This window comes from Luteibacter yeojuensis (genome assembly GCF_011742875.1).
In the GTDB taxonomy this organism is placed as follows: Bacteria; Pseudomonadota; Gammaproteobacteria; order Xanthomonadales; family Rhodanobacteraceae; genus Luteibacter; species Luteibacter yeojuensis.
Genome location: NZ_JAAQTL010000001.1, coordinates 971,214 through 1,199,837 on the forward strand (window position 1 = coordinate 971,214; position 228,624 = coordinate 1,199,837).

Here is a 228,624-nt window from a genome sequence, read left to right on the forward strand (position 1 = left end):
CGCCACGATCCGTGCCGCCTTCTGCGGACGGCGGCACGTGGCGCCGGATGTGCTCCAGGACGTCAGCGCTCACCAGGGGATGGAGGGCCTGACGCCGCGCGAACTGAGCGTCCTGCGGCTGGCGTCGCAGGGCATGAGCAACAAGGAAATCGGCGCTTCGTTGCATATCGCCGAAGAAACCGTAAAAACGCGGATGAAGTCGATCCTCTCGAAGCTGAACGCCCACGATCGTACCCATGCTGTCACCATAGCGATCCATCGCGGCTTCCTGGACACCTGAGTCCTGGCGACGCCGCTTCTCCACGGAACCCCCAGCCATGAAGACGGGATATCGCCACTACATCGAGGGAGCGCTCGTCGCGATCGCTGCTTTTTCCGGTTATCGCCTGTATGTCGCGCGACGCGACGACCAGCGACGAATCCGCGCCGAGGAGCGCGAGCGCATCGCCCGCGACCTTCACGACACCCTGCTGCAGAGCGTGCAGGGCCTGCTCCTCACGGTCCAGGCGATAAGCCGGAAACCTCCGTCGGAGAAGGCGCAGGAGGAACTCGCGCGCGCAGCGGAACTGGCCCGGCAGGCCGTCATCGAAAGTCGGGACAAGCTGGGACTGATGCGCAGCGACCAGAGCGGGAGCGGATGCCCGCTTCGGCTCTTCCTCAACGAAATCATCGAGAGCGTCTTCCCGGACGACGAGCGAGTCTCGTTGTCGCTGAACGGCCGCATTCGTCAGCTGCACTGGAACGTCGCCGGCGAAATCGTCGCCATCGTCCGCGAGGCCCTGGTCAACGCACGCAGCCATTCGGCGGCGTCAGCCGTCCGGGTACGGGTCATCTTCAGCTGGCGGCAGCTCATCGTCAGCGTCATGGACGACGGCAAGGGCATCCCCGAAGGCGTGCTCGCCGAAGGCATGCGTCGCGATCATTACGGCTTGCTGGGCATGAGCGAACGCGCGGAGGCGATTCCCGCCACCTTGCGCATCCGCTCGCGTTCCGGCGCGGGTACGGAGGTCCGTCTCAGCGTGCCCGCGCACATCGCCTACCGCTAGTTCTTGAGAACAGGGTATCCCTGGACGTAGATCCAGTCGGTCGATTTCGCCGGCGTATGGCAGGCCTGGCAGTCCGTGCGATAGTCGGTCGACGTGGTCTTCTTGGGGTTGCCGGCATCGAACCACGACCAGGCCCACCCTTCGCCCCACAACTTGTTGTCCGGATGCCTGTTCTTGTCGTCCTTCACCATCACGAACCACCCCTTCAGGGTCTGCTCGTGGCTGACGGTGCCTGTGGTCATGGGTCCCGTGGCGGCTTCGAAGACTTCCTTGACCAGGACCGCGCCGTCGGGAAACTTGCCATTCTTCTTATAGGCAGCGGTCGTTCCAGGCGATGCGTAGACAACGTGCATTTCCTTGGCACCTTCCTTGCCGGATGCCGCGACCGACCACGTTCCGAGATACTCGTAAGTCTCCCGATACTTGTCCGGCACGTGCAGGTTTCCGCTCGCGTCCGACAACGACGCGGACTGCGGCTTGGCCTTGGCGCCGGCAGCGTTCACATCGGCGCAGGCCAGCACAGCGGCCAGCGCCATGCCCAGGATAACGACGGTATTTCGGTGTGACATGGGTGAACCTCCTCCCGAACTGCTCGCAGGAATCGCGGCGTCGACCATGATCGACCAGCCCGGCGGTAACGGATTCACCCTATCGAGTGGATTTCCATGGCATTCGCTTGTACGGATATGCGGTGGGTGGCGTTGCCAGGACCGACAATCATCGGCTCGTGTCCGGCGCTATGCTCGCCTTTTTTCCAGGCACGCCTTTACGGTCGGCGGAGATCCCATGAGCAGCGCAGCCATCGAGATGAAGTTCGAAATCGTCGTCATTCCCGTGGCGGATGTCGATCGCGCGAAACGCTTTTACAGCGACCTTGGCTGGCGGCTCGATGCGGATTTCGCCTCGGACGACGGGTTCTATCGTGTCGTCCAGTTCACCCCGCCCGGCTCGGGATGCTCGGTCATCTTCGGCAGGAACGTCACGGCGGCGACGCCCGGCTCTTCGCAGGGGCTGTATCTCATCGTTTCCGACATCGAGGCCGCCCACAAGGACATGCTCGCTCGCGGTGTCGCGATAAGCGAGGTATTCCACGACGCTGCCGGGGTCTATGCCGGCGCGGACGATCCCTATCTCTTTGGTCGCGCCCGGATCGATGGACGCCATCCCGAACGCAGCAGCTACCGCTCGTTCGCCAGCTTCAGCGATCCCGATGGCAATGGCTGGCTGTTCCAGGAGGTCACCCAGCGGCTGCCCGGCCGTGTCGAGGTCGCCACGTTCGGCTCGCCGAAAGACCTCGCCGCCGCGCTTCGCCGGGCGGGAACCGCCCACGGCGAGCACGAGGAGCGGAACGGTGGCCAGCGCGATGAAAACTGGCCCGAATGGTACGCGGAGTACCTCATCAACGAGCAAACGGGAAAGGAACTCCCCGTATAAGCCGTGCCGCCGGCCGGGGTTCAATCGCCGCCGGCATCGTGCGGAAGCATTCCTCTCGCGAGACCTGCGATGCCGGCGCGAAACGCCGTCGCTCCGCCGTTGGAAGGATGCCGGATCTTCGCCGCTTCGACGCCGATCCCTCGCAGCGCGTCGGCTGCCACGTTTCCCACGGCAACCACGGTGACGCGGGGAAGCGCGGCGATCAACTTCTCCAGCCAGACGGCGCCCAACGCCTTCTCCGGCCCATTGGGCGGCCGGTTCGACAGCGGAACGTCCGCGAAGGGATGCCAGGGGAACGCGCCCCAGAGAAGGGTCTGCCCGGCGATACCCGCGTCGCGCAGCGCCCGCCAGACGATGGTGGACGACGGCTCCCGCCATGGCAGGCGGCGCGACGTGAGCCTCCCGGCCAGCCGCCCGATCCTTGGCACGCCGTCCTCGAGCAGCAGTGCTTCGGACGTGAACGGCGAACCGGTGACCCGCGTGCCCTGGTAGCCGGGCGCCTCGCCCACCAGCAGAAGCTTCGGTGCCGAAAGGGACAGATGGCGTCGCAGGCGTTCGCGCCGGCCTGCGATGGCGTCTGGCGCGATGTCGTCGGCGGAAACCGCGTTCCAGGGATCGAAGACACGGCGCATGCCTGCGGTCGGCGCAGAGAAGAAGTCGTCGAGAAAAGCGTCGATCTTCGCCTGCATGCGTATCGCCATACCGTTGCCTGACATGAAAAGACTCGATGACTAGCTGCTTCCCGCGACTTTGCCCCCGTCCTCGAAATGCCGATAGGCTGCCGGAACGTTGACGGACGTGTGTGCCCAGTCGAACAGGCTGTACTCGCCATAATGGGCCATGGAGACGGTTTCCAACGTCTCCTCCACGGAGCGTCCTTCTTCCACGGCCTTGCTGACCGCGGCGTCCAGTTCGCGAAGATAGCTGAGCGGGAACTCGATATCCGCCGGACGCATCGGCCGCCCATGCCCCGGGATGATCGTCGCGTCCTCGGGCAGGAAGTCCCGCACCCGGGCAAGGGTCTCGATCGTATCCCTGTGCCGCCCCTCCAGCAACCACGGCAAGGCCGGCGACGGTGCCTGGATCATGTTGCCGACCCATAGCACTTTCGCTTCCGGCGCCCAGACGACGAAATGACGTAGTCTCCGATGGAAAGATCGTTTCCAGGACCGGCCCGAGACCGGGCTCCGCCTGGTGTTGCATGCTCAGTGGCCGTGACGGAGAGCGAGTTCGCTCTCCTTGATGTCCGCGACCGGCCCGAGGATCGAACTGTCGAACGACCGCAGTTCGCGTCCAGCCACGAGACGCGATGGCATGTCGGGATTGGCCAGCGCACCACGGCCCAGGGCGACCATGTCGACGCCCGACCCGATCAGCGCTTCGGCGCGATCGATGTCGTGCAGGCTGCCATTGGCGATGATCATGGCCTTCGGCGCGTAGCGCTTCGCGAGCACCGCGAGGGTGTCGCGGCGCATTGCCGCGCTGGAAGACGAACTCGGTGTGCGTCTGCTGCATCGAACGACACGGTCTGTTTCGCTCACGCCGGAAGGCGAAGCCTTCCTTCCCTATGCGAGCGCGATGATCGATGCCGAAGAGGGTGCGAGGCACGAGTTCGGCAGAAACCTGTCGGCCGTGCGGGGGCATCTCAGGCTCACCGCGCCGAGCATCTTCGGGCAGGAAATCGTTCTTCCCCTGGTCAAGGAACTGTTGAAACAGTATCCCGAGATCGGCGTCGAGCTGGATCTCAGCGATCGCGTCGTGGACATCGTCGCGGGCGGTTACGACCTCGCCATCCGGATCGCGGTGCTGAAGGATTCGGACCTTATCGCACGAAGACTTGCCGCCAATCCGCGGATCCTCTGCGCGTCGCCGGCCTATCTGGCCGAACGGGGAACGCCGCGCACGGTGCCGGAACTCCACGGGCACGACTGCATCATGCTCACCCCGATAGGCAAATGGCCGTTCGTCATCGACGGCGAAGTCCACCGTATTTCGCTCTCAGGCCGGTTCACGAGCGCGAGCGTCGAGGCGGTCCGCTCGATCGCACTGGACGGCTCGGGTATCGCCATGCTGACGTGGTGGGATGTACGCGAACACCTGGCGTCGGGCCGCTTGCGCCAGATAACGCTCGAAGACGCATCGACCGAAGAACTCTCCGTATGGGCCCTCACCCCTTCCCGGCGCTACGTCCCGAGCCGGGTGAAGGTCTTCCTCGATGCGCTCGAGCGGGCCTTGACCGATAGCCCGGCCGGATAACGAAGCGGGCATGCGACAGCGCATCAGGTATAGAGGCTTGCCCTCGATGTCTCCTCGGATACGTCGGCGGCAAAATCGTTCAGCAAGTCCAGTGGCGCGGTGAACTCTGCGAGCCGCTCATGCTGGGCGAGGAGGTTCCTGCAGCGCTCGAGCAGGGTGGCGCGCAACGCTTCGATGCGCCTCATCGCGGCATCCAGGCCTGTCCTGTCGACTTGCTGGACGCCATCGATATCGTACGTCAGCTTCTCCGTGATGGTTTGCCGCGCCCTGTTCACCAGGGCGAGCGAATCGGCCGTCACATGCTGCGTCTGCCGGACCAGCTCGTCTCCCACGGCTCGATCGGCGATCGCGCCGGTACGGGCGTGCATGTAGTCCACCACTCCCGAGATGGCATCCCTGGGCAATGCGCGTTCTCCGCTGGCGATGCCTTGCAGAGCGGCCGCCTGCACCTCGCCGCTTATGAATGCGCGCATGCCCTGCGACAGTTCGATCTTCGTGATGGAGGTCGCGACCTGATTCGTGAAGTGATCGATCAACGCGCCCAACGACCCCGTGGGTCCCGCGATGTGCGGCGCGTCGCTGTGGAGGGCCCCGAGCGCACTCAAGTCGTTCTGCTTGACCGCGTCGGCGCCAAGGTTCATCGCGGGTTGCGCGGTCCAGTTGGCGATCTGGGTGGACGACCCTGCGCCGGTCCAGTGGTATTCCTGCAGGGAGTACCCGAAGCTCGTCGGCAACAACGTCTCGACAGGGCGGAGGTTGGCGTTGGCGTGGTCGCCGTAATTCGCTGTCACGGTGTATTGGAATAGCCGTTTCTGCGGTTGCTGACGCGCCTCGATGATGGGCGCTTCGATATCGTTCAACGCCGCGGCATTGAAGGTCTTCGTCGCGGGGACGATGTTCGCCGGAACGCCCTCGCCGCCCAGCTTGTGCGCGAGCAGGTGACAACGCTCGTATATTCCCCCGCGCATGTCGTTGATCGCCTGGAGCGCGAAAGTCAGGTTCGTGTTGATCGCGCCGCTGCCTGCCTTGAAGGCACCAAGCCTCGCGCTGCTCGTGGCCGGAACGTTGAAGGCGCCGCGCGTCTGCGTGGTGTAGTTCGCCGTGGAAGCGGGTAGTCCGTAGAGCGATGACACCGGGTTCGCTCCGCTGAAGGCCGGAATGGCGATCTTTCGCTGGATCGGCGCGTTGCCGTCGACAGGCGCCTCCCGCAGCCGGGACAGATGGCTTTCCTGGTGGCGCTGCCTGGGGCTCGTGTCGACCTTTCGCTGGATCGGAGGCGCGGGCAGGCGACCGCCCGCCGAGGCGACCGGCGAGCCGCCCTTGCCGACGCGTTCGTCCTGCACGGCGTCCTTCATGTCCTGGCGCTTTTTACTTGCCGCCCTTGCCCTTCTTCGCCCCCGCTTTTTCCTTCGGCTTTTCTCCCTTCAGCTGCGCGATGTGAGCGGCCTCACCCACCTGTCGCGGGCTATCCGCTGCTTTCCTCTGCACGGGACCTCTCGCATCCGACGCTGCCGCCGCCGGCTCGATCGCACCTTTTGCCTGCTTCACGGGTTCCGCTTTCATGGTTTCTCCACCCTTGGTTTGAGCATGTGATAAGCGATCGTCGCGACCAGCGCGACCAATACCACGGCGAGCAACGCGTTGCCTTGCCGTACCTGCGCCAGTGCCGGATCGCCCAGGAGCAGCAGCCCACCGAGGACCAGGAAGACGATGGCGCCAAGCAACAGGCCGAGCTGGAACGGCAGGCCGACCTGCCGCATCCGGCAGCTCGATTGGTAAACGACGAAGGCGATCAGCCACACCAGGAGGACGGCCTCGGCGAGGATGCGCAAGGGCCAACGGTATTCGCAGACCCATCCTTTCAGGCTTTCGGTGCGCGGGGGACGTGGCAGGAAGCTGCGCCGGACCCGCGCGGCGGCCACGCCGCCGAGGGGCTCGTCCAGGGCGGGGGCCGCCCAGAATCCCGCACCGCCGAAATTATCCGATGCGTACGAAAGGTCTTCGGTAAGATCCTCGCCGGTCGACGCACCCGTGGAAACGATCGGGATCACCCGGCGAAGCAGGATCCGGCACATCTCTTCGGATATGTCCTTGTCGCGATCGATCGTAACAAGGATCTCGCGCATGCTGTTCGCGCTCGGCTGGGTGAGCAGCACCATGTATCGCAGCGAAAGATTCGTGCCGCTCTGTTCCCGCGCGTTCCCGCCGGGCACCTTCCCGCCCCGTGGATCCAGCGCCTCGGCCTGGCCCAGGTACTCCGCCATGCGGCTGGGAGTCCAGATGGCTCCCGTCCCGGTCAGGTCCGTGTCCCGCAGCACGATATTGAGCACGTAGGCGCGCTGACGCCGGCGCAGTTCGGCGACGAGGCCGCGAACCTGCTGGTTGAGGTAGCGCTCGAACGCCGGCCGCAGCGGATCGTCGGCCCCGGGCATCCGATCCAGGTACAGGGTCAGGCCGTTGCCGTAACGTTCCACCCTGGCGAAGCCGGGAACCCACGCATGGACACGCGATGCGAGATCGGAGAGCGGCGTGTCGATGAAGTTCGTCGCCTGGACGGCCAATCGCTCGGCGATGTCCCTGACGTTGTCGTCCGTGGCGTCTTGGAGGAAGCGCCAGTCGTTGTGGTAGAGAGTGTAGTCCAGGGCGGTTTTCTGCCGCTGTGCCTCGCGGATGAAGGCCGTATCCTGTGCCGTCGTCCAGCCGGGTTCCATCAGGTCGCCATTGTCGGCGAACCAGAGCGCGAACACGCTGATGCGCGAAAGCATGCTGAAATCGAGACGGCGAGGCGCGGCGCCGTTGTCCCAGTATGGATAGAACCCGTAAACCTGTCCGCTCAGCGCGCGAACGCAACCGCAGCCGGCGCCGGACCATGACGGCGCGGCGGGCTGGATCAGCGAATGGGACTGCTTCGCCTTCTCGATCAGCAGCGCGTGCATGGACGCGCTCATCAGCCATTGGGGTACCTGTTGCCACGGCAAGTGGCTTGGCGGCACCGAATCGTCGGCGCTGGCCACCTTCGACCAGTCGGGCGGGCAGTCCGAGTCCTTCATGACGGGCGGAGGCTGGTGCTGCCGGTTCGCCGCCGCCACGATCATCTCCCTGGAAAAAGCGCACAGCCTTGTGTCCAGGGCCGCCACGAACAGATCGCGCCCGGGAAATTCGACACCGACCAGCGGCGCGAGCATCCGCTGGAACTGTGCCTTGGCATCCACGTCGACGGTCGGGTCCACGAACTCGTTCCTGGGGACGCTCTTGCCCTCGGCCTTGCCCTCGTCCTTGGCCGTGCCGCCGTCCGCGCCTTCTTCCTTCTCGTCCGCGGGCTCGGGTTCCGCGGCCGGGATGAGGCCGGCGACCTCCGTGACATCGGCGGAACGTCGCTTGAGATCCGCAAGCACGTCCTTGTCCTTGAAGATATCGGGAGTAAGCCTGTACACATCCATCGTCGACTGCGGCGACGACGGCGCGGCGAGCGTCTCGATCAATGGCACGGTCGTGAGCGGCTGGGGAGGAAGCGGCTTGGGCGGCGGCGGCGTTTCCTCCGGCTTCTTCGCGGGCTCCGCCGGACGAGGCGGCCTGGGCCGCGGTTCCGTCCTGGGAGGCGGTGCCGGCCGCGGCGCCATGATCGCAAGCCTGTACGTCTGCTGCGCGATGCAGCCATGTCGATCCCGTACTCCGGCGACGAACACCGCCACCATCGGCAAGGTGGCCGGTGCACCCGCGAGCTCGCCGGCGGCACTGAGGGACATGCCGGGTGGAAGACTCTCCGACCGGTAGGTATACGGCGGCACGCCGCCGGTGGCGCGCAGCGTGTAGCGATAGGGCTGTCCCACGGTGCCGGAAGGCAAGGTCATCACGCTGTCGCCAAGGCGCAACGGCTGCACCTCGGCGCACGTGAGCGCCGACGCGGCCGCCGGCGCGCCGACCAGCAGCGCGAGCAGCATGCCGAGTCCGCGTCGCACGAAGGAACTCATCCCAGGGTCCTCCCTTCCTTGCCGAGCTCCTTCGCCAGGGCCGCGCGCAGATGCGCGGCACCTATCCGGTTGGCACCGGTGCGCGCGGCCTGCAATACGGCAAAGCGCAAGGCGTTGACGATCGCGCCGCCGGAGAGGACGTAGCGCTCAGCCAGGGCCTCCACGTCGACGTCCGGCGCCACGCGGCCCACTTGCGGAAGGAGACTTTGCCAGAGTCGCAGTCGTTGCTCGGCGTCGGGCATCGGGAAATACACCATGGATTGGAAACGGCGGGAGAAGGCTTCGTCGAGGTTCCCGCGCAGGTTGCTGGCGAGGATCACCACGCCGGGGAAATCCTCCACGCGCTGGAGCAGGTACGCGATTTCCTGGTTGGCGTGGCGATCGTTGCTGTTCTGTACCGCGCCGCGCTTGCCGAACAGCGCGTCGGCCTCGTCGAAGAACAGGATCCAGCGCCGGCTCTGCGCCTGGTCGAACACGCGGGCCAGGTTCTTCTCGGTCTCGCCGATGAATTTCGACACCACCATCGACAGGTCGATGCGGTACACGTCCACGCCGGTGCTTTGGCCGAGCAACGTGGCCGAAAGCGTCTTTCCCGTCCCGGGCGGCCCATAAAACAGGCTGCGGTATCCCGGCTTGACCACGCGTGCGAGCCCCCAGTCGCGCATCAGCCGCGGACCGTCGTTCAACCACGTCCGGATCATGTCGATCTCGTCCATCACGTCGGGCGAAAGCACCAGGTCCGACCAGGTCAGGCCGGTGGTCACACGTTTCGCCGGAAACTGGATGTTGTAGTCCGGCTTGTCCGCGACGCCCGTCTGCAGGCGCTGCAGCGATTCCGCACTGACCGTGAGGGCACCGCTCAGCTGCGGCTCGTTGCCGGTTCCCTCGCCGTCCAGCCGCAAGACGTCCCGCGAAACGAGCGGATGGTGCGCGTCGAAGATCCCAAGCAGCGCGATCCGCGACGCCAGCCGGTCTCCCGCGACCAGGAATGCCGCCGTCTCGCCGGTCGGCAGGAAGCCGCCGTGGCGCTGCGCCTTCCAGCCGCCGAATTCGGTGAAGCCACGGTCGAGGTTCTGGTTGCGGACGAAGAGGAGGTCGAGCAGCCCGGGCCGCACATGGGGTGCTATCGCCAGGGCGAGCACGGCGCGCTCGCGGGCTTGCAGGCCGAGATCGGCGATCAGCACGGCCAGCGCGCTTTCCGGCGGCAGGACGGGCGGCGCGGGAGCCGCTTCGAAGCCTTCCGGCTGCTGCTGGAAATGCTGTTCCAGACGAAGGTCGACGATGCGCTCGAGCCATCGCAATTCCTGCTCGAGCGCCGACGCGTGAACCCTGTAGCGATCCTCATCGCCATTCGACATGGATCACCTCCTTCATCCAGGGCAGCCGGATCGTTCCGTACGTCCAGGGAAGCCGGTCGAGCAGCACGTCGAAGGGACTCGGTTGCACCTTCAGCCGCCAATGTTCGCGGTCGAAGGCTTCGTGCTCGACCATGCGCCCGATACGTTGGAGGAAGGTCTGGCGAAGTCCGTGCGGCGATGTCCGGCCCAGCGCCTGCCAATGCGCGACCACGGCGGGCAGCAGGCTGTCGAGGACAGGCAGGAGCGTCCCCAGCGGCGCGGCCGGCGGCACCGGCTCGTCGATCGGCAGGCCGCACAGCAACTTGTTGAGCACCCATTCGTGCTCCTCGCTGCCGGTGTGTCCGTCGCTGAGATACACGAGGCAGTGTACAGCCCGATACTGCGCGGCCCGGTCGACGAAAACGCCATCGCTCGTCAGGCCGACCATGTCGAAGAGTCGCGGCGCATAGTTGGCGAGCAGCACCAGGCCCGCGTTAGCGATGTAGATCGCTTCGTTGTCCGGGTGGTCGTCCGCGGGCGAAACGCTGCCGTCGCTCCGACGGCCGTGCTTGATGTGCGGCCGCTCGTCTCCCCGCTCGGTCGTTCCCCGGCCGGTGCGCGCGATATCGAACACCTGCGCTTCTTCCTCCGTGCCCATGGCATCCAGCGCTTCCTGCCAGACACCGTGCCAGGCGACGTGGTCCTGGGGAACGCGCTTCGTCTCGGCGAGATAGGCCAGACTGTAATCGAACAGGTGGATCTGCAAGGCCGACAGGCCGAGTCCCGCGGTGCGCACGCAGGCGTCGGACTGGTGCAGGAGCGCGAACTGCCGCAGGGACTCCTGCCACGTGCCGGGCAAGGTGTCGGCGAGGTTCGTGTCCTGCGTTTCCGCCCCGTCCGCGGGCGAAGCCACGGCTGCCCTGCCCTCGTCGGCGCGCGTACGACGGGTATCGAGGAGGCGTAGCCGCAGGCCGAGGAAAAGGCTGCGCCGGAGTCCCCCCGCATCCCTCCCCGGCGAAGGCGAGCGGAGACGGAGAGCCCACGCCACGGTTTCGTCCCTCCCGACGACCGTCAACAGGCTGCCGCACAACGCGTCCATGAGCTGGCGTAGCCGGGTCACTCCGAGATGGCTGCTGCGGCTGGTCCACAGCGCATGCAGCCCCGCCACGCGCCATGCCTGCCGCATCTGCGCAAGCTGGTAGGCATTGAGGCGGCCCTGCGCGCGCAAGGGTTCGAGCAGCGCCTCGTCGAGGTCTTCCAGGCCCTGTGCCAATTCGGCGTGGCGCACGGCCAGGAGTGCGTGAAGGCCATGATGCGGCGCGATCTGGCTCAGCCGCCGAACCGCGCGCTCGGGGTGCGGGAGGCGAAGCAAGGCCGACCACAGCCGCGGCCCGGATTGCCGTGCCAGGTGGCTCAGCCACTCGGCCAGCGAGGCGTGGGCGAGCGACGGCATCGACCAGTGCAGTCGCCCGTTCTCGACGTAATAGAGGAAGTTTTCCAGCGCGCGGTATCCTTCCCCGCGCCGTCCGGGCATGCGCTCTTCGTCCTCCTGACGCTGCCGCCGCAACGCCGTGTCGAGCGCGAGTTCCAGATGCCGCTCCCATACGGCGGTGTCCGCATCGGCGGGCAGGTCGCCCAGGTCGATCTCCAGCCGGTCGACGCGCCACACGTGCCCGTGCGACGAAAGGCGATCGAACGACCGCTCGAGCAGGCGCGCCCCGTCGCCGAGGATGAAGTCCCGCAGCCGTTGCTGCGTGGCGACGGCGTGGATCCGGTCGTCGCTGTGGCAGGACCACTCCAGGGTTTCGATCATGTGGCGGCTCACGTCGAACGGTCCGGTTCGGCGGGGGATGCCGGGAGCCCTCGTTGCAGCTCGCGCCATATCTGCCGGCGCAGCGAGCGCGCGCAACGCTCCACGCGCGTGGCACTCGCAGCGGTTTCCGCGGCGTGGGCCAGCCGGTGCGAGCCATAGCTCTGCATGGCTTCGAGCCAGGCCGCATACCGCCGCTCGAAATGGCGCATCGCCCGCGCATCGAGCCATACCGTCTCGACGCGAAGATGCGCCGGGGCATTCAGCGTCAGCGTCTCCAGGGCGACGCGCCGGAAAGACGCATGCTGTCCGCGAGCCGTCCAGGCCGGGAACACGGCCGTCAGTCGATGGGGGTAGAAGTCCACGGGGGGATCGTCTTCGTCCGCTGCCGGCGGACGAAGCAGCATGTGTTCGACAAGATGCATGCCTTCGCATTCCAGCTGCAGGCGGCAGGCGAATTCGTGCAGGCACATCGCGGCTGCCTCGGCCGATGCGCGCGGCGATCGCAGCGGCAACACCCAGCTCGGTCCCTGCTCGTCGCTGCCCAGCCAGAGGGCGGTCGCATCCGCGTGGCGATAGCGCTCGGCATGCACCGCGCTGCGCAACAGGGCGGGAGGCAGCGCGGCCGGATCCAGTGTCGGAAAATACTGTGCCAGCGCTCGCGCGGCACTGGCGAGGCCCGGCCCCATGGCTTCCACCACGCGATGGCGTCCCGGCCCCCAGACGACGGGGGGATGCGCCTCTGCCGGAGCGTCCTGGGTCGCTTCGAGTCGCGCGCTTTCGGCCGCCAGTGCGACACCCGCGCTCTTCATCGGTTTCATCAGCAGGCGGCTGTGGTGGTATTTGAACCCGAGAAGGAGGCTAACCCTCTGTTGCAGGGCGGGCGTGTTGCCGCGTCGCCCGAGCGAGCGCCTGCTGTAGTCGATCCCGCCATGGCGGTCGCGCGTCAGGGTCGCGATGCGCACGAGGAACAGACGCTTCTGTTCGATCAGGTGCGCGCGCCAGCCTTCCGCGCTGAAATACCATCCGAACGGACGGATGCTGCCTTGCCAGCACCCCTCCCCGTACAACGCCAGCTGGTGGTCGAGCACGCGGCCGCGCCGCTCGAGCGCATCGTCGGCGGCCGCGAAGACCTGTTCGCGCAGCCGCTCGCGGTCGGTCGTGTACAGCGCTTCCAGACCGGCGAGCTGCGCGTCGGCAAGTACGTCCCATGCGTAGCTGGCGCGTGGCCGCGGTCGCGTCGTGTAGAGGTCGCGAAGGTAGCGTGTCTGCGCGCCGCCATGGGCCAGCCACTGTTCGAGCAAGGCCACGTAGGCGTGGAACTGGGCGGTCGAGGCGGCGGCGTAGCGCTCGCGGTAGATGTGCGGCAATTGCTTGAGGAGCGACACATAAGGCCGGGGCGGCACGTAGTTCCCCTGTGGGCGGTTCAAGGGCGACCCCGGCATCTCGGGTGCGCTGTCGGCCGTCGCCCGCCCCTGCCCGTTGCGCCGCAGGTCGTCGAGCCGCTGCAGCAGCGCATCCGCCGCGACGGCGATGCGATTGCCGCGCCGGTGGACCGTCCAGTTTTTTATCGCGTCGCGGTGGTCCGGCCAACGCAGGCGCAGTACCCAGCCGTCGCCCCGTCGCGGCAGCGCGTCGCCGGTCCCTGCCAGGCCGTCGGCGTCAAGATCGATGCGGGCGACTTCGAAAACCCCTTCCACCGACAGCGCGATGCGGGCCAGGTCGCCGAAGTAAATCCGGCCGTCGCGGTCCAGCGCGAGGCGCTCGGTCTCGATCCACCCCTGGTGCAGGCGCGGTCCGTCGAGCACATCGGCAAGGGAGACGTCGCTGCCCTCCTCGGCCAGGCGCGTCGACAAGGACAGGCGTTCCGGCGCCGCATCCACATACCTCGCACACCGTTCGACCAGCTCGGCGAGTATCTCTTCCGGCGCGCGCGTTCCCTCGATACCGAGATGGACGTTCAGGGTGCACCAGCGCGGCTGGAGCACGCTGGGCAGACCGTCCAGGTCTTCGCACAGGTTGCGCTGCGCCCAATACGCACGCGCGGCGGCGGCGACGGCATCGTCCGGCGTCGCCACCTCCAGCTGAACCTGCCAGAGGCCGTCGCCGGCATGCGACCGGACATGCGCCTGCAAGGCACCGGGGACGCGGTCGAGCAGCCAGCGCATGTAATCCATGGCGGTGCAAGGACGGCAAGGCAGGATATCCTCGGCCGCGCGGAGCCCGAGCGCGCGGTAGTGGATACGTCCGTCCGGACTGCTCAACAGGTCGGCCAGGGGCTGTCGCGCGCCGAAGATGTCTTCCGTCAGCGCGAAGCAGAACGCATCCAGCAAGGTGACGCCGGGATCGTGGTAGTTGTAATCGGTCCACTGCTCGCCGCTGAGCTCCTGCAACGCCGCGAGCGCACGCGCCCGCAACGCGTCGTACGCCAGGGGATCGTCGACGCGATGTCTTGGGATGACCGCCGCGGGAACGATCACTTGCGCTCTCCGTCCATGTGCGGATCGAACCAGAGCTGGGTGACATGCGCCTTGATCGCGATGCCCTTCCCGTAGTCGCATCCGGTGCGCACCTGCAAGCGATACACCGCGTTGCGGCCATGGGTGCCGTGCCAGCGGAGTTGCAGCCGGTCGCACCGGCGGGAATAGAACGCGTGGGTCGCGTCGATACCCCGCTTGCGATTGAAGAAGTCGAAGATGCCGAGCGTGGGATTGTAGGCATTGAGCGCGACCGCGTGGACGAGGGCGAAATGCCCTTCGCCCTGATGGCCGGCACCGGCGGTCACTTCGAAGGCCTGGCAGCCATCCAGATCGTCGGTGAGGTCTTGCCACTGCCCGTTGGCAAGGAGCGCGACGGCGGGCGAGCGCGCATAGCTTCCGCGTCGCCCCTTGCTGCGCACGATGCCGTCCACGTCGAGCGCCTCCTCCGGCTGGGCGCGTCGGATGCCCACGCGGCCCGAGGGGTCGAGCGTCCATAAGGGGGGCACCGCCTCGGGAGCCGCGTCGCCGGCAGGCGGCTGGTTGGAACGGATGAGCAGCTGGCCTTGTGCGCCGCCGAAGCCGACCGACCACAGCGGCGCGTCCGGGTCCTGGTCGCGAAAGAAGCTCAACAAGGCTTCGTAACCCGCCGCGGCGGAAATCTCGAAACCGCGCTCGACCGACTTGCTGAAGCCCTCGTCGCTCATGTTGAGCATGGAGTCGATCAGGTCGGCGAAGTGCGCCTGCGTGGGCAGGGACCCGTCGGCGAAATAGCTGCGCAGGGATTCGCGGTTGCGGATGGTCATCGTCCCGCACCGCCCATGATGAACGTGCCGCCGATCTCGAGCCTGCCTACGCCGGTCGGCTGTTCGTCGCGGGAGGCGCCCGCACCGGCCAGCTCGATGAGGTGCCTGGGCCTGGGCAGCACCAGGCTCCAGGACTGCGCGGGACGCACCATGCGCACCGGCGCACCGGCGCGCGCACGGCCGGTATCGTAGAGCCGGTACGTATTGTCGTCGCGACGGACGATGTGCAGGAGCGACATCGAGCCGATCGCCTCGACATCGTCCAATCCGCGAAGGTACGCCTCGATGGCCTCGGCACGCACCTCCCAGTCGAAACTGGCCCGGCACCCGTCCTCGTGCCAGGGCGACAGGTATTCCACGACGGCGCGGTTCGCGCGGAACAGGGCGGCGCCCGGATGCGCGCCATTCACCAGCCGGAGCGTGCAGCGCACCTGGATGTATTCGTAGACCGCGTTACGAACGACGATCCGCAATCCGGGCGCGCTGCGCTCGCGCAGGTAGGCCATCATTTCCTCGAGTACCGCCGCATCGAAATGCGGCGCGTCCGTGCTGTGGAACAAGATGCCCCGCTGCGGAGCCGGAACCACCACGACGAGTACTCCTCCGGGGCCGCCGGATACCGCGGCCTGGCCCGCTTCGCCGTTGACGAAACACTTCGCCTTGAAGATGTCCGGAAACGCATCGAGCAGGAGCCGCTCGTAATCCCATGGTGTGCTCGCCCGGTCCTTGTGCCGCAGCCGTTCCGCACTGCGAACGCGCAGCATGCCCGGCGTCTCCGGCTGGGCGATGCCGAACGACGGGCCGATCTGCTGCACGGAGAGAAGGCCTCCGACAGGTTGCAGGGGCGTCCGCACGCTCCCCGGAGCCAGCGGCAACGTCGAGTCTCCCGCGCCGCGCCGGTGGACGCGAGTGGCCGTGATGGCCTGGGTATAGATGCCATAGAGACCGGCAAGGCGTTCGAGGACACCGTCGGCGCTCAGCCGTATCCAGTACAGCCGGCCCGGCCACTGCGGACAGTCGCGCGTCATGCCGGCGGGCAGATCGACAGCGACGATGCCGCTGCGCAGGAAGCCCATGGTGCCGTCCGACAATACCCGCTCGGATTCGAGCTCGCGCCACTCGCCCTCGCTCCAGACGGCCCAGCTCGTCGCCGGCAACGGCGCCTGCCAGCTCTCGGCGGCGCTCTCCGCGCGGAGGCTGAAATACAGGCTCAGGGCGCCGCACGGATCGGTGCCGGACAGCCCTATGTACAGGTTGCCCTGGTGCACGTAACGCGGCAGCAGCGGTACCCCGTCCATCCCCGGCCTCGCGCGGGGCGTGTCGTACCCGAAAGGATGCAGGTGCATCAGCTTTCCGAACGACGAAGGGGTCGTCGCCTTCAGCGAGATCCGTTCGCTGGCCACGTAGTCCAGCGATACCTGGTCGACCGTCGGCGTGTACGGTTCGTTCGGCAACGGCCTCACGAGCCCGGCTCGACGGGATCGCGCGTTGCCGGCCATGGTTTCCGACAGCAGCCGCGGATACAGCGCATGTCCGAACGCCGCCTGCGGACCGGCGAGTTCGAGCCGGAAGAATCCGTTGCGCGTGGACGTGCCGAACGCGAACGGTTCGGGCACCGACGCCTGCGCGCGATGGTAGAGCGAGAGGTCGCTGCCGGGCAGCGAAAGCGTGGCGTCCGGGCTCAGGTGCCGTTCGCCGTGGAACAGGCTCTGCAAGCCTTCTCCGCTTCGCCACTGTCCGTCACGCAGGATCGCGGGTTTGACCTGGAAGCCGGACGCGGACCAGGAACCCGGATAATCGCGGTACCACGCCGCGAAACCTCCCTCCTCGCCCGGCAACCGTCCCCACAGGACATGGAGGCGAAGTTCGCGCAGCGGCTTGCCGGCCAGCTCATCGTTGCCGAACAGACAGTAGTCGCCGACGGCGGGCAAGGGCCCGAAAGGCTGGAAGGGCTTGCCGGCGTCGAGCCGGCCCAGCTGGTTGTAGATCACGAGGCCGCGCACGCCCGCGACATGCGTCGACAGCGTGATGTCGTGCAGTACCACCTGTTCCAGGAGGCTGAATGCATACAGGCGCGTACGCGTCTGCAAGGTCAGCCGCAGCACCGGTTGCTCCGGGCACGCCGTGCCGTGCACGGACGGCTTGCACGACACGACCGGCGGCTGTTCCTGGCCGAGATGAATGGACAACTCGATGCATCCGCCCCAGCCGAAGCCCTCGCTCGTCCGGCGGACGGCAAGCACGTCGCCCGGCACCAGCCAACCGTCGGCAACGCTGAATTCGGCTTGCCAGACACCGCGGAACACCCTGTTGAAGATCAGTTCGCGGTCGGGACCGCCCTGGCCTTCGTCGTGCTCGTGCGGGTAGATCAGGATCAGGGGATCGTCCAGTTCGACGGCCCGTGCATCGCCGCCGCCGAGCAGGCCGGCCGCGCGAGCACGCAAGGCGGCGGTGTCCCGTGGGTGCAACGCTTCGTTGCCGGCTATCAGCCAGGCGGCGAACAGGCGGCCCAGGCAGGCCTTGAACCGGTCCGCGTCGTCCTGCGCGAGACAGGACGCCACGAGATAGCACAGGCGTACGTCGCCCTCGGTACGCGGCGCGCGCCCCCACGCCGCCTCGGCGCGCTGCGCAGCCGGGGATGCCGGCGTCGATCCGAAGGCATCCGCGTGCAGCCGCATCCCGGCGGCATCGAAACGGGCGAAGACGTCCGCCAGCCACGCGGCATCGCGCGCTCCCGCTTCGCGACGCAGCAGCGCGGCGAGGTTGTCGTCGTCGACGGCCGGATGCGACAGGCGAAGCAGCAGCCGCACCCTGCGGTCGCCCTCTTTCAGCGCGAGCATCGGCGACACCAGGGCGAAACCGAGCCTGGCATGTGCCGCGCCGGCCGCCGAGCCCTTGGCCTCGCCGCCCAGGAGCGGCCACCACGACGGCTCCCCGACATAGGCCGCGTCCGGAGACCGCAGCGGAATCTCCTGCGCGAGCGCGCGCGTCGCATAGCCGAACTCCCGTTCCGGCGAGATCAGGGGATCGTGGTCCATGCGCAGGCTGTAAAGCGCGGCGACCTCGTTGTCGGTCACTTCCAGCGCGTGGTCCGAGGCGAACTCGATGCCCTGCCCATGCATGTCCTTGCCACCGACGAAGCGCGTCCCGCGCGGCAGGTACACGGGCGGCGCGTACGTGGCGTCCCTCGTGAAGCGCAGGTAGACGCGCTCCTCCGGTGGGCGCCGCGGGCGCATGCGCAGGATATCGAGGAAATAGAAATCGGTGAGGCGCTCGGGGAAGCGGTTCACCTCCGTCCGCGATGCCTGGAAGATCTCCAGGGCGGCCATGAGCAGGCCCATCGCGGGTTCGTGCTTTCCGTTGGCGAGGCTTGGCGGAAGCTGCGACAACGCGATCGGCTGCAAGCGCGCGAGCGACACGCAAAGGGCGCCCCACAAGCGCCGCAGCAGCGACCTGCGGCTACGGCCGCCCCTCGGCACGCTTCCCCCGCGGTCGGCCACGGCATCCATGCGCCACGCCGGATGCATTTCCCTGGCCGACGGTTCGTCCCATCCGAAAGAGCGGACCGCCTCGTGCAGGAGATCGCGCAGGTTGTTTCCAATGGCCGCCATGGTCGCCTGCAACACATGCACCGCGGTCCGGGTCTCGTGGCGGGCGAGCCAGCGGCACCAGCCGTCGACGCGGGACACCACCTGGCGCACGCGCCACCACAGGTGCCGTTCGTCAGCCCATCCCCAGACCTCCGCAAACGCCTGCTTCGCCTGGTCCAGGGGGAAGGACGCCATATCCGCGAGCACCACGCTCTCGTCGCGAAGGAGCGCGTCGTCCCAGCACCCGGCGGTGCCGCCGTCGCCGGTGGCGAAGCGGACATGGGCCGCATAGCCGAGGATCAGGCGGATGCGCTCGGCCAGGCTGAATTCGTCGGGCACGACATAGCCGCGACGAAGTGCGTCGGCAAGGCGTTCGTCCTGTTGCGTTCCGCTGTTCATGGCTTCCGCGCGCGATCAGGCCCGCACCGGGTGGGTGGCCTGGTGCAGATAGAAGGGATACACGAGGTTGTGCCGGCTGTTGGTGCCGCGCACCGTGTAGTCGAGGGCGATCTCCAGCTTGCCGTTGAGCGGGTCGACCAGCTGCGCTTCGATGCGGTTCAGCACGATCCGCGGCTCGTAGAACAGGATGGCCTTGCGCATGAGCTCCTTGATCTCGGTGACGGTCTGTTCGTTCGCCTCCTCGAACACCATGCGGCGCAGGTCGCAGCCGTAGTTCGGCAACATGACCCGCTCCCCGGGGTTCGTCGAGAAAAGGATGTGCAGGCTTTCGGCGATGTCGGTCTCGTCCGCCACCATCACCGCTTCCTTGGTGCGCGGGTCGAACCGCGGCGGAAAACTCCAGCCCCTCCCCAGGAAGCTCGACATGTCTACCCTCCGATGATGACGGTGAAGCAACCCAGGACGACGCTGCCGCCGTGCGCGGTCGTGTCGCCGATGCGCGCCGCGGGCTTGCCGCCGATCATCACCGTGGCCGATCCCTTGACGATCGCATCGGGCGGACCGACGCAGGTCGCCGTGTCGCCCAGCACCGCGGCCGGCAGCTTGGCGATCAGCACCGTCGGCACGCCGGGGCCGACGATCGGGCCGCCCACATGGGGAACCGGCGGCACGCCGGGTGTCACCATCGGGCACGTATGCATATCGGTCAGGCGGGCGGCGGGCGGCATCGGGATTCCTCAATTGATCAGGACCATCGCGCCCTTGACCGTGGTCGTCGCGGCGGCGGAAAGTTCGGCGGACGCCGAACCCTTTCCCGTGAACGCCGCCTGCGCTTCGCAGGTGACGTTCATGCCGGTCGCCTTCAGGTCGGCCGTGGCGGCGATATCGATCGCGCCGTTGGCGGAAATCGTCACGTTGCCCTTGGCCGTGAGCTTGATGTCCGACTGGCTGTCCAGGGCGATACCCGCGCTGGACAGCTTGGCGCTGTTGTTGTGCTGGTCGAGAACGGTGATGGACTGGTCCTTGTCGTCCAGCACGACCTGGTTGTTGCCCGGGGTGATCACCGTGATGATCTTGTCGTTCTCGTTGAACTCGATCTTGTGCAGGCACCGCGTGACGATCGCCTTGGTGTTGTTCTGCGCTTCGATGGTGTAAGGCGGCTGACGGGAACTGCTGTAGAGCGAGCCCAGCACCACCGGACTGCTGGGATCGCCGTTGAGGTAGCCGACCAGCACTTCGTCGTCGACCTCGGGCATGAAAAAGGCGCCGAATCCGCTGGAGGCGTGGAACTGCAACGGGCGGGCCCAGATCCCGGGCGTCGTCGCCTGCATGACGGGAATCTTGACCTGTATCCGCTGCTCGCCCATGGGATCGCCATCGAGCTTCACCACCACGCCGATCTGCAGTCCGCTCACGCCAGGCAGCAGTCCGCCGTTGAGCGGTGCCGCGACGTCGTCGCGCTCCACGTGCCACTCCGGGCGCAGGCCGAATTCGACCTGGGTCGTCCAGTGGCCACTGCCGAGCGTGTGTTCGATCGACGTGACATAGACCGAACCGCTGAAGCGCGCGCCCACGCCCTTCACCTCGATAAGGCTGTCGGGAACCGCCGCCGCGCTTCCCACGAAGCTCATCCGCCCGCGAATACGCGCCAGTGCCGCCTTCTGCTGCGTGGCCTTGGCCCAGTCGGTGAGCCCGGCCAATGGTTGCGCCGCGCTGGTCTGGAGCACGTACTTGGCCGGACTGGCGACTTCCGCGAGGGTGGACCCGGTCAGGTTGCCTTGCGGATTGAGGCTCGCCGGGGAGGCCGGGTTTCCCTCCACGATCGCCTGCTGCTTGGGATCCCATGACACGGCCTGCACGGCCGTATACTGGGTGCGCGCATCCATGTCCGCTTCGAACGCGATGAGTTCGGTGCCCCACCCGACCGAGAGTACCGCGGCCCCGGACGTCGTCGGCGGCTTCACGTTCACGCTGCCGGCGTCCACGTTCACGAGCAGGCCGTTCGCATCCGCGCGTGCCAGCATGAAGTCCCAGTCGCTGCAGTAGAACTGCACCAGCTCGTCGTAGGTCGTCGAGGTGGCGGTCACGGATGCCGTCAGGCCATGGGCAGCGACCAGGCCGCTGATGATGTCGCTGTCCTTCTGCGCCAGGTAGTTCGCGTTGTTGCGCCCGATGGTCATGCGGGTCGCCGCATCGCGGCATTCCAGCACCAGGCGCGAGCTGGCCTTGCCGTCGATCCTCAGGCCATGGCGCACGACGATGCCGCTGAAGATCGTGCCTTCGTCGTTTCCATACCCGGCACTGATCGTCAGCGCCACGCCCGGCACGAGGGTCGCGGCGTCGCTCAGCGCGAAGCTTCCGGTCGGCATGTCGCCGTCACTGATGACGATCTCCGCCCAGGGGATGCGGTTGATCGCCCGGCGGACGGTCACCGCGACCACCGGCAGGCTCGCCAGCTTCTGGCCGCCGGTCTCGATGGTCAGGCGCACCGGCCCGGCGGCGTGTGTATTGGGGGAATCGGCCATGGGTCAGTCCAGCGGCGGAAAATGCAGGGTCAGGCCCGGCGCGAGGGCACGGAACGTCTGCAATCCGTTGAACCGGGCCACCTCCACGTAGTAGCGGCTGTCGCCATAGATGCGATGGCACAGCAGCGGCAGGGTGTCGCCATCCCTCACGACCACCGCGTGACTGAGGTCGGGCGATTGCATGTCGGCTTCGAGGGCCGCTTCGAGCGGCTTCTTGAAGCCCTGGAACGACATCGTCACCTTGGCGCGCAACGGGGCGCCGCTAGGACGGAAGAGCGTGTAATCGGTGGAGATGCTCGTTGCACGGCCGTAGAAGACGAGCGTTCCCCACAGCACCTGCACCACGTTGGGTTCGTGCTGGGGACCGTTGTACTTGTGGATGATCGTGTCCAGCTTCGCGAGCTGGTCTTCGACCTCGGCGGGCAACTGGATGTTCGAGGGAATCGGAACGGCGCCGGTGCCGTCGAACACCGTGACGAAATCCAGCGTGTCGGGCTGCATCTTCGCGAAATTGCGCCCGCTGCCGGTATCCCCCATGGGCACGCAGCCGCCAAACTCGGTCTGGCGCACCCAGGTCATTTCCGACGGATTGATCAGCAGCGAGATCGAATCGCCGGTCGCCTTGGGCGCATCGCCGCTGATGTCGCAGACCGTGATCTTCAGTTGCGATTTCCCCGAGGAGAGATTCGCCGCCATTCATCGCTCCCGCATCCGTTCCCACTCCAACGCGATGGCGGAGCGCATCTTCTGGCGCTCCTGCATGCCACCGCCACCTTCGCAGTCCACGTCGCACTCGCAGTCGTCGCTGGCCGCGCCGGCTTTTTCCGCGCTTTTCGCCGGCGCCTTGGCCTCGCCGGAACCGACGCTGGACTTGATCACCATCTGTCGAATCTCGATCGTCACGATCGGCCTCAATCGCTTCGTTGTACGTACTGGTAGGCCAGCTCGATGGTCTCGAGCGCCACCTCGTTGCGGGTGGAATTGAAACTGTCGATCTCCCAGCGAACCGGATAGGCATTGGCGAACGACCACGTCCGCAGGGGTGTGGCCGTCGCGTCGAGCAGCTTCACCGTGACCGGCGCGAGCTTGATCGCCACCGACAGGCCGCCTTCGAGCGTGCTCTTGCACCACCCCACCAGCGGCGAATCGGTAGACGCGATGCCGCGCTTGAGCGTCAACCGCGTCTGTTTCACCCCCGTGGGCAACTGATGCATGAAGCGGTTCTCGCCCCCCTCACGCAACTCGTCCACCTCCATGGTCAGTTCGAGGCCGGATACCTCCTGGAACGATGTGTCGACGCTGGCCGGACCGCTGCCGATGCTGACGCTGAACTGGAACGCCGCCGGCAGCAGCGCCCCGAGCTTGTCTTCCTTGACGACATCGGCCGGCCATGCCGCGGGATCACCCATTGGCGATCGTCAGGCCCTCGTGTGCGATCTCGATGGTCTCGATCGCCACTTCGTTGCCTTGCGCCTTCAGGTCGGTGCCGGTGATCTTGGTCGGCCACGCGTTGGCGAGGGTCCAGACCATCGTGGGCTTCCCGGACTCGTCCAGCAGGCTGATCGTCACCGGAACACGCTGGATCGTGTTCATCTTGATCTTGTTGAACCAGTCCCAGAACTTGTTATCGCCCTTGAACACACCCTTTTTCATGGTGACGTTGCTGTATTTCTTCAGCCCCGGCATCTTGATCGTGGTGTATGCCGGACTGTCGCCGTGCCGGTACTCGATGGGCTGGGCTTCGACATCGAGGCCGGACACTTCTTCGAAGGACATCACGGCCGAATCCCATTTCACCTGGAAGGAGAACTTGGGCAAGGGCCATATGCTGGTGGACTGCTGCGAACCGTCATCTGCCATGGGAATACTCCATCAATGCATCAGGATTTCTGCATCTGCTGCTGGAAGGTGATCTCGATGAATTCCGCCGGGCGCACCATGGCGACCAGGACGGTGACGCGCAGGATGCCCTCGAGGATGTCGTCCGGCGTCATCGTCTCGCCAAGGCCGCAATACACGCCGAATGCATCGTCCGGCACCGCGCCGGCGAGACCACCGCGTTTCCAGATACTGGTAAGGAAGTTCTGGATCATGCTCTTGATGGTGACCCAGGTGTTCGCCACGTTGGGCTCGAACACGAGGGCCTTGGCCGCCAGCCGGCACGACTCTTCCAGCATGATCATGGTCCGGCGCACGTTGACGTACCGCCAGTCGAGGCTGTTGCCGTCGAGCGTGCGCGCACCCCAGACCAGCACGCCTTCGCCGATGAACGAGCGTATCGCGTTGATCGACTTGCCTTGCGTCGTGACGTTCAGGTCCTCCTGGTCGACCGCGGAGATCGCCACCGAGGGCGACACGACGCCGGCGAGGCTGACGTTGGCGGGCGCCTTCCACACGCCGCGACTGTTGTCCACCATCGTGTAGATACCGGCCATGGCCGGGCTGGGAGGCATCAGGTTGAGCTTGCCCTTGACCAGCTCCATGACCGTGCCGAACAACGGACTGATCGTGCTCAGGGTCTTGTTGAGCAGGGCCTTGTTCGCGAGGATCGCGTCGGGCGCCGGGGCGGGATCGACCTTGCTCCAGTCCTTGGTGATGTCCGCGATCGCCTGGATCTGCTCCTTCTCCCTCATCGGCGCGCCGTCGGGAGCGGCCTCGGGCAGGCCGAGCTCGTTACGCAGGAGCATCTGCAGCACGTCGGCGCTGGCGATGTTCTCGTAACTCAACTCCTTGTCGCCGACCACCGTCGTGTTGAGCCACGGATAGTATGCGGACGAATAGGCCAGGAAATTGATCCCGAGACTGTTGCGGAAGAGGTCGACCGGATCGCCGCCGGGGTCGTTGCGCGGCTTGTCGCCTCCCCACACGTCGAGGATGGCGACGCGGTTCTTCATCTTCTCGCCGCAGTGCTGCAGCATGGCCTGCTGGAGGCCGATGCACTCGGGCTGCTTGAGCAGCACGGCTTCGGGAACGAGGAGCATGGTCGGCTCCTGCTCCTTGAGCAGCTCGTCGATGCCGCGGGCGAACTTGTCCGGGTCGAGGTCCGAGGCGTAATCGCCTACCGAGACGATGTAGCAGGGGCCGCCGCCGTTCTGGAAGAAATGCCGCATGGCGTTGTACAGCGTGTACTTTCCGCCATCCTTGCCCTCGGGCTGCTCGAGCAGGTACTCGACGGGCTTGTTGTCCTTGCCGATGGCCTTGAAGTCGGCCAGCAGCGAGGGGTCGGTCTTTTCCACGATATTGAAGCGTGGGCTCGGGCCGAAGCCGAAGTACTGGTGGTACTCCGCCATCGAGCTGATACGCCAGGGCTTGAATGCGAGCGGTTTGCTGCGGTTATCGGCTATCTCGGTATGGCCGATGAATGCGGGCACGGCGGTGGCGACCTCCACCACCGAGTTGGGAAACGCATTCTTTTCGACGATGTAGACACCCGGTGTCTTCATTGCACCCATCGCGGGCTCCTGTCAGTGAACTAGCTATGGACAAAGATTTCCGACACGACGGTCGGTTCGCCTTCCACCGTTTCGCGCCACAGACGCTGGGGCGCGGCGCCGGGCAAACGGGAAATCAGGGTTCGTTCGGGGATCGCGGTGACGTCGCGCAACTGGAAGCGTTGCGGAGGGCGCTCATGGAGATCGATCGGCGCGACGGAACGCGCGACCATGACCGCCTGCCCGTCAGGCAGGACCTCCCGTTTCATGTCGGTGAATCCGATCTCCCCACGCGCATCCACGATCGACAGCTCGCGCCCCTGCCAGTCCCCCGCGAGCACGTACTTCCAGACGGTACGGGGGCTGCGCAAGCGCAGCCGGTAACGCGTATCGAGGGCGGACGACCAGGTTTCGAGACTGTTCGCGCCTTCCGGGACCAGAGGCAGCGCGAGCGTGGCGAGCGGCGGGTTGAGGCGGCCGGGGGTGGCGGCATCGAGGTCCAGCGGCGCCACGAGCACACCATCGTCTTCCCCTTCGCCGGACGTCGTCACCGGCTCGGTGTAGTAGCCGTGCGCCGGATCGCCGCAATACAGGTCGAAGCGCAACAGGCGCGGTCCATCGCCGTCCATGCGTTCGCTCCACAATCCCGGCAGCCGGGCATCGTCGACGCCGATGGCCAGTGCGTAGTCGTCGCGACGGACGATCGCGCCGAACCGTTGCAGGAAGGTCGTCGTCCCGGCATGCGCCCTGAAGACGAGGCGACGTGCATAACCGTCGGCAAAGAATGCATGCCGCACTTCCACGCGCATGAGCATGCGAAAGCGTGCCGCCGGGCTCATGGCCGCGCCTGGGCGTCGACCTGGGAGATCGAAGCGTCGCGGCCGCGAACGACGCCGGACTGCAGCGTGATCATGCGCACGCGGAACAGGACGGACGGAACGTAGCGTCCACCGTGGATACTCCACAGGCTGTGCATGTCATGACTGCTGAGGTTCTCCATGTTCAGGGCCAATCCCTCCAACCGTGCATCCATGTCCGGCGTATTCTGGTGATCGAACGAGGGATTTCCCTGGAAGTAGGCAATCGCGGCGGAAAGGAATTTCAACGCTTCGGGGTAGTGGTTGCCGCTGAAGTTGGCGGCACACATCACCAGGAGGTTCAGGTAGACGGGTGCCGCGCGCTGCACGATGCCGTCGGCACCGCCCCAGGATGCCTCCCGGCTCCGGTGCGCCAGCGTGTCGCGTTCGATGCCGCTGAGGAACAGGACGAGCTTGTTCGTCGAGGACGTGACCGGCGTACCGCCGATTTCCTGAAGGTTGGAGACGACGGCCACGTCCTCGGTCACGTGCAGCATCCGCCGGAAGTGCCCGTTGAGATGCCTGGCCAACAGCTCCAGAACCTGGTCGATCACGCGCCGCCCCTTTGAACGCCCCCTTGAGAAACGTTGAAGCTAGGCTACCCCTTCGACCGGAGGGTCCCTATCGGCAGAATGCTGATATTGACGTTTCGTTTTCCTAGCCCAGCGACGTCATGCCTTCCTTGACCGCATAGCGGGTCAGATCGGCCACGCTGTGGATGTTGAGCTTGCGGAATACGTGCGAGCGGTGCGTCGCCACGGTCTTGGCGCTGATATGCAACCGGCTGGCGACTTCCCGTGTCGAGCAGCCCTCGGCGAACAGCCGCGTAACCTCCCGCTCCCGCCAGGTCAAGGGTTGGCCGGCCGTGTCCGAGCCGGACGACTGCCCTGCGCGGCAGGCATTCATCACCGGGGCCACCAGTTCGCTGCTGAGGAAAACCTGATGCCGGTAGGCATGGCGAATGGCACGGGTCAGTTCGCCGTAGCCATTGTTCTTGAGGACATAACCGAGCGCGCCGGCTTCCAGTGCTTCCAGGACCTGGCCATGCAACGCCGTGGCGGACAGGCACAGGACACGGCTCGACAGCAACTCGATGCGTACCCTCCGGGCCACCTCGATGCCACCCATCATGGGCATGGCGACGTCGGCAATCACGACGTCCGGAAGCAGGCTTCGAGCCATCCGCATCAGTTCCAATCCGTGGCTCGCCTGCCCTACGACCTCGATGTCCGGCTCCTGCTGCAACAGGGCGACGAGGCCCTCGCGCATCATGGCATGGTCGTCTCCAAGTACCACACGCATCTTCATCGACCGCATATCTCCCCTGTCAGTAGGTCATCGTGCGTTTCTGACAAGGAATACGGCATGCGTGCCCGGCCCGATCGGGCCGGGACATGGTTCAAGTGACGTGCTGCTAGGCCGTTCCCCCGCCCTTCACCCGAGTATTAGGCAATCGTGAAGGCACGTATGGGCAAAATCGGAAAGAATGGAGAAGAGAGATGCCGACTGCTCATGATCGTCGCCATCGGCAGCGCGGCATACCCTTCTAATCGGAGTCGCTGGAATCGCTGGACGACTCGTCCGACGAGATTTCGCTGGCGCTGCTGAGTCCGCTGTCCGCGATGACGCCCTCCTTCATGTTCGTGCCGACCAGGTAGGCCTTGAAGGTGACCGTATCGTCGTCGTCGTACTTGTCCAGGTCGGCACGCATGCCGTTCTCGAACGTCTTGTACAGGCTGTTGTTCGTGCCTCCGCATTGGGCAAATACGTTTTCCGGGTCTCCGCCGTTACCGCCGTTCTGTTTGGCGAGCACGTGTCCCGCCTCGGGGTTGGTAAACGCATTCTGGAGGGGGCCGACGGAGCCCGTGTTTTCATGGTCGTCGTCGTCCTCGATGCTGTACCAGGCGCGGTATTTCCTCACGTTGATCCAGCCCCTGGTGCCCGCCGTCGTCCCGCCCTTGAATTTTTTCACCTTGCCGGTGGCGACGATGGATTTCTTCTTGGTCGTGTTGGTTCCCATCGTCACGTTGATGAAGCGCTGCACGGGGTTCGTGCCAAGGCTGGGTGCGCCGGCGGACAAGGACTGGACCGGCATGGCACGGAGTTGCATCGCCTTCGCGCCCATGATGTCGGCCTCGCGCTCCAGCGACGTGTCGTCGTTGACCGCGACCTTTTCCTTCATCTGCCTGGTCGGCTTCACCCGTCCCTGCGCCTGCTGCACGACGTGCCACGCCTCATGCGGCAAGTGCTTTTCCTGCCCCGCGCCGAGATAGATGTCGCGCCCCTGCGCATACGCGTGCGCCTGCATCTGGGCAGGCTTGCCGGAGTTGCGATGCACGCGCACGTCGTCCAATGCGACACCGGACATGGCCTCCATGTTCGTTCGCAACGGGTCGGGCAAACCGTCGGCCCGCGCCGTCTTCCGGCGCTGGGCGACCTGCATCGGGCTGTCCTGGACACGCTGGACGGCCTGTCCCTGGGCCAGCTGTCGGGGACTGTCCCCGAAGGCATGTTCCGAACGTCGCTGGGCCGGTCTGTCGCCGGCGAGCGAGGACGCCGCGCTGCGCGGGCGGCTCTGCTCGTCTGCCTTTACCGGCGGGATGCGTGCCATGGGAACTCCTGGGCTGGTTCCGCAGGTACTGTAGGAAATGCAGCCCAGGCTTTGCTATCGGCAAAATGCTGATCTATCTTGCCGGAATCGCACGAACGGGATTCACTCGCGCACCACGAGCACGGTCTTTCCGCGCCGCGGCCTGTCGTTCGCCTCCATGAAGGCCCTCGGAGCTTCGGACAGGGGATATTCGCGATCGATCTGCACGACGATCCTGCCGTCCGCCACCATGGCGACGATCTGGCCCAGCTGCCCGGGGTCGGGCTTGACGATGAACCAGTACGCTTCGATGCCGAGGGCGGCCGCACGCTCGGGCGATGGCGCGTCTTCCGCCTCGCCGGAAATCGTCACGAGCCGGCCACCGCGCGGCAGGAATGCCCAGCTGCGTTCGAGGAGGTCGTGGCCCACGGTGTCGAACACGACGTCCACCGCCCCCGCGACATCCTCGAATCGTTCGACGTCCGTGTCGATCGCGTGTTCGGCACCGAGCGCGAGACACAAGGACACCGCGTCCTTTCCCTTCACCGTCGCGACCACCCGGGCGCCGGCATCCCTCGCGATCTGGATGGCGAAGGCGCCGACCGCTCCGGCGCCGCCGTGAATCAGCACGGTCTCGCCTTTCGCCAGCCTCGCATGATCGAACAAGGCCTGCCACGCCGTGAGCGCGCCGATGGGAAGGGTACAGGCATCGACGCTGGTCACGCCGTCGGGCATGCGGGCGATCTCGCCCGGCAAGACACTCGCCAGCTCGGCCGCCGCACCGTTCCGCCAGAAATCGATCAGGCCGAACACCGGGTCGCCGACGGCGAAGCCGGACGTATTCGCGCCGGCAAAAGCCACGCGGCCGGCGAATTCGTGCCCGATGATCACCGGCAGCGGTCTCTTCGATCCGTCCGGCAACGGTAGCGTGCCGTTCGTGGCCCAGGTCGGCTCGGCAAAGGTGAGGCCCACGGCCTCGACAGCGACCAGAAAGCCGTCGTCGCGGGGCGCCGGCGCCTTCGTATCGCCAACGCGGATCGAAAAGTCGCCGCCGATGGGATCGGCGATCCATGCGGCTTGCATAGATTGCTCTGGCATGACGCTAACCTCGGGATGGGGTATATCCATGCTGTCACGGGCCGCCACAGCTGGCTTGTACGGACCCGACCCCTCCCTCCTCGGCCGACATGCATCGCGACCGGTGTACTCAGCCCTGCGGCGCCGGGCTCGTTCGCCTGAAGGCCAGCCGCAGTGCCGCCAGCAGGAAGTAGAGGCCGCCAAAGGCCGCATAAGGTGCGAGCTGCGCGATCGTCGGCGCCTTGCCGAAGGCCTGGATGGTCATCACCACGCCCGCAAGGGCCGATTGGCCGCCGCTGATCATCATGAATGCCTGTCCGCCCAGAGCGCGGCGCCGGATCCCGACGAATAGCTGGAGCAGGCCCGACAACAAGGCCCAGATGCCGAAGATCAATACGCCACCGGCGTTTCCTCCCACGACGAGGGCAACGGCCAGAGCAAGCGCGGTGGCCAGACTGACCGCGGCGTTCAGTCGTTGGCCCGGATTGGCACGCAGGCCACCCGAACAGCGCGCATCGAGCATGTTCGCCGCGGCATCCCAGGACGGATAAAGCACGAGCAGCGCGCCGGTGACCGCAGCGGGTGCCTGGAGCCGGGAGAGAACGATCACCAGTGCGACCCAGACGAAGGCCACTGCGGCGCGCAGGAAATAAAAACGTTGAAGGAAGTTCATGCCATTGCCTCGCTTGAAGGAGGAAACAGCCTACTAGTTGGTAGGTTTGAGCGTCAATGAAGAATTCATAACTTGCAAGTCTACCTATCTAATGGTAGGTTTCTCTAGCATGAATACCCGCGACCGACTCGTCGACTCGGCCCGCTACCTGATCCAGACCCGCGGCTATAACGGCTTCAGCTACGCGGACGTCGCGGAGCAGGTCCAGGTCCGCAAGGCGAGCATCCATCACCACTTCCCGGCCAAGGCCGATCTAGCGCGAGCGGCCGTCGAGCAGTCGCGTGCCGGCATCGTCGAACAGATCCGGCTGCTCGAAGAGGCGGCTTTCGATCCGCTCAGGCAGTTGCAGTTCTATACGGGCTACTGGGAGAAGTGCATCGCCGACGCATCCGCGCCCTTCTGCGTGGCGGGCATGCTCGCCTGCGAACTGCCATCGCTGCCCGAGGATCTTGCCGACGGTGTTCGTGCCCATTTCCGCGACCTGTCGCATTGGCTCGAGACCGTGCTCACGGCAGGCGCACAGGCCGGCGTCTTCCATTTGAAGGGAGCGGCCAGCGCCGAAGCCGAATCATTCATGTCGACGGTGTACGGCGCGATGCTGACCGCCCGTGCCTATGGCGAACCGGCCAAGTTCTCGGGCATCGTGCAGGCGGCCTTGCGGCGACTGCTTCAGGCTTGACGGTCCGTCAAGCCGAGCCGGCTCGCCGCAGCGACGGCCTCGCCCCTGGAGCACACATCCAGCTTGCGCAGGATGTTCGAAATATGGTGCTCGACGGTTTTCTCCGAACGGACGATGCGCTGTGCGATCTCGGCGTTCGACAGTCCGCTGGCAAGCAGGCTCATCACATGGCATTCGCGCGTGGTGAGACCGGCGGGATTCGCGGCGGTCGTGGCTCTCGGACCCCGCATCACGCCACGCACGCCGGCCTGTCGCAACCGAGCCCGACAAAGCCTCGCCGTGGCGCAGGCCCCCAGGCCCTCGAAGATCGCCAGGGCTTCGAGCTTGCTGTCCTCGTCGCCGTCCCATAAGGCCATCGCTCGCATGAAAGGGCAGCCAAGACGGGTCCAGGCCGCGGCGGCGGCCCTCCAGTCGCCGTCGCATTGCATGCCGTAGGGATCGTCGACCTCCCTGTAAGTCCCCTTGCCTTCTCCGAGCTTCCAGCACCAGAAGCCCAGCTCACCCAGCTCGCGGCGGTCGCCAAGGTGCTCCGCCATCTCATACGTGCGCCGTACCCAGTCGTCGCCGAGACCTGCGTCGCCGCGCAACCATGCCGCTTCGGCGCGCGCCGCCGCGATGGGCGCCAGGCGCTGCAGTTCGCCCGTCGTGCTGGCGAGTGCGCTGGCTTCGTCGATGAGTTCGGCGGCGCCGGGATCGCCACGGCGCAAGCGGATGCGCGCCAGGACGGCCATCGCGGGAATGCGCGTCACCGGCGCCACCGCATCGCGGACGATGAGCTGGCCGGCGAGCCGGGCTGCATCGTTCCAGCGGCCCTGCTCGAAATCCAGCCGCGCTTTCCAGGCCAGCACGTAGTTCGCCCAGGAATCGAGTTCGCGCTCGGCGAAGTACGTGGTGGCCTCCTGGATGGTGCGTGCCGCTACCTCATAGTCGCGCCGTGTGACCTCGGTGCTCGCCAGATTGACGTATGCCCGTGCCACATGTTCGCTGTAGCCATGCGCCAGCGCCATGGAAAGGCTTTCCTCGAGCAGTGCCCTGCCATTCGTCTCGCCATGGGCGAGCATGGCCGTCCCCACGTTGTTCGTGGCATGGCACAAGGCTTCCGTGTCGCCGATGCGCTTCGCGAGCCCGATGGCGCGGGTTCCCCATGCCACCGCGTCGCCGGTGCGCCCGGCCAGCATGTACAGCTGCGCGCGATTGCTGAGTGCCCAGGCAAACTCGCTGCCCTCCTCCAGTTGCTCGAGCAGAGCCACCGCCTGGTCCGCATAGGCTTCGGCCTCGCGGTTGCGTCCGGCGAACCATTGCAGGCGCGACAACCAGCGCAAGGTGCGCCCTTCCTGCGTACGCTCGCCGAGGTCGCGCCAGATGGCCAGCGCACGCAAGCTTGCGCACATGGCTTCTTCCGCCTGGTCCGTGAGGTAACACTGGTAGGAGCGGCGTCCCAGCAGTTCCGCCTGTTCGCGCGGCGGCAGTGCCGAGGCGTGGGTCAACGCCACGCCATAGAGTTTCGCCGCCTCGCAGTGGGAATGATGCGAGATCGCTTCCTCCGCGGCGGCGGAAGCATATCTCAGTACTGCGGCGGCATCGCCCGCGCCGGCCGCATGATGCACGAGCCGCGCCATGGGAACCTCGCCGTCGCTCGCTTCGAGGAACGACAGCATGTGCGCGTGCAGCGCCGCGGCAACATGCGGAGCCAGAGCCTCTTCCATCGCCATTCGCGCCAGCTCGTGCCGGTACGCGTACCAGCCGTCGGCGGCCGTGACCAGCCCCGATGCGAGGGTGGTGGAGATGTCCTCGGCCAGAGGGGCGAGAACGGCGTCGACGGTGGCGACTTCCACGCGTGCGGGCACGATCGCGATCAGGTCCAGGAGCGCTCGCACCGAGGGCGGCTGCCGCGCGGCGCGCGCGAGCACGGCGTCGCGCACGCTGGCCGGAACGCCTTCCGACCTCAATACCTCGGTGACGAAGAACGGATTTCCTCCGGTCGTCGCGAAGATGCCTTCGTCGGCGCATCCCGATGCCTGGGCCATGCGTGCCACGCCTGCCTCCGTCAGCGGCAACAGTGGGACGCGCATCGCCACGTCCGCCGGCAGGTCGCCGAACACGGTACGCAACGGATGCCTGTCGCCTATCTCATCGTCGCGGTAGGTAAGCACCAGCACCGCATGCACCGGCTGGATGCGCCGGGCCAGGAATTTCACGAGATCCAGCGTGGCCGTATCGGCCCAGTGCAGGTCTTCGAGTATCAGGAGCGTGGTACGCGGCGACTTCTGCAGGTTTGCGAGGATCGCGCTGAACAGCCTCGCGCGTTGCCCATCGGTGCCGAGCATGGCCTGTACGTCCGCGTCGAGCGCTTCCGCCATGTCGTAGACAGGACCCAAGGGGCGAGGCGAGAACAGCGCCTCGCAGCTTCCCCACAGCACGCGATGGACATCACCGGCGTCGCGCATGAGATGCCGGACGAGCGCGGTCTTGCCGATGCCCGCCTCGCCGCTGATCAAGACGACGTGCCCCGAGCCCCGCCCTGCCTGCTCGACCGCGTCGTGCAGGCGCTGCAGGGCGTAATCGCGTTCGATGAGTTCCACCGTCCAGACCCCTCGGAACCTGCACCGATTCTTGCACCAGGCAGGTTCCGAGGGAGTGAAGCGATGTGCCGCCGTCGTTGCAGCTTCACACCTCAGGCGGCCAGGTAGCTGAAGGGAAGCCAGGGCGCACGGGTGCGGGACTTGGCCACCGACGGCGTCCCGGCCTGTCCGATACCGAGGTAGAAGTACGGGTCGAGGACGGACACCTCGGTAATGCCGCCGACGGGAAGATCGTTGCGACGCGCCACCTCGCGGATGGCTTCGGGATTCGGAGCGTCGTAGACGCAGAAGGTGTGCGTGCGATCCAGGCTCACGTACGAGTGGACCCAGGTAACACCCTCTTCCGCGTTGGTCTCCACGATCTTGCGGCAGAGGCGGTCGCCGGTCTCATTGGTGGGGAGATCGAGACCGCCGGGAAAAGCACGTTCGACGATATAGCGAGGCATGGAAGTTCTCCTGGTGGGGATACAACTCAAGATCGAGCTGCGATGCCAGACTACGAAGACACCCGATCCCGGACATCGGGGGTTTCCCCCAGATTGCGGGACGCGGACCCCGGTTTTGCTGCCACGGGCACGCAAAGTCCACATGCGGGTTTCGAAGGTCTGCGCCCCCTCGACGGAACCCGCCCATGACGCTCAAGGCACTACGCCTCATCGGTGTCGCGACCGGACCTTGACGCTCGCGCTGCGATTGCGCCACTTTTCACGGGACTCACCAGAGACGTGGCGGCCACCATGCGACGCGACATAGCGATCGTCGTCTTTCCGGGTTTCCAGCTGTTGGATGCCGCCGGCCCCATCGCCGTGTTCGAGATGGCCGAGCGGTTCCGGCCGGACAGCTACACGATCGCGGTGGTGGCGCCGGGCGGAGGCGTGGTGCGCAGTTCGTCCGGCGTGTGTCTCACGGCGGAACCTGTCGGACGGGCGCGTTTCGACACGGTGATCGTGGCCGGAGGCACACTGGCAAAGGTCGAGGAAGGAGAGCCCGAGATCGCCGCCCTGCTCGGCGGCGAAACGTGGCGCCGCGCGGCGGGCGTCTGCTCCGGCGCCTTTTTCCTCGCGGAAGCGGGGCTGCTCGACGACCGGCTCGCCACGACGCACTGGGCTGCGGCCGGGCGTTTCCGGGAGCTTTATCCGAAAGTGCGCCTGGACGCCGACCGGATGTTCATCCGGGACGGCAAGCTCTGGACGTCGGCGGGCATTTCCGCCGGCATCGACCTCGCCCTGGCACTCGTCGAGGACGACCTCGGTCCCGGCATCGCCCGGCGCGCGGCGCAGCAGCTCGTCGTGTACCAGCGGAGGCATGGCGGGCAGTCGCAGTATTCCGTGCTGGTGGAGCAAGGCGGCAAGACGGGACGCTTCGGCGAACTGATCGGCTGGATGCGTGCGCGCATCGCCGAGCCGATGACGGTGGAGCGGCTGGCCGAGCGCGCCGCCATGAGTCCGCGGAATTTCTCCCGCGCCTTCGTGGCCGAAATCGGTGCCACGCCGGCCAAGGTCGTCGAAGGTCTGCGTCTGGAAGCCGCCCGCATCGCGGTCGAAACCAGCCACCTCCACCTGGACCACATCGCCGCCTCGACCGGTTTCGGCGATTCGAACCGCATGCGCCGTGCTTTCGTCCGCTCTTTCGGCATGTCGCCGCAGTCCCTGCGTCGAAGCACGAACGACTGACGTCCCGTGGCCGTTTTCGTCGGGAATTTGTCCTTGCCGGTGCGCGCCGCGCGACCCTAAAACTACGGCCGGCTTCCCGTTCCGGACATCAAGAGGATTCGTATGCGTCTGCTTCCGTTCGTTTCGGCGTGTCTCGCGTGCTTCGGCGTCGCACAGATGTCCGTTGCCGCCACGGCCCCGCCGGCCACCCGGCTCGACCACGTACTGCTCTGGGGTCGCGGGATCGACGAGGTCACATCGGTCATGTCGGTCAAGCTGGGTTTCCAGGTCCGGCCCGGCCGGAACCCCGGAGGCGTGGCCAACCGCTACATCCGTTTCGCGGACTCCAGCTTCATCGAACTGCTGGGCGTCACCCGGCCCGACCCGCGCTTCGATCCGGGGATGAAGGAGGACCGCGAGGCACTGAAGGAGGGTCCGGGAGCGCGCACATTCGGCTTCCGCTCCGCCTCGCTGGACACGCTGCGCGATTCGCTGGCTGCGCTGCACTACGCCGTCACACCGTTCTTCACCGGTCCCGACAGCAAGAAGCCGGGGTGGCGCCTGTTCGCCTTCGACTTCGACCGCCCGCCGCTGTCGAGCAATACCTTCTTCATCGACTATTCGCCCGATTACGCGCCCGACCAGTTCGATCCCACCAACAAGGACGATTACCGCGTGACGCGCGAGCATCCGAACGGTGCGCGCAAACTCTCCTCGATCTGGCTCGTCTCCGGCGATGCCGAGGCCGATCGCAGACAACTCGAGAAGATGGGTTTCGGCCACGCCGTCCCGGTGAAACTGCCGGAGGCCGGCGCGAAAGGATTCTGCGTGCCGGTCGGACCCACGGCGCTGCTGGCACTCCAGCCCGACGGCGAGGGCCTCGCCGCGCAGGCCATGGCAAGGGGCGGCCCGCGCATCCTCGGCCTCAGCTACGGCGTCGCCGACCTCGGACGCGCGCAGCGCTGGGTCGAGCGCGGCTACGAGCGCACGCTCGCGACCTATCGCGGCGTCTCCGGCGAATCCGTGCTGGCACCCACGCAAGACGATCTCGGCCTGTCGATCGAGTTCCATGCGATGCAGCGGCGCGGATCGTCGTGCCCTCAGTGAGGCGCCGAAAGCGACCCTGAGCCTCCGCCCATGCGCCCACCATTGATGCGCGCAAGGCAATACGGTGCTTCCGTACTCGCGGCTTCTCATGATCCGGACTGCAAAATACAACGGTATGCCGTGCCGGAATGGACCGGCATGGTCGACAGGGGGAAGCATGAAAGTGATGGGTTACAGCAAGACGTTCCGCCACGTGGCGGCGCTGGCGGCGATCGGCATCGGCGCGATCGCATTCGCACCGGCACAAGGCCAGGGCACGACCGGCAGCATTTTCGGCCACGGTCCGGCGGGCGGCACGGTGACGGCACGTAGCGAGACGGGTGCCTCGCGCCACGGCACGATCAACGATAGTGGCCGGTATCGTCTTTCCAATGTCCCGATGGGCACGTACACGGTGACGCTCGAGAAGGACGAGAAGACGCTCGACACCCGCAAGAACATCGGCATCACGGTGGGCCGTGGCGCCCAGGTGGATTTCGCTTGCGAGAACGACGAGTGCGAGGCGAAGGGAGGCTGACGCCTCGCGCATTGCTCTCTACAGGAGCCGCCATAGCGGCGAGAAGCCCCCGTAGCGATGAAGCGGCGAGGTGGTACCCCTCGCCGCTATGGCGGCTCCTGCAAAAACCGTTGTTCCCACACCGTTGCGTCACCAGCGCATGCGGAAGCCGACGGTGCCATTCAACGCGTGGCTGTCGCCGAAGTGGTCGAGCCCCGTGCTCGCCTGCACCTCGCCGTACACCGAGTAACGTCCACCCGCCCAGTCCAGCGTGCCACCCAGGCCGAAGCCTCCCCATGTGCCTTCGTTGCGCGTGCTGAAGTCGGTTCCGGCGACAGCCACGCGTGCCGCGTCCCTGGTGGTCCGGTACACGTTGGCGATCGCATAGACATGCGATGCCATCGGGCCCGACGCGCCCTGCCACGTGCGGTTGTAGTCGATCGCCAGGCCGCCGCGCGCCGTCAACGCCTTGCCCTCCTGCTGCGACACGCGTGCACCGAAGGCGTCGTTGAAACTGTCGAACTGCGCGCTGCCGTAGCTCAACTGGGCCTGCGGAATCGCCCACAGGTGGTCGCCCAGGCCGACGCGCTGGCCTACTTCGATGCCCGCGGTATAGCCGTAACCCTTGTTGCCGTCCTTGAGCGACTGGCCCAGCGTGTTCGAACGCAGGTCGGTATCGAAGCGCATCCCATGCACCTGGCCGTCCACGTAGAAGCCGTGGTCGCCGTACCAGGTCAGCGAGGCCCCGATGCCGTAGTCGTCGGTGCTGATGCGCCCCGTGCCATAAACCGAACGCACGTCGGCATGGTTGCGCCCGACCTCGAGGGTCGCGCCGGCGACGAGCTTGCCCGCTTCGCTCTCGCTCAGCGTGGTGTCGATGCCGGCTTCGGCCTTCCAGGTGGAGACATCGTAGTTCGTGCCGCTGGTGGAGGTTTCCGGCTTCAGCGTGCGGTCGCCGCCCTGCACACGCATCCAAAGGCCTTCGCCGGGTTTCATGTCGCCGAGGTCCTGGCCGCCGGACCACTGCCGGTGACCGGTGCGCTCGGCCAGCGTGTCCACCTTGTTGAGCTGCTGCAGCACGCCGGCATAGGCCTCGTACAGCGGCACGCCCGGCTGGTACAGCGGCTGCGCCGGACCGCCCGGATCGCCGGCGGCCGTGGTAAGCGCCGAGCGCAGGTACCAGTCGCCGTCGGGGTTGGCATCGGTGCCCTTGTACAGGCGGTATGCATACGCACCGGCCACCACGGCCTGCTCGCCCTGGAACACGTAATCGCCCTTCAGCGCGAACGTACCGTTGGACTGCCCCTGCACATCGATCAGCTTGATGCCGTTCGCGGTCTGCGCGCCCAGGCCGCCTTCGTTGGTGACTTGCACCGTGGTGTTGCCCGACGTGTTACCGGCGACCACCAGTGTGTCGGTGGCCGAGTCGTCGCCACCGAGGGCCGCGTCGAAATTCAGCGTACCGCCCTGGCCGACGTAATCGCCTGCGACGGCCAGCGTCGTACCCGGTGCGTTGCCGAGGTTCACGGTGCCCGCGTTGGTCATCGCGCCCACGTGCTGCGAGAAACCGTTCAGCTCCAGCGTGCCGCCGCCCTGCACCGTCAGCGCGGAAGCCGCATTGACGGCATCGGTCGCGGCAGTGATCAGCGTACCTGCCGCCACCGTGGTGCCGCCGGCATAGGTCGACGTACCGTCCAGGACCAGCGCGCCGGCGCCGGCCTTGGTGAGGCTGCCACTACCTTCGATACCCTTGGCGATCGTGAACGTGGTGCCGTCGTCGGTGTCGATGGTGGCATCGCCGCCCAGACCCACCGTGCGGTTGGTGAGGAAACTGCCCGTGGTATGCAGCGTACCGTCGTCGATCAGGAGACTGCCGACGGACAGGCCGAGGTTCGCATCGTTCGCCACCTGCAGCGTACCTGCATGCACGGTGGTACCGCCGCCGTACGTGTTGGATCCGCCGAGCACCAGCGTGCCGAGATCGTCCTTCACCAGCATGCCGCCGCTGAGGGGGGCATCGATGGTAGCCGTCATGGCCGCGCCTGCCGCCGTACCGTCGCCCACGCGGATCGTGGAGGCGCCACCCGCCAGGGCGATGGTGTCGCCCGTCACGTGGTAGCCATCGGCGAGGAACTGGATGCCGGATGCGGTGACCTGTCCGTTCGCGTCATCCACCGTCACGGTGCCGGCCGTTCCGCCGAACACGGCGAACGTACCGTTGGAGTACGGCGCGTTCAGCGAACCGGTGGCATCGGTCCAATAGTCATTGTCGGCAAGCCGCCAGTCGCCGGTGCCACCCGCGATCGCGCCATCGTTGGCGTGGCCCGGGCCATCCCAGAAGCTGAGCGTCAGGCCGTCCGTGTTCACAAGGTTCACCTGGTTGGCGAGCGAGGTCTGCACGTAGAGGTTCGTGGTCGGCGACGTGCCGACGTCGAGTCCGTTGTCGGTCAACGCACCGTCGTAGCTGAAGAGCCGGTACACGCCCGCACCGAACGCGCCGCCCGGCGCGCTCGTGACGTCGAGCGTGCCGTCCAGTGTCAGGTTGCCATGCACCACGGTGAGATCGTTGAGGGGGCCGCCCACCGTGCCGGCCTGACCCAGTTCGTAGTCGACCATCGCGTTCGGGGCGAGGGTGAGGTTGCCATTGATCGTCAGCGTGCCCACCGATGCGCCTGGGCTCAGCGTGCCGCCGTCGGCCACTGTCACATCGCCACCGACGATGCCCGTGCCGCCCAGCGTGCCGCCATTCATGACGCTGGTGGCGCCCGTGGCAGCCGACTGGTCGCCGCCGATCAGTAGCGTACCGCCCTGCACCGTCGTCGTACCGCTATAGCTGTTGCTCCCAGTGAGCACGGTGCTGCCACTGCCCGACTGCGTGACGCCGCCGGTACCGGATATCGCGCCGCCGAAGGTATAGGCGTCCGAACGGTCGAAAGCCAGCGTGCCGTTGTCGACGACGTTGCCGGCGATCGATCCGGTTGCGCCGCCCTCGCCGAGTTGCAACGTGCCACCCGAGATAGTGGTACCGCCCGTATAGGTATTGTCGCCGGCGAGCACCAGCGTGCCGAGGTCCGACTTGGTCAGGCCATTGATGCCGGTGAGCGTGGAGGCGATGGTCGCCGTCATGTCCGCGCCCGCGGTAGTGCCATCGCCGACACGGATGATCGGCGAGCCGGCGAGGTTGATGTCGTCGCCTTCCACGCGATAGCCGTCGGTGGCGAACTGCATGCCGGACGCATTGATGGCGCCCTGGCTGTCGTCGACAGTGACCGTGCCGGCGTTCGCGGCGAAGATGGCGAAGTTGTTGTCCGTGAAGGGGGCATTGACGCTGCCGTCCGCCAGGGTCCAGTTGTCGTTCCCGCTGTTGGCCTGCCACACACCGTCGCCACCCAGGATCTGACCGTCGCCGCGACCGCCATTGCCGTCCCAGAAGTTCACCGGCAAACCAGCAGTGTTCACCAGGTTCACCTGTTGCGCGATGGAGGTTTGCAGGAAGTAATCCGGCGAGGGCACCGAACCGACGTCGAGTCCATTGTTCGTCAGCGCGCCGGCGTAACCGACGATACGGTAGATGCCCGGGTCGAACGTGCCGCCCGAGGACACGTCGACATTGAGCGTGCCGTCGAGCGTGAGATCGCCATCGACCTGGACGAGATCGTTCAACGGACCACCGACGACGTTGGCCTGGCCGAGGTTGACGTTGAGGTTGGAGGTGTCGCTCATCGCCAGGCTGCCCTTGATCGTCAGCGTGCCGGGCGCACTGCCCACGTCGCCGGGGGCCAGCGTCGCGCCGTCCGCAAGCGACACGTCACCGCCGATCGTGCCCTTACCGCCCAACGTGCCACCGTTGTCCACGGAGGTGATACCCGTGGCTGAGCTCTGGTCGCCATTGACGATCAGGCTGCCCGCACGCACTGCGGTGGTTCCCGAATAGGTGTTGTCGGCGCTCAGCACCGTGGTGCCCGTGCCCTGCTGCTCCAGTACGCCGGTACCAAGAATGAAGCCGCTCATGGCCAGCGTGTTCGAGCGATCGAAGACCAACGTGCCGTCGTTTTCCACTTCGCCCTGGATGGAACCGGTGGTGCCGCCGTTGCCGAGCTGCAAGACGCCGGCACCGATAGTGGTACCGCCGGTGTACGCATTGTCCGCGGCGAGCACCAGCGCGCCACCGTCGATCTTGGTCAATGAACCCGCGCCGCCGATGCCACTGGTCAACGTGAGATCGTTCACCGTATCGAACGTGCCGCCGCCACCGCCCAGCGTCACACCGCGGGCCGACGTGATCGTGCCGCTATTGCGCAACGTACCGCCATTCAACACCACCGCGCCGGCCGCATTGCCGAGGTTGGCATCGCTGGTGATGTTGATGCCGCCGTCATTGATGATGGTGCCACCGGCATAGGTGTTGGTACCCGACAGGTACAGCAGGCCCGCGCCGGTCTTGGTGAGCGAACCGGCGCCGCCGATGGCGCCGCTGGCGATCATGGGACGGGTCGCTTCGATCGTGGCGCCACCCTGGTTGATGGTGATGGCGCGTCCCGTGACGAAATTGTTGACGGTCCTCAGCGTACCGCCGTCGAAGCTGAGCCCCGCAGCGAGATTGCCGAGGGCGTTGTTGTTCAAGGCCTGGAGCACACCGCCGTTGATCGCGGTGCCGCCGGTATAGGTGTTGTTGCCCGTGAGCACCAGCGTGCCGCGATCCTCCTTGACCAGGCTGCCGCCGCCGGCCAGCTCCGAGCCGATGGTCGCCGACATGGCCGCGCCCGCGGCCGTGCCGTCGCCCACACGGATCACGTCCTGTCCGGCGGCGAGGGTGAGCGCATCGCCCGTGACGGTATAGCCATTCACGGCGAACTGCATGCCGGAACTGTCGACCGCACCCAGCGTGTCGTCCACCGTCACCGTGCCCGGCGTGCCCATGAAGATGGCGAACTGGCCGTCGGCGTACGGCGCGTTGTACTGGCCGGTCTGGTCGGTCCAGTTGTCGTTGCCGCTGTTGTTCTGCCAGACGCCGGTGCCGCCGTCGACGGTGCTGTTGCCGTGGCCGCTCGGCCCATCCCAGAAATTCAGCGCGAGGCCGTCGCTGTTGAGCAGGTTCACCTGGTGCGCCACGGAGGTCTGCACCTGGTAGGTGCCCGACGGTGTGCTGCCGAGAGTGAGACCCTGGTCGTCGAGCGCACCGTCGTAGCTGACGATGCGATACAGACCGGGCCCAAAGCTGCCGCCCGGCGTGGCGGACACGTTGAGCGTGCCGTCCAGCAAAAGATCGCCGTGCACGACGGTGAGGTCGTTGAGGGGGCCGCCCACCACGTCGGGCTGGCCGAACTGGTAATTCATCGTCGCGCCGGCATCCAGCGCGAGACTGCCGTTGACGGTGAGCGTGCCCGCTGCGCCGGCGTCGCCAGGGTTGAACGTGCCACCGTTCGCCAAGGTCACGTCGCCGCCGAGGGTGCCCGCGCCGCCGAGGGTGCCGCCATTCTGCACCGTCGTCGCGCCGGTCGCGGCGGACTGGTCGCCGTCGATCAGCAAGGTGCCAGCCTGCACCGCCGTCGCGCCCTTGTAGCTGTTGGCGCCCGTGAGCACCGTCGTGCCGGTGCCGGACTGCGTGACGCCGCCCGTGCCGGAGACCAGACCGCCGAATGTGTAGACATCCGAACGGTCGAACGCCAGCGTGCCATTGTCCGCCACGTCGCCCACGATGGAACCGTTGGCGCCACCATTACCCAGCTGCAGCGTACCCGCGTCGATCCTGGTACCGCCGGTATACGTATTGGTGGCGGTCAGCACCGTCGTGCCGGTGCCGGATTGCGCCACATCGCCCGCGCCGGAAATACTGCCGTCCAGCGTCATCGTGTCGGAGCGGTTGAAGCCGAGCGTACCGGCGGTATCGACGATGATGATCGGGCTCGCGATGGAACCCGTCGTCCCGCCGTCGCCCAACTGCAGCAGGCCCTCGTTCACCACCGTGTTGCCGGTATACGTGTTGGTGCCGGTGAGCAGCCAGGTACCCGTGCCGTTCTTGCCCAGCGTGGTGATACCCCCCGAGTCGATGATGGTGCCGCCCATCGTGTTGTTGCCGGTGTTCGTGCCGCCCAGGCCCAGCGTACGATTGCCGTTCCCGGCATAGGCCGCCGAACCGGTATTGCTGAAGTCGATCGCTCCCGTGCCGGAGGATTCGATCACGCTGCTTCCAAGCGACAGCGTGAACAGGCGGTCGGTGGTATCGCCGGCGCCGGTGTAGCGCAGCGTGGCGCCGTTGCCGATCACGAGGTTGCTGGCGGCACCGGACGAAGCACCGAGACTGCTCGCCTGGCCACCGTTATTGAGGTGATCCACGCCGAGCACGCCGCCCGAGATCGTCGTGACGCCGGTGTAAGTGCTGCCGGCATTGCGCAGGATCCACGTTCCGGTGCCGGTCTTGCTGACGGCGGTCTTGCCGGTGCCGTTGTCGTCGATCCGCAGCGCGAGGCTGTTGTCGTCGGTGCTGGTGCCGGTGAGCGTGACGGTCTGCGCCGAGTTGGTCCCACCGCCGAGCGCGATCGCCCCGGTATTGGTGAACTGCACCGCTCCCGTACCGGAGGCATCCAGTGCGCTGGCACCCGCGCCCAGCGTGAACAGGCGATCGGTGCTGCTGCCGGCACCGACGTATTGCAGCGTGCCGCCGGCGAGCACCAGGTTGTCGGCGGCATTGCCCGAGGAACCGATGGAGCTGGCCGTGCCGCCATCGGCGAGGACATCCACCTGGAGCGTTCCGCCATTGACGGTCGTGGTGCCGGTATACGTGCTTGCGGCATTCGACAGGTGCTCGATGGCGGCGCCGTTCTTGACGAGGTTGCCGGCACCGACGATCGTGCCGGCGTACGTGCCGCTGGCCGCGTTGCTGCCCGTGGTGACCGTGAGCGTGGTCGTGTCGAGGGCGCCCAGATCCACGATGCCGCCGCTCGCACCGCCGGACAGATAGCTGACCGTGGTGTCGAAATCGTCGAGATTCAGCCGCAGTCCCGCGGTATTGTTGTCCAGCAGCATGTAGCCGGAACCGAAAGCATTGGTCGTTCCCGCGACCAGGGTGCCCCCGCGGACGTAGGTGCCGTTCGTATTGGCGTTGCCGCCGCTCAGGACCAGCGTGCCCGCGCCGGACTTCTGCAACTGCTGCGAACCCACGATCGGCCCGCCGATACCCAGCGTGGTGGCGGCATTGCTGACATTGATGCCGGCGATGCCGGTGAGCTGGATGCCGCGGTCGATATCGACGCTCGTGCCCGTATACGTCAACGTGCCGGCGATCGAGAGATTGGACGGCAGGTTGCTGGAGGCGCCGACACCGCTGGCCTGGCCGCCATTCGCGAGGCAGTCCGTGATGAGGTTGCCGCCCGAGATCGTGGTCGGACCCGTATAGCTGTTGCCACAGCCGTTCATAGCCTGCGTGCGGCCGCTGCCGATCACCAGGCCACCCGCGCCGCTGATGCTACCCGTGAACGTTCCGTTGCCGTTGATCGTCAGCTGGCTACCGGAGCCCAGCGTCACGTTGCCCGCGCCGTTCAACCCTCCGATGCCAAGCTGGAAGGTCGCGGCGTCCAGCGTGCCGCCGGCATTGACGGTCATCGGGCCGGTGCCGAAGGCCTGGTTGGAACCCGCCCGCAGGATGCCGGCCGTGACGGTGCTGCCACCGGTGTAATTGTTCGCGCCGCTGAGCACCAGCGTGCCTGCGCCATCCTTGTACAGATTGCCCACGCCGGTCACCGTACCGCTGTCGGTCAGCGTGGTACCCGCATTGTCGACGTCGACATGACCGATACCGCCCGCAAGCGTGAAGCCGCGATCGGTCGTCGTATCGGCGCCGGTGTACTCCAGGCCGCCACCGGTTTGCAGGATCAGGCTGGAAGGCGCGCTGCTGCCTGCGCCGATACCGCTGGGCTGGCCCCCATTGGACAGCGCGCCGGTGGATAGCAGGCCATTGATGACCGTGACCGGTCCAACGAAATCGTTGCCGGCATTGGATAACGTCAGCGTGCCGGTGCCGGTCTTGGTGAAGCCGGCATCGTCGGGGCTGGTGACCACGCCGCCGAAGGTCAGGTTGGTGGTGCCATCCACCTGGATCGTCCGCGACGGGCCGCCGTTCACCAGGGTGAAGCCACGGTCCGTGCTGGCCGTGGCGCCGGTATAGCGCAGTGTGCCGTTCTCGAGCACCAGGTTGGACGACGCGTTGCTCGATGCACCGATTGCGCTGGCCGCGCCGCCATTGGCGACGGAATTGAACGTCAGCGTGCTGCCGCTCACCGTGGTCGCACCGGTATAGGTATTGGCGCCGTTGAGCGCCACGGCACCCGTCCCCTGCCCGCCTACGGCGAAGCTGGTGGCACCGCCGTTGTCCACCACGGTCGAGTTGACGACGAGGGTGCCGGTACTGTTCTGCAGCACGCCGAGCGGGCTGCCGCCTGCACCGCCGGTCAAGGAGCCCCCGGTGATCGTACGCGTGCCGCCGGCGGCGGAAGGCGCCACGATGATGCTGCCGTCGACGCTCAACGTGTTGCCCGCGCCCACGGCCACGGTCGAGTTGGAGGACGTGGTGTATTTCAGGCCGCCCAGCGCGACACTGCCGTTCACCGTGCCGAAGTATGGTGTGTTGGCATTGCCGCCCTCGTCGCTGACGATATCGCCGTCCAGCCACTGGCCGGCATCGTCCTTGTTCTGGTAGGCGGTGAAGGCGGTCACGACACCGCCGGTCACCTGGGCATAGTCCGTGCCGTTTACCGTGGCCCAGCCGCCGAGCGCGCCGTCGGCATGCGTCGTGGTGATGGTGGTGCCGGCGTTGAAGCCGAAATCGAGGAGGCCGCCGCTGCGATTGATCGCGCCCAGCGAAATTCCCAGGCCGCCCGCGCCCGCGGTGGCACTGATGCGATTGTTGCCCGCCGTGACGTTGAGGCCATTGAATGCCTGCGTGTTGGCGCCCGTGGCACCCTTGATGGAAAGCGTGCCACCGTTCAGGTTGAGCGCGGAACTGCTGCTGACGATATTGCTCGCAGGCGCACCCGTGGCGGAGAAATCGAGTGCCAGCGTACCGCCGCCGATGGTGGTGGCGCCGGTGTAGGTATTGGCACCCGAGAGCGTCTGCGTGCTTGCACCGAGCTTGGTGAGGCTGCCGGCGCCGCCGATGCTGCCGGCGTACGATGTGCTGCCCGTGGTGGCGCTGAGGGTGAGCGAGCCGGCCCCCAGGTCCACGTTGCCGCCGGTACCGGCCAGCGAAGGCACGAGGATGGACTGGTCGTTGATGTCGAGCGTGCCGCCGTTGACGACGAGGCCCTTCGATGCACCAAACGCATTGGCACTGCCTGCCGTCAACGTACCGCCCTGCACGGTGGTGAGGCCGGCGTAGGTATTGTTGCCACCCAGCACCCAGTTCCCGGAGCCCTTCGCCACCAGGTTGCCGGTACCGCTGATGGCGCCCGCATAGTTATTGGTGCCGGCATACGTGCCGTCCAGCGTGAGCGTGGCGCCTGGGTTCATGACGGCCTCGCCGGTGAACGACAGACCGCCCGAGCCGTCGTTGGCGAGGGTACTGGCACCGGTAATGCTGTAGATGCGGTTGGTGGACGTCGTGCCGCCCGTGTAGCGCAGCGTGCCGTTCTGCAGGACGATGTTGCCGCCCGTGCCGACACCGAGGGAGCTGGCCGTGCCGCCATCGGCGAGCACGGGTGCGTACACGGTGATATTGGTGATGTAGTTCGGACCGCTGTACGTGTTGGCGCCGCCGAGCGTGATGGCATGTCCGGCCGTGCCGGTATAGGTGACCGGGCGAGCCGAGGTGGGGGCGCTGATGACACCCGTCACTTCCATGTCGGCCGCGGCGGCAGAGAAGCTATGCCCGGATGCACTGCTGCCGCTCAGCAGGATGTCGCCACTCAGCCTCAGTGTGCCGCTGCCGTTGTTGACGAGGGCCGTGCCGCCGCTGGAGGTATTGCCGAAGGTGAATCCGCGATCGGAGGTGTCGCCGGTACCGCCATAGTTCAAGGTGCCGCCGAGCCCGCCGCCGGCATTCACCACCACGGTACCGTTGCTCACCGTGGTCGGCGCACCCAGCGAGCTGGTCTCGCCCAGGTTGCCGATGGACGTGAAGCCGTAGTTGCCGCCGCTGTAGAACAAGGTCTGGCCGGTGTAGTCGCTGGCTGCGTTACGCAGCGTGACGCCGCTGCTGGCTTCCAGGTTGCCGGTGCCCGTGAACCGTGCGTAGCCGACACCGGTGCCCGCGATGAAGCCGGCGGCCCCGCCGAGCGTGACGACGCGGCTGGTGGCCAGGGGCGCGGTAGCGGTGAGGCTCGTCTTGTTGGTGGTCGCGTCGCCGGTCAGGGTGACGCCGTTGGACGCATTGCCGAGGGCCGCGTCGCTGCCGACGTTCAAACCGCCGCCATTGACAACGATGCCGCCGCTGAAGGTGTTCGTTCCGCCCAGCGTCAGGATGCCGGGCGCCGCTTTCACGAGCCCGGCGTTACCGGCGATGTTCGAGTTGATCGTGGCGGAACCGGAAATCGTGGGCGTGGTGCCGGCCAGGGTGAGCGTACCGCCGGTCAGCGTGTAATTGAGCGCGCTGAAGGTCAGGTTGTTGGCCGTGATGCCCCCCGACAGCGTGACCACGCCTCCGGTGCCGGCGAAGACGGCGTTGTCGAGGGCGGCATTGTTCCATGCCGTGAAGGGGCCGGCGACACCGTCGTTCGCGGCGTTCCAGAACGGCGACGAAGTGTCCCACGTGCCCGTCCCGCCGCTGCCGTTCGTGCCGCCATTGACGTCCCAGTAACGATCGGCGGAAAGCGCCGGCGCGGCGTACAGCGCCGCCAGGCCCATGACTACGCCGAGACGGAGCGTCCATGCGCCTCGCGGCGTATCCGCAAGCGACGACCGCTCGTCCAGCATCGTGGCGGCGGCACGCCCACGCCCTTTGCCATGCTTACCGGTGAGTTCGGAAGCCACAACCCACGCGCCCAATGCCTTGGACCACACGATGCGGAATACGCGGTTCATCACTTTCCCCTGTCGGACACACGCGGATCCCGCGCACGACACCTGCGCGCGGGAGGAATGGATGGCAATGGGGGGAGCCGGCTAATGCCAGCGTGCGGGTACCGATGGATGCACTGCGACGACTTTGCATCTGACCCTTACGGCTCCCTGGTCGGGGCTTGCACGTTTTCGGCAAGCGCCCGGTAACGCGGCCCGCCGTAAGGCAGGTCGAGCGTCATTTGGACGTGGAGACGTCCCCCTGTAGGCAATCATCATACAAATAAGCGATCGCTCAGGATGGCTTGGTGAACGAAACAGTGTCGTCCGTCACAGAACGGAAACAACCCGCAGCATATGTATCGACCAGCACTTGCGCGCCTCCTTTTTTTTCCAGCAACCGCGCGCCTCCTGCCGGAGCCGTCGTGTCGCGAGACCGATGACTGACTCAACGATGGGTGGGTGCCGGTAGTTCCGCATCCAGGAAGGCGAAAATATCGGCCCACTGGGCGGCTTCCGCGCCGAGCGAGGATTGGATCCCGTGACCACCGTTGGCGTCGGTGCGAATCCATGCGGGTCTGCCGCTCGTGTCCGCCGCACGCAGCTTCGCCACGAACTTGCCGGTCTGCCACGGCACCACGCGACCGTCGTTGAGGCCGACGAGGAACAGCATCGCGGGATAGGCGGTGTGCGGCTTGATCTGCTGGTAGGGATCCATGGCAAGGATCGCGGGGAAATCGGCAGCCTTGCGCGGATCGCCCATCTCGCCGATCTGGTTGGCGCCATTGGGCGCGTGCATCAGGCGAACGGGATTGAGCACCGGCACGAGGATGATCGCCGCCCCGAACTTCTGCGGATAAGCGGTGACCGCACCGCCGACGAGGAGGCCGCCGGCGCTGCCCGACACGAGCGCGGTGCGCTCGGGACGGCTGTAGCCGAGTTCGCTCAGGCGATCCACGGAGGCGACGAAATCCTCGACGCCCTTGTGCTTGTTGGCGCCCTTGCCCGCCAGGTGCCATGCCTCGCCTTTTTCGCCGCCACCACGCACGTGGGCATAGGCGAAGATATTTCCCTTCTTCACCCACTCCATCCGTACCGGCTTGAACGAAGGCTGTATCGTCAGGCCGTAGCTGCCATAGCCGAACACGATCGCGCGGTGGCTGCCATCGAGCTTCGCATCCCTGCGGTGGAGGATCGTGAGCGGGACCTTCGTGCCGTCCTTGCTGACCATCTCCGTTTCGGTCACCTCCACCATGCTGTAGTCGGCCGGGCTGGCCTCGTCCTGGCCGAGGCTCTTCATCCCGTGCGTCGCCGGATCGTAGCGCCAGGACTTGGGCGGCGCCGTCCAGCCGCGCAGTTCCAGCAGGAAGCCTTCTTCCCTGTCGTTCGCGCGAAGGAGTGACGCGGTACCGGCCACCGGCATGGCTACGGTCTCGGACTTGCCGGTGCGGTAGTCGATGCGACGCACGCCATCGATGCCGTTGACGGACACCTTCAGGTAGAGCGCGTCGCGAGCCGGTGCCAGGGTCTGCGCGTCGTTGAGGGTCAGGCCGACGATGATCTCGTCGTCCTTCAGCGCGAGGACCGGCTTCGCATCGCGCAGCGACACGTCCGACCTCGAAAGGTCGAGCGAAAGCAACTGGCCGTTCGAGTGTCCCCGGCTGGAAATGAGGTAGAGCGTGTCGCCATGGATGGCGGCATCGGTGATCTTGTCGTCCGGCCTCGCGATGCAGTTCCACTTCGCGGACGGCTCGATGGCCTTCGCGGCCGGAGCCACGCAGAACGTGCTTTCAAGCTGCGCGCCGTTGGCGATGCCGAGGGCCCAGCGCGACCCCGCGGGGAAATCGATCACCGGAAAGCGGTTGCTTGGGATCGGGAACGACGCGTTCGCGCCGGCACCCGAGCCGGCGCGAAGCAGCATCGGGTCATGCGACGACGGCGTACCGAGTTTGTGCAGGCGCAGGCGCATGTCCTGCAACGGATCGCCACCCGTGCGCTCGCCCGGCGGAGCCATCTGCGTATAGGTGAATCCCGAACCGTCCGGCAGCCAGTGCGCCTCGAACTCGCCCCACACCGTCTCGACGCTGTCGCCCGAGGGCTTGCCGGTCGCGACGTCGAGCACGTCCACGCGGGTCAGTTCGTTACCGCCGTGGTCGATGTTGACCGCCACCTTGCTCCCATCGGGCGACAAGGCGTAATTGGTCACGGAGGGTGTACCGCCGCCGCCCTTCCATGTCGACGGGTCGAGCAGCACGCGCTCCTTGCCATCCGCTTCCCGCAGCATCAGGGTGCCGGTGCCCTTCGCCGCCTGGCGAATGAAGAGCATGCGGCCGCCGGCCACCCGCTGCATGCGATGAATGACCGCCGTGAGACTGCTGGCCTTCAGCGTCTTCTGCCAGTCGTCGAGCGTCGGCAAGGCATCGAGCTTCGCGCGTGTGTATTCGCCTTCGGCACCGAGCCAGCGCTCGAACTCCGCGTTCTTTTCGCCTTCCATCCACCGGTAAGGATCGTGGACCGTCACGCCGAACAATTGTTCGGTGACGTCGGCGCTACGCGGAGGGGGTGGTGCCGTCTGCGGGGCCGCGGCGGCGATCGACGCTCCGGCCGCGCTGGCGATAAGGACGAAACCGGCGAATCTCCAGGGCAACAGGCGCATGACTGAATCCTTCTGGTCGCGTTGTGCGGGGCCTGCAATCGTCGCGCCCCTGGCCAGTCAACGACGCTACCACCATCCATCGCCTCATGTGAGTGCCTTCTTTCACGTCGAATGTGGATATGTCATCGCATGGACCGCAGCGGGGTACGTCGGACTTCGCGAGCGCTGTATGATGACGCATCCTGTCGACCGTACTGGATGCCGAGATGCCGCCATCGCCTCTCCCCCTGCCCGAAACACCGGAGCGCGTACTTCGATTCTGGCGAGATGCCGGCTACGACCGTTGGTTTTCGAGCGATCCGGCCTTCGACAACGTGTTCCGCGACCACTTCATGGGCGCACACATGGCGGCCGCGCGCGGTGAGCTCGATGCGTGGCTCGAGACGGCCGACGGATGCCTCGCGTTGCTGATCCTGCTCGACCAGTTCCCACGCAACGCCTTTCGCGGCACCGCACACATGTATGCCACGGATCCCCTGGCGCGCTCCGTGGCCCGGTTGATGCGCGATCGCGGTTTCGACCAGGCCTTCGACCAGGAGATGCGGGCTTTCTGTTACCTGCCGTTCGAGCATTCCGAAAACATGGCCGACCAGGATCTTTCGGTAACGCTGTTCGATGCCTTGGGCGGACCCTTCGCGCCTTACGCCCGGAAGCACTGGGAGATCGTCCAGCGTTTCGGGCGCTTCCCGCATCGCAATCGCGAGCTGGGACGTGCCATGACGCCGGAGGAACAGCGCTTCCTCGATGAAGGCGGATTCGCCGGCTAGCTTCCGGCCCGTCGTTCCCGCGAAGGCGGGAACCCGGCGACTCGCTCGTGCGCAGGACTAGGTCCCTGCCTCCCCAGTAACCACGGTTATTGCGGGGGTACTCGTTCGGGGACCGGGCGCGTCTTCTCGATGCCGAAGCGTGTGTACACCCAGAGAAACGCGAAGAAGCCGAAGTAGCCCAGGACCATCAGACGACCGAACGTGTTGTCCAGGACGGTGACGTCGGCATGCGGGAACCACGTTCCGAAGAGCTCCGCCGTCCCCCCCGCGCCGACGAGGCCCAGTCCGAGGAACGAGACCGCGAAGATCGCGAGCGCGACGCGGAAACCGCGGCCGCGATGGCGCACGGAGCGTACCGTGCCCCTGTCGATCCACGGAAGCGCGGGCAACAGAAGGATCGCGCCGAACATGGCCAGCATGCCCCACAGCGCCGTGCCGCCGAACGAGGGGATCATCCGAAGGATCGCGTAGAACGGGGTGAAGTACCAGCTGGGCCGGATGTGCGTCGGCGTGGCCAGGTTGTTCGCCGGAATGAAGTTGTCGTGCTCCAGGAACCATCCCCCGAACATCGGCGCGAAGAACACGATGAACGCGGCTGCCGTGAGGAAAGCCCCCACGACGAAAAAATCCTTCACCGTGTCGTAAGGATGGAAGGGCATGGCATCGGCCGGACCGTCCGCCGACCAACGGTTTCCTTTCGGGCCGTGCTTGATGTCGATACCTTCCGGGTTGTTCGAACCCACCTCGTGCAGCGCGAAGATGTGCAGGGTCACGAGGAGGATCAGCGCGAGCGGTATGGCGATGACGTGCAGCGCGAAGAACCGGTTGAGCGTGGCGTCGGCGGGAAGGTAGTCGCCCATCAGCCACTGCACCAGCGAGTCGCCGACATAGGGAATCGTGCCGAACAGCGAAATGATCACCTTGGCCGCCCAGAACGACATGTTGCCCCAGGGCAGCACGTAACCGAGGAAGGCCTCGGTCATCAGGCTCAGGAAGATCAGCGTTCCCAGGATCCAGACGATTTCGCGCGGCTTCTTGAAGGAGCCGTACATGATGCCGCGGAACATGTGCAGGTAGACCGATACGAAGAACAGCGAAGCGCCCGTGGAATGCATGTAGCGGATGAGCCAACCCCACGGCACGTCGCGCATGATGTACTCGACCGAATCGAAGGCGTCCTTCGCGCTGGTCTTGTAGTTCATGGCGAGGAAGATCCCGGTGAACAGCTGGTTGCCCAGCAGCACGAGGTTAAGGACGCCGAGGTAGTACCAGAGGTTGAGGTTCGTCGGCACCCAGTACTCGCTCATGTGCTTGCGATACAGGCGCTTCAGGCCCGGAGCCCGTTCGTCGAACCAGGCGGCGAGGCCCGCGGAAGGCTTTTCGGCGGTGGTCATGCTTGCGACCCTCCTTCTCATCGGCGTACGCAGCAGGATCGTAGGGAGCCCCGGGTGCCGCCGGAAGATTCGCGGCGGGATGCCCCGTGTTGCCCTTCCAACAACAATCCCGTCGGAAGTTCACGCCGGCGCGCTCCCCGGCCCGGCATCGCCGCTATGCAGCAGGCCCGGGACAGGTCATAATGCGAGCAATTCTCATTTCCATTCGCGTCCGGGCCCCGTCCCACTGGAAGATCGATGTCTGCCGCCCCGTCCCGCCGCCGTACCTTGTCCTTGTCCATCCGTACCGCCCTTGCCGCCACGATCGCCCTTGCCGCGGCGGCTCACGCCACGGCCGGAGGCACCACCGGCGGCGATCCGCAGCAGAATGCGCGGGACAACAGCACGACGTTGTCCGGCGTCCAGGTCGAGGCCAATGTGGCTGCGCCCACGGCGGCGTACGCCGGTGGACAGGTGGCCCGCGGCGGGCGTTTCGGCGTGCTGGGAAACCAGGACGCGATGAACGTGCCGTTCGCCATCGCCAGCTATACCGATACCCTGATCCGCAACCAGCAGGCACGCAGCCTGGGCGACGTCGTTTCCAACGACCCCGCCGTACGCACCGGTTTCGGTTTCGGCAATTTCTCGCAGACCTTCACCATCCGCGGCTTCCAGGTCTACAGCGACGACATCGCCTTCGACGGCCTGTATGGCCTGCTGCCACGCCAGCTGCTCGCTCCCGAGCTGATCAGCCGCGTCGAGGTCTTCAAGGGGGCAAGCGCCTTCCTCAACGGTATCAGCCCCGGCGGTTCCGGCGTCGGAGGGAGCATCAACATCGCGCCGAAGCGGGCGGAGGCCGCGCCCCTCACCCGTGTCGGACTCGACTGGGGAAGCGACGGCCAGGCCGGCGGCAGCGTCGATATCGGGCGGCGTTTCGGCGCCGGCGATGCCTTCGGCGTACGGGTGAATGCCGTGCACCGGGATGGCCATACCGCGATCGACGGCGAAAAGCGCCGCGTGACCGCCGCTTCCGTCGCGTTCGATTACCGTGGCGAGAAGCTGCGCGTCACCACCGACATCGGCTACCAGAAGCAGGTGATCACCGGTGGCCGCTCCGTCGTCTACGCCACCGGCATCGCGTCGGTGCCGCGCGCGCCGTCCGCGCGGACGAACTACGCCCAGCCATGGTCCGATTCGTCGCTGGAGGACACGTTCGGCGTGATCCGCGCGGAGTACGACATCGCACCCTGGCTCACGGCATACGTGGCGGCCGGTGTCCACCATGGCAACGAATTCGGCGACTACGTGAGTCCTTCCCTGCTCGACCGCGAAGGCAACGCGACGGAATCGCGGTTCACCGTGCCGTACATCGCCGATACCGCCACGGGCGAGGCGGGCTTCAACGCTTTCTTCGAGACCGGCGCGGTCACCCATCGCATCAACCTCGGCTTCTCCGCGCTCGCCTTCCGCAAGAAAGCGGCATATGCGGGTTCGCTGGATCCGATCCTCACCAACATCTATTCGCCAACCCACGTGCCGGTTCCCGCGTTCGCCTACAACGTGGGCCCCATCAGCGACCCCGGCATCACCGGACGCACGCAGCTGCGCAGCGTGGCGGTGTCCGACACGCTGGGCTTCCTGGACGGCAGTCTGGAAGTGACGCTGGGCGCGCGCCGCCAGAAACTGCATGCGCTCGGCTACGCCTATGCCGTGGACGGTGTGGACGGAGCGAAGAATGCCGATTACAAGCGCTATGCGACGAGCCCCGTGCTGGGCGTGAACTACCGTTTCACCGAGCGGTGGTCCGTCTATGCCAACCACATCGAAGCGTTGACACAAGGCGACCAGGCGCCGGCCAGTTTCGACAATCTTCCGGTCACCAATGCCGGCCAGGTCTTTGCGCCGTACAAATCGAAGCAGAACGAAGTCGGCGTGAAGTGGGACGCCGGGACCATCGGCAGCAGCCTCGCGCTCTACCAGATCAAGCAGCCCAGCGCGTATGTGGATGCTTCGAACACCTACGTGGTCGACGGCGAGCAGCGCAACCGCGGTGTCGAGTGGAATGTCTTCGGTCAGCCGGTGCGGGGCCTGCGCGTGCTCGGCGGCGTGAACTACATCCGTCCCGAACTGGTGAAGACGCAGGGCGGCGCCAACGACGGCAACGACGCCATCGGCGTGCCGCGCTTCCAGGCGAACGCAGGCGTGGAATGGGACATCCCGGACACGCCGGACATCACGCTCAGCGCGCGCGCGGTCCGCACCGGTCGCCAGTACCTCGATACCGCGAACGACCTGAAAGTGCCGGCCTGGACCACCTACGATGTGGGCGCACGCACCACGGCCCACCTTGAGGGCGTGCCTGTCACGCTTCGCCTCACCGTGCAGAACGTGACGAACAAGGGCTATTGGGCATCGGCCAATGGTGGCTACCTGACCCAGGGCACACCACGCACGTTCTACGTCTCGGCGTCGTTCGATCTCTAGGCGATGTCGGCCATCACCCGGTTCCTGCCGGCCCGCTTCGCCCGGTAAAGCGCAAGGTCGGCTTCGCGGCACAGGCGCAACAACGCATGTCCGGTACCGTCGGTGGAGGCGACACCCACGCTCGCGGAAATGGACAGGACGCGACCGTCCTCTTCCACCGGCGCACTTTCGATGGCCATGCGGATACGATCGGCGACGACGATGGCGCGCTCCCTCCGGCAATCCTGGAGGAGGATGCCGAACTCCTCGCCGCCGAGCCGCCCGAACAGCGTGCCCGATCCCAGCTGACGCTGGCAGATGGCGACGGTGTGGCGCAGCACGAGGTCGCCCATGGCATGACCGTAGGTGTCGTTCACCTGCTTGAAGTGGTCGAGGTCGATGAACACGAGGCAGGCGTCGACGCGGCGCTTTTCCAGTGTCTTCAGCACGCGGTCGGCCTCGCTCATGAAATGCTGGCGGTTGAAGATGCCGGTCAGGCCGTCGTGCCACGACAGCCGCATGAAGCGGACCTGCGATCGCTTGAGCCGGAACAGCCAGAACACGACCGAGAGAAGGAACATCGAGAGTAGCGAGATGTAGAGACGACTGGTTTCCACGGCCTTGGTTTCCAGCGCCTTCTGCAGGCGCAGGATACTGTTCTGCCTGCTCAGGCGTTCCGTCTCGAGTTTCTGTACCACGACATGCTGCCGGCTCAGCTCGAAGGCCAGTGTCCGCGCGGTGACGTCGTTGAGGTTGCCCCTGTCCTGGACGCTGTAACGCTCGTAGTACTCGAGCGCCTTGGCGGCGTTTCCCAGGGCCTTCTCCGTGCGGTACAGCACGCCGTAGGCATCGCGCGTGTACTCGCTCGTTTCGGACGGAGCGGCCATGGCGATCGCCGCCCTCGCGGCCTTCAACGCCTGGTCGTTCCTGCCAAGCATTTCGTATGCCTTCGCCTGCTGCACCTGCGACGAAAGCATGTGCGGGTAATACTTGTTGGCCTGAATGCTCGGCCAGACCCGTTCCAGCGCTTCCAGTGCCTCGTGCGGCTGCCGCTCGTCCAGGAACCGGTCGATCTGGACGAGCCGCATGGTATTGGCGAGCACGGGCTGCCGTGCCTGGACGCAGGTGCTCACGGCCTGCGCCACGTCGTTGCCGTCGGGGCGCAGGCGGTGCCCTTCGTAGAGCGCGGCGACACGCAGGGAGAGCGGGTAGCAGGTCTCGCCTGATGGCGTGCCGCCTTCCATCATCATGTCCGCGTACTTCACGGCGAGGTCGGTCTGCCCCGCGAGGTTGAACATCTGCGACAGGTTGCCGAGGAGCATCGAACGGGCCAGGGGATCGTTCACCGAAGGGAGGAGCGAGGTCAGGCGGTTGGCGAGCGCATAGGCCTCCTGGTAGCGCTGGGACAGGCCCAGGTTGCTCAGCAGCAACGCCGAGGCCTTCGCCGCGAGCGTCGCGTCCCCGGAACGGTCGATCACTTCGCGGAGCAGCTTCTCCGAGGCCGGGTAATCCCCCTGGAACATCGTCTCCCACGCGTCGAGGTAGCGCAGGTGCCATCGCTCGGCGGGCGTCAGGCTCGATGCCTGTCCGTGCATTTCCGCCATCATCCGCACGAAGCGCGGATGGTCCTTCGTGCGCACGCTTTCAGCCTGCACGAGGAAGCTCGCCGGGTCCTCGACCGAAGAGGCGGCCCGGGCGCCTGGCACGAGCACGCAAAGGCCCACCGTCGTCCGGAAAAGCCAGGACCGGACAAGGGTGGGCCAACGATGCATGCAAAGTCCTGCTAGTACGGGAGCGACTTATCGTCGTCCTTGCGTTCGGGTTCGTCCATATCCTCGTCGTCTCCTTCTTCCTCCCAGCCCGGAACCTGCGATACCTGCGTGGGCGGATTGGGCCGGTCGCCGAATTCGTCGGCCAGGACGTCGCCGTCTCCCGTGGCGGCGGCCTTCGTCAGGCAGGGCGTCGCTTCGGACATGGCCAGGATGTCCGCAAGGTCTTGCGCGGGCGCATGGCGTAGCGACGCATCGCTGCCAATGGCTTCCAGTAGATCGATCGTGTCCCGCATGTTCCTACCTTTCTGTCTGGTTACGGCATGCGAGCCGCGGTCGCGTGGGCTCGCCTCGCCGTTGACGGCAGGTGGCGGAATTTCTTTATTCGAGAGCGGCCAGCCGTTCCTGGACGGCAAGGTTCGGCTTCAGCGCTTGCGCGGGAGGAAGGACCACCGTTTCCTCGGCGGTCAGCGGCGTGTGTGGCAGGTCGCGCAAGGCCACGCGGCGGATGCGCGGCCGTTCGATCGGCAGGGTGGCTGCGCGGTAGATGATCACTTCATGGTCGAGGGGGTAATCGGCGGCGAGTACGTCGACCAGTACCTGCCGGTGCGCCGCGCCGGTGGCGAAGCGTTTCAGCGAACGATCGCCGACCACGCCCACCTGCCACAGCACGAGGTAGCCGGTGACGTCGATCCGCCTTTCGTAGAACAACAGCTGGCTGGCCTCGAAATGCTGGCAGCCGACGCGGCCCGGATCGAAGCCGAGATCGGCGTAGAGACAATCCTCGGCCGAGATGCCAGGCTCCATATGGGCTTCGAACCCTTCGGCGCGCGCCACCTCGATCGCCTTGTGCGGCGACCACGCGAAGATGCCGGGGTGCCCGTAGAACACGCCGCAGACGCGCTTGCCCGCGCGCACCTCCGTCATCAGTACGTCGACCCACTCCCGGTAGGTCTTCATCCGCGACTTGCCCTCGCGATAATGCGACTGGAGGCTCCGCACGTCCGGATGCATGCGTTGCAGCCAGGTTTCGACGATGCCGTCGGAGAGCGCGGCGAAGACCACGTCGGCCTGCTCGATATGGCTGCGCGCGAGCGGCGTCAGGTGGGAGCCGAGGGTCATGCCCAGGCCGACGCAGGCAAGGCTGCCGCGGGCCGGGTTTCGGGGCGGATGAGGGAGCGGCGTGTTCATCGCGCGAATAGTAGGTCATCGCGATGACAGCGGCACGCGCCGGAAGCTCAGTGCGGATCGCCGCCCCCGATGGCCTTGCAGATCGCCACGTAGCGGACAGCGAGCTGTGCGTCGCTCTCCGCCCTGTCGCGTTGCGCCGCAAGCAGGCTGCGCCGGGCGTCCAGGGCGTCGATGTAGCTGGTCTCGCCGTGCCCGTAGCGCGCATCGGCCAGCCGGTCGGCGTCCCGCGACAGACGCTCGCGCTCGGCCAGCCGCTCGTTCCGCTCACGCTCGGCCGCGTAACCGTTCAGCGCCGTGTCGATATCGGTCCACGCCCGCAGCACGGTGCCCTGGTAGGCGACCGCGGCTTCCTGCTGCTCCAGCTTGCGCAGGGTCACGACGCTCTTCCGGCGGCCCATGTCGAACACCGGGAGATCGAGGCGGGGGCCGACGGACCATCGCCGGCTGCCCCAATCGGCGAAATCGCCCGAGTGCAGCGACTCGAAAGCGAATCCGGCACCGAGCGTGATGCGTGGGTAGAGGTCCGCCACCGCCACGCCGATGTTCGCCGTGGCCGCGTGCAGGCGAGCCTCGGCCTGGCGGATATCCGGTCGGCGGCGCGCCACGTCGGACGGAATGCCCAGGGCCAGATCGGGCAGGATGCGCGGCGGCCCTTCCCCCTCGACCGCGGCCAGCGTCGCTCCCAGGCTTCCCGGCGACTGCCCCAGCAGCAGCGACAGCTGGTCGAGTGTGCCTGCCTCGCGTTCGAGCAACGCGGGCAGACGCGAGCGGAGCTCGGCCAGCAGCGCTTGCTGCCGGGTGGCATCGAGATCGCTTGCCATGCCTCCGTTCGCGCGGGCCTTCGTCAGGTCGAAACGCTCCGTGGCCGCATCGATGTCGCCGCGGGTCAGCGCCAGCTGGCGCTGCAGGCCGCGGAGTTCGAAGTAATGCCGCGCCACCTCCGCCGCCACGTCGAGGCGTGCGCCATCGAAGAGTGCCGCGGCTTCGTCGACCCGCGCATCGGCGGCTTCGACGGAACGGCGTACGCGGCCCCAGAAATCCGGCTCCCAGGAGGCGTCGAAACCTGCCTGGTAGTCGTTGAAGGGTTGGCTGAGGAGCCGCACCAGTTCGTCCCGCCGCTCGGCCGGCGCGAGCACGTCGATGGTGCGGCTGGTGGTGCCGTTCTCGCTGGGCCGTTGCCGTTGGGCGGTGGCATCGACGTCGACCCGCGGTCCCCGCTGGGCCGCTGTCGCGCGCCTCTGTTCGCGGCTCTGGGCGAAACGCAGCGCCGCCGTCCCGAGATCCGGATTCGCGGCGGCGGCCTGGGCCTCGAGCTGGTCGAGCACGGGATCGCCGAACGCCTTCCACCATGCGTCCGAGGATCGGGCGTCGCTCGCGACGAGGGCGGGATCGTGCAGCGATGCATCGCCGCCCCGGGCCGAAGACCAGTCTGTCGGGGCACTCGCCCGCGGCCTCTCGAAGTCGGGACCGACCGCGCACCCGGCCAGTGCGCAACCGGCGGCGAAGATCAGGACGGGAAGGAAAAAAGACGTTCGCATGAGACGCACCGGGTCAGACGAGTCGGTTTCGGAAGAGCCATGCCGCGAGCGGAAGCGTGACGCTGGCGATGCCGAGCAGCGGAAGGATGTCGCCGAGGACGGTGCCGAGGCCGACACCCTCCAGGTACACGCGCTGGACCATATGGATGGCATAGCGCGCGGGATCGATGGCGGTCAGCCACTGCATCGCGACGGGCATGTTCGCGATGGGGGTGGTCATGCCCGACAGGAGCACCAGCGGCATCATCAGCACGAAGGTGTAGAGCATGGCCTGCTGCATGCTGGCCGCCATGGCGGAGATCGCCAGACCGATACCCACGCATGCCACCATGAAGACGAGCAGCGCCACGTACAGCGTGCCCAGGGAACCGGCCATGGGAATGCGGAACCATAGCGTGGCGATCAGGAGCACCAGGCTGGCCTGCACCAGCCCCACGACGATGGACGGCACGGACTTGCCGATCATGATCTCGGCCGGCGTGCAGGGCGTCACCAGCAACTGGTCGAAGGTACCCTGCTCGCGCTCGCGGGCGACCGACAGCGCCGTCAGCATGAGCGTCTGCAGCATGCTGAGGATGGCGATCATCGCCGTCATCATGAACCAGCGGGTCTCGAGGTTCGGGTTGTACCAGCTGCGCACGTCCAGGGTGAGCGGAACGCTGCCGCCGCCGTGCTCCCTCCGCCAGTCCGCATTGAACCGCGACACGATCGTGCCCAGGTACCCCGCCGCGGTGCCTGCCGTGCTCGAATTTCGCGCATCGAGAATCAGCTGCACCGGCGCGCTTTCGCCCCCTTCCAGCCGCTGCTCGAAGCGCGGCGGGATGTTGACCACGAAGAGGACCTTGCCGGCGTTCACGATCGGGGCGATGTCGCTCTCGTTGCGCAGCGTGGCCACGCGCCGGAATACGCCCGACCCCTCGATCCGGGCCACGAGGCGCGTGGCTGCCTGTCCGTGGTCCTGGTCGAGCAGCGCATAAGGCGCCTGGCGAAGGTCGAGCGTGGCCGCGTAGCCGAACATGAGCGATTGCACGAGCACGGGTGCGAAGAGAACCACGCGGCTGGCGGGATCCTTGAGGATCACCTTGAGCTCCTTGAGGCACAGGTTCGCCACGCGGCGCAGGAAAGCAGGCAGGCCGCTCATCCGATCAGCTTCCGTGTCTTCGCGCGCGCCGCGGCGAGCAGCACCACCGCGTAGCCGATCAGCACCGCGCAGTTCTTCAGGATCATCGGCCAGAGGTTGCCGGCGAGGAACAGGCTCTTGAGCGTCTCCAGGTAATAGGTGGCGGGGAGCACCCGTCCCACGCCCTGCACCAGGAGCGGCATGTTGCGCAGGTCGTAGATGAAGCCTGAAAGCATCAGCGCCGGCATGAAGCTGGCGACCAGCGCGACCTGGCTGGCGGTGAACTGGTTTTTGGTGACGGCGGAAATGAGCAGGCCGATGCCCAGCGCGACGAACAGGTAGAACACCGACACGACGAGGATCAGGAGGAGCGAGCCCTCGATCGGCACGCCGAAGAGGAAACGCGCCGCCACCAGACACATGGCGATCCCGATCAGGCCCACGCCGAAGTACGGAATGATCTTCGCCAGCAGGATCTCGATCGGCCGCACCGGCGTCACGAACAGGGCTTCCAGCGTGCCCCGCTCCCATTCGCGCGCCATCACCAGCGCGGTGAGGAAGGCGCCCACGAGCGTGGTGATGAGCACGATCAGGCCAGGCACGAGGAACCATGTGCTGGTGTTGGCCTCGTTGAACCACATCCGCGATTCGAGCCGCACCGCTCCCCCGGCATCCGCGGGCGAGGCCCATGACTGCAGCGCGGACTGCACGTAGCCCTGCACGATGCGCGCGGTGTTGGCGTCGGCACCATGCAGGATCAGCTGCAGGTGGGCGTCGCCGAGCGCGAGGCGGCGCGTGAAGTCGGAAGGGATGCGCAGGATCCCGTTGACCTTCCGCTCCAGCATCAGGGCCTCGGCCCGGTGCATGTCGTGGACGAGCGTCGGGTCGAGGTACGGCGACAGCCGCATGCTCGCCACCATCCCGTGGGCGGTGGGCGAGGTGTCTTCCATCACGACGGCCAGCGGCGCGTTCTTCACGTCGAACGACAGGCCGTATCCGAAGATCAGGATCAGCACCAGGGGCAAGGCGATGCCCATCATCAGGTTGCTGCGGTCGCGCAGGAGCTGCTTCACCTCCTTGCGCACGAGCGCCGTCAGGCGGCGCAGGAAGGCACCGCGGGTTTGCGGCTTCTGCGCGGTCATGCGGCCTCCCTGTCGCCGCCGCGCGTGTCCTTGCGGTGCCGCTGCACGATGCCGATGAACGCCTGTTCCATGTCGAGCGGCGTCTCGCCGGTTTCGCCCGCCTGCGAGCGGATGTCCCCGGGGGTGCCCAGCGCCAGGACCTTGCCGGCGTCCTGGATGACCACACGGTCGCAGTACTCGGCTTCTTCCATGAAGTGCGTGGTGACCACGATCGTCGTGCCGCCCTCGGCCAGCGCCGTGATACGCCGCCAGAACTCGCGCCGCGCGAGCGGATCCGCGCCGCTGGTCGGTTCGTCGAGGAAAAGGATGTCGGGCTCGTGGAGGAGTCCCGTCGCCATCGCGAGGCGCTGCCTGAAGCCGCCGGGCAGGAGGCCCGCCTGCGAATCGCCCACGCCGTCCAGCTCGAACTGCGATTTGACGGTACGGATCCGGTCGCGCAGGCGCGCGCCGTACAGGCCGTACGCGCCGCCGAAGAACGTCAGGTTCTCGTCGACCGAAAGGTTTCCGTACAAGGCGAACTTCTGCGACACGTAACCGATCTCCTGCCGCGCCGGCGCCCGCGCCTTGCGCAGGTCGTAGCCGGCGACACGCAGCATGCCGGAGCTGGCGGGAAGGAGTCCGCAGAGCATGCGGAAGGTGGTGGTCTTCCCCGCCCCGTTGGGACCGAGCAGGCCGAAGATCTCGCCACGCTCCACACTGAAGCTGGTGCGGTCCACCGCGGTGAAATCGCCGAAGGTGCGGACGAGATCCTTCACCTGGATGACCGTGCCGTCTTCGTGCTTCGCCGGCGATGCCGACGAGGCGACCGATGCCGCGGCGCCGAAATCGCGACGGACTTTCGAGCGCAGGGCCAGCATCACGCCGTCCTCGAGCGTGGGCGGGACGCCGTTGCAGGCCGCCTCGCCAAGCAGGGCAGCCAAGGGCGGATCGCCCTTCTCCACCGTCTCCTTCGCGCGTACGAAATGCACCTTGCCGCCCCGCGGCACCGCATCCACCGTGTCGCCGTCGTCGAGCAGGCGGGCCTGGAGGTGGCGCGGGGTCTCGCCGCACGGGGGCACGGCGGCGAAGCAGAGACCGTCCGCGGTGTCGCGGATGGAATCCGGCGTTCCCTGCGCGAGCACGCGTCCCTCGTGCAGGATGACGACATGCGCGCAGCGTGCCGCTTCGTCCATGTAGGAGGTGCTCACCAGCACGCTGAGTTTTTCGTCGCCCACCAGCTGTTCGACGATCTCCCAGAGTTCCCTGCGGGAAAGCGGATCCACGCCCACGGTCGGTTCATCGAGCAGGAGCAGTTCCGGCGAACGCACCAGCGTGCAGGCGAGGCCAAGTTTCTGCTTCATGCCCCCGGACAACTTCCCCGCGGGCCGTGCCGTGAAACGGCCCAGGTCGGTCATTTCCATGAGGCGGGCATACCGCTCGCGGCGCCTGTCGCGGTCCACTCCGTGCAGGTCGGCATACAGGTCGAGGTTCTCCTGCACGCTCAGGTCGTCGTACAGGCCGAAGCGCTGCGGCATGTAGCTGATCCGGTCCTGCACCGCCTGCGGATCGCGTGCGGCGTCGATGCCCAGCACGGTCACGCTCCCGGCATCGGCGACCATGAGTCCCGCGGCAAGCCGCAGCAGCGTCGTCTTGCCTGCCCCGTCGGGGCCGACGAGGGCGCTGATCGCGCCGGCGCGCACCTCGAGCGAGACTTCCTCCAGCGCCTGCACCGCACGGCCGCCGCGCTTCGGGGCGAAGCGCTTTGCCACACCCTGCGCGACGAGGGCGGCCGAATCGCTCATGGCTTCGCGGCCACCGTGCCCGGCAGCCGCACCGTTGCCGGCATGCCGAGACGCAGGCGATCCTCGGGATCGTCCACGTTCACGCGCACCTCGTAGACGAGGCTCGTGCGCAGGTCTTCGGTCTCGACGTTCTTCGGCGTGAACTCGGACACCGAGGCGATGTAGCCGATGCGGCCCGCGATCGGACGATCGGGCGCGCTGTCGGTCGTGACACGCGCGGCCTGGCCGGGTTTGATCCGGCTGAGGTTGGCTTCCGACACATAGGCCCGTACCCACTTGGGATGCAGCACCGCCAACGCGTACACCGGACGTTGCGGCGAGGCCATGTCGCCCGGTTCGAGCAGGCGGCTGCGCACGACGGCGTCGATGGGAGCCTTCAGCTCGGCGTCCGCGAGTTCCTGCCTGGCGACCGCGGCTTCGGCCAGCGCGGCTTCGCGTTGCGCGCGGGCTTCGTCGACGTCCTCCTTGCGCGGACCCGCGACGGACAATTCGTGCGCCTTGCGCAGGGAGTCCACCTTCGCATCCGCGGCGGTGGCAGCGGCGAGCGCCTGGTCGAGATCCTCGCGGCTCACCGCGCGGCCGCCGGTGTCCCGGCTGATCGAACGGAGCCTTTCGAGTGTCTGGTGGGCCATGCGCGCATCGGCCTGCGCGGCACGCATGTTGGCGTCGGTCTGGGCGATTTCCTGCGGCCGGTTGCCTGCCTCGAGGCGGCGCAGCACTTCGTCCTGCACGCCGACCTGGGCCTCTGCCTTGGCGAGCCGCAGCTTGAGCGTCCTCGTGTCCAGCGTCGCCAGGACCTGCCCGCGCGTGACCCGGTCACCCTCCTCCACGCGCATCCCCGCGATCCGCTCGTTCACCTTGAAGGCGAGCGACACCTGACGGATGTCGATGTTGCCGTGAAGCACGATCGGCTGGTCCGGGCTGGGCCGCAGCAGCCACCAGAGCGCCAGGCCCAGCAGCAGGACGAGGACGATCAGGCCTAGGAAGAGGGGGCGCTTCGGCTTAACCATGGACCGGGCTCGGTGCGGTAATGCCCCGCAGTCTAGGCCCGCACACGGCCAAAAATCAAATGCAAATTTGAGTTATAGTTTCGCGCATGAGCGATCGTCCCCATCCCCCTTCCGTCCGTCGCGGATCGCGCCAGGACGGCGAAAGCACCCGGGCCCAGCTGCTCGATGTGGCCGGCCGGCTGTTCGCCGAACATGGCTACCTGGGTACGTCCAGCAAGGAGATCTGCCTCCGCGCCGGCATGAACATGGCGGCGGTGAACTACCACTTCGGCAGTCGCGACGGGCTCTACGAAGCGGTGCTCGTCGAAGCGCACCGCCAGTTGGTGAGCGTGGAGGATCTCGCGGCGTTCGCGCGCTCCGATCGTCCCCCGGGCGAGAAGCTGCGTGCCCTCGTGGCCCACTTCGTGAAGCAGGCCGGGCTTGGCGAGAAGTCCTGGGGGTTCAAGGTGGTGCTGAGGGAAGTGATGGCGCCCTCCCCGCTCGTGAACACGCTCGTCGAGCAGGCCGTCGCGCCCAAGGCCGGCATCGTGTCCCGCCTGATGGCGGCTTATCTCGGACTGCCTTCGTCGCACCCCGCGGTGCAGCGGGGCATGATGTTGACGATCTTTCCGTGCATTGCCCTGCTCATCGCGCCGGAAGGTCTGCGGAAAAAGGTGTTGCCCGCCCTGTCGCCGACGTCCGAAGGACTCCTCGAAGACATGACCACCTACATCCTGGCGGGACTGGATGCGCTGTCCATAGCGCACGCCGGTTCCCGCACGAGCGCCCGCAAAGCGCGACCGTAAGGGCCGCTTCGGCGGCCAGGACAAACCGTGGAAGCCGCCAAAGCGGCTCCCACGGCAGAGTGCCGGCTATTGCACGGCAAGGCCCTGCATGCCCGAGAAGGCCGCGAAGACCGGCGTCTCTCCCAGCGGCACGAGTTCGCCGTTCTCGCGCACGGCAAAGGCGCTGACCCCACCGGTGCCCGGCGTGTTGACGTACAGCGAGCGACCGTCGCTGGAGAACTTGATGTCGGTCGGCGCATGGCCGGCGCCGAGGTTGGCGGCGAGGCCATCGGGCGAGGTGAGCGTGAGGTGCCCCTGCGCATCGACGCGGAAGGCGGTCAGCGTATTCGAGCCCGCGTTCGCCGTGACCGCGTAGCGATGGTTGGCGGCGAGCCAGCAGGTCGCTCCCTGTCCGGTGGGTACCGACTGCGAGACGACGCGCAGCTCGCCGTTGCGCTCGATCGAATACGACGACACGGCATTCCCCCCGGCTTCGCTGATGAGGAGATGGTCGTGATCGTCGAAGGTAAAGCCGAACGCGGCCGGGTCCATGGACGGCGTGATGGCCGGATCGCGCGAAAGCTCGCCGGAGCGATCCACGCCGAAGACCTCGATGAAGCCTTTCGCGCGGGAGTCCTTGACCGAGATGGCGAGCCAGCGGCCCGTGCGATCGAACTGGAGCTGCGTCGCGGTGTTGCCCACGTTGGGTTGGTTGCCCACCAGCGGCTCGTCGGTGCCGATGAGACGCGTGGAACCGCGCACCTTCGAAAGGAAACCGAACGGACCGATCCTGAAGGCGGTGACGTTCGCCTCGCCTGCGCTGTTCAACACGTAAAGTTCCGAGCCGTGCTGTGCAAGGCTGACGGGATAGCTGCCGCCCGAGTCGGTGACGTCGATGAGGACGAGCCGGTCGCCCAGGACCAGGAAGGTGGATATCTCATTGCTGCCGGCGTCCACCGCAAAGAGCAGGTGTCCGTCGTCGCTCAACAGCAGCGCGTTCTGCGAACCCAGCGGATCCGGCGGCGGCGCGGTGGTGCCGACGCCAACGCCCTTGCCGCCCGTGCGGTAGACGCCCACCTTGTCGAGATGGCCGATACGGTCGCGTTTCAGGACCGCCACGCTGTTCTGATCCTTGTCGTTGGACATGACATAGACGTGCGAGCCGTCGTGCGGGCCGAAGCCGAAAAGGTCGGCCTGCTGGGCCGATGCGGCCGAAGCGCCCGCCGCCGTTGCGACGAGCGCCATCGCGAGTACGTGCTGTTTGTGCATGGCTTTCTCCAATGATCCCCGCGTATGCGGGGGATATAGAGAGTTCGTGCTCGGAGCACTGTCCGGTTACGGGGCGTGCGGCGGAATGGGACCGGGTTCGCAAAAAGAGCACATGCATACAAAAGCGAAATATCTTGCGTCACCGATCCAATATCCGGACTTATGTGCAATTCCGGATCGGGCAGGCCCGCTAGAGTGAACGCTGCTCACTCGGTCCGGGGACACATCGATGATCGACACATTCGATCGGGAACGACGCCGTTTCGTCGGCGCCACCGCGCTGGGACTCGCCGCGGCCGGACTGGGCGCGACCGCGACAGCCGCGCGGACGGTGGCCGAAGCGAAGCCCCCGCGGCATGGCGCGACGTCCTTCGCGGCGATGAAATCGGTCAAGGCCGGCGTGCTCCAGGTCGGGTATGCCGAGGACGGTCCCGCCACCGGGCCGGTCGTGGTCCTCCTGCATGGCTGGCCCTATGACATCTACAGTTACGTCGACGTCGCGCCGATCCTCGCGGCGAAGGGTTACCGGGTGATCGTTCCCTATCTTCGCGGGTACGGCAGCACGGCCTTCCTGTCTCCGGACACGCCAAGGAACGGGCAGCAGTCCGCCCTCGCCGCCGACATCGTCGCCCTGATGGACGCCTTGAAGATCGACAAGGCGATCGTGGCCGGGTACGACTGGGGCGCCCGCACCGCCAACATCGTGGCAGCGCTATGGCCGGAACGCTGCAAGGCCATGGTGTCGGTCAGCGGCTACCTCATCGGCAGCCAGGCGGCGAACAAGAATCCCCTGCCGCCCAAGGCCGAGCTGCTCTGGTGGTACCAGTTCTACTTCACCACCGAGCGCGGCCAGGCGGGCTACGCGAAATACACGCACGATTTCGCACGGCTCATCTGGGAACAGGCGTCGCCGAAGTGGCACTTCGACGACGCCACGTTCCAGCGCTCGGCCACCGCGTTCGACAATCCGGACCATGTCGCCATCGCCATAGACAACTATCGCTGGCGCCTGGGCCTCGCGCCCGGGGAAAGGAAGTTCGACGAACTGGAGGCGAAGCTCGCCCGATTCCCCGACATCGCCGTGCCGACCATCACGATGGAAGGCGACGCGAACGGCGCGCCGCATCCCGATCCCGCCGTCTACGCGAAGAAGTTCACCGGCAAATACGAACACCGTCTCGTCTCCGGCGGTGTCGGCCACAACCTTCCGCAGGAAGCACCCGAAGCCTTCGCCAAGGCCGTCATGGACGTGGACAGGTTCTGAGCCGGGGCGTCCTTGCTACCATGCGTTCCTTTGGGAACGAATCGTGGCCCATTATTCAGGCCCTCTGCTCACGCGCGAACTCGCGGATGCTCTGTCGGCGGGTCGGGACGCCGGTGCCCCGGAATGGACGGGCTCGCTCGATCTCGGCCGCACGACGGGTGTCGCCGCGCTGGAATCCGAGCGCTGGCGGTGGAAGGACCGCGAGTATCCCTATCCGGCACGGCTGAAGGACCGGACCATCTACTACTGGGACGGCGAGGACTTCGCGGCGGTCTCGCGTTTCTCGGGTTCGCTCATCAAGCTGGTGCCGACGCCATGGGGCGCTCCCACCTTCGAGATCGACGGCATCAAGATGCTGCCCACGGCGAAGGACTCCCCGGTCGACGACGCCCGGCGCAAGGTCGCGCTCGTCGAGCCCCGGGGCAAATCCGTCCTCGACACGTGTGGCGGCCTCGGCTACTTCGCGGCCTGCTGCCTCGAGGCCGGCGTCGGTCGTATCCGGTCGTTCGAGAAGAACGCGGACGTGCTCTGGCTGCGCACGCTCAATCCCTGGTCGCCCGACCCGGAATCTCCCGCATCCGGCGGCCGCCTGGACCTCTCCCATGGCGATGTATCCGAAGCGATCGCCACGATTCCCGATGCCTCCGTGGATGCCCTGCTCCACGATCCGCCGCGTTTCGGCATCGCGGGCGAACTTTATTCGCAGGCGTTCTACGAGCAGCTCGCACGCGTGCTTCGCCGTGGCGGCCGCCTCTTCCATTACACCGGCAGCCCTAACAAGCTCACCAGCGGCCGCGACGTGCCGCGCGAAGTGGCTCGTCGTCTCGAAAGGTCGGGCTTCAAGGCGGAACTGGCCCTGGATGGCGTCCTCGCGAGCCGGCGTTAGCCTTTGGCGGATACCAGCCGCATGAAGGCTTCCTGCTGGTAACGGCTCATGCGCAGCTTCTGGCCCGTATCCATCGTCACCACATGGTGCCCGTTGAACCAGGGATGGATGGACTGCACGCGGCGGACATTGATGATGGCCGAGCGATGCACGCGCGCGAAATGGCGCGGGTCGAGACGCCCGGCCAGCGACGTCATCGTCTCGCGCACTTCGTGCACGCGATCGGCCAGATGGATCTCCACGACGTTCCGGTTGGCCTTGATCCAGACGATGTCGTCCACGTCCACGAAGGTCACGCGCTCGTCCACGCGCACAGGCACGCGGTCGAGGTAACCCTCGCGCCGACGCAAGGCATCCAGCACCTGCTGGATGGCTTCGCCGCCTTCGGCCGACACGCGAGCGGCCCCCAGTCGCGTCTTCGCCCGGCGCAACGTCTCCAGGAAGCGGCCCCTGCCGAAGGGCTTCACGAGGTAATCCACCGCGTTGGCCTCGAACGCGCGCACGGCGTATTGCTCGTATGCCGTGACGAACACCGTGGCGGGCATGCGCGACACACCGATCGTCTCCACCACGTCCAGGCCGGTCATCGCGGGCATCTGGATGTCGAGGAAGACGAGATCCGGCGATTGCTCGCGGATAGCCCGCGCCGCCGAAGCGCCGTCGCCGCATTCGCCGAGCAGCGCGATATCCGGGTCTTCGCGCAGCAGGCGAAGCACGGCGTGCCTCGCGATGGGTTCATCGTCGACGACCAGGGTGGCGATCTTCATGCGCTGGCGATCTCCGGGCCGTCGTCGATGTCCTCGGTTTCGCGGAACGGCAGGTGGATGCGGCAAGCCACGCCTTGCGGCCAGAGCATGTCGAGCCGCACCTGCCCGGCATCGCCATAGAGTTCGTGCAGGCGAAGGGCCGTGTTCGACAGGCCGATACCGTGTCCCTGGGCCGTGCCGTTCGAGGTCTTCTCGAGCGTGCTGTTGCGGTTCCTCACCTCGATGCACAGGCTGTCGCCCTCGCGGCGACTTTCGATCTCGATCTGGTCCGCGCCGACGCGCTCGCCGATGCCGTGACGGATGGCGTTCTCGACGATGGGCTGGAGGATCAGGCTGGGCACGGCGCAGTCGAGCGTGGCCGGGTCCACGTAGATGCGCGTGGTGAGGCGATCCTTGAAGCGCACGCCCTGGATGCCGAGGTAGAGGTCCAGGAGCACGAGTTCGCGGCGCAAGGAGATTTCCTGTCCCTCGTAATCCTCGAGGAAGGCACGCAACAACTCACTCAGGCGCAGCAACATGTCTTCGGCCGTGAGCGCATCTTCCTTGAGCAGCGTGGCGATCGCATGCAGCGTGTTGAACAGGAAATGCGGCTGCAGCTGGGATTTGAGCGCCTGCAGGCGCGACTGCGCCAGTGCCGTGGCCAACCGGCTCGCTTCCCTTTCGCGAAGGGCCTTTTCCTCGCGGAAAGCCATGGCCTGCTGGATCGCGAACAGCGCCCAGTAGGTGAGGAAGCCGGTGGCGAAATGCTGGCCGAGGAACTGCCTGAACTGCTCCAGGAACGAACTGGGTTCGAACGGCGTGGACACCGCCGCGCCGACCATGAGCGACAGCATCGTCACCGCCACGCTCGCCGGCAGCTGCAGGCCGAGGCCGCGCACGCGCAGCGGCCCCTTGATCGGATACATCTCCGCCAGCCGGAATACCAGCGGCGCCAGGGCCGCCCAGGTGTACCACTGGATCAGCGACCAGCGCAGGTAGACGATGACGCCCCATTGCGGGCCGACGAGTTGTGCGTTGAGGTAACGCTGGAAGGCGAAAACGACGACGACCGCCGTCCACAGCGCGAGATAGCGGCCGAGACCGATTTCCGTCGTACCGAGGCGAACCTTCATGGCGTGTATCCCGCGGACCCTGGAGGCATGGTAGGCGTCCCCGGGGCAAGGTCAAAGCGATATGTCGCCGGGCTACGAATCGTCCCGCGCGATCGACGATTCGTCCCGCGACGCTTTCCCGGCGAGCCCCGCTCCGCTTCCATGGCGCCGCCATCGTCATGGAGCGCCCCTCATGCCTGCCGTACGTATCGCCTTCCTCGTCCTGTCCGCCGTCGCCTCCCTGTCGCTCGCCCGCGCCGCGGAGGGCAACCGCGAACCGGCGAGGATGTTCACCCTGGTCAACGCATCCGACGAGAGCGTGACCGCCCTCGCCGTGGGCGGAACGGAGATACCCCTCGGCGAACCGCTCCAGGGCGGCACCACGGCCGCCACCGTCCGCCTTCCGGAGGGCGGTTGCCTGCGCGATTTCCAGGTGACCTTCCGCGACGGGCAGACCCGCGTTTACGACGGCATCGATGTCTGCCGCTTCCACCGCCTGCGCCTCGGATCCTGGCCCCGTCCCGCGACGTCCCTGTAGAGGGCAAGGCTGCGCCAGTCCACGGCGATACGCAGGAACAGCCTCCCGCACCCGTGCCGGAAACGCCTACTGCCTCCGGTCGGGCGTGGTGCGCAGCGGTATGTCTTCCAAGCGCAACGCCATGAGGAATGCGACAGCCACCAGCGCCGCCGCCACGAAGTAGACGGTATGCATGGATGCCCCGAAAGCGTGGACATACTTCTCGTGAATGCCCGGCGGCAATGCTTTCACGGACTCCGGGCCGAAGGACTTCGACGCGTGCACGGCTTCCGGCAGCACGGCCCGCAACCGCGATTGCAAGCCGATGGTGAAGATCGCGCCGAACAGCGAGACACCGATCGAACCGCCGATCGAACGGAACAGCATGACGCCGGAGGTCGCCACGCCGAGGTGCTGCATCTCCACGCTGTTCTGCGTGGCGAGGATCAGCACCTGCATCACCATGCCGAGCCCGGCGCCGAGCAGGCCGGTATAGACGTAGATGAAGAACGCCGGATCGCCCTCGCGGACCGTGCCGAGGAGAGCGAGCGCGAGTGCCGCCAAGACCGTGCCTGCTATCGGGAAGACGCGATAGCGTCCTATCCGGCTGATGAGCCGCCCGGCCACGATGGAACTGAGGATGACGCCGCCCATCAAGGGCAGGAGCTGCATGCCCGCGGCCGTGGGCGTCGCGCCCTTCACCACCTGCATGTACAGCGGGATGAAGGTCGTCGAGCCGAACAGCGCCGCGCCCACGAAGAAGCCGATGAGGCTGCAGAGCACGAAGATGCGGTGACTGAACAAATGCAGCGGCATGATCGGCTCACCGGCGCCGCGCTCGACGAGGATGAAGCCGGCGATGGCCGCCAGCGCCAGCGCGAGGATGAACCACAGTTCGATCGAATCCCAGGGCAGCACGGTGCCGCCTTCGGTAGTGAACAGGATGAGGCCGCTGAGTGCCACCGTGAGCAAAGCGGCGCCCCAGTAATCGATGGCATGACGCACGTGGCGCACGTGCGGACGGAATACGGCCGCGATGATGACGACGCAGAGCAGGCCGAGCGGCACGTTGACGTAGAAGATCCAGCGCCATGACAGGTGGTCGACCATGAACCCGCCGACCAGTGGGCCGATCACCGTGGCAAGACCGTACACGCCACCGAACAGGCCCTGGTAGCGGCCGCGCTCCGCTGGCGGGATGATGTCGCCGACGGACGCGACCGTGACCACCACGAGACCCCCGCCACCCAGGCCCTGCACGGCGCGCATGAGGATCAGCTCGACCATGTTCTGCGCGAGCCCGCAGAGCACCGAACCGACCAGGAAGACGGCGATGGCGATCTGCATCATCAGTTTGCGGCCGTAGAGGTCGCCGAACTTGCCGTACAGCGGCACCACCACGGTCGAACTGAGCATGTACGCGGTGACCACCCAGGACAGCTGGTCCAGCCCCCCCAGTTCGCCGACGATGGTCGGCAGGGCCGTGGAGACGATGGTGCCGTCAAGGGCGGCAAGGAGCATCACCAGCATCAGGGCCGTGAGCAGGAGGCGTCGCGATTGCGTCGGCGCGGCCGCGACCGCAGTTTCTTGCGTCGTTTCGGTCGTCAAGATCGGGCTCGGGTCAGCGGGAGAGCGCGGGACTATACCCGCGCGAACGGCCGATGCCTGCCCTGCCATTTGCCATTGGAGGACCGGCCTGACCCTGCGGTATAGTATCTCCGGCGGAGCGGCTGGTCCGCGGAAGCGTAGAATGCCCTCTTTCCGTCCGGAACGACGCTTTGGCCTTCCCCTATTCCCTCGTCATCTTCGATCTCGACGGCACCCTCGTCGACAGCGCGGCGGATATCGCCGAGTCGGTAAACCGTACGCTGCGCGACTGGAATCTTCCGACCTACGACACGCCGCGGATCACCGGCTGGATCGGCGAAGGTTCGCGCAAGCTCATCACCTCGGCGTTCCGCCACGCCGGCAGCGATGCCGACATCGACGAGGTCATGCCGGGATTCCTCGAGCATTATGCCGAGACGGCACTCGACGGCATCGCTTACGAAGGGGTGGTCGACACGCTGGCGGCGCTCCACGCGGAAGGCGTGAAGCTCGCGGTATGCACGAACAAGAACGAGGAGTTCGTGCGGCCGCTGCTCGAGGCGCGCGGCATGCTGCACTACTTCGACGGCATCGTGGGCGCCAACACGTTGCCGGAGCGCAAGCCCAGCGGCGTGCCGCTCCGCTATCTCGCGACGCAGGCCCGCGTGGACATCGACCGGACGCTGGTCGTGGGCGATTCCGAGAGCGATGTGCTGGCCGCGCGCGACGCGGGCATGGATTTCGTCCTGGTGAGTTACGGCTACCGCAAGTCGCTCGACCTCCATGCCGCCGGCGCCGTCGCCGTGATCGACCGCATGCCCGACCTGCTCGGTATCACCCCTCCGGACATGCCGCGCCGCTATCGATCCATGCCGTAAGCAGGGCGCCCAATGCCGCCTGCGTACCTGGCGCCGGCTTCCTGCCGGGCCCGGGATGCCAGGCCCAGCCGACGAGCTTGTCTTCGGCCATGTGATGCTGGATCTGCGCCAGCGTATGCCCGCCATTGCGCGTCGGATCCTTGATCTGGCGGCAGATTTGCCCGCGCGTCTTGCCCTGCCACGCCATCGATGCCGGCGCGAGCGCCCAGCGCGGATTTCCCGGAATGGAGGCCGGCTCGGCGAAGGTGGCGACATTCGCCGCCTGGTGGCAGGTGGCGCAGGTCATCCCGTCCACGCCGTGCCCTTCGATGCCGGCCTGGATGTACGGCACGTGCGCGTGCAGGTCGTCGCCCTGCGTGGGGCGGCGGGTGTCGGGATGGCAATTGAGGCAGCGCGGGCTTTCGATGACGCGCGATACCTCGCCATACAGCGCGACGGAGCGTGCATGCGGGTCCGCGATGGAGGCGAAGTCGGCGGGCGTGCGCAACGGATCGGTCACCCTCGCCTGGTCGGCGGGCTTGTCGGGCCGCTGTGTGCAGCCCGATAACAGGATGATCGTGGCGAGCATCGAGGTGACGGCGCGCATGCGTTTCATGCCTCCCTCAGGTCGTCGGGCGATATGGGAAGCGTGCGGAAGCGCTTGCCCGTCGCGGCGAAGATCGCGTTGGCCACGGCGGCGATCGCCACCGAGGTGCCCGGCTCGCCGACGCCACCGGGATCCGCCTTGCTGGGCACGATGTGCACTTCCACTTCCGGTGCCTCGACCATCCGCAGCACGGGATAGGTATCGAAATTGCCCTGCTCCACCCGCCCGTTCGCAACGGTGATGCGGCCATAGCCAACGGCGGTGATGCCGAACATGGCGCCGCCTTCGATCTGCGCCCTGACCACGTCGGGATTGACCACGATGCCGGTGTCGACCGCGCAGACGATGCGCTCCACGCGATACATGCCGGACGGCTCGACACTCACCTCGGCCACCATGGCCACATGACTGCCGAACGCCGGGCACAGCGCGACGCCGCGGCCCCGCCCCTTCGGCAACGGGTCCTTCCACCCGGACTTCTCCGCCACCAGCTCCAGCACGGCGCGATCCCGCGGCGCGCCTTTCATCATCGCCCTGCGATAGTCCACAGGATCGGCGCCCGCGCGATGCGCCAGCTCGTCGATCACCGACTCCGTGATGACCACGTTGCGCGTGGGTCCGACACCGCGCCAGTTGCCCGTGTTGAGTCCACGCGGCGCCTCGTGACGGATGAAATCGACGCGCACGTTCGGAATGTCATATGGACCGCCGGCCACGTCGACCGCGTCGAGGTCCACGCCGTCCTTCTGGTAGATGGGCAGGAAGCGCGCCATGATGTTCGGCGCCGCCAACCGGTGGCGCCAGCTGGTCGGCCGGCCCTTCCCGTCGACGGCCACCGTGACCCGGCTATGGTTGTGGAAGCGGTAGTAGTCCTGCCGCATGTCTTCCTCGCGGCTCCACGTGATCTTGACCGGCCCGTCGATCTGCTTCGCGAGGCGCACCGCCTGGCCGACGTAGTCGGCTTCCAGCCGGCGGCCGAAGCCGCCGCCGAGGAAGAGGTTGTGCACCGTCACGCTTTCCAGCGGCAGCCCGGCCGCCGCGGCGGCCGCTTTCTGGGCACGCGCCACCACCTGGCTGCCTACCCAGACTTCGCAGCGATCCGCCTGGCAATGCACCGTGCAGCTCAGCGGCTCCATCGCGGCGTGCGCGAGCATCGGCAGCCGGAACACCTCGTCGTACATGCCCGCGGCCTGCCGCTCCGCCGCCTCGACATCCCCTTTGCGCAGCGCGGGCAGGCCTTCCTCTGCGAGCGCGCGATCGGCGGCGGCGACCATGTCGGCCGTGGACAGGTGGGCGTTGGCGCCTTCGTCCCATTCGATGCGTACCGCGGCCAGTCCCTTCCTCGCCGCCCATGTGTTGTCGCCGACGACGGCCACGGCGTCGTCGCTGTGCACGACCTTCCACACGCCGCGGATCGTCATCGCTTCCGCGGGGTCGACCGAGACGACCCGGCCGCCCAGCACGGGAGACGCCATCACCATCGCGTAGCGCACGCCCTCCGGGCGCGCGTCGATGCCGAAAATGGCGCTGCCGTCGATCTTCGCGGGCGTGTCCACCCGCTTCTGCGGCTGGCCGATCAGCCGATAGTCGGAAAGCTTCTTCGGGCGCGGCGACTTCGGCAGGGGCATCCCGGCCGCTTCGGTCGCCAGCTCGCCATACCCGAGTCTGCGCTTCGTTCCCGCATGGATCACGCGTCCGTCGCGCGTTTGGCATGCCGACGGACGCACCTGCCAGCGTTCGGCCGCGGCGGCGATCAACATCGTGCGCGCCGCGGCGCCGACCGCGCGCAAGGTGATCCAGGAACCCCGCAGCGACGCCGAGCCTCCGGTGATCTGTTCCATGAAGATGGGGCTGCCGTAGCGGGCATCGCTGGGCGGTGCCTGTTCGACCGTGACGTCGTCCATGGAGACGTCCAGTTCGTCGGCGAGGATCTGCGCCTGCGAGGTGAGCGCGCCCTGTCCCATCTCGACATACGGAACGATGAAGGTCACCCGGCCATCGGTGCCGATGCGAATGAAGGCGTCCGGCGGGGGCACGGGCGCATCGGCCGCCAGGGAGGTCTCGACCAGGGGAAAACCGATGAGCAAGCCGCCGCCGATGGCCACCGACGCGCAAAGGAAGCGCCGGCGCGACGGGTTGCCGGGAGGATCGCGAAGGGCGGCGCTCACGACGCGCCGCCTTCGGCCAGGAAGCCCGCCGCCATGACGATGCCGGCACGAATGCGCTTGTACGTGCCGCAGCGACAGATGTTCCCGGACATGCCGGCATCGATATCGGCCCGCGTGGGATGGGGGTTGGCCGCGAGCAGCGCGGCGGCCGACATGAGCTGGCCCGACTGGCAGTAACCGCACTGCACCACGTCCAGTTCGCGCCACGCCCGTTGCAATGCCCGCCCGACCGGCCCTTCGTGCAGGGCTTCGATCGTGGTGACCGCGGCGCTGCCGACGCTGGCGACAGGCATGACGCAGGATCGCCTCGCATGGCCGTCGACATGGACGGTGCACGCGCCGCACAGGGCGACGCCGCATCCGAACTTCGTTCCCGTCAGTCCGCAGACATCGCGGAGGACCCATAGCAGCGGCGTGTCGCTCTCGACGTCGACCTCCCGCACCTCGCCATTGACCTGGATCGCGTAAGCCACGTTACCGTCCTCGCCGTCGCCCGCCCGGGTCACGACGCTCGCATAATATTGCGAACCGGACTTGGCGAAACCTGCGATGGCTTGACCGTCCTTGTGGCGGCTATGGTCGCCTTGATGAGCGCGAGATCGTCCTCGATACCGTAGTCCGGCGGCGCCGAGTAGCCGAAGCGCACGATCACCAGTTTTTCGGATGGAACGACGTAGATGCGCTGGCCCATGGTGCCGCTCGCATAGAAGCCGTCCTTGGGGAAACCGGCCTCGACGCGCCATCTTGCCGGCTTGCTGGGGCCGTCGTTGGTCCAGAAGCCCGCGCCGTAAGGACTACCGCCCACGGTCGAGCGGCGCGACCAGTCCACCCAGCCCTCGGGAAGCAGGCGCTGCCCGTCGGGAGCGATGCCGTCGCGCAGATAGAGCATGCCGAAGCGGGCGTAGTCGCGCGCGGTGGTGTAGACGTACGTGGAACCGACGAACGTGCCCTGCCCGTCGAATTCCATGGTGACGTCGCCCATGCCGAGGCGGTCGAACACCTCGCGGCGGGCGAAGGCACGCAGGCCGGCCGGGCCGCCGCCGACCTTCTCGCCGACAAGCCGCGACAACAGCACGGTGTCCGCCGAGGTGTATTCGAAGGTCCGACCCGGCGCTTCCTTCGCGGGCTGCCGTGCGGCGAACCCGGCCATGTCGGCGTGGAAGAACTCCATCCGCGCGACGGGGCTGAACGCCGACTCCGCCTCCTCGGCATCGAGGCCGCTGCTCATGCGCATCAGGTTTTCCACGGTGATGGCGCGCCGGGGGTCGTCCGCCGCCTGCCATTCGGGAGCGCCCAGCGGCTGGTCGACGCGAATCCTGCCCTCGCGCGACAGGACGCCCAGGAACGCGTTGGTGAACGACTTGGCGACGGAGAAGCTGAGCAGCGGCGTGTGCAGGTCGAAGCCAGGGGCGTAACGTTCGGCGATGACGTGGCCGTCCTTCACGATCACCACGGCCTTCACGTGCTTGACGGGCTGGTCCGGCGACTCGGTGAACACGCGATCGATCGCGGCCGCGATGGCCGGCTGCGCGGCGGTCACGGCGCCCGCCGGGGCGAACCCGTCGTTCGCCTGCGGATGCGTCGCGGTATCCGCCACCAGTGGCCGCGTGCCCGGCAACGACAATCGGCATCCGTATCCGGGTGTGAAGTCCGCATGGGCAAGCGCGGTGAACGGCCCCGACGACACGTCGACGCTGTGCGTCGCCCGATCCACGTGTACCTCGAACAGGCGGCTGAAGCCGCCAAGCACCGGCGCGACAAGTTGGTCGTAGGTCTGCTTCGGATCCTGGCCGCTGATGAAGGTCATGGAACAGACGTGGTGGGCCGCGACGCCGGCGGCGATGCGCATCACCTGGCCGGGGCGCACGATATGCCAGGCGGTCGCACTCAGTGCGAGGGCGACGCCGGCGGCGATATAGATCTTCTTTGCCATGGGATCCTCCTGTAGGTGGGAGGAGTCTGGCGAGCCGACCCGCCTCGCGGGGCGCGGCCAGGGACGAAGGCCCCTATCGCGGGGACGAAAGACCCGGCGGCATGTTGTCCAGGTAGCGGCGGGTCCAGGTCACGCGGCCGCCGTCGACCAGGAGCAGGCGCTGCTCGCCGTCTGGCCACGGCTGTACCTGACGGATGGCGTCCAGGCGCACGATCGTGGAGCGGTTGACGCGCACGAAAGCGGAGGGATTGAGCCGTCCCTGCATGCTGTCCAGTGTGCCGCGCAACCGATGCGCCTCGCCATCGACGAACACCTCAAGGTAGTTGCGGCTCGCGGCGATGCGGTCGATGCGCTCCACGCGCACCAGCTCCGCGGCGTCGCCGCTGGGAAGGAGGATGCGGTCCAGGTAGCGCACGGGAACCGGCGCACCGTCCAGCAATCCGTCGACCCGGCCGGCGATGTCCAGCGCCGGTTTCACCTTGCCGAGCAGACGCTCCACCGCCCGGGCGAAACGCTCCGGGCCCACGGGCTTGAGCAGGTAGTCGAAGGCATGCACCTCGAAGGCACGCACCGCGTGCTCGTCGTGCGCGGTGACGAAGACGATCTCCGCCGGCAACGGGTCGCCCAGCGCCTGCAGCACGGCGAACCCGTCCATCCCGGGCATGGTGATGTCGAGGAAGACCACGTCGGGACGCTCGCACCGGATGAGCCTTACCGCCGAGGGACCGTCCGATGCCTCGCCCACCCAGAGCATGCCGTCATGGGACGCCAGATACCGGCGCAGCTTGGCTCGCGCGGGCGCCTCGTCGTCGATCACGACGGCGCGCAGGGTCATGCGGCCCACCGCCGGGCGGGAAGCCACACGGTGACGACGCTGCCGCCTTCCTCGACCGGGTCCAGCCGGACACCGGCATCGTCGCCATAGAGATGCCGCAGGCGCGCGCCCACGTTGCCGAGGCCGATGCCATGGCCGCCGTGCGTGCCGCGGCCGCCGCCATAATCGCGGACCCTCACGGTGAGCTGCCCTGCCTGGCGCGACGCCTCGATGCGAACGCGCCGCTCGGTGCCCGTGCCGCCGTGTTCGATGGCGTTTTCCACCAGAGGCTGGAGCAGCAGGAACGGAATGCGCAGTTCGTCCAGCGAAGAATCGTTATCCACCTGCGCATCCAGGCCTTCGCCGAAGCGCACGCGCTGGATGTCCATGTACAACGCGACGAGCCGCCACTCCTCCGCCAGCCGGTGCTCCTGCGCGGTGGCCGAAAGCGTGGCCCGCAGCAGTTCGCCGATGCGCGAGAGCATCTCGTCCGCCACCCGCGGCTTCTCGTACATGAGTTCGGACACCGCATTGAGGGTGTTGAAGAGGAAGTGGGGATTGAGCTGCAGGCGCAGCGCCTCGAGCCGCGCTTCCGAGAGCGCCGATTCCAGCTGGGCCGCCTGCAGTTCGCGCGCCTGTCCTTCGCGATAGCGGTCGAACAGCCACAGGCCACTGACGATGACGGCGTAGAAGAACAGTTGCGTCGGCACCTCCATGAGGTAGCGCCACACCATGAGGCCATACGCGAAGCCGGGCATGCCCATGGCGCCGAACACGATCTGGCGCAACAGGATCATGAAGGTGGTCTGGACAAGGGACAGGGCCACGAAGAGCGCGGCGTGGTTGTACCAGGTCCAGCGCACGCGGCGGAGTACGAGGAAGAGCACCGGCAGCAAGGCGCCGAAACTCAACGAGCCCGTCAGCTCTTCGACCAGTTTCGGCAGGAACGGCGAAGGCAGCCGGTTGGCGACGTCGACGAGGTAGCGGTTGGTCGCCCGCAGGAAACCCAGCGCGACGACCAGCAACAAGCCGAGCCCGATGGCGCGACGGCGCCATCGGGCTCGCTTCGAGACGTTCGAGTTGGCGCAGTCCATGTCGTCCCCCCGGACGATACATTCCCCCGCCGGCTCTTATACCAGAGCCGGCGGGGTGGCATGGATCAGGCGGCCCTGCGCGGCAACACCCAGTCGGGGCGGATGAAGTGGCAGGTGTAACCGTTGGGGTACTTTTCCAGGTAATCCTGGTGCTCCGGCTCCGCCTCCCAGAACGGGCCCGCAGGGGAGATCTCGGTCACCGCCTTGCCCGGCCAGAGGCCCGACGCGTTCACGTCGGCCAACGTGTCCTCGGCCACGGCCTTCTGCTCGGCGTCGAGGTAGAAGATGGCCGAACGGTAACTGGTACCCACGTCGTTGCCCTGCCGGTTCAGCGTGGTCGGATCGTGGATCTGGAAGAAGAACTCGAGCACCTTTCGGTAGCTGAGCTTCGCCGGATCGAACTCGATCTCGATGGCCTCGGCATGGGTGCCGTGATTGCGGTAGGTCGCGTTCGGGACGTCGCCGCCCGTATAACCCACGCGGGTGGTTATCACGCCCGGCTGCTTGCGGATCAGGTCCTGCATGCCCCAGAAACAACCGCCGGCGAGGATGGCGCGGGACGTGCTCATGCCGCACCTCCCTTCGCGTCGGCGAACAGGCTCGCATACTGGCCGTAGCCTTCCTTTTCCAGGTCGGCGACGGGAATGAAGCGCAGGGATGCCGAGTTGATGCAATAGCGCAGGCCGCCGCGATCGCGCGGTCCGTCCGGGAAGACATGCCCGAGGTGGCTGTCGCCATGGGTCGAGCGGACCTCGGTGCGGATCATCCCGTGGCTACCGTCGTGCTTTTCCTGCACGTGCGAGGTTTCCAGCGGCGTCGTGAAGCTCGGCCAGCCGCAGCCGCTGTCGAACTTGTCCAGCGAGGAGAACAGCGGTTCGCCGGACACGATGTCGACGTAGATGCCGGGTTCGTGGCTGTTGTGGAACGCGTTGTGGAACGGTCGCTCGGTCCCGCTCTCCTGGGTCACCCGGAACTGCTCCGGGGTGAGCTTGGCGAGGGCTTCGGGTGTCTTGCGGTAGTCGGACATGGGGGAGCCTCCTGATGGAACTCCCTCTATAATGCGGTCTTCGCGCGGCGATACAACGCCCCCAAGGACACCCGAAAGAGGGTATTTCAGGCCCAGGCCGCGACGTCCTCCACCCAGCGATGCCCGGAACGGCGCAGCAGCTCGCGCGCGGATTCGGGGCCCCAGGTGCCGGCTTCGTACGCGTCGGGGCCGTCCGCGGCGTTCCGCCAGCCCTCGAGGATCGGCGTCACCCATTCCCATGCCGCTTCGGTTTCGTCCTTGCGGACGAAGAGCGCAGGGCTGCCCTTCACGGCATCCAGCATCAGGCCTTCGTACGAGTCCCGGTAGCGGATCCGCTCCGGCTGTCCCAACGGCGACAGCGCATCCACCTCGTCCAGGCCGAACCCGTTGCCCGGATGCTTCACGAACAGCGGCAAGGTCACGCTCTCGTTCGGCTGCACGCGAATCACCAGCCGGCTACCCGGCCGGGCCTCCCCGAACAGGCCCGGCTCGCCCGCGCGGAACTGCACGACGACCTCGGTGAGCTTCTCCGGCATCCGCTTGCCGGAGCGGAGGTAGAACGGCACGCCCCGCCAGCGGGCATTGTCGATCTCGGCCTTCAGCGCGACGAAGGTCTCCGTGTTGCTGGGCGCCTCGCCCGGCAGTTCCTCGCGATAGGCCGGGACCGGCTTGCCGCCCGTGTTGCCCTGGACATACTGCCCGCGGGCGACGTTCTCGCCCAGGTTGCGCGGGTCGAGCGGCTTGAGCGACTTCAGCACGCGCACCTTTTCGTCGCGCAGGGCGTCGGCATCGAGCGACGACGGACGTTCCATCGCGACTACCGTCAGCACCTGCAACAGGTGGTTCTGGATCATGTCGCGCAACGCGCCGGACCCGTCGTAGTAACCGCCGCGGCCCTCGAGACCGACCGTCTCGGCAGCGGTGATCTGCACGTACTCGATCGACTCGCGGTCCCACATCCGCTCGAGCATGGGGTTGGCGAAGCGCAGCGCGATGATGTTCTGCACGGCCTCTTTGCCCAGGTAATGGTCGATACGGTAGATGCTGTTTTCCGGGAAGTGCTTCCCTACCCCGTCATTGACCTTGCGCGCCGTCTCCAGGTCGGTCCCGATCGGCTTTTCCAGGACGATGCGCGAACGGTCGGAGCGCAATCCCTTCTCCGCCACGTTGCGGGCGATGTCCCCGTAGAGGTCGGGCGACGTCGCCAGGTAGAAGACCCGGATCCGTTCGTCGCTCGCGTTGGATGCCAGCAGCGCCTTCAGGCCATCCCAGTTCCCCGCCGAATCGGCACCGTTGAGGCTCACATAGTGAACGAGGCGCAGGAAGCGGTTCAGCGTGGCATCGATGATCTCGTCGGGGCGGAGATGCTGGCGCAAGGCCACCCGTGCGCGCTCGCGGTACGCCTCGTCGTCCAGCGGCGAGCGCGCCGTGCCGACGATTCGCGCGTCGGCGGGCACCTGCCCTTCCGCGAAGCGGCGGTACAGTGCCGGGAGGAGCTTGCGCATGGTGAGGTCGCCGGTGGCGCCGAAGATGACGTAGTCGAAAGAATCGACGGGTTCGAGGGGAATGGCGGAAGCGTTCATGGTGTGCATGGATGAGGCGCGACGCCGGGCTTTCAAGGGGGCGGCCTGACGAAGGTCGTTGCCTGCCAGGCATAAGTGTTATGACCGGCGAGGTATGACGCCCGCCATTCCTCCGTCCCCATGGAGACGGACGACGGCCCCATGCCGGGGCCCAACGAAGGAACAGCGAATCATGAGCAAGCTCAAGAACAAGGTCGCCATCGTCACGGGCGCTTCCAAGGGCATCGGCGCGGGCGTGGCGAAGTCGCTCGCCGCCGAGGGCGCCGCGGTCGTGGTCAATTACGCGTCGAGCAAGGCCGGTGCCGATAAGGTGGTGGCCGAGATCCAGGCCGCGGGCGGCAAGGCCGTGGCCGTCGGCGGCGACGTCACGAAGCAGGCCGACGCGGAGAACCTCGTGGCCAGGGCCATCGAGCAGTTCGGCCGCCTCGACATCCTGGTGAACAACTCGGGCGTCTACGAGTTCGCCTCCATCGAGACCACCACCGAGGCCCAATACCGCCGCATGTTCGACGTCAACGTGCTCGGGACCATCCTGATGAGCCAGGCCGCGTCGAAGCACCTCGGCCAGGGCGGCAGCATCGTCAACATCGGCTCCGCGGTCACCCGCATCACGCCAGCGGAGAGCGCGGTGTATACCGGCACGAAGGGAGCGGTGGACGCGATCACCGGCGTCCTTGCGCGCGAACTCGGGCCACGCGGCATCCGCGTCAACGCCGTGAACCCCGGCATGGTGATCACCGAAGGCGTGCAGGCGGCGGGTTTCGCGGGTTCCGATTTCGAGACCTGGGCGGCAAGCCAGACGCCGCTCGGCCGCGTGGGACAGGTCGACGACATCGCGCCGATCGTCACCTTCCTTGCGACCGACGACGCGCGATGGGTCACGGGCGAACTGATGCTCGCCTCCGGCGGGATGCGCTGAGCGAACCCGCTCCTCAGGCTTCGTTCCGGAGGCCGTACAGCTCCGGATGAAGGAACGGCGCCATCGCCAGCACCATCGCCTGCGTATACGCGCTTTCGCGCGTGGCGTGGCCGTTGGTGACGAGGCCGATGGCGCCGCCCTGCTGCTTGATGTTCACGGTGCCGAACAGGCGGTCCATGACGTGACCGAGTTCCTCGCCGTCGAGGAGCGATTCGTAGACCGCCGGTGGCAGCGGCAGCCACGCGCTGCAACCGATGGACACATCGTCGCCGTTCGCGATGGCGACGTAACCGAAGGTGCCCGGGCCGTCCTCGGTCACGTCGACGCCGCCTTCCAGCGCCACGTAGAAATCGGCGTCGCCGTTCTGGCGGCAGAAATTCATGCGGTTGACGGCGCCCTCGCGCGTTTCGGCCGCCGTCATGGGCTGGTCAGGCACGCCCGAGGGTGCGTGCATGCCCTCGCATTCCACCAGGCGGCCGGGAAAGAGCGGTGCCAACGCGTTGCGCACCGCGCCGATCTTGACCGGGTTGCGGGAACCGACGAGGACCCGGATGGGCGACGTATCGTTGGGCACCGGCGTCACCCGGCGAGCGCCCGATCGACCATCGCCTGCGCCTCTTCGAGGATCGTCCGCAGGTGCGCCTCGCCGCGGAAGCTTTCCCCATACACCTTGTAGATATCCTCCGTGCCGGAAGGCCGTGCGGCGAACCAGCCGTTGGCCGAAATCACCTTGATGCCGCCGATCGGCTGCCCGCCCGCCTTGTTCGTGACGTCGACGATGGCGTCGCCTGCCAGCGTGGACGAAGTGACCTGATCGGGCGCCAACTTCGAGAGCTTCGCCTTCTGGGCCTGGTTCGCCGGCGCGTCGATACGCGCGTTGGCGGGATTGCCGAGGCGTTCCGTGATGCCCGCGTAGACCTCGCCCGGATCCTTGCCGAGGCGCGCGGTGATCTCGCCGGCAAGCAGCGCGGCGACGATGCCGTCCTTGTCGGTGGACCAGGCCGAGGCGTCCTTCGCCAGGAACGAGGCGCCCGCGCTCTCCTCGCAACCGAAACCGAGGCTGCCATCGTAAAGACCGGATACGAAATACTTGAACCCCACGGGTACCTCGCGCAACGGACGACCGAGGTGCGCGGCGACGCGGTCGAGGAGCGCCGTGCTCACAGCGGTCTTGCCCACCGCGGCGTCGGCACGCCAGCCGGGCCGGTTCTGGAACAGGTACCAGGCCGCCGTGGCGAGGTAATGGTTCGCGGGCATCAGGCCGACGCTGGGAGCCACCACGCCATGACGGTCATGGTCGGTGTCGCAGGCGAACGCGACGTCGAAACGGTCCTTCAGCCCGATGAGGCGCTGCATGGCATACGCCGAGGAGGGATCCATGCGCACGCGGCCGTCCCAGTCCAGCGACATGAACGAGAACGTCGGATCGACCGCTTCGCTGACCACGGTGAGATCGATGCCGTAGCGCTCCCCGATCGCGCGCCAGTAATGCACGCCGGCACCGCCGAGCGGATCGACGCCCATGCGCACGCCGCTCGCACGGACGGTGTCCAGGTCGAGCACGTCGCCGAGGTCGCCCACATAGCGCTGCAGGAAATCGTAGTCGTGCGTGGTCGAGGCCTTGCGTGCCTGGGCGAAGGGCATGCGCTTCACCTCGCGCAGGCCGCCTTCGATGAGCGCATTGGCCCGTGCGGCGATCCAGCCCGTGGCGTCGGTGTCGGCGGGTCCGCCGTGCGGCGGGTTGTACTTGATGCCGCCGCTTTCCGGCGGATTGTGTGAAGGCGTGATGACGATGCCGTCCGCCAGGCCGCGATCGCGGCCGCGGTTGTGGACGAGGATCGCGTGCGACACCGCCGGCGTGGGCGTGAACTCTCCGCCTGTCGATACCTGGGTCTCCACGCCGTTCGCGGCGAGCACCTCGAGCGTGCTCTCGAAGGCGGGCGCCGAGAGCGCATGGGTGTCGATGCCCACGAACACGGGGCCATCGACGCCGACGTGCGTACGGTAGTCGCAGATCGCCTGCACGACGGCAAACACATGCCACTCGTTGAACGAGCGGTCGAACGACGACCCGCGATGTCCCGACGTGCCGAAGGCGACCCGCTGCTCCGCTATCGCGGGATCGGGCTTGAGGTCATGGTAGGCGGCCAGCAGGGCCGGCACGTCGACGGGCTGGCTCTCCGTGGCGGGCTTTCCCGCAAGCGGACTGATCTTGGCACTCACCGATGGCTCTCCAACGACAGGCAATGCCGCAAGCATACGATGTGTTTTGAGATTTCTTCCATGTCCGCGGACACGCGGCATGGTTATCGTGCATTCACAGGCGCAAACGCTCGATGTATTCGAAGATCTCGGCATCCGTATCCAGCCGGAGCTTCCTCATCGCATTCGACTTCTGCTGACTGATGGTCGAAAGGCCGCGGCCTGTCGCCCGGGCGATGTCGGTGACGCTGTTGCCGGCGGCGAACAGGCGCAGGATCTTGAGTTCCCGTGGGGAGAGGTCGGCCAGCGTGCCCGATTTTCCAAGGGGCGCACCGGAGGGTGTGCCGATCAATTCGCGTACCGAGGCACCCAGGTAGACATGGTTCGACAGGATTTCCAACAATGCCTCGGGAATTTCCCTGGTATCGGCCGACTTGCCGATGAGGCCGAGGACACCGGTACCGATGATTTCACGGTAAAGTGCGGGGTTTGCAAGCGTGGTGATCACCATCACCGGAAGCGCCGGGTACGTCTGCCGCACGTCGCGCAGCAGGGCGAGCCCGTCGCGGCCGGGTGCGGGCATGCTGAAATCGGTGATGAGGGCGTCGCAGGGCGTCGTCGCAAGCAGGCCGAGCAATTCGTCGGGCGACTGCGCCTCCGCCACCACGGTGGCGAGTCCGTCCCTGGCCAGGGCCAGGCTGAGGCCCTTCAACACCACGGGGTGATCGTCCGCCAGGATGACGCGGTAGACCATGAGTGATCCGTCCTATCTTGCTTGTCCAGTCACCGACGGACGGGTCTCGCGTACCGCCGGTGGAGCGCAGAGTTGAGCATATCGCGTCTCCTGACGCCACTGCGCCGGTGGTTCCGCGGGTGGCGTGCCGCGCACATCGCCGACGATGTCCGCCCGCACGCGCGGCCCGGCCGCGACCTGCCGCACATGCTCTCGCGCGTGGCCGCACGCTATGCCGCGAAGGGAAGGGCGCGGCGCATCGCCTTCGAGATCGAGGTGGACCCCGGGCTCGCCCGCGACGTGACCGGCCCCTTCGACGAACTCGGCGGCGTGCTGTGCGCGCTGCTCGACCGCGCCATGAGCCAGGGCTCTCCCTACGCGGCCCTGCACGTGGACGTGGTGGGTGACGATGTCGCCGGCCAGCTCGTGCATTTCACCGTCGTCGACGGTCGCGGCGCTCGCGAGCGCGACTGCCCGCGACTGCGCGCCGCGGCGGCGGACGTGGCGGCGATCGGTGGCGTCATCCACACGGAGAACACCGCCGACGCCGGCGACCGGGTCATCGTGGAACTCGCCTTCGACCTGCCGCGCAGGCCGCCCCGCATCGACGTGAACGCATTGCGCGGCACGCTGGGTGGCGAAGCCGCGCTCGGCGAGGTCATCGTCGCGCTCGATCGCGCGCTGTGCAGCGACCTCGCCGATCTCGACGCCCTGCTGGAACAGCCGGGGGTCGGGCCGCTCCAGGCATGGCTGCATCGCATCTCGGGCGCCCTCGGCATGGCCGAGGCCAGCGAACTCGCCCGCATCGGCCTGGCGTTGGAGCGCGAGCTGGCGGGCGGGCGCCGGCCCCACGTCGACCGCGCCGTACGACGCTTCGCCGAGGACGCCACCGGCGTGCTCGCGCTCCTTCGCGAACAGGTCCCGGCCTTGGGCTATAGTCCGGAGCCGTGAATACCCTGCCCGCCTTCGACGCCGATCCGCTGCGCGATTTCATCGACGCGCACCCGCGCCTCTTCGTCGTGACCGGCGCCGGCATCAGCACGGATTCCGGCATTCCCGATTACCGCGACGGCCAGGGCGAATGGAAGCGAAGCCCGCCGATGACGCTGCAGGCGTTCATGAGCGGACCGCCGTCCCGCGCCCGCTATTGGGCACGCGGCATGATCGGCTGGCGGCATTTCGCGTCGGTGCAACCCAATGTCGCCCATCGTGCCCTTGCGGCGCTGGAACATGCCGGACGCATCGAACTCCTGCTGACGCAGAACGTCGACGGCCTGCATGAGGCGGCCGGCCATCTGAACGTCGTGGACCTGCATGGGCGGCTCGACCGGGTACGCTGCATGCAGTGCGGCGACATCACGTCCCGCAACGCCATGCAACGCCGCCTGGAGAATGCCAATCCAGCCTGGATGGCCTTGCAGGCGACCATCGCGCCGGACGGCGACGCGGACCTCGACGGTGTAGATTTTTCGGAGTTCGCGATTCCGCCGTGCCTCGTGTGCGGGGGCATCCTCAAGCCCGATGTGGTTTTCTTCGGCGAGAACGTGCCGCGCGCCCGCGTCGAGACCGCCTGGGCCCACCTCGGCCGCGCCGACGCCATGCTCGTCGTCGGTTCCTCGCTGATGGTCTATTCCGGCTACCGGTTTGTTCTGGAGGCCTCGCGTCGCGGCCTGCCCATCGCCTCGGTGAACCTGGGCGTGACCCGTGCCGACGTGCTCCTTACCCTGAAGGTGGAGCGCTCCTGCGCCCTGGCCCTCGCGCCTTACGCCTAGCGGCGTTGGCGGAAGAAACGGCGCAGAAGGTCGCCCGCGGCCTCGGCCTCGAGGCCCCCGGACACCTCCACACGGTGATTGTGGCGAGGCGACAGAAGGGTATCGAAAACGCTGCCGGCCGCGCCGGTCTTCGGATCGGTGGCGCCGAACACGAGCCGCGCCACGCGGGCGTGCACCATCGCCATGGCGCACATGGCGCACGGTTCCAGGGTCACGTAGAGCGTGGCCCCCGGGAAACGGTAGTTCGAGAGCCGCTCGCCGGCGGCGCGCAGGGCCTGGATCTCCGCATGGGCGGTCGGGTCGTTCAGCGTGATGTTGCGGTTCCAGCCCTCGCCCACCGCAACGCCGTCGAGCACGAGCAGCGCTCCCACGGGCACTTCGCCTTCCGCGTCGCGGGCATGCACGGCAAGTTCCAGCGCCCGGGCCATCCAGGCGCGATCGGCGTCGGTGAACGTCGAATAGATGGGTAACAAGTGGGTCATGCGGCGAATGGTACATCCAGGACGTGGAATCTTGGCTCTTTCGGACAATCCATTCGAGGGCGCAAGCTAGGCCTTTCACTAGAGGAATCGTTCCCATGAGCAAGCGCATCAACTACATGAAAGTGGCCCCGGAAAGCGTAAAGGGCCTCCTGGCCGTCCACGGATACCTCGGCCAGAGCGGACTGGAGCCGACCCTCCTGAATCTGATCTTCCTGCGCGTCTCGCAGATCAACAGCTGCGCCTTCTGCATCGATATGCACTCCCAGGAACTGGTGAAACACGGTGTGCCGTTCGAGAAATTGATCCTGACCCCGGCCTGGCGCGAGGCCGGCGAGGTGTTCACCCCGCGCGAACAGGCCGCCCTCGCCTGGGCCGAGTCGGTGACCCGGGTCGCCGAGACGGGCGTGCCGGACGAGGACTATGACGCCGCCGCCGCCGAGTTCGGCGAGAAGGAGCTGGTGGACCTGTCCGTCGCCATCGCGCTCATGAACGCCTACAACCGGCTTGGCGTGGCCTTCCGCAACACTCCGGTCGCCGCGACGAAGATGGCTCGCTCCGCCTGAGGCCCGATCCCGGGCAGTCGCCGGGCGGGTATTGACGCTGCGACGGATTGCAGGTGGGATTCGGACACTGTCAGCGGACGAAGTCGCATGAACCACCCAGCCAGTTCCACCGGCCTGCTCGGCGATACGGCGGCGCGAGACTATGCCGCGAAACTTCGTCGCTTCAACGCCTTCGCGGCTCCGGAAATCCGGGAGTCGATAGCGCGCCTGGGGTTCGCGCCCGGCATGCGCGTCCTCGACGCCGGTTGCGGCACCGGCGAGGCACTGGGCTGGTTGTCGGAAGCGGTCGGCCCCGACGGCGCCGTCGCAGGTATCGACCTGGCGACGGCGCATGTCGCGTCGGCCCGGGACTCGGCGCCGGGGGATGCGTTGGTCATCCAGGGCGACCTGACCGCGCTGCCTTTCGTCCAGCGGAGCTTCGACCTGGTCTGGTCGGTCAACACCTTCAACCACCTGCACGATCCCGTCGCGTGCATTCGGCGCGTGGCATCGCTGCTCCGCGCGGGCGGGCGCGTCGCGCTTGGCCAGAGCTCGCTGCTTCCGGACATGTATTTCGCGTGGGATTCGCGCCTGGAACGCCTGACGAACGACGCGGTGCGCCAGTACTACAGGGACCGCTACGGCCTCGATGAGCGGGACCTGGCCGCGGTGCGCTCGCTGGTCGGCATGCTCCGCGACGCGGGGCTCCGGAACGTCACGGCGCGCACCGTGACGATCGAGCGCGTGTCGCCGGTGAGTCCGGACGACGAGCGCTACCTCGTCGAGACCCTTTTCCGGGACTCATGGGGCGAACGGCTGCGGCCCTACCTTTCGCCCGACGACTACGAGGCACTCGGCCGGCTTTGCGATCCGGCGGATGCCGGATTCGCGCTGCGCCGCCCGGACTTCCACTTCCTGCAAACCTTTACCGTGGCGGTCGGCGGGATCAGCGCCTGAAGCATCCGACGACGTGGTCGTCGACGATGCCCACCGCCTGCATCCACGCGTACGTGATCGTCGGGCCCACGAACTTGAAGCCGCGCTTCTTGAGATCCTTCGAGATGGTGACCGACAACGGCGTCTGCGCGGGAACGACCCTGCCGTTGCCGCGGATCGTCCTGCCCTCGGTGAACGACCAGCAGTAACCGTCGAAGTCCTCGCCACGCTCGCGCATGGCTTCGTAGACTTTCGCGCCATGGATCGTGGCTTCGATCTTCGCGCGGGAACGGATGATGCCCGGGTCGTCGAGCAGGCGCAGGATATCCTTCTCGCCGAAACGGGCCACCTTCGCCGGCTCGAAGCCCTTGAACGCCTTCCGGAAGTTCTCGCGCTTGCGCAGGATCGTGATCCACGAGAGGCCGGCCTGGAAACCTTCCAGCATCAGCTGTTCCCACAACATGCGGGAATCGTGCAGCGGCACGCCCCACTCGGTGTCGTGGTAGTCGAGGTACAGCGGGTCGGTGCCCGCCCAGGCGCAACGCTTGGGTTCTTTACTCATCGCGGTGTCTTACGTACCAATGCGCGTCGCCTCGCGAAAAGCAGGGCTCTAAAGGCCGAGATCGGAAAGGCCCGGATGATCGTCCGGACGGCGGCCCGATGGCCAGTGGAACTTGCGTTCGCTTTCCTTGATCGGAAGATCGTTGATGCAGGCATGGCGATGGGTCATTTCGCCCGCCTCGTCGAATTCCCAGTTCTCATTGCCGTAGGAACGAAACCAGTTGCCGCTGTCGTCGTGCCATTCGTAGGCGAAGCGCACGGCGATGCGGTTGCCGGTGAACGCCCAGAGTTCCTTGATCAGCCGGTAATCGAGTTCACGCGCCCACTTGCGCGTGAGGAAGCCGACGATCTCGGCGCGGCCGCGCACGAACTCGGCACGATTGCGCCACTGGCTGTCGGGAGAGTACGCCAGGGATACCTTTTCCGGTGTCCGGCTGTTCCACCCGTCCTCGGCGAGGCGGACCTTCTTCGTGGCGGTCTCGAGGGTAAACGGAGGAAAGGGGGCGGCCATGACGGTAATTCCTGATCCGGGAACATCAAGGTAAGAGCTGCCGGGCGCGGCGGCTTGCCGCATCCTATCGCAACGGCCCGGCAGCGGTGGAAGACCCATCGGGACGGATCAGCGATAGGTACCGTTTTCGTCGCGAATCCACATGGGCGCCGGATCGGCGGGACCGTCGACCTGGAAAAGCTGCCGGTGCCTTGCCGGGTGCGCGCGCAGGTACTGCTTCGGCGGACGCACGGTCGCACCGAGCCGCTCCGCCGCATGCCAGGGCCAGCGCGGGTCGTAGAGGATCGTGCGGGCCAGCGCGACGAGGTCGGCGTCGCCGTTGGCGACGATGGCTTCCGCGTGCTCGGGATCCGTGATGAGCCCCACCGCGACCACAGGGATCGACACGGCCTGCTTCACGCCGCGCGCGAACGGCACCTGGTAACCCGGGCCCGCCGCGATCCGCTGGGTGTGGTGCAGGCCGCCGGTCGACACGTGGATCGCGGCGCAGCCATGCGCTTCCAGCGCCTTGGCGAACGCGGCCGTCTGCGCGAGATCCCAGCCGCCTTCCACCCAGTCGGTGGCCGAGACGCGGACCGTCACCGGACGATCCGCCGGAAAGGCGGCGCGTACCGCGTCGAACACCTCGAGCGGAAAACGCATGCGGTTCTCCAGCGAGCCGCCGTACTCGTCGGTTCGCTGGTTCGAGAGCGGCGAGAGAAACTGGTGAAGCAGGTAACCGTGGGCGGCGTGCAGCTGGATAAAATCGAGGCCGAGCCGCGCGGCACGCCGTGCCGCCGTCGCGAAGGCATCGCGGATGCGGCCAAGGTCGTCCTTGCCCAGGGCGACGGGCGCATGCTCGTCCGGATGGTACGGAACCGCCGACGGCGCCACGGCCTGCCAGCCGTGCTCGTGTCCGGACGGAAGCTGCATGCCGCCGGCCCACGGGACTTCCGTGGACGCCTTGCGACCGGCATGTGCCAGCTGGATGCCGATAGGCATATCGGACCAGCGCCGGACGCTTTCGAGCGTCTCCCGCATGGCGCCCTCCGTCGCGTCGTCGTACAGGCCCACATCGGCCCACGTGATGCGGCCCTCGGGCAGCACGGCGGTCGCTTCGATGGTGAGCAGCGCGGCTCCGGACATGGCGAGGTGACCCAGATGGATCCTGTGCCAGTCGTTCATGCGTCCGTCCACGGCAGAGTACTGGCACATCGGCGCGACGACGATCCGGTTCGGCAGTTCGAGCTCATGGATACGGATCGGTTGGAACAGCGCGGGGTGCGCCATGGTGTCTGCTCCTGCGATTAGGAAAGGCTCACCGTGCATATGGTGACGTGCCCGGCATTGGCAACCCCATCACGGGGGATCCCCAGGCACCGCGGCACGCATCATCATCGGGGGTCCGTCCACGAATCCTATCGACATGACCGCCTTCTTCCTCGCCTTTACCGTGTTCGCCGTCGTCTGCCGCGTGGCGAGCCTGGCCGTGTCCCTGCGCCACGAAGCCGCGCTGAAGCGCGCCGGTGCCGTCGAATATGGCGCCCTCAACAGCAATCTCCTGGCCGTCTGCCATGTAGTGTTCTATGTCGCCGCGATCTGGGAGGGCTGGGCGCGGGGCCCCGAACTCGACGGCACCGCCGTCGTCGGCATCGCGCTCTATCTCCTCGCGCTGCTGTTCCTGTTCTACGTGATCCGCCTGCTCGGGCGGTTGTGGACGGTCAAGCTCATCATCGCCCCCGACCACGAGCTGGTGACGCATCCCCTCTTCCGCGTGGTACGCCACCCGAACTATTTCCTGAACATCGTTCCCGAACTGATCGGCCTCACCCTCGCCCTGCACAGCTACAGGACCCTGGCGATCGGCCTGCCGATCTACCTGGTCCCGCTCATCGTCCGCATCGTCCAGGAAGAGAAGGCGATGCGGGCCCGGTTCGGCTGATCGCGATGGGTCATCGCCGGGCCAGCACGATATGCATCGCGTGCTCGCCTTGGGCCTGTTCCTTGACGGCGTAACCGAGGCCGGGCAGGTCCAGTCCGGTGAAAAGGGTTTCGCCGCGACCCAGCAGCACGGGCGACACCGCGATATGCAGTTCGTCGATGGCACCGGCGCCGAGGTACTGGCGGATCGTGCTCGCTCCCCCGCCGATGCGGACGTCGTTGCCGCCGGCCGCTTCCTTCGCCCGGGCCAGGGCCTCGTCGATGCCCCCCGTCACGAAGTGGAAGACGGTGCCGCCGTTCATCTCCAGCGGCTCCCTGGCATGGTGGGTGAGGACGAAGACCGGACAGTGGTAAGGCGGCGTATCGCCCCACCAGCCCTTCCAGCTGTCGTCGGGCCACTCGCCGCGAACGGGACCGAACATGTTGCGGCCGAGTATCCACGCGCCGAGGCCCGCCATCGAACGCGATGCGTAGGTTTCGTCGACACCGGTCGAACCGCCATCCTTGCCCGTCATGGCGTGGAAGGTCTTCGTGTCGAGCAGCCACCGATGGAGCCCTTCGGCACCGACGCCCATGGGCAGGTCGAGGCTCTGCTCCGGCCCGGCCCCGAAACCGTCTGCCGAGATGGAATAAGCATTTACGCGAACTTTCGTCATCGTGCGCTCCACGGGCCGTGCCGATTGGTTTTCCGGACCGTTTTACGAGGTTCAGCCGTCCTTGCCCAGCCCCGTCTGCTGCAGGAGGATCAGCAGCACGCTGTCGATCCAGCGCCGGCCGATGCTCTCCCGGCGACCCTGAAGGTGCACCGTGGCCAGATCCTCCGTGGCGATCGGGTCGGTCAGGCCGTCGCCTTCCACGCGTACCCGGTACCAGACCGAGGCCGGCCGCAGGTCCTTGGCGGGCGCGGTCGGATTCAGCGGAACCGGACCGCCGTGGTTCTTCGCCAGCATCAGGCTCGGCAGGTGTTCCATCGCGCCGTTGTCCAACGCGACGATGCGGCCGCGTAAAGGAGTCCAGCGGCCATGCGGATAGACGGTGGCCTCGGTACCCGGCACCAGGCGAGCGCGGTCGGCCTCGGAAACCAGCACCTCGGCACGCCAGCGCGTGCCGCCCACGACAGTCGCGATGCGCGAACCGGGCGACACCCAGTTCCCGGCCTGCAAGGTCGTATCCAGATCGCGGACGACCCCACCCTCGGTGGCGACGAGGCGCAGGCGATGAAGCTCGGCCGCGCTGGCGCGTCGCTGCACGTCGTACTGATCGGCCATGCGCTCGGCCACGACCTGCTTGGCCACGCCGTCGCGGTCGAGGGCCACGGCGCCGCGGGCGGTGGACTCGTAGGCCTCGCGTAAGGCGGCCGCCTTCGCGTCATCGTCCTTCGGCGTCGGCGCCGAGAGTTCGAACAGCACCTGTCCCGGGGCCACGCGTTCGCCGTCGTGGACCGCCACGCGCTCGAGGCGTGCCGCATAGGGCGTGAACACGGGCTGCTCGAAGCCCGCCTCCACGATGCCGTCGGCGGTGATGCCCGACGACCACGGCAGAAGGAAGACCACGGCGAGGACACCAAGAGGCAGGAGCCAGCGGATGAGTGCGGCGCGGCGGATTTCCGCGCGTCGGGCCCACCATACCCGTACTTCGTAGACCATCGGTTTCACCACGAACGTGAGGATTTCCACCAGGAAGAGAATGAGGCCGAGCGCCTTGAAGAACGCGTGGTAGACGATCACGGCGATACCTACGAAAAGTGTCAGCCGGTACAGCCAGGTCGCGAACGCGAAGGCGGTCAGGAACCCCGCGAAGCGTGGCGACACCGCGTCGGGACGCGGATCCTCGATGCCGAGCAGCCCGCGCCGCACCCAGCGCTTGGCCCAGCGCCCCGCCCGCTCGTGCAGTCCTGGATAGTCGAGGGCGTCGGCCAGGATGAAGTAACCGTCGAAGCGCATGAACGGACTCGCGTTCACGGCCACCGTCAATACCCATGCGGTGGTGCCGAGGAAGAACAAGGCATTCTTGAAATTCCCCTCCGGTGCGAACGACCAGAGCAGCGTGCACCAGGCGGCGAGCACGAGTTCGGCCATGACGCCGGCCGACGCGATGGCGAGGCGGCGCCGCGAACGCTCGAGCTTCCAGCTTTCGCCGGTGTCGGTATACGCCATCGGCAGCATGACGAGCAGCGCCATGCCCATGTGCCCGACGCGCACGCCGAACCGCGTGGCCATGAACGCGTGGCCGAACTCATGCCAGCATTTGGAGAAGACGAGTGCCCCGGCGAAGGCGACGACACCGTCCCAGCTCATCGCCCCGCGAAGATTGGCCTGCACGGCATCCCATTGACGTGCCGCCAGCAGGAGCCCGAGCACCGCGGCCAGCAAGGTGGCGACAAGGAATCTCGCGCCGAACATCCACCGCACATAGGGCAGCACGCGGCGCAGGAACCGCTCGGGCCGAATGAGCGGGATGCGGATGAACAGGTAGTTCTGCAACAGCCAGTGCAGCACCGACGCCTGGCGCTTTGGCATGGCGGCGCGGGTGAGTTGTTGTTGCTGCAGGAACTGGACGAAATCGAGCACATCCCCGGCTTCCGGCACCAGCGTGGTGGTGGCCGCGATCGCCTCGGCGATGCGCCCCGGATCGCACAGCGCCCAATGCCGGAGTATCTCGAATTCCAGCCAGCCGATGCGGAAGAACTGGTTGCGTACGGGATCGGACAGATGCCACGCCGGCGATCCGTCGCGGTTGCGTCCCACCGGATGGATGCTCAGCTCGTCGCGCAATGCGGGCCACGGTGGCGCCGCAGGCATCGATCCCATCGCTGTCGCCGACATCGTCAGATCCCGCTCCACGAGCGCACGGTCGCGAGCGGCCGGCGCAGCATGAGGTAACCCAGCACGCTCCAGCGGCCGGACACGCGAGCCGTGCCTTGCAGACCAATGCGCGCGCCGGGCGGCGTGCCCTCGATCGTGCCGCGCAGCACGTAGCTCGCCACGCCATTGGGCGCTTCCACCGGCTGGTAGCCGGCATAGTCCAGTCGCGCATCGAGCGGATCCAGCGGGGCCACCTTGAGGAACACCGTCATCGGCGCACCCGCCGCGAGGTTGGTGGGCTCGCCGACCGGCGCCCAGGCGCGGACGCCGAGCGCGTGCGGATCGGCGAGCAGCCCGATGCGCTCGCCCGTCTGCACGGGGCGGCCGCCCCAGTCGTCGGGATCGGAATAGACGAAGACGCCGTCGGCCGGCGCGCGGATGGCGAGCTTGTCCACCTCGCGCTGCAACGACATGACTTCCACCTGGCGCTCGCGCCACTTGCCTTCCGCCATGCCGAGGTCGGCCTTGGCGTTCTGGCTTTCGATGGCCTGCTGTGCGGCCTGGTGCATCTCCACGCTCGCCGTCGCCAGTTCGGCCTGGGCGACGGCGAGGCGGTTGCGCAAGGTGGTGTCGTCCAGTTCGGCGAGCACCTGGCCGGCCTTCACCGGCGTGTTCGGCAGCACCGCCATGCGATGGATCACGCCTTCGCGCGGCGAGGCGATCACCTGGCTCCGGGTGGAAATGACCTCGGCGGGCACGAGGGTGTACTCGCGCACGGGAACCAGCAGCACAAGCAGCAGCGCCGCCAGCGCATAGCGCAACCGGCGGCCGGTGCCGGCCTTTCGCCACCAGCGCTGCCAGCGCGTGGGCCGGGCGACGAGCGACCACCACGCGTAACCGTAGAGGCCGGACAGCTGCAGCAGCGCATAGTCCGCGCCGTCCGGAACGAGGGTCGTCGGCCAGGCATGATCGCGGGCGAGGAAGAGCAAGGCACCCACGGCCTGGTCGGGACCGGTCAGCGGAAGGATCCATACGTGCGCCGGCAACCATTCGCCCCACGCCGCTGCGAGTTCCTCGCCCAGCATCTCCGGGGACAACGGCAGCACGCGCGCCGACGCGGGAAGCTCCGCGCAGCGCTCCGCGATCCGGCGGGCCACGGCCGCCAGCCATAAGGCGTACGGCGTGTTGGGATCCGGATCGGCCAGGCCGGAATGCGCGGCCAGCCACGGTCCGCGCGCCTGCGACAGCGTGACCAAGGCCGCCTGCCGGTAATCCACCAGCAAGCGGGTTTCGTTGCACGCGACGAAGCCGAGCTCGGCCGCCGTCGTGGCGGCCTCGACCCGCGCGGCGAGCGCGTAGAACCGCGACGACGCGGTCGCGCCGCGGGTGTCCGGGGCATTCATCGGCTCAGCCCTTTCCGCCAGGCTTCGCGGGCGAGGCGCGACCGCTCATGCCCGGCAGCACACGGCTGGTATCGCCGAGGAAATCGGCCTCGATCTCGATGGTCTGGCTCACGGCGTCGACACGGCCGCTGAGCCGGGTCACGGTCAGCACGTAGTGTTCGCCGGTTTCGTCCACGCTGGCCTCGAGATGCGCGCCCGGGCGCAGCCATGCGATCCAGCTCGAGGGAACGTTGAGCCGCGCCTTGGGCGTACCGGTACCGACGAGGTCGACGATCGGCGCACCCGGCGCCACGCCTTGCCCTTCCTTCACGTGCACGCGCGCGACACGACCGTTGAACGGTGCGACGAAGCGGCATTGGGCCAGCTCCGCGGCGAAGATGCGCACCTGGCTGCGTGTGCGGTTCACGTCCGCCGCGGTCAGCTCCACCTCGAGCGCCGCGGCGGACTGCAGGCCCTGCAGTTTGGCCTTGGCTTCGTACCGCAGCTGCGCCGCCTTGTACTCGGCTTCCGCCGCATCGCGCTTGGCGTCGAGGTCGCTGCAGTCGAGCGAGACGAGCACCTTGCCCTTCGCCACGCTGTCGCCCAGCTGCGCATAGACGCGGGCGACGCGTCCGCCGGCCACCGCGGACAGCGGCGCCTCGCGATCGGCGACCACGAGGAAACGCACGGGAGCCTGGGCACCCGGATCGGGAGAGGACTGTCCCTGCGCGGCCCCCGCCAGCCCCAGGAATAGCAGGCTGGCCATGCCAATCACCTTCTTCATGTTCATGGCTGGCCGGCAGCCGCCGTCTCGGGTGCCGCGGCCAGTTGGCGCATGTCGCCCATCACCGACAGCGTGGCGGCTTCGGCCAGCGCGGCGACCGCACGCGTAGTGACCTCGTCGGGGAGGTAACTGCGGTAGCTGCGCGTCATCAGGCGCTTGCCCCCGTTGTCCTGCACGATCACGTCCCACTGCGCGCGCGTCGCCGTCTTGCCCGGTGTCGTGCCGAAGTGCAATTCCACGGCCAGGGCATCCGCGCCCATGCCGAGCGAGAGCTGGTTGCCGGTCATCACCTTGCCGATGGCGGCGCGCACCGCGCCCCCATCCACGCGAGCCGGAAGACCGGTAACGCTGAGCCGGAACGGGCGATCCACCGCGACGGCATCGGCGGTCTCGGTGAACACCTGCTTCTCGCCGCCGGCAAGGCTGGCCTGGATGGCAAGGGAAAGCGTGGGCAGGTCCGTCCCCACCACCTGTTCCGGCATGAGGTCGATACCGACCGAGTTGAGCACGCGGCCATAGGCCGACTGCGCCGCAGCGTACGAAGAGGCTTCCTGGAAGCGCGACACCATGGAACGGGCCTGGGTGCGCAGCGTTTCCAGCTCGCTGGTGAGCTGGTTGCTGGAACCGGCGCGCGCGACGCTGGCAAGACGCTGGTCCACGCGGGCGGACTCATCGGCCAGCTGGTGGTCATACACGGCGAGCTTGTAGCGCTCCACCGAAACGCGCACCTGCGTGAGCACGGCCATGCTCAGGGCCATGCGGCGTGCATCGTCCACCTTCATGCGCGCTTCGTTCGTCCGCTTGATGGCCGGAATGCCGGCGAGGCGGAACAGGTTCATCGACATGCTGACGCCGCCCTGCGCCCAGCTTTCGTTGTACAGGTACTTGTTCGAGTCGTAACCGCCACCGCCGAACAGGTTGAGGTTCGGGAACAGCGCGGCGATCTGCTTCTTCGTCTCCACCGCGTCGATGCGGGCCTTGTAGTCCTCTTCGCGGAGCTCGGGCCGCTGCTCGAGGGCCATCTGCTCGAGCTGGTCGAGGTTCGAAGGCACCTGCGACAAGGTGGTTTCCTTGGCGTCGGCGAGCGTGAACCCGGTGCCCGGGGCGAGGTTCATCAGCGCGGCGAGCTCGCGCTTGGCAAACTCCATTTCCTGGCGCTTCTCGGTCACGAGGGTCATCGCGTCGAGCAATGCGCGCTGGTATTCCAGGCCTTCCACCGGCGGCAGCACGCCGGCGCGCTCGGCCTGTCGCGTTTTTTCCAGCGCGGCCTGGATGTTGTCGGCCAGTGTCTGCGTCTCGCCGAGCAGGCGCTGCGCGCCGAGGGCGCGCCAGTAGGCGTCGCGCACGTCCTGCACGATGTTCTGCAGCACCTTGCGGCGACGCTCGTCGGTAGCGTTGACGTCGTCGGCCTGCTGCTTGGCCCGGTAGTAGCTCAGGCCGAAGTCGAGCACGTCCCACGACAGGGTGGCATCGGCGAGGAAATGCACGCGTTCCTCGGACGTGGACGGACGCAGGCTCACGACGCGGTCCTGGATGCCGATGCTGGTACCGCCGGAATCGTTGCTGCGCCAGCGGTAACCGGCGTCGGTCATCAGCTTCGGCAGCATGTCCAGTTCGGAGACGTCCAGCAGGCCGCGCGACAAGGCCGTTTCCATCAGCTTGAGGCGATAGTCGAGGTTGTACTTGAGCGAGCGCGCCATGACGTCGGAAAGCGTCAGCGCTCCCGTGACGGGCTCCTGGCCCTTGTACATCGCCTGCTGGTCGTTGCGCACGCGCGCGAGGACCTCGTCGTGGGTGAGCGGCTTGGGCTTCACCGCTCCGCAGCCGGTAAGGAACACGGCGAGGGCAAGCGAGGCGACAAGGGGTATGGGGCGCAACGCGGTCTTCGGCATGGCGGTCTTCATGGCGGTTGAATGGAGCATGGAGGATTCGTTCCGGTTAATGACGTGACGGAGTGGCGGCGAGCGGCGCGGCGCCTGCCCTGGCCATGGCGGCGATCTGTGCCGTGAGCGACGGCGCGCCTGTTGGCGTGGCGGCGGGCGGCGGCACCACCGTCACGGACACGGGCTCCCTCGTCGCTTCCGGGGCCGTCCCCGGCGCGCTGTTCTCGCGATGCGCCGCGTGGGCCCGTTCGTGGCGTTCGCCCGCATGCTCGCGCGTGGCCTCCCGGCTCTCGCGGAGGTGTCTCAGGGAAAACGGCGAGAAGTCGTCCCACAGCGGGCTGGACGCCAGGCCGAAGTCGTTCAGTGCCACGCGCGAGCGGGCATGCGCTTCCTCGACCAGCCGGTGCGAGAAGCCTACGCCGTCGTTCAGGACGAACTGGCCGTTCTCGGGATCCTGTGCGATCTCGCCGAGGCCGGACAGGTCGAGGCGGCCGGTCACCCACTGGTTCTGCCAACGCACGGTGTCGTCCTGCGAGCCGTTCACTGCCGGGAGCACGAACAAGGCGGGCTCGTAACCCTGGCGGATATCGCGCAAGGTGGAGCCATAGTTCGCCGGGAAGAACGGGTCGCCCGAGCGAGCCTGCATCGGCGGCGTCGTTCCATGGATCGTGATGGTCAGCCTCGCTTCGCTGGCGTCGCCGTCCGCGTCCGTGATGGTGTAGACGAACGTCTCCGTCAGCGTGCGGCTGGCATCGAGCGCGCTCACTTTCGGGTTGGCCGTGTCCAGCCGATAGCTGTACGAGCCATCGGCGTTGAGGACCAGCGTGCCGAACTCACCCTGGCTGATGCCGCCGACGGTGCCGCCGTGACCGGTGTTCGCGGAGCCGACGCCGGTCACCGGGCCGTCCTTCGCGGCGCCGTCGGCACCGATACGGTCGGAGCCGGTGAAGACATTGCCACCCGCGGAGGTTTGCCCCGCGTCTTGGGCGATGGTGGCGCTATCGTCGCGCGCCGTCGGCGCGTCGTTGGCGATATCCACGACCAGCGACCCGGTCGAGGTGCCGCCACCGGCATCGCGGACGCTCAGGCCGATCGTGTCGACGCTGTCCCTGCCCACCGGTTGCGACAGCGGACGATCCAGCGTGTACGTGTAGCTCAGCGTGCCAGCCGTCGGAACGCCGCCGACGGTCGACGTCGTCGCGAAACCGGTCAGCACCAGCGTGCCGTCCGGCGTATGGATGGTGACCGGCGCGCCCGTCGACAGCGCGTCGAGTTGCGCCGTGGTGAGCGTGGTGCCGCCGACGGTGACGCTGACCAGGCCGTCGGTGGCGGTCACGCCGATCGAGCCCTTCGTGACCTGCGCGCCGTCATGTTCGGAGAGACCCGACTCGTGCACGGTCGCGTGACCCTCGGCGCCGCCGTTGCCGTCCACGGGCACGATGCCCGGGCCACCGTCCGTATGGCCGTGGATGGTGATGGTCAGCGTGGTGCTGCTGGTATCGCCGTCGGCATCGGTGATCGTATAGGTGTAGACCTCGGTCAGCGTCTCCCCATTCTTCAGGGCGTTGACCGTCGGATTGCCGTTGTCGACGAGGTAGCTGTAACTGCCGTCCGCGTTGAGCGTGAGCGTGCCGTATCGACCCGCGACGCCGCTGCCCACATGGCCGCTGACCGCGCCGCCGATGTCGCCCGCGGCTACCCCGGTGACCGGTGTGGCCGTGCCGTCCGCGCCGACGCGATCGGCAACGTCGCCCGCACCGCTGGCACCGACGACGTTGCCGGTGAGAGCCGGGCCATCCTCGTTCGCATCGCCCGCATCCGCATGCGCCGCCGGGGCATCGTCGACGATGTCGACGACCAGCGTGCCGCCGACCGTACCGCCTCCGGCATCGGTGACCGTGAGCGCGATGTCGTCGTGGCTGTGCGTGTCGCCAGGCTGCGACACCGCACGGTCCAGCGTGTACGTATAGCTCAGCGTGCCGGCCGTCGGTACGCCACCGAGCATGGCGGTCGGGGTGAAGCCGGTAAGCACCAGCGTGCCATCGGGCGTATGGATGACGATCGGCGATCCGCCGGACAGGCCGTCGAGGTCGGTCAGGTCCAGCGTGGTACCGCCTATCGTGACGCTCGCCAGCCCGTCGTCCGCCGTGAGGTCGATCGTGCCTGTCGCGGATGGCGAACCGTCGTGGTCGACCAGGCCGGATTCGTGCACGGTGGCATGGCCGTCCGCGCCGCCGTTGCCGTCCACCGGGGAAACCGTCGGCGTACCGTCGGTGTGACCGTGGATGGTGATGGTCAGCGTCGTGCTGCTCGTGTCGCCGTCCGCGTCGGTGATCGTATAGGTGTACACGTCCGTGACCGACTGGCCGTCGCGCAGCCCGTTCACCGCCGCATTCGTGTCGTCCACCACGTAGCTGTAGCTGCCGTCGGCGTTGAGCGTGAGCGTGCCGTACAGGCCCGCCAGCCCGCTGCCCACCTGCCCGCTCGCCGTGCCGCCGGTATCGCCCGCCGCTACGCCGGTGACCGTCGTCGGCGCATCCGCGCCCACACGGTCCGCGACATCGTCCGGGCCGAGACCGGTAATCACGTTGCCCGCCGCACCCGCGCCATTTTCGTACGCATCCGCGCCATCGGCGCGCGCGGTCGGCGCATCGTTGACGATATCGATCACGAGGTCGCCCGTCGCGCTGCCGCCGCCCGCGTCGTTGACCGCCAGGGCGATCGTGTCGAGGCTGTGGCTGCGATCGCCGCCGGCCTGGGCCAAGGGAGCGTCGAGGGTATAGGTGTACGTGAGCTTGCCGCTGGTCGGGACGCCACCGACGAACGTTTCCGGATCGAAACCGGTCAGGACCAGCGTGCCGTCGTCCGTGTCGATGGTGATCGGCGCGCTGCCCAGCGTCGCCAGGTCGGCCAGCGACACGGAAACACCATGGACGGACACCGAGACCAGCCCGTCCGGGGCCGTGATGCGCACCGTACCCGTGGTCGAAGCGCTGTGCCCCTGCGGTTCGGCCGAAAGGCCGGCTTCCCACACCGTGGCGTGACCGTCGGTCTGCGCGCCGTTACCGGCGCCGTTGCCGTCGTCCGCCACGATGGACGGACCGCCGTCGGTGTTGCCGTGGATCGTGACGGTCAGCGTCGTGGTGCTGCTGTCGCCGTCCGCGTCGGTGATCGTATAAGTGAAGACGTCCTGGATCGACTCGCTGTCCTTCAGCTTGTTGACGTCGGGATCGTCGTTGTCCACCAGGTAGCTGTAGCTGCCGTCGGCATGAAGGACCAGCGTACCGTGGGCTCCCGTGACGCTGGTGCCGACATGGCCGCTGGCCGGGCCGCCCGCGCTACCGGCGACGACGCCGGTCACCGTTACCGGCGAGTCGGCACCGGGACGATCGGCGGCGTCGTGGGCTCCGCTGCCCGTGATGACGTTGCCGGTGGCGGCGTCGGGGCTGTCTTCGTTGGCGTCGGCGTTATCGGCATGTGCCACCGGCACATCGTTGACGATGTCGACGACCAGGCTGCCGGCGTTGCTGCCGCCGCCCGCATCGTTGACGGTCAAGGCGATGGTCTCGGTCGTATGGTCGAGACCGGCCTGCGCCAACGGCGCATCCAGCGTGTAGGTATAGGCCAGCGTTCCCGAGGTCGGGATGCCACCCACCGTCGTACCGGGAACGAAGCCGGTGAGGACCAGCGTGCCGTCCGGCGTGTCGATCGTGATCTCGTGGCCGGGGCCGAGGTTGGCGAGTTCCGCGAGACTGACCGTGGTGCCGCCGACAACGATGCTGTCGAGCCCGTCCGGCGCCGTGACCAGGATCGCACCGTCCACGGCTTCGCTGTCGTCGCCCACGTCGACCAGACCGGACTCATGCACGGTGACGTGACCCTCGGCGGCACCGTTGTCGTCCCTGCCGCCGATGGTGGGCGTGCCATCCGACTTGCCGTGGACGGTGATGGTCAGCGTCGTCGTGCTGATGTCGCCGTCGGCATCGGTGATGGTGTACGTGAACACCTCGTCGGTCAGCGTCTGGGTGTCCCGCAACGCGTTCACGGTGGGATTCGTGTCGTCCAGCACGTAGGTATAGCTGCCGTCGGCGTTGAGCGTGAGCTTGCCGTATTTACCGTCGATCGCGCTGCCGACATGGCCGCTGACCGCGCCACCGGTATCCCCCTTGGCGATGCCGGTGACCGTGGTGGGCGTGTCGGCGCCGGTGCGATCGGCGACGTCCTTCGCCCCGCCGCCGGTGATGACGTTGCCGGTCGCCGGGTCGTTGGCGTCCTCGGTCACGTCACCCTTGTCCGCGTTGGCGGTGGGCACATCGTCGACGATGTTGACGACCAGGGTGCCCATGTCGTGGCCGCCACCGGCGTCGTTGACGACCAGGCCGATCGTTTCCGTGCTGCTGGCGTCCGTGCTGCCGCTGTGCGTCAGCGCGCCATCGAGCGTGTACGTATAGGTCAGGGTACCGCCCAACGGCACGCCACCGACATTGCCGGACGGCGACCAGCCGGTGATCACCAGCGTGCCGTCGGGGGTATCGATGGTCCTGGGCGTGCCGCCGGCGATGGCGCCGAGGGCCGCGAGATCCAGCGTGACGCCCCCTACCTCGACACTGGTCAGGCCGTCGTCCGCCCTGACCTCGATCGTCCCGGTCGCGCTCTGCGTCCCGTCGTGATCGGCGAGGCCGGACTCGTGGACAGTCGCATGGCCGTCGGCCCCGCCGTTGCTGTCCACGGCACCGATCGTGGGATCGCCGTCCGTATTGCCGTGGATGGTGATCGTCAGCGTGGTCGTGCTGGTGTCGCCGTCCGCATCGGTGATCGTATAGGTGAACACATCGGTGATCGAATCGCCGCTCTTCAGCGCATTGACCGCCTTGTCGTTGTCGTCGACCGCGTAGCTGTAACTGCCATCGGCATCGAGGGTCAGTGTGCCGTGCGCGCCGACGACAGCGCCGCCCACGTGGCCCACGGCCGGCACGCCGGTATCGCCGGCCACGACGCCGGTGACCGCATCGGCGGGGCCGTCGGCACCGACGTGGTCGTTGGTCAGGACATTGCCCGTGCCCGGCACGCCGGTGTCTTCGCCGGCGGAACCGGTATCGGCCTGCGCCGCCGGGGCGTCGTCGACGATGTCGACCGTGATGCTTCCCTTATCGGTGAGACCCCTGCTGTCCACCGTCGAGATCGCGATGGCCTCGCTGCTGCCGGTGGCGCCGGGCTGGTCGACCGGCCCCGTAAGCTCGTAGTGGTAGTGCAGTACGCCGTGCGCGTCGTCCGTTACGTCGTAGCCGGTGATGACCAGCCTGCCGTATCCGGTGTCGATCGCATAGTCGCCGGGCGACATATTCTTCAGCTGATCCAGCGTGAGCGTCACGGAGCGACCGGCGCCCGCGGCCGGATCGCCGATGGTGATGCTGTCCAGCGGATTCACCAGGGCGATGCTCTGGGTGCCGTCCACGCCCGCGCTGCCGTCCCCTGCGGTCGTGCCGCCAGGCAGGCCCGCCTCGTGAACCACGGTGCCGCCGTTGATGGTGACGTCGAAGACGAGCGTGGTGACGAGGGCGTTCGACGAACCGTCGGCGTAACCGTACTGGTCGTCCTTCGTGTTCGGGTCGTCCGCGGCGTTCTGCGCCGCGTCGCCGTCCAGCGTGCCCTGGTCGGGACGGCTGCCGTGGTTGCCGCCGTCGTCGACCGCGACCTGGACCTGGAACGTGCCGTTCCAGAGCGTGTTGTTGTCGCCGTCCGCATGGGCCGGGAACGTGACGCCTACTTTGTTGATCACCGCCTCGACGTCGTCGATCGAACCGCTGATGACGATCTTGCCGCCGCTGATCGTGTACGAGGCGCTGCCAAGGGTGCCGGTCAGGCTGGTATCGCCGTTCACGTCGTGCACCGTGAAGCCCGGCGGCAACGTGACGGTCGCGGTCACGGGCGCCGTGCCCGCATCCGGGTCGGCGAGCGTGACGTGGCTGAGCGTGTAATGATTGTCCGCGTTCTCGTTGCCGACGTTCGGCTCGGTGACGCCGATGGCCACCGGGTTGTTTACCGACGAGGGGAAGACGTCGCGCGATGCCGAGGAGACGTTCCTGTCGAGGCCCGACGGGACATCGGCGTACGGATCGACTGCCGTCGCCGGCACGTTCGCCGTGCCCGTGCCGGCATCGTTCAGGCCGCCGTTGGCGGCATTCGAGCCGTCGAGGGCTCCCGTCGTCGGGTCGCGCAGGCGGTCGTCCGCGACGACTTCGACGTGGTAGGCGTTGTCGGCGTTGGCGAGGGTCCCGCCAATCGACACCGTGAGCCCTGCCAGGTACGCGTTGATCTGGTCGCGCGTACCGCGGATGACCAGCGCGGCGTGGTCGCCGTTGTAGACCGTGTCCACCGTGACGCCCGAGCTGCCGTCGCTCGAACCGATCTGGATGCCGGCATAGAGCGACTGGGCCAGCGCATGGCCGGCCGCATCCGTGACGCGGACCGTCACCTGCATGAAGTCTTGCTCGCCCGCGGCGATGTTGCCGCCGTCGTCGTAGTCGACGTCGCCCACGCTGAAGCCGGGCAGCGGCGTGCTGCCGTTGAGGTAGACCGGGTCGCTGGCGCCGCCATTGGATACGGTCGGCGCGTCGTTGACCGGGACGATGTCGAGGGCGATCACGACGTCGGCCGGATTGTTGGCGACGCTGCCCGCACCGGTGTCGTCGCCGATGCGTGAGCCGGCGTCGTCGAGGCTCATGGTCAGCGACACGTCGCCGGCGGCGCCGCCGTTGGTGTCGTGGTTGACGTTCGGCGCGCTCTTGTAGGTGAGGCCGTTCGTGGCGTCGTTGAGCAACGCCTGGATGTCCTCGGCGCGGCCCGTCAGGACCAGGTTGCCGGTGTTGTCGCCGGAGATCGTCACGGCCTGGTGGCCGGCACCGCTGGGCGTGAAGCTCGAGTCGTTGCCCGTGCCGCCGATGCCTAGCGTGCCGGTCGGGACCGTGAGGGTCACCGTCACCGGCGTGTCGAAGGCCGTCGACTCGGGATCGCTGACGACGAAGCCGCCGCCGATGTGCGTCGGCTGGTCCTCGATCACCTGTACCGGCGCGGTCGGGCCGCCGATGGTGGCGGGTTCGTTCACGCTCGACGCGCGGATCATGACTGCCGCCGCGGCGAGGTTGCCGCTGTCGACGGGGACGGCGTCGCTGTACCAGTCGTAATTCGTGGCATCGACCGGACTCGTGCCATCGCCCTGCCCCGTGCCGGCATCCGGTGACTGGTTGACGTCGCCGCCATTGGCGGTACCCAGCAGCACGCCGCCGGCATCGCGCAGGCGGTCGTCCGCGATCACCTGCACCTGGTACTTCGCATCGAGGTCGCTGCCGAAGGTCACGGTCAGCTTCGCCAGCGCCGCATTGATCTGGGCGCGCGTACCGGTCAACACGAGGTAGTCGCCGGTGCCGTTCTTGTCCGCGTCGATGGTGACGCCGCTGCTGCCGTCGATGCCGATGCTCACGCCGTCCGTGACGTACTTGCCCGCATCGAACGCGCTGCCGTTCGCATCCAGCAGACGGATCGTGACCTGCACGTAGTCGGTCTCGCCACCGCCGACGGTGGCGAGATCCGGATCGTCGATATGGAACCCGGGCACTTCGTTGTGCTGCGGGTTGCCGCTGTCGATATCGACGGGGCCGGTCGGTGCCGTGACGACCGGCGCATCGTTCGTCGGCTTGGTGTAGATCCAGAACGCGTTGCCGGCCTGTTCCTTGTCGCCGTCCGAAATAGTGAAGCCGAAGCTGTCGTCGGGCGTACCGGGGTAACCGACGCCGGACGACTCCGTGCCGTCGTTGAGATAGTAGATATGCCCCGCGGCCACGTCGGCCTGGGTGAACGACGAACCCTTGCCGAGGATATGGAAGGTCACGCCGTCGGTCGAGAACGCGATGTTCCCGTGCGCGGGAGCGCTGGTGATGACGTACTGCACCTGGACATCGCTGCTGTCCGGGTCGTACGCCTGCAACATGTCCGCCGTGATCTTCGCGTAGCCGCCCTCGGGCAGCGTCAGCGGTTCGTTCACCGGCGTGCCGCCGATCTGGTTCGGCGAATCGGCCGGGATCGTGGGATCGGACTTGGTCGGGTCCTTCGCGATCTCCGGGGCGTCGTTGACGTTGGTGATCTGGATGGTGACGTCGGCGGTGTCGGCCGAATGGGTACCCCAGCGGTCCTTCGCCTCCACCGTGAAGGTCGCGGTGCGCACTTCGGAGTTGTTGCTGACGAAACGCAGGCCGGTGGTGGCCGGGTCGTTCGTGACGATCGAGGCATCCAGCTCCAGGCCCACCGTCACCGCCTGCCAGGTGTGACCGCCGTCGGTGGAATATTCCAGCGTGCCGCCCGGCGGCAAGGTGTCGACGATGAACTTCAGCGCGTGGGTGCCGGTGGCATCGTTGTTGTCCGCGTAGTTGTCGCCGCTTCCGTCGGGGAGCTGGTCGGTGCCTTCCAGATACCCCTGGCTCGTCGCGTCGTCCGGATCGCCCAGGCCGAGCTGGCCGGTGGTGATGTACGCCACGTCGCCTTCGTTGATCACGGTGTTCGACGAACCCGAGACCGTCGGCGCATCGTTTTCCGGACGGATGTAGATATCGAACGATGGCGTCCAGTTGTCCACCACCGCCTGGCCGTTCACGACGGTGACCAGGCCCGCCGAGACGGAGAAGTTGGCGGCGACGTGGAAGTTTTCGCTGTCGCCGTCGTGCTGGAAGCGCACGTGGCCCGCGTTGAGGTCGGCCTGCGTGAACGTGCCGTAGGTCGAGATGTCCTGCCAGACGCCGTTCACTTCCTTCTGCAGCGTGCCCGCGGCGCCGGGGATCCCGGCGTCGTTGGTGAAGCCGAGGAAGGTGTAGACCACCTGCGACGGATCCACGCCGTTCGCGGTATAGCTGAGCCCCGCGGCGCCGCCATCCGTCGTGCCGCTCAGGACAATGACGCCGCCCTCGTTCACCGTCCCGCCCGCCGCATGGCCGTCCGGGTCCACGCCGGCATGCGAGGAATCGGTGTCCGGCGTACCCGGATCGTGGGTGACGAAGCCGCCCCCGTTGCCGTCCGGCGTCGGTGCGAGATCGATCGTGAAGGTGTAGTCCCGCAGCGTGTCCGCCGGGGTACCGCCGGTATAGTCGCCACCGATGCGCGTGAAGATCGAACCGTCCGGGTTCCAGCGCAATGCCGTGGTGTTGTCCACGACCTGGAAATGGAAGTTGTCCTGCTGGCCCGCGGTGGCCCCCTGGGTCTGCACATACTGCACGCGCCCGGCGATCACGTCGGCCATGGTGAAGGTCGCGCCATCCAGGAGCTTCTCGCCGTTGAGGAGCAGATAGCCATGCGTGAGGCCGGTCTGGCTGGTGACGAAGCTGATGTTCTCGTTCGGCGAATCGGGGTCGGTCGCGCCGATCATGCCCTGCGTGAGGGTGACGATATAGGTGCCGTCGTTGGGCACCGTGGCGGTCTTCGTGCTGCCGGCGACCAAGGCCGGATCGTCGTCCACCGCGTGGATGTCGAGGGTGACCGTACCGTCCGTCGCCTTCACGTCGGCGCCGCCGCCTTCGTCCTTGACACTGACGCCGAAGCTGTCGGACGCGACGTTCTCCACGCCGTCGTTGCTGTAGGTGAGGAAATCGCGGTCGGCGTAGTCGAAGGTATCGCCGACGTGGACGACCGTGCCCTTGAAGTACAGCGTACCGTGCGAAGCCAGCGAGGTGATGGTGATCGTCAGGTGGCTGTCCTGCGGATCGCCGCCCGTGGTCGCCACGATGTACTGGCCGACATTGCCGGTATCCACGGCGTTTTGCGGCTGGCCTTCGTAGACCATGCCCTTGCCGCCGATGGCCGGCGCCTGGTTCACCGGCACGATATTCAGGGTGACGTGGACCGTGTCCGATTGTCCGAGCGGCGTGGCGCCATCGTTCACGCGCGCGGTGAAGTCGTCGGCCAGGTCCTGCTGGGCACCGGTCGCGGTGTGCACATAGGCCAGCTTGCCGTCGATCACGTCCTGCTGGGTGAACACGGAGCCCGCGCCGAGGCGCACGCCGTCGAGCGTCAGGTACCCGTACTGCGGCAGGCCGGTGACGCTGTAGACGATCTGCGTCGGCGTCTGCGTGTGCGACACGTCCACTTCGTTGTCGATGGCGTGGAGCGTGTCGATGCCGATGACCGTGACGCTCGGGTTGCCCGAGCCGTCCACTTCCTGCACGTCCTTCGTGGCATCCGCCACGGAGACCGGATCGTTCGACGGCGTGATGGTCACGTCCAGCGAATGGCTGGCCGACAGGCCTTCCGCGTCCTGCACGGTGACGTCGATGCTGGTCTTCGCGGCAGTGACGCCCAGCTCGTTGTCGCCTGCCACGAAGGTAAGCTGGTTCAGCCAGGCGTTCGCCTGGGCGCGCGTGCCGGTGAAGGTGTAAGTGCGACCGCCATCGGAACTGCTTCCGCCGCTGCCCGAGAGCAGGGTTCCCATGCCCTGGTCGTGCACTTTGGCCGTGACGGTGACCGAATCGCCGCCGACGCCGTCGTCCACGATGGTCCAGCCGCTCAACTGCGCGCGGTCGGCACCGGCCGCGTTGAGCGAGCTGGGTTCGGAGACGGTGATGCCCTTGCTGCTCGTCGTCACGGTCGGCGCGACCAGCAGGCCGTCGTAATCGAGCGCCAGCGAACGCGCCTCGACGTGGCCCACCGTGTTTTCCAGCGTCCAATCGCCACCGAGGGCTGCCGCGCCCGTGGCGTCCGTGGACGAGGCCACATCGGCCTGGGTCAGCCTGCCGAGCTGGGTAACCAGGGCGCTGTCATGCTGCGACACGTCGCAACCGTAGAGGAGGATGTCGCCATCGGCCGAGAGCGACGCGCCGATCTCGCCGAGCTGGGACTTGAACGCCGCGACATTCGCCGCGGTGACGGTGTCGGTACCCAGGGAAATCGAATCGCTCGCACCGTGGCTGATGATGTGGATGGCGCCGATGTCGTGTTCGCCACGCAGCGCGTTAGCAAGTTGCGACAGGCCCGAGGACTTGCCGTCCAGCACCACGACCTGGCTGCCCTGCGGGAGCTGCGGCAGCAGCGACTGCCAGTTCGTCACGCTCTGGTCGATCACGTAGACCTGGGCAGGTGCCGTCGCGCGTGCCGCGGGAGGCGGCGTCGCGGCTGCCTCCCTATGGCCGGGCTGCTCGGTGGCGGGACTCTGGAACTTACCCGCGTCATGCGCCGCATGTGCGGGGTCGACGTGATGCGCCGCCTCGACGAGCGCCGCGCCGTCGTACATCTGCCTGGGCTCCAGCGCGTAGCGGTGGGCGCGGGGGCGGAACGGGTTCGATGACTTGGTCCCTGACATGGGTCGCCTTGCAGTGTTGACGGGCCTGATACGGACCAACAGCTCCCCTGCCCGAATGCCGCGAGGCTTCGGGGTGGGGATGTCGGTGTTCAAGCTGTGAAACGGGTCACAGCAGCAGCGACGATGCTATGTCTCAGGGATGGAACAAGAAAGGCATCGCCGTGTGACCTTGCGTCATGCCCGGCATGACGGACTTCCGCTTCTGCAAAAACTTTTCGGCGTGCGTCAAAAGACCGACGCGCACTCGGCCGCGCCCGGATGGCGGAACATGCCGGCTCGACAACCTGCCGACCTTTGCCGGAGCGGAAGTCGGAATGCCGGTGAAAACGTGAATGCGCCGCCTTCCTACAGTGTCTTGTCGACCACGGTCGTGGTGAGGCGAGTCACATACGCCATCAGCTCGGCGGCCGTCGCGGGCTTCAGCAGCACGCCGTCGAAGCGCAGGGTATCGTCCAGCGGGCGTCGCGGCGACATCGCGGCATACAGAAGCACCGGCAACGACGGATCGATCAGGCGCGCGGCGTGCAACAGGCGCCAGCCGTCGCCGCCGGGCAGGCGGTGTTCGGTAATGACGAGAGCCGGGATCTCCCGGCGTATCGCCTCCAGGGCCGGGGCGGCGTCGGCAACGGCGATGCTCTGGAAGCCATAGCCGTCAAGCAGGTCGCACAACATCGCGCGCCGCGTGGCGTGCGGCTCGACGACGAGGACCAGCCTGCCCTCGCCATCCAGGTCGCCGATGTCGCCGCCCGCTTCCAGCTCGGCCTCCAGCTCGTCCTCGTTGGCCACGTCGAGGTCCAGCGCGAAGGTGAAGCGGCTGCCGTGCGAGGGTTCCGATTCCACGTCGAGGCGGGTACCCATGTGCTGGAGGAGCTGCATGACAATGGCGAGGCCCAGGCCGTTGCCCTCGTGCTGCGTGGCGTTGTCGCCACGCGCGAAGGGTTGTTGCAACGATTCCAGCGCCCCGGCATCGATACCGATGCCGGTATCCTCCACCGAGAAGACCAGCCTGATATGGCCGGCGCGATCCGGCACCGCGTCCGCGCGGAAAACCACCAGGCCATCGTGGGTGAACTTGGCCGCGTTGCCGAGCAGGTTGAGCAATACCTGGCGCAGGCGCCGGAAGTCCGCGACCACTACGGCGGGGAGCCGGTCGTCGAAGCGGCATTCGAAACGGTTGCCGTGCCGTTCCACCAGCAGGACGGCCTGCTCTCCCACCTCGTGCAGGAAACCGTGCAGGTAGCCCGGTACCGGTTCGAGCTGCAGCTCGGTGAGTTCACCGCGCGAGAATTCCAGCAGGTCGTCGATCAGTTCCATCTGCTGGCGTACGTGTCGCTCGATGATCTGCGGGTAGTCGCGTCGCGTGCTGCCAACGCGCCACTGCCGGACCGCGCTCATGATCGCACCCAGCGGAGCCCGCAGGTCGTGGCCGACATGCGCCAGCAGCATGCGGCGGGACTGCAACGACTGGCGCAGTTCCGCCGTGCGTTTCTGCACGAGTCCTTCCAGCCGTTGCGCATGGGCGACGAGCAGGCGAATCCGCCAGCGCCACGCGAGCGCGACAAGGAGGATGACGAGGATCGCGGCTCCCACGAAAGCCCAGGGCGTGAGCCACCATGGCGGCGACACCGTCAGCTCGAGAACAGTGGGATCCGACTCGGAGCGCCGGTTCACGTCCACCGCTTTCACCTCGAAGCGGTAACGCCCGGGAGGGAGCGACGCATAACGGACTTCGCGTTGCGCGGTATCGACCCAGCCGTCGTCGACGCCGGAGAGACGATAGCGGAAACGCACCGGGTGGCCCGCGCTGTTGCCCGATACCCCAAAACGCAATACCAGCGCTGCCGCGTCGCGGAACGGCAGCGTGGCGCCGGCCGCGACGTCGCGTTTCCCGTAACGCGTCGCGAGCAGCAGCGGATGGATTTCCCGTGGCGCGAGCAATTGCCCCGGATCGAGCACGTGCGTGAGGCCGATCGGCGCACCGATCCACACGGTGCCATCGGTATCCGCGAAGAACGCGCCGTGATTGGTCTCGTCCCAGAGCAGACCGTCGCGCATGGACAGACGGACCCAGCCGCTGGGGTCGAGCACGTCCACGCCATTGCCGCCGCCAGCCCACAACCGGCCGCTACGGTCGGCGCGCAGGAAATAGAAGCGCGTGTCGGCCAGCAACGGATCGGCCACCGGGGTCATCCTCACGTCGGCGGCGTCGCCGACCTGCCCGGTCAGCAGTCCCGGTTGCAGGGAACTGAGCCAGAGGCGGCCATCGGGCGTGACCGCCACGTTCTCGTAGCCGCCCGGCGATTCCTCCGGCAGCACGTGCACGCGCGACCAGCCGCCAGCGTTGTGCCGGTAGAGACCGGAACTGCAGGCGACCCAGAGACGCCCCTGGCCGTCCTCGGCGACGTCCGAGCACATGGTGGAGGGGATCAGCGCGGGCGCGGCAGGCGCGGCTTTTTTCGCGACGGGGTCGACCTCGTAGAGGCCGCCGAGCGTATAGGCCCAGAAGTGCCCCGCGCTGTCGAGATAGGCGCCGCGCACCAGATAAGGCAGCGTGGCGATATCGGTGCCCTGCTTCGTCGCCGGGTCGTAGCGTACGACGCGGCCGTCGAAGAGGAAGTACCAGATCGCCCCCTTCCCGTCGGCGATCACCGCGTGCGCCTGGTTGGGTGGCGGAATGTCCAGAGGCGCGCGGTGCGCGCGGCCTTTGTCCGTTTCGATGGCTTCGCCACCGGACTCGCCGGCTACCCAGATCGTATGCGCATCGCCGCGGGCGATCGACCACACCAGGCTGCCGCTCAGGCCCTGCGCGGCCGTCCAGTTCTCGACGGCATCGGCATTGCTCCAATAAAAGACGCCGCGACCGTACGTACCCATCCAGATCATGCCTTCCCGGTCGGCCACCATGGACGAGATGCCGACGTCGGGCACGCCATTGCCCGTATCGAACAGCTCCCAGCGCGCGCCATCCCAGCGCGCGACACCCACGTCGGTGCGGGTAAGGATGCGCCCGGCCCGATCCTCGACGATGTCGATGCTGGAGGCCGCCACTTCGGTATGGCCGCCAGGAATCCCGTGTTCTTCGAACGACAGGCCGCCGGCCGGCAAGCGGACGACGTGGCGTATGCCACGCACCCAGAGACTGCCGTCCTGCGCGGCGAGTATGCCCAGCCACTTGTCCGCGGGTACGCCTTGGGCCGTGCCGAAACGGGTCAGGACGCCATTGCGCAACCGGCACACTTCACTGCCGCAGCCGAACCAGGTGGTACCGCTACGGTGCAGCACCGCGCTCACGTCCACCTGCCCCGCCGCGTTCGCCATCAGGGGCGACGAGGACCAGGCACCCGCGGCGTCCACGCTCAGGTGCAGCAGCCGGTGGCCGCTCACGACCAGCATGCCGCCATGGTCGTCGGCGGCCACGGTCTGTCCGCGATCCGCGAACATCGTGCTGCCGCCGGGCTTCACCCAGGCGAAGTTGCCGTCGTCGCCGCGCCGTTGCAGGCCGGCGCGCGAGGCCACCCACAGATGGCCCTCCGCATCCTCGCCGAGGCCGATCACTTCCGAGGTCTGGAATCCGCGATCCTTGCCGACCGCGTTGAATCCGAGGCCGTCGAAGCGGTACAGGCCCTTCTCGGTACCGACCCAGAGGAAACCGTCGCGATCCACGAGCATCCGCACGACGGAAAGACTGGTGAGGCCGCTGTCCTGCGCATAGACCGTCAGCGGAAGCTGCACCGAAGAGGCATGTGCGGGAACCTGCCACGCCATGAGGCATGCCAGCAGCAGCGCGGCCGCGAGCCCTCGCCAACCGGCCCTTGCAGCCACCTGGGATCGGCTACCGTGCACGGCTGGCCGATGCTTCGACGGCGCCCTGCCGCGCTGCCTTGCGGTATTCGCTGGGCGTCACGCCAAGGCGTTCGCGAAACGCGGTGGTGAAATTGCAGGCGCTGCGAAAACCGATGTTCTCCGCGATCTCCTGCATGCCCAGCGATGTGTCGGCCAACAGTTCGCGACTCTTGCGCAGGCGCTCCTCGCGGATCCATGCGAACACCGTCATGCCCAGTTGTTGGCGGAAGATCGCGGACAGGCGCTTGTCGTACGTTCCCACGCCGGCGGCGATCTCCTCGAGCGTGAAGGGCGCGGACAGCTGGCGGCCGATCAACCGCATCGCCGCGCGCAGCATCGCCTCGTCACGGTTCGGCGCAACGTCCGCGGCCGCGTCGGGAGCATCGCCACGCCGGGACAGGCGCAGGTGGATCTGGACCCTCGCAATAATTTCCGCGGGATCGCAGGATTTCAGGATGTAATCGACGGCGCCGTGGTTCAGGCCTTCCAGGCGCTCTTCCGCGCTGGACGCGGAGGTGAGGAAGAGAATGGGCGTGGCGCGTGCCCGTGGCAGCTCCTGCAGAAGACGGCACAGCGCGAACCCGTCCATGCCCGGCATGCGCACGTCCAGCAGGATCAGGTCCGGTACCAGCGCTTGCGCGCGGTGATAACCCTGTTCCGCGGTGGTCGCGAGAGTAATGCGCCAGGGTTGCGCCCTGAGGGCCAGCAGCAGTTCGCGGATGTTCTCCGGCGCATCGTCGATGACCAGGATGTGGGAATCCTGAATGGACATGATGAAGGTCCCCCTGCGGACTGCCCGTACCTTTGGCCGGTACGTTTTCACTGGAGTATACGGCGTTCGAAAGGGAAATTTCCGCTCCAGCAAAGGAATTTCGCGCGCGCCCAAAGGTGGCGGCCGTCACATTTCCCTAGACTGGCGGCGGCACGCAAGGGTGCCATCGCATAGTGAGGTTGGACGTCGCGGCACAGCCCGGCGCGCAGGACAATGGAACGAATCAATAATCTCGACGACCTGTTCCTGCTGGTCCAGGTCATTGAAGCGGGCGGGTTCTCCGCCGCTGCCGCACGACTGGGTACGACGCGCTCATTGCTCAGCCGCCGCATCATCGCGCTCGAGGAACGCCTCGGTGCCCGACTTCTGCATCGCAATGCCCGCCAGTTCGCCGTGACCGCGACGGGCGAGCGTGTGTATCGCCACGCCGCCGCCATGTGCGAATCCGCACTCGCCGCCGAACAGGCCGCCGCGGCGCAAAGCGTGGCCAACAGCCTGGTGCGGATCGAGGCCCATGGCCTGTTGTCGCCGCTCGTGGCGGAACTGGTCCCCGGCTTCGCCGCCATCCATCCGCGCATCCGTGTCCAGGTCGGCAACGGCGACAGCGACTTCGAGGCGTTGCTGCGCCAGCAGGCCGACGTGATCTTCAGCCTGCGCGAAACCATGCCGGACAGCGACGACATCGTGGCGCGCTCGCTTGGCAGCGTGCGCATGGTGACCGTAGGCAGCCCCGACCTCGTTCGTCGTATCGGCACACCCGAGAACCCATCCCATCTCGACGAAGCGCATTGCCTGAGCTACGCCGGCGAAACGTCCGGCTACTGGCGATTCCGCGGCATGGCACCGCGGCGCCGCAACGGCCGCATGGCCTCGGGCGACCCCGGCGCCTTGCTTTCCGCGGCGCGCGCGGGCGTGGGCTTCGCACAGTTTCCCCTTTACATGGTGGCCGACGACCTCGGCAACGGCCGCCTGCGCAGGGTGCTGGAACCCTTCGAGCCCTCGCCCCTGCCCTTGCACGCGCTCACCCTGTCCGGCCGGATCGCGAGCGACGTGACGCTGAACTTCGTACGTTTCGTGCAGAAGAGCCTGGCGGCGATGAGCGAGCGTTGGGAGCAGCTGGCGCCGGGCACCGCCTGACGCCGTCGAGGTCGGCAGCCGTTCCGCGGAGTCACTGCCCCATGCTGCGCACGAGGTCACGAACGACCGTCTCCAGCGGAATCCGGCCTTTGACGACACTGTCCGGGTTCCCCTCGAAGTCGATCCAGCCCTCGTTGAAGCCGTCGAGCATCCGCATGCGCGGCTCCGGATGTGTCATTCCCTGCGAGCGGAACAATGTTTCCCAGGTCTCGCGCCGCACGACCTCCGCCCGGATCGGCCGCTCCATGACATGCGCGAAAGTGGCCGCGATATCGTTCGGCGTAACGCGTACCGGGCCCTCCAGCTCGACAACCCGTGCGCCTGCCCAGGTCTGCTGGAGCAGCTCGGCCGCCACGCGACCCACATCCGCGGTGGCGACCATCGGCACGGCCCGGTCGAGCGGTTGCAGGAAGCTCGGGACGATGCCGTGCTCGCGCGCGGACGTGACATCCCACGCCGCGTTCTCCATGAACCAGCCAGGACGCAGGAACGTGACCGGAACAGGCACGCTCCGCAGCGCCTCTTCCATCCGCGTCAGCTGCGTCAGGAGGTTCTGTTGCCTCGCCTGCGCCCCGACGGTCGACAGGCACACCACTTTCTCAGGGCGCGCCGCCAGCAACGCCGTGCGTACCGCATCGATAACGGCGCCGGATTCGGAGAAGCCGGGCGTCGGATCGAATACGGGCGGCAGCAGGATAAAGACGCCTTCCATTCCCGCGAAGGCCGCCGTCAAGGCAGCGGCATCGCACATGTCGGCAGCGGCGATCCCGCAACCGCGTTCCGCCCAGACGCGCGCCCGAACCGGGTCCCGCGCCACGGCGCGGACCCGGTGCCCCGTTGCCAACAACGTGCGCGCTGCGGCGCCGCCTACTTTTCCCGTGATACCGGTGATGGCGAACATGCCCGCGACTCCTCTCTTCTTTGGATGGGAGGAGACATGGTGGGCAAGAACGAAGGAAAACAAAATGCTATAAATGTCACTACTTCAATGACACGAAGTTACTAATCCCATGCCTCCCACCCGCGAAAACCTTTCCAGCGGCATCAGCGTCTTCGCCGCCGTCGTCGACGCGGGAAGCTTCACTGCGGCGGCGGAGGCCATCGGCATCTCGCCGCCCGGGGTCAGCCGGTCGATCGCCCGCCTCGAACGGCGCTTGAACATCCGGCTGTTCAACCGGACCACACGCTCCGTGTCCCTCACCGAAGAAGGCCGCCGGTTCTACGACGAGGTGATGCCGCACGTGTGGGGCATGGAGGAAGCCGCGACGGCGGCGGCCGGCGGCACGGCCGCCGTGCGCGGGACACTGCGTATCAACCTCGACCCGGTGACCTCGGGTTTCCTGCTGGGTGCCCCGCTCGCGCGATTCATGGACGACCACCCCGATCTGTCGCTTGCATTCATCGCACGCGATCACCTGGGCGACCTGGTGACGGAGGGCTTCGACATGGCCCTGCGTTTCGGCGAGCCGAGGTCGTCCAGCCTCGTTGCGCGGAAATTGCTGGATACGTCCGTCGTGACGGTCGCCGCGCCGTCCTACCTCGCCCGCCATGGCCGCCCGGAAGATCCCCGGGAACTGGGCACCGGGAAACATCGCTGCCTCGAATTCCGCGATCCGGAAACCGGCCGGCCCTTCGCATGGGAGTTCCACCGCAAGCGCAGGAAGCTCGCGGTCGAGACCCATGGAAAGCTCACGGTGAACGACCCCGGCGCATTGGTTCATGCCTGTGTGGCGGGCGTGGGCATCGCCCAGATGCTTTCGCTGGCGGCCGCCCCCCTGATTCGCGAACGCCGCCTGGTCAACCTCTTCCCCGATTGGCCGGACGAGCGGTTCCCGCTGTATGCGTACCTGCCGACACGGCAACACATGCCGGCGAAATCGAGAGCATTCCTCGACTTCGTCGTTGCGCTCAGTTCATAACAAAGTCGCCGAAATACGGAGAAACCCGAGCAGCAGCCTGACGATGGCGACGCCGCAACAGAGACCCATGCCGCTCTTTCGCGAGCCGGATTTCCGGCACATTATGAGGGCTTCCTGCATATGCCAAAATCGATCATCATGTGAAAACGGCGGCTAAAGGGGGAAAGCAATGGGCTCTGCTTGCTTCGTTCGATATGGGATTCTCGCTCTGCTGGCGTCCGCGATACCGATGGTGGCGAATGCAACCTCGCCGCAGGCCTATACCGGGCCCATCATCGATACGCATGCCCATGTCCGCTACGGCGAAAACGATGCGCTGAAACCGGACCAACCCTCCGGCCCCGACCCCATCAAGAAATTCGATGACGAAGCCGGGGTGACGCGCAGCGCGCTCATCGTCATCGCCGGCGCCGGCGACATGGCGAAGACCCGCGCCCAGAACGATGCCGTGATCGCTTCGGCCAGGCAGAGCAAGGGGCGCTTCTTCCCCATCGCATCGGTACACCCCGCGGATGGGCAACTCGCACTCGACGAGCTGGATCGCCTGGCGGGGCTGGGGGTAAAAATCATCAAGCTCCATCCGAACACGCAGAACTTCGATGTTTCGGATCCGGCCGTCGCCACCGTCGTGGCGCATTGCGGGCAGAAGGGTCTTGCCGTTCTTTTCGATTCCTACAAGCCCACGGACCCCGCCGAACTGGGCAAATTCCTGATGCTGTCGCTGCAGCATCCGAAGACAAAGTTCATTCTGGCGCACATGGGCTTCACCCATTTCCGCGAAACGCTGGCCTTCACGGAAGTGCGCAAAATGGGCTTTGGCGGAAACGTGTACTTCGATCTTTCCGCCATCGCCGTGGCGCTGCACGGTTCGCCCGACGAAGCCCAACTCGTCTGGACCATTCGACAGATCGGCGTGGACCATTTCCTCTTCGGGTCCGATTGGCCGGTAGACACGCCGCTGGACGCCAAGCGCGCCGTGCTCGCCATGGGCTTCACCCCCGCCGAACAGAAGCTCATTTTTCACGACAACGCGGTGGGCCTGATAGGCGGCCCATAAGGCCGCCCTTCCCCAGGATGGCTCAAGCCGCGTTGACGGCCAGTTGCGCCGCGAACGCACGCTGGTAGGCGGGCCTCGCTTCGCCTCGCGCAACGTACGCGGCGAGGTTCGGAAACTCGTCCAGTATCCCCGACGGCCGCGTCCTGAGCAGCACCGACACCATCAGCAGGTCGCCCGCGCTGAATGCGCCGTCGAGCCACTCCGAATCGCCAAGCCGATCGGAGAGCTGACCCAGCCGCTGGCGGATGCGGTCACGGACCAGCGGCAGGCGCTCCTTCGTCCACGGCTTGTCGCCCTCGCCGAACATGGCGGTCTGCAGTTCCAGGATCGGTGGCTCGATCGTGCTCAACGCGGCGAACATCCAGGTGATTGCCCGTGCACGGGCATCGCCTTCGCGCGGCAGCAGACCGGCATGGTTTTCGGCGAGATGAAAGACAATGGCACCCGTCTCGAACAGGCAAAGGCCGCCTTCCTCATAGGTGGGAATCTGACCGAAGGGATGGACGCAGAGGTGCGCCGGCTCCTTCATCGCCTTGAACGATACGAAACGGACGTCGTAAGGCCGACCGGTTTCCTCCAGCGCCCAGCGAACGCGGGTATCGCGCGCCAGGCCCTTGCCGCCATCGGGCGAACGTTCAAATGCGGTAATGGTGATGGTCATCGTGATACTCCTCCAGGCGTTTCGTGACGGGGGAAGGATGTCCTTGGGGGCGGTCCGGCCGGTCATGGCCCGATATCCGCCATCAGATCTTCCAGTTCGTACAGCGGACGGATCTCGATCACGCTCGGGCCCACCTGCGGATTGGGACAACGCTTCACCCACTCGACCGCTTCGTCCATGTCCTTGACTTCCCAGAGCCAATAGCCGGCGACCAGTTCGCGGGCCTCGGTGAATGGACCGTCACTGACCGTTCGCTTGTCACCGTTGAACGCCACGCGTTTGCCCGCCGAGGATGGCCTCAGACCATCGGCTGCGAGCATGACGCCCGCCTTCACCAACTCGTCGTTGAACCGCCCCATGTCTTCCAGCATCTGCCTGCTCTCCGGCGTCGGGACGAAGCCCTTCTCGCTATCTTCGGTGGCTTTCACGAACACCATGACGCGCATGTCTTTCTCCTCGATGGGCCAGGCCGCATCAGCCTGTTACTGGGACGACGAACGAGCAACCCGGAAATCGACATCCGCTTCCGGAAAAAAATCGTCATGTCACTTTGGTCGCGCCGCATGAGCGCATCCGCAGCATTGTCATCGTCCGGGAAGGTTGACGCTTCCGGCCCCATGAGGAATACTTCGCCAAATGGTGAAGTATCATTCCGCGCCCCTCGACCGCACATTCGCCGCCCTGGCCGACCCCACCCGGCGGGCCATCCTGCTTCGGCTCGAATCGGAGCCCGGCGTGTCGGTGAGCGAACTTGCCCGGCCGCTGTCGCTGAAGCTGCCCGGCATCATGAAGCATCTGGATGTCCTGGCGGATGCCGGATTGATCACGCGCACCAAGGCGGGCCGCACCGTGTCGGTCCGTCTCTCCGTCGAGACGATGCGCGAGGCCATGGAATGGCTCAAACGCTACGAGCGCTTCTGGAGCGCCAGTCTCGATCGACTCGCCGCCTTCGTGGAAAAGGACCAACTGCCGTGACCGAGACGCTTCCAAGTCTGACCCTCGTACGCCGGATCAAGGCGCAGCCCGCCACCATCTACGCCGCGCTGACGAAGCCCGAACTCATGATCCAGTGGTGGAGTCCCGACGCGGGTCCGACACTCCGTGCCGAGGCGGATGTGCGACCCGGCGGACGCTTCAATATCGTGTTCCGCCTGCTGGACGGCAGCGAGCACAACCCTACCGGCGTGTACCGGGAGATCGTTCCCGACGAAAAGCTCGTCTTCACCTGGGAATGGGCCGGCAGCCCGGAACGGGAGTCGCTGGTGACGATCCTGCTCAAGCCCCTGGATGGCGGCACAGAAGTCACGCTGATCCACGAACAGCTTCCGGACGAAGCCGCGCGTGAAAGCCACGAGGCCGGCTGGAAGGGCTTCCTCGACAAACTATCCATGTTCATGGGAGATCGCTGATGGCCGACCTTACCCTCATCACCTTCGACTGGGTTCCCGAGATGCCGCGCGGCTTCGTGCGCGATCTGCGCGTTCGCTGGGCACTGGAAGAAGCCGGCCTGCCCTATCGGGTCGAAAGCGTGCCTTTCGACAAGAGGGGCGCGGATCACCTTTCGCACCAGCCTTTCGGCCAGATTCCCTGGCTGACCGATGGCGACATCTCGATTTTCGAAAGCGGCGCCATCCTGCTCCACCTCGCGGAGTTGAGCGACAAGCTCATGCCGACCGATCCGCGCGGCCGCAACGAAGTCCGCGAATGGACGCTCGCCGCACTCAACTCGGTGGAGATGGCGAGCCTGCCATGGGGATTGTTCCATTTCTGGGGCGACACGTTCGACTCGCCCGGAGGGAAACAACTGGATTCCTTCGTGAAGCTTCGTCTCGATCGCATGGAGAAGGTCCTGGCCGAACGCACATGGCTGGCCGGCAATTTCTCCGTGGCCGACATCCTCATGGCGGACGTGTTCCGCCTGGTCGAACGTTTCGATGGGCTGAACGACTATCCCACCTGTCGCGGCTACATGCAGCGCGCCATCGATCGCCCGTCCTTTAAGAAGGCCCACGCGGACCAGATGGCGCACTTTGCCAGGGCAGACCCGCATCACTGACCCTGGCAACCCGGAAAGTCCGTGCAACTAGCCGGCTAACCGCCACGTCCGCAGGACTTCGTGGCGTGAAAAACCCACGTGACTCTTGATGAGGACGAACTCCTCGGCACGAAAGCCGATGGGTTCGATGGGGGTTTTGGCCAGACGGCGCTGTGCGTCGTAGCACAGGGTCATGTGCGGCTCGTAGGCGCGTGGCGGCTTGAACCCACGATCGGCCAGCGCACAACCCAGTTCGGTACGCAGTTTGCGAACCGGTTCCGTGCCCTCCCCGCCTACCAGTACCAGCGGGCCGGTGAAGCTCATGGCGGCTTCGAAACGAATGTGGAAGAACGGCAAGGAAATCGTGTCCGCCGCATAGCAGGCCGCGGACACCACGGTGTCGTCGACATCGTGCCCGACCAGATCGAGGGTGATGTGCAGACGCTCCGGATCGTGACGCTTTCCCGGGATGCCATGGGAAGCGAGCAGGTCCCCCGCCAACGCATGGATACGGTGGGCGTCGTCCATGGAAGGACGCAGCGCAAAAAACCACGTGTGCCGTGGTTGTGCGGCCAGCCTGGCCGGGCGTGGGGCGCTTACCGGTGCCGGAGCGGCGCCGAACAGATCGTGCTGACTCACCTTCCTTCCCTAGCGACAGAAATCAATCCGTCGATTCTACACGGCGGGATACTATTGCCTCGGGAAAGGCTGAGGACCTTGAGGAGGCTTGGAAATGGGCAAATACAGCGTCATCGAATCACTAGCCGTACGCTGGAAACCAAAGCCTTCGTAAAAGGCCACCACTTGTGCATCCTTGGCGTCCACCACGAGCACACGCACCCCCATGGCCTTCCGTACGGAGAGGGCCAGGTTGACAGCATGCCCCAGCAGCAATTGGCCGTACCCCTTGCCCTTCTCCGATTGCGACACAGCCAACCGCCCTACCCGCATCGCAGGCACGGGGTATGCCGGCAAGCGCTTGCGATCCTCGTCACGTAGCTCATGCAGGTAGAGCTGGGCCGCTGACAGTGCGCAGTAGCCCAAAATGCGCGTTGGCTGCTCGTCGTCGATCAAGACATGGGTGGTAGCGATGCCGTCGCGCTGATGCTGCCCGGCGCGCTGACGCAGGTAGTCGTCTAGCGCCGTTACACCACAGGTGAAGCTGGCGCGGTCATGAAGGCGGCCATCAAGAACCGCGAAAGTCAGCGCCATGCGTATCAGCGCTGAGTGAGGCGAGCGGCGGCATCCATCGCCTTCTTCAGGCGATCATTGGGGCGGAAAGGCTCGTCCAGCGCTGCAAGGAAGCGGCGCGACTCCTGCTCAGACAACGTGACAACCGTATCGGCCGCGATAGTGGTGTCTGCTTCGCGCAGCACGGCTTCACGGACGAAGGCCGACACCGCCATACCGCGTAAAGCGGCGGCTTTAGCAATGCGATCCTTGTCGCGGGGTTCAATGCGAAGATCGAGGCGGGCGGCAACGGCAGTCATGGCAGGCTCCTTTGTACGGAACTATACCGTACAAACCGGCAAATTGCACGCCTAAAACTTACTATCCACAATGCCAGCCTTACCGCTTTATCCCGAGCCTCCTCCTTGGCCGGCGACTTCCCCTCCGCTCCGCGAGCAGCTTCTTGGCCTCGCCCAACTGCTCAGGTGCTAAATGCCATGAAAAAAACCGTGCTTGGGGCGCTTTTCAGTGCCAGATGATGCCGAAAAGAAAAAGCTTTGATAATCAATGTCTTTCTTGTTGTTTTATGCCAGCCAGTGCCAGCCTATTCCAGACGCGGGGATCACTCCCACTCGATCGTCGCCGGCGGCTTCCCCGAAATATCATAAACAACACGAGAAATACCACGCAACTCATTGATAATACGAGTCGAACACTTATCAAGGAAGTCATACGGCAAGTGCGCCCAATGCGCCGTCATGAAGTCGATCGTCTCCACGGCGCGCAGTGCGATCACCCACTCGTAGGCGCGCCCGTCGCCAACCACGCCCACCGAGCGCACCGGCAGGAACACGGCGAACGCCTGGCTCACCCGGTCGTACAGACCATGGTTGCGAAGCTCCTCGATGAAGATCGCATCCGCACGCTGGAGCAGATCCACGTACTCGGATTTCACCTCGCCCAGCACACGCACGCCCAGACCCGGGCCGGGGAACGGATGGCGATAAACCATCTCGCGCGGCAGGCCGAGTTCGACGCCGATGCGGCGCACCTCGTCCTTGAACAGTTCGCGCAACGGCTCGACCAGCTTGAGCTTCATGTGCTCCGGCAGGCCGCCGACGTTGTGGTGGCTCTTGATGACGTGAGCCTTGCCGGTCTTGCTGCCGGCCGACTCGATGACGTCCGGATAAATCGTGCCCTGGGCCAGCCACTTCACGCCTTCGAGCTTGGCGGATTCCTCGTCGAACACGTCGACGAACAGGCGGCCGATGACCTTGCGCTTGGCTTCCGGGTCTTCCACGCCGGCCAGCGCGTCGAAGAAGCGCTTCTTCGCGTCCACGCGGATGACATGCACGCCCATGTGCTCGGCCATGGTCGACATGACCTGGTCGCCTTCCTGGTAGCGCAGCAGGCCGGTGTCGACGAAGACGCAGGTGAGCTGGTCGCCGATCGCCTTTTCGAGCAGCGCGGCCACCACGGAGGAATCGACGCCGCCGCTGAGGCCCAGCAGCACGCGGTCGCTGCCGACCTGTGCGCGTACACGCGCCACGGCGTCGTCGATGATGTGCGCGGCGTCCCACAGCGTGGCGGAACCGCAGAGGTCGACGACGAAACGGCGCAGCAGCTCCATGCCGCGCTTGGTGTGGGTCACTTCCGGGTGGAACTGCAGGCCGTAGAAGCGACGCTTCTCGTCCGCCATGCCGGCCAGCGGCAGGCTCGGGGTGGACGCGGTGACGGCGAAACCGTCGGGGATGGCGGTGACGCGGTCGCCGTGCGACATCCACACGCCCAGCGATTCGCCGTCCGCCACCACCGTCTCGAACAGCGAGCAGTTGCCGAAGGTGATCGTGGCCGGACCGAATTCGCGATGATGGCCTGCCTCGACCTTGCCGCCGAGCTGCTCGGCCATGGTCTGCATGCCGTAGCAGATGCCGAGCACCGGCACGCCCAGGTCGAACACCACCTGGGGGGCGCGCGGGGACTCGTCCTCGGTGACCGATTCGGGGCCGCCCGAGAGGATGACGCCGCGCGGCGCGAAGCCGCGGATGTCGTCGGGCGCATGGTCCCACGCCCAGACTTCGCAGTAGACACCGATTTCGCGGATGCGGCGGGCGATCAGCTGCGTGTACTGCGAACCGAAGTCGAGGATGAGGATCTTGTCGCTATGGATGTCGGTCATCGTGGCAGCCTGCCGTTTGAAATGCTGAAAAGCAGAACGCCCGTTTGGGGCGGGCGTCCTGGGTCACCTGGAGCGAGCGCCCGGAGGCGTCAGTCCAGGCGGTAGTTCGGTGCTTCCTTCGTGATCTGGATGTCGTGCGGATGCGCTTCGCGCACGCCCGCGCCGGTCACCTTCACGAACTGGGCCTTGGCATGGATCTCCTCCACCGTGGCGGCGCCCATGTAGCCCATCGAGGCACGCAGGCCGCCGATCAGCTGGTGGATGATGTTGCGCAGCGGACCGCGGTACGGCACGCGACCTTCGATGCCTTCCGGCACCAGCTTGTCGGCGTCCGCCTCGTCCTGGAAGTAGCGGTCCTTGGAGCCCAGCTGCATGGCTCCGATGGAGCCCATGCCGCGGTAGCTCTTGTACGAGCGGCCCTGGAACAGCTCGACCTCGCCCGGCGCTTCTTCGGTACCGGCGAACATGGAACCGAGCATCACCGAGGACGCGCCGGCGGCCAGCGCCTTGGGGATGTCGCCGGAGTAGCGGATGCCGCCGTCGGCGATGAGCGGGATCTCGCCCTTCAGCGCGGTGGCGACGAGGTCGATCGAGGTGATCTGCGGCACGCCGATACCGGTGACGATACGCGTGGTGCAGATGGAGCCCGGACCGACGCCGACCTTCACCGCATCGACGCCGGCGTCGAGCAGCGCGCGCGCCGCCTCGCCCGTGACGATGTTGCCGGCGATGACCTGCACCTGCGGGTAGCGTTTCTTCACCCAGCCCGCGCGCTCGATCACGGCCTGCGAATGGCCGTGAGCCGTGTCGACCACGATGACGTCCACCCCGGCGTCGACCAGCGCTTCGACACGCTGCTCGGTGTCGCCGGCCACGCCCACCGCGGCGCCGACCACGAGGCGCTCGTGCGAGTCCTTGGCGGCGTTCGGATTGTCGCGGGCCTTCTGGATGTCCTTCACCGTGATGAGTCCACGGAGCTGGAAGCCGTCGTTGACGACGAGAACCTTCTCGATGCGGTTCTTGTGCAGCAATTGCAGCACTTCGTCGTGCGAGGCCCCCTCGCCCACCGTGACCAGGCGGTCTTCGCGGGTCATGATGTTGCGAACGGGGTCGTCGTGCTTGCGCTCGAAACGCAGATCGCGGCTGGTGACGATGCCGACGAGCTTCTCGCCGTCGACCACCGGCACGCCGGAGATGTTGTGCGCGCGGGTCAGCTGGAGCACTTCGCCGATCGACGTGTCGGGACGCACGGTAATGGGGTTGCGGATGACGCCGGCTTCGAACTTCTTGACCAGGCGCACTTCGGCGGCCTGCTGTTCGAACGTCATGTTCTTGTGGATGATGCCGATGCCGCCGTTCTGCGCCATCGTGATCGCGAGGCGGGCCTCGGTGACGGTGTCCATGGCGGCGGACACGATGGGGATGTTCAGGCGGAGACCGCGCGTGAAGCGCGTCGAGGTGTCCACGTCGCGCGGCATAACCGTGGAGTGGCCGGGAACCAGAAACACGTCGTCGTAAGTGAGTGCCTCGGCAAGGATGCGCATAGCATTAGTCCCGCGAGTAAATCGCGGCATTATAGCGTGCCGTCGTAGGAGCCGCCATAGCGGCGGCCAGGTCTCAGCCGTCGATGGCTTCGGCGGCTTCCAGCGTGTTTTCCATCAGCGTTGCGACGGTCATCGGGCCGACGCCGCCCGGGACGGGTGTGATCCACGCCGCGCGTTCGGCCGCCGGCGCGAATTCCACGTCGCCGACCAGGCGGCCGTCTTCGAGGCGGTTGATGCCGACGTCCACGACCACGGCGCCCGGCTTGACCCATTCGCCCTTGACCAGCCCGGGTTTGCCCGCCGCCACGACGAGGATGTCGGCCTGGCGGACGAAGCCCGCGAGGTCCTGCGTGAACTTATGGCAGCAAGTAACTGTAGAGCCTGCGATTAACAGCTCCAGAGCCAGAGGGCGGCCGACATGGTTGGAAACACCGACGATCACCGCGTGGCGGCCGCGCACGGGACGATCCGTATGGCCCAGCAGCGTCATCACACCCTTCGGCGTGCAAGGCCGCAGGCCGAAACGACGCAGCGCGAGACGGCCCACGTTCACCGCCTGGAAGCCGTCGACGTCCTTGCCCGGATCGATGCGGTCGACCAGCGCGTCCTCGTCGATATGCCCGGGAAGCGGCGACTGGACGAGGATGCCGTGCACCGAGGGATCCGCGTTGAGCTTGTCGATGAGGGCGAAGAGTTCGTCCTGCGTGGTCGATGCCGGCAGGTCGTAGCCGAACGATTCGAAATGCACGTGCTGGCAGGCGCGCCGCTTGTTCTTCACGTAGACCGCCGACGCCGGATCGTCGCCCACGAGCACCACGGCCAGTCCCGGCGCGCGCTTGCCGTCGGCGATGCGTTTCTTCACGCGGCCGGCGATGTGGTCGAGAAGCTCCTGGGCGATGCGCTTGCCGTCGAGGATGCGTGCGGTCATGGAATGTCGCCGTGCGGAAAGCGGCGCATTATCGCCGATCGTTAGAATGGATGCATGACCATCGATACCCTTCCCTATCCGACCGGCCTCACCGACGGCGTCGTTTCGCTGCGCGCGCATCGCCGGGGGGATGCCGACGCGCTGGCCGAGGCGGTGCGCGAATCCGTGGATACCGTCGGGCGCTGGCAGGACTGGTGCCACGCCGGGTACGCGATCGCCGATGCCGAAGCCTGGATGGAGGACGCCCGGAAATCCTGGCTGCTGGCGGACGGCTTTGAAATGCTGATCGTGGATGCGGTGACGGGCCGGCTGCTTGGCGGCATGGGCGTGAACCAGCGGAACAAGGAGCATCGCTTCGCCAACCTGGGTTACTGGGTGCGCCAGTCCGAGCAGGGGCGAGGGGTCGCCACCCGCGCGGGACGACTGGCGATCGGGTTCGCCTTCGCCGCCGTCAAGGTGTCGCGGCTGGAGATCGTCGTCGCGGAACACAACCTGCCTAGCCGGCGGACGGCTGAACGGCTTGGAGGTGTTTTCGAAGGAATGCTTCGCAAGCGATTGATTGTCAGAGATAAGTCTCTGGACTGCGCCATGTATTCGGTGGTCACCGGCGACCTTGGGATCATCGCTTCGTAAGGACTCGCGAACCCGCCGACGGGCGCATCACCCCGCCGCGGCGCACATCCGTTCGAGATCGACGTAACCATCGAACCGGGCGCCCTCCCCGCAGCCTGGGCAATGCGGATCGCGGCGCAAGGCCAGTTCGCGAAAGCGCATGCCCAGCGCGTCGTAGGTCAGCAGGCGCCCCACCAGCGGCTGGCCGATGCCAAGCAGCAGCTTCGTCGTTTCGGTGGCCTGTACCAGGCCGATCAGCCCCGGCAGCACACCCAGTACGCCCGCCTCGCTGCAATTCGGCGCATCGGCCGCCGAAGGCGGCTCGGGGAACAGGCAGCGGTAGCATGGCGAATCCTCGCGGCGCGGGTCGAAGACGCTCGCCTGGCCGGTGAACCGCTCGATGGCCGCATAGACCATGGGCATGCCAAGCCGGCGCGTCGCCGCCGCCAGCAGGTAGCGCGTGGCGAAATTGTCCGCGCCGTCGATCACCACATCGTGCCCGCGGATCAAGGCCTCGACGTTATCGGCGCGGAGGCGATCGGCGACGATGTCGACACGGACGCGCGGATTCAGGGCCGCCAGCGTCATGCGGGCCGATTCCGCCTTGCCCAGTCCCACCCGGGCATCGGCGTGGATCACCTGCCGATGCAGGTTGGACCGTTCGACGCGATCGTCATCGACCAGGGTGATGTGACCCACGCCGGCGGCGGCCAGGTAAAGCAATGCGGGAGCGCCCAGGCCGCCGGCACCGATCACGACCACCCGCGCGGCACCGAGCTTCGCCTGCCCCGCCTCGCCAACCTGCGGCAACAGGACCTGGCGCGCGTAACGCTCCGCCGCGTCCGCATCGAGCGCGCCGGCCGTTACCGGCAACCCGGCGGCCTTCCACGCGCCCATGCCCCCGGCGACCGACGACACCCGCCGGTACGCCATCCGCAGCAAGGCCTCGGCGGCGAGCAGCGAGCGCTGGCCGCTGCCGCACAGCACGAGGATCTCGCGCTGACGATCGGGCTCGGATTGTTCGATGCGCAGTTCGAGAAAGCCGCGCGAGAGTCCCAGGGCGCCCGCCGGCATGCCGGTGGCGCGCTCGTTGTCCTCGCGCACGTCGATCAGCAAGGCGCCGCCCAACTGCCGGGCCAGTGCCTCGGTGGCCGCCACCTCGTTCACTTTCGAGCGGATGTCGGCAAGCCAAAGGTCGCGGTGGAGGTCCTCGGTCATGTCCGGCTCCTGCGGGTGCTCTGCACACCTTACCGCAAAGGCTGTGGGAAGCGTGCGCGGAACGGCCCTGCCGCGGGCCATCCTGCGCGCGTCGGCACGCTTCCCTGCTCGCTTACTTTTCGCGGCGCTTCGCGTTCCGGATCATGCGCTGGCGACGGCGCTGCTGCCCTTCCGTCAGCACGTTCTTGCGGCCGGCGAAGGGATTCTCGCCGTCGCGGAAATCGATGCGGACCGGCGTGCCTTCCAGGCGGAAACGCTTCCGGAAGAAACCTTCGAGGTAGCGACGATACGCCGGGGCGATGTGCTTCGTACGGCTGCCGTGGATGACGATGGTGGGCGGATTCGAGCCACCCGGATGCGCATAGCGCAGCTTCGGCGCATGGCCTCGCACCAGAGGCGGCTGGTAGGCCTCGTAAGCTTTCTCGAGCGTGCGCGTGAGTTCGCTCGAGGTGAGCTCCTTCGTCGCCGCGGCGTGGGCGCGGATCACCGCCTTCATGAGTTCGCGCAGGCCCGAGCCGTGCAGCGCCGAGATGAAGACCGTCTTCGCCCACTCCGCGAACTGCAACCGGCGCTCGAGCGCCTTCTGCGTCTGCTCGCGCTGGTAGCTGTCCATGCCGTCCCACTTGTTGACGGCGATGACCAGGGCGCGACCTTCCTCGATGGCGTGGCCGATGAGGGTGAGGTCCTGGTCGGCCAGGTTCTCCCGTGCATCGATCATCACGATGGTGACCTGCGAGGCGGCGATGGATTGCAGCGTCTTGATGACGCTGAATTTCTCCACCGCCTCTTCCACGCGCGAGCGGCGCCGCACACCGGCGGTGTCGACCAGCGTGTAACGGCGGCCGTCACGCTCCAGCGGGACGCGGATCGGATCGCGGGTGGTGCCCGCCAGGTCCGACACGATGAGGCGATCTTCGCCCAGGAGCCGGTTGATGAGCGTGGACTTGCCGGCGTTCGGGCGGCCGACGATGGCCACGCGGATGCCCTGGTCCTCGAGGGCGGGATCGTCGTCCCGATCGTCCGGCAGGTACGGCAGCGCCTTCGCCACGAGCGTGTCGACGCCGCGGCTGTGCGCCGCCGATGCCGGCAGGGTCTCGGCGATGCCGAACGAGGCGAACTCGCCCAGCGCCACCGCCTCGTCGACGCCGTCGGTCTTGTTGACCACGACGATGATGGGCTTGCCGCTGCGGCGAAGCTCGGTGAGGATCGAGGCGTCGAGCGGCAGGATGCCCTCGCGCGCGTCGACTACGAAGACGAGCAGGTTCGCTTCCGCGATGGCGGCGCGGACCTGCTGGGCGGTGAGACCTTCGATACCTTCGTCGCTGCCGGACAGGCCGCCCGTGTCCACGACCACGAAGGGCCGGGGAGCGAGACGACAGACACCGTAGTGCCTGTCGCGGGTGACGCCGGGCATGTCGGCGACAAGGGCGTCCCTGCTGCGCGTCAACGCGTTGAAGAGGGTCGACTTACCGACGTTGGGGCGGCCGACCAGGGCGACGACGGGCAACATGGGGGTACATCATTCCTTGGATCAGTTCGCCGGGATGCGGTAGGCGCCGATATGGCCCTCGACATCCTCGACGTAAACGGTGTCGCCCACCACGAGGGGTTGGGCACGAATGGCTTTCTTGGACAGGCGCTCGCGAGCCACGATCTTGCCGTTGCTGCCGTCGAGCCAATGGATATGGCCGTCGAGGTCGCCGACCACGACGTAGTTGCCCTGCGCCGCCGGGCCGGTCGGCCAACGGTACTTCAGGGCGTCCTGCTTCCAGATGTTGGCGCCGCCCGACTTGTCGTAGGCGACCACCTGGCCCACGTCGTCCACGCCGAACACGGCATTGCCGCGCACGTCGAGCGAGGTGAACGTGGACAGGGCATGGTTCCACAGCGGGCGGCCGCTGGGGCCGTCGATCGCGGTGAGCTGGCCGTGATAGGCCGAGCCGTAGAGCGTGCTGCCGTCGAGCACGAGGGCGCCGTCGGCATCGGACAGGCGGTCGATCTCGGTGCGGCCTTCGCCGGTGGCGAGGGTCTGCTCCCAGAGCTTCTCGCCGTTGTCCAGGCGGAGGGCGACGAGCTTGCCGGCGTCGCTGCCAAAGAAGACCACGCCATTGGCGACGAGCAGGCGGCCGTTGCCGCGAAGGCTGAGCAGCGGCACCTGCGACTGGTCGTACACCCAGCGGCGCTCGCCGGTCTTGCCATCGATACCGTAGACGCGGCCGTCGTTGCAGCGGATGACCACGAGGTCGCCCACGATCACCGGGGCGGTGATGACTTCGGAGGACACCTCGGCCGCCCAGCGGCGCTCGCCATCCTTCGCGTTGATGCCGTACAGGTGGCCGTCGAGCGTGCCGATGGCCACGAGGTCGCCGGAGGCGCCAGGGCCACCGGAGAAGCGCGCATCCTCGCGCTTGGAATCGCCCCAGCCGAACCAGCCATGCTGGCGCGTGCTCTTCGACCAGAGCTTCTTGCCCGTGGACGCGTCGAACGCGGCGATCTTGCCGTCGGTGCTGGCGGCGTAGAGCACGCCGTCGGACACCACCGGGCGCATGCGCACGCCCGACTCGGCGGCGCCGTCACCGATGCTGGACTTCCACACGCGATCGACCTTCAGCGTGGGCTCGAACTTCTTGTCGAGCGGGGTCGGCGGTTCGACGTTTTCCTTCTTGAACGAGTGGCAGCCGGCCAGAACGACCAGCGACGAAGTCAACGCGATTGCCCAGAAACGTTTCATGCACCCTGCTTCCCGGCCACGGCCAGATCATCGAGTTTGGTTTGGACCACACCGCGTTGCGGTGCGCTGTCGCCCATGGCGGCGATGGCGGCCTGGTAGGCCTTGCGCGCATCGTCGGGACGACCCAGCTTGACCAGCGCGTCGCCGCGGAGTTCCTGCGAGAGCGCCACGAACGACTTGCCCTGCATGGCATCGAGGGCGGCGATCGCCTCCTGCGGCTTGCCTTGCGCGTACTTCAACTGGGCGTCGCGGAGTTCGACCAGCGCCTTCAACGAGGGGTCCTTGACGTGGGCCTTGGCCCAGTCGAGATCGCCCTGCGCCTTGTCGAACTGCCCGGCCATGACGTTGCGCTGCGCCCGTTCGCCAGCCGCGAACACGGACCAGGCGGTGTCCGAGTAGTCCTTCAGGAGGGTTTCGGTACGCATGTCGATCTCGTTGCCGCGGCTCTGCGCGACGGCGAGCTGCAACGCCGAGTACTCCGAGGCGGCGGCCTGCTCGTGGTTCGCGCGGTGCGACTTCCACTGCTGCCAGCCGAAGATCATCGCCAGGCCCAGGCCGATGCCCACGGCGATGGACACGCCATTCTTGCGCAGCCACTGCTGGACGCGTTCGCCCTGTTCGTAATCGTCGTATACGTCGAATGCCATGCAATCACCCACTGCGCTCCGCGCAGCAAACCGAGGGAGGGAACGAGCCCGCGCCGGCCATCGGTGACGGCGGCACGGATCAATAGGCAAGGATACCCGAAAAGCACGGGCGGGCGGCGCCGCGCGCCATGCGCGCGGCGTGCCGAAGGGATCAGAAAGCGACCGGAGAGGCCTTGCCGTCGCGAACGTCGACGCGGAAACGGGCCACGTTGGCGCGGCGGAAGGTGTCGAGCTGCACCGGCTGGCCGTCGATGGACACCTGGGCGCCATTGGCGTTACCGATGCGCACGTCGAGCGGGGAATCGCTGCGGTACGACTTCTGCGTGCCGGCCGGCAGGATGCCGTACTCCAGGCGCGAACCGTCGGCGGCCGTGACCTCGACCCAGCTGGCGGACGGCAGGTTCAGCGTGAGGCTGTGGCCTCCCTGCTGTGCCGAGACGGCCTCGGGCGCCGGCGCGGCGGACGCCAGCGGGGCCTTGTTCGCCGTCGCGTGGTCCAGCGGGGGGAACATGGCCATCGAGGCGAGGAGCGGCTGCTGGTCCTCGGCACGTGGTTCGGCGGGCGCCGAGGCCGGCTTCCGCTCGGTGGCGGCGGCCACGCTGGCGGCGCTCGACGAGGACGCCGCGGGGGCGTCCTGCTGTGCCACCGGGGTGGCGTCGAGCGGCGACAGGCGCGCCATGTCGCGGTCGAGCGTGCCGCGCACGCCCAGCCACACCATCGGCACCACGATCACCGCCGTCAGCACCACGTAGGTGGCTGCGGTGAGGTAGCGCTCGAACAGATAACGCGAATGGGACACCCCGCCGGTGACGACGAGTTCCGGCTGTCGTGGCGTGTGACGGGCGAGCTCGGCCTGGATGGCCTCCTCGTCCACGCCCACGTGGCGCCCGTACTTGGTGAGGTAACCGGCCAGATAGACCTGGTAATCGATGCCGCCATACTCCCCGGCCTCGAGCTGGCGCAGGAGGCGGGTGGGCAGACGCAGTGTCTGGCCGCAGGCCTCGATGCTGTAGCCGCGGGCCTCGCGGGCGGCGCGCAGACGGGCACCGAAACCGGCGGTGGCCGCGGCGTGGTCGATCAGCACCCGGCCCTCGTCGGCAGGGACGTCGAGTTGGGGATCCATGGCGTGTTCCCTGTCAGCGTTCGGCTCGAGCCCGGCGAACACGTCCTGTTCGCGTCCGTCCCGACCGGAAGAATTCGAAGATACTGTGGTCATTGACGTGCGGTGGCATCGAGAGCATGCGCGGGATCCGAATCCGGGAACCTTTCGCGCAGGCGTTTGGCGTAGTCCTGGGCACCCTCCCCGTTGCCCAGACGGAGCTCGATATCGTGACCGAGCTTCAACGATTCCGGGCTCGGCGCCCCCAGCGCCTCGTAGCGTTGCAGGAAGGCACGCGCCCGGAATGCATCGTTCTTAAGGTACAACACGTGCGCCATCTGATACAGGGCGTCCGCGTTATTGGGATTACGGTCGATCGCCTTCCGGAAATAGGCCTCCGCGGCGTCGTAATCCTGCGACTGCAGCTGGCAGGTACCGGCATTGGTCATGGCCAGGCTGGGCGTTTCGTAGAAAGGGTCGGCGAGCGCACGGTCGAAATAGGGCTTCGCCTCGGCCGCACGATGTTCCTTGCACAGGAATACGGCGAGGTTGTTGTTGACCGAGCCCTTCTTGGGGTCGAGCTCCACGGCCTTCCGGTAGTGCAGCTCGGCGTTGGCCGGGTCGTTGATCTGCTCGTAGAGCACCGCGATCACGGTGTGCGCGGGCACGTATTTCGGGTCGAACTGCAGGGCTTTCTGGAGCTTTTCCATGGCGCCCTTGAGGTCGCCGTTCTGCATGTAGCGCTGGCCCAGTTCGGTATGGACCTCGGCCCCCTTGGCACGATCGTCGGCGGCCGACGTGGGCCGAAGCCCCGAGCCGTCCCCCACGCAGCCGGCACACGCCAAGGCGAGCACCGCCACCAACCCCCACCGCTCAAGCCGCATTCACCACTCCCTCTCCGAGTTTCTTGCGGAATTCCGCCTGACGGCGGGTGCGATCCACGACCTGCCCCTTCAACTGCCCGCACGCGGCGTCGATGTCGTCGCCACGGGTACGGCGCAGCATCGTGAGCACGCCGGCATTGAGCAGCTGGGTCTGGAACGCACGGATCTCGTCCTGCCCCGAGCGCTCGAAACGCGTACCGGGGAACGGATTGAACGGGATCAGGTTGACCTTGTTCGCCCCGGGCAGGCGGCGCATGAACTTGATGAGCTGGCGCGCGTGCTCGGGCTGGTCGTTCACGCCCTTCATGAGCGTGTATTCGAAGGTGATCGACGTGCGCGGCGCGCGCTGGATGTAGCGCTCGCAGGCAGCCATCAGCTCGGCCAGCGGGTAGCGCTTGTTCAGCGGCACCAGCTCGGTACGCAACTCGTCGTTGGCCGCATGCAGCGACACCGCGAGCGACACGTCGCTCTCGGCCGACAGGCGGTCGATCATCGGCACCAGGCCGGCCGTGGACAGGGTGACGCGCTTGCTGGCCAGGCCGAAGCCCAGGTCGTCGCGCATCAGGCTCATGGCCTTGACCACGTTGTCGAAGTTCAGCAGCGGCTCGCCCATGCCCATCATCACCACGTTGGTGATGCGGCGCTGCTGGTGAGGCACGTTGCCGAGGTGTTTGGCCGCGACCCAGACCTGGCCGATGATCTCGGCTGTCGAAAGGTTGCGGGAGAAGCCCTGCGTGGCCGTGGAGCAGAACTGGCAGTTCAGGGCGCAGCCGACCTGTGAGGACACGCAGAGCGTGCCGCGGGTCGGCTCCGGGATGTACACCGTCTCGATGGCGTTGCCGCCATCCATGCCCAGCAGCCACTTGTGGGTACCGTCGACCGCGCCCTTCTCGAAAACGGTTTTCGGCGGCCCCACGTAGCAGCTGGCACTGAGTTTCTCGCGCAACGCCTTGCCGACATCGGTCATCTTCTCGAAATCGCTTTCGAGACGGTGGTAGATCCACTTCATGACCTGCTCGGCACGATACGGCTTCTCGCCGAGCTGGGCGAAGAAATCGCGCAGCCCCTGGCGATCGAAGTCGAGCAGGTTGACCTTTTCGGCAGGCGTGTTCACGGCATGACTCAGTGCGAGACGACTTCCGTCGTGCGGAAGAAATAGGCGATCTCGACGGCGGCGGTCTCGGCGGCATCGGAGCCGTGGACGGCATTGGCGTCGATCGATTCGGCGAAGTCGGCGCGGATCGTGCCCGCAGCGGCTTCCTTCGGGTTGGTGGCACCCATGAGGTCGCGGTTCTTGAGGATGGCGCCCTCGCCTTCCAGCACCTGGATCATGACCGGGCCGGAGACCATGAAGTCGACCAGCGCCTTGAAGAACGGACGCTCCTTGTGCACGGCATAGAAGCCTTCGGCTTCGGCGCGGCTCAGCTGCGCCATGCGCGCGGCCACGACCTTGAGGCCGGCCTTCTCGAAGCGGGCAAGGATTTCACCGACGACGTTCTTCTTCACGGCGTCCGGCTTGATGATCGAAAGGGTGCGCTCCAGCGCCATACGGTTGCTCCGGGAAAGTGTGAGACGGGAAAGGTGTGCCAGGACCCCCTACGGGCCCCCTGGATGGGAGTTTACGGCTAAAGCCGTCCGGAATGACTGACTTAGCACACGAAATCTTGACAGATTCTAGCTCAAGCGCAAGCCGGCTGCAGGCGGGGGCGGTTCGCGGATTGACCCGCACGGCCCGGCAGGCGTACTCTCAAACGTACGTTTGATTCAAACCCTTCCGACTGCCGAGTCCGCCGATATGACGAGCGCACCCTACGCCTCCCGCGAACGCAGTACGAAAGAACGGATCCTCGGCGCCGCCGAGGCTCTTTTCGCCACGCACGGTTTCGCCGGCGCCTCGCTCCGCCAGGTCACGGCGGCCGCCAAGGTCAACCTCGCCGCGGTGAACTACCACTTCGGCTCGAAGGACAAGCTCATCGAGGAGGTGTTCCGCCGCCGCCTCGACGAACTCAACAGCCGCCGCCTCGCCGCCTTGGGAAAAATCGCAGGCCAGGACGAAACCCGGCTCGAGGACGTCCTCGACGCCTATATCCGCCCTGCCCTGGACCTGTCGCGCACCGATGGCGGAGGCGCCGCCTTCGTCCGCGTCCTGGCCCGGGCCTATGCCGAGCACAACGAAACCCTGCGCCGCTTCCTGTCCGACAATTACGGCCATGTGCTGCGCCAGTTCGCCGCCGAATTCGGCCGGCTGCTGCCGGGCCTGGCGAAGGAAGAGATCTACTGGCGCCTGGACATCGTCACCGGCGCCCTGACTTATGCCATGGCCGACTTCGGCATCATCCAGCGCAAGAGCGACGTCGCCGAGCGCGACCACCGCGAAGCCGCCGCCGATCACCTCATCAGCTTCGCGGCCGCCGGCCTGCGCAACCCTTCCGTTTCCAACTCCACCTTGAGCCATCGGAGATAACCATGACCGCAACACCGTTACGCATTCGCAAGGCCGCGGTACTCGGCGCCGGCGTCATGGGCGCGCAGATTGCCGCGCACCTGACGAACGCCAACGTGGAAACCGTGCTGTTCGACCTTCCCGCGAAGGAAGGCCCGAAGAGCGGTATCGCCCTCAAGGCGATCGCCAACCTGGCCAAGCTGTCCCCCGCGCCCCTGGCCGAGAAGGGCCTGGCCGGCGCGATCGTCCCGGCGAACTACGAGGAAGACCTCGCCCTTCTGGCCGACGTCGACCTGGTGATCGAGGCCATCGCCGAGCGCATGGACTGGAAGCTGGATCTCTACGCGAAGATCGCCCCGCACGTCTCGAAGACGGCCGTGCTCGCCAGCAACACCTCGGGCCTGTCGATCAACGGCCTGGCCGAGGCGCTGCCGGAAGACATGCGCCACCGCTTCACCGGCGTGCATTTCTTCAACCCGCCGCGCTACATGCACCTCGTCGAGCTGATCCCCACCAAGCTCACCGACAAGACCGTGCTCGAAGGCCTCGAGGCTTTCCTCACCACCACCCTGGGCAAGGGCGTGGTGTACGCGAAGGACACTCCTAACTTCATCGGCAATCGCATCGGCGTGTTCTCGATGCTGTCCACGATGCACCACACCGAGAAGTTCGGCCTGGGCTTCGACACCGTCGACGCCCTCACCGGTCCTGCCATCGGCCGGCCGAAGAGCGCGACCTTCCGCACGGCGGATGTCGTGGGCCTGGACACCCTCGCCCACGTCGTGAAGACGATGAGCGACACCCTGCCCGACGATCCGTGGCATTCCTACTTCCAGGCGCCGGCCTGGCTCAAGACGCTGATCGACAAGGGCGCGCTCGGCCAGAAGACCGGCGCGGGCGTCTATCGCAAGGCGGGCAAGGACATCGTGGTGCTCGACCTGCAGAAGCAGGATTATCGCGTTTCGGAGCAGAAGGCCTCCGACGAGGTCTCGGCCATCCTCGCCATCAAGGACCCCGCCGAGAAGTTCGCCAAGCTGCGCGCCTCGGCCGATCCTCAGGCGCAGTTCCTGTGGGCAGTGTTCCGCGACCTTTTCCATTACGCCGCCTACCACCTCGCCGACATCGCCGATACGGCGCGCGATGTCGACTTCGCCATTCGCTGGGGTTACGGCTGGAAGCTCGGCCCCTTCGAGATCTGGCAGTCGGCCGGCTGGCAGCAGATCGCCGGCTGGATCGCCGAGGACATCGCCGCCGGAAAGACCATGAGCAGCGCACCGCTGCCGGCGTGGGTCACCGACGGTCGCAGCGGCGTGCACGGCAAGGCGGGTTCGTACTCGGCCTCCGCCGGTGCCGAGAAGCCGCGTTCCAGCCACCCGGTCTACCAGCGCCAGGCCTTCCCTGATCCGATCCTGGGCGAAAAATTCGACCAGGGCACGACGGTCTGGGAAAACGACGGCGTGCGCCTGTGGCATGCCGGCGACGACATCGGCGTGATCTCGTTCAAGACCAAGATGCACACGGTCAACGACCAGGTGCTGGACGGCATCCAGCACGCCATAGGACTTGCCGAGCAGCAGTTCCGCGGCGTGGTGTTGTGGCAGCCGTCCGAGCCGTTCTCGGCGGGTGCGGACCTCAAGGGCGCGCTGGGCCTGTTGCAGGCCGGCAAGCTCGCCCAGTTCGAGGCGATGGTGGCTAACTTCCAGGCCACCAGCATGCGCATCAAGTACTCGCTGGTCCCGGTCGTCGCCGCCGTGCGCGGCCTGGCCCTCGGCGGCGGTTGCGAGTTCCAGATGCACTCGGCGCGCACCGTCGCGGCGCTGGAAAGCTACATCGGCCTCGTGGAAGCCGGCGTCGGCCTGCTGCCCGCCGGTGGCGGCCTGAAGGAACTGGCCGTGCGTGCCGCCCAGGCGAATCCCGAGGATCCGTTCGAATCCCTGAAGAAGGTGTTCGAAACGGTGGCGATGGCGAAAGTCTCCGCGAGCGCCCTGGAGGCGAAGTCGCTGGGCCTGCTGCGCAAGGACGACATCGTCGTCTTCAACAGCTACGAACTGCTCCACGTGGCGAAGGCCCAGGCGCGTGCGATGGCCGAATCCGGCTACCGTCCGCCGCTGCCCGCGCGCGCCATCCCGGTCGCCGGCGATACGTCCACCGCCACCTTCAGGGCTTCGCTCGCGAACATGGCCGAGGGGTATTTCGCTTCCGCGCACGACGTCGAGATCGCCAGCCGCATCGCCGACACACTCTCGGGCGGGAAGATCGAACGCGGCTCGCTGGTCGACGAGGCCTGGCTGCTCGCGCTGGAACGCCGCCACTTCGTGGAGCTGGCGCAGACCGAAAAGACCCAGGCCCGTATCGCGCACACGATGACGACGGGGAAGCCGCTGCGTAACTGACGCGCCCGGCGCGCATACGCAGACGACCTCCCCACTTAAAGGAAACACTTCCATGAGCAAGCAAGTGCAAGACGCCTACATCGTCGCCGCCACCCGCACGCCGGTCGGCAAGGCGCCGCGCGGCGTGTTCCGCAACACCCGTCCCGACGACATGCTCGCCCACGTCATCCGTGCCGTGATCGAACAGGCGCCGGGCATCGACCCGGGCATGATCGCCGACGCCATCATCGGCTGCGCCATGCCTGAGGCCGAGCAAGGCATGAACGTGGCGCGCATCGGCGTGCTGCTCGCCGGCCTGCCCGAGCAGGTGCCGGGCGTCACCATCAACCGCTTCTGCTCCTCCGGCGTGCAGGCCATCGCCATGGCCGCCGACCGCATCCGCCTCGGCGAAGCCGACCTCATGCTGGCCGGCGGCACCGAATCGATGAGCATGGTGCCGATGATGGGCCACAAGGTGGCCATGAACCCGGCGATCTTCGAGAACGACGAGAATCGCGCCATTGCCTTCGGCATGGGCATCACCGCCGAGAAGGTGGCCGAGCGCTGGAAGGTCAGCCGCGAAGACCAGGACGCCTTCGCCCTGCAGTCGCACCAGCGAGCCGTCGCCGCCATCGCGGCCGGCGAGTTCAAGGACGAGATCACCCCGTTCCAGCTCGACGACCGTTACCCGGACCTGAAGAACCACAGCGTTCGCGAGGATCGCCGGATCATCGAGATCGACGAAGGCCCGCGCCAGGACACCTCGCTGGAAGCGCTGGGTAAGCTGCGCCCCGTGTTCCGCAACGGCCAGTTCGGCGGTTCGGTCACCGCGGGCAATTCCTCGCAGATGTCCGACGGTGCCGGCGCCCTCCTGATCGCCAGCGAGAAGGCCGTCAAGGATTACGGCCTCACGCCGCTCGCCCGCTTCGTCGGCTTCTCCGTCGCCGGCGTGGCTCCGGATATCATGGGCATCGGTCCGAAGGAAGCGATTCCGAAGGCACTGAAGCAGACCGGCATTTCCCAGGACCAGCTGGACTGGATCGAGCTCAACGAAGCCTTCGCGGCGCAGGCCCTGGCGGTCATCCGCGACCTCGGCCTCGACCCGGCCAAGGTGAACCCGCTGGGCGGTGCCATCGCCCTCGGCCACCCGCTGGGCGCCACCGGCGCCATCCGTGCCGCCACGCTGATCCACGGCCTCCGCCGCCGGAAGCAGAAGTACGGCATGGTCACCATGTGCATCGGCACCGGCATGGGCGCCGCCGGCGTCTTCGAGGCCCTGTAAAAAAGCCCTTGTAGGAGCCGCTATAGCGGCGAGAAGCCAACGGGGCCATGAAGCGGCGAGGCAGGTTTGCCTCGCCGCTATAGCGGCTCCTACCATTTCGGCCTAACCTCGGCCCATGCGGCACGGCATCCACACCATCGACACCGGCTTCGGCCGGCCCTCCTTCGATGCGGCCTACCTCGTGGTCGAGCGTGGCCGTGGCGCCTTCATCGACAGCGGCACGGCGCATTCGCTGCCGCGCTTCCTCGAGGCGATGGAAAAAGCCGACCTGGAACCGAAGGACATCGACTGGGTGATCCTCACCCATGTCCACCTCGACCATGCCGGCGGTGCCGGTGCCCTGATGAGAGAGTTGCCGAATGCCATGCTCGCGGTGCATCCGCGAGGTGCGCGGCACATGATCGATCCGTCCGTGCTCATCGCAGGAGCCGCCGCGGTCTATGGTGGCGAAGACATCGTCCGCCGCGACTACGGCGACATCTTCCCGGTGCCCGAGGACCGCGTCATCGAGGCCGACGATGGTTTCGTGGTCGACCTGGCCGGACGCGCGCTGCTCTGCCTCGATACGCCGGGACATGCCCGCCACCACATCGCGGTGCATGACGAGCGCGCGAGCGCCTTCTTCACCGGCGACATCTTCGGACTTTCCTACCGCGAGCTGGATTCGCCCGGCGGCCCCTTCATCATCCCCACCACGTCGCCCGTGCAGTTCGAACCCGATGCGGCGCACGCGTCGATCGACCGCCTCCTCCGCTACGAACCGGAGGCGATGTACCTCACCCACTTCGGCCGGGTGACCGAGGTGAAGCGGCTGGCCAGCGACCTGCACCAGACGATCGACGCCATGGTCGCCATCGGTCGCCGGCACGCGTCCGCGCCGGATCGCGAGCAGCGCATTGCCTTTGATTTCATCGATCTTTACGTGGACAGAGCGCACCGCCAGTGCGTGACGCTGACCACCGCGGAGATCGTGAAGATCCTGGAGGTGGATATCCGGTTGAACGCACAGGGCGTGGTCGTGTGGCTCGACCGCGGGGCAAGGTAACCTGCCCTCGCCGCTATAGCGGCTCCTACAGGCCAATCCGCTGTAGGAGCCGCTATAGCGGCGAGACAATCTGCCTCGATGTCAGGCCAGCCGCGCACCGTTCGGCACCGGCCGCTCGGTGGTCGTGATGACCACGCCCTCGTCGGTATGGAACCCGGTCAGCAGGAACTGCGACCGGAACGGCCCGATCTGCTTCTCCGGAAAATTGATCACTCCGATGATCTGCTTCCCTACCAGTTCCTCCGCCGCGTAAATCGCCGCCACCTGCGCGCTGGTTTTTTTCTCGCCGTGAGGGCCGAAGTCCACCCAGATCTTGTATGCCGGCCGGCGTGCCTCCGGAAACGCCTCGGCGCGGACCACGGTCCCCGCCACCAGCATCACCTTCTCGAAATCGGCCCAGCTGATTTCCTCGCTCATCTCATCCTTCCAGTCGCGACTTGAACCAGTCGCGCAGTTCGTATTTCCAGTAAGTGCCTTGTGCCGCCAGGTAACCAAACGGGCGATGCACCGGGTCCAGGCCGAAGCCGGCATAGGCATCCAGCGTCGCATCGCCCGCGGCGATCGCCTCGGCCAGCGCCTCGCCGGCGGCGCATGTCGGTGCCAGGCCGTGGCCGCCGAAAGCCTGTGCATACCAAAGCCCGTTGCCATGCGTGCCCACCTGCGGCATCTCGTGACGCGCGTAACTCATCAGTCCCGACCACGCCTGCTCGACACGCACGTCCCCGAGGGAAGGAAACACGCGGGCGAGATCGCGCTTCAGCAGACGCTGCACGGCGCGGGGCGAGCGGTCGCGAATCGAGATGCGGCCGCCCCAGAGCAGGCGCGTATCCGCAAGCGGCCGGTAATAGTCGAACGCGAAGCGCGTATCGTAGACCGCCGCCCGCGTCCGCAGGCACTCGCCCAGCCGCTCGCCCAGCGGCTCGGTCACCATCACGTAGGTGGCGATGGGCAGGACGGCGCGGTCGATGCGCCGGTCCAGGCCGGCAAGGTAGCCGCCGCAGGCGAGGACCACGTTCGCCGTTTCCACCTCGGCGTCGCCGACGCGCAGCACCCAGCGCGGCCCGCGCCGCTCGAGCATGCGCACGCGCGACGATTCATGGATGCTAACGCCCGCCCGCTCCGCCGCACCGGCGAGGCCGCGCGCGTAGGAAAGCGGGTCGATATGCAGGGCGTTCCGTTCGTAGAGACCGTCGTGGTAGCGCGGGCTGCGCACGAATTCGTGCATGGCGTCTTCGGGAATCCACTGCCAGTCCGCGCCGTAATGCTCGGCGAGCAGGCGCTGCCGCGAGCGCAGTACCTCGGTGTCGCGGAACCAGTTGGCCCAGACCACGCCGGCGTCCACCGCATCGCAGTCGATAGAGAGGGCGGATATCCGCTCGCGGATCAGGTTCACCGCGTCGACCGTGCGTGCGTAAAGCGCGCGTGCCCGCTCGGCGCCCGCCTGTTCGAGCAGGGCTTTCTCGCCCAGCGAATAGCCGGCGAAGACGAAGCCGCCGTTGCGCCCGGACGCGCCGAAGCCGATCCATTTCGACTCCAGCAGGACGATGTCGCGCACGCCGCGCGCTGCGAGGCCCAGCGCCGTGTTCAGCCCGGCGAAACCGCCGCCTACGATGACGACCGCGGCTTCGCGGCGGCCTTGCGGCGGCGGGCGAAGCACGGGGGCCGGCGTTCGGTCGTGGTACCACGACGGCATGGATCATTCCTCAGGGCCAAGGGCGCCGTTGTACAAGACCGCGCGGCGCGGCGAAAGGTCCGTTCGTCACCGGATTCGGGGGTATGATCGGCCAACGCCCCGGACACGTCACGCCATGAGCCTGCTGCCACCCATCGACCTCGAGCGCTGGATCGACGAGAACCGCGCCCTGCTGAAGCCTCCCGTCGGCAACAAGTGCATCGTCGACGGCGACTTCATCGTGATGATCGTCGGGGGGCCGAACTCGCGTACGGATTACCACTACGACGAAGGCCCGGAGTTCTTCTACCAGATCGAAGGCGAGATGGTGCTGAAAGTGCAGGACGGCGGACAGGCCCGGGATATCCCGATCCGGGCCGGGCAGATGTTCTACCTGCCACCTCGCGTACCGCACTCGCCGCAGCGGATGCCGGAGTCGATCGGCCTGGTGATCGAGCGGCGTCGCGTCGCGGGCGAGAAGGACGGGCTGATGTGGTTCTGCCCGCAGTGCAACCACAAGCTCTACGAGGAATATTTCCCGCTGGGAAGCATCGAGGCCGATTTCCCGCCGGTGTTCGAGAAGTTCTACCGGTCGGTCGACGCGCGCACCTGTGCGAAGTGCGGAGCGCTGCATCCCGTGCCGGCCAAGTACGCAGACTGACCCGCCCCCCCGTGTAGGAGCCGCTATAGCGGCGAGACAGCCGGCGTTACGCCATCGTCGCTTCGTTGGCTTCTCGCCGCTACAGCGGCTCCTGCGGACAGCCATTTCGATGCCATGCGGCGGAGTGAACCGTCCAGCGTCGGGTCGGCAGCGATATCCGCCACCGGGCGCCAGGCCAGTTCCAGCGATTCCTCGTTCACGACGAACGCCTCGCCGCCGCGGGCGATCACGGCGTAACGCACGTCGTAATGCCAGTGCTCGGGCTCGTGCCCGCGCGCCGGGATGACGTGCCGGTCCACGTCGAAGATGTCCGGCAGCACGTCGAGTCCGCGCAAGCCGGTTTCCTCTTCGGCCTCGCGCAGCGCCACGCCCGGCAGGTCCGGCTCGCCGTCCGCGTGCCCGCCAGGCTGGAGCCAGCGCTCCAGCTTGCGATGGAGCATCAGCAGCGCGCGTTCGCCGTCCGCGCTGACCAGCCAGGCGGACGCGGTGAAGTGCCCCTCCCGTGTTTCACGGTGGAACGGTTTCTCCTGCTCGCGCGCCCAGGAAGCGAAGCGATCGACATCGCCTTCGTCCGGCCAGCATGCGGCATAGCGGCCCAGGGCCTCGAGAAAGTGCTGTCTGATGGCATCCATCGAGAATGTACCTACGAAAGAGCGCGACATTCTCACACGGATTTTTCGGATTAGTCCGATGTTCCCGGCGGGCTCGGCCTGCCTAGGATGTCAACGGGCGCATGACGTGCTCCCTCCGCAACGCCCGCTGTCCACGCAAGGAATCGCGCATGTCGCAAAACTTCAAGTCCGCAGCCATCCTCGCGATGGTCTGCACCGCTCCGGCCACCGCATGGGCCGCTTCGCCACCTGGCGTTGCCAACTTCACCGGCCCGCTGGTCACGCCCGCGGTCAACACCATGCCGGCCGGCATGCTCAATGTCGAACCCTACCTGATCCATACCAATACCCGCGGTTATTACGACAACAGCGGCGATCGCAGGGAAAGCAAACCCACGGTACGCCAGTGGCAGATCGCCCTTCCGGTGGCCTACGCGCTCACCGATACCCACACGGTGCAGGTCATCCTCAACGCCGCGCGAACCTCGCTCGACGGCCAGCACAGCGATGGCTTGCGCATGGGCGATACCACCGTCCGCTTCCAGCAGCGCCTACGCGCACCGAACGCCGACGGCACCGGTCTCGTGCTCGCCCTTGCCGCGGCACAACGCCTGCCCACGGGGCGTTACCACCAACTCGATACCAATCCGCTCAACGGCACCGGCAACGGTGCCATGCGCACCACGCTGTCGCTGGGCGGGCAGCAGCTCTACTGGCTGGACGACGGCCACGCCATCCGCTGGCGCAGCCAGATCGCGTGGAGCCCCTCGCCCGGGCGCATCCGCGTGCGCGACAGCAGCGTGTACGGCACCGATGCGGGCTTCCGCGGTCACGCCCGCCTCGGACAGGCCTGGAACGCGACCGTCGCGGCCGAATACGTGCTCAACCCGCGCTGGGTCCTCGTCGGCGAGGCGATCTGGAACCGGGCCAGCGCCGTCCACGTCGCGGGTGGCGACGCCGGCGGCTCGCGCATCGCGCGCCGCATCGCGCCGAGCCAGGAGTTCAGTCTCGCCCCCGCCGTGGAATACAACATCACCCCGGGCACCGGCCTCATCGCGGGCGTGCAGTTCACCGTGGCCGGTCGGAACACGGCCGACTACGTGGCGCCCCAGGTGGCGCTCAACATGGTCTTCTGAGCACCACCGCGCGCCATGCACAACCGCCGCAAGTCATGGTCGACATCCTCGCCCGTCGCGTGCAATGCCTTGGCAGGCCTCGCAATGCAGCTTGTACGGCCAAGGCCCCCTGGGCTATGGTGCCGTGCCAGCGCTTCCGGGCAGCGGCGTGTCCACCGTGGCTCACGCGGCGGTCCCAAAAATAAAAGGCTACATTCCGGCAGTAGGGGATATACATGTTGAAACACCTGTTCGCGACGCATCCCATCGAGGCCGCGCCGCACGTCGACGCTGGCGAACACATCGAGACGGGGACGCACGGAGGCAGCGAACTCAAGCGCGTCCTCACGGCCAAGCACCTTGTCCTGCTCGGTGTCGGCGCCGTCATCGGTGCCGGTATCTTCGTCATCACCGGTCAGGCCGCCGCGCTGCATGCGGGTCCCGCGCTGGTCATCAGCTTCCTCATCGCCGGTTTCGCCTGCGCCCTCGCCGGCTTGTGCTACGCCGAATTCGCGGCGATGCTCCCGGTGTCCGGCAGTGCCTATTCGTATTCTTATGCGACCCTCGGCGAATACGTCGCCTGGTTCGTCGGCTGGAACCTCGTTCTCGAGTACCTCTTCGCCGCCGCCACCGTCGCCGCCGGCTGGTCGGGCTACTTCAACGAACTGCTCGGCATGCTCGGCCAGATGACCGGCACGAACATGGCCCTGCCGCTCTGGCTCTCTTCGGCGCCGTTCCAGTTCGTCGAAGGCCATATCCAGGCCACCGGCACGCTGATCAACCTGCCCGCCGTGGTCATCATCGCGGCGCTGTCGGGTCTTTGCTACGTCGGCATCACCCAGTCGGCGTTCGTCAATTCGATCATCGTGGCCATCAAGGTCACCGTGATCCTCCTGTTCCTGGCCTTCGCCATCCAGGTCATCAATCCATCCAACTGGCACCCGTTCATTCCGGAGACGGAAGGCCCGGGCACCTTCGGCTGGAGCGGCATCTTCCGTGCCGCGACGATCGTCTTCTTCTCCTATGTGGGCTTCGACGCCGTATCCACCGCGGCCGGCGAGGCGAAGAACCCGCAGCGCGACATGCCGATCGGCATCCTCGGTTCGCTCGCGATCTGCACCGTGCTGTACATCGCCGTCGCACTCGTGCTTACCGGCATCGCACCGTTCCGCATGCTCAACACGCCGGAGCCGGTCGCCACGGCGCTGGGCCTGTATCCGCACCTGTCCTGGCTGAAGGCGATCGTCGTGCTCGGCGCCATCACCGGCCTGTCCTCGGTCATCCTCGTGATGCTCATGGGCCTGCCGCGCATCTTCTTCTCGATGGCGAAGGACGGCCTGCTGCCGCAGACCATGGCCAAGGTGCACCCGAAGTTCCGCACCCCGTACATCGGCACGATCATCGTCGGGGTCGCCGCTGCCGCCATGGCCGGCCTGTTCCCGGTGAGCGTGCTCGGCGAGCTGGTGTCGATGGGTACCCTGCTCGCCTTCGCCACCGTGTGCGTGGGCGTGCTGATCCTTCGTTACACCCGCCCGGACCTGAAGCGCAGCTTCCGCGTGCCGTTCGTGTGGCCCATCTGCATCGCCGGCGCGCTCGCCTGCGTCTACCTCTTCTGGCAGGCGTTCGAGGAGCACTGGCGCCTGATGGTCGGCTGGATCGTCATCGGCCAGGCCATCTACTTCGGCTACGGCTACGCGCACAGCAAGTTGCGCAAGTCACTCGGCTGATCGAAACCATCCAGACGAAGGGCCGGCGGTCGTCCGCCGGCCTTTCCGTTTGCAGTTATCCTTCCCGTACACCACCTCCAGGCTGTCCATGCTCCAGCAGTTACTCGCCAAGAAAGCACCCCAGGCCGAACCCGACGACGCGCACGGCCCGGCCCTGCGGCGCACCCTCGGGCCATGGGGGCTCACGGCGCTGGGCATCGGCGCGGTCATCGGCGGCGGCATCTTCGTCATCACCGGCGTGGCGGCGGCGGAGCACGCCGGCCCGGCCATCATCCTGTCCTTCATCCTCGCGGCGATCTGCAGCACGTTCACGGCGCTCTGCTATGCCGAGTTCGCCTCGATGATTCCCGTGTCGGGAAGCGCCTATTCCTACGCATACGCCACGCTGGGCGAAGGCGCCGCCTGGTTCATCGGCTGGAACCTCATCCTCGAGTACGGCGTCTCAGCCTCCGCCGTGGCGGTGAGCTGGACGGGCTACTTCGTCAGCCTTCTCGACCATGTCGGCATCCACATCCCGCCCGCGCTCACGAATGCGCCCGTGGACTGGGTGGACGGCCACATGGTCCTCACCGGCGCATTGTTCAACCTTCCGGCCGTCGGCATCACGCTGGCCCTCACCTGGGTCTGCTACGTGGGCATCAAGGAGTCAACCGGCATCAACATGGCGATGGTGCTGCTGAAGACGGCGCTCATCATCCTCGTGATCGTGGTCGGCGCGAGCCACATCGACACGGCGAACTGGCATCCGTTCATCCCCGCCAACGAAGGCGGCGACAGGTACGGCTGGAACGGCATCCTTCGCGGTGCGTCCATGGTGTTCTTCGCCTATATCGGCTTCGAGGCCACCTCCACGGCGGCGCAGGAGTCGAAGAACCCGCAGCGCGACATGCCTATCGGCACGCTCGCGTCGCTCGGTATCTGCACCGTGCTGTACATCGCCATGGCGGCCGTGCTGACGGGCCTCGTTCCGTTCAGTGAACTGGGCACGTCGGAACCCGTCGTCACGGCGATCCGCCAGCATCCGGAACTGGGCTGGCTGCGCGGCGTGGTGGAAATCGGCGCGCTGATCGGCCTGTCGTCGGTGGTGCTGGTGATGATCATCGCCCAGCCGCGCATCTTCATGATCATGGGCCGGGACGGCCTGATGCCGAAGGTGTTCACCACCATCCATCCGAAATACCGCACACCGCACATCAACACGGTCATCACCGGCCTCGGCATCGCCCTGCTCGCCGCCGTGTTTCCGCTCAACGTGCTCGGCGACCTCACGTCGATGGGCACGCTCGTCGCCTTCAGCGCGGTATGCGCGGGCGTGATGATCCTGCGCAAGACGGCACCCGACCTTCCGCGCACGTTCCGTGTGCCTTTCGCGTCGGTCACCTGCGTGCTCGGCATCCTCAGCTGTATCGGCCTGCTGTGGTCGATGGGCGTGCGCAACTGGGTGCTGATGGGCGTCTGGACCGCGCTGGGCGTGATCATGTACCTCGCGTACGGGTACCGGAACAGCAAGCTGAAGCGCCGGGGCTGACCGTTCGCGGGGTTTCCGCCCAAAGCTCGAGTCGAATCGAGCTTTGGCGCCTAACTGACTGACTCTGAACGGAAACAATCTCGGGACCGAGCGTCATTTAACTGCCATTGGCCGGTCGCCATCGGAGGGGAGTATGATCCCGAGTCCGAGGGTTAATCACTTGGCAGTGGGCCCCGGATTGCCGCCCGGCGCGTCAGGCGGGTCAGCTCCTCGGCCTGGCGCGCCTGGGCTGCATTTTATGCAGCCCACCCTTCAGATCATGACGGCGTGGGACGCGCACCAGCCCTTCGACGCCACGACCTTGCCCGGGAACAGCTGGCAGGGTCCCCAGGCCGCCCCGGCCTTCCCCTGGTAGAAATTGCAGTTCATGCAGGCATCGTTCGGGGCCTTTTTCCCCATCGCCTTGCTGCCGTCCTCGGTGTATTTAAGGGCCGCGGCGGTGGGATCCGAGGGGGAGAGGTGAGGCAGGTCCGCTGCCTGGGCCATCCGCGGCAGCGTGCCGAGGATCGTGGCCGCAGCCACCCCGCCGGCGGCTACCTTGAGAAAACGGCGGCGCCCCTCATCGTTCTGATCGTGTTGCGACATCGCATGACCTCCGTCAGTGGTTACCGTCCGGAATCGTACCTCCATCGACGAAAGGCGAGTGGTTCGCATTTAACGAAAGGGCTCGTGCTGGCCCATGCTATAGTCGAATCCTGTTTGGACGTCCAAATCCCCATGTCGAAGACTCCTCCGCCCGTCGTGGCCACCCTGCTGGCCGAACGCGCCGATACCCTTGCCGATGCCGCCCGCGAACTGGCGGCGTTCGGGTGGACGCCCGCCACGAGCAGCAACTTTTCGATGAGGATCGACGACGATCTCGCCGCGATCACGATTTCCGGGCGCGACAAGGGCCGCCTCGGCCGCGACGACATCATGCTGATCGACATGCACGGCAAGGCCGTGGGGTCGGATCACCGGCCCTCCGCCGAAACCGGCCTGCATACCCAGGTCTACCGCCGTTTCCCCGAGGCCAACGTGGTGCTGCACACCCATTCGCGCACGCAGAGCGTCGCGTCGCGGCTGTTCGCGTCCGAAGGCCGCGTGCGTCTCGAGGGCTGGGAGCTGCAGAAGGCCATCGCCGGCTACACCACGCACGAAAGCGTGCTCGACATTCCCGTCTTCCCCAACACCCAGCAGATGCCCGAGCTCGAGGCCCGGGTGGATGCGTGGATCGATTCCGGCAAGCCGCTTTACGCCTACCTGATCGACGGCCACGGCATCTACACGTGGGGCCGCGACATGGCCGAAACGCGCCGCCACCTGGAGGCGCTGGAATTCCTGCTGGGTTGCGAACTCGACCTGAGGAGGCTTGCCCCATGAGCCGTCTGCGCATCTACGACGATACCCGAAGCGACACCCCAACCGAGGTCTTGGAAGACCATGCCGCCATCGCCACCGCCCTGAACGCCGTGGGCGTACGGTTCGAGCAGTGGGAAGCGGACCAGCCGATCGCGCCGGGCGCAAGCCAGGACGAGGTCATCGCCGCCTACCGTTCCGATATCGACCGGCTGATGCGCGAGAACGGCTACCAGGCCGTCGACGTCATCAGTCTCAAGCCCGACCATCCGGACCGTGCGGCATTCCGCCAGAAGTTCCTGAACGAGCACACGCATAGCGAGGACGAAGTCCGCTTCTTCGTTGCCGGCGCCGGCCAGTTCACCCTGCACATCGATGGCAAGGTGTACGAGGTGCTGTGCGAGAAGGGCGACCTGATCGGCGTACCCGACGGCACCCCGCACTGGTTCGACATGAGCGAATCGCCCTACTTCGTGGCCATCCGCCTGTTCACCAACGTGGAAGGCTGGGTCGCGACGTTCACGGGCGAGGACATCGCCGAGCGTTTCCCGCGCATGAGCCCGCACGCGTCGGCGTCCTCGGTTTCGTAAGCGCCGCCCGTCGTTTATCCTGCGGGGCCAGTCCGCCCCGCAGGCCTCCCCGCCATGTCCGACATCCGCGCCATCCTCACCGATATCGAGGGCACCACGAGCTCGATCGACTTCGTGAAGGACGTGCTCTTTCCCTACGCCCGACAGCATCTGCCCGCGTTCGTGGAAACGCGCGGCGAGGAAGCCGAGGTACGGCATTGGCTGCAGGAAGCCGCCGCGGAAGCCGGCATCGTCGAGGCCAGCCGTACCGAAATCGTCGACATGCTGATCCGCTGGATCGACGAGGATCGCAAGTCCACGGCACTCAAGGCGCTGCAAGGCATGATCTGGCGCGAGGGTTACGAATCGAAGGCGTACGTGTCGCACATGTACCCGGAAGTGGCCGGCCGCCTGCAGGCCTGGCACGCACGGGGGCTCAAGCTCTATGTCTATTCGTCCGGCTCCGTACCGGCACAGAAGCTGCTCTTCGGTCATAGCGAAAGCGGCGACCTCACCCCGCTCTTCTCGGGCTATTTCGACACGCAGACCGGTCACAAGCGCGAGGTCGAGTCCTACCGGCGCATCGCCGGGGAGATCGGCCTTCCGCCGGCGCAGATCCTGTTCCTGTCGGACATCCGGGAAGAACTCGATGCCGCCCGCGCCGCGGGCATGCGCACCACTCAGCTCATCCGCCCGCCGCAGCGCCTGAGCGACAACGGTCATCCTGCCGTGGCCGATTTCGATGCCGTCGCGGCCTGACGCCCGCCCTCGCACGGCCATCCCGATCCTGGCGGCCTTCGCCGCCGGGGTCCTGCTCACCCTCGTCGCGCTCCACTACGGCCATACCTCCGCGAGGATCGTCCCCGCGCCGTCCCTGTCCACCGTCGCACCGGCATCGAGCAGCGCACTCGCGGCGGCCGCCGAAGGCAGCGCCGACGAGGACATCGCGGATGCCTGGCCCGAGGACGCCCCAACGCCCGAGCAGGTGTTCACGGCGCAACCGGAAGCGATGCAACGGGCCCTCGGTGCGCTCGCCCCGCGCACCCCGGGCAAGACGAACATCTACGCCATCGCGTTCGGCGGCGACGGTGCCGAAGACGTCTTCCGTAACGAGGCGGAGTATGTGGACACGCTGATGACGACGCGCTTCGGCAGCCCGGGCCATACGCTCGTCCTCGAGAACAACCCGGCGACGCTCGCGAAGCGGCCGCTGGCGAGCTGGACGAACCTGGAAGCGGCGCTGGACGGCATCGCACGCGTGATGGACCCAAGTCAGGACGTGCTCCTGCTCTACCTCGCGACGCATGGCGGGAACGATCATTCGCTGCTGGTCGACATGGACCCGATTCCCCTCGACCAGCTGGACCCCGACGGCCTCGCCGACATCCTGGCGAAGCGTCCGTTTCGCTGGAAGGTGGTGGTGGTGAACGCCTGTTACTCCGGTGGGTACGTACCGAAGCTGCGCGGCCAGGGCACGCTGGTCCTGGCTTCGGCCCGCACGGACCGCACGTCGTTCGGTTGCGGCGCGGATTCCGACATCACGTACTTCGGCCGGGCGTGGCTGGCCGACGGGCTGAACGCCACGCCCGATTTCATCGAGGCGTTCGGCAAGGCCCGAACGGCGATCGACGGGTGGGAGAAACGCGACGCGTTGCTCCCTTCGGAGCCGCAGATCGATATCGGTGCCGGGATCCAGGACAAGCTGGAGGCGTGGCGCAAGGAAGCCAGCATCGGGCCGGCCGCGCCATTCAGGGCGCCTGACTGACGCAAAGCGCACTCGCGCGCGGCGTGGAAACCTCGCGGCGACGCGGGTGATTGCTCTCGCCGCTATAGCGGCTCCTGCACCGGCCCGACCTTGCTATCGCCGCCCGGGATCGAGGCAGTCAACCGCCCATATCCAGCGAAAAGCGATCGGCGTCCATCCAGGCCGGGAAACGCTCGCGATGAGCCTTCAGCGGGGCCGGGTCGAGCACCATGGTGACCACCTGCTCCTGCGAGCCCAGTTCCACCAGTGCCTCGCCTACCGGATCGATCACGGCGCTGTCGCCCGCGTATGGCAGGTCGTTGCCGTCCATGCCCACCCGGTTCACGCCGATCACGTAGGCCAGGTTCTCGATGGCCCGCGCGCGCAGCAGCGTGCGCCACGGTTGCCGGCGCGGGGCCGGCCAGTTGGCCACGAACAGGGCCAGGTCGTAATCCATGCCGCCCGTGGCGTCCTCGCGGCGGCCGTTGCGCAGCCACACGGGAAAACGCAGGTCGTAGCAGACCTGCGGCAGGATGCGCCAGCCTTTCAGTTCCACGACGAGGCGCTCGCTGCCGCCGCCGTAGCGCGTATGCTCACCGGCCATGCGGAACAGGTGGCGCTTGTCGTACCAGGCCATGCCGCCATCGGGCGAGGCCCAGATGAGCCGGTTGTAGACGGTGTCGCCCTCGCGGATCACGAGGCTGCCGGTGAGCGTCGCATTCACCTCGCCGGCGAGCGCCCGCATCCACGCGACACTCGGCCCCTCCATCGCCTCGGCGTTCGCCAGCGTGTCGTTGGTGAAGCCGGACAGGAAGGTTTCCGGCAGCACGACCAGGTCGCTCGGCGCGGCCTCGCGCACGAGGCGGCCGTAGTACTCGCGATTGCCGGGGGCATCGTGCCAACGGGTGGCGCCCTGGACGAGGGTGACGGTCAGAGTTTGCACAGGAGCTCCGCGGCGGCTTCCATGGTGGCGTCGTTCTTGGCGAAGCACAGGCGCACGAGACGCGTATCCGGCGCGGTTTCGTAGAACGGGCTGAGCGGAATGGCCGCGACACCGCCTTCGCGGACCAGCCACTCGCTGAAATTGATGTCGTCGACGTCTCGAACGGCGCTGTAATCCACGAGCTGGAAATACCCGCCCGGCACGTCGAGCAGCGTCAGGCGCGAAGGCGCGAGCAGCGCGCGAAAGCGGTCGCGCTTGGCCTGGTAGAAGGCCGGCAGTTCGAGGTAATGCTCCGGCGAGGAATCCAGGAACTCGGCGAACGCCCACTGCGCCGGACTGAACGTGCAGAACGTAAGGTATTGATGCACCTTGCGGAACTCGGCGGTAAGCGCCTTGGGCGCCACCGCGTAACCGACCTTCCAGCCGGTGCAGTGGTAGGTCTTGCCGAACGACGACACCACGATGCTCCGCGCGGCCAGTTCCTCATGGCGCAGCACGCTCTGGTGTTCCCGGCCGTCGAACACGATGTGCTCGTAGACCTCGTCGGACAGCACCACAATGGACGTATTGCGAACGATGGCGGCCAGTTCGTCGAGGTCGGCACGGGAAAGCACGGCACCGGACGGATTATGCGGCGAATTGACGAGGATCATCCGCGTGCGGGGGGTGATCGCCTCGCGTACGCGTTGCCAGTCGATGGCGAACGCCGGCAGCGTCAGCGGCAAATGGACGGCCGTGGCGCCCTGCAGTTCTATCGCCGGTTCGTAACTGTCGTAGCACGGATCGAAGACGATCACTTCGTCGCCTGCCCGCACCACGGCGGCAATGGCCGAGAACAGGGCCTCGGTGGCGCCGGAGGTGACGGTGACCTCCGTGTCCGGACTCACCCGGTGGCCGTAGAGGCGCTCGGTCTTGATGGCGATCTGCTCGCGCAGCTTCGGAATGCCGATGCCGGGCGCGTACTGGTTCTTGCCTTCCGCCATGGCGCGCGAGACGGCGTCGCGCAACGCTTCCGGCGGTTCGAAATCGGGAAAGCCCTGGCCCAGGTTCACCGCCTTGTGCTCCAGCGCCAGCTGGCTCATGACGCTGAAGATGGTGGTGCCCACCTTGGGAAGCTTGGTTTCGACCTGCATCGATCGCCCTTATTCGTTTGGACGGCCAAATGCCGTCGGATTCTCCGATCCTACCATGCGCGAGAGGCGGATCGATGCGGCCAGGTCCGGGTTCGCCGCGACCTTCTCGCAATCCTTGTGGAACTCGGCCTGGGCCTTGGCGAGACGATCTGCCAGGAAATCCACGAAGCTGCGCACGGCCGGCAGCAACCCGCGACGGCTGGGGTAGACGAAGTGCAGCGTGCCTTGCGCGGTGCTGTACTCGGGCATCACCCATTCCAGTTCGCCGCTCGCGATCAGCGGACCGCAATAATCTTCGGGCAGCAAGGCCACGCCGCAACGTTGCACGGCCGCGGCGATCAGCATGGTGAAGTCGCCGCTCACCAGGCGGGGCGTCACTTCCACCGCGGATTTCTTGCCGCTGCGGTCGACCAGTTCCCAGACCTGGGCGCCTTCGTGCTCGAACATCGACAGCGCCGGGAGCTTCGCCAGGTCCTCCAGCGTTTCCGGCCTGCCGTTCGAATCCAGGAACTTCGGGCTGGCCACCAGCAGGCTGCGCGCATAGCCGATGCTGCGCAGGACCAGCGTGGCATCCGTGTCCAGTTTCTCGCGAACGCGGATCGCCACGTCGTAGCCCTCGCCGATGAGGTCCACGCGGCGGTTGGTGGCCGTCACGCGCACCTGCACCTTCGGATGCTCCAGCAAGAAGGCAGGAAGCATCGGACCCAGCACGTTCTGCGCGATGGAGACCGGGCAGCTCATCCGGATCACGCCGCGCGGCTCGGTCCGCAGTTCGTCCACGGCGTCCTGCGCCGCCCGCGCCTCTTCCAGCACGGCCCGGCAATGCTGGTAGAAGCGCTCGCCGATCTCGGTGACCACGAAGCGCCGAGTGGTGCGCTGGAGCAGGCGCACGCCGAGACGGTCTTCCAGCTGGGCGATGCGCTTGCTCAGGCGCGATTTGGGGATGCCCAGGGCACGGCCGGCGGCGGAAAAGCCGCCGTGCTCCACCACCGAGGCGAAGAAATAGAGATCGTTGAGGTCCTGGAGCGCGCCGTCCATCGGGGGTATCCGTCGTTTCGTCTACGAAACAATGAGTCTACTCCAAGCCGACTAATCAAGGGATTGTCTGCGGCGTATCGTCTTCCCATCCCGCCGCGGCGGTCAACCTACGAGGGAAACCCCATGAAACTCCTGCATGTCGATGCCAGCGCCCTGGGCGCCCACTCCGTGTCGCGCGGCCTGACGACTGCCGTCGTGGCGGAGTTCGTTCGCAACCACCCCGGTCTCGAAGTCACCTACCGCGACCTCCACGCGGCGCCCCTCGCTCCCTGGGCCCTCCCAGCCGGCGACGAGGATCCGAACGCCATCGAAGGCACCAAGGTCCTGGAAGAGTTCCTGGCGGCCGACGTCGTGGTGGTGGGCGCCCCGATGTACAACTTTGGCATCTCCAGCACGCTGAAAGCCTGGATCGACCGCATCGCGGTGGCCGGTAAGACGTTCCGCTATACCTCCGCGGGCCCCGAAGGCCTCGCCGGCGGCAAGCGGGTGATCGTCGCGTCCTCGCGCGGCGGTATCTACTCCGCCGGCAGCCCGGCGGCGGCCATGGACTTCCAGGAGCCCTACCTGCGCGCGATGTTCAATTTCTTCGGCATCACGGACATCGAATTCGTGCGCGCCGAGGGCGTGGCGATGGGCGATGACCATAAGCAGAACGCCATCGGCGGCGCCATCGCCGGGATCGGCAGCCTGCTGCGCAAGGCGGCCTGAAGCAAGGACGCGCCCGATGTGGGAAGCACGCTTCCCACTCGGAGCTCAAGGGGAGTTTTGCTTCCCCGGTTTTTCCGTCGGCATGTTCTGGTGTTCCTGCGGATGTCCTTCGCCGGGAAGCTTGGGTTTGCCGTGCGAGGGTTTCGGATTCTCTTCCCGGTAGCCTGGGGTCGGCTGCTTGTCGTCGTTCGTCACGGGGTCACCTCCGTCCGGTCAGGTGCGCTGCTGGCAGGCAGCATGGCCGCATTCGCACGCACCGCCCACGTTCTGGCTCTCCGACGCCATGCGGCAGCTTTCGCTGCAGAAGTCCCGCGATATGGGAATCTGGCAGTTGCAGCCGGCATGGTCGCAGGGTTTTGTCGCTTCGTTCATGCTTTCGCTCCGCGTCATGACACCGGGGAGCCTGCGCGGAGCGGCGTCTATTTTTCGTTACCGGCCGGCGAAGCATGGCGAACGTCCGATGCGGCCCAGCCGTGCGCGTGGACAAGGAGGCCGCTCAGGCTGCGTACGTCCTGCAGGTTGTGTTCCGCGACACGGGCGAGGTTCGCCGACGAACCGCCGCGCAGATAGGTGAGCCACGCACGCGGTGCTTCCGAACCGGGAAGGTCGTCCTCGCGCACGACGCGCAGCAGCTGGCGTTCGGCCGTCTGCATGCGGCAGTTCTCCCACACGCCGCGATAGCGGCGGCGCATCGGATGCAACAGGTCGACGTGGCGCAGTCCTTTCAACGGGTTCTCGAGCCGTGCAAGGCGATAGCGCGTGGCCAGCAGAGGCGCGTCGTAGGATTTTCCGTTGTAACTGACCAGCACGGTGTCCGTGCCGATCCAGCCGGTGAACGCGCGCAGCATCGCGGACTCGGCGGCCATTGCGGTGATGTAGAGCTGGCGGACGCGCAAAGCGCCCTCGTACCAGTCGGCCGCGCCGATCATGAAGGCACGCGTACCGGTGCCGCCGGCGAGACCCGTCGTTTCCGTGTCGAAGTGCAGCAGGTGCTCGCGACGCGCCGTGGTCAGCCTGGCGAAGGCGAGGTCGAGTTCGGCCGGCGGCTCGCCCCAGGCGAAGCGGTGTTCGATGTAGCGGAGTCCAGGCGCGATTTCCTCGCCGGGGACCTCACGGGTGTGGGGACGCTGGAGCGAGCGTGGTTGCGCGATGCGTTCGCGGACGCCGGCCATGCGGCGGAGAGTGGCCAGGCCAGGTTTGTCGCGAGCCCCCGTCGGCACCGACACCGGTCCCCTTGCCGGGGTTTCGTCCGGCGTCGATGTCCGTGGAGCGGGAACGCCGGCCTGCCGGCGCAGGGCAGCGAGTCTCGAAGCCAGATCGCTCACATCGCCGCACCCAGCAGGCGCAAGACGCGGGTCGCCAGCGCGCGCGGCGTCTCCTCGCGCCCCTCGTCGGCGGCCAGGACAGGGCCCACGCAAGCGGGACAGCCCGCCTTGCAGGCACACCCCTCCACCGTCGCCAACGCATGAACGAGCAGTTCCGGCGCGCGCTGGAACAGCGGCTCGCTCAAACCCACGCCGCCGGGGAAGTTGTCGTAGAGGTAGACCGTGGGCAGGAAGCGTTCGAGCGCGTCCGGCGATGCCAGGCCGCCGTCTGGTGCGCGCAGTTGCCCCCGCCCTGACGTATCCACTTGCGCCGACCAGCCGCCATCGCCCGAACCGACCGCTTTCTGCAGGTCGCGCGGCTCGGCCATCACCGCGACCACCGCCGCCGTATGCAGCGCGTAAGCGGCCCCGAGGAAGCCGTCCAGCGCGTGCTGGCGCGAGAGGAATGCCTCGTCGAGCACGGTCTGCGGCAATTGCCACCACACGGCCGTGGTGTGCAGTTCCTGGTCGGGCAGGTTCACCGGCCCGTACCCGATGTTCTCGTGGGTGTAGTAGCGGATCTTCTTGTAGCCGGACACGCGGCGGACCACATGCACCTCGCCATGCCGCGCGCTGCCTTCGCCCGCCTTCGCGCCGTCGAAGCATTCCAGCTCCTTGAGCTTGGTGTAGTCGATGGCGTCGGTGTAGTAGTCGACGCGCGTGCGCGTGCAATAGGCCTTGCGCCCGTCCCAGTCGAGTTTCTCCACCTGGTATGGCACCGATTGGATCATGTGGATCGCGCCCTCGTAGAGCGTGAGCGCCGCGGCGGAGTAATCCACTTCCGCGATGATCGTCTGCCGCCCCTCCGTCCGATCCACTACCACGAAATTGCCGTCGGCCACCGAGCGCAGGCTCACCGCGTTGGCCGGATAGCTGTCCGCGATCCACTCCCAACGGTCGCCCTCGCGATGCAGAACCTCGGATTCCGCCAGCACCTGGAGGTAGTCGCCCGCGTCGTCCGGACCGAAGCGATCGCCCGCCAGGAACGGGAGTTCGAACGCGGCGCAGCGGATGTGATCGAGCAGGATCAGCGGTTGGTCCGGCTGGATGCGCGCGTGCTCGGGGCTGGCTTCCGTGAGGAAAGCCGGGTGCCGCATCAGGTACTGGTCGAGCGGCGCGCTGCTCGCGACCAGCACGCCCAGCGAGGGCTGCTGCCGGCGCCCTGCCCGCCCGAAGCGCTGCCACGTGGCCGCGATGGAGCCCGGATACCCATTGAGCACCACCGCGTCGAGACTGCCGATGTCCACACCCAGTTCGAGCGCGGAGGTGGAAACGATGCCGTCCACGTCACCGGCGCGCATCGCACGCTCTACCTCGCGGCGCTCGGTGGGAAGATAGCCGCCGCGATAGGCCCGGATACGCGCGGGCTTGCGCGTGTCGTGATCGAACACATCCTTCAGGTACTTCGTGAGCACCTCGACCATCAGGCGCGACTGTGCGAACACCAGCGTCTTCATCTTCGCCTTGATCGCGACGCGCGCGATCAGGCTGGTCTGCGAGCGTGCCGAAGCACGCAGGCCGAGATCCGGGTTGATCACGGGCGGATTCCAGAGCAGCACGTGCTTGTCGCCGGTCGGTGCGCCGCTGCGGCTCACCGTGAAGACGTCGTCCTCGATCAGCGCTTCGGCGTGCTCCGTCGCGTTGCCTATCGTGGCCGAACAGAGCACGAACTGCGGACGCACCCCGTAGAAGGCACAGATCCGTTTCAGCCGGCGCAGCACGTTGGCGAGGTGGGAGCCGAACACGCCGCGATAGGTGTGGATCTCGTCGATCACCACGTAGCGCAGGTTCTCGAAGAACTGCGCCCATTTCGTGTGGTGCGGCAGGATCGCCTGGTGCAGCATGTCCGGATTGCTGACCACCACGTCGCCGTGCAGCCGGATGGCCTGGCGCGCGTCGCCCGGCGTATCGCCGTCGAACGTGAAGGCCTTCACGCCCAGGTCGCCCGCGCGGTTGATGTCCAGCAGTTCGGCCACCTGGTCCTGGGCCAGGGCCTTGGTCGGAAACAGGTAGAGCGCCTTGGCGCCGGCCTCGATCGCGGAGGACAAGACCGGCATCGTGTAACACAGCGTCTTGCCGGAAGCGGTGGGGGTGGCGACGAGCACGTTGCGGCCCGCGCGTGCCGCCTGCCACGCTTCCTGCTGGTGGCTGTAGAGGCGGTCGATGCCGCGTGCGGCAAGCGCGTGCGACAGGCTCGCCGGCATGTCGTCCGGCAGCGGCGCGTAGGCGCCTTCGCGGCCGAATACCGTGAAGGCCGAGCAGACCCGGTCGCCGTACTTGTCGGTCAGCCGGCGTGCCAGTGTCTGCCCATCCTGGCCTGGCTGGAGGACGGCATCGGCCTCGTCGGCGCTCAGGGCTTTCAGGTAGGCGGCCATGGACTTCGTCGGGCGGCGGAGGGACGCCCGTTATCCCTTCCGGCCGTCTCAGATCCTGCGACGGCGGCCTAGTTCACCTCGCTGCCGGTGCCCTCGTCGGCATCGGCGCCATCGATATCGGCGAGCCGCCACACGCCGGATTCGTCCTCGACCTTGATCTCCGCCGGCTGCCCTTGCTGGTTCCGCATGGCCGCGGTAAGCGCCAGCGCGTGCCGGATGGCCTCGTCGCGGGTGGGAAACTGGCCCACGAGTTCGGCATTGCGCCGCAGGGTCCATTGGCCGCGTGACGAGGCATTGAACGGTACGTAGAGAATCATGCGCTGCAAGGAAGACGCTCCATCGGGAAGGCCCCCTTGGCCCTCGTGCGGATGAAGCTAGGTGCGGCGCCGTCGCGGGCGCGTTATGGCGAAGTCGGCGGCATGGTCACGTCAGCTCGAATACGTACGACGCGTCTCGGCCAGCCAGTCGGCGTGGCGCGCCCCTTTCTCCATGGCGGCATCCACCGCCGCCCGCTCGTCCGGAAACTCGTCGAGGAGCGTGATCATCACGAAATTCCGCGGCCCTGCGTGACCTACGGGCTCGACGATATAGGCCGCTTTCCAGACACCCGCGGGGGTCTTCAGGGTCCGCGCTTCCACCGAATAACGACCAACGGTACGTCGATGCATACAGCCCCCCTGTATGGCCTGGTGGCGACGGTCGATTCTTGCGCCGACGCCGTGCGGATGACAAGGGCTTCAGGCTTTCGGCGTCCCGGCAGCCGCGAGGCCGGAACCGCTGGCGGGAATCGAGAAGTCCTTCGTCTCGCCCTGCCCCACGGTGGCATCCACGTCGACGCGATCGGCACTGCACGCCCCGTGCGGCATCATCCCCAGCTTGCGCGCGCCGGAGGGCACGCGGAGGACGAGCTGCTCGCCGATCTCCATGTCCGCGACGACCTTGTCGTCCACGTAGATGGCACTGGAGCAGCCCGCGCCCCACAGACCCTGCTCGCGTACGATGTTCAACGTGGCATCGCCTGCGCTGGGGTCCTGATACTCGAATACGGTACTGGACGGGACATCGTGGATACCCACGTGTCGTTCGTTCTGGGTGGCGCAGCCGGCGAGCAGGACAAGGCCGGCGGCAAGGGCGAGATGGCGCATGGGCGGTTCCTCCAGGGTCGGGCAAGGATTCGGGTCGCCATGTCGACGACGGGTGAACGGCCGTCGACTATCGCCCACCCAAGTTGCCACAAGGGAGATTAAACTGCCCCGCATGACTGTCAAACCCTTCCCCCCGCCTACCGCTCTGGTCTTCGACCGTGCCCACATGGTTGCCGAGACCATCGCCATGGTGCTCGACGACGCGGGTTACCGGGCCCATGCCGCAGTCACTTATCGCGACGCCAAGCGCGCCTTTCACGACTTGCCGGAATTGGCCCTGCTGGTCATCCACGCCGATACCCCGGGGGAACGGCGGGGAAGCGCGCTCCTGCAGGCCGCACTCCGGGAACGCCCCGCCACGGCGATGGTGGTGGTGTCCAGCCGCTTGCCGGAGGACCTGGAGCCTTTCCCGCTGTCGGCGGTATTCCTGGAGAAGCCCTTCGACAGGGCCCAGTTGCTCGACGCGGTGGAGCGGGCACGCGCATCGCGGCCGCGTGCCTGAGGGAAGGCGACGCGAAAGGCCGGGAAAAAACGTATGGCGGCGCCGTCATCCCCGCCTGGGCGGCGGGAAGGACAGCTGACAGCCGTGAAGATCGCCGCGATCAGAGGCAGGAAATGGCTTCGTCGCGGAAGCGGCCGTCGTAATCGGGGTTGTCCTTGCCGCGCTTCTGGATCTCATACATGACGACCTGCGCGCCGGGGCCATTGGCCGTGACGTCCAGGCGCTCGTGCTTGCCGCCGTCGTTCGCGGTCACGCGGCCCTTTTCGTCCTTGGCGTCACCCTTGGCATTTTTGGCCAGGGCCTGCCACTTCGGCTCCACACACTGCACGTAGGCCGTCACGCTCTTGCCCGTCTTGCTGCTGAGCTTGGGCAGAGTGTCGGTCATGCCGCTGGTGGCGCAGCCGGAGAGGACGGTGCAGGCGGCGATCGCAAGAACGTGTTTCATGCTGGATTCCACGGTGAGGTTCCGGGAATTCTAACGCGACGAAGCGCTTATGCGATCAGCTCCCGGCGCGGGCCGCGACGCTGGCCTCGGCCTGGGCCAGCTGGCCGTCGGTGCACTTGAGGTAGTGCGACGATGCGAGCCAGTGCTTGTCCGGGTAATACGAGAAGACCATCTGCCCGCCCTTCAGCGCATCGATCAGCTTGCGCGCGATGGCCGTGCGGACGGCCGGGCAACCCCAGCTGCGGCCGATGCGTCCGGCGACCTTCGCCATGGCGGCGTTCACATAGGCGGCGCCATGGATCACGATGGCGCGGGCCATGGCCTGGTCGTTGACACCCGGTTCCAGGCCGTTCATGCGTAGGGAATAGCCGTTCTTTCCGGTATACGTATCCGACGTGCGGAAGAGTCCGAGGCTGGATGCGAGGCTGTTCGGTGCATTGGAAAATTGCGTGGCGTTCGCGTCGCCGCTGTTCTTCCCGTGGGCCACCAGCTCCTGGAAGAGCAGCTTGCGGTTCACGGTGTCGAATACCCACAGACGCGGCTCCGACGACGGTTTCGAATAATCGATCACGGCGAGGCGGTCGGCCGGCTGGCCACTCCGGGTCTGCGCGCATTCGGCCGCTTTCACCGCCAATCCGATGACCTGGGGATCCGCCGAGGGCGCCAGGCGAGCCAGGGCTTCGCCGAGAGAGTCGCCGGCATGGGCAGGAAGGGAAAGGAAAAGCAGTGCGCCAAGGAAAGGCGCGGACGCCATGAGCGTCCGAAGCGATCGAATCATGCGGCCAACCGGTCGGGTACCAGCGATCATCCTAACGTGCTGGTCATTTATTAACCACAGGATCGTCACGTCTACGCCATTCAGATAGGTGAAAACAGGACGGATCGATAGGCGGAAACTATGGAAAAGACGATGCGTGGCCTCGCCATCCTGACATTGGCGGTGGCGCTGCCGGGGGTCGCCACGGCGCAGAACCTGTCGCCGGCCGCGTCCGCGGCGGCGCCGCCTCCCATCGTGGCCCCCTCGTCGGCAGCCAGCGCGCCGGCCCCGCTGCCGACCGACGATCCACTGGCCCAGGCCATCTATGCGCGGCTGCGGCAGATGGCGCCACTGGACGGCGGCCCGCTTTCCCGCCGGGAGGCGGCCCTGGGCCAGGCACTCGCGAATTTCTATATGCAGCGTCAGTACGCCGCCGCGTGGTCCGACGAGACCAATGTCCGGCAATTGCTGGCTGGGCTGGCTTCGGTGGAGGCCGATGGACTCCTCCCCGAGGACTACCGCTATTCCGAACTGAGGACGATGGCGGAAGCGTTGAAGGATCCGGATCTCTCCCCGGCCGCACGAGCCGAATTCGAGATCTCGGCCACGGGCGCGTACATCACGGCGCTGGTTCACCTGGCTCGCGGGAAGGTCGATCCCAACCGCCTCGACCCTACGTGGAACTTCGACCCGGCGGCGATCGATCCGCAGCAAGGCATGTCCATGCTGGAAACCTCCATCGAGGAGCGCACCGTCGATCAGGCATTCGCCATGGCGCGTCCGCAGAACCCCCTCTACGCCAAGCTTCGCGATGCACTGGCCCGGCTTCGCGCCACGGCGGCCGGCGGCGGCTGGCCGATCGTGCCTGGCGGCCCCGCGTTGACGCCGGGCATGAAGGATCCGCGGGTCGTGGCCTTGCGCGCCCGCCTGGTGGCTGGCGGCTACCTCGACCCGACACTCGCGCAGGGAGAGCAGTTCGACGATCCATTGAAGGATGCCGTCCGGCGCTTCCAGACGGATCAATACCTCGACGCCGACGGCAGCGTCGGCGCGGAGACGCTGGCAGCGCTGAACGTGCCGATCGCGTCGCGGATCGGCCAGGTCCGGGCCAACCTGGAGCGGGCACGCTGGCTGCTGCATTCGCTGCCGGGCACATTCGTCGTGGTCGACGTGGCCGGCTACAAGATCAGTTACTACCGTGACGGCCAGCCCGTGTGGAAGTCGCGCGTGCAGGTGGGCAAACCCTATCGCAGCACGCCGATCTTCCGGTCGCAGATCACCTATGTCACCTTCAACCCCACCTGGACGATTCCGCCGACGATCCTGAAGAACGACGTCCTGCCGAAGATCCGCAGAAACCCCTCCTACCTGGCGAACAACCGCATCCGCGTGCTGGATCGAAGCGGCAAGGTCGTTCCCGCGTCGAGCGTGGACTGGGCGCATCCGCGCGGCATCACGCTGCGCCAGGATGCGGGTCCCGGCAACTCGCTGGGCCGCGTGACCATTCGTTTTCCCAACGCGTTCTCGGTTTATCTCCACGATACGCCGCACCAGGAGCTCTTCGAGAAGGCGCGACGCGATACCAGTTCCGGCTGCATCCGCGTCGAGCGCCCGCTCGAACTGGTGGAACTGCTGTTCGACGACGCCGGGAAATGGAACCGGCAGGCCATCGAAGACCGCATCGCCATGAAGACGACGCAGAACGTGACGCTGCCGACGGCGATACCCGTGCTGCTTGCCTACTGGACGGTCGACATCGGCGAAGACGGCAAGCTCGCCTACAAGCCCGACCTCTACCAGCGCGACGGCGCGCTGCTCACAGCCCTGGATAAGCCGCAGCCGTTGCACACCCCCTGAACCCGGGCATCCCCGCAACCTCGGGCGACCACGCACTCGATCGATCTCGTCCGGCAGGAAGGCCAGACGATCCCTACTCCTTTACCAACGACGGCCATGCACTATGCCGTCGCTCCGGCCTGGGTTTGCTCATGTCGACGGAGCGCACCCATCAAGGAGAGATCACATGCGTCATCTTGCAAAGCCCTCGTTCCTGTTTCTCGCCCTCGCGGCCACGTCTTCCCATGCTTCGGTCGGGAACGTGGAACTACCGGGAGCCCAGCGCCTGGACCGGCTGATCGCCACGCTCGCACTGCACGAACAGCCCCTGCAGTCCGTGACGATCGAGGTAACGAACAACAGCGGCGAGGTCGTCGACCTGACCCAGGCGAAAACATGGGTGGACGAAACCCAGGAAGCGACGGATGCCACCTCGATCGCGAGCACGTCCGTACCGGTGCAACTTCAAGACGGCGAAGTCGCACGCTTCAAGCTGCCGCTCAATGCCTCGGCGGCCGCGATGGCCGCGATGCGGTATGGCACCCAGACCAAAGGCTGCCAGTTCGCGACCCAGGCCATCAACCTGAAGGATCGGGCCCTGACGCCGAACAGCTCCGCGACTTCCTCAGGCGGCGCGACCTGTGGCGCCACGGTGGCATCGGTGGACGAAACCGCCCGCGAGTGGACGGTGTCGTTCCAGTTGCTCTAAGCACCGGCCACGTTCCGGCGGGAGCATCCCGCTGGAACGCTCAGGGAGACCCCATGATCCGTCCAGTTCTTCGTCCGCTCCATCCGACCGCCGCATCCGGCAGGCGCGCGCCTACCCTCCCCATGAGCCCGCGCTTCGGCAAGACCGCCATCCGGCCGCCCTACCGCCATCCGTTCCTGAAGTCCGCCAAGGAGACCGCCGCGACGCGCAGGCAAGACATGCGCCTCGCGGAGGTGATGAAACGACTTTGCGTCACGCTGAAAAAGGCACTGACCCCTGCCATCAACGGGAACCTGTATCAGCGCGAAAAAGATATCGCCAAGGTGCTCGACCGCATCCGCTTGCACAACCTCGACGTCGACAAGCCGAAGCCCCAGGTCGCCACACCATACAAGCCATTCAGGAGTCAGGCATGACGACGGTGTCCTCGACCTCGACGCCATACGCCCAGGTCATGCCGGCCCCAAAATCGGCATCGACCTGCTCGGCCGACGTAGCCGCAAAAGTTTCACAGGAGCCTGTTTCTACGGGTGAGGAATATTCCAAAATATCGACATGGAGCAAGGCGCTTTCGACGGCATTTGCACGCGCCGACGAACGCGACAGAAAATCGACCCGTACAGAGTTGAGAACACTCATCGAGCGTATCGATCATAGAGTGTTCGAAGGCAATTGGAGCAACGATTGGGAAGGCCTGGCTGCCGAACTTCCCAAACCCGCAGATGACGAACGCATTGAACTATCTCGAAACGTTACGGCATTCATGGCTCGCTTCAATGCTGTCTCGGGACTTGGCAACTCGATCCGGAACGAAAACCCCTATTTCGGGCTAGAGCGGGATGCACTTCTCGTCATCCAGTACGACGAGAGCGGAGCTTTCACGACCAATGAGCGGCGTGCCGCACTTATTGAGTCAAATCGTCAGTATGCCGAGTGGGCGGAAGAGATATGTAAGCGGCTTGCACGTGCAAGGGCTGACCGGGAATCCCTGTTACCGATATACGGCGACCTGTTGAATTACTACGAAGTTCTTCCATCGATCGAAATGGCTTCCCTTCCCGACAACTACATGGAACGCCTCCGTAGCCTGATCGGCAAGATGGAAATATCTGATTATTCTACCGACAACGTACAGCGGACCATGCCTTTGCTCCTGCAATGGCTCAACAAGCCCGAAGGAGTTTCTTGACTCGGAGGTCAATCATGCGTTTCTTCACAATTGCATCAATTAGCCTTTCCGTTCTGGCTTCGTCCACGGCATACGCACAAGCGACAGCCACAATAAAGGTCGTGAACCTCAGCAAAGAAGCGATCCTTCTGCAACCGATTTCGAAGAACGACAGAGCTACGCTACTGAACGCCTACCCCCAACCGCTGAAGCGAATCGAAAGTGGGCAGACTTCGACTTTTTTGGTATCTGCTTTTCAGCCAATCGCGAGCTTCGCTTCGGTTCACTATGGGACACGAGGGAAATCCTGCTCCTTCTTGACCAGCTATTTCGATACCCGCCAATGGCCCGGTGCCTACGTGCCACGCTGGAACCATTCGGCAAAATCCTCGGGCGGCGCGCGCTGTTCCAGCCGTCTCGTGTCGACGGATACACAGACACGAGACTGGACCGCGGAATTCATATTCCGCTGAGGCTTTAATAGCCGCGCCATGAGGGATCAAGTCTCGGGCCAGATGGGTCATTCGGCGTGTGAAGCCTGTGCTCCATCTCCACCTTGGTCGTAAGAATGGCCGCCACACCGATAAAAGCGCCGAGGTAAGTGTGATCGTCGCCAATGATGGCAGTACGTAAGGTGCCCCCGGCAAGGACGAGCACCAGCACGTCGAAAGCGGACATTTCTCCGAAGCTCCGCTTGCCGGCCAGCCGCATGAGGACAAGCAGGCCCAGGTAGGTCAGTACGCCACGGACGGCAAAATGCCACCAGGGTTCGGTCAAAGCAAACCATTCGTTCATTGCCAGCCTCCCGAAAGAACGCTTAACGCCTTCGCTCGTGCTTCATGGGCCGCGAAACACGCTTCGCATGGTGCGGCCGCTCCGGCATCCGCGGAGTGAACGGTCGTATACTTCGCGAATGAACGCCCCCCAGGAAGCGACCGAGACCTCCCTCCACGACCAGGTGCGCGACGAGGGTTTCGCCTTCGTGCACGGACCCGACATGCGGGCATTGGTGGAGCACCTCGCCCCGTTGACCGACTGGAACGCCTTCGCCGCCAGCTGGGATGCCCTGGAACCGGATACGTACCTCGCCGCGACCGGCCGCTTCCGCCGCAGGCGCCACGCGACCTTCGCGGCCTCGCGTTTCGGCCATGTCGAGCCGCGTCCTCGCCAGGCCCACTTCCAGACGCTCGCCTACAACGCCTTGCAGGGCGACATCGAGCGCTGGTTCGAACCCGTCCTCCCGGAAATCGCCAACGGCAGCACGATGGGCGCCATCCTCGATTTCTGCCGCGACTTCTTCGGCGGGCTGTCGCCGGAGGTCCCGCACTGGCACGTCGAGGTCCACCAGTTCCGCATCGAAGCCACCGCCGGCGCGGCGGGCGAGCCGACGCCGGAAGGCAGCCACCGCGACGGCGTCGACTATGTGCTGGTGCTCCTGGTCGACCGCGAAAACATCGCCAGCGGCACCACTACCATCCACGCACCGGATGGCCGGGCACTCGGCGAGTTCACGCTGGCCCAACCCTTCGACGCGGCGTTGATCCACGATCCGCGCGTCTTCCACGGCGTGACGCCGGTGACCCCGCTCGATCCGACGAAAGCATCGCACCGCGACGTGCTGGTAGTGACCTTCCGCGCCGCCGAAGCTGGCTGATTCCGAAACGGCAGACGGTGCCGTCGCACCGCCTGCACCACCGATTCACGGCTGTCCCTGCGTACTGCACCCATCGCATCGACGCCGACCATCGGGACCGCCATGAAAGCTTCCGTCTACTGCATCACCCGCACCGTGGAACAGGCCGAGCACATCGTGCTCGAACTGAAGCAGGGAGGTTTCACCAGCGACGACATCTCGGCCCTGTTGCCCGACCGTCGCGGCTCCCGCGATTTCGCGCACGAGCACCACACGAAGGCGCCGGAGGGCGCGACCACGGGGGGCGTCGTGGGACTCGGCCTCGGCGCCGGGCTAGGCTGGCTCGCCGGCATCGGAGCCCTCGCCATCCCGGGTATCGGCCCCTTCATCGCCGCGGGCCCCATCATGGCGGCCCTGGGCGGTGCGGCGGTCGGTACCGCCACCGGTGGCATCCTCGGTGCCCTGGTGGGTATGGGTATTCCGGAATTCGAGGCCAAACGCTACGACGCGAAGGTCCGCGAGGGCAGCATCCTCATTTCGGTGCATACCGAAAGCGGGAGCCAACGCGACGCGGCCCGGGACATCTTCCGCCGCAACAACGCCGACGACATCGCCACCGGCGCCGAGGCCAGCGTCCCCTGATATCCACAGGCATTGTGGAAAGTGCTTGGACAACCATGTGGATAAGTCCAGCTATCGCAGAAAAGTCAAAGACTTGCGTTGCATTGGTTACGCAATGCTCAAGGATCCCGGCCCTCTCGTCCCGAATGCGGGACGAGAGGGCGTGCGACAATGGTCGTTCCACTGGTTCCAAGTCTCGTGATGAATTCATCCGGTAAATACGACTTCAGGCAGTTCCAGGAGGAGCTTGCCGCTCTCGACCGCAAAGTTGACGAAAGCAAGCCCGCCGCCAAGGAAGTTCCCACTCCTGCTCCCGTCCCAGCCGTGCCGAAGCGCCGCGGCCGCCCGCCCAAGGTCGATCCGCTCGCGGGTGCGAAGGCCGAGTTCGAGGCCCTGCGCGTACGCCATGGCTTGACCGTCGCCGATGTCGTGTCCTGGTTCCCCGCCGAGGAAGGCATCGCCTATCTCCAGGGCCTGATCGCGGCCAGCGAACCGAAGCCGAGGCGCCGCCGCAAAACGGATGCCGCGACGGACGAAAGCGCTCCCGAGTGACCGTCGCCGGCGCCCACGGATGACGCGTGGGCGCCGGTCTGTTATCTAGGGCGCATGAGCCCCGACAAGAAGCCGAGTATCGCGGCCGCCCTGGCGTCGTCCGCGACGAGGGAATGCCGCAAGGCTATCCGGTCCCTCGCGGATACGAAGCAGCGGCATGAGGGCATCCACGAAGCGAGGAAGGCCATCCGTCGCCTCAAGAGCCTCCTGGTGCTGGCGGAAGAACCTTTCGCCGAGCCGCTGCCGGGCATCAAGGCCACCCTCGATCAGCTCGCCGTCGGCCTGTCGCCCCTTCGCGATGCCTATGTCGCATTGAACACCGCTCGCTCGCTCGCGGGCCCGAGGCCGTCGCCCGAATGGCGGCATGTGCTGGAGAAACTGGAGCACCGGAGCGAGGGCCGTCTGGCCGCCGAGCTGCACAAGGACCCGAACTTTCTCAAACGGCGCAGGCAGCTGCGCGAATTGATGGCGACGCTGGACGGACTGCCCTGGCAACGCATCCGCCTGCGCACGATCGCCGAGGCTCTCGAGCGATCCGAGGCGCGGGTCGGCCGATCGCACAAGCGCGCGAACAAGGCGGCCACGCCCGCCAACCTGCACGACTGGCGGCGCAAGGCACGGCGCCTGCGCATGCAGCTCGAACTCTGGCGCAGGGTGCGGAAGACCACAGGCAAGGCAGGCCACCGACAGGCGCCCGGGCATAAGGAAAAGACCCACGACATGTCGAAGCTCTCCGATGCGCTCGGCGCGAAGCAGGACCTTCGCGCCTTGCGCGCCACCTTGCGCACCTTGCGCGAACCGGAGGCCATCGCTCCGCTGCTGGAACAGATCCGCCAGGAACTGAAGAAACATCGCAAGAAATCGTGATTCTCGTGGATAGGGCATGGCGCGCCCCGCCGCCATTTATCACGATCCAAATTGCGCTACGCTTGCCGCTTTCCTCGCTGGAGCCTGCCATGTCTCGTGCGCCCCTGAAGGTCCTCGCCGCCTGCTGCATCGCCGCCCTGCCCGCGTATGCCAGTGCGGCCACCGCCCCCGACGGCTTCACCTCGCTGTTCGACGGAAAGACGCTTTCCGGCTGGCACTCCTTCGGCCAGAAAGGCACGGGCAAGGACTGGAGCGTGGTGGATGGCGCCATCGAACTCCATCGCGACCTCAAGGCACCGCGCGAAGACTTCGCGGACCTCGTCACCGACAAGGAATACGAGAACTTCGACCTCAAGCTCGAATGGAAGATGACGCCCTGCGCGGACGCCGGCATCATCTTCAACGTGCAGGAAGCGCCGAAGTATCGCGAGACCTGGGAGACGGGTCCGGAGATGCAGATCGCCGATCTGGTCTGCACCAAGCCCGACAGCTACACGCTCTACGAGCGCTCGGGCGATCTCTTCGACCTCATTTCCGCTCCCGTCGAGAACGTGAGGGAGCACGGGAACTGGAACGCGATCGAGATCATCGTCGACCACGGCCATGTCCAGTTCTTCCAGAACGGCCGCAAGACCGTCGACACGACCTTGTGGACGCCGGAATGGAACGCCCTCGTCGCGAAGACGAAGTTCGCGAAAATGCCGGACTATGCCCGCTTCCACAAGGGCCGCATCGCCCTGCAGGGCGGCGAGGACAAGGGTATCGAGCCAATCCGGATTTCCTTCCGGAACATCCGGATCAAGGAACTCTGAAGAGACCGGGCCCGCGCTTTTCCGACGGGACCGTGTCGGCATCAAGGAGCGTTCAGGGCCCGGTCGCTGCACTGGCTCTTTTTCGTGAGCACGGGGTTGCACCGCACCGCCACGCCGTCGGGAAAGCCCACGGCGTAGCCGGCGGATGACGGCTCGCCCGCGGGGTAGTCCGTGCTCACCAATTGCGCGCCGCTACCGAGGACGACGTCACGACGCGTGCCGTCGTTCTTCAGGCCTTGCCCCTGTGCCGGATCGTCGGTGCGGGCGCGCACGATGTAACCGCGCTCCACCAGCGCGTCGATCTCCTTGGCCGAGCACTCGTTGCATTCGGTGAAGGCCGCATCCTCCGCTCCCGGCGTGGCATTGGTGAAGATGAGACGGCCACGCAGCGACGGATGCCCGTCGGTATACACCGGCTCCATCTTGCGCTGGTCGAGCAGGAACACGATCTTGCCGCGCGCCTGGTCCACGGTGGGCCAGCCAGCGGAACGCACCGCTTCGTCGAGCGTGGCATGCGTGCCGCGCACGTCGTCCGGCGTCACCATCTCGCCGCGCGGGAAGACCGACGCGATCTCCGCGTCCAGCGCGTCGAACACGGCGGGCGTGAACGGCTCCGGCGTGACTGTCGGGATCTTCGCCTGCAAGGGCTGCTGTTTTGTCTCGAGGAGGACGAACAGGGGCATATGCCGCGGATGCGCCTTCGACCACGCGCGCAGTTCCTCCAGACAGGCGGTAAAGGGCTGGCAGGTGCTGCGCTGGTCCACGCCCTGGATGTGCATCACCTTGAAGCCGGGCTTCTCCCAGACGCCCGGCGAGGCGGTCGGCGGATCGGCAGGCAGGCCGTTGAGCGCGATCATGCGGTCGATCACCGGATCGAGGTACAACCCTCCCTTCGCATCGGCGAACACGTCGATCTCCACCTGTCGCACACCGTCGTCCAGTTGCTTCGTCAGCGGCGGATGGCTGTAATCGATGGCGGCGAACTGCTGTGCCGCCTCCTTCATCATCACGCGCCGCGCGCTCGGGGCGAAGCCGGCGTGGTAGCTGTTGTGCGTACCGATGAGCTGGATCTGGTTGATCCGCACGCTGTCCTTGGCGAGCGACGGCGCGGAGACGACCGCGAAGGAGGCCGCGGCCACGTACAGCGTGTAAGAACGAAGAAGCGACATGGACATTCCTTTCGAATGGGTCAGCGGGACTGGCGTTTGCACAGGACGAAGCCGTCATCGGAAAGCGAAGGCGGCGGAGTGGTCGTGCCCCAGGGCGACGGCGACGGCCCCATCACAAGGTCCAGCGTGCCGCCTTGGGCCATCTGGCCATGGCGGAACCAGGCGGCCTCGAGCGGTTTGCCGTTGAGCGTGGCGGATTGCACGTAGCGGTTCGTGCCGTCGGCCGTGAAGTTCTCCGCATGGATGCGAAAGGCCTTGCCGCCGCCCAGGTCGATCGTCGATTCGGCGAACGAGGGTGTGCCGATGAGGTACACGTCCTGTCCCGCGTTCGGGTAGAAACCCATCGACTGGAAGGCGTACCAGCTCGACATCGCACCGGAGTCGTCGTTGCCCGGGATGCCGCCGCGATCCGCACCGAAGGCACGGCGGAGGAAGGTCGTCACGCGATCCGCGGTGCGGTCCGGTCGTCCGGCCCATAGGTACAGATCCGGAATGAGGAAACCGGGCTCGTTGGTGATGTCGAAGTGCAGGTTGTCGAACGTGGTGTCCAGGCGCTTCACGAAGGCCTCGTTCCCGCCCGACTTCGCGATCAGCCGGCGGACGTCCTGCGGGGCGTAAAGCGAATACGTCCACAGGTCGGCTTCGTAGTAGAAATCCGGCCATGTCCCGCGACGGACCAGGTATTGCGGTGCCCAGCTGCCGTCCGCGTTGCGCGGGCGAAGGAAGCCCGTGACGCCTTCGTGCGTATCGGTGGCATCCCACAGGTTGGCCCAGTTGCCGGCCTGCTTCCGGTACCGCTTCGCCTCGTCGGCGTGGCCGAGCCCGCAGGCCACCTCGGCGATCGCAAAATCATCGTAGGCGTATTCGACGGTTCGCGAGCCCGCGCGCTCGGTCGGCTGGGCCACGTAGCCGAGCCGGTTGTATGTGTCGAGGCCACCGCGTCCTTCCTTGCGGGCATCCTCCGGAGCCACGTTCGCATCCTTCTGCATGGCCTTGAACGCGGTCGCATAGTCGATGCCGGTAAGACCCTTGACGTAAGCGTCGGCAACCAGCACGTTGGCATTGCTGCCGCCCTGGGTGCGGCCGTTATCGTTGCCCACGCGCGCATCGGGCATGAAACCGGCATGGCGGAAGGTGTCCACGAGCGAGCGGACAATGTCGCGTTGCACGTCCGGCGCGACCAGCGTCAGCAGCGGACCCTGGCTGCGGAAGGTGTCCCAGATGGCCTGGAAGTCGTCGTAATACGGTTCGTTCGACTTCCATTTCGGGTTCTCGCCCGTGTGGTCGGACGGCATCATCATCGCGTGGTAAAGCGCCGTATAGAAGATGCGCCGGCGCTCGTCGTCGGCACCGCTCACCTCGATCCGGCCCAGCGCCTTGTTCCAGGCCGCGACGGCGGCACGGTGCACGCCGTCGAAGTCCCAGCCCTTGATCTCGTTCACGGCGTTGGCATGGGCCTGGGCCTGGCTGACAAAGGATATGCCCACCTTGGCCTGCAGCACCTGTCCCGCCTTCACCCGGTAATCCAGCGACGCGCCGATGGGCATGTCGCCGGGCGCATGGGCCGAGTCCGCCGCGCGGAGCGCCTTGCCAAGCCATGTGCGTCCAGCGGACGACGGCGTGTCGACCATCAGGTCGACGTACACGTCGTATTCGCCGCCCTCGTTCCAGCCCCCGATGTAACGGCCCATGCCGGCGATTTCCGTCGGCGACACCACGCGCACGTCGCCGCCCAGGAATTGCTGGGTTTCCTCGCCCTTGCCCTTGAAGAGCAGGTCGAGGTCGAGCGTCACGTGCGCTTCGGCGTCCTTCGCGAAGGTGTAACGGTGCATGCCCGCGCGGCGGGTGGCGGTCAGCTCCGTCTTCACGCCATAGCGCGGCAGTTCCACGGCGTAGTAGCCCGGGCTTGCCGTTTCGCCGGCCCGCGGCGAATGGAAGTCCGTGGGTTCGAGCGGTCCCGTGCTGGCCGCGACACGGATGTTCTCGTACTTGCCGCCGCCACCGCTCAGGTGCAGATGGGTAAAACCGCGGATCTCGCCGGCGCTCTGGAAGCCCTTCCGCTGGCCGTAACCGTGCAGGTCGGGGCCGAGCTTGACCATGCCGAACGGTACGGTGGCACCGACAAAGATATCGCCGAACCAGTCCGTGCCGATGAACGGGTCGACGTCGGCGACATGGTCGGCCGCCATGGCGGCGGACGCCGCCATGGCGAAGGAGGCGATGGCGACCGCAAGGGCGCGCCGCACGGTGGAGCCGGGTGTTCGCATCGGGGAGGACCTCAGAACGTATAGGTCAGCTGCGCGGTGTAATTACGCGCCGCCAGGTAATAGTAGGTGGGGTTGCTGGCCGCACCGTTGCCCTGGATGGGCGCGCGGTGATCGAACAGGTTATTGGTCGACAATTGCAGTCTGAGGTCAGGCGTGAACCGGTAGCCGATGTTGAAGTTGGCGTAGTTGTAGGTCGGCAGCTTCGTGTTGGGGTTGTAATTCTCCGCGCCCGTCTCGCCCACGCCGGTGAAACGCGTACCCACATACTTCACCAGGAACGAACCGTAGAGCGGCCCCCGGTCGTAGATGAAGCCCACGTCGGCGGTGGATTCCGGCGCGTTCGATATCTGCCGGTGGGTCGTCTTCGAATACGCCGTATTGACGCTGCCGTTGGCGGTGAAGCTGAAGCCCGATTCGCCGAGGATATGGGTGTATTCGCCTTCCACGCCCTTGTAGATCACGCCGCCCTGGTTGGCAAACACGCTCACCAGGGAGCCACCCGGACCGATCGGCTCCTCGATGCTCGTCACGAGGTTGGCGAAATCGATGTAGTACACGTCGAGGTCGGCCACGGTCGTCGGCGTCTTCCACACGATGCCGGCCTGGTAGTTCTTCGTCTGCTGCGGGTCCACGTGGCCGCCGTTGCCCTGCAGGATGTTCACCTTGGGCGCCTGGTAGCCTTCGGCGTACTGACCGTATACGGCCAGGCCTGGGGCGATGCGGTAGTTGGCGGCGAGCGTGGCGAGCGTGGTGGCGAAATGCCCCGCGCCACCCACCGGGAGGAAGTTGGAGACGCCGTCCAGCGTGCGGTCGAACACGATCTGCTTCACGCCGGGAACGATGCTGAGATTCTCCAGCGGACGCCATTCCACCTCGAGGTAGCTCTGCGTGGTGCTGGTGTGCTGGTTCGTGTCGATGATGTCGGCATTCGGCGTGCCGGCGAGCACGCGCGGCGTCATCGTGGACAGGTCTACCGTCACCTGGTCCTGCACCTGGTAAGTACGCTCGGCCCAGATGCCTGCGCGCAGGGTGCTGTCCAGCCAGCCGCTGCCCACGTCCTTCTCGCCCGCGAGCATGTTGCCCACCGCGCGGTAGCGGCTGTGGTTGATCGCGCCGGGTACGCCCCCGGCCGGCAGCAGGGCCTTGTTGGGCGTGTTGCCGAGCAGGTCCACGCCACCCGGGCCGCTGTCGCGCAGGCCATAGGTGTAGAACTTGTCGTCGAAGCGCCAGCCGTTGTAGTCGCCGTGAAGCTGTAGATATTCGAAGTCGGCGTGACGGTCGTCGATGTTGTAGTCGAAGAAGCCCTGCGATTCGGGATCGCGGTTGAGCCCGCCGAATTCCAGGCCGAAGCGGTCGGTCCGCTTCTTCGGCTGCGCGGTGAAGGTATTCCACTTCACCTTGTTGTAGTCAGCCACGAGGGTCAGCGTGGTACGGTCGCCAAGCGGTTGCTTCACCTTGAACAACGCGTTGTCCTGGCGGAAGCCGGCGTTGTCGATCAGGCCGTCGGACTCGAGATGACTGTAGTTCACCGAGGCCTGCGTACCGATCTTGTTCATCGTGCCGGTATTGCCCTCGCCCGCCACCTGCCAGGTGGCACCGCTGCCGTACATGGTCGACACCTCGCCCGACGGCTTGTCGGTGGTCGGCGCGGAGTAAAGCGCCACGGTGCCGCCGAACGTGGCGTTGCCGACATTGCTGGCCGTGCCCGGGCCGCGGTCGACCACCACCTTGCCCAGCGACGGGCCGGGGAAGAAGGCGGTGGTGGCGTGGCCGAATGCACCGGGATCGCCGAACGGGATGCCGTCGAAGGTCACGTCGTATTCGCCGTCCTGGAAGCCGCGCACCGTGGCGCTCTTGCTCGACAGTCCCGCACCGTTGGGCGAGGCATTCACGGCCGACGGCGTGAGTTCGAGCAAAGCGAGGTAATCGGCCTTCGGCGTGGCGATGGTCTTGATATAGCCGCGGCTGAGCACCGATTGCGGCTCGACCTCGAAAAGGCTGCCCTGCGAGGGTGCGAGCGCGGCCGCGGTGCCTGGCGGCGCGAGGTTGGGATCGTCGACGGCTGCGGAAACGGCAACGCCCTGAAGGTTGGTGGTCTGGTTCTGGTTCGCGCTCTGCGCGAGGGTGCCGGTGGCGGCGGCAAGGGCGGTCAGGCCGAGGCCAACACGTACTGCGTGATGCATCGTGGGAGAACTCCTGCTTTTCCGGCCACGCGGTCGCCCGCAACGGCCAGCTCTCGTCGAGCCTTGGGGGAAGGGGTTGAGTTGTCGGGGAGGGGGGTGGCGAAAAACAGTAATGAAAGCTACTGTTCATCTGTGACATTCGCTTGACGGTCGCATGGCGTGTAACGCGCAGGACGCATGCCCATAGGAAATTCGTATCATCGGAAACCAAACTCGCTTCGAAGCATCCGTCGAAGCGCTCCAGAGGACGTCGCATGAAAAGCGTTACGCGCGGGAAAGCATCCGGCGCGCGCCCGGCTATTCCGCTCGGCACCAAACAGCAGCCGATGCAGCAGCGCTCCGTCGAAACCTTCGAGCTGATCCTCGAGGTCACGGCGCGTCTGCTCGGCGACGTGGGCGTCGAACGCCTGTCGACCAACCTCGTGTGCGAGCACGCGGGCATCTCGCCCCCTGCCCTGTACCGTTATTTCCCGAACAAGTACGCGATCCTCGCCGAACTCGGCGAACGCCTGATGAAGCGCCAGAACGAGGCGTACCGCGCGTGGCTGGCGCGGGAGCAGCAACTCGATTACGACGGTTCGCACGAGGCTTCCATCCGCGGCTTGCGCGACATGCAGGCAGCCATCAACGCCGTCACGCTCGCCTTTCCCGGCGCCGTGTGGATCATGCGCGCGTTGCGTGCCGTGCCCACGCTGCGCCATATCCGCCTCGCCTCCCACGAGGACGTGGCGGAAACCACGTTCAAGGGATTGCGCGACCGCTATCCCTCGGCGGACGAAGGCGCTTTGCGCATCGCCATGCGCCTTTCCACCGAGGTGATGTATGCCGCCACGGAGATGGTGGTCGACAATCCGCAGATGGACGGCGACGCCATCAACACCGAAGTCGCCGAAATGGTGGTGCGTTATTACGACAAGTTCGTCGAGGCCGAGGCCCGTTATGCGCGCCCCCGTACGCCGTAGGAGCCGCTACGACATGTCTTTCGTTGTCATCGGCGCCGAAAATGCGCATAGATGCCTATGCGCATTCCGTCACATTTCGCCAAAAGGCCAATAGACAACGTTGTCATCCGGGACATAAACCAGAGCCGCTTCACCAGTCCAACCAACGATCTGGAGGCGCTCATGATCCTGAAACTCTCGGCCATCGCTCTCGGCCTTTCGGTGCTCTTTCCGCTGCACGAGGCGCGCGCCGCCGAGTGCGCACCCGCGTGGGAAGCAGGAAAGGTCTATACCGGCGGCAACACGGCCAGCGAGAACGGCGTGAACTACATCGCCAATTGGTGGACCCAGGGCAACGAGCCCGCCACCAACAACGGCGGCAGCGGCTCCGGCCAGCCGTGGACATCGCAGGGATCGTGTACGGGCGGGGGCACGCCTCCGGACGATCCGCCGGACAACCCACCCGACAATCCGCCTCCCGCCACCGGCGACCTGCTCTTCAGTCCCTACAAGGACATCACCATCAACCTCGACTGGAATACCAACATCATGTCGACCATGGTGACGGGTACGCGCCTGCCGGTCGTGGGCAGCGGCAGCCTGGTGTCCACGCAGGTGCCGAACCTCGGTGCCATCACCCTCGCCTTCGCCACGGGCGAATGCGGCAGCGAGAACTGGGGTGGCGTACCGGCCGCGGCCTTCGCCAGCGCGAATATCGCGCGACTCAACAACGCCGGGATCAACTACGTCGTCTCCACCGGTGGACAGGCCGGCGTATTCACCTGCCCCAGCGCCACGGGCATGGCGAGCTTCCTTTCGCGCTACATGGGCCCGCACATGGTCGGCGTCGATTTCGACATCGAAGGTGGACAGACGCCGGCGCAGCTCAACGCCCTCGTGAGCAACGCCGTCTACGCCGAGAGCCTCTACCCCAACCTACGTTTCTCGTTCACGCTCGCCACGCTCGCCGCATCCGACGGCAGCTTCGGCGGCGTGAACCCCACGGGCGACGCGGTGGTCCGCGCCGTGAAGGCGTCGGGGCTCAAGAACTACACCATCAACCTGATGACGATGGATTACGGCACGGCGGGCCCCGGCATCTGCGTGGTGGCCAACGGCAAGTGCGACATGGGTCAATCGGCGGTCCAGGCCGTGAGGAACCTGCAGCATACTTACGGCATCCCGCTGACGAAGATCGAGATCACGCCGATGATCGGGGTGAACGACGTGTCCAGCGAAACCTTCACCGTCGCCGACATCGATACGGTGACCAGCTACGCCGTGACCAACAAGCTTGCGGGCGTGCATTTCTGGTCGCTCGACCGCGACAATCCCTGCGGCGGCGGATTCGCCTCGCCCACCTGCAATTCGGTACCTTCCACCACCGTTCTGCAATACACGAAGCGGTTCCTGTCCAACCTCGGCAAGTAGGACGAACGAGCCCTGTGGGAGCCGCCTTCAGCGGCGATGGGCACTCGCGGCAAGCGCCCACCGCCGCGGGATCGCTGCCGAAGCAGCTCCCACGGCGCATGGTTTCACGAAACTGCCACATTCGCCGCCTAGGCTCGTCGCACGAACTGGAGCCATCGTGTCGACCGAGACGTCGCAGGGCTGGGCGCGCCTTCTGATAGATAAAGGCCCCTCGCTTACCAACTACTTCCACGCTCTGCGATGCGGCCACGAGCATCGACCGCGAGCTTGGCCGTCTGCCCCCAGGGACTGGTTGCGCCACGAAACGGAGCGAACACATGCCCCTGCGCCCAACATACGCGGACGTGCGCGACGCACCGTTCTCCGTGCGGGCGCCATCGCTGCCGCCGCCCTACTCTCCGTCTCGGCCACCCTGCTCCTTGCATGGCCCGAAACGGAAGCGCCCGCCATGCGCTACGTGGCCGACGCCAACCATGTCCGCACGGTGCTGCTCGAAGACGACACGCGCCTCCAGCTGTCGCCGGGCAGCGTAGTGGACGTGCGCTTCGACGCGCATGCGCGGCATATCGCCCTGCTCAAGGGGGACGCCTCGCTCGACATTGGCAAGGACACGCACCGTCCGATGACCGTGGAGGTGGGTCGTCAGCGTATCGAGGACATCGGCACCGTGTTCGACGTGAGCCTGGGCGAGACGGGGACGGAAGTGTCGGTCGTGAGCGGCAGCATCGCCGTTTCCCAGGCCGCCCCGCCTTGGCTCGACCGCGTGCGCCGGCGACTGACCGGCAGGGATGCACCCCGCGAGCCTATCGTCGAACTCGGTGGCGGCGAGTCGGCCAGCGTATCGAGGGAAGGCAAGCTGGTATCGCGCGGCGCCATCGACGCCTCGACGGCGGCCGCATGGCTGCCCGACGAGATCCGCTTCCAGGACAGCACCGTGGCGGAGGTCGCGCGCCGCTTCAACGCCTATACGCCACGCCCCCTGACGGTCGAAGATCCGCGCCTCGCGAACAAGCGGATCAGCGGCGTGTTCCACGCACGCGATGCCGCCGCGTTCGTCAGTTACCTCGGCAGTCTCCCCGGTGTGGCCGTGATCGACGATCCGGAACGCATCCGGTTCGTCGCCGCACGAAACAGGCGGCTGTAAGAAAAGAATTCATCGAACTGCCCGCCCGAGGAGTTCATCGCCATCCTCGATCGCGCCGTCGATGCGACGCGGGTCGATGTCCGCCTGCCGCCCATGACACGACAGTGGCGCTAGGGCGCCAGGATGAAGAATACGAACCATGCGAAGACCAGCAGGTGGACGGCACCCTGGAGGAGATGCGTGCGCGGGCTCGAGAACGTGACCACGGAGAGGACCAGGGTCAGTACGAAGAGGACGAGGTCCGTCCGTTCGAGGCCCAGGGTCACCGGATGGTTCGTTGCACGACCGATGACGATGATGGCCGGAATGGTGAGGCCGATCGTCGACAGCACCGAGCCCAGGAGCACGTTCACCGAGCGCTGGAGTTCGTTGCGGTTGGCCGCGCGGATCGCGCCTATACCCTCGGGCGTGGCGACGAGCACGGCCATGGCGAGACCGCCGAGGAGCGCGGGCGCACCCATGGTTTCGACGACGTAATCGACCGGCACCGCGAGTTTGTCCACGAGGAACACCACCGGAATCATGTAGGCGGCGAGGAACAGCGCCGACACCCGCGGGCCGCGACCGGTGCTTCGTTCCAGGCGACGCGGGTGCAGCGAGGTCTCGGTCGATACGAAATACCCGCGCAATCCCCGGGTCTGCAGGAAAAGGAACGTCGCATAGAGCACGATCGCCGAGAGGGCGAGGAAGAGCTGGTGGGACAAGCGCAGGTGCGATGTGATCGAATCCCTGGCGAAGGTCGGCATGACCATGCCGAGGACACCCAGCGGAACGATGAGGCCGAGGTAAGCATTGGCGCCCTGCAGGTTGTAGGTCTGCTCCCGGTGTTTCAGGCCGCCCAGCATCAAGGCGAGGCCGACCATGCCGTTCAATACGATCATCGTCACCGAGAACAAGGTGTCGCGGGCCAGCGTCGGGTTGTTCGCGCCGTGGAGCATGACCGCGGCGATGCTCATGATCTCGATCGACGTCACGGCCAGGGTGAGGACCAGGGTGCCCCGCGGCTCGCCGAGATGATGGGCGAGGTCTTCCGCATGGCGCACGACCGCGATGGCGGAGCCCAGGATCACGAGGAACAGCCAGGCGAACATGAAGGCCAGGCGCACCGGCGATGCCATGCCGGAAAGCAGCACGTCCGGTGCGATCAGGAAAATGACACACGTGACGAGGCTTATCGAAAGGAACCGCTCGTCGCGCAACGTCGCCATCTGTGCCTCCCGGGCCCCCGGCGGTGGATGGCCGAATCCTACCCCCTCAGATGGCTCCTGTCCCCGCCACCTGCCGAAGCGCGGTCTTCCGCGCGGCCATGTCCTGCAGGAGGGCGACGAAGGCCGACTGCAGCCGGGTGGGCTGCCATTCGATGCGCCGCGTCATCGCGATGCGGCGCCAGAACCCAGGCCCTTTCGTGCCGATCTCCACGAGCTTGCCCGCGCGGCTTTCCAGCAGGAACTGGTCGCGCGACATCAGCGTGAGCCAGTCGCCCTCGAGCATGAGGCCGCGCATGATCATCACCGAGGCGCATTGCACCTTCAGGTTCGGTGGTTCCCGGCCGCGATCCTGGAACATCCGCTCCCAGTTCAGCCGCATGGGCACACCGCGCGCAGGCACCACCCAGGGATAGCGAAGCAACGCATCGACCGACGGCCGTGCCGTATCCCGCAGCGGATGCCCGGCCCGGCCGACGATGACGAGCTCGTCGTCGAAGAGACCTTCCTGGCGCACGTCGCGGGCCGGCACCGACTGGCGCTGCGAACCGATCAAAAGGTCCATCTCGCCGTGGCGCAGGCGCGAAAGCAATTCCATGTAGGGCCCCTCGACGACCTCGATCGACGCGCCAGGATAGTCTTCGCAGAACCGCGCGAGCACTTGCGGAAGGAAATGCGCGCGCGCCACGGGAAGGACGCCGATGCGGATCGTGCCGCTGGCCTCCTCGGACGGCGCCAGCTCGTCGATGCCGGCGGCGAGCTCCGCGAGCATCAGACGGACGAAGTGCACGAGCTTCGCCGCCGCGTCGGTGGGGCGCACCGAGCGCCCCATCCGCACCAGCATCGGTACCTCGGTCGTCTCCTGCAGTTCGCGCATCGCCCGGTGCAGTGCGGGCTGCGAAATACCCACCTCCGCGGCCGCGGCCGCATAGCTACTGGCCGTCACCACCGAGACGAGCGCGCGCAGCTGGGCCATGGTGATGCGCCGCTCGATGTTCGCGATGGCTTGCATGCGCGCCGGCCGGCGCACCTGGCCGATGCCGCGCGCAAGGTAACGCAGGGCGCGCGCGACGCGGCCGATGAATCGCGCGCCCTGTTCGGTCGGCGTGACGCCCTTCGGATACCTGTCGAACAGGCGCGAGCCGAGCACGCGCTCCATGTTCGCCACCGCATGGGCGAGCGCCGGCTGCGACAGGCTTACCTCCGCAGCGGCGGCGCTCATGTTGCCCGCGCGCGACACGGCGAGCAGCGCATCGAGATGACGAAGATTGAGCGAGAACACGATGCTCATAAGATCGTTAACTTATTTCGATAGCTCGATCATAAATCGAATTTGGTTCGAAGAAGCCCGTCAGCGCATATTCAAGCCATCGGCAGAGCCGCTGGTTTTGCAGTGCAACATTTTTCTATAGCCATTCTGAATGGGCAAGGCAACGTGATCCTCCTCGATACGCACACACATGTCATCTCTCCGGACACAGGTACCTACCCCATCGCACCCATCGGCGGCCGCCAATCCGAGTGGTCGCACGAGCGCCCGGTCGATACCGAGGGCCTGTTGCGCGCCATGGACCTCGCGGGCATCGAGCAGGCGGTCGTGGTGCAGGCGTCGACCGTCTATGGCCACGACAATCGTTACGTCACGGCGTCCGTCCGCGCCCATCGCGACCGCTTCGTCGGCGTCTATTCCATCGACGCCATGGCACCCGATGCCGTGCAACGGATCGAGTACTGGCAGTCGCAGGGGCTTGCCGGCTTCCGCTTGTTCACTACCGGAAGCACGATGCCGGGCCAGGCCGACTGGCTGGGTCACGAGGATTCCTATCCCGCATGGGCTTATGCCGAGGCCCACGGCATTCCGGTGTGCCTGCAGATGACCATGGACGGCCTGCCCAGGCTGCGCGAGCTGATGACGCGGTTCCCGCGGGTCAAGGTGCTGCTCGATCACTGTGCGCGGCCCGACCTGGAGGACGGCAAGCCGTACGCGGCGGCAAAAGCGCTGTTCGAAATGGCCGCCTTTCCCGGGGTCCACCTGAAGCTGACCAATCGCACGCTCGAGGCCGCGGCACAAGGCGCCTCGCGCCCAGGCGACTTCCTCGAGGCCATTGTGGCCGCTTTCGGCGCGGAGCGTATCGCCTGGGGTTCCAACTTCCCCGCCGCCGCCGGCACCCTCGACCAGCTCGCGCGCACCGCGGGCAAGGCCCTCGTCGAGCTGCCCCCCGCTGCTCGCGACGCCATCTTCCACGGCACGGCGCGCCGGCTCTATCCTTTCGCGCGAAGCGGGAGCGCGGCATGAACGCCGCTTCCCTCAAGACGGTCCTCGGCAGCTACCCGCATACGATGGCGCTGAAGGACGGCAGCGTGAACCATGCGGCCGTCATGCTCGACTTCCAGGAGGTTTCCCCGGTGCACAAGGCGTTCGCGCCCATGGTGCGTCACGAGGCCTACGACCTCTGCGAACTGGCGATCGTCACGGCATTGCAGGCCGTGGCGTATGACCGTCCCGTGGTGTTGCTTCCCGTCGTCGTCGCGTCGCGCTTCCAGCGCGGCTGCCTCATCGCGCATGGTTCCCGCCCCATCAGGCCACAGGACCTCCCGGGGAAGCGGGTCGGCGTGCGCGCCTATACGCAAACGACGGGCATGTGGGTACGTTCGCACCTCGTAGAGGATTTCGGTCTCGACATCGGGGCGATAGCGTGGGTCACGCATGACGCAGCCCATGTCGAGCAGTACACCGATCCCGCCTTCGTCCACCACGACGACGGCGACAAGAGCCTGCTGGACATGTTGCGCGACGGCGATATCGACGCCGCCATCCTCGGCAACGACATGCCGAAGGGTGACGAGTTCCGTCCCGTCTTCGACGATGCGAACGACCGCGACCTCGCCTGGTGGCGTAAGCACCGCTTCATGCCGATCAACCATATGGTGGCCGCCTCGCGCACCGTCTGCGAACGCAACCCGGCGGCGATCCGCGCCGCGTACGCACTGCTGCTCGAAGCGGCCGACCGGATGGCCGGGGACCCTTCCGGCCCCCTTCCCTTCCGCTTCGGCATCGAGGGTCTGCGAGGGCCGGTGGAGTTCACCATCGACGCCTGCATGCGCCAGGGGCTCTTGCCCCGCCGGCCGACCGTAGACGAAGTCTTCGCACCCGCCAGGAGGATCCTCGACCATGGCAGCGATTGACGCCCGCGACACCTCCGCCAGGACCGGCTTCGAAAAGGAACCAGGCACGATGGCGACAGCCGACCGCACCACCGCCCAGCCACCGCGGAAGCCCCGCCGCTTCTACGAGGACCTGACCTTCCAGGTGCTCGCGGGCATGGCGCTGGGTGTGGCCGTGGGCGCGTTCTTCCCGGACATCGGCAAGCAGTTGAAGCCGCTCGGGGACGTGTTCGTCCGGCTCATCCAGATGGTGGTCGGACTCATCATCTTCTGTACGGTGACGCACGGCATCGCCAGCGTGCGCGACCTCGGCAAGGTGGGCCGCATCGCCGTCAAGGCCATCGTGTACTTCGAAGTGGTGACCACCTTCGCGCTGGTCATCGGCCTCGTGACGATCAACCTCCTGAAACCCGGCGTGGGCATGCACATCGACCCCGCCAGCTTCCAGACGGCCGGGCAGAACGTGCATCCCGCGGCGCACATGACCTTCGGGGAGTTCCTGCTCAACCTCGTTCCCAAGTCCGCGGTGCATGCGTTCTCGGAGGGAGAGATCCTGCAGATCCTCGTCTTCTCGGTGCTGTTCGCCTGCGGCCTGGCGTCGCTCGGCGACAAGGCCAAGCCCGTGCTGGAAACGGTGGACACGATCTCCAAGGCGCTGTTCTGGGTGATCCGCATCGCGATGAAGATCGCTCCTATCGCCGCTTTCGGCGCGATCGCCTTCACCGTGGCGAAGTTCGGCCTGCATTCGCTCGTGGCGCTCGGCGCCCTGATCGGCGAGTTCTACCTCACCTGCCTCATCTTCTTCGTGGCGGTGCTGGCACCGATCGCGTGGTACTCGGGCTTCAGCCTGCTCAAATTGATGCGCTACGTGCGGGAAGAACTGGCGCTGGTCATCGGCACGAGTTCGTCGGAAAGCGTGTTTCCCCAGCTCACGAGCAAGCTCACGAAGCTGGGCGTGGAAGAATCCGTCGTCGGCCTCGTGCTGCCCACCGCCTACAGCTTCAATCATGACGGCACCTGCCTCTACTTCGCCGCCGTGAGCGTGTTCCTGGCGCAGGCGACGGGCACGGCGCTCGGCTGGGAAGCCCAGCTCTCGTTGCTGGCCGTGCTGCTCGTGACATCCAAGGGCGGCGCCGGCGTCGCAGGCTCGGCCATCGCCGTGCTGGCCATGACGCTCGCGGCCACCAAGGCCATCCCGGTCGGAAGCATCGCCCTGATCCTTGGCGTGCACCGGGTCCTCTCTTCCGCCTTCGTGTTCACCAACATCGCGGGCAACTGCGTCGCCACCATCGTGGTCGGCCAGTGGGAGCACGCCGTCGACAAGGAACGCCTGCATACCGAGCTGGACAACGGATTCCAGCCCACCTGAGCAACGCTCGCCTGCACCGCCCGTGGATGCGGGGGTGCCATCGATCCACCAGTCCGCCTGGGGAGGGGACGATCCATGCGCTCCAAGCACCACACCTTCGGCGCCATCGCCGTGGGATTGGGCGGCCTTTGCTGCCTTGCCACGGGAGCGGCCTTCGCTTCGGCCGCAACCACGGGGGATACGACCGACGGGCTTTCCGCCAGCCTGCAGCGCCTCGCGGCGCGCGGCGTGTTCCTTCGCGCCAACCTGATCAACCAGTACGCGACCAATCCCCGCGGCGGCGTGGACCAGGGCCGCACCAACGTCGGCCAGTTCAACATCGGTGCCGACCTCGACCTGGACAAGCTGCTCGGTTTCCACGGTGGCAGCTTCCACTTCACCGTGTACCGCGATTACGGGAACGGCCTCAACCACGACGTGACCGGCACGTTCTCGAAGCAGCAGTACATCTACAAGAACGAATTCCCGCGTTGGCACCTCGGCCTGTTCGCTTACGAGCAGAGATTCCTCGACGACCGTCTCGACATCTTCCTCGGCCGCCTCGGCACCACCAGCTATTACGCACACCTCGCCACGAACTGCCAGTTCCAGTCCGGCGTGCATTGCGGCGTGCCGCGCCTGATCAACGCCGAGGCGGGGTACAGCCTGCTGCCGTCGGCCACGTGGGCGATGAACATCAAATACCACACGTCGAAGCACACCTATCTCGAAACCGGCGTGTACGAGGTCAACCCGACCACGTCCGCCAGCAACGGCACGGATTTCTCCATCGCCAATGCCCGCGGCGTGACCATTCCCGTGGAGTTCGGCTGGACGCGTACCGATCCGAAAGTCGATCCCTATGGCTTCGAGGTGAAGGTCGGCGGCTACCTGAGCACGGCGCCGATCAACGATCCGTTCTACAACACGAAAGGCAAATCCCGCGGCCTGCATGGCGGCACCGCGCGGCGGGCCGGTCCGAACCGCTCCGGCGTGTACCTGATGGCCGATCGCGTGGTGTGGCGTCCGAATCCTGGCTCGTCGCGCAATCTCAACGTCTTCGCGGGCATCGCGCAGCAGCTGGAAACCGACGAGATCATGCGCCAGCAGGTCTATACCGGCTTCGTCCTCACCGGGCCGTTCGCCAGTCGACCGCAGGACACCATCGGCCTGTCGCTGTCCTACTTCGACATGACGGACGCCGAGCGGAACTACCTGCGCGATGCCCGCATCCGGGCCGGTGGCCATGGCAGCAACAATCCGCACGAGTACACCGTGGAACTCAACTACGGGTGGCACGTGGCGCGCGGCGTGACGCTGATGCCGAACATCCAGTACCTCGTCCATCCCGATAATTCAGGCATTCCGAACACGAAGGTGCTGCCGAAGAACCTCCTGGTCTACGGCGTGAACCTGCAGATGAACCTCTCCGCCCTGTTCGGACTGCGCAAGCCCAGGCCGGGGGAATGACACCCCACGTCGTCCCCCGGCGGGCGAGGACCCGGTAATTCCGCCTCGAGCCAGGCTGCAAGCCCCTGGATTCCTGCCTGCGGGGATGACGAGCGGGTCTTCGTACCGCAAGGCGCTGCAAGTCAGCGCCCCCCTCCGTCCTGCGACAATCTTCCACGCGCCAAAGTGTCGCGCCGGCATGTCCTGCGCGCACGGCTGCCTAGACTGTGCGCGAGACGGAGAATTTCATGAACGTTCCCGACACGGCACTACTCCTGGCCCGTTGGCAATTCGCCTTCACGGTGTCGTTCCACATCATATTCCCGGCCATCAGCATTGGCCTTGCGAGCTATCTCGCGGTACTCGAAGGCCTGTGGCTGAGGACCGGCAAGCTCGTCTACAAGGAACTGTTCTTCTTCTGGTCGAAGATCTTCGCCGTGGGCTTCGCGATGGGCGTGGTCTCGGGCGTGGTGATGAGCTACCAGTTCGGTACGAACTGGTCGGGCTTCTCGGCCGTGGCGGGATCGGTCACCGGCCCGCTGCTCACCTTCGAAGTGATGACGGCTTTTTTCCTGGAAGCCGGCTTCCTCGGCATCATGCTGTTCGGCTGGACGAAGGTAGGCCCCAGGGCGCACTTCTTCGCCACGCTGATGGTGGCCACGGGCACCCTCATCTCCACCTTCTGGATCCTCTCGTCGAACAGCTGGATGCAGACGCCGCAAGGCCATGCGATCGTGAATGGCAAGGTGGTTCCCGTCGACTGGTTCAAGATCGTCTTCAACCCGTCGTTCCCCTATCGCCTCGTGCACATGTCGCTGGCCGCCTTCATCGTGGCCGCCCTGCTCGTGGGTGCCTGCGCGGCCTGGCACCTGCTTCGCGACCGGAAGGGTCCGGGCATCCGCAAGTCGTTCTCCATGGCGCTGTGGATGCTCCTGCTCGTGGTGCCCATCCAGATCGCCGTCGGCGACGCGCATGGCCTCAATACCCGCGAATACCAGCCGGCCAAGATCGCAGCGATCGAAGGTATCTGGGAAACGGAAAAAGGCGGCACGGCACTGAACCTGGTGGGCTGGCCCGACATGCAGGCCGAGACCACCCGGTACGCATGGCAGATACCGCACCTGGGCAGCCTCGTCCTGACGCACAGCTGGGACGGCGAGGTGCGGGGCCTCAAGACATTCGCCCCCGAAGACCGCCCGAACTCCACCATCGTCTTCTGGAGCTTCCGCATCATGGTGGGAATGGGGCTGCTCATGCTCCTCCTCGCCACGCTGGGGCTGGCCCTGCGTCGGAACGGCCGTCTCTACGAGTCGCGCTGGTTCCAGCGTTTCGCCCTCTACATGGGCCCCACGGGCCTTGTCGCACTGCTCGCCGGCTGGGTGACCACGGAAGCGGGACGCCAGCCCTGGGTGGTGTACGGCGTGCTGCGCACGCGCGATGCCGTATCCGCGATCAACGTGCAGCAGGTAGGCACCTCGCTCATGATCTTCGTCATGGTCTACTTCCTCGTCTTCGGCACGGGCATCTATTACATGCTGAAGCTGATGGCAAAGGGACCGGACCTGCCCCGCGATGAAGCGGACGCGACGGCGCCCGACACCGGCCACGGCCACGAGCGGTTCGACCACCGCCCGATGTCGCGTCCCACCGAACCCATCGACGAGTGATCGCCATGACCATCGACCTGCCAGTCATCTGGGCGGCCATCATCGGCTTCGGCGTCTTCCTCTACGTGATGCTCGACGGCTTCGACCTCGGCATCGGCCTCATCTTCCCCTTCTTCGACCGCGAGGGCGAACGGCAGGTGATGCTCAACACCGTCGCCCCCGTATGGGACGGTAACGAGACATGGATGGTATTGGGCGGCGCGTCGCTCTATGCCGTGTTTCCCGTCGCCTATTCCGTGCTGTTGCCGGCCACCTACCTGCCGATCGTGGCGATGCTGTGCGGCCTGATCTTCCGCGGGGTGGCGTTCGAGATCCGCGCGAAGGCGCGGCGTACCCAGCACTTGTGGGACCTGGCCTTCATCGGCGGTTCCGGCGTCGCCACCTTCGCCCAGGGCGTGATCCTCGGCACCCTGCTGCAAGGCGTGACGGTACGCGACGGGAAGTTCGCCGGCGGCGCATTCGACTGGTTCACGCCGTTCAACCTCTTCACAGGCATCGGCCTGCTGGTGACGTACGCCACGCTCGGCTGCGGCTGGCTGCTGATGAAGACCGAGGGCGAGCTGCGGCGGCGCATGGGCGTGCTGATGCGCCCCCTCACCCTCGTGCTCGGCGCGACCGTGGGCATCGTCAGCCTCTGGACCGTCCTCGGCCAGCCCGCCGTGGCGATGCGCTGGTTCTCGAGACCGAACCTGTACTTCTTCCTGCCGGTGCCGCTGCTAGTCCTGGCCTGCCTCGCGGGCATCCTCGTCAGCCTGCGCCGAGGTGCCGACCGCACGCCGTTCCTGCTGACGCTGGCCATCCTCTTCCTCGGCTATACCGGCCTCATCATCAGCATCTTCCCGAACATCGTTCCGCCGTCGCTGGACATCTGGACGGCGTCGGCACCGCGCTCGAGCCAGCTGTTCACGCTGGTGGGCGCGGCCATCGTCATTCCCATCATCCTCGCGTATACCGCGCTGGCCTATTGGGTGTTCCGCGGCAAGGTGCGCGCGGACGATCCGGGTTACCACTGATGGTCGCGCGCAGCCGCTGGCGACAGGCCGCATGGTTCGCGCTGCTCTACGTCGGCGGGGTCCTCGCCGTCGGCGTCGTCGCCGCGTTGTTCCGCTTGCTCGTGCCGCGTTAAGCGGGATCGCCGGGAACGAAGCCCATGAATTTCGCCGTGGTTCCCTCGAGCTCGGACGCCGGTCGCGAGGCCGTCCCGGCCGATTGAAGAAGCTCGAGCGTGGCACGCCTGTGCGAGACGATCTGCCATGCGGCGATGCCGGTCTCGCCCCCCGTTCCGGCGCTTTGCGCCGCCTCGAGCGCCCAGAGCAGCCGTTCGCGCTCCGGCGCATGGACGACGATACCCTCGTTCGAAAGACCGCTCGAGGCGATGCCGAGGATGGCGCACAACCGCGCCTTCACCTCGGCGTCGCGTGCGTCGGCCTCGCGCATCCCCGCGATCGATCCCGCCACTTCCAGGTCGGTCCACTCGCCGTCCTCTCCCTGGAGTACATCCTGGGTGTGCCAGGCTTCGGGCGGGCACAGCTTCGAGTCGCGGTCCAGCGAGAAGAACGGATTGACCTCCGCCGGATACACCCGGCATGCCCTCGGCCGCCGCTCGTAGATGCCGCAACGCATGTCCGGCTGGAGGTTCGGGCAGGCCCCTTCGAAGGCCGCCATCAGGGACACGATGACGCGCACCGGCAACTGCCCGCTGAGGGCTGCAAACGACCTGCGCCGCTTGTACCAGGCCAGGTGATTGTCGGCAGGCGGTTCTTCCGGCCAGGGAATCGCTTCGCAGAACAGCTGCACGTCGCCTCCGTCCCGCAACCATGCCATGGCCTCGTCCACGCCGATCGGTAACCGCAGGCCATGGCAGCAGCGGCCGCACATCGTGCATGAGAAGTGGATGGTCATGGAGTAGTCAGGCCGTCGGCGAGGAAAAGGGAGTCCCGGTTCCGGTATGTTCGCATCCGCCCGCCCCGCGGTTACAGCAGCGGATCGCAGGTTTTCGCGGCGATGCCGTGGGTCATCTTACACGCCCCTTCCTTGAAGACGACCGGCAGCACCTCGTAGCATGGAGGCCGGGCGCAGCGCCTCCGCTGCCGTTCGGACACGACCGTGACTTCCGCGAACCTAGTGGTTTCCTCCGGCGAAGTGACCGCGCTCCGCCTGATCGACATCGCCTACAGCGTCGACCTGGCGCATGCGGAGAGGCTCTGGACCGAACGCGGGAGCACGGCGTTCGCGCGCTCCGCGCTGAAGAGCACGCCGCAGGACGCGATCAGTTTCGGCGTCCCGCCGTTGTGGCTATCGCTGGGCGAGATCGACGTCGCGCTGGCCAGCGGCTCCGCGCGCGGCACGCTTTCGGTCCGCCTGTACGACTTCGGCCTCGCCGCGCTGTCCCTGCGCATCCGCCGCGGCGGTCTCCCCTGGCCCTCGTACGTACGCGACGTGGCGGACGTGGACAGGCGATTCGGCCCCGCATCGGGCACCGCATTCTGGAACGATCTGCTCGAGCGAGTGCAGGATGCCATCCGGCCCTCGCTCGAACGCCCGACGGAAGGCGAGCGGCTGGACGAGGACCACCTGGTCGCCACCGTGCATGCCTTCAACGAGAGCATGGATGCCGAAGGCCTGATGGAGCGCGTCGACCTCGCCGAAGTGCTCTCGGGGGAAACCCGCCCGCTGTCGCGCTCGGCCAGGAAGGAACTCCTTTCGCGCAGCTTCTCCTACTATGCCGACGACCTCGTCGTGCTGACCTGGGACCGCGCCTTCATCTACGAACCGCGCGGCGATTCGGACGTTGCGGACGTGATCGAGGTGGCCAACGCGCAACTCGTCGAATGGCGCTATTACGACCTGCTTCTCGACGACGAGCTTCCGCGCATGTACGACCAGGTGGAGAAGGCGCGTTCGACCGCATCGCTGCTGGCGTCGCGCCGCTTCGCCCACCTGGCGCGCGGACTCTACACGCTGGTGGCCGAGGTCACGGAGCTCACCGAGCGCGTCGAGAACGCCTTGCAGGTCACCGAGGACGTCTACCTGGCGCGGGTCTACAGCAGTGCGCTGTCGCTGTTCCGCGTGCAGTCGCTCAGCGCCTCGGTGGACCGCAAGCTGTCCATCATCCGGGACACCTATGCGGCCCTTTACGAAGAGGCCTCCAGCCGCCGCAACGAATGGCTGGAAATCGCCATCGTGGTACTCATCATCGTGGAAATCGCCATCTCGCTGGTCCACGCCTGACCACAAACGCCCTCATGGCCGCAGCTTCCCTCCATATCCCACGAGTTCGAGATACCCCTTCCCTCCGTCCACCCTCACGGCACCTTCCCAGTACACGGGGCCGCCGGTTGGCCGGGTATCCAGTTCCTGGTCGTCCATGAGCGGACGCACCCTGTAGCGCTTCGTCCCCGAAGGCGTCGCGACGGACAGGGTCGTCTCGACGGGATAGCTCGCCCCCGTTCGCGGCGACCGCCAGGCCCGGCGTGTCTCGAACCTCACGTCGTCCGGCCCGAAGACGAGCAGCGCGCCGCCGGCGTCGCGGAGGCTACCGCCCGCCCACATCTGCCGACCCGACGCGTCGCGCACGCGAAACACGGTGAGGGCACTGCCGTCGTCCATGTTGAGTCCTGCCCAGTCCCATCCGACCGACCGCGGATTCAGGAGGTTCGACGACCATTCGCGATCGAGCCAGGCGGTGCCGCGGACCTCCTCCGTCTGCGAACCGCGGGTGAGCCGCCCGGTCACGGACAGGTGCGGCACGCTGAAATAGGCACTGGCCTCGTCGGCGTCCGGACCTTTGCGGCTGTAGCCACGATCGCCTTGCAACAACGGCGCCTGGGTGGGCGCGAGCTTCAGGTCGAGCGTGAAGTCCCCGGTGACGACGCGCGTGTCGAACGAGCCGTCGGCTACCCGCACGAGCTTCCAGTCGTCGATCGACACATCGGTGTCTGTCGTCGCGGCGCTCGCGAGTCCGAAGCCTTCGCGGGCCAGGCGCTGGCCATGCTCGAGGTGCCCCACGGCAGGGTCCGCCAAGGCGACATGGGCGAGAATCAGCTGCCGCGCGGCGAAGCGACTGGGATTGCCGTCGTCGAACGGCAGGCGCGTACGGAAAAAGGTCACCTGGAATCCCACCGGCCCCGTCCGCGTGTCCAGCCAGCCGGTGACGTACCACCATTCGAGCCTGTAACCGGGGTGTGCACCGTAATCGCGTGGCAGGACCACCGGTGCCTCCGCCGGCACGCGCGGATACGCCACGCGGTCGCCGGCCAGGCCCGATCCGGCCATCGCCAGCAACGTCACGAACAGCCACCGTCTCCGCATCACCAGTCCTCCCGAACGGCGCGCACCGCATCGGTCGACAACACGTTGCGGCCCACCGCCACCGCCACGCCCGCGGTCGCCACGACCAGGCCGGCGACGACACCGCAGAGGAACGGCCATGGCAGGAGGGTGTCCATCGTCCAGTGGAACGATTGCGGGTTCACCACGTGGATGAGCACCTGGCTCATGGCAAGACCCAATGCCACACCCGCCACGCCACCCACGCCACCGAGCAGCGCTCCTTCGATCAGCAGCATCCGCACGAGTTCGCCGCGCGTCGCTCCCACGTGGCGGAGCATGCCGAACTCCCTGATGCGTGCCAGTACCTGTGCGCCGATGGTCGCGGCAACGCCGGCAAGTCCCACGCAAACGGCGATGCCTTCGAGCAGGTAGGTAATGAGGAAGCTCCGGTCGAATGCATCGAGCGCCCGCCGGCGGATGTCCTGCGGGCGGCTTACCGTGAAAGCCGGGCCGTCGGGCCCTGCGGCCATGCGCAAGGCGGCGATCGTGGATTCGAGGCTCACGTCCTGTGCGATGCGTATCGAAACCGCCGTGCGCGAGGCGTCTCCCGTCCATCGCGTATAAGTCCGTTCGTCCACCACGATCGCTCCGTGCTGACGGGCGTAGTCGCGCCATATGCCCGCCACGGTGGTCCTTGGAGAACCGGGCAGCGGCAGCACGAGCATGTCGCCGGGCTTCCAGCCATAGACGCGCGATGCCGGTTCGGAAACCCAGACGGGTGTCGTGCCCGTGCGCGCCGGGGCTTCCTTGCCGATGAGCGAGCGCTGGGCGCCGGGACCGCTCAACGTCCGCGCGATCAGCATGACCGCGGGACGTCGCTCATCGAAGCGAAGCGGTGTTTCCTTGAGGACAGCGAACTGCGCGACGCCCGGCACATGGCGCATACGCGCCAATGCCGCCGCGTCGAAGCCGCCGGCGGCCACGTCGTCGACCTGCAGATAGGCATCGGCTCCCAAGGCGTCCTCAAGCCAGCGATCCACCGAACCGCGGAAGCTGGTCACCATCACTGCCATCGCGACGGTCAAGGCGGTAGCCGCCAGGATGCCGGCCAGCGCCACCGAAGCTTGCGATGGCGCCCCCCAAAGGCGCGCCGTCGCCAGACGAAACGGCACCGCCCTGAGCGGCAGGTCGCGCAGCGGGGAGACGAGCGCGCGCGCCAGCCACGGCATGAGCGCGACGCCACTGGCCAGCAGGAGCGCCACGGCCACGTAACCGAACAGCGCGATACCCCGCACGGCAGGCAGGAAGGAAGCCAGCACGGCGCACACCAGCAGCACGATCGCTCGCCATGGACGGATAGGCACGCGCGGGTCGGCGCTGTCGCCGGGATTCTTGATGGCGATTCCCGGCGGCGTGCGCGCGGCCGCCAGCGCCGGAACCATACTGCCCAGGACGGCCGCCGATACGCCGAGCGCAGCGAAGATGCCCGCCGCCCACGGAGCGAAAACGAGCTGCGGCGTTCCCCCATGGAAATATCCGCCACCGAGGTCCCCGCCGAGGAGCCTCAGGGCGAGCGAAGCCAGCGCCAGTCCGAGGCCGATGCCCGCACCCGCGCCGACGACGCCGAGCAGCAGCGCTTCCGCCAGCACCTGCGCGCGCACCGTGCCGCGTTCCATGCCCAGCACGCGCAGCAAGGCGAACTGCGCGCTACGCCGCGCCACCGAGAGCGACTGCGCGGAATACACGAGGAAGCCGCCCGTCAGCAGCGCGACCAGCGCGAGCATGTCGAGGTTCACGCGGTAGGCCGCGGAGAGGCTGTCGTTCTGCGCCGCGTCGCTTGCCGCGTCGACGACGATCGCATCCGGCGGCAACGTCGCGGCGATGGCCTTCCTCGCCTGCGCGGCATCCATGCCGGGCGCAAGGTGGATGTCCAGGCGCTGGAGGCGACCCAGGCTGCCGAAGCGCCACTGCGCGGCGGCGATGTCCATGACGGCCATCCGGGTACCGACGGCCGACGGCAAGGCGCCCGCGATGGCGACCTGGTATGCGTGCCCGTTGGCCTCGAGGCGGACCGAGTCGCCCACCTTGCGCCCCGCCGCGGCAAGCTGTGCCGAGGAAAGGTATACCGACCTGCCGGCGAGGAAAGCGTCGAAACCCCGCGATCCGCTGCCGCCGCCCCCCTCCTCCAGGCCTCCCGCGCGGAACACGTCGACACCCTCCAGCACGACCGGCGTCTTCCCGTCCACGAGCGCGGCCATCGTCACGACGGGCGACACGGAAAGCCCGGGAAGACGCGCCACGCGCGGGTAAAGCATCTCGTCGAAGCCGAACGCGTTGGTCGACCTCACCGTGAGGTCCGCCGCGCCGCTGACCGAACGCACGGCCTTGTCGAACTCCCCCAGCGCGGAGGCGTTGATAAGGTGCACGGCGAATCCGAGCGCGACGCCGAGCGCGATCGCCAGCAACGCCGCCAGCACGCGCCCCGGATGAGCCCGCCACTCGCTGAAGAGCAGCCAGCGGCGCGCCAGCGGGAAAAACCTGCGCTCAGGCACGTTCCACCAGCCCCGCGGGCGACAGCACGAGCGAGCGATCGGCCACGGCTGCCGCCACCGTCGAATGGGTGACCAGCAGGACCGCGGCTCCCGCGTGCCTGACCTGCTCCACGAACAGGGCGAGCGTGCGGGCCGCCGTATCGGGATCGAGGTTCCCCGTGGGCTCGTCGGCGAGAATCAGGTCCGGACGATGCACGAGGGCGCGGGCGACGGCCACACGCTGCAGCTCGCCACCGGAGAGTTCCCGCGGATAGGCGTCGTCCCGGCCACCGAGGCCGACCGATTCGAGCATGGCCTTGGCCGCGGCAAGCGATTCGTCGGCCTCGCGCCCTTGCAGGGCCAGGGGCAGGGCCACGTTATGAGCGAGGTCGAGGTGCGGCAGCACATGAAAGGCCTGGAACACGAAGCCGATGCGATCCCGCCGCAGCCGCGTTCGGCCGTCGTCGTCGAGGCTGGCGATGTCCGTACCGGCGATATGCACGCTCCCGGCATCGGGCGAATCGAGCCCCGCGACAAGGTTCAGCAGGGTCGATTTCCCCGCGCCCGACTCGCCGGTGATGGCGACGAACTCGCCCGGGGCCAGCGCAAGGTCGATGCCCCTGAAGAGGGTCCTGCCACCAGGCACCGTCTTGACCAGACCGGAAACGTGCAGCATCGGGGAACCCCGGAAGCAAAGAAGGGAGTTTAACCCGCTACCGGCATGCCGCTTGAAGCCGATCTCCGCAAGGCTGCCCCCGCATCCGTGGCGCGCTCAGCCCTGCTTCCGCGCACGCAAATCCGCGCGCACGCGATGCAGCCCCCGGTAGAGCCAGCGTACCGGTGCATAGACACCGAAGCCCGCCGTCGCGCGCGTGGGCCGCACCACGTAGAGGGAGCCGCAGGGATCGCCGCGGGTCGAGAGCAACCGCTTGTACTGGTTGTCGCCATAACCGAAGCTGATGCGTTCGCCCGGGAAGCGGTCGATCAGGGCGCGCACGGCCTGGAACACGGCCACCGAGCCTAACCCTATCTTCGCCACTTCCTCGTCGTAGCCGAGGTCGTCGACGAGGTACGTTCCCCCGATGCGGTACCCATGCACGTAGGCGAGCGGACGGCCGTCCCGTACCACCACATGACCGACGAGATGGCCCGCCCCGGCGAGGCGCCGGAACAAGGCGAGACGTTCAGGCGCTTCCCAATCGATCGGCAGGTCGTCGTGGTGCCACGTGCGCGCATACACCTCGTTCATGAGGCGGCAGTACTCGGCCATGGACTCGCCGGTATCGAACACGTACAACGCGGCGTCGCCGCCCAGCTTGCGATAGGCGCGGCCGACGCGCTGGACCTGGTCGGTACGCTGTTTCTTTCCCATGCCGGCCAGCCAGTCGTCCGACGACGCCTGCGGCTCGATCGACCAGTGCACCTGGTCCAGCAGGTTCGCCGCCACGGTGCGGAAGCCACCATGACCGGAAAGCGCCCTGGCGAAGCGGTTCGGCAGGTCGGCTTCCTGGATGCGGACGACGCAAACCCCCGTGTCGCCGGCCAGTTGTCGCGTCACGACGAGCTCGACGGTGTCGCGCTCGTCGTCGCCCGCCACGACGCCGCTGCCGAGCAGGCGCAGGGCGGCACCACGATAGAGGCGCACCCGGCGCCCCGCCAGGTCGAGGCGCGCCGTATGCTCGATGGCGAGCATCGCCAGGTAACCCGCCACCTGCCCCGCCCCGTTCCGCACCACGATCACGTGGGGCACGGTGCCGTCGTGGCGACTGACCACTTCATATTCGATCCAGTCGGGATGCTGCACGATGCCGCTCGCGGCACCCGGCCGTTCGGCCACGCTTGCGAGTTCGTCGCGCAAGGCGCGCAGCTCGTCGAGGGTATGCAGGGTGGAGCAGACGTAGTTCATGGGCTGGCCTTCGCCACCGGCGGATGGACGAACTCGAGGACACGGACGAGGACACGGCCGGGCGGACCCAGGCGCCGGCCGATGCCGGTCATCAACTGGAAGTCGTCGCCGGTCCAGTAGCGCGCGAGCATGCTTCCCGGCACATAGAGGACGGTGAACACCGCCGCGCCCACGAGGAAGCCCAGGCGCGATGGCGTGGCCGCCGTGGCGGCCCACGCGGCAAGGGTGGCCACGAGGCCCACGGCGAACAGACGCGACATCGCCGCCACCGGCAGCCCGCCGCTGGTGGCCTTGCGCAGGTAATGGATGGCGAGCGCCATCTCGACCATGCGCGTCCCGGCATACGTCAGCACCGCGCCGGCGAGCCCGAAGGGCGGCACCAGCGCGATGCCGAGCACCGCGTTGGCGATCAACGCGACGACCGCTATGCGGATACGGTCGTCCTGGCGGTCCACCACGGTCTGGAACGCGGCGATGCCGTTGCCGATGAGCAGCAGTCCGCCGAGGACGAGCGTGGCCTCGATGGCGGGAATCGCATCCACGTAACGGGTCCCGTACATCAGCCGCACGATCTCGGGCGTGGTGACGAGGCCCAATCCGGCGATGGCGATACCCACGGCCCAGTAGAACCGCGTGGCCTCGGAGAGGAAGCGCGCGGCGCGGGCCGTGCCGCTCTCGCCGTACGTCTTCGCCATGTACGGAAGCAAGGTGGACGTGAGGCCCACGGAAAAAAGCTGTACCGCGCCGCGGGTGAGCGTGCCTGCGATGGCGAAATAACCCACGGCCACGGAACCCGTGAACGTGGTGAGCAGGAACACTTCGATGGTGCCGATACGGAACGATCCCATCAGCACGAGTGCGGCCGTGAGGCGCAGGTGGCGATTCACGCGCGCGGTCACCGAGGGCGGGATGGGGCCGCTGGCGTACGGGCGGCAGCAGCGCCGATAAGCGACGCGGTTGACGAGGTTCAGCAGGAGGCAAGCGACAGCGAACAGGGCGACGAAGGACACGAGGTCGGCATGCAGGAACATCGCCGCGAGAACGAGGAGCATGCCGACGATGCCGCCGACCACCGTCGCGACCGCTTCCGGCTCGAAGCGTTCCTGGCCCTTGCCTATCGCCACGAGCATGGCGTAGTTGGCCTTCGCGACGACCGCCACCACGACGAGGCCCATGATCGGCAGCAGCGAGCCTTCCCACTCCGACGGGCGGAACAGCCAGCCCACGAGGATGAACAAACCGATGACGACCAGCGAGCTGACCGTCTGGATACGCGAGAAGCGCGCGGCGAGATGCGCGGCGAGGGCCGGATCGCCCATGCCGTCGGCTTCGGCGATGAACTTCGTCGAGGAGGTGGTCAACGCATGGTTGGAGCAGACGATGAGCCAGCCGCAGAGCCAGACCGTGAACGCGTAGCGGCCGAACTCGGATGGACCGAGGGAGCGCGCGATCCACACGCTCATCAGCAGCCCGAGCGCGTATTCGACGTACGTGGACACCGTGACGATGCCGACGCTGCGGAGGACGGCGAGGCGGCGGTTCATGGCGCCGCACTCCCTGCCCTTGTGGGAACGACGGGGATGGACGCGAGGCCGGCGCCGGCCGGTTGCGCCATCATCCATTGGGCCACTCCGGCGCCGCGGTTGTTCCAGTTGAAGCGGCGCACCGTGTCGGAGATGGCGGCGCAGGCCGGGCTGTAGGACGCCTTCAGCGCGCCGAACCGCTTCTTCAGCGCCGCGGCCTGCGCCGCGTCCTTCTCGAAGTACCATGCCGCGGCGACGGGCAGGCCGAGTTCGACGTTGTGGCCGTCGCTGTACCAACCTTCGCTTTCCTGGATCTTCACCAACGCGCTCGTCTTCGCCGTCGACGAGGACCAGTACCAGGCGATGAGGCCTCCCGGTCCGGAACAGTCGTTGCGCCAGTCGTGCGCCGACGCCAACACGCCGGCGTCGATCCAGCCATGACGCTCGAGGTAGCGGCCGAAGTCCACGATCATCCCGGGAATGCGGGGATCGGCGGTGACGAGCCACGCGTGCCACAGTCCGTCGACGATGTTCTCGCTCATCCACGGCGATGCGCCGCGTACGTCGTCGGCGCCGTCGGGGTCGTTCTCGTGCACGTTCCAGCTGTTGCGCCACGAACCGTCGTCGCCCAGGCCGTCGGGATTCCTGCGCTGGTGGTCGTACAGCCAGCCCACCCGCGCATCGATGCGCTCGCGGTAACGCGCTTCGCCGGTCAGCTCATAGGCCGCGACGGTCTCGACGAGGCCGAGGCCCGCGAGGCGTTCGGTGAAGTAGTCCTTCGGATGCCGATAAGGACCCGGCGGCCCGTTCCATCCGCCGCTCTCCCACAAGTCGGCCATCTTCGCGAGGGTGGGCGCGTCGTGCATGGAGTCGTCGCCGGTCAGCGCCACGGCGAGCAGGATCGGTTCGATGTAGACGTATTTCACGTCGCAAGGCTTGCCGTCCGGCAGCCAGCCGCCGCCGCAGGAAGGGCTCACCGGCAGGCCGTCGCGCTTGATGCCCGCCATGTACCAGCGATAGCTGGCCTCGGCCGCTTCCAGGTAGTCGGCGCGACCGGTGCGCACATAGGCCTTGAACAGCGTGGTCGGCCGATCGAAGAGCCAGGCCGTCGTGTCGTTCGTGGGCATCGCCTCCGCCCAGCGGAACTGCGCATCGACATAACGGGCGTACGGCTCGTCGCGCGACGCCACCGATTGCGGGCCGGCGACGAGCGACGCCGTGAGCCAGCCGGGGTCGAGTGTCGCCAGCGCGGCGGGCTTGCCGTGGACGAGGCCTTCGCCGTACGCCCAGCCCGTCGCGTCCCGGGTTCGCGGGGCGTCGAACGAGAAAGAATAGATGCCGGGCGGTCCGTGGAACTGCGCGCGCACCGCGCGTATGCCGCCGTCACGGAAATGCCAGGCGAGCATGGGCTTCACCGCCGCGGGTACCTCGTTCCCGTGGTTGTCGAGTATCCGCACCTCGCCCGCGTCGCGCAGAAGTCCGGGTGGGAAAGGAATGCCGACCGTCACGGGAAGATCGTCGCCCTTCCCCCCCGCCACGCGGTGCACTTCGATTCGCCGCGCGCCCTTCCCGCGTACTCCTGCAGGAGCCGCCATGGCGGCGAGGAGAACCTGCCGCACCGCTTCGTCGCTTCGTTGGCTTCTTGCCGCTGTGGCGCCGGCTGCGGGGGCGTTGTTCGCCGCCGCCCTGTTCGGAAACGATGCGAAGGCGACGGCGAGCACGCAGCCGAGCACGATCAGGATATGGCGAAGAAGCATCGGGGAGCCGGAAGGCGAAGGCGATTCCGCCTCGCGCAGGAGCCTGCGCCGACGGGCGTTCGGGTACGCGCGTGCGTTCATGCCACCGACGCGGCGCGAAAGCTGTTTCCCGCCAGGCGGTGTTCCCAGGACAAGGCGGTGCGCACGATGAGGTCCAGGTCGTCGTAGCAAGGTTCCCAGCCGAGCGCCTCGCGCAGCCGGTCGCTGCGGGCGATCAGTTTAGGAATGTCTCCCGGCCGCCGTGGCAGCTCCACCACGTTCAGGCGATGCCCCGCGGCCCGCGCCACCGCCTCGACCACTTCGCGTACGCTGTATCCGTGGCCGTAGCCGCAGTTGAGCGTGAGGCAATCGCCGCCGGCACGCAGATGGTCGAGCGCGCGCAGGTGCGCCGCCGCGAGGTCTTCCACGTGGATGAAGTCGCGCACGCCCGTGCCGTCCGGGGTATCGTAATCGGTGCCGTAGATCGAGATGGAAGGCCGCTTGCCCACCGCGTGCTCGCAGGCCACCTTGATCAGCAGCGTGGCCTGCGGCGTGGAATGGCCGATGCGGCCGAGCGGATCGCACCCGGCCACGTTGAAGTACCGGAGGATGACGTGGCGCATGGCGCCGGTGGCGCACCAGTCGCGCAGCATCGTCTCGGACATCAGCTTCGACGTTCCATACGGATTGATCGGCCGCGTCGGCGTGTCCTCGTCCGCCACGCCGGCCTCGGTGCTGCCGTAGACCGCCGCCGTCGAAGAGAAGATGAACTTGTCGATGCCTGCCCGCGCACAGCAGGCAAGCAGGTTGCGCGTGTTGCCGGTGTTGTTCCCGTAGTACTTCAGCGGATCGCTCACCGACTCCGGCACGACGGTATGGGCGGCGAAATGCAGCACCGCGTCCACGCGGTGGGCCTCGAGTACCCGCGACACCAGTTCGATGTCGCCGACGTTGCCCTCCACGAACGACGCGCCCCGCACCGCTTCGCGGAAGCCCGTGGAGAGGTTGTCGATCACCACCACGCGATCGCCCCGTTCCACCAGCTGCTGCACCGTATGGCTGCCGATATAGCCGGCACCGCCCGTGACGAGAACCGAGTTCATGCGTGCCTCCCGGCGACGGCCGGTGGGAAATTGCGTGTCAGCCAGCCGCCGATTCCGTCGAGGAGCCGGGCACGGTCGCCGGTGAGGATGTACGTATGGTCGGTTTCGGCGACATATCGCGTGGTCACCGCCGGGTGGTCCATCACCCTGCCGAAGCACTCGCGGAACTGCCGCGCGTGATTGAAGTAGTTGCTGATGCCGCCGGAATAGACGAGGTAGAGCTTCATGCCTCGCGCGACCATGCCGGTGAAGTCGGCGATCACTTCCTCGCGCGGTGCCGGTGCCACGGCGAAGACGGGCTCCGAGGCGGGTTTCGCGGCGGCCGCCTCAGCCCCGCGGCGGCGCAGGAGCCGCGACCACCGGCCGGGATCGACCAGGCGTGGAAGGTAATGGCGCAGCTTGTAGCCGAGGGTGCGGTAGGCGTATCCGTCGAGGAACACCGCACCGGACACGCGCGGATCGGTGGCCGCGACGATATGCGCGTTCTGCGCGCCGGAGCAGAGGCCCACCAACACGAAGCGCTCGCAACCCGCGCGTTCCTTCAGGAGGGTCATGGCATCGTCGAGGTCGGCGCACACCTGTTGCGTGCGGGTCTGCCCGCCGCCGGTCGCGCTGCTGTCGCCGAGCGTGGAAAGGTCGAAGCGGAGCGTGGGGTATCCCGCCGCATTGAGCTGCCGGGTCAACTCCACATGCAGACGGAACGGACCGATGCGATGGACCAGCCCCGCGTTGAGCACGATCACGCCCGTTTCGCCCACCGCGCCTTCCGGCACGCCGGCGATGCCGACCAGATGCCGGCCGCGACCGAAGCGATGGGCTTCCTCGCGCATCACGCGCTCTCCTTCAGGCGGCCGCTGACGGCCTGGATCAACGGTTGCGAGAGGATCGCCGTCTCCAGGCGGCGCAGGTCATTCCACGGCGTGGGCGGGGATATACCGGCGACCTTTCCACGCGGCGAAGCGAGCCGGTCCCAGCGCGAGGCTTCCCATTCGGGCAAGGAGTCCAGTACCAGCATGGGCACGTTCGGCGCGCCGAGGGTCAACGCGGACAACTGTCCGCGCAGGCGGTCGCCGATGTCGAAGCCGAGCCATTGCTCGGCGACATCGGCATGGCTGCGCGGCCGTGTGAAGCGCTCCGCGTCTTCGCGCAAGGCGGCCTGCATGGCATCGAGGGCGGCCACATAGCCGTCGCCGTCCAGCACCGGGTCCCAGGCGATCACTTCGCCCAGGCGCGCGCGATCCGCGGCGCACATGGCGATGCTTCCGCCCAGCCGCGCGCCGAAGCCGATCACGCGGTCGACTCGCGCACGCTTGCGCAGTTCGGCGGCCGCGACCAAGGTGTCCGCCACGCACCGCTCCCAGTCCACCTCTGCGCTGCCGCCCGACGAGTCGCCGGTGCCGTGGTAGTCGAAACGCAATACCGCCAGTCCCTCCCGCGCCAGCGTCTGGGCCAGCTGGCGATAGAGGCGATGGCAGCGGATGAGATCCTGGCCGAGCGGCGCGCACATGAGTACCGCGCGGCGCGGCGGCAGGTCCGGCGCGTGGTACATGCCGAAGAGGCCGTCGTCCGGCCCGAAGAAGAAGGGCAGCTCGGCCTCGGGACGCATGCTCATCGCCGGTACACCACGCCGACGTAGATGGCGTTCGCGCGATAGTCCTGGCCCGCCGCGGTGCTGCTGCGCCGCTCGCGGGCCACCGAAACCTGCCCGCTCCAGTGCTGGTTCCACTGCTTGGTGAGGTTCAGGCCCATGCGCACCGTGGTGTCCCTGCGATCGATGGCCTGGTAATCGAGCTTGTCTCCCATGAGGAAGCCATTGAGGGTGACCGTGGGGCGCAGGCGGTAACCGATGCCGATGCTGATCGCGCGGTCGTTCTGGTCGAAGGTACGGTCGTTGAGGTAGCGCAGCTTGCTGAAGGACGGGGACACGGTCACGTTCAGGCGGTCGCCACGCCAGTTCCACGACGCATCGAAACGGCGTTCCTTGTAGACGTCCGATCCGATCACGGCGCTGCCGGTACCGATGCTCGTGCCGGTCCCGTTGCCCAGTCCCCCCGTGTTGGCGAAAGGATCGATCGGCTCGACGCGATCGGCGACGGTGCCGATGCCGAACGCGCCGGGTGCGGTGATGATGTCCTGCGCGGCGTCGGCATACTGATAGGCGCCGGTGACGACGAAAGCGTTACGCGGCGACGGATCCCAGCCCAGGCGCATCCGCACCAGGGGCGCCGAGGTCGTGCGGCCGCCATCGAATTCCAGTCGGCTTCCGCCCACGAGGACGTCGGCATCGAAATGCGCCAGCCTGCTCGTGTAACGGAGGAAGGCTTCCTTGCGATCGTAATCCGCGTCGCTCGGCTGGTTGTCGAAGTGCACGCGCTGGAATTCGACGTTGGCGGAAAGCGTGTCGGTGGGACTGAGGTCGCGGTATACGCGGAACGCCGCCAACCCTCGCGACGAGTCGAAGTCGTCGACCTTCGAGGCATAGCTGTTGATGTAGCGAAGTTCGAACTGGCCGCGCGCCGCCCGGCCGAAGCGCATGCGCAAGGTGGGGCCCACGACCAGCACGTTGGTCTGTTGCTGGTTGTCGGGCGAGTCGCTGGACAGCTGGTCCACGGGTTGCACGCCGGCATAGTCCTCGACCGAAAAATCCAGCCGGTCGGGCGCGATCGTCCAGTTGCCCTGGCCTGCCAGCTGCGTCTGCAATTGCGAGTCGAAACGGTTCTGGAGGTATTTCCGGTATTCGACGGTACCGGCCAGGTTGGCCTGGAAGGTCGAACCCAGCTGGGAATATTGGAAGCTCGACCCCGGTATGAGCACGTTCTCGCTGACCGGGTTGTCCGACGACAGGGCGATGTTGTTGCTGTGCTCGAGCCCGCCATAAAGCGTGTAATTGAGCGTACCGGCCAGGGTGGCCGAAGGCGCCACCGCGCACAGCGCCAGCAGCGCTGTAGGAAGCGCTTTACCCACGTGGCGGCCTTTCCTTATGTCAAGCATGATCCCTCCCCTGCTCCCCTCGTCCCTGGGGTGCGCTTAAGGCGACTGGTTGAACACCACGCCGGCCAGCTTCGCCGGGTCGAAGTTTGCGACGGCCTGGTTGATCGACGCGGGCGTATCGCGCCCGTAGCCGGCCACCAGCACGACGTAATCGGCCAGGTCGGAAAGGATCCGCGCATCCGGCGACCCCTTCACGGGCGGGCCGTCGAGGAACAGATAGCGGTCGGAGTAGCGGCAACGCAGCGAGTCGAGCACCGCGCGCATGCGGAACGACGAGAAGTATTCCCCGCCGTTCTCGTGCGCCCTTCCCGACGGGATCAGACGCAGGCGTGGCACGCCCGTGGGATACATGATCGACGCGATACCCCGCGACGGGTGTTCGAGGAAGTCGATCAGGCCGCCCGTGCGCGGCTCCACGCCGAACGCCTTGTGCTGGTTCGGGTAACGGAGGTTGCAATCGATCAGCAGGCTCGTCTTCGATTCGTCGAAGGCGAACGCGGCGGCGAGGTTGCGGGCCACGAAGCTGCCGCCCGAGCGGGGACTCACCGCCGCCACCAGCGTGACGAAGTTGTTCTCCCCGGCCATCTCGAGCAGGCGCGTGCGGATGCCGCGGAACGCGTCCGACTGTTGTCGAACCGAATCCTCGCGGTGGATCAGGCGTTTGCGCTCGCAATCGATAGGGGCCAGCGCCCCGCCCTCCTCGCGCATCCGCGCGATGGAGTGGCCGGGCGTCGCGTGCGCCTCGCCGTGGCGGGTGGCGACGACGTCGCCGAGTTCGATGTTGTCAGCGGCCATCTTGTTCATCGTCAACCCTTCATCCTCAGCCAGAACACCAGGAGGTATACGGCGCCGACACCCGCGACGATCAGGGCGAGCGTCATGTTGTGGAACTGGGCGCGGCGGCGATCGCGCGGGGTGGGATAGAAAGGGATGGTCGCCAGCACCGGGAAGCCGATGGCCTGTTCCAGCTGTGCCACGGAACGGATACGTGGATCGAAGCGCGCCACCGCGAAGAGGAGTCCGAACGGAATGGCGAGGGAAAGGGCGAGACCCGCCAGGCTGAAGTGCATGAAGCGCAGGCCCGATGGAACCAGTGGCATCACGGCCGGATTCTGCACCAGGAAGGTGAGCCCCCGCTGCTCGGCGTCGAGGTTCATCGACACGCGGGCGTTCTCGCGACGCTTCAGGAGGTCCTGGTAGACGTCGCGGTTCACCGTGTAGTCGCGGGTGAGTTCCGCCGTGACGTTCTCCGAATTGGCGATGCGCTTGCTCCGCTCCAGTTCCGCCTGGAGCATCGATTCACTGGCCGCGACCCGCGCCGCGCTCGCCGCGGCGTCGCTGCGCACGGCGGCCAGCTGCAGCCGCATCTGCTGGTACACCGGGTTCATGGTCACCGCATGGTCCAGCGGCAAGGCCCCGCCGAGTGCGCGTTGCGCGTCGGCGGCCTGGGCCTGTTTGCGCAGGTCCTCGATCTGGTGGCGAAGACGGATCACGTCCGGGTACTCGTCGGTGTAGTTCAGCCGCAGCTTGTCCAACTGGCCCTGCAGATCGGCAAGCTGGGCCTGGTAAATGCCGCCCACCGTCTGCACCGCGTTGACCTCGGATTCGCCGTTGAGCTGCGACTGCAGCACCCCGGCCTGCGACTGCTTCTGCATGTAATCCATGCGGTTGTTTTCGATCTGCGTACGCAACTGGCTGATCCGCGCATTGGTGTCGGTCTCGCTGCCCGGGCGCGCGTCCGCGTTGGCGTCGCGATAAGCCTTCAGCTTGTCTTCCGCGTCGGTGAGCTTCGTGCGATACGCTTCCACCTGGCTGTTGATGAACTCATAGGCCTCGCGGCTTTCGCGCTGCTTCGAAGCGAGGCTCTCGCTGATGAACAGCTGGCCGAAGGCGCGGGTGACCTCGAAGGCCCGCTTTGGATCGGAGTCGAAATAGCTGATGGTGATGAGGTTGTCGCGGTTGTTGGCGATCTTCGTCCGCGCCTTGATGCCCTCGACGATCTTGTCGCGTTCCAGCGGCGAGGGACGGGTTGCCAGCCAGCCGCCGGTCTTCAGGATCTCGTCGAGCACCTTGCGGCTGAAGACCACGTCGCGGGCGATGCCGGCGCGGTTCTTGTTGGCCGTGGCCGACGCCGCGCCTTCCATCAACGGCGTGATGATGCTCGCTTCCTGGGCGAGGATCGTCGTGGACGCTTCGTACTTCTTCGGCCAGACCGAGCCCACGGCCAGGGCCGCGAGCGCGATCGCCGCGAACATCACGCCCATCGCGATACGCCGTCTGCGCGCTTCGCCGACCAGCGCGGGCAACATGCCCGAGAGAGGAACCATATCGCCGCTCATTGAATTACCCCTCGTATCCGCTTGCGGCGGAGTCGCTCAGAATGCACGTTGCGGAACGGTGATCACGTCGCCCGGTTGCACCGGGTAGTTGCTCGCCAGATCGCCCTGTTGGAGGATTTTCTGCAGACGCACCGCATAGGACTGGGTTTCGCCGGCTTGTCCGCGGCGATACAGCTCGGTGCGATCCGGTGCGGCGAATTCCGTCGTACCGCCCGCCGCGAGTACCGCGTCGAGCACCGTCATGCCCTGCCGGAAAGGAATGGAAATGGGACTGCGCACGGCACCGGTGACGCGCACCCGCGAAAGGTATTCGTGGCTGCGCAACGCGGTGAGGATCACCGCCACCTGTGGATCGCGGATGTACTGCGCCAGCTTCTGCTGGATCTCCGCGCCCACCTGTTCGGTGGTGCGCCCGCCTGCGGCGATGTCGCCGACCAGCGGTACCGTGACCTTACCATCGGGCCGGACGGGCACGCTGACACTGAGGTCGGGGTTGTGCCATACCGTCACCTGGAGCTGGTCGTCGACACCGATGAGGTATGCGTCGACGGCCTGGTTCTCGGCAGAGGCCTGGGGTGGCGGAGACGTGCTTCCGCCGGTGGCGCAGGCGCCCAAAAGCAGGGCTGCGGCAAGTGTGGCGACGCGATTCCAGACCTTCATGATGAGTACCTGCCCCCGTGTCTTCGTCGAGCGGTATCGTCATTTCAATGACGCTCCCGCGTCCATTCGACAGCCCGCCTATGCCATTCGACCGACGGTGTTCCGACCGGCTTTGCGCGATGCTTCCGACGGGCGTCGCTTGCGGGTAGAAGGCTTTGATCGAGGTCATGGACATGGCGGCGCGCCTCACCCATCCGGCGGTGCAGGCCTTGCTGCTCGGCATCGTCTCCCTCGTCCTGGTCGTCCGCCGGCGCCCCATGGCCGCGGCATGGTCCGGCGCCGTCGCGCTGGCCTGGCTCTGGGTCGCATCCACGCCGGCGGTAGCGCTGGCGTTGCGCGACACCCTGGCGGCACCCGCCCCGGATCATCCCGCCCGTGCCGATGCCATCGTCGTCCTCGGCGGCGAAACCCTTCCCCGGATCGACTGGTCGCAACCGACCACGCGTGCCGGCAAGGGCCTCGCCTTATGGCGCGACGGCTACGCACCCCTGTTGCTGGTGTCGGGCAGGGACCAGGCGCGCACCTTGGCCGAAGGCTACGCGGCGGCGGGGGTGCCCATGCAGGATCTGCGCGTGGACGGAAGCAGCCGGAACACGCACGAGAACGCGCGCAACTCGGCGACCCTCCTCGCTGCGAGCGGAGCATCCGACATCCTGCTGGTGACCTCGGCGATCCACATGCGCCGCGCCGCGGCATCGTTCCGGAAGGAAGGAGTGAACGTATCGCCGGTGCCCGCGTCCGACGCGCATGCCGTGTTGCTCCTGGCACCCCGCTGGCTACCCCGGCGCGACGCCCTGACCCTCACCGCACGGTGCCTTCGGGAACGCCTAGCCCTTTGGGTCTATCACTTACGCGGCTGGGCCTGATCCATAACGCCCGATCCCCTAGGGATCGTCGGTTTCGATCTGCAGCGACGTCTTGCCGTCCCGGCGGATCAGGCCGGGCCCGAACTGCACCACCCTGTCGTCTTTCAACACGACGGTGTAATCCTTGTGCGAGAACGAAAAGCGGCCCGGCCGCCGGTCGAGCCAACTCAGCACCTCATAGCCGATGATGCTGCGATCGGAATCGGGGCGACCGAGACGCTCGATGACTTCGCTGCGCGACGTGCCCACGTCGAGCCTGGCGATCTTCGCCGCCATGCCCTGACATCCGGCGAGCCCGGTCACGACAGCCGCCACGACGATCGCTCGTTTCATCCTCACTCACCCCTCGAACGGGACTGCATCCGTCCGATGGTAGCGCACCGCCGCAAAACCGTGCGAACCGCAGGTGTTGTGGCTAACGGGTGGTGGAGGCCGGTGGCGGCCGCATCGGCTTCTGCCCCACCGGCTTTCCGCGCGTATCCAGGGGATCGGCCGCGACCGGGGTGACCGGGGCGACCTGCGCCACGGCGCATGGCGCGGCAAGGGCGCAAGCTTCAGTCGCCGCGGGCGGCGTAACGGGTTTCCACGTAGTTGTCGAGGATCGCGACGAACTCCTCCGCGATGTTCTCGCCGCGCAGCGTCATCGCCTTCTCGCCGTCGATGAACACGGGTGCCGAAGGCGCTTCGCCATTACCCGGCAGCGAGATGCCGATGTTGGCGTGCCGCGACTCGCCCGGCCCGTTCACCACGCAGCCCATCACGGCCAGGGTGAGGTTCTCCACTCCGTCGTATTTCACGCGCCACAGCGGCATCTTCTCCCGCACATGGCCCTGCACCGTCTTCGCCAGCTCCTGGAAGAACTCGCTGGTGGTACGGCCGCAGCCCGGGCAGGCCGTGACCAGCGGCGTGAAGGCGCGCAGGCCCATGGTCTGGAGCAGTTCCTGTGCGACGATGACTTCGGTCGTGCGCGACTGGCCCGGTTCCGGCGTGAGCGAGATGCGGATGGTGTCGCCGATGCCTTCCTGCAGCAGCACGGCCAGGGCGGCGCTGGAGGCCGCGATGCCCTTGGAGCCCATGCCCGCCTCGGTAAGGCCGAGGTGCAGCGCGTAATCGCCGCGGCGCGCGAGGTCGCGGTAGACGGCAATGAGTTCCTGCACGCCGGAGACCTTGCACGACAGGATGATGCGGTCGCGCGGCAGGCCGAGGTCTTCCGCGCGCGCCGCGGAATCCAGCGCCGAACGGATCAACGCCTCGCGTGCCACGTGGCTGGCGTCCCAGGGATCGGCGCGATGGGCGTTCTCGTCCATCAGGGTCGCGACCATGGACTGGTCGAGCGATCCCCAGTTGGCGCCGATGCGCACGGGCTTTCCGTAGCGGATCGCCATCTCGATGATCGAGGCGAACTGGGCATCCTTCTTCTTGCCGAAGCCGACGTTACCCGGGTTGATGCGATATTTCGCCAGCGCCTCGGCACACGCGGGCTCGCCTTCGAGGAGCTGGTGGCCGTTGTAGTGGAAATCGCCGATGAGCGGCACCGACACGCCCATCATGTCCAGGCGCTCGCGGATGCGTGGAACCGCGGCGGCGGCGGCTGGCGTATTCACCGTGATGCGCACCATCTCGGAACCTGCCCGCGCCAGCTCGGCCACCTGCTTCGCGGTGGAGGCCGGATCCTCGGTATCGGTGTTCGTCATCGACTGGACGACGATGGGCGCACCCCCGCCGACCTGGACGCGGTCGATCAGGACACCCGTGCTGGGGCGGCGTGCGCCGGCTTCCGCGGGACGCGGGCGGCTGGAGAGGTCTTCGGTCATAGCTGGCTATTTTACCGCATCTCTATCTGCGAGCCGCTATTGAGGCGAGGGGACGGTGCCTCACCGCTTCACGGCTCCGTCGGCTCCTCGTCGGCATAGCGGCTCCCGCACCACGGCTCCGATACACTCGGGAATATGAACGTCCGCCACCGCACCACCGGGTTTTCCAACCGCCTGTTCGCCGAGCAGGCACTGAGCCGCAGCGCCGGCGCGCCCCTGATCGGCGGAAACGCCGTGGAACTGCTGATCGACGCCCAGGCGCATTTCGACGCATGGCTCGCGGCCATCGCCTCCGCCCGGCGTCACGTGTTCCTCGAGAATTACATCGTCCGCGACGACGCGATCGGGCAGGCCTTCCGCGATGCCCTCGTGGAACGGGCGAAGGCCGGCGTGTTCGTCGCGGTCATCGCGGACTGGGCAGGCTGCCTGGGCCAGTCCCGTTCCTCGTTCTGGAATCCCTTGCGCCAGGCCGGCGGGCAGGTCCGCATCTACAACCCGCCGACACTCGGCAGCTCGTTCGGCTGGGTGAGCCGGGACCACCGCAAGGTACTGGTGGTGGATGGCGAGGTGGGTTTCCTGTCCGGCGTCTGCATCAGCGAGAAATGGCTCGGCGACCCTGGGCGCGACGTTCCGCCCTGGCGCGATACCGGCGTGACGTTGCGCGGGCCCGCCGTCGCGGAGATCGAGCACGCGTTCGCCGACAGTTGGCGTGAAAGTGGCGCCCCCCTGGCCGAGGACGAACGGCTATCGCCGCCGGTCGAGCTACGCGAGGCCGGCGATGTCTCCTTGCGCGTGATCGCCACGCATCCCAGCACGGCGGGCATGTACCGCCTCGACCAGATGGTCGCCGCGATGGCCACGCAGACGCTATGGCTCACCGACGCCTATTTCGTCGGCGTGGCGCCGTACGTGCAGGCGCTGTCCGCGGCGGCGCGCGACGGCGTGGACGTGCGCCTGCTGGTGCCGGGCACCAGCGACATTCCCATGGTGGCGAGCATGTCGCGCTCCGGCTACCGCCCCCTGCTGAAGGCGGGTATCCGCGTCTTCGAATGGAATGGCTCGATGCTGCATGCGAAGACGGCCGTGGCCGACGGACGTTGGGCGCGCGTGGGCTCCTCCAACCTGAACATCGCCAGCTGGCTCAGCAACCGCGAGATCGACGTGGCCATCGAGGATGCCCGCTTCGCGGGCCAGCTCGCCGCGCAGTATGAAAAAGACCTGGAGAACGCGACCGAGATCCTGCTTCGCGGACGGCATCCGCGGTCGGGCAAGGACCGCATGCGCAGCCGCTCGCCCCGCCCGCCCCGGCCCCGTGGGACCGGAGGGAGTTCGAGCCGTGCGGCGGCGGGTGCCTTGCGCATCGCCAACACCGTGGGCGCCGCCATCACCCAGCACCGCGTGCTGGGAGAGACGGAAACCGGGCCGGTGCTCGCCGGCGCGGCGACGTCGCTCGCACTGACCGTGCTGGCGATCCTGTGGCCGGCGGTCATCGCGTGGCCGCTGGCACTGATCGGCGCGTGGTTCACGGTCAACCTGGCGGTGAGCTGGTGGACCCTGCGCGCACGACGCACGCGCCGCGCCGACGACGACCCGGCGCCATAGGCCGGCCCGCTCAGCTGCGCGGTTTGAAATGCAGCGGCTGGGCTTCGGTAGGCGGCGGTGCCGCCGGGCCGCAGCTGTTGCACGAACCGCAGCCGTCGCCGCAGCTGCCCGTCGCGGCCGCGGGCTGGAAGCGGCGACCGAGGAAACGCACGACGCCGGGGCGGCCCTCGCGGTTCAGGCGGGCCGACACGCGTGCCATCCACCGCGTCGAGGTCTTCGGCAGCAGCTTGCGGAAAGCCACGCAGGCGCTCGCCGCGACGGCGACAGCGACGATCGCGCCCTGCACAAGTTCGAACGTCGTCATGAGAGTGCCCTCGCGATCTGGTACGTCGCCAACGAGGCAAGGTAGGCGAGGCTGAACAGGTAACCCGCCGCGATGGCGACGTTCTTCCACGAATTGGTTTCGCGGCGGATCACGGCGAGCGTGGACATGCACTGCGGTGCGAACACGTACCAGGCCAGCAACGAAAGCGCGGTGGCCAGCGTCCACTGGTGGGCGATCACCGGCCCCAGTTGCGAGGCAAGCGCATCGTCGCTGCCGGACATGGCGTAGACCGTGCCCAGCGCGGCCACCGCCACTTCGCGCGCGGCGAGGCCGGGCACGAGCGCCACGCAGATCTGCCAGTTGAAGCCGATCGGCGAGAACACGTATTCGAGCAGGCGGCCGAGACGCCCCGCGATGCTGTAATCGATGGCGGGTTCCGTGGCACCTGGCGGCGGCCCCGGGAAGCTGGAAAGGAACCAAAGCAGCACGGTGAGCGCGAGGATGATGCCGCCCACGCGCTTCAGGAAGATCACCGCCCTCTCCCACAGGCCGAGCGCGATGTCGCGGACGTTCGGCAGCCGGTATGACGGCAGCTCCATGATGAGCGCGTGCTCGCTCTTGTCCTTGCGCAGCCGCTTCATCACGAAGGCGACACCCAGCGCGCTGAAGATGCCCGCGAAGTAGAGCGTGAAGAGGACGATGCCCTGCAGGTTGAACACGCCCCACACACTGCGGCTCGGGATGAACGCGGCGATGAGCAGCGTGTAGACCGGCAGGCGCGCCGAACAGGTCATCAGCGGGGCGACGAGGATCGTGGTGAGGCGGTCGCGCGGATCCTGGATGCTGCGGGTGGCCATGATGCCGGGAATGGCGCAGGCGAAGCTCGACAGCAGCGGAATGAAGGCACGGCCGGTAAGGCCCACGCGGAACATCATGCGGTCGAGCAGGAAGGCCGCGCGCGGCAGGTAGCCCGATTCCTCGAGCACGAGGATGAAGAGGAACAGGATCAGGATCTGCGGCAGGAACACCAGCACCGCGCCGAGGCCGGCGAACACGCCGTCGTTGAGCAGGCTGTGCAGCGCGCTGCCCTCGGGCAGGAAACCCGTGACGAACGTACCGAGCGCGGCGATGCCGGCCTCGATGCCGTCCATCACCGGCTGCGCCCAGGAGAACACGGCCTGGAAGATGAAGAACATGAGCGTGGCGAGGATCGCCAGGCCGAAGACGGGATGCAGTGCCCAGCGGTCGATGGCGTCGTCGATGGCGACCGTGTCGCGCGGCAACGTGACGGTGTCCGCGAGAATCGCGCGCACCTCGGCGTGCAGCGCCTCGACACCGGCCTCGTCGATCGGCGCCGGCACGATGTCCGGCACGCTCGCGTCGATGCGCTCGATCAGCGCCTTCGCGCCGCCGCGACGCACGGCGATCGTTTCGACCACCGGCACGCCAAGGCGCTGCGACAACCGGGCGACGTCGATGACGATGCCGCGTCGGCGTGCCGCGTCCATCATGTTCAGCGCGAGCACCACCGGGCGGCCGAGGCGGCGCACTTCGAGCACGAAGCGCAGGTGCAGGCGCAGGTTGGTGGCGTCGGCGACGCAGACGATGAGGTCGGGTGCGGCTTCGCCCGGGTAGCGCCCGCGGCAGACATCGCGGGTGATCGCCTCGTCCGGACTGGTGGCGTCGAAGCTGTATGCTCCCGGAAGATCGAGGACGTGCAGCGTGCGGCCGGAGGGCGCGAGGAAACGCCCCTCCTTGCGCTCCACCGTCACGCCGGCGTAGTTGGCCACTTTCTGACGGCCGCCGGTGAGCTGGTTGAACAGCGCCGTCTTGCCGCAATTGGGATTGCCGACGAGGGCGATCCGCATCGGGACGGCGCTCATGCCGCACCGCCCACGGATACTTCCACGCGGGCCGCCTCGGTCTTGCGCAAGGCGAAGCGCGTGGCGCCGATCTGGATCAGCAGTGGATCGCCGCCGAGGGGGCCGCGGGCCACCAGCCTCACCGGCTCGCCAGCCACGAAGCCCAGGTCGCGCAGGCGTTGCGCGATCGGGTCGGCGGGATGGGCATCGGTGACGGACTGGACCACGGCTTGGGCACCTTTCGGCGCGTCTGAGAGGCGCACAGGGGTTACTCAAATAAGAACTGTTCGCATTATATGCCTTTACCGGGAGGGCTGCATCCCATGCTCCAGCCCTTATGATCGGCGGCTTCCCCCCCAGGAGTTCCGCCATGTCAGCCGTCGAATTGGTCCGCAAGGGTGTCGTCGCCCACCTGGTCATGAACCGCCCGGAGGTGCACAACGCGTTCGACGACGGCCTGATCGCGGACCTGACGGTCGCCCTCGCGGAAGTCGAGGCCGACGACGGCGTGCGAGCGGTCGTGCTGACCGGCGCGGGCGCCAGCTTCTCGGCCGGCGCCGATCTGCGCTGGATGCGCGGCATGGCGAAGGCCTCCGAGGACGAGAACCGCGAGGATTCGCTGCGCCTCGCCACCCTGATGCGCCGTCTGCAATTTCTTGCGAAGCCCACCGTCGCCCGGGTGAACGGGGCTGCCTTCGGCGGCGGCGTGGGACTGGTGGCCTGCTGCGACATCGCCGTCGCGGCCGAAGGGGCGAAATTTGCCTTGTCCGAGGTGAAGTTGGGACTCGTTCCGGCAGTGATTTCTCCTTACGTGGTCGCGGCCATCGGCCTGCGCCATGCGCGCCGGCTGTTCCTCACCGGCGAGGTGTTCGACACGAATGCGGCCTTGGGCATGGGCCTGGTCCATGAAGCGGTCGCGGCCGGGGAACTCGACGCGGCGGTCGAACGCGTGCTCGGGCTGCTGGCCAAGGGAGGGCCCGTCGCCCAGGACGAAGCGAAGCGGCTGGCCCTCGGCATGGGCGGCATGACACTGACGGACATGGCGCATGTCGACGCGGAGAACGCCGCGCTGATCGCACGCCTCCGCGTGTCGCCGGAAGGCCAGGACGGCCTCTCCGCCTTCCTCGACAAGGGCCAGCCTTCATGGCTCGCCTGATATGCCTCGTCGCGGGATTGCTGCTGGCGAGCATCGCCAATGGCCGGACGCTTGCCCAACGCATCGACGACCACCTCGCCGAGCCGCGGTTCGCCGCGGCCTCGTGGGGCGTTTCCGTGGTTTCCCTGGACGATGGCCGCACCGTCTACGCGCATGATGCCGGCCGCCTGCTCCTTCCCGCATCGACGGCCAAGCTCTATACCGCGGCCTTCGCCCTGGACCGGCTAGGTGCCGACTACCGCACGCACACCGACGTCCTGATGAGCGGCGAACTGCGCAAGGGACGGCTGCGTGGCGACCTGGTCCTTCGCGGCGGCGGCGACCCGACGCTCGCGGGAAGCGCATGGGCCGACCGGCTCGCCGCCACCGTGCGCGATCGCGGCATCCGGCGTGTCGACGGTGCCGTCGTCGGCGACGACACCGTGTTCGCGGGTCCGCCCATCGGCAACGGCTGGGAGGCCTCCGACCTGCAGGCGTATTACGGCGCACAGGCCGGTGGTCTCGACATCGACGAGAACACGATGACGGCCACCGTATCGGCCGGCGGCGTCGCCGTGCAGCCTGAGGATGCGGCCGTCGCCATCGCACTCGATCCGGCGACGCCCTTCGAGGTCTACCGCGCTCCCGGCACCGCCACCGTGCACGTGCTCGGCGCGGACGGCGAGCGCTTGCCGTCGCGAACCTCCCGCCTTTCCCTTCCCGATCCCGCCCTCACCGCCGCTCGCCGGCTGCGCGCGGCGCTCGAAAGCCAGGGCGTCCGTGTGGATGGCGAAGCGCGGAGCGTGCTGTGGCCGGTGACGGCACCGGAGGGCGAAACGATCGCCTCCTGGCCTTCGCCGCCGCTCGCAACGATCCTGCGCGAAGGCCTGAAGCGCTCGCAGAACCTGTACCTGCAGAGCGTGTTCCTGCTGAGCGCTCCCGCCCCGAACGACCAGCGCGGCGGCTCGGCCGAAGATCGCGCCTCGGCGGCGTTGGCGGCATGGCTGGCCGCGCGCGGCATCGGGCCCACGTCCACCACGATGGTGGAAGGTACCGGCCTGTCCCGCCACGACCTCACCACCGCGGCCTCGCTCACCCACCTGCTGGCAACCATGGACGCTTCGCCGCTCGCCGCACTGTGGCGCGGCCTGCTTCCCGTCGCCGGCGTCGACGGCACGCTGGCGAACCGCATGCGCGATACCGCCGCGCAAGGCAATGTCGTCGCCAAGACGGGCAGCATGAGCTTCGTCAACGCGCTGGCGGGTTATGTGACGACGAAGGACGGGCAACGCCTGGCCTTCGCGATCGTCCTCAACAACTATCGCGCACCGCAACGCAGCGCGGAGCCGGTGAAGCCGGTCTCGGCGGAAGTGGATGCCATCGCGGTGATGCTCGCGGAAACGACCGAACGGCTGTGACGCCCGCGCTCAGCCCAGGACCGCCGGCAAATCCTTCCCGATCTTCTCCGGCGTATCGGTCGGCGCGTAGCGTTCGACGACCTGCCCGTCGCGGCCGACGAGGAACTTCGTAAAGTTCCACTTGATGCCCCCGGTGCCGAGCAGACCTTTCTTCTCGGCCTTCAGCCAGCGGTACAGCGGATGCGCGCCGTCGCCGTTGACCTCGATCTTCGAGAACATGGGAAAGCTCACGCCGTAGTTGAGCGAACAGAAGTTGCGGATCTCGTCCTCGTTGCCCGGCTCCTGGTGGCCGAACTGGTCGCATGGGAATCCGAGGACCTCGAAGCCACGGTCGCGCCAGGCCTTGTGGAGCGCCTCCAGGCCTTCGTACTGCGGGGTGAATCCGCACTTCGAGGCCACGTTCACGACAAGCAGGGCCTTGCCGCGGAATTCGGCCAGCGAGCGTTCGTTGCCGTCGATGTCGCGGGCGGAGAAGTCGTAGATGCTGGCCATGCGTCGCGTCCTTCGTGTGGGTGGCGGCCAGTCTACCCCTCTTGGGCTAAGATGGCCGTCTTTCCGGCCGAGAGCCCACGCCCGTGATCCGTTTCGCCGCCGCGTCCAAGTCCTACATCGTGGACGGCGCGCTCGTTCCCGCCCTGCATCCGGTCGATCTCGACATCGAGCAGGGCGAAGTGTTCGGCATCATCGGCCATTCCGGTGCCGGCAAATCGACCCTGCTGCGCCTCGTCAACCTGCTGGAGCGGCCAACCGCGGGCAAGGTGTTCATCGACGGACGCGACGTCACCGATGCGCAGGGTGCCGATCTGCGCCGCCTGCGTTCCGGCATCGGCATGATCTTCCAGCACTTCAACCTGCTCGCTTCGCGCACGGCGGCCGACAACGTCGCCTTCCCGTTGCGTCTGCAAGGTGGCATGGACGAAAGCGGCATCGCCGCACGGGTGAACGAACTCCTCGCCCTGGTCGGCCTTGCCCAACATGCGCGCAAATATCCGGCGCAACTCTCCGGCGGCCAGAAGCAGCGCGTCGGCATCGCCCGTGCGCTCGCCAGCCATCCCTCCATTCTGCTCTGCGACGAAGCGACCAGCGCCCTCGACCCGCAGACGACGGCTTCCGTCCTGGAACTGCTCGCCGACATCAACCGCCGCCTCGGCCTCACCATCGTCCTCATCACCCACGAGATGGATGTGATCCGCCGTGTCTGCGACCGCGTGGCCGTGCTGGATGCCGGTCGCGTGGTGGAACTCGGCACGGTGGCCGATGTGTTCCTTCACCCGCGGCATCCGACCACGCGGCGCTTCGTGGCCGAGGCCGACCATCGCGAAGGGCGCGGCCCGGAGTTTCCCGGCGTCGACGGCACGCTCTACCGCCTTTCCTTCCGCGGCGACGCGACGTATTCGCCGTTGCTGTCGCGCGTGGTGCGCGACACGGGCGTGGAATACAACCTCCTGTCCGGCCGCGTCGACCGGATCAAGGACACGCCTTACGGACAACTGACCCTGGCCATGCGCGGCGAACGCCTCGACGACGCGCTCGCGCAGATCCGCGCCGCCGGTGTCGACATCGAGGAAGTGACCCGATGAGCCCCCTGCACTCCCTGTTCCCGAATATCGACTGGCCGGAGATCGCGCAGGCCTGCCTCGACACGCTGCTGATGCTCGGCGGCTCGCTGCTCTTCACCATCGTCATCGGCCTGCCGCTGGGCGTGTGGCTGTTCCTCAGCGCGCGCGGCCAGTTGCATGCGAAGCCGAAGCTCTATGCCGTGCTGTCCTTCGTCGTGAACGTCCTGCGCTCCATCCCGTTCATCATCCTGATGATCCTGCTGATTCCCCTGACCCAGGCGATCACCGGCGTGAGCATCGGCATCCGCGGCGCCATCGTGCCGCTGGTGATCGGCGCGGCGCCGTTCTTCGCGCGGCTCGTGGAGACCGCCTTGCGCGAGGTCGACCGCGGCGTCATCGAGGCAAGCCAGGCCATGGGCGCCACGACGGCGCAGATCGTGGCGCGCGTGCTGTTGCCCGAGGCCCGCGCGGGCCTGATCGCCAGCAGCACCGTCACCGCCGTCGCCCTCGTCGGATACACGGCCATGGGTGGCATCGTGGGTGCGGGCGGCCTCGGCGCCCTCGCCTACCAGTACGGTTACAACGGCTACAAGCCCGACTACATGCTGGTGACCGTGGCGCTGCTCGTGCTGCTGGTGCAGGCCTTGCAGTCGGTGGGCGATCGTCTTGTCGCCCGCTATAGCCGACGCTGAACGGCCGTCCGGACGTCTTTGCATCCGGCGGTATGGACGTCTATGCTGTCGCACCGCAACATAGCGATGGACGCCCCATGAAGAAGTACCTGCTGCCCCTCCTCTCCGCCCTTGCCCTGCTGGCGGCGGGCTGTTCCGGTGGCCAGGACAACGGCAGGGACGCGGATGGCGAAGCGACGCTCACGGTCGCCGCCACGCCGGTGCCACATACGGAAATCCTCAAGGAGATCAAGCCCCTGCTCGCAAAGCAGGGCGTGAAGCTCGAGATCCGCGTGTTCACCGACTATGTGCAGCCGAACATGCAGGTGGCACAGAAGCAGCTCGACGCGAATTTCTTCCAGACCGGGCCCTACCTCGACGCCTTCAACAAGGAACGCGGCACCGACCTGGTCAAGGTGGTGGGCGTGCACATCGAGCCGTTCGGCGCGTATTCGCGCAAGTACACCTCGATCGACCAGCTTCCCGACGGGGCCAATGTCGTCATCCCCAACGACCCGAGCAACGGCAGCCGCGCCCTGCTCCTGCTCGCGCAGCACCGCCTGATCGCCCTCGCGGCCCCGGACGATCGCCTGGCCACGCTGAAGGACATCGTCGCCAATCCGAAGCACCTCAAGTTCCGCGAACTCGAGGCCGCCATGCTGCCACGCGTGCTGGGCGAAGTGGACCTCGCGCTCATCAACACCAACTACGCACTGGCCGCCAAGCTCAATCCGGTAAAGGATGCCTTGCTGATCGAAGACAAGGAATCGCCGTACGTGAACTTCCTCGTCGCGCGCCCGGACAACAAGGACGACCCGCGCGTGCAGAAGCTCGCCGCGGCGCTGACCTCGCCCGAGGTCAAGGCGTTCATCGAGAAGACTTACGGCGGAGCGGTGCAGCCGGCGTTCTGACCGGTCCTCGTTCCTGCGAAGGCAGGAACCCATCGACTCGTTCGTGCCTAGAGGCTCAAGTCACCGGGCCCCTGCCTTCGCAGGGACGACGGACTCGGGCCGCCACGGCGTCGTAGAACGACTCCGGCAATACCGCTCGCACGGGCACGCGCCACCAGTTCGGGCGTGCGAAGGCGCGGCATTTCACCGCGTCCTTGTCGGTCATCAGCACAGGGCATCCATCCGCGAAGACGAAGTCGTCGCGGGTGAAGGCATGGTGGTCCGCAAAGGGATGCCCATGCACCGCGATGCCCTGCTCCACGAGGCTGGCGAAGAAGCGCGCCGGATGGCCGATACCCGCGACCGCATGCACCGGACGGCCGGCAAAGTCGGACAGCGGCATCGCCAGGGACGGTTCGTGCATGTTCACGGCGAGGCCGCCTTCCAGGCGCATCGTCACTTCGTGCCCGACGGGCGCGCCGCCGTTGACGACGACGAAATCGACGTCGTCCAGGCGGCCGGCAGGCTCGCGCAACGGGCCCGCCGGAAGCAGGTGCCCATTGCCCAGGCGGCGCTCGCCGTCGATGACGCAGATTTCGACGTCGCGTCCCAAACGGTAGTGCTGCAGACCGTCGTCGGCGAGGACGAGGTCGCAGCCGGCATCGATGAGCAGGCGTGCCGCCTCCGGGCGTTCGCGGCCAATCGCCACCGGTACGCCGCTCTGCCGGATAAGACTGGGTTCGTCGCCCACCCTGGCCGGATCGTCGTCACCCCTCAACAGGTACGGGCCACGCTCGCTCCCGCCGTAGCCGCGGCTGACGACGCCGGGCGCAAAGCCACGCGCGGTCATGGCCTGGGCAAGCGCGACGATCAGGGGGGTCTTCCCCGTGCCGCCGACGGTGATGTTGCCGACCACCACGACGGGCACCGGCAGGCGTACCACGGCGGACGGATCGTCCCGGAAGCGCCTTGCGCGGCGCCCCGAGACATGGCGGTAGAGCGATTCCAGCGGGCGCGTCCACCAGGGCGGCGACCCGCCGCCATACCAACGCCGTTGCAAGGAGGCGCCCAGGGCCACGCGCTCAGCCCGCCGCGGCCTGCTCGTGGAACTGCATGCGATGCAGCGCCGCGTACTGGCCGCCCATGTCGAGCAACTCGCGGTGCGTGCCGAGTTCGATGATCCTGCCCTGCTCCATCACGGCGATCTGGTCGGCATGCTCGATGGTGGAGAGACGGTGCGCGATCACCAGCGTGGTGCGGTCGCGCATCAGGCGGGTGAGGGCGTCCTGGATGAGTCGTTCGGACTCGGTGTCGAGGGCGCTGGTTGCCTCGTCCAGCACGAGCACCGGCGCGTTCTTCAGGATGGCCCTGGCGATGGCGAGACGCTGGCGCTGGCCGCCCGACAGCGAGTTGCCGCCCTGGCCGATGCGCGTGTTCAGGCCTTCCGGCAGGCGCTCGATGAATTCCATCGCGTTGGCCGCCTGCGCCGCGGCGACGATCTCGGCCTCGGACGCACCGGCCATTTCGCCATAGGCGATATTGGCGGCGACGGTATCGTCGAAGAGCACCACGTGCTGCCCCACCCAGGCGATCTGCCTGCGCAGGGAGGCCAACGTGTATTGCGCGTAGTCGCGACCGTCGATGAGGATGCGCCCTTCGGTCGGCTCGTAGAAGCGCGGCAGCAGGCTTACCAGGCTCGACTTGCCGCTACCGGAACGGCCGACCAGCGCGGTGACCGTACCCGGCGCGCAGACGAGGTCGACACCGCGCAAGGCGACATGCGCGTTGCGCTCGTAAACCAGCCGCACGTTCTCGAAACGGATGTCGCCCCTGGTACGGCCGAACTCTTCCGTACCGTGGTCGACTTCCGGCGGCTCGTCGATGATCGCGAAGAGGTCTTCCGCCGCGCTCACCCCCTTCTGCAGGTTCGACTGGATGCCCGCGAGGCGCTTCAACGACGGCAGCATGCCGCCCATCGCCGTCAGCACCGCGGTGAACACGCCGGGGGTGATCGTCTCGATGACGCCGGGGCGCGTACCCAGGAAGACCAGCACGGCGAGCGCCATCGCGCCCACCGTCTGGATCGTCGCACTGGAGGCCGCGCTGGTCGCCGATACCTTGAGGTTCAACCGGCGCTGGCGGTCGGCGATCTCGTGGAAGCGGGCGCCCTCGTAGGCCTGGCCGCCATAGATGCGCACTTCGCGATTGGCGGCCACGGCCTCCTCGACGGCGCTTGTGACGGTACCCATGTTGCCCTGGATACGCTTGCTGATCTTGCGGTAACGGCGGCTGATCACCGTGACGATCACGACGACGCAGGGCACCAGCACGAGCAAGGCCATCGCAAGGTACGCGCTCTGGTAGAGCATGACGGTCAGCAAGCCGACGACAGTGAGGCTTTCGGTGACGGCCACCTTGAGCGAGTCCGACGACGCCGCCGCCACCTGCTCGCTGGTGTAGGTGATGCGCGAGATCTGCTGGCCCGAGGGCTCCTTCGCGAAGAAGGTCGACGGCAGGCGGAGGTATGCCGCGAACACGTCGATGCGGATGGCCTGGACGACGTTGCGTCCGACGTAGGCGATGCCGTAGTCGGTGCAGTACGAAGCGATGCCGCGCACGGCGAAGATGCCGATGATCCAGATCGGCATCCAGAAGATCGTGTGCGGATCGCGCGCGATGAACAGGTTGTCGATCAACGGCTGCAACAGGTTGGTGAACAGCGACAGGCAGGCGGGATCGATGATCATGCCGATGATCGCGATGATGCCCGCCGTGCGGAACCGTTTCGTGTAGCCGAGCAGGCGCTTGTAGGTGCGCCAGGTGCGTATGTCCCAGACCGTGACTTTCTGCGTGCTCACTTGCCCACCGCCGCCTCGGTCGGCGTGGTGGCGATCGAAAGACGGGTGAAGCCCAGCTGGCCCAGCGCGTCCATGGCGCGCACCACGTTCTGGTGCGGCGTCATGGCGTCGGCGCGGATCACGACGATACGGCCGCGGTCGGGACCGGCGACGCGCTCGATCGCGGACTTCAGCGGATCGATGCCCTCGCCCTGCACCTCGTCGCTGCCCACGGCATAGTGGCCGTCGCGATCGACGACGACGGTGAGCGCGTTGTCCGTCGCCTCGCGTGCCTCGCTGTCCGCCTTCGGCAGGTTGACCTTGAGGCGCGAGTGCTCGATGAAGGTGGTGCTGAGCACGAAGAACATCAGCAGCGTAAGCAGGACGTCGATCAGCGAGATCACGTTGATCTCGAAGTCGTCCTCGCGACGGGAACCGATGCGCATGGGATCAACCGGCCTGCGTCGTGGCGGCTTCCGGCGCGGCGGTGCGACGGCGCGGCACCGGGCGCGATGCCGAGAGATCGTCCAGCAGCGCCGTGGCTTCCTTCTCCATCTGCACCACGTAACCGCCGACCTTCGAGCGGAAGTAGCGATGCAGCACGTAGGCGGGAATGGAGACGACGAGGCCGAAAGCCGTGCAGATCAGGGCCTCGCCGATACCGCCGGCCATCTTGGTCGGATCGCCGATGCCGCCGGCCATCACGTTGAGGAACATGCGGATCAGGCCGATGACGGTACCCAGCAGGCCGAGCAGCGGGCCGATGAGGGCAATGGTGCCGAGCGTGTTGAGGTAGCGCTCCATGCGGTGGACCACATGGCGCCCGGTGTCCTCGATGCGCTCCTTGATGATCTCGCGCGGGCGGTCGCGCACGGCCAGCGCGCCGGCGAACAGTTCGCCCAGCGGAGAACCCTTCTCCAGCGCGGCGAGGTGGGCGGCATCGAGCTTCGACGAGCGCGCCCACTCGCGGACTTCGGCGCCGAGACCCGGCGGCAGCACGGCCGCGCGGCGCAGGGCCCAGAAGCGTTCGAGCACGATCGCCAGGGCTGCCAGCGAACAAATGAGGATCGGCAGCAACGCCCAGCCGCCAGCCAGAAGGATCTCGAGCACGTGAACCCCGGAGCTACGAAAAGTCAGGCGGGCATGATAGCAGGGCCGGCGACGGGGACTGAGCAACCAGTCGCAGACCGCCACTCAGACGGCCCCGCGCCCCGCCAGGAGCTGCAGAACATTGTAGGAGCCGGTATAGCGGCGAGGGGCACCTGCCTCGCCGCTTCATCGCTGCGTGGGCTTCTCGCCGCTATAGCGGCTCCTACCACAAGCCGATCAGTGGGCGAGGAGTTCCAGTTCGGCCACCGCCCCGGGGGCATCCGACTCCAGTACCAGCCGGTACTGCTTGTACGCCACCGGCTTCGCGACCACGAAGGCCCGCGTCTGCCGGTGCCACGGGAAGCGCTCGTCGCGGCGTTCGTCGAGGGTGGCCCACTGCTTGCCGTCCGCCGAACCCTGCAGGATCCAGCGCGACGGCGCTGGCTGGCTGGCACCGGAGGTGATGGTGTAAGCCGCGACGCTGGCCGGTTTCGCCAGGCGGTAATCGACCACGGTCTTACCCTTCGGCAGGGCGAACTCGGTCGAGGAATCGTTATCCGCCACCGCGGCAAGCTTCGCGTCGCGATGACCGTCGAGGGTCGTGCCATCGACACGGGTCACGTCGCGCAGGGGATCGGGCTTTTGCCCCTCCGCCGTGATCGATGCCGGCAAGGCATCCGCCCCGGTACCCCACTTCGACGGTTCCGGCCCCATGACGAAATCGAGCGTCGCCCCCTTCGCCAGCAGTTCGTGCGGCAGGGTCAGCTTGTTCCAGGCCTCTCCGTTCACCTTCAACGATTGCACGTAACGGTTCGTATCGCTGACGCCGGGGGCGCGGATGTCGATCTTCGCCCCGTTCTCCAGCGCAATGGTCATGTGCGGGAAGTGCGGCGCGCCGATGACGTATTCCGGCGTGCCCATGCGCAACGGGTAGAAGCCCGCCGCGCCGAACAGCCACCATGCCGACATCTCGCCGTTGTCTTCGTCGCCCGGATAGCCCTGGCCGATCTCGCTGCCCACGTAAAGGCGCGACACCGCGTCACGCAGCTTGTCCTGCGTCTTCCATGGCTGGCCGGCTTCGTCGTACATCCAGATGATGTGGTGCGACGGCTGGTTGGAGTGGCCGTACTGGCCCATGCGCACGTCGCGCGCCTCGAGCATTTCGTGGATCACGCCGCCGTAGTCGCCCACGTCGAAGGTCCCCGGCGTCGAGAAGAAGGTATCGAGTTTCGCCGCCAGTGCATCGCGTCCGCCGTACAGTCCGGCCAGGCCGGCACCGTCCTGCGGTGCGTGGAACGCCATGTTCCAGGCATCGGTTTCGGTGTAGTCGCCACCCCAGCGGGTCGGATTGAAATCCTTCGCGTTCCAGCGCCACTTGCCTGCCGGATCGCGGGCGACGAAGAAACCCACCTCGGGTTCGAACAGGTTGGTGTAACCCACGGCACGCGAGCGATACCACACGGCATCGTCGGCATAGTTGCGATAGCTGTCGCCGGTCACCGGCGACTTCGCCAGCGCCGCGGCGAGGTTGCCGATGGCGAAATCATTGATGTAACCGTCCATCGACCAGGACAGGCCCTCGGACACGGTGTCGTCGGTATAGCCGTTGAACAGCGAACGTTCGATGCCCTTGCGACCCGCGCCCTTCACGTCGCTGACGCTCGACGCGTTGCGGATGGCCGACTGGTAGAACGAGGCCACGTCGAAATTGCGCACGCCCTTCAGCCAGGCATCCGAAAAGGCCACATCGGAGCTGGTGCCGACCATGAGGTCCGCATAGCCCGGCGATGTCCACCGCGCGATCCAGCCGCCGTCGCGGTACTGTTGCACGAAGCCGTCGATCATCTGCCCCGCCTCCGTCGGCGTGAGCAGGACATAGGCCGGCCATGCCGTCCGATAGGTATCCCAGAAGCCGTTGTTGACGTAGGGCTTGCCGTCCACGATGCGCGCGCCGGTATGCGTCGGCGTGTTCTCGCCGGTGGCCGCGGAGAAGGGACTGGCGTAACGCCACACCGGCTTCTCCTTGCTGCCGGTGTTTTCGTACGCCTGGTTCGGATACAGGAACAGGCGATAGAGGTTGGAATAGAGGATGGTGCGTTCGTCGCGCGTCGCGCCCTCCACCGCGACGATGCCCAGGCGCTTGTCCCAGGCCTTGCGGGCGCGCTCACGCACGCTGTCGAAGGTGTCGTTCGCGGCGATTTCCTGCGCGAGGTTGGCTTTGGCCTGGTCCACGCCGATCAGCGACGTGGCGATACGCATCGTCACCACACGGCCGTCCTTCTTCGACGTATCGAAGCCGAACCATGCGGACGCGGCGTCGCGCTTCTCGCCGGTTAGCCGGCCGCTCTCGGCCACGGGCTTGTCGAACTCGGCATAGAAGAACAGGCGCGTGGCACCGGTGGACAACCGGCTCTTCACGTCGGACCAGCCCTGGATGGAGCGATGGGCTGGATCCAGCGTGACCGACGCACGGTCGTCGAGGTTGTCGAACACCAGCTGCGACCGCTTGCCCGCGAAGGTGAAACGGAACATCGCGGCGTGGTCGGTGGGCGTGATTTCGGTCGCGATACCGTTGTCGAAGCGCACGCCGTAGTAATCCGGGTGCGCCACTTCGGCGTCGTGGCCGAACGACAGCGCACGCGTCTCGCGCTTCAGCGGCGGCGCACCCGATGCCGCCTGGGCGGGCATCACCTGGAAGGTCTGCCGCTCGCCCATCCAGGGGCTGGGTTCGTGCGACAGGCCGAAGGCCTCGATACGCGGACGGTTGTCGTCGCCGTTGCGCTCCTGGTACTGGTAGATCCAGTTGGAACCCGCGTTCGTGGTGGGCGTCCAGAAATTGAAGCC

At 66.9% G+C, this 228,624-nt stretch carries 200 protein-coding genes (2 of these 200 running past the window's edge); 70 read left to right on the forward strand and 130 right to left on the reverse strand.

The genetic code is table 11. The features are described 5' to 3' along the window. Positions 1-280, forward strand: partial view of a response regulator transcription factor gene (locus HBF32_RS04280; RefSeq protein WP_166698380.1) — the end only. 350 nt of this gene lie to the left of the window's left edge; 280 of the gene's 630 nt are visible here — the last part of the coding sequence; its start codon lies beyond the left edge, outside the window; it ends in the stop codon at positions 278-280. Positions 281-317: 37 nt separating this feature from the next. Further along, a complete protein-coding gene (locus HBF32_RS04285; RefSeq protein ID WP_166698381.1) occupies positions 318-1,046 on the forward strand; it encodes a sensor histidine kinase in 729 nt (242 codons plus the stop codon). Here the strand turns inward: HBF32_RS04285 and HBF32_RS04290 are convergent. Next, complete coding sequence (locus tag HBF32_RS04290) at positions 1,043-1,615, reverse strand: cytochrome P460 family protein (protein WP_166698382.1); 573 nt, start codon at positions 1,613-1,615, stop codon at positions 1,043-1,045. The two genes, HBF32_RS04285 and HBF32_RS04290, sit on opposite strands and share 4 nt — an antisense overlap. Before the next feature lie 217 nt (positions 1,616-1,832). Between HBF32_RS04290 and HBF32_RS04295 the strand changes: the two genes are divergently transcribed. After that, complete coding sequence (locus HBF32_RS04295; protein ID WP_166698383.1) at positions 1,833-2,480, forward strand: VOC family protein; 648 nt, start codon at positions 1,833-1,835, stop codon at positions 2,478-2,480. A gap of 20 nt (positions 2,481-2,500) precedes the next feature. On the opposite strand, the gene HBF32_RS04300 is transcribed toward HBF32_RS04295, so the two are convergent. From HBF32_RS04300 to HBF32_RS04310, 3 genes are all read right to left on the reverse strand, one after another. Then, a complete protein-coding gene (locus HBF32_RS04300) occupies positions 2,501-3,196 on the reverse strand; it encodes a uracil-DNA glycosylase (protein WP_166698384.1) in 696 nt (231 codons plus the stop codon). A gap of 15 nt (positions 3,197-3,211) precedes the next feature. Beyond that, positions 3,212-3,568, reverse strand: a complete 357-nt coding sequence (locus HBF32_RS04305; RefSeq protein WP_205287695.1) for an MBL fold metallo-hydrolase — start codon at positions 3,566-3,568, stop codon at positions 3,212-3,214. 117 nt (positions 3,569-3,685) lie between these two features. Continuing rightward, entirely contained in the window at positions 3,686-3,955 is a 270-nt protein-coding gene (locus HBF32_RS04310) for a hypothetical protein (protein WP_205287696.1), read from the reverse strand. Here HBF32_RS04310 and HBF32_RS04315 point away from each other — a divergent pair. Next, entirely contained in the window at positions 3,942-4,736 is a 795-nt protein-coding gene (locus HBF32_RS04315; protein WP_205287697.1) for a LysR substrate-binding domain-containing protein, read from the forward strand. The genes HBF32_RS04310 and HBF32_RS04315 overlap by 14 nt on opposite strands. Positions 4,737-4,759: 23 nt before the next feature. Here HBF32_RS04315 and HBF32_RS04320 read toward each other — a convergent pair whose 3' ends face one another. The 22 genes from HBF32_RS04320 to HBF32_RS04425 form a co-directional block, all read right to left on the reverse strand. Next, the gene (locus tag HBF32_RS04320; RefSeq protein ID WP_166698386.1) at positions 4,760-6,091 is read right to left on the reverse strand and encodes a DNA/RNA non-specific endonuclease; all 1,332 of its coding nucleotides are present in this window, start codon (positions 6,089-6,091) and stop codon (positions 4,760-4,762) included. 13 nt (positions 6,092-6,104) lie between these two features. Then, positions 6,105-6,299 carry a hypothetical protein gene (locus tag HBF32_RS04325; RefSeq protein ID WP_166698387.1) on the reverse strand — a complete coding sequence of 65 codons (195 nt, stop codon included), beginning with the start codon at positions 6,297-6,299 and terminating at the stop codon, positions 6,105-6,107. Next, the gene (locus tag HBF32_RS04330) at positions 6,296-8,707 is read right to left on the reverse strand and encodes a putative Ig domain-containing protein (protein ID WP_166698388.1); all 2,412 of its coding nucleotides are present in this window, start codon (positions 8,705-8,707) and stop codon (positions 6,296-6,298) included. Before HBF32_RS04330 ends, HBF32_RS04325 begins: the two co-directional genes overlap by 4 nt. Beyond that, complete coding sequence (locus tag HBF32_RS04335) at positions 8,704-10,065, reverse strand: ATP-binding protein (RefSeq protein WP_166698389.1); 1,362 nt, start codon at positions 10,063-10,065, stop codon at positions 8,704-8,706. The genes HBF32_RS04330 and HBF32_RS04335 overlap by 4 nt, the downstream gene beginning before the upstream one ends. After that, complete coding sequence (locus HBF32_RS04340) at positions 10,049-11,857, reverse strand: contractile injection system tape measure protein (RefSeq protein ID WP_166698390.1); 1,809 nt, start codon at positions 11,855-11,857, stop codon at positions 10,049-10,051. The genes HBF32_RS04335 and HBF32_RS04340 overlap by 17 nt, the downstream gene beginning before the upstream one ends. A gap of 8 nt (positions 11,858-11,865) precedes the next feature. Continuing rightward, complete coding sequence (locus HBF32_RS04345) at positions 11,866-14,334, reverse strand: hypothetical protein (protein WP_166698391.1); 2,469 nt, start codon at positions 14,332-14,334, stop codon at positions 11,866-11,868. Continuing rightward, on the reverse strand, positions 14,331-15,137 hold the full coding sequence (locus tag HBF32_RS04350; RefSeq protein ID WP_166698392.1) for a hypothetical protein: 807 nt from the start codon (positions 15,135-15,137) through the stop codon (positions 14,331-14,333). The genes HBF32_RS04345 and HBF32_RS04350 overlap by 4 nt, the downstream gene beginning before the upstream one ends. After that, positions 15,134-19,126, reverse strand: coding sequence for a baseplate J/gp47 family protein (locus HBF32_RS04355; RefSeq protein ID WP_166698393.1), 3,993 nt, complete (start codon positions 19,124-19,126; stop codon positions 15,134-15,136). The genes HBF32_RS04350 and HBF32_RS04355 overlap by 4 nt, the downstream gene beginning before the upstream one ends. 15 nt (positions 19,127-19,141) lie before the next feature. Further along, on the reverse strand, positions 19,142-19,552 hold the full coding sequence (locus HBF32_RS04360) for a GPW/gp25 family protein (RefSeq protein ID WP_166698394.1): 411 nt from the start codon (positions 19,550-19,552) through the stop codon (positions 19,142-19,144). A gap of 2 nt (positions 19,553-19,554) precedes the next feature. Beyond that, on the reverse strand, positions 19,555-19,854 hold the full coding sequence (locus tag HBF32_RS04365) for a PAAR domain-containing protein (RefSeq protein ID WP_166698395.1): 300 nt from the start codon (positions 19,852-19,854) through the stop codon (positions 19,555-19,557). Positions 19,855-19,863: 9 nt separating this feature from the next. Continuing rightward, positions 19,864-21,651 (reverse strand): type VI secretion system tip protein VgrG, encoded by a 1,788-nt coding sequence (gene vgrG, locus HBF32_RS04370; RefSeq protein ID WP_166698396.1) that lies wholly within the window; start codon positions 21,649-21,651, stop codon positions 19,864-19,866. 3 nt (positions 21,652-21,654) lie between these two features. After that, the gene (locus HBF32_RS04375; RefSeq protein ID WP_166698397.1) at positions 21,655-22,347 is read right to left on the reverse strand and encodes a CIS tube protein; all 693 of its coding nucleotides are present in this window, start codon (positions 22,345-22,347) and stop codon (positions 21,655-21,657) included. Beyond that, entirely contained in the window at positions 22,348-22,554 is a 207-nt protein-coding gene (locus HBF32_RS04380; RefSeq protein WP_166698398.1) for a DUF5908 family protein, read from the reverse strand. 8 nt (positions 22,555-22,562) lie between these two features. After that, complete coding sequence (locus HBF32_RS04385; RefSeq protein ID WP_166698399.1) at positions 22,563-23,060, reverse strand: phage tail protein; 498 nt, start codon at positions 23,058-23,060, stop codon at positions 22,563-22,565. After that, entirely contained in the window at positions 23,053-23,511 is a 459-nt protein-coding gene (locus tag HBF32_RS04390) for a phage tail protein (protein ID WP_166698400.1), read from the reverse strand. The genes HBF32_RS04385 and HBF32_RS04390 overlap by 8 nt, the downstream gene beginning before the upstream one ends. Before the next feature lie 20 nt (positions 23,512-23,531). Then, entirely contained in the window at positions 23,532-25,103 is a 1,572-nt protein-coding gene (locus tag HBF32_RS04395; protein WP_166698401.1) for a phage tail sheath family protein, read from the reverse strand. A gap of 20 nt (positions 25,104-25,123) precedes the next feature. Further along, a complete protein-coding gene (locus HBF32_RS04400) occupies positions 25,124-25,921 on the reverse strand; it encodes a hypothetical protein (protein WP_166698402.1) in 798 nt (265 codons plus the stop codon). Continuing rightward, a complete protein-coding gene (locus HBF32_RS04405) occupies positions 25,918-26,493 on the reverse strand; it encodes a Pvc16 family protein (protein ID WP_166698403.1) in 576 nt (191 codons plus the stop codon). The genes HBF32_RS04400 and HBF32_RS04405 overlap by 4 nt, the downstream gene beginning before the upstream one ends. Positions 26,494-26,596: 103 nt before the next feature. Then, positions 26,597-27,247 carry a response regulator gene (locus tag HBF32_RS04410; protein ID WP_166698404.1) on the reverse strand — a complete coding sequence of 217 codons (651 nt, stop codon included), beginning with the start codon at positions 27,245-27,247 and terminating at the stop codon, positions 26,597-26,599. Positions 27,248-27,485: 238 nt separating this feature from the next. Further along, positions 27,486-28,550: an eCIS core domain-containing protein gene (locus HBF32_RS04415; protein ID WP_166698405.1), complete on the reverse strand. Its 1,065-nt coding sequence runs from the start codon at positions 28,548-28,550 to the stop codon at positions 27,486-27,488. A 102-nt stretch (positions 28,551-28,652) separates the two neighbouring features. Beyond that, a complete protein-coding gene (locus tag HBF32_RS04420; RefSeq protein ID WP_166698406.1) occupies positions 28,653-29,627 on the reverse strand; it encodes an NADP-dependent oxidoreductase in 975 nt (324 codons plus the stop codon). A 109-nt stretch (positions 29,628-29,736) separates the two neighbouring features. Continuing rightward, positions 29,737-30,279 (reverse strand): DUF308 domain-containing protein, encoded by a 543-nt coding sequence (locus HBF32_RS04425; RefSeq protein ID WP_166698407.1) that lies wholly within the window; start codon positions 30,277-30,279, stop codon positions 29,737-29,739. Positions 30,280-30,388: 109 nt separating this feature from the next. Here HBF32_RS04425 and HBF32_RS04430 point away from each other — a divergent pair, with 109 nt between their 5' ends. Beyond that, positions 30,389-30,958, forward strand: a complete 570-nt coding sequence (locus HBF32_RS04430) for a TetR/AcrR family transcriptional regulator (protein WP_205287698.1) — start codon at positions 30,389-30,391, stop codon at positions 30,956-30,958. Here HBF32_RS04430 and HBF32_RS04435 read toward each other — a convergent pair. Both HBF32_RS04435 and HBF32_RS04440 read right to left on the reverse strand, forming a co-directional pair. After that, positions 30,949-33,540 carry an AAA family ATPase gene (locus tag HBF32_RS04435; protein ID WP_166698408.1) on the reverse strand — a complete coding sequence of 864 codons (2,592 nt, stop codon included), beginning with the start codon at positions 33,538-33,540 and terminating at the stop codon, positions 30,949-30,951. The genes HBF32_RS04430 and HBF32_RS04435 overlap by 10 nt on opposite strands. Before the next feature lie 92 nt (positions 33,541-33,632). Beyond that, a complete protein-coding gene (locus tag HBF32_RS04440) occupies positions 33,633-33,986 on the reverse strand; it encodes a DUF4242 domain-containing protein (protein WP_166698409.1) in 354 nt (117 codons plus the stop codon). Positions 33,987-34,277: 291 nt separating this feature from the next. On the opposite strand from HBF32_RS04440, the gene HBF32_RS04445 reads away from it, so the two are divergent. The 3 genes from HBF32_RS04445 to HBF32_RS04455 all read left to right on the forward strand — a co-directional run bounded on the left by HBF32_RS04445 (position 34,278) and on the right by HBF32_RS04455 (position 36,816). Then, the gene (locus tag HBF32_RS04445; RefSeq protein ID WP_166698410.1) at positions 34,278-35,213 is read left to right on the forward strand and encodes a GlxA family transcriptional regulator; all 936 of its coding nucleotides are present in this window, start codon (positions 34,278-34,280) and stop codon (positions 35,211-35,213) included. Between the two features lie 102 nt (positions 35,214-35,315). Next, positions 35,316-36,299, forward strand: a complete 984-nt coding sequence (locus HBF32_RS04450; RefSeq protein ID WP_166698411.1) for a VOC family protein — start codon at positions 35,316-35,318, stop codon at positions 36,297-36,299. A 157-nt stretch (positions 36,300-36,456) separates the two neighbouring features. Beyond that, a complete protein-coding gene (locus tag HBF32_RS04455; protein ID WP_240147788.1) occupies positions 36,457-36,816 on the forward strand; it encodes a carboxypeptidase-like regulatory domain-containing protein in 360 nt (119 codons plus the stop codon). Positions 36,817-36,945: 129 nt separating this feature from the next. Here the strand turns inward: HBF32_RS04455 and HBF32_RS04460 are convergent, their stop codons facing one another. Next, the gene (locus HBF32_RS04460; protein ID WP_166698412.1) at positions 36,946-47,808 is read right to left on the reverse strand and encodes an autotransporter-associated beta strand repeat-containing protein; all 10,863 of its coding nucleotides are present in this window, start codon (positions 47,806-47,808) and stop codon (positions 36,946-36,948) included. Between the two features lie 424 nt (positions 47,809-48,232). Then, a complete protein-coding gene (locus HBF32_RS04465; RefSeq protein WP_166698413.1) occupies positions 48,233-50,440 on the reverse strand; it encodes a prolyl oligopeptidase family serine peptidase in 2,208 nt (735 codons plus the stop codon). Between the two features lie 206 nt (positions 50,441-50,646). Here HBF32_RS04465 and HBF32_RS04470 point away from each other — a divergent pair, with 206 nt between their 5' ends. After that, complete coding sequence (locus HBF32_RS04470; RefSeq protein ID WP_166698414.1) at positions 50,647-51,207, forward strand: DUF924 family protein; 561 nt, start codon at positions 50,647-50,649, stop codon at positions 51,205-51,207. 86 nt (positions 51,208-51,293) lie between these two features. Here HBF32_RS04470 and HBF32_RS04475 read toward each other — a convergent pair whose 3' ends face one another. Continuing rightward, positions 51,294-52,601 (reverse strand): cytochrome b, encoded by a 1,308-nt coding sequence (locus HBF32_RS04475; RefSeq protein ID WP_166698415.1) that lies wholly within the window; start codon positions 52,599-52,601, stop codon positions 51,294-51,296. A 237-nt stretch (positions 52,602-52,838) separates the two neighbouring features. Here HBF32_RS04475 and HBF32_RS04480 point away from each other — a divergent pair, with 237 nt between their 5' ends. After that, positions 52,839-55,064 (forward strand): TonB-dependent receptor, encoded by a 2,226-nt coding sequence (locus HBF32_RS04480; RefSeq protein ID WP_166698416.1) that lies wholly within the window; start codon positions 52,839-52,841, stop codon positions 55,062-55,064. Here HBF32_RS04480 and HBF32_RS04485 read toward each other — a convergent pair. The 8 genes from HBF32_RS04485 to HBF32_RS04520 all read right to left on the reverse strand — a co-directional run bounded on the left by HBF32_RS04485 (position 55,061) and on the right by HBF32_RS04520 (position 64,594). Continuing rightward, entirely contained in the window at positions 55,061-56,815 is a 1,755-nt protein-coding gene (locus HBF32_RS04485) for a GGDEF domain-containing protein (protein ID WP_240147789.1), read from the reverse strand. The genes HBF32_RS04480 and HBF32_RS04485 overlap by 4 nt on opposite strands. Before the next feature lie 11 nt (positions 56,816-56,826). Beyond that, on the reverse strand, positions 56,827-57,108 hold the full coding sequence (locus HBF32_RS04490) for a hypothetical protein (protein WP_166698417.1): 282 nt from the start codon (positions 57,106-57,108) through the stop codon (positions 56,827-56,829). A gap of 85 nt (positions 57,109-57,193) precedes the next feature. After that, positions 57,194-58,003: an SAM-dependent methyltransferase gene (locus HBF32_RS04495; RefSeq protein WP_166698418.1), complete on the reverse strand. Its 810-nt coding sequence runs from the start codon at positions 58,001-58,003 to the stop codon at positions 57,194-57,196. Positions 58,004-58,050: 47 nt separating this feature from the next. Continuing rightward, the gene (locus HBF32_RS04500) at positions 58,051-59,541 is read right to left on the reverse strand and encodes an efflux transporter outer membrane subunit (RefSeq protein WP_166698419.1); all 1,491 of its coding nucleotides are present in this window, start codon (positions 59,539-59,541) and stop codon (positions 58,051-58,053) included. A 13-nt stretch (positions 59,542-59,554) separates the two neighbouring features. Further along, positions 59,555-60,682, reverse strand: coding sequence for an ABC transporter permease (locus tag HBF32_RS04505; protein WP_166698420.1), 1,128 nt, complete (start codon positions 60,680-60,682; stop codon positions 59,555-59,557). Beyond that, a complete protein-coding gene (locus HBF32_RS04510; RefSeq protein ID WP_166698421.1) occupies positions 60,679-61,803 on the reverse strand; it encodes an ABC transporter permease in 1,125 nt (374 codons plus the stop codon). The genes HBF32_RS04505 and HBF32_RS04510 overlap by 4 nt, the downstream gene beginning before the upstream one ends. Beyond that, complete coding sequence (locus HBF32_RS04515; protein ID WP_166698422.1) at positions 61,800-63,584, reverse strand: ATP-binding cassette domain-containing protein; 1,785 nt, start codon at positions 63,582-63,584, stop codon at positions 61,800-61,802. Before HBF32_RS04515 ends, HBF32_RS04510 begins: the two co-directional genes overlap by 4 nt. Beyond that, complete coding sequence (locus HBF32_RS04520; RefSeq protein WP_166698423.1) at positions 63,581-64,594, reverse strand: HlyD family secretion protein; 1,014 nt, start codon at positions 64,592-64,594, stop codon at positions 63,581-63,583. The genes HBF32_RS04515 and HBF32_RS04520 overlap by 4 nt, the downstream gene beginning before the upstream one ends. Before the next feature lie 86 nt (positions 64,595-64,680). Between HBF32_RS04520 and HBF32_RS04525 the strand changes: the two genes are divergently transcribed. After that, the gene (locus HBF32_RS04525) at positions 64,681-65,379 is read left to right on the forward strand and encodes a TetR/AcrR family transcriptional regulator (protein WP_166698424.1); all 699 of its coding nucleotides are present in this window, start codon (positions 64,681-64,683) and stop codon (positions 65,377-65,379) included. 66 nt (positions 65,380-65,445) lie between these two features. On the opposite strand, the gene HBF32_RS04530 is transcribed toward HBF32_RS04525, so the two are convergent. Next, complete coding sequence (locus HBF32_RS04530; RefSeq protein ID WP_166698425.1) at positions 65,446-66,627, reverse strand: lactonase family protein; 1,182 nt, start codon at positions 66,625-66,627, stop codon at positions 65,446-65,448. Between the two features lie 229 nt (positions 66,628-66,856). On the opposite strand from HBF32_RS04530, the gene HBF32_RS04535 reads away from it, so the two are divergent. Then, complete coding sequence (locus HBF32_RS04535; protein WP_166698426.1) at positions 66,857-67,891, forward strand: alpha/beta fold hydrolase; 1,035 nt, start codon at positions 66,857-66,859, stop codon at positions 67,889-67,891. Positions 67,892-67,934: 43 nt separating this feature from the next. Continuing rightward, entirely contained in the window at positions 67,935-68,777 is an 843-nt protein-coding gene (locus tag HBF32_RS04540; protein ID WP_166698427.1) for an MnmC family methyltransferase, read from the forward strand. Here the strand turns inward: HBF32_RS04540 and HBF32_RS04545 are convergent. After that, positions 68,774-69,544, reverse strand: a complete 771-nt coding sequence (locus HBF32_RS04545; RefSeq protein WP_166698428.1) for a LytR/AlgR family response regulator transcription factor — start codon at positions 69,542-69,544, stop codon at positions 68,774-68,776. The two genes, HBF32_RS04540 and HBF32_RS04545, sit on opposite strands and share 4 nt — an antisense overlap. Then, complete coding sequence (locus HBF32_RS04550) at positions 69,541-70,656, reverse strand: sensor histidine kinase (protein ID WP_166698429.1); 1,116 nt, start codon at positions 70,654-70,656, stop codon at positions 69,541-69,543. Before HBF32_RS04550 ends, HBF32_RS04545 begins: the two co-directional genes overlap by 4 nt. A 172-nt stretch (positions 70,657-70,828) precedes the next feature. Here HBF32_RS04550 and HBF32_RS04555 point away from each other — a divergent pair, with 172 nt between their 5' ends. Then, complete coding sequence (locus HBF32_RS04555) at positions 70,829-71,173, forward strand: hypothetical protein (protein WP_166698430.1); 345 nt, start codon at positions 70,829-70,831, stop codon at positions 71,171-71,173. 66 nt (positions 71,174-71,239) lie between these two features. Here HBF32_RS04555 and HBF32_RS04560 read toward each other — a convergent pair whose 3' ends face one another. Further along, positions 71,240-72,760 (reverse strand): MDR family MFS transporter, encoded by a 1,521-nt coding sequence (locus HBF32_RS04560; RefSeq protein ID WP_205287699.1) that lies wholly within the window; start codon positions 72,758-72,760, stop codon positions 71,240-71,242. A gap of 170 nt (positions 72,761-72,930) precedes the next feature. On the opposite strand from HBF32_RS04560, the gene gph reads away from it, so the two are divergent. Continuing rightward, positions 72,931-73,617, forward strand: coding sequence for a phosphoglycolate phosphatase (gene gph / locus HBF32_RS04565; RefSeq protein WP_166698433.1), 687 nt, complete (start codon positions 72,931-72,933; stop codon positions 73,615-73,617). On the opposite strand, the gene HBF32_RS04570 is transcribed toward gph, so the two are convergent. The 9 genes from HBF32_RS04570 to zwf form a co-directional block, all read right to left on the reverse strand. Further along, positions 73,574-74,212 (reverse strand): Isoquinoline 1-oxidoreductase subunit, encoded by a 639-nt coding sequence (locus HBF32_RS04570; protein WP_166698435.1) that lies wholly within the window; start codon positions 74,210-74,212, stop codon positions 73,574-73,576. The genes gph and HBF32_RS04570 overlap by 44 nt on opposite strands. Next, the gene (locus tag HBF32_RS04575; RefSeq protein ID WP_166698437.1) at positions 74,209-76,371 is read right to left on the reverse strand and encodes a molybdopterin cofactor-binding domain-containing protein; all 2,163 of its coding nucleotides are present in this window, start codon (positions 76,369-76,371) and stop codon (positions 74,209-74,211) included. The genes HBF32_RS04570 and HBF32_RS04575 overlap by 4 nt, the downstream gene beginning before the upstream one ends. After that, positions 76,368-76,844: a 2Fe-2S iron-sulfur cluster-binding protein gene (locus HBF32_RS04580; protein WP_166698439.1), complete on the reverse strand. Its 477-nt coding sequence runs from the start codon at positions 76,842-76,844 to the stop codon at positions 76,368-76,370. Before HBF32_RS04580 ends, HBF32_RS04575 begins: the two co-directional genes overlap by 4 nt. Positions 76,845-76,873: 29 nt before the next feature. Then, complete coding sequence (locus HBF32_RS04585; protein ID WP_166698441.1) at positions 76,874-78,304, reverse strand: serine hydrolase domain-containing protein; 1,431 nt, start codon at positions 78,302-78,304, stop codon at positions 76,874-76,876. Positions 78,305-78,377: 73 nt separating this feature from the next. Further along, positions 78,378-79,139 carry a LytR/AlgR family response regulator transcription factor gene (locus HBF32_RS04590; protein WP_166698443.1) on the reverse strand — a complete coding sequence of 254 codons (762 nt, stop codon included), beginning with the start codon at positions 79,137-79,139 and terminating at the stop codon, positions 78,378-78,380. Next, positions 79,136-80,212, reverse strand: a complete 1,077-nt coding sequence (locus HBF32_RS04595; protein WP_166698445.1) for a sensor histidine kinase — start codon at positions 80,210-80,212, stop codon at positions 79,136-79,138. The genes HBF32_RS04590 and HBF32_RS04595 overlap by 4 nt, the downstream gene beginning before the upstream one ends. 65 nt (positions 80,213-80,277) lie before the next feature. Further along, positions 80,278-80,781: a peptide-methionine (S)-S-oxide reductase MsrA gene (gene msrA / locus HBF32_RS04600; protein ID WP_166698446.1), complete on the reverse strand. Its 504-nt coding sequence runs from the start codon at positions 80,779-80,781 to the stop codon at positions 80,278-80,280. After that, complete coding sequence (msrB, locus tag HBF32_RS04605) at positions 80,778-81,239, reverse strand: peptide-methionine (R)-S-oxide reductase MsrB (RefSeq protein WP_166698448.1); 462 nt, start codon at positions 81,237-81,239, stop codon at positions 80,778-80,780. Before msrB ends, msrA begins: the two co-directional genes overlap by 4 nt. An 86-nt stretch (positions 81,240-81,325) precedes the next feature. After that, entirely contained in the window at positions 81,326-82,831 is a 1,506-nt protein-coding gene (zwf, locus tag HBF32_RS04610) for a glucose-6-phosphate dehydrogenase (RefSeq protein WP_338039734.1), read from the reverse strand. 163 nt (positions 82,832-82,994) lie between these two features. Between zwf and HBF32_RS04615 the strand changes: the two genes are divergently transcribed. Next, a complete protein-coding gene (locus tag HBF32_RS04615; protein WP_166698450.1) occupies positions 82,995-83,741 on the forward strand; it encodes a glucose 1-dehydrogenase in 747 nt (248 codons plus the stop codon). A 13-nt stretch (positions 83,742-83,754) separates the two neighbouring features. On the opposite strand, the gene yjjX is transcribed toward HBF32_RS04615, so the two are convergent. From yjjX to HBF32_RS04630, 3 genes are all read right to left on the reverse strand, one after another. Then, positions 83,755-84,315, reverse strand: coding sequence for an inosine/xanthosine triphosphatase (yjjX, locus tag HBF32_RS04620; RefSeq protein ID WP_166698452.1), 561 nt, complete (start codon positions 84,313-84,315; stop codon positions 83,755-83,757). A gap of 5 nt (positions 84,316-84,320) precedes the next feature. Continuing rightward, positions 84,321-85,964 carry a phosphoglucomutase (alpha-D-glucose-1,6-bisphosphate-dependent) gene (gene pgm / locus HBF32_RS04625; protein ID WP_166698454.1) on the reverse strand — a complete coding sequence of 548 codons (1,644 nt, stop codon included), beginning with the start codon at positions 85,962-85,964 and terminating at the stop codon, positions 84,321-84,323. A 94-nt stretch (positions 85,965-86,058) separates the two neighbouring features. Next, positions 86,059-86,697, reverse strand: coding sequence for a response regulator (locus HBF32_RS04630; RefSeq protein WP_166698456.1), 639 nt, complete (start codon positions 86,695-86,697; stop codon positions 86,059-86,061). Positions 86,698-86,769: 72 nt separating this feature from the next. Here HBF32_RS04630 and HBF32_RS04635 point away from each other — a divergent pair, with 72 nt between their 5' ends. Together HBF32_RS04635 and HBF32_RS04640 are read left to right on the forward strand one after the other, a co-directional pair. After that, positions 86,770-87,627 (forward strand): Hpt domain-containing protein, encoded by an 858-nt coding sequence (locus HBF32_RS04635; protein ID WP_166698458.1) that lies wholly within the window; start codon positions 86,770-86,772, stop codon positions 87,625-87,627. Then, on the forward strand, positions 87,624-88,448 hold the full coding sequence (locus HBF32_RS04640; RefSeq protein WP_166698460.1) for an NAD-dependent protein deacetylase: 825 nt from the start codon (positions 87,624-87,626) through the stop codon (positions 88,446-88,448). Before HBF32_RS04635 ends, HBF32_RS04640 begins: the two co-directional genes overlap by 4 nt. Here HBF32_RS04640 and tadA read toward each other — a convergent pair. Continuing rightward, positions 88,445-88,930: a tRNA adenosine(34) deaminase TadA gene (tadA, locus tag HBF32_RS04645; protein ID WP_166698462.1), complete on the reverse strand. Its 486-nt coding sequence runs from the start codon at positions 88,928-88,930 to the stop codon at positions 88,445-88,447. The genes HBF32_RS04640 and tadA overlap by 4 nt on opposite strands. A 95-nt stretch (positions 88,931-89,025) precedes the next feature. Here tadA and HBF32_RS04650 point away from each other — a divergent pair, with 95 nt between their 5' ends. Further along, on the forward strand, positions 89,026-89,493 hold the full coding sequence (locus HBF32_RS04650) for a carboxymuconolactone decarboxylase family protein (RefSeq protein ID WP_166698464.1): 468 nt from the start codon (positions 89,026-89,028) through the stop codon (positions 89,491-89,493). A gap of 87 nt (positions 89,494-89,580) precedes the next feature. After that, on the forward strand, positions 89,581-90,429 hold the full coding sequence (locus HBF32_RS04655) for a class I SAM-dependent methyltransferase (protein WP_166698466.1): 849 nt from the start codon (positions 89,581-89,583) through the stop codon (positions 90,427-90,429). Here HBF32_RS04655 and HBF32_RS04660 read toward each other — a convergent pair. The 3 genes from HBF32_RS04660 to HBF32_RS04670 form a co-directional block, all read right to left on the reverse strand. After that, entirely contained in the window at positions 90,419-90,970 is a 552-nt protein-coding gene (locus tag HBF32_RS04660) for a DNA-3-methyladenine glycosylase I (protein ID WP_166698468.1), read from the reverse strand. The two genes, HBF32_RS04655 and HBF32_RS04660, sit on opposite strands and share 11 nt — an antisense overlap. Positions 90,971-91,018: 48 nt before the next feature. Further along, on the reverse strand, positions 91,019-91,480 hold the full coding sequence (locus HBF32_RS04665; protein ID WP_166698470.1) for a nuclear transport factor 2 family protein: 462 nt from the start codon (positions 91,478-91,480) through the stop codon (positions 91,019-91,021). 108 nt (positions 91,481-91,588) lie between these two features. Then, entirely contained in the window at positions 91,589-92,749 is a 1,161-nt protein-coding gene (locus tag HBF32_RS04670) for an NADH:flavin oxidoreductase/NADH oxidase (RefSeq protein ID WP_166698471.1), read from the reverse strand. Between the two features lie 136 nt (positions 92,750-92,885). Between HBF32_RS04670 and HBF32_RS04675 the strand changes: the two genes are divergently transcribed. Continuing rightward, a complete protein-coding gene (locus HBF32_RS04675) occupies positions 92,886-93,401 on the forward strand; it encodes an isoprenylcysteine carboxylmethyltransferase family protein (RefSeq protein ID WP_166698473.1) in 516 nt (171 codons plus the stop codon). Positions 93,402-93,411: 10 nt separating this feature from the next. Here HBF32_RS04675 and HBF32_RS04680 read toward each other — a convergent pair whose 3' ends face one another. The 8 genes from HBF32_RS04680 to HBF32_RS04715 all read right to left on the reverse strand — a co-directional run bounded on the left by HBF32_RS04680 (position 93,412) and on the right by HBF32_RS04715 (position 116,206). Further along, complete coding sequence (locus HBF32_RS04680; RefSeq protein WP_166698475.1) at positions 93,412-94,056, reverse strand: dihydrofolate reductase family protein; 645 nt, start codon at positions 94,054-94,056, stop codon at positions 93,412-93,414. A 51-nt stretch (positions 94,057-94,107) separates the two neighbouring features. Continuing rightward, positions 94,108-96,210, reverse strand: coding sequence for a site-2 protease family protein (locus tag HBF32_RS04685; RefSeq protein ID WP_240147790.1), 2,103 nt, complete (start codon positions 96,208-96,210; stop codon positions 94,108-94,110). 17 nt (positions 96,211-96,227) lie between these two features. Next, a complete protein-coding gene (locus HBF32_RS04690; RefSeq protein WP_166698476.1) occupies positions 96,228-97,607 on the reverse strand; it encodes an efflux RND transporter periplasmic adaptor subunit in 1,380 nt (459 codons plus the stop codon). 4 nt (positions 97,608-97,611) lie between these two features. After that, complete coding sequence (locus HBF32_RS04695; protein WP_240147791.1) at positions 97,612-98,352, reverse strand: efflux RND transporter periplasmic adaptor subunit; 741 nt, start codon at positions 98,350-98,352, stop codon at positions 97,612-97,614. A gap of 20 nt (positions 98,353-98,372) precedes the next feature. Next, positions 98,373-100,292: a TolC family protein gene (locus HBF32_RS04700; protein ID WP_205287700.1), complete on the reverse strand. Its 1,920-nt coding sequence runs from the start codon at positions 100,290-100,292 to the stop codon at positions 98,373-98,375. A 16-nt stretch (positions 100,293-100,308) separates the two neighbouring features. Then, complete coding sequence (locus HBF32_RS04705; RefSeq protein ID WP_166698480.1) at positions 100,309-111,591, reverse strand: VCBS domain-containing protein; 11,283 nt, start codon at positions 111,589-111,591, stop codon at positions 100,309-100,311. Between the two features lie 345 nt (positions 111,592-111,936). Next, positions 111,937-115,413 (reverse strand): ATP-binding protein, encoded by a 3,477-nt coding sequence (locus tag HBF32_RS19595; RefSeq protein ID WP_166698482.1) that lies wholly within the window; start codon positions 115,411-115,413, stop codon positions 111,937-111,939. A 10-nt stretch (positions 115,414-115,423) separates the two neighbouring features. Continuing rightward, positions 115,424-116,206, reverse strand: a complete 783-nt coding sequence (locus HBF32_RS04715) for a response regulator transcription factor (protein ID WP_166698484.1) — start codon at positions 116,204-116,206, stop codon at positions 115,424-115,426. Positions 116,207-116,419: 213 nt separating this feature from the next. Here HBF32_RS04715 and HBF32_RS04720 point away from each other — a divergent pair, with 213 nt between their 5' ends. Further along, a complete protein-coding gene (locus HBF32_RS04720; protein ID WP_166698485.1) occupies positions 116,420-117,343 on the forward strand; it encodes a LysR substrate-binding domain-containing protein in 924 nt (307 codons plus the stop codon). A 31-nt stretch (positions 117,344-117,374) separates the two neighbouring features. On the opposite strand, the gene HBF32_RS04725 is transcribed toward HBF32_RS04720, so the two are convergent. Beyond that, the gene (locus HBF32_RS04725) at positions 117,375-118,244 is read right to left on the reverse strand and encodes an NmrA family NAD(P)-binding protein (RefSeq protein WP_166698487.1); all 870 of its coding nucleotides are present in this window, start codon (positions 118,242-118,244) and stop codon (positions 117,375-117,377) included. Between the two features lie 109 nt (positions 118,245-118,353). On the opposite strand from HBF32_RS04725, the gene HBF32_RS04730 reads away from it, so the two are divergent. Both HBF32_RS04730 and HBF32_RS04735 read left to right on the forward strand, forming a co-directional pair. Beyond that, positions 118,354-119,262 carry a LysR family transcriptional regulator gene (locus HBF32_RS04730; RefSeq protein ID WP_166698489.1) on the forward strand — a complete coding sequence of 303 codons (909 nt, stop codon included), beginning with the start codon at positions 118,354-118,356 and terminating at the stop codon, positions 119,260-119,262. A gap of 229 nt (positions 119,263-119,491) precedes the next feature. After that, positions 119,492-120,319 carry an amidohydrolase family protein gene (locus tag HBF32_RS04735; protein WP_166698490.1) on the forward strand — a complete coding sequence of 276 codons (828 nt, stop codon included), beginning with the start codon at positions 119,492-119,494 and terminating at the stop codon, positions 120,317-120,319. 22 nt (positions 120,320-120,341) lie between these two features. Here HBF32_RS04735 and HBF32_RS04740 read toward each other — a convergent pair whose 3' ends face one another. Then, positions 120,342-120,980, reverse strand: a complete 639-nt coding sequence (locus HBF32_RS04740) for a glutathione S-transferase family protein (RefSeq protein WP_166698492.1) — start codon at positions 120,978-120,980, stop codon at positions 120,342-120,344. 62 nt (positions 120,981-121,042) lie between these two features. Further along, positions 121,043-121,426, reverse strand: coding sequence for a YciI family protein (locus tag HBF32_RS04745; RefSeq protein WP_166698494.1), 384 nt, complete (start codon positions 121,424-121,426; stop codon positions 121,043-121,045). Positions 121,427-121,616: 190 nt separating this feature from the next. Between HBF32_RS04745 and HBF32_RS04750 the strand changes: the two genes are divergently transcribed. The 3 genes from HBF32_RS04750 to HBF32_RS04760 are packed head-to-tail and all read left to right on the forward strand — an operon-like array spanning position 121,617 to position 123,036. Then, complete coding sequence (locus HBF32_RS04750) at positions 121,617-121,955, forward strand: ArsR/SmtB family transcription factor (RefSeq protein ID WP_166698496.1); 339 nt, start codon at positions 121,617-121,619, stop codon at positions 121,953-121,955. Continuing rightward, a complete protein-coding gene (locus HBF32_RS04755) occupies positions 121,952-122,389 on the forward strand; it encodes an SRPBCC domain-containing protein (RefSeq protein ID WP_205287701.1) in 438 nt (145 codons plus the stop codon). Before HBF32_RS04750 ends, HBF32_RS04755 begins: the two co-directional genes overlap by 4 nt. Then, positions 122,389-123,036: a glutathione S-transferase family protein gene (locus HBF32_RS04760; protein ID WP_166698500.1), complete on the forward strand. Its 648-nt coding sequence runs from the start codon at positions 122,389-122,391 to the stop codon at positions 123,034-123,036. The genes HBF32_RS04755 and HBF32_RS04760 overlap by 1 nt, the downstream gene beginning before the upstream one ends. A 27-nt stretch (positions 123,037-123,063) precedes the next feature. Here the strand turns inward: HBF32_RS04760 and HBF32_RS04765 are convergent, their stop codons facing one another. The 6 genes from HBF32_RS04765 to folD all read right to left on the reverse strand — a co-directional run bounded on the left by HBF32_RS04765 (position 123,064) and on the right by folD (position 128,836). Next, on the reverse strand, positions 123,064-123,654 hold the full coding sequence (locus tag HBF32_RS04765; protein ID WP_166698502.1) for a 2'-5' RNA ligase family protein: 591 nt from the start codon (positions 123,652-123,654) through the stop codon (positions 123,064-123,066). A gap of 51 nt (positions 123,655-123,705) precedes the next feature. Further along, a complete protein-coding gene (locus HBF32_RS04770; protein ID WP_166698504.1) occupies positions 123,706-124,227 on the reverse strand; it encodes a GNAT family N-acetyltransferase in 522 nt (173 codons plus the stop codon). Positions 124,228-124,232: 5 nt separating this feature from the next. After that, positions 124,233-124,505, reverse strand: coding sequence for a type II toxin-antitoxin system TacA family antitoxin (locus HBF32_RS04775; protein ID WP_166698506.1), 273 nt, complete (start codon positions 124,503-124,505; stop codon positions 124,233-124,235). 302 nt (positions 124,506-124,807) lie between these two features. Next, positions 124,808-126,364 carry a glutamine-hydrolyzing GMP synthase gene (gene guaA, locus HBF32_RS04780; RefSeq protein WP_166698507.1) on the reverse strand — a complete coding sequence of 519 codons (1,557 nt, stop codon included), beginning with the start codon at positions 126,362-126,364 and terminating at the stop codon, positions 124,808-124,810. An 89-nt stretch (positions 126,365-126,453) separates the two neighbouring features. Further along, on the reverse strand, positions 126,454-127,908 hold the full coding sequence (guaB, locus tag HBF32_RS04785; RefSeq protein ID WP_166698509.1) for an IMP dehydrogenase: 1,455 nt from the start codon (positions 127,906-127,908) through the stop codon (positions 126,454-126,456). A gap of 73 nt (positions 127,909-127,981) precedes the next feature. Beyond that, positions 127,982-128,836, reverse strand: coding sequence for a bifunctional methylenetetrahydrofolate dehydrogenase/methenyltetrahydrofolate cyclohydrolase FolD (folD, locus tag HBF32_RS04790; RefSeq protein ID WP_166698511.1), 855 nt, complete (start codon positions 128,834-128,836; stop codon positions 127,982-127,984). A gap of 54 nt (positions 128,837-128,890) precedes the next feature. On the opposite strand from folD, the gene HBF32_RS04795 reads away from it, so the two are divergent. After that, positions 128,891-129,469: a GNAT family N-acetyltransferase gene (locus HBF32_RS04795; RefSeq protein WP_166698513.1), complete on the forward strand. Its 579-nt coding sequence runs from the start codon at positions 128,891-128,893 to the stop codon at positions 129,467-129,469. Positions 129,470-129,496: 27 nt separating this feature from the next. On the opposite strand, the gene moeB is transcribed toward HBF32_RS04795, so the two are convergent. The 8 genes from moeB to ndk form a co-directional block, all read right to left on the reverse strand. Beyond that, on the reverse strand, positions 129,497-130,666 hold the full coding sequence (gene moeB, locus HBF32_RS04800) for a molybdopterin-synthase adenylyltransferase MoeB (protein ID WP_166698515.1): 1,170 nt from the start codon (positions 130,664-130,666) through the stop codon (positions 129,497-129,499). 112 nt (positions 130,667-130,778) lie between these two features. Continuing rightward, a complete protein-coding gene (gene der / locus HBF32_RS04805) occupies positions 130,779-132,176 on the reverse strand; it encodes a ribosome biogenesis GTPase Der (RefSeq protein ID WP_166698517.1) in 1,398 nt (465 codons plus the stop codon). Between the two features lie 21 nt (positions 132,177-132,197). Continuing rightward, the gene (gene bamB / locus HBF32_RS04810; RefSeq protein ID WP_166698519.1) at positions 132,198-133,397 is read right to left on the reverse strand and encodes an outer membrane protein assembly factor BamB; all 1,200 of its coding nucleotides are present in this window, start codon (positions 133,395-133,397) and stop codon (positions 132,198-132,200) included. Continuing rightward, the gene (locus tag HBF32_RS04815) at positions 133,394-134,044 is read right to left on the reverse strand and encodes a YfgM family protein (RefSeq protein ID WP_166698521.1); all 651 of its coding nucleotides are present in this window, start codon (positions 134,042-134,044) and stop codon (positions 133,394-133,396) included. Before HBF32_RS04815 ends, bamB begins: the two co-directional genes overlap by 4 nt. A 151-nt stretch (positions 134,045-134,195) precedes the next feature. After that, the gene (locus HBF32_RS04820) at positions 134,196-135,167 is read right to left on the reverse strand and encodes a helix-turn-helix domain-containing protein (RefSeq protein ID WP_166698523.1); all 972 of its coding nucleotides are present in this window, start codon (positions 135,165-135,167) and stop codon (positions 134,196-134,198) included. 89 nt (positions 135,168-135,256) lie between these two features. After that, complete coding sequence (gene pilW / locus HBF32_RS04825) at positions 135,257-136,027, reverse strand: type IV pilus biogenesis/stability protein PilW (protein WP_166698525.1); 771 nt, start codon at positions 136,025-136,027, stop codon at positions 135,257-135,259. Further along, complete coding sequence (rlmN, locus tag HBF32_RS04830) at positions 136,017-137,153, reverse strand: dual-specificity RNA methyltransferase RlmN (RefSeq protein WP_166700431.1); 1,137 nt, start codon at positions 137,151-137,153, stop codon at positions 136,017-136,019. Before rlmN ends, pilW begins: the two co-directional genes overlap by 11 nt. Then, positions 137,150-137,575 carry a nucleoside-diphosphate kinase gene (gene ndk, locus HBF32_RS04835; RefSeq protein ID WP_166698526.1) on the reverse strand — a complete coding sequence of 142 codons (426 nt, stop codon included), beginning with the start codon at positions 137,573-137,575 and terminating at the stop codon, positions 137,150-137,152. The genes rlmN and ndk overlap by 4 nt, the downstream gene beginning before the upstream one ends. Before the next feature lie 247 nt (positions 137,576-137,822). On the opposite strand from ndk, the gene HBF32_RS04840 reads away from it, so the two are divergent. The 4 genes from HBF32_RS04840 to HBF32_RS04855 all read left to right on the forward strand — a co-directional run bounded on the left by HBF32_RS04840 (position 137,823) and on the right by HBF32_RS04855 (position 143,169). Next, entirely contained in the window at positions 137,823-138,491 is a 669-nt protein-coding gene (locus HBF32_RS04840) for a TetR/AcrR family transcriptional regulator (RefSeq protein WP_166698528.1), read from the forward strand. A 2-nt stretch (positions 138,492-138,493) separates the two neighbouring features. Next, positions 138,494-140,863 (forward strand): 3-hydroxyacyl-CoA dehydrogenase/enoyl-CoA hydratase family protein, encoded by a 2,370-nt coding sequence (locus HBF32_RS04845; protein WP_166698530.1) that lies wholly within the window; start codon positions 138,494-138,496, stop codon positions 140,861-140,863. 52 nt (positions 140,864-140,915) lie between these two features. After that, positions 140,916-142,124: an acetyl-CoA C-acyltransferase gene (locus tag HBF32_RS04850; protein ID WP_166698532.1), complete on the forward strand. Its 1,209-nt coding sequence runs from the start codon at positions 140,916-140,918 to the stop codon at positions 142,122-142,124. A 115-nt stretch (positions 142,125-142,239) separates the two neighbouring features. After that, complete coding sequence (locus HBF32_RS04855; protein WP_166698534.1) at positions 142,240-143,169, forward strand: MBL fold metallo-hydrolase; 930 nt, start codon at positions 142,240-142,242, stop codon at positions 143,167-143,169. 81 nt (positions 143,170-143,250) lie between these two features. Here the strand turns inward: HBF32_RS04855 and HBF32_RS04860 are convergent, their stop codons facing one another. Both HBF32_RS04860 and HBF32_RS04865 read right to left on the reverse strand, forming a co-directional pair. After that, complete coding sequence (locus tag HBF32_RS04860; RefSeq protein WP_166698536.1) at positions 143,251-143,586, reverse strand: tRNA-binding protein; 336 nt, start codon at positions 143,584-143,586, stop codon at positions 143,251-143,253. A gap of 1 nt (position 143,587) precedes the next feature. Beyond that, positions 143,588-144,862: an NAD(P)/FAD-dependent oxidoreductase gene (locus tag HBF32_RS04865; RefSeq protein ID WP_166698538.1), complete on the reverse strand. Its 1,275-nt coding sequence runs from the start codon at positions 144,860-144,862 to the stop codon at positions 143,588-143,590. 115 nt (positions 144,863-144,977) lie between these two features. Here HBF32_RS04865 and HBF32_RS04870 point away from each other — a divergent pair, with 115 nt between their 5' ends. Further along, positions 144,978-145,502, forward strand: a complete 525-nt coding sequence (locus tag HBF32_RS04870) for a 3-hydroxyanthranilate 3,4-dioxygenase (protein ID WP_166698540.1) — start codon at positions 144,978-144,980, stop codon at positions 145,500-145,502. A gap of 23 nt (positions 145,503-145,525) precedes the next feature. Here HBF32_RS04870 and HBF32_RS04875 read toward each other — a convergent pair whose 3' ends face one another. After that, a complete protein-coding gene (locus tag HBF32_RS04875; RefSeq protein ID WP_166698542.1) occupies positions 145,526-146,134 on the reverse strand; it encodes an NUDIX hydrolase in 609 nt (202 codons plus the stop codon). Positions 146,135-146,283: 149 nt separating this feature from the next. Here HBF32_RS04875 and HBF32_RS04880 point away from each other — a divergent pair, with 149 nt between their 5' ends. The 3 genes from HBF32_RS04880 to HBF32_RS04890 all read left to right on the forward strand — a co-directional run bounded on the left by HBF32_RS04880 (position 146,284) and on the right by HBF32_RS04890 (position 150,483). Beyond that, on the forward strand, positions 146,284-147,249 hold the full coding sequence (locus HBF32_RS04880; protein WP_166698544.1) for a transporter: 966 nt from the start codon (positions 146,284-146,286) through the stop codon (positions 147,247-147,249). A 215-nt stretch (positions 147,250-147,464) separates the two neighbouring features. Further along, positions 147,465-148,955 (forward strand): amino acid permease, encoded by a 1,491-nt coding sequence (locus tag HBF32_RS04885; protein ID WP_166698545.1) that lies wholly within the window; start codon positions 147,465-147,467, stop codon positions 148,953-148,955. An 88-nt stretch (positions 148,956-149,043) separates the two neighbouring features. After that, positions 149,044-150,483 carry an amino acid permease gene (locus HBF32_RS04890; protein WP_166698547.1) on the forward strand — a complete coding sequence of 480 codons (1,440 nt, stop codon included), beginning with the start codon at positions 149,044-149,046 and terminating at the stop codon, positions 150,481-150,483. Between the two features lie 252 nt (positions 150,484-150,735). Here the strand turns inward: HBF32_RS04890 and HBF32_RS04895 are convergent, their stop codons facing one another. Further along, the gene (locus tag HBF32_RS04895) at positions 150,736-151,068 is read right to left on the reverse strand and encodes a high-potential iron-sulfur protein (RefSeq protein ID WP_166698549.1); all 333 of its coding nucleotides are present in this window, start codon (positions 151,066-151,068) and stop codon (positions 150,736-150,738) included. A 132-nt stretch (positions 151,069-151,200) separates the two neighbouring features. Between HBF32_RS04895 and HBF32_RS04900 the strand changes: the two genes are divergently transcribed. The 4 genes from HBF32_RS04900 to HBF32_RS04915 are packed head-to-tail and all read left to right on the forward strand — an operon-like array spanning position 151,201 to position 154,155. Further along, complete coding sequence (locus tag HBF32_RS04900; protein WP_166698551.1) at positions 151,201-151,845, forward strand: methylthioribulose 1-phosphate dehydratase; 645 nt, start codon at positions 151,201-151,203, stop codon at positions 151,843-151,845. Then, positions 151,842-152,411 (forward strand): 1,2-dihydroxy-3-keto-5-methylthiopentene dioxygenase, encoded by a 570-nt coding sequence (locus HBF32_RS04905; protein ID WP_166698553.1) that lies wholly within the window; start codon positions 151,842-151,844, stop codon positions 152,409-152,411. Before HBF32_RS04900 ends, HBF32_RS04905 begins: the two co-directional genes overlap by 4 nt. A gap of 54 nt (positions 152,412-152,465) precedes the next feature. Further along, positions 152,466-153,149 carry an acireductone synthase gene (mtnC, locus tag HBF32_RS04910; RefSeq protein ID WP_166698555.1) on the forward strand — a complete coding sequence of 228 codons (684 nt, stop codon included), beginning with the start codon at positions 152,466-152,468 and terminating at the stop codon, positions 153,147-153,149. After that, positions 153,133-154,155, forward strand: a complete 1,023-nt coding sequence (locus HBF32_RS04915; protein ID WP_166698556.1) for a C13 family peptidase — start codon at positions 153,133-153,135, stop codon at positions 154,153-154,155. Before mtnC ends, HBF32_RS04915 begins: the two co-directional genes overlap by 17 nt. A 118-nt stretch (positions 154,156-154,273) precedes the next feature. Here HBF32_RS04915 and HBF32_RS04920 read toward each other — a convergent pair whose 3' ends face one another. Genes HBF32_RS04920 through HBF32_RS04930 form a run of 3 tightly spaced genes read right to left on the reverse strand, consistent with a single transcriptional unit; the run spans position 154,274 to position 157,248 of the window. Continuing rightward, positions 154,274-155,077 carry an amidohydrolase gene (locus HBF32_RS04920; RefSeq protein ID WP_166698558.1) on the reverse strand — a complete coding sequence of 268 codons (804 nt, stop codon included), beginning with the start codon at positions 155,075-155,077 and terminating at the stop codon, positions 154,274-154,276. After that, entirely contained in the window at positions 155,065-156,210 is a 1,146-nt protein-coding gene (locus tag HBF32_RS04925; RefSeq protein ID WP_166698560.1) for a pyridoxal phosphate-dependent aminotransferase, read from the reverse strand. Before HBF32_RS04925 ends, HBF32_RS04920 begins: the two co-directional genes overlap by 13 nt. A 9-nt stretch (positions 156,211-156,219) precedes the next feature. Then, a complete protein-coding gene (locus HBF32_RS04930; protein ID WP_193570327.1) occupies positions 156,220-157,248 on the reverse strand; it encodes a LysR substrate-binding domain-containing protein in 1,029 nt (342 codons plus the stop codon). 123 nt (positions 157,249-157,371) lie between these two features. On the opposite strand from HBF32_RS04930, the gene HBF32_RS04935 reads away from it, so the two are divergent. Beyond that, positions 157,372-157,956 carry an FMN-dependent NADH-azoreductase gene (locus HBF32_RS04935; RefSeq protein ID WP_166698562.1) on the forward strand — a complete coding sequence of 195 codons (585 nt, stop codon included), beginning with the start codon at positions 157,372-157,374 and terminating at the stop codon, positions 157,954-157,956. Positions 157,957-158,001: 45 nt separating this feature from the next. Here the strand turns inward: HBF32_RS04935 and HBF32_RS04940 are convergent, their stop codons facing one another. The 6 genes from HBF32_RS04940 to HBF32_RS04970 all read right to left on the reverse strand — a co-directional run bounded on the left by HBF32_RS04940 (position 158,002) and on the right by HBF32_RS04970 (position 162,840). Then, complete coding sequence (locus HBF32_RS04940; protein ID WP_166698564.1) at positions 158,002-158,151, reverse strand: hypothetical protein; 150 nt, start codon at positions 158,149-158,151, stop codon at positions 158,002-158,004. 18 nt (positions 158,152-158,169) lie between these two features. Then, positions 158,170-158,328, reverse strand: coding sequence for a hypothetical protein (locus HBF32_RS04945; protein ID WP_166697606.1), 159 nt, complete (start codon positions 158,326-158,328; stop codon positions 158,170-158,172). Positions 158,329-158,375: 47 nt separating this feature from the next. Beyond that, the gene (locus HBF32_RS04950) at positions 158,376-159,281 is read right to left on the reverse strand and encodes a ribonuclease H-like domain-containing protein (protein ID WP_425482170.1); all 906 of its coding nucleotides are present in this window, start codon (positions 159,279-159,281) and stop codon (positions 158,376-158,378) included. Then, positions 159,278-161,695: a DEAD/DEAH box helicase gene (locus tag HBF32_RS04955; protein WP_166698566.1), complete on the reverse strand. Its 2,418-nt coding sequence runs from the start codon at positions 161,693-161,695 to the stop codon at positions 159,278-159,280. Before HBF32_RS04955 ends, HBF32_RS04950 begins: the two co-directional genes overlap by 4 nt. A 68-nt stretch (positions 161,696-161,763) precedes the next feature. Beyond that, positions 161,764-162,021, reverse strand: coding sequence for a hypothetical protein (locus HBF32_RS04960; protein WP_166698568.1), 258 nt, complete (start codon positions 162,019-162,021; stop codon positions 161,764-161,766). 411 nt (positions 162,022-162,432) lie between these two features. Beyond that, positions 162,433-162,840 (reverse strand): hypothetical protein, encoded by a 408-nt coding sequence (locus tag HBF32_RS04970; protein ID WP_166698571.1) that lies wholly within the window; start codon positions 162,838-162,840, stop codon positions 162,433-162,435. Positions 162,841-162,952: 112 nt separating this feature from the next. On the opposite strand from HBF32_RS04970, the gene HBF32_RS04975 reads away from it, so the two are divergent. Continuing rightward, positions 162,953-163,342, forward strand: coding sequence for a response regulator (locus HBF32_RS04975; RefSeq protein WP_166698573.1), 390 nt, complete (start codon positions 162,953-162,955; stop codon positions 163,340-163,342). A 100-nt stretch (positions 163,343-163,442) separates the two neighbouring features. On the opposite strand, the gene HBF32_RS04980 is transcribed toward HBF32_RS04975, so the two are convergent. Both HBF32_RS04980 and HBF32_RS04985 read right to left on the reverse strand, forming a co-directional pair. Beyond that, complete coding sequence (locus HBF32_RS04980; protein ID WP_166698575.1) at positions 163,443-163,787, reverse strand: hypothetical protein; 345 nt, start codon at positions 163,785-163,787, stop codon at positions 163,443-163,445. Between the two features lie 55 nt (positions 163,788-163,842). Continuing rightward, positions 163,843-164,565, reverse strand: a complete 723-nt coding sequence (locus HBF32_RS04985; protein WP_205287702.1) for a murein L,D-transpeptidase catalytic domain family protein — start codon at positions 164,563-164,565, stop codon at positions 163,843-163,845. 132 nt (positions 164,566-164,697) lie between these two features. Between HBF32_RS04985 and HBF32_RS04990 the strand changes: the two genes are divergently transcribed. The 5 genes from HBF32_RS04990 to HBF32_RS05010 all read left to right on the forward strand — a co-directional run bounded on the left by HBF32_RS04990 (position 164,698) and on the right by HBF32_RS05010 (position 168,730). After that, complete coding sequence (locus tag HBF32_RS04990) at positions 164,698-166,401, forward strand: L,D-transpeptidase family protein (protein ID WP_166698577.1); 1,704 nt, start codon at positions 164,698-164,700, stop codon at positions 166,399-166,401. A 166-nt stretch (positions 166,402-166,567) separates the two neighbouring features. Next, the gene (locus HBF32_RS04995) at positions 166,568-167,089 is read left to right on the forward strand and encodes a hypothetical protein (RefSeq protein WP_166698579.1); all 522 of its coding nucleotides are present in this window, start codon (positions 166,568-166,570) and stop codon (positions 167,087-167,089) included. 122 nt (positions 167,090-167,211) lie between these two features. Beyond that, the gene (locus tag HBF32_RS05000) at positions 167,212-167,505 is read left to right on the forward strand and encodes a hypothetical protein (protein ID WP_166698581.1); all 294 of its coding nucleotides are present in this window, start codon (positions 167,212-167,214) and stop codon (positions 167,503-167,505) included. After that, positions 167,502-168,278 (forward strand): hypothetical protein, encoded by a 777-nt coding sequence (locus HBF32_RS05005; protein WP_166698583.1) that lies wholly within the window; start codon positions 167,502-167,504, stop codon positions 168,276-168,278. The genes HBF32_RS05000 and HBF32_RS05005 overlap by 4 nt, the downstream gene beginning before the upstream one ends. Before the next feature lie 14 nt (positions 168,279-168,292). Then, positions 168,293-168,730, forward strand: coding sequence for a hypothetical protein (locus tag HBF32_RS05010; RefSeq protein WP_166698585.1), 438 nt, complete (start codon positions 168,293-168,295; stop codon positions 168,728-168,730). 4 nt (positions 168,731-168,734) lie between these two features. On the opposite strand, the gene HBF32_RS05015 is transcribed toward HBF32_RS05010, so the two are convergent. Then, positions 168,735-169,052: a DUF421 domain-containing protein gene (locus HBF32_RS05015; RefSeq protein WP_166698587.1), complete on the reverse strand. Its 318-nt coding sequence runs from the start codon at positions 169,050-169,052 to the stop codon at positions 168,735-168,737. 118 nt (positions 169,053-169,170) lie between these two features. Between HBF32_RS05015 and HBF32_RS05020 the strand changes: the two genes are divergently transcribed. The 5 genes from HBF32_RS05020 to HBF32_RS05040 all read left to right on the forward strand — a co-directional run bounded on the left by HBF32_RS05020 (position 169,171) and on the right by HBF32_RS05040 (position 172,742). Further along, positions 169,171-169,911: a 2OG-Fe dioxygenase family protein gene (locus tag HBF32_RS05020; protein ID WP_205287703.1), complete on the forward strand. Its 741-nt coding sequence runs from the start codon at positions 169,171-169,173 to the stop codon at positions 169,909-169,911. A gap of 102 nt (positions 169,912-170,013) precedes the next feature. Further along, positions 170,014-170,532: a hypothetical protein gene (locus tag HBF32_RS05025; protein ID WP_166698591.1), complete on the forward strand. Its 519-nt coding sequence runs from the start codon at positions 170,014-170,016 to the stop codon at positions 170,530-170,532. Positions 170,533-170,712: 180 nt separating this feature from the next. Next, positions 170,713-171,063 (forward strand): 2-hydroxyacyl-CoA dehydratase, encoded by a 351-nt coding sequence (locus tag HBF32_RS05030; RefSeq protein WP_166698593.1) that lies wholly within the window; start codon positions 170,713-170,715, stop codon positions 171,061-171,063. A 54-nt stretch (positions 171,064-171,117) separates the two neighbouring features. Further along, positions 171,118-171,930: a CHAD domain-containing protein gene (locus tag HBF32_RS05035; RefSeq protein ID WP_166698595.1), complete on the forward strand. Its 813-nt coding sequence runs from the start codon at positions 171,118-171,120 to the stop codon at positions 171,928-171,930. A gap of 89 nt (positions 171,931-172,019) precedes the next feature. Then, entirely contained in the window at positions 172,020-172,742 is a 723-nt protein-coding gene (locus HBF32_RS05040) for a 3-keto-disaccharide hydrolase (RefSeq protein WP_166698596.1), read from the forward strand. 41 nt (positions 172,743-172,783) lie between these two features. Here HBF32_RS05040 and HBF32_RS05045 read toward each other — a convergent pair whose 3' ends face one another. The 3 genes from HBF32_RS05045 to HBF32_RS05055 are packed head-to-tail and all read right to left on the reverse strand — an operon-like array spanning position 172,784 to position 178,361. After that, a complete protein-coding gene (locus HBF32_RS05045; protein ID WP_166698598.1) occupies positions 172,784-173,911 on the reverse strand; it encodes a phosphatidylinositol-specific phospholipase C1-like protein in 1,128 nt (375 codons plus the stop codon). Positions 173,912-173,931: 20 nt separating this feature from the next. After that, positions 173,932-176,178 carry a GH92 family glycosyl hydrolase gene (locus HBF32_RS05050; protein WP_166698600.1) on the reverse strand — a complete coding sequence of 749 codons (2,247 nt, stop codon included), beginning with the start codon at positions 176,176-176,178 and terminating at the stop codon, positions 173,932-173,934. Between the two features lie 11 nt (positions 176,179-176,189). Next, positions 176,190-178,361: a TonB-dependent receptor gene (locus tag HBF32_RS05055; protein WP_166698602.1), complete on the reverse strand. Its 2,172-nt coding sequence runs from the start codon at positions 178,359-178,361 to the stop codon at positions 176,190-176,192. Between the two features lie 254 nt (positions 178,362-178,615). On the opposite strand from HBF32_RS05055, the gene HBF32_RS05060 reads away from it, so the two are divergent. From HBF32_RS05060 to HBF32_RS05070, 3 genes are all read left to right on the forward strand, one after another. Beyond that, the gene (locus tag HBF32_RS05060) at positions 178,616-179,323 is read left to right on the forward strand and encodes a TetR/AcrR family transcriptional regulator (protein ID WP_166698603.1); all 708 of its coding nucleotides are present in this window, start codon (positions 178,616-178,618) and stop codon (positions 179,321-179,323) included. Positions 179,324-179,485: 162 nt separating this feature from the next. Beyond that, positions 179,486-180,733 (forward strand): carbohydrate-binding protein, encoded by a 1,248-nt coding sequence (locus HBF32_RS05065; protein ID WP_193570328.1) that lies wholly within the window; start codon positions 179,486-179,488, stop codon positions 180,731-180,733. Between the two features lie 448 nt (positions 180,734-181,181). Further along, on the forward strand, positions 181,182-181,877 hold the full coding sequence (locus HBF32_RS05070; RefSeq protein WP_166698605.1) for a FecR family protein: 696 nt from the start codon (positions 181,182-181,184) through the stop codon (positions 181,875-181,877). 110 nt (positions 181,878-181,987) lie between these two features. Here the strand turns inward: HBF32_RS05070 and HBF32_RS05075 are convergent, their stop codons facing one another. Both HBF32_RS05075 and HBF32_RS05080 read right to left on the reverse strand, forming a co-directional pair. Next, positions 181,988-183,085, reverse strand: a complete 1,098-nt coding sequence (locus tag HBF32_RS05075) for a calcium:cation antiporter (protein ID WP_166698607.1) — start codon at positions 183,083-183,085, stop codon at positions 181,988-181,990. Between the two features lie 46 nt (positions 183,086-183,131). After that, entirely contained in the window at positions 183,132-184,373 is a 1,242-nt protein-coding gene (locus tag HBF32_RS05080) for a LysR substrate-binding domain-containing protein (RefSeq protein WP_166698609.1), read from the reverse strand. 144 nt (positions 184,374-184,517) lie between these two features. Between HBF32_RS05080 and HBF32_RS05085 the strand changes: the two genes are divergently transcribed. From HBF32_RS05085 to HBF32_RS05115, 7 genes are all read left to right on the forward strand, one after another. After that, the gene (locus tag HBF32_RS05085) at positions 184,518-185,378 is read left to right on the forward strand and encodes an amidohydrolase family protein (protein WP_166698610.1); all 861 of its coding nucleotides are present in this window, start codon (positions 184,518-184,520) and stop codon (positions 185,376-185,378) included. Beyond that, on the forward strand, positions 185,375-186,268 hold the full coding sequence (locus HBF32_RS05090) for a phosphate/phosphite/phosphonate ABC transporter substrate-binding protein (protein ID WP_166698612.1): 894 nt from the start codon (positions 185,375-185,377) through the stop codon (positions 186,266-186,268). The genes HBF32_RS05085 and HBF32_RS05090 overlap by 4 nt, the downstream gene beginning before the upstream one ends. Further along, positions 186,255-187,616 carry a C4-dicarboxylate transporter DctA gene (gene dctA / locus HBF32_RS05095; protein WP_205287704.1) on the forward strand — a complete coding sequence of 454 codons (1,362 nt, stop codon included), beginning with the start codon at positions 186,255-186,257 and terminating at the stop codon, positions 187,614-187,616. The genes HBF32_RS05090 and dctA overlap by 14 nt, the downstream gene beginning before the upstream one ends. A 75-nt stretch (positions 187,617-187,691) precedes the next feature. Next, entirely contained in the window at positions 187,692-189,065 is a 1,374-nt protein-coding gene (locus HBF32_RS05100; RefSeq protein ID WP_166698614.1) for a carbohydrate porin, read from the forward strand. Positions 189,066-189,292: 227 nt separating this feature from the next. Then, positions 189,293-190,711 (forward strand): cytochrome ubiquinol oxidase subunit I, encoded by a 1,419-nt coding sequence (locus HBF32_RS05105; RefSeq protein ID WP_166698615.1) that lies wholly within the window; start codon positions 189,293-189,295, stop codon positions 190,709-190,711. 5 nt (positions 190,712-190,716) lie between these two features. Beyond that, positions 190,717-191,724, forward strand: a complete 1,008-nt coding sequence (cydB, locus tag HBF32_RS05110) for a cytochrome d ubiquinol oxidase subunit II (protein WP_166698617.1) — start codon at positions 190,717-190,719, stop codon at positions 191,722-191,724. Next, positions 191,724-191,837: a DUF2474 family protein gene (locus HBF32_RS05115; RefSeq protein WP_166698619.1), complete on the forward strand. Its 114-nt coding sequence runs from the start codon at positions 191,724-191,726 to the stop codon at positions 191,835-191,837. Before cydB ends, HBF32_RS05115 begins: the two co-directional genes overlap by 1 nt. On the opposite strand, the gene HBF32_RS05120 is transcribed toward HBF32_RS05115, so the two are convergent. Next, positions 191,834-192,613 (reverse strand): YkgJ family cysteine cluster protein, encoded by a 780-nt coding sequence (locus HBF32_RS05120; protein WP_166698620.1) that lies wholly within the window; start codon positions 192,611-192,613, stop codon positions 191,834-191,836. The two genes, HBF32_RS05115 and HBF32_RS05120, sit on opposite strands and share 4 nt — an antisense overlap. 204 nt (positions 192,614-192,817) lie before the next feature. Between HBF32_RS05120 and HBF32_RS05125 the strand changes: the two genes are divergently transcribed. After that, entirely contained in the window at positions 192,818-193,942 is a 1,125-nt protein-coding gene (locus tag HBF32_RS05125) for an RMD1 family protein (protein ID WP_166698622.1), read from the forward strand. Positions 193,943-193,954: 12 nt separating this feature from the next. On the opposite strand, the gene HBF32_RS05130 is transcribed toward HBF32_RS05125, so the two are convergent. The 13 genes from HBF32_RS05130 to HBF32_RS05190 form a co-directional block, all read right to left on the reverse strand. Continuing rightward, positions 193,955-195,022 (reverse strand): lipocalin-like domain-containing protein, encoded by a 1,068-nt coding sequence (locus HBF32_RS05130; RefSeq protein WP_166698624.1) that lies wholly within the window; start codon positions 195,020-195,022, stop codon positions 193,955-193,957. Beyond that, the gene (locus HBF32_RS05135; protein WP_166698625.1) at positions 195,022-197,535 is read right to left on the reverse strand and encodes an FtsX-like permease family protein; all 2,514 of its coding nucleotides are present in this window, start codon (positions 197,533-197,535) and stop codon (positions 195,022-195,024) included. The genes HBF32_RS05130 and HBF32_RS05135 overlap by 1 nt, the downstream gene beginning before the upstream one ends. Next, on the reverse strand, positions 197,528-198,190 hold the full coding sequence (locus HBF32_RS05140; protein WP_166698627.1) for an ABC transporter ATP-binding protein: 663 nt from the start codon (positions 198,188-198,190) through the stop codon (positions 197,528-197,530). Before HBF32_RS05140 ends, HBF32_RS05135 begins: the two co-directional genes overlap by 8 nt. Positions 198,191-198,286: 96 nt before the next feature. Next, a complete protein-coding gene (locus HBF32_RS05145) occupies positions 198,287-199,420 on the reverse strand; it encodes a GNAT family N-acetyltransferase (RefSeq protein ID WP_166698629.1) in 1,134 nt (377 codons plus the stop codon). Then, a complete protein-coding gene (locus tag HBF32_RS05150; RefSeq protein WP_166698631.1) occupies positions 199,417-200,964 on the reverse strand; it encodes an oligosaccharide flippase family protein in 1,548 nt (515 codons plus the stop codon). Before HBF32_RS05150 ends, HBF32_RS05145 begins: the two co-directional genes overlap by 4 nt. Continuing rightward, entirely contained in the window at positions 200,961-202,700 is a 1,740-nt protein-coding gene (locus HBF32_RS05155; protein WP_166698633.1) for a hypothetical protein, read from the reverse strand. The genes HBF32_RS05150 and HBF32_RS05155 overlap by 4 nt, the downstream gene beginning before the upstream one ends. 77 nt (positions 202,701-202,777) lie before the next feature. Further along, positions 202,778-203,782 carry a UDP-glucose 4-epimerase GalE gene (galE, locus tag HBF32_RS05160; RefSeq protein WP_166698634.1) on the reverse strand — a complete coding sequence of 335 codons (1,005 nt, stop codon included), beginning with the start codon at positions 203,780-203,782 and terminating at the stop codon, positions 202,778-202,780. After that, on the reverse strand, positions 203,779-204,612 hold the full coding sequence (locus HBF32_RS05165; protein ID WP_166698636.1) for an alpha/beta fold hydrolase: 834 nt from the start codon (positions 204,610-204,612) through the stop codon (positions 203,779-203,781). The genes galE and HBF32_RS05165 overlap by 4 nt, the downstream gene beginning before the upstream one ends. Then, entirely contained in the window at positions 204,612-205,394 is a 783-nt protein-coding gene (locus HBF32_RS05170) for a serine aminopeptidase domain-containing protein (protein WP_166698638.1), read from the reverse strand. The genes HBF32_RS05165 and HBF32_RS05170 overlap by 1 nt, the downstream gene beginning before the upstream one ends. Continuing rightward, on the reverse strand, positions 205,391-206,746 hold the full coding sequence (locus HBF32_RS19600; RefSeq protein WP_166698639.1) for an outer membrane beta-barrel protein: 1,356 nt from the start codon (positions 206,744-206,746) through the stop codon (positions 205,391-205,393). Before HBF32_RS19600 ends, HBF32_RS05170 begins: the two co-directional genes overlap by 4 nt. A 63-nt stretch (positions 206,747-206,809) precedes the next feature. Beyond that, the gene (locus HBF32_RS05180) at positions 206,810-207,577 is read right to left on the reverse strand and encodes a CpsD/CapB family tyrosine-protein kinase (protein WP_240147793.1); all 768 of its coding nucleotides are present in this window, start codon (positions 207,575-207,577) and stop codon (positions 206,810-206,812) included. Positions 207,578-207,579: 2 nt separating this feature from the next. Next, on the reverse strand, positions 207,580-209,112 hold the full coding sequence (locus HBF32_RS05185; protein ID WP_166698641.1) for an XrtA system polysaccharide chain length determinant: 1,533 nt from the start codon (positions 209,110-209,112) through the stop codon (positions 207,580-207,582). A 36-nt stretch (positions 209,113-209,148) separates the two neighbouring features. Next, positions 209,149-209,772 carry an XrtA/PEP-CTERM system exopolysaccharide export protein gene (locus tag HBF32_RS05190; protein ID WP_166698643.1) on the reverse strand — a complete coding sequence of 208 codons (624 nt, stop codon included), beginning with the start codon at positions 209,770-209,772 and terminating at the stop codon, positions 209,149-209,151. Positions 209,773-209,927: 155 nt separating this feature from the next. On the opposite strand from HBF32_RS05190, the gene HBF32_RS05195 reads away from it, so the two are divergent. After that, positions 209,928-210,638, forward strand: a complete 711-nt coding sequence (locus HBF32_RS05195) for a YdcF family protein (protein WP_166698645.1) — start codon at positions 209,928-209,930, stop codon at positions 210,636-210,638. A gap of 18 nt (positions 210,639-210,656) precedes the next feature. On the opposite strand, the gene HBF32_RS05200 is transcribed toward HBF32_RS05195, so the two are convergent. Continuing rightward, positions 210,657-210,971, reverse strand: a complete 315-nt coding sequence (locus HBF32_RS05200; protein WP_166698646.1) for an outer membrane protein assembly factor BamE — start codon at positions 210,969-210,971, stop codon at positions 210,657-210,659. 221 nt (positions 210,972-211,192) lie between these two features. Then, entirely contained in the window at positions 211,193-212,452 is a 1,260-nt protein-coding gene (gene ispG, locus HBF32_RS05205; protein WP_166698648.1) for a flavodoxin-dependent (E)-4-hydroxy-3-methylbut-2-enyl-diphosphate synthase, read from the reverse strand. Between the two features lie 135 nt (positions 212,453-212,587). Here ispG and HBF32_RS05210 point away from each other — a divergent pair, with 135 nt between their 5' ends. Beyond that, entirely contained in the window at positions 212,588-214,054 is a 1,467-nt protein-coding gene (locus HBF32_RS05210; RefSeq protein ID WP_166698649.1) for a phospholipase D-like domain-containing protein, read from the forward strand. A gap of 10 nt (positions 214,055-214,064) precedes the next feature. Here HBF32_RS05210 and HBF32_RS05215 read toward each other — a convergent pair whose 3' ends face one another. From HBF32_RS05215 to HBF32_RS05225, 3 genes are read right to left on the reverse strand one after another with little or no spacing between them, the layout of a single operon-like run. Next, entirely contained in the window at positions 214,065-214,358 is a 294-nt protein-coding gene (locus HBF32_RS05215) for a DUF6587 family protein (protein WP_166698650.1), read from the reverse strand. Further along, positions 214,355-216,202, reverse strand: a complete 1,848-nt coding sequence (gene feoB / locus HBF32_RS05220) for a ferrous iron transport protein B (RefSeq protein WP_166698651.1) — start codon at positions 216,200-216,202, stop codon at positions 214,355-214,357. Before feoB ends, HBF32_RS05215 begins: the two co-directional genes overlap by 4 nt. Beyond that, positions 216,199-216,444 carry a FeoA domain-containing protein gene (locus HBF32_RS05225; protein ID WP_166698652.1) on the reverse strand — a complete coding sequence of 82 codons (246 nt, stop codon included), beginning with the start codon at positions 216,442-216,444 and terminating at the stop codon, positions 216,199-216,201. Before HBF32_RS05225 ends, feoB begins: the two co-directional genes overlap by 4 nt. 107 nt (positions 216,445-216,551) lie before the next feature. Between HBF32_RS05225 and HBF32_RS05230 the strand changes: the two genes are divergently transcribed. Beyond that, a complete protein-coding gene (locus HBF32_RS05230; RefSeq protein WP_166698653.1) occupies positions 216,552-217,337 on the forward strand; it encodes an enoyl-CoA hydratase-related protein in 786 nt (261 codons plus the stop codon). After that, positions 217,325-218,734: a D-alanyl-D-alanine carboxypeptidase/D-alanyl-D-alanine endopeptidase gene (dacB, locus tag HBF32_RS05235; protein ID WP_166698654.1), complete on the forward strand. Its 1,410-nt coding sequence runs from the start codon at positions 217,325-217,327 to the stop codon at positions 218,732-218,734. The genes HBF32_RS05230 and dacB overlap by 13 nt, the downstream gene beginning before the upstream one ends. A gap of 9 nt (positions 218,735-218,743) precedes the next feature. On the opposite strand, the gene HBF32_RS05240 is transcribed toward dacB, so the two are convergent. Continuing rightward, entirely contained in the window at positions 218,744-219,226 is a 483-nt protein-coding gene (locus tag HBF32_RS05240; protein WP_166698655.1) for a glutathione peroxidase, read from the reverse strand. A gap of 83 nt (positions 219,227-219,309) precedes the next feature. Between HBF32_RS05240 and HBF32_RS05245 the strand changes: the two genes are divergently transcribed. The 3 genes from HBF32_RS05245 to HBF32_RS05255 all read left to right on the forward strand — a co-directional run bounded on the left by HBF32_RS05245 (position 219,310) and on the right by HBF32_RS05255 (position 221,875). Next, positions 219,310-220,314: an ATP-binding cassette domain-containing protein gene (locus HBF32_RS05245; protein ID WP_166698656.1), complete on the forward strand. Its 1,005-nt coding sequence runs from the start codon at positions 219,310-219,312 to the stop codon at positions 220,312-220,314. After that, the gene (locus HBF32_RS05250; RefSeq protein ID WP_166698657.1) at positions 220,311-220,985 is read left to right on the forward strand and encodes a methionine ABC transporter permease; all 675 of its coding nucleotides are present in this window, start codon (positions 220,311-220,313) and stop codon (positions 220,983-220,985) included. Before HBF32_RS05245 ends, HBF32_RS05250 begins: the two co-directional genes overlap by 4 nt. Before the next feature lie 77 nt (positions 220,986-221,062). Then, complete coding sequence (locus tag HBF32_RS05255; RefSeq protein ID WP_166698658.1) at positions 221,063-221,875, forward strand: MetQ/NlpA family ABC transporter substrate-binding protein; 813 nt, start codon at positions 221,063-221,065, stop codon at positions 221,873-221,875. Between the two features lie 55 nt (positions 221,876-221,930). On the opposite strand, the gene lpxK is transcribed toward HBF32_RS05255, so the two are convergent. From lpxK to HBF32_RS05280, 5 genes are all read right to left on the reverse strand, one after another. Continuing rightward, positions 221,931-222,932, reverse strand: coding sequence for a tetraacyldisaccharide 4'-kinase (lpxK, locus tag HBF32_RS05260; RefSeq protein ID WP_166698659.1), 1,002 nt, complete (start codon positions 222,930-222,932; stop codon positions 221,931-221,933). A 4-nt stretch (positions 222,933-222,936) separates the two neighbouring features. Further along, positions 222,937-224,712 (reverse strand): lipid A export permease/ATP-binding protein MsbA, encoded by a 1,776-nt coding sequence (gene msbA / locus HBF32_RS05265; RefSeq protein ID WP_166698660.1) that lies wholly within the window; start codon positions 224,710-224,712, stop codon positions 222,937-222,939. Continuing rightward, entirely contained in the window at positions 224,709-225,137 is a 429-nt protein-coding gene (locus tag HBF32_RS05270; protein WP_166698661.1) for an ExbD/TolR family protein, read from the reverse strand. Before HBF32_RS05270 ends, msbA begins: the two co-directional genes overlap by 4 nt. Before the next feature lie 4 nt (positions 225,138-225,141). Next, positions 225,142-225,801 carry a MotA/TolQ/ExbB proton channel family protein gene (locus HBF32_RS05275; protein ID WP_338039737.1) on the reverse strand — a complete coding sequence of 220 codons (660 nt, stop codon included), beginning with the start codon at positions 225,799-225,801 and terminating at the stop codon, positions 225,142-225,144. A 216-nt stretch (positions 225,802-226,017) separates the two neighbouring features. Then, positions 226,018-228,624 carry the 3' portion of a GH92 family glycosyl hydrolase gene (locus tag HBF32_RS05280; RefSeq protein ID WP_205287705.1) on the reverse strand. Its footprint extends 756 nt past the window's final position, so only the last 2,607 of its 3,363 coding nucleotides appear in the window; its start codon lies off the right edge, out of view; its stop codon occupies positions 226,018-226,020.

Bases quoted from the DNA above. Each gene is read 5' to 3' on its own strand.
- HBF32_RS05250 (WP_166698657.1), top strand. From the start codon at position 220,311: ATGAGCCCCCTGCACTCCCTGTTCCCGAATATCGACTGGCCGGAGATC.
- HBF32_RS04845 (WP_166698530.1), top strand. From the start codon at position 138,494: ATGACCGCAACACCGTTACGCATTCGCAAGGCCGCGGTACTCGGCGCC.
- HBF32_RS05270 (WP_166698661.1), bottom strand. From the start codon at position 225,137: ATGCGCATCGGTTCCCGTCGCGAGGACGACTTCGAGATCAACGTGATC.
- ndk (WP_166698526.1), bottom strand. From the start codon at position 137,575: ATGGCGCTGGAGCGCACCCTTTCGATCATCAAGCCGGACGCCGTGAAG.
- HBF32_RS04285 (WP_166698381.1), top strand. From the start codon at position 318: ATGAAGACGGGATATCGCCACTACATCGAGGGAGCGCTCGTCGCGATC.
- HBF32_RS04995 (WP_166698579.1), top strand. From the start codon at position 166,568: ATGCGTCATCTTGCAAAGCCCTCGTTCCTGTTTCTCGCCCTCGCGGCC.
- HBF32_RS04665 (WP_166698470.1), bottom strand. From the start codon at position 91,480: ATGGCCGCCCCCTTTCCTCCGTTTACCCTCGAGACCGCCACGAAGAAG.
- HBF32_RS04855 (WP_166698534.1), top strand. From the start codon at position 142,240: ATGCGGCACGGCATCCACACCATCGACACCGGCTTCGGCCGGCCCTCC.
- HBF32_RS04425 (WP_166698407.1), bottom strand. From the start codon at position 30,279: ATGAACTTCCTTCAACGTTTTTATTTCCTGCGCGCCGCAGTGGCCTTC.
- HBF32_RS04500 (WP_166698419.1), bottom strand. From the start codon at position 59,541: ATGCGAACGTCTTTTTTCCTTCCCGTCCTGATCTTCGCCGCCGGTTGC.
- HBF32_RS04815 (WP_166698521.1), bottom strand. From the start codon at position 134,044: ATGGCATTCGACGTATACGACGATTACGAACAGGGCGAACGCGTCCAG.
- HBF32_RS04725 (WP_166698487.1), bottom strand. From the start codon at position 118,244: ATGTTCGCCATCACCGGTATCACGGGAAAAGTAGGCGGCGCCGCAGCG.
- HBF32_RS04570 (WP_166698435.1), bottom strand. From the start codon at position 74,212: ATGAAACGCATGCGCGCCGTCACCTCGATGCTCGCCACGATCATCCTG.
- HBF32_RS04355 (WP_166698393.1), bottom strand. From the start codon at position 19,126: ATGAACAGCGGAACGCAACAGGACGAACGCCTTGCCGACGCACTTCGT.
- HBF32_RS05005 (WP_166698583.1), top strand. From the start codon at position 167,502: ATGACGACGGTGTCCTCGACCTCGACGCCATACGCCCAGGTCATGCCG.
- guaA (WP_166698507.1), bottom strand. From the start codon at position 126,364: ATGACCGACATCCATAGCGACAAGATCCTCATCCTCGACTTCGGTTCG.
- HBF32_RS04860 (WP_166698536.1), bottom strand. From the start codon at position 143,586: ATGAGCGAGGAAATCAGCTGGGCCGATTTCGAGAAGGTGATGCTGGTG.
- HBF32_RS04375 (WP_166698397.1), bottom strand. From the start codon at position 22,347: ATGGCGGCGAATCTCTCCTCGGGGAAATCGCAACTGAAGATCACGGTC.
- HBF32_RS05025 (WP_166698591.1), top strand. From the start codon at position 170,014: ATGAAAGCTTCCGTCTACTGCATCACCCGCACCGTGGAACAGGCCGAG.
- HBF32_RS04495 (WP_166698418.1), bottom strand. From the start codon at position 58,003: ATGAACACGCCGCTCCCTCATCCGCCCCGAAACCCGGCCCGCGGCAGC.
- HBF32_RS04305 (WP_205287695.1), bottom strand. From the start codon at position 3,568: ATGATCCAGGCACCGTCGCCGGCCTTGCCGTGGTTGCTGGAGGGGCGG.
- HBF32_RS04430 (WP_205287698.1), top strand. From the start codon at position 30,389: ATGAATACCCGCGACCGACTCGTCGACTCGGCCCGCTACCTGATCCAG.
- HBF32_RS05020 (WP_205287703.1), top strand. From the start codon at position 169,171: ATGAACGCCCCCCAGGAAGCGACCGAGACCTCCCTCCACGACCAGGTG.
- HBF32_RS04915 (WP_166698556.1), top strand. From the start codon at position 153,133: ATGCCGTCGCGGCCTGACGCCCGCCCTCGCACGGCCATCCCGATCCTG.
- HBF32_RS04590 (WP_166698443.1), bottom strand. From the start codon at position 79,139: ATGACCCTGCGCGCCGTCGTGATCGACGACGAGGCGCCCGCGCGAGCC.
- HBF32_RS05165 (WP_166698636.1), bottom strand. From the start codon at position 204,612: ATGCGCGAGGAAGCCCATCGCTTCGGTCGCGGCCGGCATCTGGTCGGC.
- HBF32_RS05100 (WP_166698614.1), top strand. From the start codon at position 187,692: ATGCGCTCCAAGCACCACACCTTCGGCGCCATCGCCGTGGGATTGGGC.
- HBF32_RS04685 (WP_240147790.1), bottom strand. From the start codon at position 96,210: ATGGGATCGATGCCTGCGGCGCCACCGTGGCCCGCATTGCGCGACGAG.
- HBF32_RS04300 (WP_166698384.1), bottom strand. From the start codon at position 3,196: ATGTCAGGCAACGGTATGGCGATACGCATGCAGGCGAAGATCGACGCT.
- HBF32_RS04390 (WP_166698400.1), bottom strand. From the start codon at position 23,511: ATGGCAGATGACGGTTCGCAGCAGTCCACCAGCATATGGCCCTTGCCC.
- HBF32_RS04385 (WP_166698399.1), bottom strand. From the start codon at position 23,060: ATGGGTGATCCCGCGGCATGGCCGGCCGATGTCGTCAAGGAAGACAAG.
- HBF32_RS04550 (WP_166698429.1), bottom strand. From the start codon at position 70,656: ATGAAGGTTCGCCTCGGTACGACGGAAATCGGTCTCGGCCGCTATCTC.
- HBF32_RS04955 (WP_166698566.1), bottom strand. From the start codon at position 161,695: ATGGCCGCCTACCTGAAAGCCCTGAGCGCCGACGAGGCCGATGCCGTC.
- HBF32_RS05230 (WP_166698653.1), top strand. From the start codon at position 216,552: ATGTCAGCCGTCGAATTGGTCCGCAAGGGTGTCGTCGCCCACCTGGTC.
- HBF32_RS04395 (WP_166698401.1), bottom strand. From the start codon at position 25,103: ATGGGTGCAATGAAGACACCGGGTGTCTACATCGTCGAAAAGAATGCG.
- HBF32_RS04695 (WP_240147791.1), bottom strand. From the start codon at position 98,352: ATGGCCAGCCTGCTATTCCTGGGGCTGGCGGGGGCCGCGCAGGGACAG.
- HBF32_RS04490 (WP_166698417.1), bottom strand. From the start codon at position 57,108: ATGCGGGACACGATCGATCTACTGGAAGCCATTGGCAGCGATGCGTCG.
- HBF32_RS04520 (WP_166698423.1), bottom strand. From the start codon at position 64,594: ATGGTTAAGCCGAAGCGCCCCCTCTTCCTAGGCCTGATCGTCCTCGTC.
- HBF32_RS04325 (WP_166698387.1), bottom strand. From the start codon at position 6,299: ATGAAAGCGGAACCCGTGAAGCAGGCAAAAGGTGCGATCGAGCCGGCG.
- HBF32_RS04350 (WP_166698392.1), bottom strand. From the start codon at position 15,137: ATGACCATCCGCAACCGCGAATCCCTGCGCAGCTATTTCGCCGACGGG.
- HBF32_RS04510 (WP_166698421.1), bottom strand. From the start codon at position 61,803: ATGACCGCGCAGAAGCCGCAAACCCGCGGTGCCTTCCTGCGCCGCCTG.
- HBF32_RS04750 (WP_166698496.1), top strand. From the start codon at position 121,617: ATGGTGAAGTATCATTCCGCGCCCCTCGACCGCACATTCGCCGCCCTG.
- HBF32_RS04760 (WP_166698500.1), top strand. From the start codon at position 122,389: ATGGCCGACCTTACCCTCATCACCTTCGACTGGGTTCCCGAGATGCCG.
- HBF32_RS04975 (WP_166698573.1), top strand. From the start codon at position 162,953: ATGACTGTCAAACCCTTCCCCCCGCCTACCGCTCTGGTCTTCGACCGT.
- HBF32_RS05040 (WP_166698596.1), top strand. From the start codon at position 172,020: ATGTCTCGTGCGCCCCTGAAGGTCCTCGCCGCCTGCTGCATCGCCGCC.
- HBF32_RS04930 (WP_193570327.1), bottom strand. From the start codon at position 157,248: ATGGACGGCGCGCTCCAGGACCTCAACGATCTCTATTTCTTCGCCTCG.
- HBF32_RS04740 (WP_166698492.1), bottom strand. From the start codon at position 120,980: ATGACCATCACCATTACCGCATTTGAACGTTCGCCCGATGGCGGCAAG.
- HBF32_RS05215 (WP_166698650.1), bottom strand. From the start codon at position 214,358: ATGACGACGTTCGAACTTGTGCAGGGCGCGATCGTCGCTGTCGCCGTC.
- guaB (WP_166698509.1), bottom strand. From the start codon at position 127,908: ATGCGCATCCTTGCCGAGGCACTCACTTACGACGACGTGTTTCTGGTT.
- HBF32_RS04330 (WP_166698388.1), bottom strand. From the start codon at position 8,707: ATGAGTTCCTTCGTGCGACGCGGACTCGGCATGCTGCTCGCGCTGCTG.
- ispG (WP_166698648.1), bottom strand. From the start codon at position 212,452: ATGACCGAAGACCTCTCCAGCCGCCCGCGTCCCGCGGAAGCCGGCGCA.
- HBF32_RS04455 (WP_240147788.1), top strand. From the start codon at position 36,457: ATGAAAGTGATGGGTTACAGCAAGACGTTCCGCCACGTGGCGGCGCTG.
- HBF32_RS05200 (WP_166698646.1), bottom strand. From the start codon at position 210,971: ATGAAACGAGCGATCGTCGTGGCGGCTGTCGTGACCGGGCTCGCCGGA.
- HBF32_RS04365 (WP_166698395.1), bottom strand. From the start codon at position 19,854: ATGCCGCCCGCCGCCCGCCTGACCGATATGCATACGTGCCCGATGGTG.
- tadA (WP_166698462.1), bottom strand. From the start codon at position 88,930: ATGACCCACTTGTTACCCATCTATTCGACGTTCACCGACGCCGATCGC.
- HBF32_RS04990 (WP_166698577.1), top strand. From the start codon at position 164,698: ATGCGTGGCCTCGCCATCCTGACATTGGCGGTGGCGCTGCCGGGGGTC.
- HBF32_RS04700 (WP_205287700.1), bottom strand. From the start codon at position 100,292: ATGCTCCATTCAACCGCCATGAAGACCGCCATGCCGAAGACCGCGTTG.
- HBF32_RS04945 (WP_166697606.1), bottom strand. From the start codon at position 158,328: ATGAACGAAGCGACAAAACCCTGCGACCATGCCGGCTGCAACTGCCAG.
- HBF32_RS05180 (WP_240147793.1), bottom strand. From the start codon at position 207,577: ATGAACAAGATGGCCGCTGACAACATCGAACTCGGCGACGTCGTCGCC.
- HBF32_RS04460 (WP_166698412.1), bottom strand. From the start codon at position 47,808: ATGAACCGCGTATTCCGCATCGTGTGGTCCAAGGCATTGGGCGCGTGG.
- HBF32_RS04715 (WP_166698484.1), bottom strand. From the start codon at position 116,206: ATGTCCATTCAGGATTCCCACATCCTGGTCATCGACGATGCGCCGGAG.
- HBF32_RS05155 (WP_166698633.1), bottom strand. From the start codon at position 202,700: ATGCTTCTTCGCCATATCCTGATCGTGCTCGGCTGCGTGCTCGCCGTC.
- HBF32_RS05185 (WP_166698641.1), bottom strand. From the start codon at position 209,112: ATGAGCGGCGATATGGTTCCTCTCTCGGGCATGTTGCCCGCGCTGGTC.
- HBF32_RS04595 (WP_166698445.1), bottom strand. From the start codon at position 80,212: ATGGACTGCGCCAACTCGAACGTCTCGAAGCGAGCCCGATGGCGCCGT.
- cydB (WP_166698617.1), top strand. From the start codon at position 190,717: ATGACCATCGACCTGCCAGTCATCTGGGCGGCCATCATCGGCTTCGGC.
- HBF32_RS05105 (WP_166698615.1), top strand. From the start codon at position 189,293: ATGAACGTTCCCGACACGGCACTACTCCTGGCCCGTTGGCAATTCGCC.
- HBF32_RS04310 (WP_205287696.1), bottom strand. From the start codon at position 3,955: ATGCGCCGCGACACCCTCGCGGTGCTCGCGAAGCGCTACGCGCCGAAG.
- HBF32_RS04720 (WP_166698485.1), top strand. From the start codon at position 116,420: ATGGAACGAATCAATAATCTCGACGACCTGTTCCTGCTGGTCCAGGTC.
- HBF32_RS04895 (WP_166698549.1), bottom strand. From the start codon at position 151,068: ATGTCGCAACACGATCAGAACGATGAGGGGCGCCGCCGTTTTCTCAAG.
- zwf (WP_338039734.1), bottom strand. From the start codon at position 82,831: ATGCACACCATGAACGCTTCCGCCATTCCCCTCGAACCCGTCGATTCT.
- HBF32_RS05130 (WP_166698624.1), bottom strand. From the start codon at position 195,022: ATGCGGAGACGGTGGCTGTTCGTGACGTTGCTGGCGATGGCCGGATCG.
- HBF32_RS04775 (WP_166698506.1), bottom strand. From the start codon at position 124,505: ATGACTGCCGTTGCCGCCCGCCTCGATCTTCGCATTGAACCCCGCGAC.
- HBF32_RS04400 (WP_166698402.1), bottom strand. From the start codon at position 25,921: ATGAGCCCGGCGGCACGCTTTCGCATGCTCATGCGCGTGGAAGTGCGG.
- HBF32_RS04525 (WP_166698424.1), top strand. From the start codon at position 64,681: ATGAGCGATCGTCCCCATCCCCCTTCCGTCCGTCGCGGATCGCGCCAG.
- HBF32_RS05150 (WP_166698631.1), bottom strand. From the start codon at position 200,964: ATGAACCGCCGCCTCGCCGTCCTCCGCAGCGTCGGCATCGTCACGGTG.
- HBF32_RS04870 (WP_166698540.1), top strand. From the start codon at position 144,978: ATGAGCCTGCTGCCACCCATCGACCTCGAGCGCTGGATCGACGAGAAC.
- msrA (WP_166698446.1), bottom strand. From the start codon at position 80,781: ATGAGCACGTCCCGCGCCATCCTCGCCGGCGGTTGTTTCTGGGGCATG.
- HBF32_RS04980 (WP_166698575.1), bottom strand. From the start codon at position 163,787: ATGAAACACGTTCTTGCGATCGCCGCCTGCACCGTCCTCTCCGGCTGC.
- HBF32_RS04925 (WP_166698560.1), bottom strand. From the start codon at position 156,210: ATGCAGGTCGAAACCAAGCTTCCCAAGGTGGGCACCACCATCTTCAGC.
- HBF32_RS04440 (WP_166698409.1), bottom strand. From the start codon at position 33,986: ATGCCTCGCTATATCGTCGAACGTGCTTTTCCCGGCGGTCTCGATCTC.
- HBF32_RS04985 (WP_205287702.1), bottom strand. From the start codon at position 164,565: ATGATTCGATCGCTTCGGACGCTCATGGCGTCCGCGCCTTTCCTTGGC.
- HBF32_RS04745 (WP_166698494.1), bottom strand. From the start codon at position 121,426: ATGCGCGTCATGGTGTTCGTGAAAGCCACCGAAGATAGCGAGAAGGGC.
- HBF32_RS04480 (WP_166698416.1), top strand. From the start codon at position 52,839: ATGTCTGCCGCCCCGTCCCGCCGCCGTACCTTGTCCTTGTCCATCCGT.
- vgrG (WP_166698396.1), bottom strand. From the start codon at position 21,651: ATGGCCGATTCCCCCAATACACACGCCGCCGGGCCGGTGCGCCTGACC.
- HBF32_RS04735 (WP_166698490.1), top strand. From the start codon at position 119,492: ATGGTGGCGAATGCAACCTCGCCGCAGGCCTATACCGGGCCCATCATC.
- HBF32_RS05090 (WP_166698612.1), top strand. From the start codon at position 185,375: ATGAACGCCGCTTCCCTCAAGACGGTCCTCGGCAGCTACCCGCATACG.
- HBF32_RS04360 (WP_166698394.1), bottom strand. From the start codon at position 19,552: ATGTCGAGCTTCCTGGGGAGGGGCTGGAGTTTTCCGCCGCGGTTCGAC.
- HBF32_RS05030 (WP_166698593.1), top strand. From the start codon at position 170,713: ATGAATTCATCCGGTAAATACGACTTCAGGCAGTTCCAGGAGGAGCTT.
- der (WP_166698517.1), bottom strand. From the start codon at position 132,176: ATGTTGCCCGTCGTCGCCCTGGTCGGCCGCCCCAACGTCGGTAAGTCG.
- HBF32_RS04410 (WP_166698404.1), bottom strand. From the start codon at position 27,247: ATGAAGATGCGTGTGGTACTTGGAGACGACCATGCCATGATGCGCGAG.
- HBF32_RS04555 (WP_166698430.1), top strand. From the start codon at position 70,829: ATGCCTGCCGTACGTATCGCCTTCCTCGTCCTGTCCGCCGTCGCCTCC.
- HBF32_RS04935 (WP_166698562.1), top strand. From the start codon at position 157,372: ATGAAACTCCTGCATGTCGATGCCAGCGCCCTGGGCGCCCACTCCGTG.
- HBF32_RS04535 (WP_166698426.1), top strand. From the start codon at position 66,857: ATGATCGACACATTCGATCGGGAACGACGCCGTTTCGTCGGCGCCACC.
- moeB (WP_166698515.1), bottom strand. From the start codon at position 130,666: ATGACCGAGGACCTCCACCGCGACCTTTGGCTTGCCGACATCCGCTCG.
- HBF32_RS04450 (WP_166698411.1), top strand. From the start codon at position 35,316: ATGCGTCTGCTTCCGTTCGTTTCGGCGTGTCTCGCGTGCTTCGGCGTC.
- HBF32_RS04630 (WP_166698456.1), bottom strand. From the start codon at position 86,697: ATGGTCTACCGCGTCATCCTGGCGGACGATCACCCCGTGGTGTTGAAG.
- HBF32_RS04655 (WP_166698466.1), top strand. From the start codon at position 89,581: ATGAACCACCCAGCCAGTTCCACCGGCCTGCTCGGCGATACGGCGGCG.
- HBF32_RS05255 (WP_166698658.1), top strand. From the start codon at position 221,063: ATGAAGAAGTACCTGCTGCCCCTCCTCTCCGCCCTTGCCCTGCTGGCG.
- HBF32_RS05000 (WP_166698581.1), top strand. From the start codon at position 167,212: ATGAGCCCGCGCTTCGGCAAGACCGCCATCCGGCCGCCCTACCGCCAT.
- HBF32_RS05190 (WP_166698643.1), bottom strand. From the start codon at position 209,772: ATGAAGGTCTGGAATCGCGTCGCCACACTTGCCGCAGCCCTGCTTTTG.
- bamB (WP_166698519.1), bottom strand. From the start codon at position 133,397: ATGAAACGTTTCTGGGCAATCGCGTTGACTTCGTCGCTGGTCGTTCTG.
- HBF32_RS05055 (WP_166698602.1), bottom strand. From the start codon at position 178,361: ATGCATCACGCAGTACGTGTTGGCCTCGGCCTGACCGCCCTTGCCGCC.
- HBF32_RS04615 (WP_166698450.1), top strand. From the start codon at position 82,995: ATGAGCAAGCTCAAGAACAAGGTCGCCATCGTCACGGGCGCTTCCAAG.
- HBF32_RS05035 (WP_166698595.1), top strand. From the start codon at position 171,118: ATGAGCCCCGACAAGAAGCCGAGTATCGCGGCCGCCCTGGCGTCGTCC.
- feoB (WP_166698651.1), bottom strand. From the start codon at position 216,202: ATGAGCGCCGTCCCGATGCGGATCGCCCTCGTCGGCAATCCCAATTGC.
- HBF32_RS04840 (WP_166698528.1), top strand. From the start codon at position 137,823: ATGACGAGCGCACCCTACGCCTCCCGCGAACGCAGTACGAAAGAACGG.
- HBF32_RS04795 (WP_166698513.1), top strand. From the start codon at position 128,891: ATGACCATCGATACCCTTCCCTATCCGACCGGCCTCACCGACGGCGTC.
- HBF32_RS04585 (WP_166698441.1), bottom strand. From the start codon at position 78,304: ATGGCAAAGAAGATCTATATCGCCGCCGGCGTCGCCCTCGCACTGAGT.
- HBF32_RS04865 (WP_166698538.1), bottom strand. From the start codon at position 144,862: ATGCCGTCGTGGTACCACGACCGAACGCCGGCCCCCGTGCTTCGCCCG.
- HBF32_RS05060 (WP_166698603.1), top strand. From the start codon at position 178,616: ATGAAAAGCGTTACGCGCGGGAAAGCATCCGGCGCGCGCCCGGCTATT.
- HBF32_RS04340 (WP_166698390.1), bottom strand. From the start codon at position 11,857: ATGATCGAAACCCTGGAGTGGTCCTGCCACAGCGACGACCGGATCCAC.
- HBF32_RS04970 (WP_166698571.1), bottom strand. From the start codon at position 162,840: ATGCGCCATCTCGCCCTTGCCGCCGGCCTTGTCCTGCTCGCCGGCTGC.
- HBF32_RS04290 (WP_166698382.1), bottom strand. From the start codon at position 1,615: ATGTCACACCGAAATACCGTCGTTATCCTGGGCATGGCGCTGGCCGCT.
- HBF32_RS04890 (WP_166698547.1), top strand. From the start codon at position 149,044: ATGCTCCAGCAGTTACTCGCCAAGAAAGCACCCCAGGCCGAACCCGAC.
- mtnC (WP_166698555.1), top strand. From the start codon at position 152,466: ATGTCCGACATCCGCGCCATCCTCACCGATATCGAGGGCACCACGAGC.
- HBF32_RS05115 (WP_166698619.1), top strand. From the start codon at position 191,724: ATGGTCGCGCGCAGCCGCTGGCGACAGGCCGCATGGTTCGCGCTGCTC.
- dctA (WP_205287704.1), top strand. From the start codon at position 186,255: ATGGCAGCGATTGACGCCCGCGACACCTCCGCCAGGACCGGCTTCGAA.
- HBF32_RS04885 (WP_166698545.1), top strand. From the start codon at position 147,465: ATGTTGAAACACCTGTTCGCGACGCATCCCATCGAGGCCGCGCCGCAC.
- HBF32_RS04335 (WP_166698389.1), bottom strand. From the start codon at position 10,065: ATGTCGAATGGCGATGAGGATCGCTACAGGGTTCACGCGTCGGCGCTC.
- folD (WP_166698511.1), bottom strand. From the start codon at position 128,836: ATGACCGCACGCATCCTCGACGGCAAGCGCATCGCCCAGGAGCTTCTC.
- HBF32_RS04475 (WP_166698415.1), bottom strand. From the start codon at position 52,601: ATGACCACCGCCGAAAAGCCTTCCGCGGGCCTCGCCGCCTGGTTCGAC.
- HBF32_RS05240 (WP_166698655.1), bottom strand. From the start codon at position 219,226: ATGGCCAGCATCTACGACTTCTCCGCCCGCGACATCGACGGCAACGAA.
- HBF32_RS04505 (WP_166698420.1), bottom strand. From the start codon at position 60,682: ATGAGCGGCCTGCCTGCTTTCCTGCGCCGCGTGGCGAACCTGTGCCTC.
- HBF32_RS04465 (WP_166698413.1), bottom strand. From the start codon at position 50,440: ATGCGCCTGTTGCCCTGGAGATTCGCCGGTTTCGTCCTTATCGCCAGC.
- HBF32_RS05050 (WP_166698600.1), bottom strand. From the start codon at position 176,178: ATGCGAACACCCGGCTCCACCGTGCGGCGCGCCCTTGCGGTCGCCATC.
- pilW (WP_166698525.1), bottom strand. From the start codon at position 136,027: ATGCGGCTTGAGCGGTGGGGGTTGGTGGCGGTGCTCGCCTTGGCGTGT.
- HBF32_RS04650 (WP_166698464.1), top strand. From the start codon at position 89,026: ATGAGCAAGCGCATCAACTACATGAAAGTGGCCCCGGAAAGCGTAAAG.
- HBF32_RS05170 (WP_166698638.1), bottom strand. From the start codon at position 205,394: ATGAGCATGCGTCCCGAGGCCGAGCTGCCCTTCTTCTTCGGGCCGGAC.
- HBF32_RS05145 (WP_166698629.1), bottom strand. From the start codon at position 199,420: ATGAACTACGTCTGCTCCACCCTGCATACCCTCGACGAGCTGCGCGCC.
- HBF32_RS04820 (WP_166698523.1), bottom strand. From the start codon at position 135,167: ATGGATCCCCAACTCGACGTCCCTGCCGACGAGGGCCGGGTGCTGATC.
- HBF32_RS04320 (WP_166698386.1), bottom strand. From the start codon at position 6,091: ATGAAGGACGCCGTGCAGGACGAACGCGTCGGCAAGGGCGGCTCGCCG.
- HBF32_RS04670 (WP_166698471.1), bottom strand. From the start codon at position 92,749: ATGGCGCACCCCGCGCTGTTCCAACCGATCCGTATCCATGAGCTCGAA.
- HBF32_RS04545 (WP_166698428.1), bottom strand. From the start codon at position 69,544: ATGAAGATCGCCACCCTGGTCGTCGACGATGAACCCATCGCGAGGCAC.
- HBF32_RS04900 (WP_166698551.1), top strand. From the start codon at position 151,201: ATGTCGAAGACTCCTCCGCCCGTCGTGGCCACCCTGCTGGCCGAACGC.
- HBF32_RS05140 (WP_166698627.1), bottom strand. From the start codon at position 198,190: ATGCTGCACGTTTCCGGTCTGGTCAAGACGGTGCCTGGTGGCAGGACC.
- galE (WP_166698634.1), bottom strand. From the start codon at position 203,782: ATGAACTCGGTTCTCGTCACGGGCGGTGCCGGCTATATCGGCAGCCAT.
- HBF32_RS04850 (WP_166698532.1), top strand. From the start codon at position 140,916: ATGAGCAAGCAAGTGCAAGACGCCTACATCGTCGCCGCCACCCGCACG.
- HBF32_RS04515 (WP_166698422.1), bottom strand. From the start codon at position 63,584: ATGAGCGATTCGGCCGCCCTCGTCGCGCAGGGTGTGGCAAAGCGCTTC.
- HBF32_RS05080 (WP_166698609.1), bottom strand. From the start codon at position 184,373: ATGAGCATCGTGTTCTCGCTCAATCTTCGTCATCTCGATGCGCTGCTC.
- HBF32_RS04445 (WP_166698410.1), top strand. From the start codon at position 34,278: ATGCGACGCGACATAGCGATCGTCGTCTTTCCGGGTTTCCAGCTGTTG.
- HBF32_RS05010 (WP_166698585.1), top strand. From the start codon at position 168,293: ATGCGTTTCTTCACAATTGCATCAATTAGCCTTTCCGTTCTGGCTTCG.
- HBF32_RS04675 (WP_166698473.1), top strand. From the start codon at position 92,886: ATGACCGCCTTCTTCCTCGCCTTTACCGTGTTCGCCGTCGTCTGCCGC.
- HBF32_RS04875 (WP_166698542.1), bottom strand. From the start codon at position 146,134: ATGGATGCCATCAGACAGCACTTTCTCGAGGCCCTGGGCCGCTATGCC.
- HBF32_RS04660 (WP_166698468.1), bottom strand. From the start codon at position 90,970: ATGAGTAAAGAACCCAAGCGTTGCGCCTGGGCGGGCACCGACCCGCTG.
- HBF32_RS05210 (WP_166698649.1), top strand. From the start codon at position 212,588: ATGAACGTCCGCCACCGCACCACCGGGTTTTCCAACCGCCTGTTCGCC.
- HBF32_RS04705 (WP_166698480.1), bottom strand. From the start codon at position 111,591: ATGTCAGGGACCAAGTCATCGAACCCGTTCCGCCCCCGCGCCCACCGC.
- HBF32_RS04295 (WP_166698383.1), top strand. From the start codon at position 1,833: ATGAGCAGCGCAGCCATCGAGATGAAGTTCGAAATCGTCGTCATTCCC.
- HBF32_RS05070 (WP_166698605.1), top strand. From the start codon at position 181,182: ATGCGCTACGTGGCCGACGCCAACCATGTCCGCACGGTGCTGCTCGAA.
- HBF32_RS04415 (WP_166698405.1), bottom strand. From the start codon at position 28,550: ATGGCACGCATCCCGCCGGTAAAGGCAGACGAGCAGAGCCGCCCGCGC.
- HBF32_RS04530 (WP_166698425.1), bottom strand. From the start codon at position 66,627: ATGCACAAACAGCACGTACTCGCGATGGCGCTCGTCGCAACGGCGGCG.
- HBF32_RS04470 (WP_166698414.1), top strand. From the start codon at position 50,647: ATGCCGCCATCGCCTCTCCCCCTGCCCGAAACACCGGAGCGCGTACTT.
- HBF32_RS04690 (WP_166698476.1), bottom strand. From the start codon at position 97,607: ATGAATGCCCCGGACACCCGCGGCGCGACCGCGTCGTCGCGGTTCTAC.
- dacB (WP_166698654.1), top strand. From the start codon at position 217,325: ATGGCTCGCCTGATATGCCTCGTCGCGGGATTGCTGCTGGCGAGCATC.
- HBF32_RS05045 (WP_166698598.1), bottom strand. From the start codon at position 173,911: ATGTCGCTTCTTCGTTCTTACACGCTGTACGTGGCCGCGGCCTCCTTC.
- HBF32_RS04420 (WP_166698406.1), bottom strand. From the start codon at position 29,627: ATGCCAGAGCAATCTATGCAAGCCGCATGGATCGCCGATCCCATCGGC.
- msrB (WP_166698448.1), bottom strand. From the start codon at position 81,239: ATGTCCGACTACCGCAAGACACCCGAAGCCCTCGCCAAGCTCACCCCG.
- HBF32_RS05065 (WP_193570328.1), top strand. From the start codon at position 179,486: ATGATCCTGAAACTCTCGGCCATCGCTCTCGGCCTTTCGGTGCTCTTT.
- HBF32_RS05075 (WP_166698607.1), bottom strand. From the start codon at position 183,085: ATGGCGACGTTGCGCGACGAGCGGTTCCTTTCGATAAGCCTCGTCACG.
- HBF32_RS04680 (WP_166698475.1), bottom strand. From the start codon at position 94,056: ATGACGAAAGTTCGCGTAAATGCTTATTCCATCTCGGCAGACGGTTTC.
- HBF32_RS04880 (WP_166698544.1), top strand. From the start codon at position 146,284: ATGTCGCAAAACTTCAAGTCCGCAGCCATCCTCGCGATGGTCTGCACC.
- HBF32_RS04485 (WP_240147789.1), bottom strand. From the start codon at position 56,815: ATGCATCGTTGGCCCACCCTTGTCCGGTCCTGGCTTTTCCGGACGACG.
- HBF32_RS04730 (WP_166698489.1), top strand. From the start codon at position 118,354: ATGCCTCCCACCCGCGAAAACCTTTCCAGCGGCATCAGCGTCTTCGCC.
- HBF32_RS04905 (WP_166698553.1), top strand. From the start codon at position 151,842: ATGAGCCGTCTGCGCATCTACGACGATACCCGAAGCGACACCCCAACC.
- HBF32_RS05015 (WP_166698587.1), bottom strand. From the start codon at position 169,052: ATGAACGAATGGTTTGCTTTGACCGAACCCTGGTGGCATTTTGCCGTC.
- HBF32_RS04770 (WP_166698504.1), bottom strand. From the start codon at position 124,227: ATGGCGCTGACTTTCGCGGTTCTTGATGGCCGCCTTCATGACCGCGCC.
- HBF32_RS05120 (WP_166698620.1), bottom strand. From the start codon at position 192,613: ATGACCATCCACTTCTCATGCACGATGTGCGGCCGCTGCTGCCATGGC.